Source organism: Pantoea sp. 1.19 (assembly GCF_001922585.1).
In the GTDB taxonomy this organism is placed as follows: Bacteria; Pseudomonadota; Gammaproteobacteria; order Enterobacterales; family Enterobacteriaceae; genus 1-19.
On sequence record NZ_MRBS01000001.1, the window covers coordinates 567528 to 795876 of the forward strand.

The 228349-nt window shown below is 61.2% G+C and carries 201 protein-coding genes, 2 tRNA genes, 6 pseudogenes and 1 other annotated feature (2 of these 210 only partly in view); of the genes and pseudogenes, 115 read left to right on the forward strand and 94 right to left on the reverse strand.

Features of this window, described 5'->3' with window-relative positions; genetic code table 11:
• From wcaJ to BS626_RS02920, 3 genes are all read left to right on the forward strand, one after another.
• Window positions 1–7: the 3' end of an undecaprenyl-phosphate glucose phosphotransferase gene (wcaJ, locus tag BS626_RS02910; protein ID WP_075180884.1), read on the forward strand. Its footprint begins 1400 nt before the window's first position; 7 of the gene's 1407 nt are visible here — the last part of the coding sequence; the start codon falls outside the window, past its left edge; its stop codon occupies window positions 5–7.
• Between the two features lie 61 nt (window positions 8–68).
• Window positions 69–977, forward strand: a complete 909-nt coding sequence (locus tag BS626_RS02915; RefSeq protein ID WP_075180885.1) for a glycosyltransferase family 2 protein — start codon at window positions 69–71, stop codon at window positions 975–977.
• A gap of 42 nt (window positions 978–1019) precedes the next feature.
• The gene (locus BS626_RS02920) at window positions 1020–2021 is read left to right on the forward strand and encodes a glycosyltransferase (protein ID WP_075180886.1); all 1002 of its coding nucleotides are present in this window, start codon (window positions 1020–1022) and stop codon (window positions 2019–2021) included.
• 36 nt (window positions 2022–2057) lie between these two features.
• On the opposite strand, the gene BS626_RS02925 is transcribed toward BS626_RS02920, so the two are convergent.
• Entirely contained in the window at window positions 2058–3890 is a 1833-nt protein-coding gene (locus BS626_RS02925; protein WP_075180887.1) for a hypothetical protein, read from the reverse strand.
• 368 nt (window positions 3891–4258) lie between these two features.
• On the opposite strand from BS626_RS02925, the gene galF reads away from it, so the two are divergent.
• The 14 genes from galF to wzzB all read left to right on the forward strand — a co-directional run bounded on the left by galF (window position 4259) and on the right by wzzB (window position 19502).
• Window positions 4259–5155 carry a UTP--glucose-1-phosphate uridylyltransferase GalF gene (gene galF, locus BS626_RS02930; RefSeq protein ID WP_075180888.1) on the forward strand — a complete coding sequence of 299 codons (897 nt, stop codon included), beginning with the start codon at window positions 4259–4261 and terminating at the stop codon, window positions 5153–5155.
• A gap of 38 nt (window positions 5156–5193) precedes the next feature.
• Complete coding sequence (galE, locus tag BS626_RS02935; protein WP_075180889.1) at window positions 5194–6207, forward strand: UDP-glucose 4-epimerase GalE; 1014 nt, start codon at window positions 5194–5196, stop codon at window positions 6205–6207.
• A gap of 114 nt (window positions 6208–6321) precedes the next feature.
• Window positions 6322–7575, forward strand: a complete 1254-nt coding sequence (locus BS626_RS02940) for a flippase (protein ID WP_075180890.1) — start codon at window positions 6322–6324, stop codon at window positions 7573–7575.
• Between the two features lie 439 nt (window positions 7576–8014).
• Window positions 8015–9061, forward strand: a complete 1047-nt coding sequence (gene wecA, locus BS626_RS02945) for a UDP-N-acetylglucosamine--undecaprenyl-phosphate N-acetylglucosaminephosphotransferase (protein ID WP_075180891.1) — start codon at window positions 8015–8017, stop codon at window positions 9059–9061.
• 36 nt (window positions 9062–9097) lie between these two features.
• A complete protein-coding gene (gene rfbB, locus BS626_RS02950) occupies window positions 9098–10186 on the forward strand; it encodes a dTDP-glucose 4,6-dehydratase (RefSeq protein ID WP_075180892.1) in 1089 nt (362 codons plus the stop codon).
• Complete coding sequence (gene rfbD, locus BS626_RS02955; RefSeq protein WP_075180893.1) at window positions 10183–11061, forward strand: dTDP-4-dehydrorhamnose reductase; 879 nt, start codon at window positions 10183–10185, stop codon at window positions 11059–11061. Before rfbB ends, rfbD begins: the two co-directional genes overlap by 4 nt.
• A 58-nt stretch (window positions 11062–11119) precedes the next feature.
• The gene (gene rfbA / locus BS626_RS02960) at window positions 11120–11995 is read left to right on the forward strand and encodes a glucose-1-phosphate thymidylyltransferase RfbA (RefSeq protein WP_075181120.1); all 876 of its coding nucleotides are present in this window, start codon (window positions 11120–11122) and stop codon (window positions 11993–11995) included.
• Between the two features lies 1 nt (window position 11996).
• A complete protein-coding gene (gene rfbC / locus BS626_RS02965; RefSeq protein ID WP_075180894.1) occupies window positions 11997–12539 on the forward strand; it encodes a dTDP-4-dehydrorhamnose 3,5-epimerase in 543 nt (180 codons plus the stop codon).
• Window positions 12540–12561: 22 nt separating this feature from the next.
• Entirely contained in the window at window positions 12562–13821 is a 1260-nt protein-coding gene (locus tag BS626_RS02970) for a flippase (protein ID WP_075180895.1), read from the forward strand.
• A 23-nt stretch (window positions 13822–13844) separates the two neighbouring features.
• A complete protein-coding gene (locus tag BS626_RS02975; protein WP_240494249.1) occupies window positions 13845–14735 on the forward strand; it encodes a rhamnosyltransferase in 891 nt (296 codons plus the stop codon).
• A complete protein-coding gene (locus BS626_RS02980) occupies window positions 14722–15633 on the forward strand; it encodes a glycosyltransferase (protein ID WP_083615877.1) in 912 nt (303 codons plus the stop codon). The genes BS626_RS02975 and BS626_RS02980 overlap by 14 nt, the downstream gene beginning before the upstream one ends.
• Before the next feature lie 15 nt (window positions 15634–15648).
• The gene (locus BS626_RS02985) at window positions 15649–16827 is read left to right on the forward strand and encodes a polymerase (RefSeq protein WP_075180897.1); all 1179 of its coding nucleotides are present in this window, start codon (window positions 15649–15651) and stop codon (window positions 16825–16827) included.
• Window positions 16828–16932: 105 nt separating this feature from the next.
• The gene (gene gndA, locus BS626_RS02990) at window positions 16933–18339 is read left to right on the forward strand and encodes an NADP-dependent phosphogluconate dehydrogenase (protein WP_075180898.1); all 1407 of its coding nucleotides are present in this window, start codon (window positions 16933–16935) and stop codon (window positions 18337–18339) included.
• Window positions 18340–18491: 152 nt separating this feature from the next.
• Window positions 18492–19502: an LPS O-antigen chain length determinant protein WzzB gene (gene wzzB / locus BS626_RS02995; protein ID WP_083615878.1), complete on the forward strand. Its 1011-nt coding sequence runs from the start codon at window positions 18492–18494 to the stop codon at window positions 19500–19502.
• 27 nt (window positions 19503–19529) lie between these two features.
• On the opposite strand, the gene BS626_RS03000 is transcribed toward wzzB, so the two are convergent.
• Genes BS626_RS03000 through BS626_RS03010 form a run of 3 tightly spaced genes read right to left on the reverse strand, consistent with a single transcriptional unit; the run spans window position 19530 to window position 22119 of the window.
• A complete protein-coding gene (locus BS626_RS03000) occupies window positions 19530–20843 on the reverse strand; it encodes a hypothetical protein (protein ID WP_075180899.1) in 1314 nt (437 codons plus the stop codon).
• Window positions 20840–21760 carry a glycosyltransferase family 2 protein gene (locus tag BS626_RS03005; protein ID WP_075180900.1) on the reverse strand — a complete coding sequence of 307 codons (921 nt, stop codon included), beginning with the start codon at window positions 21758–21760 and terminating at the stop codon, window positions 20840–20842. Before BS626_RS03005 ends, BS626_RS03000 begins: the two co-directional genes overlap by 4 nt.
• Window positions 21757–22119, reverse strand: coding sequence for a GtrA family protein (locus tag BS626_RS03010; protein ID WP_075180901.1), 363 nt, complete (start codon window positions 22117–22119; stop codon window positions 21757–21759). Before BS626_RS03010 ends, BS626_RS03005 begins: the two co-directional genes overlap by 4 nt.
• Before the next feature lie 473 nt (window positions 22120–22592).
• Between BS626_RS03010 and BS626_RS03015 the strand changes: the two are divergent.
• Window positions 22593–22733, forward strand: a pseudogene (locus BS626_RS03015) (GNVR domain-containing protein); the annotation flags it as partial.
• A 144-nt stretch (window positions 22734–22877) separates the two neighbouring features.
• Here the strand turns inward: BS626_RS03015 and hisIE are convergent.
• Genes hisIE through hisG form a run of 8 tightly spaced genes read right to left on the reverse strand, consistent with a single transcriptional unit; the run spans window position 22878 to window position 29935 of the window.
• Complete coding sequence (gene hisIE / locus BS626_RS03020; RefSeq protein ID WP_075180902.1) at window positions 22878–23489, reverse strand: bifunctional phosphoribosyl-AMP cyclohydrolase/phosphoribosyl-ATP diphosphatase HisIE; 612 nt, start codon at window positions 23487–23489, stop codon at window positions 22878–22880.
• The gene (gene hisF, locus BS626_RS03025; RefSeq protein ID WP_075180903.1) at window positions 23479–24258 is read right to left on the reverse strand and encodes an imidazole glycerol phosphate synthase subunit HisF; all 780 of its coding nucleotides are present in this window, start codon (window positions 24256–24258) and stop codon (window positions 23479–23481) included. The genes hisIE and hisF overlap by 11 nt, the downstream gene beginning before the upstream one ends.
• Window positions 24240–24977 (reverse strand): 1-(5-phosphoribosyl)-5-[(5-phosphoribosylamino)methylideneamino]imidazole-4-carboxamide isomerase, encoded by a 738-nt coding sequence (gene hisA / locus BS626_RS03030; RefSeq protein WP_075180904.1) that lies wholly within the window; start codon window positions 24975–24977, stop codon window positions 24240–24242. Before hisA ends, hisF begins: the two co-directional genes overlap by 19 nt.
• Before the next feature lie 5 nt (window positions 24978–24982).
• Window positions 24983–25573, reverse strand: a complete 591-nt coding sequence (gene hisH / locus BS626_RS03035) for an imidazole glycerol phosphate synthase subunit HisH (protein WP_075180905.1) — start codon at window positions 25571–25573, stop codon at window positions 24983–24985.
• Complete coding sequence (gene hisB / locus BS626_RS03040) at window positions 25573–26640, reverse strand: bifunctional histidinol-phosphatase/imidazoleglycerol-phosphate dehydratase HisB (RefSeq protein WP_075180906.1); 1068 nt, start codon at window positions 26638–26640, stop codon at window positions 25573–25575. The genes hisH and hisB overlap by 1 nt, the downstream gene beginning before the upstream one ends.
• Window positions 26637–27728 (reverse strand): histidinol-phosphate transaminase, encoded by a 1092-nt coding sequence (gene hisC, locus BS626_RS03045; RefSeq protein WP_075180907.1) that lies wholly within the window; start codon window positions 27726–27728, stop codon window positions 26637–26639. The genes hisB and hisC overlap by 4 nt, the downstream gene beginning before the upstream one ends.
• Complete coding sequence (hisD, locus tag BS626_RS03050; protein ID WP_075180908.1) at window positions 27725–29032, reverse strand: histidinol dehydrogenase; 1308 nt, start codon at window positions 29030–29032, stop codon at window positions 27725–27727. Before hisD ends, hisC begins: the two co-directional genes overlap by 4 nt.
• Before the next feature lie 3 nt (window positions 29033–29035).
• The gene (gene hisG / locus BS626_RS03055) at window positions 29036–29935 is read right to left on the reverse strand and encodes an ATP phosphoribosyltransferase (RefSeq protein WP_075180909.1); all 900 of its coding nucleotides are present in this window, start codon (window positions 29933–29935) and stop codon (window positions 29036–29038) included.
• A 68-nt stretch (window positions 29936–30003) separates the two neighbouring features.
• Window positions 30004–30125: a sequence feature (His leader region), on the reverse strand.
• Between the two features lie 221 nt (window positions 30126–30346).
• Here hisG and BS626_RS03060 point away from each other — a divergent pair.
• Window positions 30347–31177, forward strand: a complete 831-nt coding sequence (locus BS626_RS03060; protein WP_075180910.1) for an SDR family oxidoreductase — start codon at window positions 30347–30349, stop codon at window positions 31175–31177.
• 22 nt (window positions 31178–31199) lie between these two features.
• Here BS626_RS03060 and BS626_RS03065 read toward each other — a convergent pair whose 3' ends face one another.
• The 3 genes from BS626_RS03065 to puuD are packed head-to-tail and all read right to left on the reverse strand — an operon-like array spanning window position 31200 to window position 33815.
• Entirely contained in the window at window positions 31200–32480 is a 1281-nt protein-coding gene (locus BS626_RS03065) for an FAD-binding oxidoreductase (RefSeq protein ID WP_075180911.1), read from the reverse strand.
• Window positions 32481–32497: 17 nt separating this feature from the next.
• Window positions 32498–33058 (reverse strand): HTH-type transcriptional regulator PuuR, encoded by a 561-nt coding sequence (puuR, locus tag BS626_RS03070; RefSeq protein WP_075180912.1) that lies wholly within the window; start codon window positions 33056–33058, stop codon window positions 32498–32500.
• Window positions 33045–33815, reverse strand: a complete 771-nt coding sequence (puuD, locus tag BS626_RS03075) for a gamma-glutamyl-gamma-aminobutyrate hydrolase (RefSeq protein WP_075180913.1) — start codon at window positions 33813–33815, stop codon at window positions 33045–33047. The genes puuR and puuD overlap by 14 nt, the downstream gene beginning before the upstream one ends.
• Window positions 33816–34039: 224 nt before the next feature.
• Here puuD and BS626_RS03080 point away from each other — a divergent pair, with 224 nt between their 5' ends.
• The 3 genes from BS626_RS03080 to BS626_RS03090 all read left to right on the forward strand — a co-directional run bounded on the left by BS626_RS03080 (window position 34040) and on the right by BS626_RS03090 (window position 38481).
• Window positions 34040–35452 (forward strand): glutamine synthetase family protein, encoded by a 1413-nt coding sequence (locus tag BS626_RS03080; protein WP_075180914.1) that lies wholly within the window; start codon window positions 34040–34042, stop codon window positions 35450–35452.
• Between the two features lie 53 nt (window positions 35453–35505).
• Complete coding sequence (gene gabT / locus BS626_RS03085; protein ID WP_075180915.1) at window positions 35506–36801, forward strand: 4-aminobutyrate--2-oxoglutarate transaminase; 1296 nt, start codon at window positions 35506–35508, stop codon at window positions 36799–36801.
• A 312-nt stretch (window positions 36802–37113) separates the two neighbouring features.
• Window positions 37114–38481, forward strand: a complete 1368-nt coding sequence (locus BS626_RS03090; protein WP_075180916.1) for an APC family permease — start codon at window positions 37114–37116, stop codon at window positions 38479–38481.
• An 80-nt stretch (window positions 38482–38561) separates the two neighbouring features.
• On the opposite strand, the gene sbcB is transcribed toward BS626_RS03090, so the two are convergent.
• Complete coding sequence (sbcB, locus tag BS626_RS03095) at window positions 38562–39986, reverse strand: exodeoxyribonuclease I (protein WP_075180917.1); 1425 nt, start codon at window positions 39984–39986, stop codon at window positions 38562–38564.
• A 418-nt stretch (window positions 39987–40404) separates the two neighbouring features.
• Between sbcB and BS626_RS03100 the strand changes: the two genes are divergently transcribed.
• Window positions 40405–40836 (forward strand): OsmC family protein, encoded by a 432-nt coding sequence (locus tag BS626_RS03100; protein WP_075180918.1) that lies wholly within the window; start codon window positions 40405–40407, stop codon window positions 40834–40836.
• A 581-nt stretch (window positions 40837–41417) separates the two neighbouring features.
• Window positions 41418–41705, forward strand: coding sequence for a hypothetical protein (locus BS626_RS03105; protein WP_075180919.1), 288 nt, complete (start codon window positions 41418–41420; stop codon window positions 41703–41705).
• 739 nt (window positions 41706–42444) lie between these two features.
• Here BS626_RS03105 and BS626_RS03110 read toward each other — a convergent pair.
• The 3 genes from BS626_RS03110 to BS626_RS03120 are packed head-to-tail and all read right to left on the reverse strand — an operon-like array spanning window position 42445 to window position 46195.
• Complete coding sequence (locus BS626_RS03110; protein WP_075180920.1) at window positions 42445–43671, reverse strand: cytochrome c; 1227 nt, start codon at window positions 43669–43671, stop codon at window positions 42445–42447.
• A complete protein-coding gene (locus BS626_RS03115) occupies window positions 43668–45434 on the reverse strand; it encodes a GMC family oxidoreductase (RefSeq protein ID WP_075180921.1) in 1767 nt (588 codons plus the stop codon). Before BS626_RS03115 ends, BS626_RS03110 begins: the two co-directional genes overlap by 4 nt.
• Before the next feature lie 5 nt (window positions 45435–45439).
• Window positions 45440–46195, reverse strand: a complete 756-nt coding sequence (locus BS626_RS03120) for a gluconate 2-dehydrogenase subunit 3 family protein (RefSeq protein WP_075180922.1) — start codon at window positions 46193–46195, stop codon at window positions 45440–45442.
• A gap of 262 nt (window positions 46196–46457) precedes the next feature.
• On the opposite strand from BS626_RS03120, the gene BS626_RS03125 reads away from it, so the two are divergent.
• Both BS626_RS03125 and tmaR read left to right on the forward strand, forming a co-directional pair.
• On the forward strand, window positions 46458–47516 hold the full coding sequence (locus BS626_RS03125) for an FUSC family protein (protein WP_075180923.1): 1059 nt from the start codon (window positions 46458–46460) through the stop codon (window positions 47514–47516).
• A 189-nt stretch (window positions 47517–47705) separates the two neighbouring features.
• Entirely contained in the window at window positions 47706–48026 is a 321-nt protein-coding gene (gene tmaR, locus BS626_RS03130) for a PTS system regulator TmaR (RefSeq protein ID WP_075180924.1), read from the forward strand.
• 64 nt (window positions 48027–48090) lie between these two features.
• On the opposite strand, the gene BS626_RS03135 is transcribed toward tmaR, so the two are convergent.
• On the reverse strand, window positions 48091–48723 hold the full coding sequence (locus BS626_RS03135; RefSeq protein WP_075180925.1) for a TetR family transcriptional regulator: 633 nt from the start codon (window positions 48721–48723) through the stop codon (window positions 48091–48093).
• A gap of 200 nt (window positions 48724–48923) precedes the next feature.
• Here BS626_RS03135 and BS626_RS03140 point away from each other — a divergent pair, with 200 nt between their 5' ends.
• Window positions 48924–49817 (forward strand): Kdo hydroxylase family protein, encoded by an 894-nt coding sequence (locus tag BS626_RS03140; RefSeq protein WP_083615879.1) that lies wholly within the window; start codon window positions 48924–48926, stop codon window positions 49815–49817.
• A 12-nt stretch (window positions 49818–49829) separates the two neighbouring features.
• Here BS626_RS03140 and BS626_RS03145 read toward each other — a convergent pair whose 3' ends face one another.
• From BS626_RS03145 to BS626_RS03185, 9 genes and pseudogenes are all read right to left on the reverse strand, one after another.
• The gene (locus BS626_RS03145) at window positions 49830–51281 is read right to left on the reverse strand and encodes an AMP nucleosidase (RefSeq protein WP_075181124.1); all 1452 of its coding nucleotides are present in this window, start codon (window positions 51279–51281) and stop codon (window positions 49830–49832) included.
• 144 nt (window positions 51282–51425) lie between these two features.
• A complete protein-coding gene (locus tag BS626_RS03150; RefSeq protein WP_075180926.1) occupies window positions 51426–53228 on the reverse strand; it encodes an ABC transporter permease subunit in 1803 nt (600 codons plus the stop codon).
• Between the two features lie 14 nt (window positions 53229–53242).
• Window positions 53243–54763, reverse strand: a complete 1521-nt coding sequence (locus tag BS626_RS03155; RefSeq protein ID WP_075180927.1) for an ABC transporter substrate-binding protein — start codon at window positions 54761–54763, stop codon at window positions 53243–53245.
• Window positions 54764–54777: 14 nt separating this feature from the next.
• A complete protein-coding gene (locus BS626_RS03160; protein WP_075180928.1) occupies window positions 54778–55623 on the reverse strand; it encodes an ABC transporter ATP-binding protein in 846 nt (281 codons plus the stop codon).
• Window positions 55624–55627: 4 nt separating this feature from the next.
• Window positions 55628–56413 (reverse strand): ATP-binding cassette domain-containing protein, encoded by a 786-nt coding sequence (locus BS626_RS03165; protein ID WP_075180929.1) that lies wholly within the window; start codon window positions 56411–56413, stop codon window positions 55628–55630.
• Between the two features lie 77 nt (window positions 56414–56490).
• Window positions 56491–56859 (reverse strand): DUF488 domain-containing protein, encoded by a 369-nt coding sequence (locus BS626_RS03170; RefSeq protein WP_075180930.1) that lies wholly within the window; start codon window positions 56857–56859, stop codon window positions 56491–56493.
• Window positions 56860–57434: 575 nt separating this feature from the next.
• Window positions 57435–57510: transfer RNA gene (locus tag BS626_RS03175), tRNA-Asn, on the reverse strand.
• 226 nt (window positions 57511–57736) lie between these two features.
• Window positions 57737–58611 (reverse strand): annotated as a pseudogene (locus tag BS626_RS03180) (NAD(P)-dependent oxidoreductase).
• Window positions 58612–58722: 111 nt separating this feature from the next.
• Window positions 58723–60318: an ABC transporter substrate-binding protein gene (locus tag BS626_RS03185; protein WP_075180931.1), complete on the reverse strand. Its 1596-nt coding sequence runs from the start codon at window positions 60316–60318 to the stop codon at window positions 58723–58725.
• Window positions 60319–60569: 251 nt separating this feature from the next.
• Between BS626_RS03185 and BS626_RS18550 the strand changes: the two genes are divergently transcribed.
• Window positions 60570–60731, forward strand: coding sequence for a hypothetical protein (locus BS626_RS18550; protein WP_170870425.1), 162 nt, complete (start codon window positions 60570–60572; stop codon window positions 60729–60731).
• Here BS626_RS18550 and BS626_RS03190 read toward each other — a convergent pair.
• Genes BS626_RS03190 through BS626_RS03210 form a run of 5 tightly spaced genes read right to left on the reverse strand, consistent with a single transcriptional unit; the run spans window position 60728 to window position 66267 of the window.
• Entirely contained in the window at window positions 60728–61693 is a 966-nt protein-coding gene (locus tag BS626_RS03190; RefSeq protein WP_075180932.1) for a sugar-binding transcriptional regulator, read from the reverse strand. The genes BS626_RS18550 and BS626_RS03190 overlap by 4 nt on opposite strands.
• Complete coding sequence (locus BS626_RS03195; RefSeq protein ID WP_075180933.1) at window positions 61690–62130, reverse strand: 6,7-dimethyl-8-ribityllumazine synthase; 441 nt, start codon at window positions 62128–62130, stop codon at window positions 61690–61692. Before BS626_RS03195 ends, BS626_RS03190 begins: the two co-directional genes overlap by 4 nt.
• A 44-nt stretch (window positions 62131–62174) precedes the next feature.
• Window positions 62175–63107: a sugar phosphate isomerase/epimerase gene (locus tag BS626_RS03200; protein ID WP_075180934.1), complete on the reverse strand. Its 933-nt coding sequence runs from the start codon at window positions 63105–63107 to the stop codon at window positions 62175–62177.
• Between the two features lie 13 nt (window positions 63108–63120).
• Window positions 63121–64659: a glycerol-3-phosphate dehydrogenase gene (locus BS626_RS03205; protein WP_075180935.1), complete on the reverse strand. Its 1539-nt coding sequence runs from the start codon at window positions 64657–64659 to the stop codon at window positions 63121–63123.
• A gap of 3 nt (window positions 64660–64662) precedes the next feature.
• Window positions 64663–66267 carry an FGGY-family carbohydrate kinase gene (locus BS626_RS03210; protein ID WP_083615880.1) on the reverse strand — a complete coding sequence of 535 codons (1605 nt, stop codon included), beginning with the start codon at window positions 66265–66267 and terminating at the stop codon, window positions 64663–64665.
• Between the two features lie 448 nt (window positions 66268–66715).
• On the opposite strand from BS626_RS03210, the gene BS626_RS03215 reads away from it, so the two are divergent.
• The 16 genes and pseudogenes from BS626_RS03215 to BS626_RS03290 all read left to right on the forward strand — a co-directional run bounded on the left by BS626_RS03215 (window position 66716) and on the right by BS626_RS03290 (window position 83375).
• Window positions 66716–67366 carry a DUF2291 family protein gene (locus BS626_RS03215; protein WP_075180936.1) on the forward strand — a complete coding sequence of 217 codons (651 nt, stop codon included), beginning with the start codon at window positions 66716–66718 and terminating at the stop codon, window positions 67364–67366.
• A complete protein-coding gene (locus tag BS626_RS03220) occupies window positions 67363–68901 on the forward strand; it encodes a sugar ABC transporter ATP-binding protein (protein ID WP_075180937.1) in 1539 nt (512 codons plus the stop codon). The genes BS626_RS03215 and BS626_RS03220 overlap by 4 nt, the downstream gene beginning before the upstream one ends.
• Before the next feature lie 23 nt (window positions 68902–68924).
• Window positions 68925–69998 (forward strand): ABC transporter permease, encoded by a 1074-nt coding sequence (locus BS626_RS03225; RefSeq protein WP_139308748.1) that lies wholly within the window; start codon window positions 68925–68927, stop codon window positions 69996–69998.
• Window positions 69999–70073: 75 nt separating this feature from the next.
• Complete coding sequence (locus tag BS626_RS03230) at window positions 70074–71027, forward strand: D-ribose ABC transporter substrate-binding protein (protein WP_075180938.1); 954 nt, start codon at window positions 70074–70076, stop codon at window positions 71025–71027.
• A gap of 136 nt (window positions 71028–71163) precedes the next feature.
• Window positions 71164–72012 (forward strand): DeoR/GlpR family DNA-binding transcription regulator, encoded by an 849-nt coding sequence (locus tag BS626_RS03235; RefSeq protein WP_075180939.1) that lies wholly within the window; start codon window positions 71164–71166, stop codon window positions 72010–72012.
• A gap of 395 nt (window positions 72013–72407) precedes the next feature.
• Window positions 72408–73553 carry a UDP-4-amino-4-deoxy-L-arabinose aminotransferase gene (gene arnB, locus BS626_RS03240; RefSeq protein ID WP_075180940.1) on the forward strand — a complete coding sequence of 382 codons (1146 nt, stop codon included), beginning with the start codon at window positions 72408–72410 and terminating at the stop codon, window positions 73551–73553.
• Window positions 73550–74533, forward strand: a complete 984-nt coding sequence (gene arnC / locus BS626_RS03245; protein ID WP_075180941.1) for an undecaprenyl-phosphate 4-deoxy-4-formamido-L-arabinose transferase — start codon at window positions 73550–73552, stop codon at window positions 74531–74533. The genes arnB and arnC overlap by 4 nt, the downstream gene beginning before the upstream one ends.
• Window positions 74530–76512 (forward strand): bifunctional UDP-4-amino-4-deoxy-L-arabinose formyltransferase/UDP-glucuronic acid oxidase ArnA, encoded by a 1983-nt coding sequence (arnA, locus tag BS626_RS03250; protein WP_075180942.1) that lies wholly within the window; start codon window positions 74530–74532, stop codon window positions 76510–76512. The genes arnC and arnA overlap by 4 nt, the downstream gene beginning before the upstream one ends.
• Window positions 76509–77411, forward strand: coding sequence for a 4-deoxy-4-formamido-L-arabinose-phosphoundecaprenol deformylase (gene arnD / locus BS626_RS03255; protein WP_075180943.1), 903 nt, complete (start codon window positions 76509–76511; stop codon window positions 77409–77411). Before arnA ends, arnD begins: the two co-directional genes overlap by 4 nt.
• Window positions 77408–79069, forward strand: coding sequence for a lipid IV(A) 4-amino-4-deoxy-L-arabinosyltransferase (gene arnT / locus BS626_RS03260; protein ID WP_075180944.1), 1662 nt, complete (start codon window positions 77408–77410; stop codon window positions 79067–79069). The genes arnD and arnT overlap by 4 nt, the downstream gene beginning before the upstream one ends.
• Window positions 79066–79389, forward strand: a complete 324-nt coding sequence (arnE, locus tag BS626_RS03265; RefSeq protein WP_075180945.1) for a 4-amino-4-deoxy-L-arabinose-phosphoundecaprenol flippase subunit ArnE — start codon at window positions 79066–79068, stop codon at window positions 79387–79389. The genes arnT and arnE overlap by 4 nt, the downstream gene beginning before the upstream one ends.
• On the forward strand, window positions 79386–79766 hold the full coding sequence (gene arnF, locus BS626_RS03270; RefSeq protein WP_075180946.1) for a 4-amino-4-deoxy-L-arabinose-phosphoundecaprenol flippase subunit ArnF: 381 nt from the start codon (window positions 79386–79388) through the stop codon (window positions 79764–79766). Before arnE ends, arnF begins: the two co-directional genes overlap by 4 nt.
• A gap of 107 nt (window positions 79767–79873) precedes the next feature.
• A complete protein-coding gene (locus BS626_RS03275; RefSeq protein ID WP_075181126.1) occupies window positions 79874–80983 on the forward strand; it encodes an ABC transporter substrate-binding protein in 1110 nt (369 codons plus the stop codon).
• 100 nt (window positions 80984–81083) lie between these two features.
• Complete coding sequence (locus BS626_RS03280) at window positions 81084–81740, forward strand: ATP-binding cassette domain-containing protein (RefSeq protein ID WP_075181127.1); 657 nt, start codon at window positions 81084–81086, stop codon at window positions 81738–81740.
• Complete coding sequence (gene fetB / locus BS626_RS03285; RefSeq protein WP_075180947.1) at window positions 81737–82504, forward strand: iron export ABC transporter permease subunit FetB; 768 nt, start codon at window positions 81737–81739, stop codon at window positions 82502–82504. Before BS626_RS03280 ends, fetB begins: the two co-directional genes overlap by 4 nt.
• A 2-nt stretch (window positions 82505–82506) precedes the next feature.
• Window positions 82507–83375: pseudogene (locus tag BS626_RS03290) on the forward strand (LysR substrate-binding domain-containing protein).
• A 16-nt stretch (window positions 83376–83391) separates the two neighbouring features.
• Here BS626_RS03290 and BS626_RS19045 read toward each other — a convergent pair.
• From BS626_RS19045 to BS626_RS03305, 4 genes and pseudogenes are all read right to left on the reverse strand, one after another.
• A pseudogene (locus BS626_RS19045) lies at window positions 83392–84079 on the reverse strand (substrate-binding domain-containing protein); the annotation flags it as partial.
• Between the two features lie 218 nt (window positions 84080–84297).
• Window positions 84298–85113, reverse strand: a complete 816-nt coding sequence (locus BS626_RS18760; RefSeq protein WP_240494251.1) for an MFS transporter — start codon at window positions 85111–85113, stop codon at window positions 84298–84300.
• The gene (locus tag BS626_RS18765; protein WP_083615882.1) at window positions 85107–85472 is read right to left on the reverse strand and encodes an MFS transporter; all 366 of its coding nucleotides are present in this window, start codon (window positions 85470–85472) and stop codon (window positions 85107–85109) included. The genes BS626_RS18760 and BS626_RS18765 overlap by 7 nt, the downstream gene beginning before the upstream one ends.
• A gap of 238 nt (window positions 85473–85710) precedes the next feature.
• A complete protein-coding gene (locus BS626_RS03305; RefSeq protein ID WP_075180949.1) occupies window positions 85711–87186 on the reverse strand; it encodes a TrkH family potassium uptake protein in 1476 nt (491 codons plus the stop codon).
• A 488-nt stretch (window positions 87187–87674) separates the two neighbouring features.
• Here BS626_RS03305 and BS626_RS03310 point away from each other — a divergent pair.
• Window positions 87675–88566 (forward strand): annotated as a pseudogene (locus BS626_RS03310) (transposase).
• A 173-nt stretch (window positions 88567–88739) separates the two neighbouring features.
• On the opposite strand, the gene BS626_RS03315 reads toward BS626_RS03310, so the two are convergent.
• Window positions 88740–88815 (reverse strand) — tRNA-Asn (locus tag BS626_RS03315).
• 465 nt (window positions 88816–89280) lie between these two features.
• On the opposite strand from BS626_RS03315, the gene BS626_RS03320 reads away from it, so the two are divergent.
• The 4 genes from BS626_RS03320 to BS626_RS03335 all read left to right on the forward strand — a co-directional run bounded on the left by BS626_RS03320 (window position 89281) and on the right by BS626_RS03335 (window position 92583).
• The gene (locus BS626_RS03320) at window positions 89281–89574 is read left to right on the forward strand and encodes a hypothetical protein (protein WP_075180950.1); all 294 of its coding nucleotides are present in this window, start codon (window positions 89281–89283) and stop codon (window positions 89572–89574) included.
• A 53-nt stretch (window positions 89575–89627) separates the two neighbouring features.
• Complete coding sequence (gene nac / locus BS626_RS03325) at window positions 89628–90545, forward strand: nitrogen assimilation transcriptional regulator NAC (protein WP_075180951.1); 918 nt, start codon at window positions 89628–89630, stop codon at window positions 90543–90545.
• Between the two features lie 136 nt (window positions 90546–90681).
• Window positions 90682–91644, forward strand: coding sequence for an HTH-type transcriptional regulator Cbl (gene cbl, locus BS626_RS03330; RefSeq protein ID WP_075180952.1), 963 nt, complete (start codon window positions 90682–90684; stop codon window positions 91642–91644).
• Window positions 91645–91737: 93 nt separating this feature from the next.
• On the forward strand, window positions 91738–92583 hold the full coding sequence (locus BS626_RS03335) for a GNAT family N-acetyltransferase (protein ID WP_075180953.1): 846 nt from the start codon (window positions 91738–91740) through the stop codon (window positions 92581–92583).
• Here BS626_RS03335 and BS626_RS03340 read toward each other — a convergent pair.
• The gene (locus BS626_RS03340; protein WP_075180954.1) at window positions 92568–94604 is read right to left on the reverse strand and encodes a bifunctional diguanylate cyclase/phosphodiesterase; all 2037 of its coding nucleotides are present in this window, start codon (window positions 94602–94604) and stop codon (window positions 92568–92570) included. The genes BS626_RS03335 and BS626_RS03340 overlap by 16 nt on opposite strands.
• A gap of 452 nt (window positions 94605–95056) precedes the next feature.
• Between BS626_RS03340 and BS626_RS18555 the strand changes: the two genes are divergently transcribed.
• Complete coding sequence (locus tag BS626_RS18555; protein WP_170870426.1) at window positions 95057–95230, forward strand: hypothetical protein; 174 nt, start codon at window positions 95057–95059, stop codon at window positions 95228–95230.
• Window positions 95231–95250: 20 nt separating this feature from the next.
• Here BS626_RS18555 and mdoC read toward each other — a convergent pair whose 3' ends face one another.
• On the reverse strand, window positions 95251–96381 hold the full coding sequence (gene mdoC, locus BS626_RS03345; RefSeq protein WP_075180955.1) for a glucans biosynthesis protein MdoC: 1131 nt from the start codon (window positions 96379–96381) through the stop codon (window positions 95251–95253).
• A 328-nt stretch (window positions 96382–96709) separates the two neighbouring features.
• Between mdoC and BS626_RS03350 the strand changes: the two genes are divergently transcribed.
• From BS626_RS03350 to BS626_RS03360, 3 genes are all read left to right on the forward strand, one after another.
• On the forward strand, window positions 96710–98245 hold the full coding sequence (locus BS626_RS03350; protein WP_170870433.1) for a glucan biosynthesis protein G: 1536 nt from the start codon (window positions 96710–96712) through the stop codon (window positions 98243–98245).
• Window positions 98238–100796: a glucans biosynthesis glucosyltransferase MdoH gene (gene mdoH, locus BS626_RS03355; RefSeq protein ID WP_075180957.1), complete on the forward strand. Its 2559-nt coding sequence runs from the start codon at window positions 98238–98240 to the stop codon at window positions 100794–100796. Before BS626_RS03350 ends, mdoH begins: the two co-directional genes overlap by 8 nt.
• Before the next feature lie 94 nt (window positions 100797–100890).
• Complete coding sequence (locus BS626_RS03360; protein ID WP_075180958.1) at window positions 100891–101139, forward strand: YceK/YidQ family lipoprotein; 249 nt, start codon at window positions 100891–100893, stop codon at window positions 101137–101139.
• A gap of 4 nt (window positions 101140–101143) precedes the next feature.
• Here the strand turns inward: BS626_RS03360 and BS626_RS03365 are convergent, their stop codons facing one another.
• The 3 genes from BS626_RS03365 to BS626_RS03375 form a co-directional block, all read right to left on the reverse strand.
• Window positions 101144–101542, reverse strand: a complete 399-nt coding sequence (locus tag BS626_RS03365; protein WP_075180959.1) for a MysB family protein — start codon at window positions 101540–101542, stop codon at window positions 101144–101146.
• Between the two features lie 144 nt (window positions 101543–101686).
• Window positions 101687–102610 (reverse strand): Kdo(2)-lipid IV(A) acyltransferase, encoded by a 924-nt coding sequence (locus BS626_RS03370; RefSeq protein ID WP_075180960.1) that lies wholly within the window; start codon window positions 102608–102610, stop codon window positions 101687–101689.
• 127 nt (window positions 102611–102737) lie between these two features.
• Window positions 102738–103832, reverse strand: a complete 1095-nt coding sequence (locus BS626_RS03375; RefSeq protein WP_075180961.1) for an NADH:flavin oxidoreductase/NADH oxidase — start codon at window positions 103830–103832, stop codon at window positions 102738–102740.
• Between the two features lie 160 nt (window positions 103833–103992).
• Here BS626_RS03375 and BS626_RS03380 point away from each other — a divergent pair, with 160 nt between their 5' ends.
• Window positions 103993–105048: a rhodanese-related sulfurtransferase gene (locus BS626_RS03380; RefSeq protein WP_075180962.1), complete on the forward strand. Its 1056-nt coding sequence runs from the start codon at window positions 103993–103995 to the stop codon at window positions 105046–105048.
• A gap of 38 nt (window positions 105049–105086) precedes the next feature.
• On the opposite strand, the gene BS626_RS03385 is transcribed toward BS626_RS03380, so the two are convergent.
• The 9 genes from BS626_RS03385 to grxB all read right to left on the reverse strand — a co-directional run bounded on the left by BS626_RS03385 (window position 105087) and on the right by grxB (window position 111449).
• Window positions 105087–105662 carry a YceI family protein gene (locus BS626_RS03385; protein ID WP_075180963.1) on the reverse strand — a complete coding sequence of 192 codons (576 nt, stop codon included), beginning with the start codon at window positions 105660–105662 and terminating at the stop codon, window positions 105087–105089.
• Between the two features lie 20 nt (window positions 105663–105682).
• A complete protein-coding gene (locus BS626_RS03390) occupies window positions 105683–106234 on the reverse strand; it encodes a cytochrome b (RefSeq protein WP_075180964.1) in 552 nt (183 codons plus the stop codon).
• 201 nt (window positions 106235–106435) lie between these two features.
• Window positions 106436–107554, reverse strand: coding sequence for an N-methyl-L-tryptophan oxidase (gene solA, locus BS626_RS03395; protein ID WP_075180965.1), 1119 nt, complete (start codon window positions 107552–107554; stop codon window positions 106436–106438).
• 198 nt (window positions 107555–107752) lie between these two features.
• Complete coding sequence (gene bssS, locus BS626_RS03400) at window positions 107753–108007, reverse strand: biofilm formation regulator BssS (protein ID WP_075180966.1); 255 nt, start codon at window positions 108005–108007, stop codon at window positions 107753–107755.
• Between the two features lie 169 nt (window positions 108008–108176).
• Window positions 108177–108458, reverse strand: coding sequence for a hypothetical protein (locus BS626_RS03405; RefSeq protein ID WP_075180967.1), 282 nt, complete (start codon window positions 108456–108458; stop codon window positions 108177–108179).
• A 145-nt stretch (window positions 108459–108603) separates the two neighbouring features.
• Window positions 108604–108849: a DNA damage-inducible protein I gene (dinI, locus tag BS626_RS03410; RefSeq protein WP_075180968.1), complete on the reverse strand. Its 246-nt coding sequence runs from the start codon at window positions 108847–108849 to the stop codon at window positions 108604–108606.
• 75 nt (window positions 108850–108924) lie between these two features.
• Window positions 108925–109974, reverse strand: coding sequence for a dihydroorotase (gene pyrC, locus BS626_RS03415; protein ID WP_075180969.1), 1050 nt, complete (start codon window positions 109972–109974; stop codon window positions 108925–108927).
• Between the two features lie 148 nt (window positions 109975–110122).
• Window positions 110123–110686: a lipoprotein gene (locus BS626_RS03420; RefSeq protein WP_075180970.1), complete on the reverse strand. Its 564-nt coding sequence runs from the start codon at window positions 110684–110686 to the stop codon at window positions 110123–110125.
• A gap of 115 nt (window positions 110687–110801) precedes the next feature.
• Window positions 110802–111449 carry a glutaredoxin 2 gene (gene grxB / locus BS626_RS03425; RefSeq protein ID WP_075180971.1) on the reverse strand — a complete coding sequence of 216 codons (648 nt, stop codon included), beginning with the start codon at window positions 111447–111449 and terminating at the stop codon, window positions 110802–110804.
• A 273-nt stretch (window positions 111450–111722) separates the two neighbouring features.
• On the opposite strand from grxB, the gene rimJ reads away from it, so the two are divergent.
• From rimJ to murJ, 4 genes are all read left to right on the forward strand, one after another.
• Window positions 111723–112313, forward strand: coding sequence for a ribosomal protein S5-alanine N-acetyltransferase (gene rimJ / locus BS626_RS03430; protein WP_075180972.1), 591 nt, complete (start codon window positions 111723–111725; stop codon window positions 112311–112313).
• 17 nt (window positions 112314–112330) lie between these two features.
• Window positions 112331–112996, forward strand: a complete 666-nt coding sequence (locus BS626_RS03435; RefSeq protein WP_075180973.1) for a YceH family protein — start codon at window positions 112331–112333, stop codon at window positions 112994–112996.
• Complete coding sequence (locus tag BS626_RS03440) at window positions 112989–113912, forward strand: Gfo/Idh/MocA family protein (RefSeq protein ID WP_075180974.1); 924 nt, start codon at window positions 112989–112991, stop codon at window positions 113910–113912. The genes BS626_RS03435 and BS626_RS03440 overlap by 8 nt, the downstream gene beginning before the upstream one ends.
• A 69-nt stretch (window positions 113913–113981) precedes the next feature.
• Window positions 113982–115520 carry a murein biosynthesis integral membrane protein MurJ gene (murJ, locus tag BS626_RS03445; RefSeq protein WP_075180975.1) on the forward strand — a complete coding sequence of 513 codons (1539 nt, stop codon included), beginning with the start codon at window positions 113982–113984 and terminating at the stop codon, window positions 115518–115520.
• On the opposite strand, the gene flgN (BS626_RS03450) is transcribed toward murJ, so the two are convergent.
• The 4 genes from flgN (BS626_RS03450) to flgA form a co-directional block, all read right to left on the reverse strand.
• Window positions 115454–115792, reverse strand: a complete 339-nt coding sequence (gene flgN, locus BS626_RS03450; RefSeq protein ID WP_075180976.1) for a flagellar export chaperone FlgN — start codon at window positions 115790–115792, stop codon at window positions 115454–115456. The two genes, murJ and flgN (BS626_RS03450), sit on opposite strands and share 67 nt — an antisense overlap.
• Window positions 115789–116220 (reverse strand): flagellar export chaperone FlgN, encoded by a 432-nt coding sequence (gene flgN, locus BS626_RS03455; protein ID WP_075180977.1) that lies wholly within the window; start codon window positions 116218–116220, stop codon window positions 115789–115791. The genes flgN (BS626_RS03450) and flgN (BS626_RS03455) overlap by 4 nt, the downstream gene beginning before the upstream one ends.
• 3 nt (window positions 116221–116223) lie before the next feature.
• On the reverse strand, window positions 116224–116520 hold the full coding sequence (gene flgM, locus BS626_RS03460) for a flagellar biosynthesis anti-sigma factor FlgM (RefSeq protein ID WP_075180978.1): 297 nt from the start codon (window positions 116518–116520) through the stop codon (window positions 116224–116226).
• A gap of 102 nt (window positions 116521–116622) precedes the next feature.
• Window positions 116623–117282, reverse strand: a complete 660-nt coding sequence (gene flgA, locus BS626_RS03465) for a flagellar basal body P-ring formation chaperone FlgA (protein ID WP_075180979.1) — start codon at window positions 117280–117282, stop codon at window positions 116623–116625.
• A gap of 156 nt (window positions 117283–117438) precedes the next feature.
• Here flgA and flgB point away from each other — a divergent pair, with 156 nt between their 5' ends.
• The 11 genes from flgB (at window position 117439) to flgL (ending at window position 127288) form a co-directional block, all read left to right on the forward strand.
• Window positions 117439–117852: a flagellar basal body rod protein FlgB gene (flgB, locus tag BS626_RS03470; RefSeq protein WP_075180980.1), complete on the forward strand. Its 414-nt coding sequence runs from the start codon at window positions 117439–117441 to the stop codon at window positions 117850–117852.
• Between the two features lie 3 nt (window positions 117853–117855).
• A complete protein-coding gene (gene flgC / locus BS626_RS03475; protein WP_075180981.1) occupies window positions 117856–118260 on the forward strand; it encodes a flagellar basal body rod protein FlgC in 405 nt (134 codons plus the stop codon).
• A gap of 10 nt (window positions 118261–118270) precedes the next feature.
• Window positions 118271–118942 carry a flagellar hook assembly protein FlgD gene (flgD, locus tag BS626_RS03480; RefSeq protein ID WP_075180982.1) on the forward strand — a complete coding sequence of 224 codons (672 nt, stop codon included), beginning with the start codon at window positions 118271–118273 and terminating at the stop codon, window positions 118940–118942.
• Between the two features lie 25 nt (window positions 118943–118967).
• Complete coding sequence (gene flgE / locus BS626_RS03485) at window positions 118968–120176, forward strand: flagellar hook protein FlgE (RefSeq protein ID WP_075180983.1); 1209 nt, start codon at window positions 118968–118970, stop codon at window positions 120174–120176.
• A gap of 21 nt (window positions 120177–120197) precedes the next feature.
• Complete coding sequence (locus BS626_RS03490) at window positions 120198–120953, forward strand: flagellar basal body rod protein FlgF (RefSeq protein ID WP_075180984.1); 756 nt, start codon at window positions 120198–120200, stop codon at window positions 120951–120953.
• Window positions 120954–120970: 17 nt separating this feature from the next.
• The gene (gene flgG, locus BS626_RS03495; RefSeq protein WP_075180985.1) at window positions 120971–121753 is read left to right on the forward strand and encodes a flagellar basal-body rod protein FlgG; all 783 of its coding nucleotides are present in this window, start codon (window positions 120971–120973) and stop codon (window positions 121751–121753) included.
• A gap of 52 nt (window positions 121754–121805) precedes the next feature.
• Window positions 121806–122504, forward strand: a complete 699-nt coding sequence (locus BS626_RS03500; protein ID WP_075180986.1) for a flagellar basal body L-ring protein FlgH — start codon at window positions 121806–121808, stop codon at window positions 122502–122504.
• Between the two features lie 18 nt (window positions 122505–122522).
• Window positions 122523–123632, forward strand: coding sequence for a flagellar basal body P-ring protein FlgI (locus BS626_RS03505; RefSeq protein ID WP_075180987.1), 1110 nt, complete (start codon window positions 122523–122525; stop codon window positions 123630–123632).
• Window positions 123632–124570 (forward strand): flagellar assembly peptidoglycan hydrolase FlgJ, encoded by a 939-nt coding sequence (gene flgJ / locus BS626_RS03510; protein ID WP_075180988.1) that lies wholly within the window; start codon window positions 123632–123634, stop codon window positions 124568–124570. The genes BS626_RS03505 and flgJ overlap by 1 nt, the downstream gene beginning before the upstream one ends.
• An 88-nt stretch (window positions 124571–124658) precedes the next feature.
• On the forward strand, window positions 124659–126305 hold the full coding sequence (gene flgK / locus BS626_RS03515; RefSeq protein ID WP_075180989.1) for a flagellar hook-associated protein FlgK: 1647 nt from the start codon (window positions 124659–124661) through the stop codon (window positions 126303–126305).
• Window positions 126306–126319: 14 nt separating this feature from the next.
• Entirely contained in the window at window positions 126320–127288 is a 969-nt protein-coding gene (gene flgL / locus BS626_RS03520) for a flagellar hook-associated protein FlgL (RefSeq protein WP_075180990.1), read from the forward strand.
• A 1691-nt stretch (window positions 127289–128979) separates the two neighbouring features.
• Here the strand turns inward: flgL and rne are convergent.
• Both rne and BS626_RS18275 read right to left on the reverse strand, forming a co-directional pair.
• Window positions 128980–132426, reverse strand: a complete 3447-nt coding sequence (gene rne, locus BS626_RS03525; protein WP_075180991.1) for a ribonuclease E — start codon at window positions 132424–132426, stop codon at window positions 128980–128982.
• Between the two features lie 320 nt (window positions 132427–132746).
• A complete protein-coding gene (locus BS626_RS18275; protein WP_139308750.1) occupies window positions 132747–133022 on the reverse strand; it encodes a hypothetical protein in 276 nt (91 codons plus the stop codon).
• On the opposite strand from BS626_RS18275, the gene rluC reads away from it, so the two are divergent.
• Complete coding sequence (gene rluC, locus BS626_RS03530; RefSeq protein ID WP_075180992.1) at window positions 133021–133971, forward strand: 23S rRNA pseudouridine(955/2504/2580) synthase RluC; 951 nt, start codon at window positions 133021–133023, stop codon at window positions 133969–133971. The two genes, BS626_RS18275 and rluC, sit on opposite strands and share 2 nt — an antisense overlap.
• 30 nt (window positions 133972–134001) lie before the next feature.
• Here rluC and BS626_RS03535 read toward each other — a convergent pair whose 3' ends face one another.
• The gene (locus BS626_RS03535; RefSeq protein WP_075180993.1) at window positions 134002–134583 is read right to left on the reverse strand and encodes a nucleoside triphosphate pyrophosphatase; all 582 of its coding nucleotides are present in this window, start codon (window positions 134581–134583) and stop codon (window positions 134002–134004) included.
• A 142-nt stretch (window positions 134584–134725) separates the two neighbouring features.
• On the opposite strand from BS626_RS03535, the gene yceD reads away from it, so the two are divergent.
• The 21 genes from yceD (at window position 134726) to BS626_RS03640 (ending at window position 152906) form a co-directional block, all read left to right on the forward strand.
• On the forward strand, window positions 134726–135247 hold the full coding sequence (gene yceD, locus BS626_RS03540) for a 23S rRNA accumulation protein YceD (protein WP_075180994.1): 522 nt from the start codon (window positions 134726–134728) through the stop codon (window positions 135245–135247).
• A gap of 14 nt (window positions 135248–135261) precedes the next feature.
• The gene (rpmF, locus tag BS626_RS03545) at window positions 135262–135432 is read left to right on the forward strand and encodes a 50S ribosomal protein L32 (RefSeq protein WP_034939285.1); all 171 of its coding nucleotides are present in this window, start codon (window positions 135262–135264) and stop codon (window positions 135430–135432) included.
• 26 nt (window positions 135433–135458) lie between these two features.
• A complete protein-coding gene (plsX, locus tag BS626_RS03550) occupies window positions 135459–136493 on the forward strand; it encodes a phosphate acyltransferase PlsX (protein WP_075180995.1) in 1035 nt (344 codons plus the stop codon).
• A gap of 6 nt (window positions 136494–136499) precedes the next feature.
• Entirely contained in the window at window positions 136500–137456 is a 957-nt protein-coding gene (locus BS626_RS03555) for a beta-ketoacyl-ACP synthase III (RefSeq protein ID WP_075180996.1), read from the forward strand.
• Between the two features lie 15 nt (window positions 137457–137471).
• A complete protein-coding gene (fabD, locus tag BS626_RS03560) occupies window positions 137472–138401 on the forward strand; it encodes an ACP S-malonyltransferase (RefSeq protein ID WP_075180997.1) in 930 nt (309 codons plus the stop codon).
• 13 nt (window positions 138402–138414) lie between these two features.
• Window positions 138415–139149: a 3-oxoacyl-ACP reductase FabG gene (gene fabG / locus BS626_RS03565; protein WP_075180998.1), complete on the forward strand. Its 735-nt coding sequence runs from the start codon at window positions 138415–138417 to the stop codon at window positions 139147–139149.
• A gap of 276 nt (window positions 139150–139425) precedes the next feature.
• Window positions 139426–139662: an acyl carrier protein gene (gene acpP, locus BS626_RS03570; RefSeq protein ID WP_075180999.1), complete on the forward strand. Its 237-nt coding sequence runs from the start codon at window positions 139426–139428 to the stop codon at window positions 139660–139662.
• A gap of 89 nt (window positions 139663–139751) precedes the next feature.
• Window positions 139752–140993, forward strand: coding sequence for a beta-ketoacyl-ACP synthase II (gene fabF / locus BS626_RS03575; RefSeq protein WP_075181000.1), 1242 nt, complete (start codon window positions 139752–139754; stop codon window positions 140991–140993).
• A 148-nt stretch (window positions 140994–141141) separates the two neighbouring features.
• The gene (gene pabC, locus BS626_RS03580; RefSeq protein ID WP_075181001.1) at window positions 141142–141939 is read left to right on the forward strand and encodes an aminodeoxychorismate lyase; all 798 of its coding nucleotides are present in this window, start codon (window positions 141142–141144) and stop codon (window positions 141937–141939) included.
• A 12-nt stretch (window positions 141940–141951) separates the two neighbouring features.
• Window positions 141952–142974, forward strand: a complete 1023-nt coding sequence (mltG, locus tag BS626_RS03585) for an endolytic transglycosylase MltG (protein ID WP_075181002.1) — start codon at window positions 141952–141954, stop codon at window positions 142972–142974.
• On the forward strand, window positions 142964–143596 hold the full coding sequence (gene tmk / locus BS626_RS03590; RefSeq protein WP_075181003.1) for a dTMP kinase: 633 nt from the start codon (window positions 142964–142966) through the stop codon (window positions 143594–143596). Before mltG ends, tmk begins: the two co-directional genes overlap by 11 nt.
• Window positions 143596–144600 carry a DNA polymerase III subunit delta' gene (gene holB / locus BS626_RS03595; RefSeq protein ID WP_075181004.1) on the forward strand — a complete coding sequence of 335 codons (1005 nt, stop codon included), beginning with the start codon at window positions 143596–143598 and terminating at the stop codon, window positions 144598–144600. The genes tmk and holB overlap by 1 nt, the downstream gene beginning before the upstream one ends.
• A 3-nt stretch (window positions 144601–144603) precedes the next feature.
• Window positions 144604–145404 (forward strand): metal-dependent hydrolase, encoded by an 801-nt coding sequence (locus BS626_RS03600; RefSeq protein ID WP_075181005.1) that lies wholly within the window; start codon window positions 144604–144606, stop codon window positions 145402–145404.
• Window positions 145405–145691: 287 nt separating this feature from the next.
• Entirely contained in the window at window positions 145692–147125 is a 1434-nt protein-coding gene (gene ptsG, locus BS626_RS03605) for a PTS glucose transporter subunit IIBC (protein WP_075181006.1), read from the forward strand.
• A 152-nt stretch (window positions 147126–147277) separates the two neighbouring features.
• Complete coding sequence (hinT, locus tag BS626_RS03610) at window positions 147278–147628, forward strand: purine nucleoside phosphoramidase (protein ID WP_075181007.1); 351 nt, start codon at window positions 147278–147280, stop codon at window positions 147626–147628.
• A gap of 10 nt (window positions 147629–147638) precedes the next feature.
• Complete coding sequence (locus BS626_RS03615; RefSeq protein ID WP_075181008.1) at window positions 147639–148013, forward strand: YcfL family protein; 375 nt, start codon at window positions 147639–147641, stop codon at window positions 148011–148013.
• Between the two features lie 17 nt (window positions 148014–148030).
• On the forward strand, window positions 148031–148615 hold the full coding sequence (lpoB, locus tag BS626_RS03620; RefSeq protein WP_075181009.1) for a penicillin-binding protein activator LpoB: 585 nt from the start codon (window positions 148031–148033) through the stop codon (window positions 148613–148615).
• Window positions 148596–149459 carry a thiamine kinase gene (thiK, locus tag BS626_RS03625; protein ID WP_075181010.1) on the forward strand — a complete coding sequence of 288 codons (864 nt, stop codon included), beginning with the start codon at window positions 148596–148598 and terminating at the stop codon, window positions 149457–149459. Before lpoB ends, thiK begins: the two co-directional genes overlap by 20 nt.
• 28 nt (window positions 149460–149487) lie before the next feature.
• A complete protein-coding gene (gene nagZ, locus BS626_RS03630) occupies window positions 149488–150537 on the forward strand; it encodes a beta-N-acetylhexosaminidase (protein WP_075181011.1) in 1050 nt (349 codons plus the stop codon).
• A gap of 212 nt (window positions 150538–150749) precedes the next feature.
• The gene (locus tag BS626_RS03635) at window positions 150750–152054 is read left to right on the forward strand and encodes an NAD(P)/FAD-dependent oxidoreductase (protein ID WP_075181012.1); all 1305 of its coding nucleotides are present in this window, start codon (window positions 150750–150752) and stop codon (window positions 152052–152054) included.
• 309 nt (window positions 152055–152363) lie between these two features.
• Window positions 152364–152906 carry a glycine zipper 2TM domain-containing protein gene (locus BS626_RS03640; RefSeq protein WP_075181013.1) on the forward strand — a complete coding sequence of 181 codons (543 nt, stop codon included), beginning with the start codon at window positions 152364–152366 and terminating at the stop codon, window positions 152904–152906.
• Between the two features lie 143 nt (window positions 152907–153049).
• Here BS626_RS03640 and mfd read toward each other — a convergent pair whose 3' ends face one another.
• Complete coding sequence (gene mfd, locus BS626_RS03645) at window positions 153050–156496, reverse strand: transcription-repair coupling factor (RefSeq protein ID WP_075181014.1); 3447 nt, start codon at window positions 156494–156496, stop codon at window positions 153050–153052.
• Window positions 156497–156710: 214 nt separating this feature from the next.
• On the opposite strand from mfd, the gene lolC reads away from it, so the two are divergent.
• The 6 genes from lolC to BS626_RS03675 all read left to right on the forward strand — a co-directional run bounded on the left by lolC (window position 156711) and on the right by BS626_RS03675 (window position 163420).
• Window positions 156711–157910, forward strand: a complete 1200-nt coding sequence (gene lolC, locus BS626_RS03650) for a lipoprotein-releasing ABC transporter permease subunit LolC (RefSeq protein ID WP_075181015.1) — start codon at window positions 156711–156713, stop codon at window positions 157908–157910.
• Window positions 157903–158607, forward strand: coding sequence for a lipoprotein-releasing ABC transporter ATP-binding protein LolD (gene lolD, locus BS626_RS03655; protein WP_075181016.1), 705 nt, complete (start codon window positions 157903–157905; stop codon window positions 158605–158607). Before lolC ends, lolD begins: the two co-directional genes overlap by 8 nt.
• On the forward strand, window positions 158604–159848 hold the full coding sequence (lolE, locus tag BS626_RS03660) for a lipoprotein-releasing ABC transporter permease subunit LolE (protein ID WP_075181017.1): 1245 nt from the start codon (window positions 158604–158606) through the stop codon (window positions 159846–159848). The genes lolD and lolE overlap by 4 nt, the downstream gene beginning before the upstream one ends.
• An 8-nt stretch (window positions 159849–159856) precedes the next feature.
• Window positions 159857–160768: an N-acetylglucosamine kinase gene (gene nagK, locus BS626_RS03665; protein WP_075181018.1), complete on the forward strand. Its 912-nt coding sequence runs from the start codon at window positions 159857–159859 to the stop codon at window positions 160766–160768.
• Window positions 160769–160776: 8 nt separating this feature from the next.
• Entirely contained in the window at window positions 160777–161610 is an 834-nt protein-coding gene (gene cobB / locus BS626_RS03670; RefSeq protein ID WP_075181019.1) for a Sir2 family NAD+-dependent deacetylase, read from the forward strand.
• Window positions 161611–162379: 769 nt separating this feature from the next.
• A complete protein-coding gene (locus BS626_RS03675) occupies window positions 162380–163420 on the forward strand; it encodes a glycosyltransferase family 9 protein (RefSeq protein WP_075181020.1) in 1041 nt (346 codons plus the stop codon).
• 38 nt (window positions 163421–163458) lie between these two features.
• On the opposite strand, the gene BS626_RS03680 is transcribed toward BS626_RS03675, so the two are convergent.
• The 8 genes from BS626_RS03680 to rluE all read right to left on the reverse strand — a co-directional run bounded on the left by BS626_RS03680 (window position 163459) and on the right by rluE (window position 171271).
• Window positions 163459–164586: a cupin domain-containing protein gene (locus BS626_RS03680; RefSeq protein WP_075181021.1), complete on the reverse strand. Its 1128-nt coding sequence runs from the start codon at window positions 164584–164586 to the stop codon at window positions 163459–163461.
• Window positions 164587–164641: 55 nt separating this feature from the next.
• Window positions 164642–166108 carry a two-component system sensor histidine kinase PhoQ gene (phoQ, locus tag BS626_RS03685; RefSeq protein WP_075181022.1) on the reverse strand — a complete coding sequence of 489 codons (1467 nt, stop codon included), beginning with the start codon at window positions 166106–166108 and terminating at the stop codon, window positions 164642–164644.
• Window positions 166105–166776, reverse strand: a complete 672-nt coding sequence (phoP, locus tag BS626_RS03690; RefSeq protein WP_075181023.1) for a two-component system response regulator PhoP — start codon at window positions 166774–166776, stop codon at window positions 166105–166107. Before phoP ends, phoQ begins: the two co-directional genes overlap by 4 nt.
• Window positions 166777–166897: 121 nt before the next feature.
• Window positions 166898–168268 (reverse strand): adenylosuccinate lyase, encoded by a 1371-nt coding sequence (gene purB / locus BS626_RS03695; RefSeq protein WP_075181024.1) that lies wholly within the window; start codon window positions 168266–168268, stop codon window positions 166898–166900.
• 5 nt (window positions 168269–168273) lie between these two features.
• Window positions 168274–168918, reverse strand: coding sequence for a high frequency lysogenization protein HflD (gene hflD, locus BS626_RS03700; protein WP_075181025.1), 645 nt, complete (start codon window positions 168916–168918; stop codon window positions 168274–168276).
• A gap of 44 nt (window positions 168919–168962) precedes the next feature.
• A complete protein-coding gene (gene mnmA / locus BS626_RS03705; protein ID WP_075181026.1) occupies window positions 168963–170072 on the reverse strand; it encodes a tRNA 2-thiouridine(34) synthase MnmA in 1110 nt (369 codons plus the stop codon).
• Window positions 170073–170135: 63 nt separating this feature from the next.
• A complete protein-coding gene (locus BS626_RS03710) occupies window positions 170136–170609 on the reverse strand; it encodes an NUDIX domain-containing protein (RefSeq protein WP_075181027.1) in 474 nt (157 codons plus the stop codon).
• Window positions 170610–170623: 14 nt separating this feature from the next.
• Complete coding sequence (gene rluE, locus BS626_RS03715; RefSeq protein WP_075181028.1) at window positions 170624–171271, reverse strand: 23S rRNA pseudouridine(2457) synthase RluE; 648 nt, start codon at window positions 171269–171271, stop codon at window positions 170624–170626.
• Between the two features lie 211 nt (window positions 171272–171482).
• Between rluE and icd the strand changes: the two genes are divergently transcribed.
• From icd to BS626_RS03730, 3 genes are all read left to right on the forward strand, one after another.
• Complete coding sequence (icd, locus tag BS626_RS03720; protein ID WP_075181029.1) at window positions 171483–172733, forward strand: NADP-dependent isocitrate dehydrogenase; 1251 nt, start codon at window positions 171483–171485, stop codon at window positions 172731–172733.
• Between the two features lie 799 nt (window positions 172734–173532).
• The gene (locus BS626_RS03725) at window positions 173533–183561 is read left to right on the forward strand and encodes a non-ribosomal peptide synthetase (protein WP_075181030.1); all 10029 of its coding nucleotides are present in this window, start codon (window positions 173533–173535) and stop codon (window positions 183559–183561) included.
• A 51-nt stretch (window positions 183562–183612) separates the two neighbouring features.
• On the forward strand, window positions 183613–184314 hold the full coding sequence (locus BS626_RS03730; RefSeq protein WP_075181031.1) for a 4'-phosphopantetheinyl transferase: 702 nt from the start codon (window positions 183613–183615) through the stop codon (window positions 184312–184314).
• Here the strand turns inward: BS626_RS03730 and manA are convergent.
• Window positions 184271–185515, reverse strand: a complete 1245-nt coding sequence (manA, locus tag BS626_RS03735) for a mannose-6-phosphate isomerase, class I (protein ID WP_075181032.1) — start codon at window positions 185513–185515, stop codon at window positions 184271–184273. The genes BS626_RS03730 and manA overlap by 44 nt on opposite strands.
• A gap of 123 nt (window positions 185516–185638) precedes the next feature.
• Window positions 185639–187534, reverse strand: a complete 1896-nt coding sequence (locus BS626_RS03740; protein ID WP_075181033.1) for a fructose-specific PTS transporter subunit EIIC — start codon at window positions 187532–187534, stop codon at window positions 185639–185641.
• Between the two features lie 271 nt (window positions 187535–187805).
• Here BS626_RS03740 and BS626_RS03745 point away from each other — a divergent pair, with 271 nt between their 5' ends.
• Complete coding sequence (locus BS626_RS03745; protein ID WP_083615884.1) at window positions 187806–188654, forward strand: helix-turn-helix transcriptional regulator; 849 nt, start codon at window positions 187806–187808, stop codon at window positions 188652–188654.
• Here BS626_RS03745 and BS626_RS03750 read toward each other — a convergent pair.
• Window positions 188646–189425, reverse strand: coding sequence for a PTS sugar transporter subunit IIA (locus BS626_RS03750; protein ID WP_075181035.1), 780 nt, complete (start codon window positions 189423–189425; stop codon window positions 188646–188648). The two genes, BS626_RS03745 and BS626_RS03750, sit on opposite strands and share 9 nt — an antisense overlap.
• On the reverse strand, window positions 189422–189736 hold the full coding sequence (locus BS626_RS03755) for a PTS fructose transporter subunit IIB (RefSeq protein WP_205949616.1): 315 nt from the start codon (window positions 189734–189736) through the stop codon (window positions 189422–189424). Before BS626_RS03755 ends, BS626_RS03750 begins: the two co-directional genes overlap by 4 nt.
• A 201-nt stretch (window positions 189737–189937) precedes the next feature.
• On the opposite strand from BS626_RS03755, the gene iraP reads away from it, so the two are divergent.
• The 3 genes from iraP to uraH all read left to right on the forward strand — a co-directional run bounded on the left by iraP (window position 189938) and on the right by uraH (window position 191432).
• The gene (gene iraP / locus BS626_RS03760; protein WP_075181037.1) at window positions 189938–190285 is read left to right on the forward strand and encodes an anti-adapter protein IraP; all 348 of its coding nucleotides are present in this window, start codon (window positions 189938–189940) and stop codon (window positions 190283–190285) included.
• 331 nt (window positions 190286–190616) lie between these two features.
• On the forward strand, window positions 190617–190949 hold the full coding sequence (locus tag BS626_RS03765; RefSeq protein ID WP_075181038.1) for a hypothetical protein: 333 nt from the start codon (window positions 190617–190619) through the stop codon (window positions 190947–190949).
• A gap of 78 nt (window positions 190950–191027) precedes the next feature.
• A complete protein-coding gene (gene uraH, locus BS626_RS03770) occupies window positions 191028–191432 on the forward strand; it encodes a hydroxyisourate hydrolase (protein WP_075181039.1) in 405 nt (134 codons plus the stop codon).
• Between the two features lie 258 nt (window positions 191433–191690).
• Here uraH and BS626_RS03775 read toward each other — a convergent pair whose 3' ends face one another.
• Window positions 191691–192035, reverse strand: coding sequence for a hypothetical protein (locus tag BS626_RS03775; RefSeq protein ID WP_075181040.1), 345 nt, complete (start codon window positions 192033–192035; stop codon window positions 191691–191693).
• A 236-nt stretch (window positions 192036–192271) separates the two neighbouring features.
• Here BS626_RS03775 and BS626_RS03780 point away from each other — a divergent pair, with 236 nt between their 5' ends.
• Complete coding sequence (locus BS626_RS03780; protein ID WP_075181041.1) at window positions 192272–192535, forward strand: hypothetical protein; 264 nt, start codon at window positions 192272–192274, stop codon at window positions 192533–192535.
• A gap of 52 nt (window positions 192536–192587) precedes the next feature.
• On the opposite strand, the gene BS626_RS18560 is transcribed toward BS626_RS03780, so the two are convergent.
• Together BS626_RS18560 and ldcA are read right to left on the reverse strand one after the other, a co-directional pair.
• Complete coding sequence (locus BS626_RS18560; protein WP_170870427.1) at window positions 192588–192758, reverse strand: hypothetical protein; 171 nt, start codon at window positions 192756–192758, stop codon at window positions 192588–192590.
• 89 nt (window positions 192759–192847) lie between these two features.
• On the reverse strand, window positions 192848–193792 hold the full coding sequence (ldcA, locus tag BS626_RS03785) for a muramoyltetrapeptide carboxypeptidase (protein WP_075181042.1): 945 nt from the start codon (window positions 193790–193792) through the stop codon (window positions 192848–192850).
• A 259-nt stretch (window positions 193793–194051) separates the two neighbouring features.
• Here ldcA and emtA point away from each other — a divergent pair, with 259 nt between their 5' ends.
• Window positions 194052–194678: a membrane-bound lytic murein transglycosylase EmtA gene (emtA, locus tag BS626_RS03790; protein ID WP_256374839.1), complete on the forward strand. Its 627-nt coding sequence runs from the start codon at window positions 194052–194054 to the stop codon at window positions 194676–194678.
• A gap of 2 nt (window positions 194679–194680) precedes the next feature.
• Here emtA and BS626_RS03795 read toward each other — a convergent pair whose 3' ends face one another.
• Window positions 194681–195829, reverse strand: coding sequence for a mechanosensitive ion channel family protein (locus BS626_RS03795; RefSeq protein WP_075181044.1), 1149 nt, complete (start codon window positions 195827–195829; stop codon window positions 194681–194683).
• Between the two features lie 184 nt (window positions 195830–196013).
• On the opposite strand from BS626_RS03795, the gene BS626_RS03800 reads away from it, so the two are divergent.
• Entirely contained in the window at window positions 196014–196622 is a 609-nt protein-coding gene (locus BS626_RS03800; RefSeq protein ID WP_083615885.1) for a response regulator transcription factor, read from the forward strand.
• Here BS626_RS03800 and BS626_RS03805 read toward each other — a convergent pair.
• Entirely contained in the window at window positions 196616–197350 is a 735-nt protein-coding gene (locus tag BS626_RS03805; protein WP_139308751.1) for a flagellar brake protein, read from the reverse strand. The genes BS626_RS03800 and BS626_RS03805 overlap by 7 nt on opposite strands.
• Window positions 197351–197744: 394 nt before the next feature.
• Here BS626_RS03805 and BS626_RS03810 point away from each other — a divergent pair, with 394 nt between their 5' ends.
• Entirely contained in the window at window positions 197745–197993 is a 249-nt protein-coding gene (locus BS626_RS03810) for a GlsB/YeaQ/YmgE family stress response membrane protein (RefSeq protein WP_075181047.1), read from the forward strand.
• A 43-nt stretch (window positions 197994–198036) separates the two neighbouring features.
• Here BS626_RS03810 and BS626_RS03815 read toward each other — a convergent pair whose 3' ends face one another.
• The 3 genes from BS626_RS03815 to cynR form a co-directional block, all read right to left on the reverse strand.
• Window positions 198037–200154 carry a TonB-dependent siderophore receptor gene (locus BS626_RS03815; RefSeq protein ID WP_075181048.1) on the reverse strand — a complete coding sequence of 706 codons (2118 nt, stop codon included), beginning with the start codon at window positions 200152–200154 and terminating at the stop codon, window positions 198037–198039.
• A gap of 212 nt (window positions 200155–200366) precedes the next feature.
• A complete protein-coding gene (gene treA / locus BS626_RS03820; RefSeq protein WP_075181049.1) occupies window positions 200367–202007 on the reverse strand; it encodes an alpha,alpha-trehalase TreA in 1641 nt (546 codons plus the stop codon).
• A 122-nt stretch (window positions 202008–202129) separates the two neighbouring features.
• Window positions 202130–203032 carry a transcriptional regulator CynR gene (gene cynR, locus BS626_RS03825; RefSeq protein ID WP_075181128.1) on the reverse strand — a complete coding sequence of 301 codons (903 nt, stop codon included), beginning with the start codon at window positions 203030–203032 and terminating at the stop codon, window positions 202130–202132.
• 113 nt (window positions 203033–203145) lie between these two features.
• Between cynR and BS626_RS03830 the strand changes: the two genes are divergently transcribed.
• On the forward strand, window positions 203146–203613 hold the full coding sequence (locus BS626_RS03830) for a nucleoside deaminase (protein WP_075181050.1): 468 nt from the start codon (window positions 203146–203148) through the stop codon (window positions 203611–203613).
• Here the strand turns inward: BS626_RS03830 and BS626_RS03835 are convergent.
• From BS626_RS03835 to BS626_RS03850, 3 genes are all read right to left on the reverse strand, one after another.
• The gene (locus tag BS626_RS03835; RefSeq protein WP_075181051.1) at window positions 203604–204032 is read right to left on the reverse strand and encodes an ASCH domain-containing protein; all 429 of its coding nucleotides are present in this window, start codon (window positions 204030–204032) and stop codon (window positions 203604–203606) included. The genes BS626_RS03830 and BS626_RS03835 overlap by 10 nt on opposite strands.
• Before the next feature lie 888 nt (window positions 204033–204920).
• Window positions 204921–206567 carry a class I fumarate hydratase FumA gene (fumA, locus tag BS626_RS03845; RefSeq protein WP_075181052.1) on the reverse strand — a complete coding sequence of 549 codons (1647 nt, stop codon included), beginning with the start codon at window positions 206565–206567 and terminating at the stop codon, window positions 204921–204923.
• Window positions 206568–206732: 165 nt separating this feature from the next.
• Window positions 206733–208244, reverse strand: coding sequence for an anion permease (locus tag BS626_RS03850; protein ID WP_075181053.1), 1512 nt, complete (start codon window positions 208242–208244; stop codon window positions 206733–206735).
• Between the two features lie 553 nt (window positions 208245–208797).
• On the opposite strand from BS626_RS03850, the gene BS626_RS03855 reads away from it, so the two are divergent.
• Together BS626_RS03855 and BS626_RS03860 are read left to right on the forward strand one after the other, a co-directional pair.
• Window positions 208798–211575: a flavocytochrome c gene (locus tag BS626_RS03855; RefSeq protein ID WP_075181054.1), complete on the forward strand. Its 2778-nt coding sequence runs from the start codon at window positions 208798–208800 to the stop codon at window positions 211573–211575.
• Between the two features lie 114 nt (window positions 211576–211689).
• Complete coding sequence (locus tag BS626_RS03860; protein ID WP_075181055.1) at window positions 211690–212658, forward strand: FAD:protein FMN transferase; 969 nt, start codon at window positions 211690–211692, stop codon at window positions 212656–212658.
• Here the strand turns inward: BS626_RS03860 and dcuR are convergent.
• The 4 genes and pseudogenes from dcuR to ychF all read right to left on the reverse strand — a co-directional run bounded on the left by dcuR (window position 212652) and on the right by ychF (window position 217932).
• Window positions 212652–213371: a two-component system response regulator DcuR gene (dcuR, locus tag BS626_RS03865; protein WP_075181056.1), complete on the reverse strand. Its 720-nt coding sequence runs from the start codon at window positions 213369–213371 to the stop codon at window positions 212652–212654. The genes BS626_RS03860 and dcuR overlap by 7 nt on opposite strands.
• A complete protein-coding gene (locus tag BS626_RS03870; protein WP_075181057.1) occupies window positions 213368–214999 on the reverse strand; it encodes a sensor histidine kinase in 1632 nt (543 codons plus the stop codon). Before BS626_RS03870 ends, dcuR begins: the two co-directional genes overlap by 4 nt.
• A 425-nt stretch (window positions 215000–215424) precedes the next feature.
• A pseudogene (locus BS626_RS18080) lies at window positions 215425–216584 on the reverse strand (IS3 family transposase).
• Window positions 216585–216840: 256 nt separating this feature from the next.
• On the reverse strand, window positions 216841–217932 hold the full coding sequence (gene ychF, locus BS626_RS03890; RefSeq protein WP_075181060.1) for a redox-regulated ATPase YchF: 1092 nt from the start codon (window positions 217930–217932) through the stop codon (window positions 216841–216843).
• Between the two features lie 338 nt (window positions 217933–218270).
• Between ychF and BS626_RS03895 the strand changes: the two genes are divergently transcribed.
• A complete protein-coding gene (locus BS626_RS03895; protein ID WP_075181061.1) occupies window positions 218271–219749 on the forward strand; it encodes a SulP family inorganic anion transporter in 1479 nt (492 codons plus the stop codon).
• Between the two features lie 45 nt (window positions 219750–219794).
• Here the strand turns inward: BS626_RS03895 and pth are convergent, their stop codons facing one another.
• Window positions 219795–220382, reverse strand: coding sequence for an aminoacyl-tRNA hydrolase (pth, locus tag BS626_RS03900; protein WP_075181062.1), 588 nt, complete (start codon window positions 220380–220382; stop codon window positions 219795–219797).
• Window positions 220383–220581: 199 nt separating this feature from the next.
• Here pth and BS626_RS03905 point away from each other — a divergent pair, with 199 nt between their 5' ends.
• Window positions 220582–221592 (forward strand): LacI family DNA-binding transcriptional regulator, encoded by a 1011-nt coding sequence (locus BS626_RS03905; protein WP_075181063.1) that lies wholly within the window; start codon window positions 220582–220584, stop codon window positions 221590–221592.
• On the opposite strand, the gene BS626_RS03910 is transcribed toward BS626_RS03905, so the two are convergent.
• Complete coding sequence (locus tag BS626_RS03910; protein WP_075181064.1) at window positions 221566–223047, reverse strand: glycoside hydrolase family 32 protein; 1482 nt, start codon at window positions 223045–223047, stop codon at window positions 221566–221568. The two genes, BS626_RS03905 and BS626_RS03910, sit on opposite strands and share 27 nt — an antisense overlap.
• A 15-nt stretch (window positions 223048–223062) precedes the next feature.
• Window positions 223063–224307: an MFS transporter gene (locus BS626_RS03915; protein WP_075181065.1), complete on the reverse strand. Its 1245-nt coding sequence runs from the start codon at window positions 224305–224307 to the stop codon at window positions 223063–223065.
• A 494-nt stretch (window positions 224308–224801) separates the two neighbouring features.
• Here BS626_RS03915 and ychH point away from each other — a divergent pair, with 494 nt between their 5' ends.
• Window positions 224802–225107 carry a stress-induced protein YchH gene (gene ychH, locus BS626_RS03920; RefSeq protein ID WP_075181066.1) on the forward strand — a complete coding sequence of 102 codons (306 nt, stop codon included), beginning with the start codon at window positions 224802–224804 and terminating at the stop codon, window positions 225105–225107.
• A gap of 67 nt (window positions 225108–225174) precedes the next feature.
• Here the strand turns inward: ychH and prs are convergent, their stop codons facing one another.
• From prs to lolB, 3 genes are all read right to left on the reverse strand, one after another.
• Window positions 225175–226122, reverse strand: coding sequence for a ribose-phosphate diphosphokinase (gene prs, locus BS626_RS03925; RefSeq protein ID WP_139308752.1), 948 nt, complete (start codon window positions 226120–226122; stop codon window positions 225175–225177).
• 128 nt (window positions 226123–226250) lie between these two features.
• The gene (ispE, locus tag BS626_RS03935) at window positions 226251–227123 is read right to left on the reverse strand and encodes a 4-(cytidine 5'-diphospho)-2-C-methyl-D-erythritol kinase (protein WP_075181068.1); all 873 of its coding nucleotides are present in this window, start codon (window positions 227121–227123) and stop codon (window positions 226251–226253) included.
• A complete protein-coding gene (gene lolB, locus BS626_RS03940) occupies window positions 227120–227758 on the reverse strand; it encodes a lipoprotein insertase outer membrane protein LolB (protein ID WP_240494252.1) in 639 nt (212 codons plus the stop codon). The genes ispE and lolB overlap by 4 nt, the downstream gene beginning before the upstream one ends.
• Before the next feature lie 205 nt (window positions 227759–227963).
• On the opposite strand from lolB, the gene hemA reads away from it, so the two are divergent.
• A protein-coding gene (hemA, locus tag BS626_RS03945) for a glutamyl-tRNA reductase (protein WP_075181069.1) crosses the window boundary here: on the forward strand, window positions 227964–228349 show its 5' portion. It continues 871 nt past the right edge of the window; only the first 386 of its 1257 coding nucleotides appear in the window; it begins with the start codon at window positions 227964–227966; its stop codon lies beyond the right edge, outside the window.

Below are 228349 nucleotides of genomic sequence, written 5' to 3' on the forward strand. Positions count from 1 at the left end.
TTACTGATCGCGGGACCCTTTTGCCGGGCCAGGGCGGGCAAGCCGTGGCACTTTTACAGGAACTCACCATGACAGATACGCCGCTAATTTCCGTAATCATTCCCTCGTATGGCCGGCCGGACAGTCTGCCGCGCGCCATTCAGAGCGTACTGGACCAAAGCTGGCCGCACCTTGAAGTGTTGGTGGTCAACGATAACCCGGCCGACTCGGCGTGGTTTGCCGACACCAACGCCGTCAAAGCGCAGTTCGCCGATGACCCGCGGGTGCAGATCTTTGCCGATGGCATCAACCGCGGCGGCGGCGGGGCGCGCAACATTGGTATCTCCAACGCCAGCGGCGAGTACATTTCGTTCCTCGACGACGACGATGTCTACTTCCCGCACAAGCTCGCTACCCAGTACCGGCACCTGCAGGAGAGCGGCGCCGACGTTTCGGTGTGCGATATGGCGATGTACCGCGATGGCGTGGCGGTCAGCGACCGCAAATGCGCGGCCAACGTCGGCGATATGGCCAACTTTATTACGCAGGGCAATGCCTTCACCCCGATGATCTTCTGCCGGCGCCGCGTGCTGACCGAGACCGGCATGTTTCACGACACGCCGCGCTTCCAGGATCACGTCCTGATGATCAAAATCCTCGCCGCCGGCTTTGTGGTCCACACGCTGCACGAGGCGCTGTTTATCCATCACGATCACCTTGGTGAGCGCATCACGCTGTCGAAAAAATCGGTGCTGGGCTATCAGATTCGCCACCAGTTTGAGGCGCAACATCTGCACCTGCTGAGCACGGCACAGCGCCGCCACTACACCCTGAAGGTGGCGCTGCTTAACGCGCGCATCATGCGCAATCAAGACCGCTGGGGGGCGGCGCTGAAGGCCATTGCGCGCGCCTACCTGAACGCTTCCAGCCTGCCGCAGTTTATGGCGGTAACCAAACGCTTCGGCAGCGTGCTGCTGAAATCGCGCACCCCCTTTTAATTTTTGCCGGACAGGGATAGTCCGCCAACCAGAGTGAATCCAATGACCGATACGCACACCCTGCCGTCTCTCTCGGTGATCATCCCCGTTTACAACGTGAAGGCGTATGTCGAGGAGGCGGTTGACTCAATTCTTCACCAGTCGGCGCCGGCGACGGAGGTGATCATCGTCAATGACGGCTCGACCGACGGCTCCGGCGACCTGGTCGAGCGGCGCTACGGCCAGCATCCGCGGGTCACCGTTGTCCATACCGCCAACGGCGGGCTGGGTGAGGCGCGCAACGTTGGCACCCGCGCCGCCCGCGGCGAATTTATCTACTATTTTGACTCCGATGACGTGGCGGTGGAGGGCCTGATTGCCACCTTCCAGCGCGCGTGGCAGCAGCAGCCGGACCTCGATATCTTCGCGTTTTCCGCCGACTCCTTTCACGATCCGCAGGGCGCGGCCGTCGGTGAGTCGCGGCATAAGCTGATGTCCTACCGGCGCGGGCTGACACAGACGTTTGCCAGCGGCGAAGAGGCGTTTAACGCCTTCTTCCGCCGCGGGGCGTTTATCCCCAACGCCTGGCTGTATGTGTTCCGCCGGCGGGTGCAGGCTGAGCACCAGCTGTGGTTTCTCCCGATCATTCACGAGGATGAAGAGTTCACCCCGCGGCTGTTTTTCCGCGCCGGCAAGGTGGTGGTCAGCGACACTGTCTTCTTCCGCCGCCGGGTGCGCGCCGGGTCGATCATGCAGAGCGGCCGCGGGGAGAAAAACGCCATTGGCTATCTGCGCGCCTGTGAGGCGCTGGAGCAGCTGCAGTCAGGCTGCCGGCGCCGCGACAGCCGCGCGGCCCTGCGGGCGCGCCTCATCGAGAATCTGGTGCTGGTGATGACTCTGCGCAAGCGGGCCACCGCGCCCTTTAGCGCGCAGACCGAGGCGGATCTGGCAAACCTGATGCGTCGGCACCGCTGCCCGGAGCTGCTGTTAGCCCGCCGCAACCTGCTGGGCTGGCGGCTGATGAATTTTGCCCGCAAGCGGCTGCGCAAGCGCCGTTTCGCCTGAAGCCACGCGAAGCGGCCCGGCAGCGGGCCGCTTTTTTTATGCCGGCGTCAGCGTCTCGCGGGTGGCGAGATTGAGCCACGGGGCGCCCGGATCGTCGCCGAGCGCCACCCACAGCTCCCGTCCGCCGGTGGTGACGTTCTTGCCGGCAAATTTACTCATCTGATTCAGCCTTGACTGACGCTGGCTCAGCTGGGTTTTGCGATAGTGCAGGGCGTTATCCACGCCAATATTGCCCTCGACCAGCCAGCTTATCTCCGGCGCGCCGCCGTCGCCCTCCCACGCCAGCGGCAGTTTTTTCTCACCGATCACCGTATTGTTAGTGATGGTCAGCGACTGACGGATGCCGCTCAGGGCGGCAAAGCGATCGTGGGCCTCCACGGTGGTATTACGGATACTCAGGTTATCCAGATTGGGTAACACAAACGCCGTTTTGCCGCCGCGGTAGGTGTCGCCGTTAAGGGACAGCGTGCCCCCGCGCCCGGCGGCGATCGCCACGGCGTGATGACTGCCGTTCAGCTCGTGGCGGCAGTTGATGCTGTCGATACGGGTATCGCCGGTCACCCGCAGGCTCAGCGCGCGGGCAAAGCCGCGGCTGCGCAGGTTCTCGAGGCGGAAATCACTGGGGTTGTTGAGAAACACGGCGGTGTTGTTGCGCGACCCTTCGTTACGCAGGTAGCCCGACAGCGTCACGTCCATCTCGCCGGTCTGGGTGGCGGTGGCAAACCCGCAGGCGCGGGTGCCCTCGGCGATCAGCACGCTGCTGCGGATGTTCACCCCGTGGTTAAAATTGACCACCGCAATTGCCGCCTTGATCGGTTTCCACGCCGCGCCGTTGCGATTCTCCGGCGCGTTGCTGTAGCGGATAACGTTCTGGGCAATCACGTTTTTGCACTGAATATAGGCTTCGCCCCACCAGGTGGCCCCGCCCATTGAGATATTGCCGATGGAGACGCCATCGGTGATGTTCTCCAGCGCGAAGTGGCGACGAAACGGCCCCTTCGCCATGTTGTTCATCATAATGATGTCTTTATGGTCAACATCGCGCAGCGATCGCCGCGCGCCGTACAGCCCCTCGGCGTGGAAGGCGATGCGCGCATCCTGGTCAGCGCGGCACCAGGCGTGGTTGCCGGTGATGATCGAGCCCGATCCCCACAGGGTCACCGCATCGCCGCGATCCTCTCCTGCGCGCGAGTCGGGGTCGCTCTCGCCCGCGCCGGCGCCCAGGCACTCCAGAAACCAGTTGTCTACCACCTTGGTGCCGTAAGCGCCAAAATCCGCCGGCGCGATCACCGATTGCAGCATGCGCCAGAAGGTGCAGTTGGCCACTTCACAGTAGTTGGCCGCGAGAGTAATGCCCCCCTGGCGCCCGCCGCTCGCGCTTTTTAACCGCTGGGGATTATCCAGCATCAGCCCCTGCACTTTAGTGCCGTCGGCGGTCAGCCGCAGCAGAAACTTGTTTTGCATGCCGGCCAGCGGGGTCAGGATGCCGTTGCCGCGCCCCTCCACCCGCTGGTTGCTGATCGACAGCGTCAGGGTGTCCGACACGCTGAGCGGGGTATCGATGGTCAGGTACTTCTTATCTTCCATCAGCTGCTGCAGGTCGGCAAAGTTATCGACCGGGCCACCGTCGCGCGCCCGATCGTTGCGGATCTGCGCCCATGAGGTGGTGGCGTGATCGAGAATGATGCCCGGCGCCTGGCCCCGGAAGCGGTCCGGCCCCGAAGGGGCGGGCAGGGCGTCCGGCGCGCGGCCTCCGGCGTGGGCCAGCCCGGACAGCGCCCCCAGACCGGCGGCAGAGACCAGCAGTTTGCTCAGCGCCTGACGGCGCGTCGCAGAGGGGTGTTCGGCATCGGGTTTCAGTGCTTTCATATTCGCAGCCTTCTGGATAATGAGCGGTGCATCGGCTAACCGGTATGCCGTTAGCCGCGGGTGTCAAAAAATAAAACGCGTCATGTTTTAACAGAATGTCAGGGGATTAGATTTCGGAACGGAATTAAAAGTGCCGGCGTCAGACACATTTGAGATAAATCGCATACCGGTATTCTTGCGCTAACAACGCCGGCAGGGAAACGCAACGGCGCGGGCTAACGGGTTGTCCTGATGAGAAAAAGTCCGAATGATGCTGCCGCCCTGCGCGGCGGCTAACCTGTTTATTTTTCAGATTATGATTATACTTGCTGGCGAAACAGTTACTGCATAATCACCCCCATGTTTTATCATCATGCTATGGAAAAAATATGACCAAGCTTAAAGCAGTTATCCCGGTTGCGGGTCTCGGCATGCATATGCTGCCTGCTACAAAAGCCATTCCAAAAGAGATGTTGCCGATTGTCGATAAGCCGATGATTCAATATATCGTCGACGAGTGCGTGGCGGCCGGCATCAAGGAAATCGTACTGGTCACCCACGCCTCCAAAAACGCGGTTGAAAACCATTTTGATACCACTTATGAACTGGAAGCCCTGCTGGAAGCGCGCGTAAAACGCCAGCTGCTCAGCGAAGTCCAGGCCATTTGTCCGCCGGGCGTCACCATCATGAACGTGCGTCAGCCGCAGCCGCTGGGGCTCGGCCACGCGGTGCTCTGCGCCCGTCCGATGCTCAACGATCAGCCGTTTGTGGTGATCCTGCCGGACGTTATTATGGACACTACCACCACCGACCCGATGCGCTACAACCTGGCGGCCATGGTGGCCCGGTTTGAAGAGACCGGCCGCAGCCAGGTGCTGGCGCAGCATATGCCGGAATCGGACCTCAGCGAGTACTCGGTGATCGTCACCGACGCGCCGCTGGAGCGCGAAGAGAAAACCGGGCAGATCGCCCGCTTTGTCGAGAAGCCGGAACAGCCGCAGACGCTGAACTCCGACCTCGCGGCGGTGGGGCGCTATGTGCTCTCGGCCGATATTTGGGCCGAACTGGAAAAAACCGCGCCGGGCGCCTGGGGACGCATCCAGCTGACCGACGCCATCGCCAGCCTCAGCGCAAAGCAGCCGGTGGACGCCATGCTGATGAAAGGGCGCAGCTTTGACTGCGGCCGCAAGCTCGGCTATATGCAGGCGTTTGTCACCTACGGCCTGCGCAACCTCGAGCAGGGGCCGGCGTTCCGCGACAGCATCAAGGCGCTGCTGAATCGATAACCGCCGCGGCCGCGTCCGCGCGGCCGGAAGGAGAAACTATGGCTGTGTTGGTCACCGGCGGGGCCGGCTACATCGGCTCCCACACCGTGCTTGCCCTGCTGGCGCGCGGCGATGAGGTGGTGGTACTGGACAACCTGAGTAATGCCTCGGCGGAGTCGCTGCGTCGGGTTGCCCGACTCAGCGGCAAAGCGCCGCGGCTGATTGAGGGGGATATTCGTGACCGGCAGCGACTGCGCGACCTGTTGGCCACCGGGGCGATTCAGTCGGTGATTCATTTTGCCGGCCTGAAGGCGGTGGGGGAGTCGACGCGGGAGCCGCTGGCCTACTACCAGAATAACGTCAGCGGCACGCTGGTCCTGCTGGAAGAGATGCGGCGCGCCGGGGTCAGCCAGCTGATTTTCAGCTCGTCGGCGACGGTGTATGGCGCGCAGGCGAGCGTGCCCTACGTCGAAACCGCGGCGATCGGCGGCACCACCAGCCCGTACGGCACCTCCAAGCTGATGGTTGAGCAGATCCTGCGCGACGCCGCGCGGGCCGACAGCCGGTTTACCGCCATCGCGCTGCGCTACTTCAATCCGGTCGGCGCCCACCCGTCCGGCGAGATCGGCGAGGATCCCCACGGCATCCCCAACAACCTGCTGCCCTACATCGCCCAGGTGGCGGTGGGGCGCCTGCCGGCGCTGGGGGTGTTTGGCAACGACTACGACACCCCGGACGGCACCGGCGTGCGCGACTATATCCACGTGATGGATCTGGCCGAAGGGCACCTGAAGGCGCTGGATGCGCTGCCGCGCCAGGCCGGCTATCGCGCCTACAACCTCGGCGCCGGCCGGGGATATTCGGTACTGGAGATGGTGCGCGCCTTTGAACAGGCCTGCGGCCAATCCCTGCCGGTGACGATCAAAGCGCGCCGCGACGGCGACCTGGCGGCTTTCTGGGCCGATGCCAGCCTGGCGGATCGCGAGCTGGACTGGCGCGTCAGCCGCGGCCTGGCGGAGATGATGGCCGACACCTGGCGCTGGCAGCAAAACAATCCCCACGGCTACCGCTAAGCGGGATCCCCCCGACGGATAACAACAACGCCCGCACCGGGCGTTTTTCGTGTGGACGATCGTCAGCGCCTTCGCCGCGATGACGTCGGGAGGGCTATCTGAAAAGGTTCTACGATGAAAAAAACGCTTCGCAATAATATGCTCTCGTTATTTATTTTACAGGGATCCAACTACGTAATTTCGTTTATAACGTTCCCCTACCTGGTGCGCGTGCTGGGGCCGGAGCACTACGGGCAGATCGGTCTGGCCACCACCATCACTCAGTATCTGGTGCTGTTCGTCGATTTTGGTTTTAACCTGTGGGCCTCGCGGCGCATCGCCCGCGCCGGCAGCGATCGGCAAATCAGTACCCTTTACTGGAACGTGATGGCCGCCAAATTCATGCTGTTTTTGCTGTCGATTCTGATAGTCAACGGCATCGCGCTGAGTAGCTCGCGGCTGCAGGATATTCAGCCGCTGTTGAACATCCTGCTGATGCAGGTGCTGGGTACCGTGCTGCTGCCGGTCTGGTTCTTCCAGGGCATCGAGCGGATGAAGAACGTGACCCTCTCCTACATTCTGGCGCGCGGCGGCATCACCGTGCCGCTGACGTTTCTGCTGGTGAAAGACAACGGCGACGTGGTGATGGCGGCGGTGGTGCAGGGGGCCGGCATGCTCACCGCCGGACTGATTGCCAGCTGGCTGGTCTACCGCACCGGCATTATCCACCCGGCCAACGTGCGGCCTAAGCGCATTGCCCTGTCGCTGCGCGGCAGCCTGCCTATCTTTATGGGCGGCGTGGCAATCAGCCTCTACAGCCTGTCGACGCCGTTTGTGCTCGGATTCGTCAGCGACGACCACCAGGTGGGGCTGTACGTCGCTTCGGATAAGCTGCGTCAGGCGCTGATCGGCGTGTTCCTGGTGATGGGATCGGCGCTCTATCCGCGGGTGAATAAGCTGTTTAAAGAGTCGCGCGCGGCGGGGTTCGCCTTTGTCCGCAGGCTTGCCCTGATTGAGTGCAGCGTCACCGCGCTGTTCAGCCTCACGTTCTTCGCGCTGGCGCCCACCATCACCCACCTGGTGCTCGGCGATAAGTTTGACGATGCGGTCGGGATCATCCGGCTGATGGCGCCGATGATTTTCCTGATAACCACCTCGGTTATCATGAGCAACTATATTTTGCTGCCGCTGGGCTATGCGGCGATCTACGCTAGGCTGCCGTACTTCACCGGCGTGCTGCACCTCGCCTACGCGATGGTACTCTGCCGCGCCTTTGGCGCCTACGGCGGTGGAATGGCGATTTTGATCACCGAAATCCTCAGCTTTACGGTGCTGTTTACTCTCTGCTGGCGCAAAGGATTTATCCAGGAAGTCTTTCGCCGCGCCTGAATTTCCCACGGCGCCTGGAAAAAAGCCCGGCCGGCGGGTTGGGCTTTTTCCCGTGATTTCAGTCAGCTGGAAAATCATTTGCTAACGTGATGATGCCCGGGCGTGAAGATAAATGGGATAATTCTTAAACACAAATGTTAAAAAACGCCCGGCCCGGTGAATATAAAATCACCCGTTTCCGCCTGCGCTGCCGCTTTTTTGACACTCCGTAACGGAAACCTGATTTTTGCGCTTGTAAGTCGCCAGATATCGTTCCAAAATTGTTGCCAATTCTTACAGTCTTACGCTTTGCCTTTAGGGATATTCTCGTTAAACATTCCTCTGACCCTCATTACGCTGACTATGCTGGAGAGGGGGAAACCACCGGTGCGGACTGGCAGCCCCTTGCCAGGGGCGGTAGCGTGGTTTCAGCAGATGACAACTGGACTTTGGTGCACACATGCAAGAGATTGTCTGCGTTTTTCTGGGCGCGCTGGCGCTGCTGTTTGGCGCGCGTAAGGTGGCGCGTCGGGTTGGGCTGGTGGATAAGCCGAATGCGCGCAAGCACCACCACGGGCATATCCCGCTGGTGGGCGGCGTCTCCGTTTACCTCTCCCTGTGGATCCTCTACGCCCTGCAGCCGACGTGGCTGCCGGACTTTACCCTGTATATGCTGTGCGCCACCCTGCTGCTGCTGGTGGGGGTGCTGGACGACCGCTTCGACCTGCCGGTGCTGCCGCGCATGGGGCTGCAGGCGCTGGTGGCCTGCCTGATGATGTGGAGCGGCCTGTGGCTGCACAGCCTCGGCAACGTGCTGTTTGGCTATGAGCTGGCGCTCGGCGCCGCCGGTTATCTGGTCACCCTGCTGGCGGTGATCGCCGCGATCAACGCCTTTAATATGGTCGACGGCATCGACGGCCTGCTGGGGGCGCTCTCCTGCGTCACCTTTGGCGCGCTCGGGCTGGTGTTTAACCTCGCCGGCAATAGCGAGGTGGCGCTGTGGTGCCTGTGCCTGATGGCCGCCTGCCTGCCCTATATCCTGCTCAATCTTGGCATCCCGTGGGGGCGCAAATTTAAGGTGTTTATGGGCGACGCCGGCAGCACGCTGATCGGCTTTACGGTGATCTGGCTGCTGATCCTCGCCACCCAGGGGCACGATGCGGCGATGCGCCCGGTCACCGCCCTGTGGCTGATTGCGGTGCCGCTGATGGACATGCTGCGCGTGATGGTCACCCGCATTCGCCGCGGCGACAGCCCGTTCAAACCCGACCGCGAGCACCTGCACCACCTGCTGCAGCGCGCCGGCTTCAGCGGCCGCGGCACCCTGGCGCTGATGTTTGCCTTTGCGGTGCTGTTTGCCGCCTTTGGCATCCTGCTGGATCTCGGCCACGTTGGCGATTTCTGGCAGCTGGTGCTGTTTGCCGGCAGCTTTCTGCTGCTGAACACGGTGACGCGCGCGGCGGCAAAATTAAAACTGACATTTGAAAAACTGCTTGCCTTCAAATAACGGCGGCCGGCTGATGACACAGAGAGAATAATTAACGTGAAAATTTTGGTAACGGGCGGGGCCGGCTTTATCGGTTCGGCGGTGGTGCGCCACATCATTGATAACACCCAGGACGCGGTGGTTAACGTCGACAAGCTGACCTACGCCGGCAACCTGGAATCGCTGGAGAGCGTCGCCGGGTCACCGCGCTACGCCTTTGTGCAGGCGGACATCACCGACGCCGCGGCGATGCGCGCGGTGTTCCGCGACCACCAGCCCGACGCGGTGATGCACCTGGCGGCGGAAAGCCACGTCGACCGCTCGATAACCGGCCCGGCGGCGTTTGTCGAGACCAACGTGCAGGGCACGTATACGCTGCTGGAAGCGGCGCGGGCCTACTGGCAGAGCCTGGAGCCGGCGCGCCAGGCGGCGTTTCGCTTTCACCATATCTCGACCGATGAAGTCTATGGCGACCTGCCGCACCCGGACGAGTGGCAGAGCGCGGCGCCGCTGCCGCTGTTCACCGAGCAGACCCCCTACGCGCCGAGCAGCCCCTATTCCGCCTCCAAGGCCGCCAGCGACCACCTGGTGCGCGCCTGGCGGCGCACCTACGGCCTGCCGACGCTTATCACCAACTGCTCAAACAACTACGGGCCGTATCACTTCCCCGAGAAGCTGATCCCGCTGGTTATCCTCAACGCGCTGGAGGGCAAAGCGCTGCCGGTGTACGGCAAAGGCGACCAGATCCGCGACTGGCTCTACGTGGACGATCACGCCCGCGCGCTGTACCGCGTGCTGACCGCCGGCGAGGTGGGGGAGACCTACAACATCGGCGGCCACAACGAGAAGCAAAATATCGAGGTGGTGGAAACCATCTGCGCGCTGCTGGACGAGCTGGTGCCGCGGGCAACGCCCTACCGCGAGCAGATCGCCTGGGTGGCGGATCGCCCCGGCCACGACCGGCGCTACGCCATTGACGCCGGCAAAATCGCCCGCGAACTGGGCTGGCAGCCGCAGGAGAGCTTTGACAGCGGCATCCGCAAAACCGTGCAGTGGTATCTGGACAACACCCGGTGGGTGGAGAACGTAAAAAGCGGACAATACCAGTCGTGGATTGAGCAGCAGTATCAGGACCGGCAGTCATGAACATCCTGCTGTTAGGCAAAAACGGTCAGGTTGGCTGGGAGCTGCAGCGCGCGCTGGCGCCGCTGGGATCGCTGGTGGCGCTGGACTCCCGCGAAGGGGACCTGAGCCAGCCGGAGAGCCTGCGGCAAACGCTGCGCGCCATCCGGCCCGACGTGATTGTCAATGCGGCGGCGTATACCGCGGTGGATAAAGCCGAGAGCGAGAGCGATCGCGCCTGGCTGATTAACGCCGGGGCGGTGGCGCTGCTGGCGGAGGAGGCCCGCGCGGCCGGTGCGCTGCTGGTGCACTACTCCACCGATTACGTCTACCCCGGCGACGGCCAGCGCCCGTGGCGCGAAACCGACGCCACCGGGCCGCTCAACGTCTACGGCCAGAGCAAGCTGGCCGGCGAGCAGGCGATCCTGGCCGCCGGCGCGCGCCACCTGATCTTCCGCACCAGCTGGGTGTACGCAGCGCGCGGCAATAACTTTGCCAAAACCATGCTGCGGCTGGCGAAAGAGAAGCCAGCGCTGGCGGTGATCAACGATCAGCACGGGGCGCCCACCGGCGCCGATCTGATTGCTGATACCACCGCGCACGCCATTCGCGCGCTGCGGCAGCAGCCGGCCCTGAGCGGCACCTATCACCTGGCGGCGGCCGGCACCACCACCTGGTACGACTACGCCGCGCTGGTGTTTGCCGTCGCCCGCCAGCGGGGGATCCCGCTGGCGCTGACCGCCTGCAGCGCGGTGCCGACCAGCGCCTACCCGACGCCGGCGGCGCGGCCGCGCAACTCCCGGCTGGATCTGAGCCGCCTGGAGCAGACCTTTGGCCTGACGATGCCCGACTGGGAACGCGGCGTGCGCCGCATGCTGGACGAAGTACTCGATAATTAATCCTGTTCGCCCACAGGCCATGCGACGCATGGCCTGTTACTTTTTAGAGAATGATGAAATGAATCGCAAAGGTATTATTCTGGCCGGCGGATCCGGCACGCGTCTGTATCCGGTAACCATGGCGGTGAGCAAGCAGCTGCTGCCAATCTACGATAAGCCGATGATCTACTATCCGCTGACCACCCTGATGCTGGCCGGCATCAACGACATCCTGATTATCAGCACGCCGCAGGATACGCCGCGCTTTGAGCAGCTGCTCGGCGACGGCAGCCAGTGGGGCATCAATCTGCAGTATAAAGTGCAGGCCAGCCCGGACGGCCTGGCGCAGGCGTTTATTATCGGCGAAGCGTTTATCGGCAGCGACAGCTGCGCGCTGGTGCTGGGCGACAATATTTTCTACGGCCACGATCTGCCGAAGCAGCTGGAGGCGGCGGTGCAGCAGCCGTCCGGCGCCACCGTGTTTGCCTATCACGTTAACGATCCGGAGCGCTACGGCGTGGTGGAGTTTGATACCGCCGGCAAGGCCATTTCGCTGGAGGAGAAGCCGCAGCAGCCGAAGAGCAACTACGCGGTCACCGGCCTCTATTTTTACGATAACGACGTGGTGGCGATGGCCAAAAGCCTCGCGCCCTCGCCGCGAGGCGAGCTGGAGATAACCGACATCAACCGCCTCTACCTCGAGCGGGAGCGCCTGTCGGTGGCCATGATGGGCCGCGGCTATGCCTGGCTGGATACCGGCACCCACCACAGCCTGATTGAGGCCAGCAACTTTATTCAGACCATTGAAGAGCGGCAGGGGCTGAAGGTGGCCTGTCCGGAAGAGATAGCCTACCGCAAAGGCTTTATTGACGCGGAGCAGGTGCGCACGCTGGCGGCGCCGCTGGCGAAAAACCACTACGGGCAATATCTGCTGAAGATGATCAAGGACCATTAAGATGAACGTAATTAAGACTGCCATTCCGGACGTGCTGATTTTTGAACCCCGGGTGTTTGGCGACGAGCGCGGCTTCTTTTTTGAAAGCTTTAACCAGAACGTGTTTGAAGAGGCGGTGGGGCGCAAGGTGACGTTTGTCCAGGACAACCACTCCAAATCGACCCGCGGCGTACTGCGCGGCCTGCATTACCAGCTGGCGCCCTACGCGCAGGGCAAGCTGGTGCGCTGCGTTGCCGGTGAGGTGTTTGACGTGGCGGTGGATATCCGCAGGGACTCTGCGACCTTCGGCCAGTGGGTCGGGGTAAACCTGTCCGCGGAGAACAAGCGCCAGCTGTGGATCCCGGAAGGATTTGCGCATGGGTTCTATGTCCTGTCCGAAACCGCAGAGTTTGTTTATAAAACAACAAATTTTTATTCAAAGGAGCATGATCGCGGAATTATTTGGAATGATGAGAAAATTAATATTAACTGGGGCGTTAAAGAACCTATTCTCTCAGAGAAAGACAGTACTAATCGCCTCTTTGAAGAGGTGGAATATTTTTAATGCCTCTAAATATGATATATAAATGAATATATTAAAAAATAGCGTCTGGAATCTGTGTGGGTATGTGCTACCCACACTAATTGCAATACCGGCATTGGGGTATATGGCAAGAGGTTTAGACGCGGAAATATTTGGGGTGTATACTATTGCTATTGCTGTAGTTGGGTACTCAGGGATATTCGACGTGGGTCTCTCCAGAACAGTAATCAGAGAAATAGCATTACACAGAAATAATACAGAAGAGCGAAAAAAAATAATCTCTACCAGTCTGATATTTTTGATGATTTTTAGTTTGATAGGAGCTTTAATTTTATATTTTTCTTCTGGTTGGATTGTTAACGCATTGAAAATCAGCAAGGACAATCTAGAAGATGTCAATGCTGCGTTTAAACTACTTTCATTTTGTATCCCATTATTTATTCTTAACCAGTTATGGGTTTCAATCTTGGAAGGGGATGAGAGTTTTGGGATTGTTAATATTCAAAAGGCTATATCCAGTTCCTTTATATCGGGCTTGCCGGCTATTTTTGTTTATTACAATCCTACGTTGACCTCAGCCATAAATGGTTTAATTCTCTCTAGATTAATAGCAGTAGTCTTAGCATTCTTTTTTGTTAGAAAAGATATTTTTATTTCTGGTCTTAGATTTTATAGTGCAACCTTCCGAAGGCTCATATTTTTCGGTGGTTGGATTACAGTCAGTAATATCATTAGTCCGATAATGGTCTACTTCGACAGGTTTATAGTTTCTAATATTATAGGGGCAGGAAAAGTGGCATTTTACTCTGCACCATCGGAAGCTATTCTAAGATTAGGAATAATTCCTGCTGCGATTGGCCGAGCCGTCTTCCCAAGATTAAGTAATTCATTATCAGCAGATGAATATCATAAAAATACACGTCTTTCTTTTCTTATAACGGCTATTGTTTGCTTACCAACGGTGGTTATAGGTTGCTTGCTGACACCAATTGTACTTAATCTTTGGCTGGGGCCGGAATATGCAGAAAAATCCTCGTTAGTCTTAAATATACTATTGTTTGGTTTTTTCTTTAATGCACTGGCGATGATCCCTTTTAGTGGCATTCAAGCTATTGGTAGAGCAAAAATTACAGCATTTCTTCATTGTTTTGAATTAGTGCCTTACTTATGCCTTCTAATAATGCTTGTAAAATTTTATGGTATCACCGGTGCTGCAATCGCATGGAGTGTAAGAGTAATTGTGGACTTCTTAATTCTGACCTATATACATAACAAACTAACGCATACTTATAATTGGTCATGACAATATTATATCAAGAGGCAACTTTGAAAGATATATTCGCGATTATAGTTACTTATAATCCACAATTAGAAAACCTACTATCTTTAGTAAAGCAATTAAATTCGCAGAAATGTAATGCAATAATTATTGACAATAGCAAAGAAAGTAGTCTAATTGAATTATCATTAAATGAGAGTGTTGATTGCAAAATTATCAGTTTAGGTGAAAATAAAGGCATTGCAGCTGCACAAAATATTGGAATACAGCATGCATTATCACATAAAGCAAAAAAGATAATTTTTTTTGATCAAGATAGTAGTATTTCAGAAGAGTTTATTAATAAACTTAGTTCATATATTGATGATAAATGTGTAAATATCGTTGGTCCCACATTTATAGACAGAGATAAGGGGCATTATTACCCTATTTGTCACGTCACAAAAAAAGGATTAAGAAAAAAAATAATCATTTCTAAGGATATGCAAGCTTTTACAACATCTATTACTATTTCTTCAGGTACTATGGTAACTTCCGAACTGTTAGAAAAAGTAGGTGGGATGTCTGAGGATCTATTTATCGATTATGTTGACACGGAATGGTGCTTGCGTTGTTTTCAGTTTGGGGAGCTTGTCCATGTACTTCCCGAGGTCACGATGGTTCATGCGATAGGCGATAACTCCATCAAAATTTTAGGGGTTAACGTCCCCGTTCATTCTCCTTTACGGCGTTATTATCGGGTTAGAAATTCATTTTTATTGCTCAGGTATGATAATGTTCCAAAGTTATTATGCTTTAGAGAGATAATATTCTCTTTTATTCATACGGCTATAATTATTTGCACGCAAAAAAGAAAATATTCTTATTTAAAGTATTATTTTAAAGGGCTTTTTGACGGAGTAATGAATAAAAAGGGCGCTATTGATGAGTCTCGATAAGATGCCGTGCGTAGCTGTACTTACAGCTACTTATAATGGTGAAAAATGGATTAAAGAACAGCTTGAGTCAATTATTAATCAAGTAGGTGTTAGGGTTGATATCTTTATATCAGACGATGAATCGACTGATAAAACGTTAGATATTTGTTATGAAATGGAAAGTGTAAATCAGAACATTACTATTCTTCCAAATGTTGGTAAATTTGGAGGTGCTGGTAAAAATTTCTATAGATTAATAAGGGATGTTGATTTAGATAAATATGATTACGTTTCATTTAGCGACCAAGACGATATATGGTTTAAGGATAAATTGCAGGTTGCAATAGAATTTTTGAAATCATCTGATTCTGAATGCTACTCAAGCAATGTAATGGCATTTTATGAATCAGGAAAAGAAGTTTGTATAAACAAGGCGCAAAAACAAACTAAATATGATTGTTTTTTTGAAGCAGCCGGCCCCGGATGTACTTATGTTTTAAGTTACAAATCAATTTCAAAATTTAAACTTTTCCTAAAAGATAATGAGAACATCATTAACCAAATAGATCTTCATGACTGGTTAATATATGCATTTTGCAGGAAAAATAAATTTAAATGGACAATTGATAGTCGTGTAGGATTGAATTACAGGCAACATAATAATAATCAGGTAGGTGCTAATGTATCTATAAAAGCAAAGTTTAAAAGACTTAAGCTTGTAAAAAACAAATGGTACAGACATCAAGTAACTAAAATATCTAACCTGCTTCATACTGATGAAAGAGTTGAGTTTATTAATTTTTGCTTGAGTAAAGGCTACTTAGGTAACATTTTACTTTCCTTAGTTTTTTGGCGATTAAGGAGAAAGTTTTCTGATAAGTTCTTCCTTTTAGCAATTCTTCTACTAAATTTATTCTAATTAAAATGGTGCCATATGGAGAACGCTAATAAATTATTTATCTTCTTAATTACTACTGAGATCATAATTGGTGGAGGCGGGAGATTACTGGATCCTCTTGGCCTATTTCCATTAAGGTATCTCTTTTTTGCTATATCCTTTGTTTTTTTAATTCTTAATTTCATTACTGGCTATAATACAATAAGTAAAAAAATGTTTTTGTTTTTTTTATTGATTATGACTTTTCCTTTTTATGGCGCATTGCTAGGAGCTATATATGGTCGGGATGTTAATGATATAGCGTTTGATTTACAACCCTATGCATACTCATTTTTTTTGTTATATATTTTTTCTTTAAAGCCTTCGTTAAAAGAATACTTATTTAATTACTTTATTAAATGCATAAAGTATTTCTCAATAATAACTTCATGTTTTTATATTTTTTATGTCATTCTTTTGCATGCGGGCTTTATAGATTTTATTAGATTTTACAATGTACTATCGCTAACTGATGAATTCTTTTTTAGACCTAGTGGCGCTTTTTTCTCAAAATCATTCTTCTTTTTTGGGATTGCTTCCGTAATATTTTTCATTGAAAGGAAGTACTTTTTCACGTTATTGTTGCTTTTAGCTATATTGCTTACAGAAACTCGTGGAGTGTTCTTGTTTGCATGCCTTGCAATTCTAGCTACAAGTTTTAGACTGAATAAGATGTATATTAACCTGTTAGTTGTAATGGTTGGCTTACTCTCTTTTTTAGCTTTGATGGTTTTGGTTGGGGACAGGGGCGGAGATTCCGACTCGGTTAGAATTAACGATTGGAACTATTTCATTGCAAACTCCAACTTAACATCTTTAATTTTCGGTACAGGCTTTGGTACTCATTTTTTTGAAAGGCTAAGGATAGAGGTAGTACCTCTTGAAATTCTTCAGAAGACCGGTCTTATAGGTGTTGTCGTATCGATACTACCCGTACTTCTACTCATTAGAAAAGGGTTTAATAAATTAGCCAGAAACACAGACTTGGTAATGTCAGGAATACTCATATTCAGCTTGGGTGTTTCAATTACTAATCCTTTTTTGTATACTCCCATGGGTATTTTTGTGCTTGGTGTTTCGGCTATTGCTATTTTGAGTGAAAAAAGTGCCAAAGATGAATTAAGTAAAGGCTCACTCAAAAGAGGCCGAAATATTAAAACCGGTTATATAGGCTAAATTAGTCTTTTGCACCAATTGCTATCTTCAAGCAAGAAAAATGAGTTACTATTAAAGCCTTGTGGTATCAATCAACACCATAGAACTTCCAGACAGGAGTATGTAATGTCCAAGCAACAAATCGGCGTTGTGGGTATGGCGGTAATGGGCCGCAACCTGGCACTCAACATCGAGAGCCGCGGCTACACGGTCTCTATCTTCAACCGCTCGCGCGAGAAAACCGACGAGGTGATGGCGGAGAACCCGGGCAAGAAACTGGCGCCGTTTTACAGCGTGGAAGCCTTTGTCGAATCACTGGAGAAGCCGCGCCGCATTCTGCTGATGGTGCAGGCGGGTGAAGCCACCGACAAGACCATCGCGTCGCTGATCCCGCACCTTGATAAGGGCGATATCCTGATCGACGGCGGTAACACCTTCTATAAAGACACCATCCGCCGCAATAAAGAGCTGTCTGAGCAGGGCTTTAACTTTATCGGCACCGGCGTCTCCGGCGGCGAAGAGGGCGCGCTGAAGGGCCCGTCCATTATGCCGGGCGGGCAGAAAGAGGCCTACGAGCTGGTCGCTCCGATTCTGGACAAGATTGCCGCCCGCGCCGACGGCGAAGCCTGCGTCGCCTACATGGGGCCGGACGGTGCCGGTCACTACGTCAAGATGGTGCACAACGGCATTGAATACGGCGATATGCAGCTGATTGCCGAAGCCTACGCGCTGCTGAAAAACGCCCTGAACCTGAGCAACGACGAGCTGGCGAAAACCTTCAGCGAGTGGAACGCCGGCGAGCTGAGCAGCTACCTGATCGATATCACCAAGGATATCTTCACCAAAAAAGATGAGCAGGGTCACTACCTGGTCGACGTGATTCTGGATGAGGCGGCCAACAAAGGCACCGGCAAGTGGACCAGCCAGAGCTCGCTGGATCTCGGCGAGCCGCTGTCGCTTATCACCGAATCGGTGTTTGCCCGCTACCTCTCCTCGCTGAAGGCCCAGCGCGTGGCGGCGTCGAAAGTGCTGACCGGCCCGCAGGTGACGCCGTTCACCGGCGACAAGGCCGCGTTTATTGAGAAAGTGCGTCGCGCGCTGTACCTCGGTAAAATCGTCTCCTATGCGCAAGGCTTCTCGCAGCTGAAGGCCGCCTCCACCGAGAACAACTGGAACCTGCACTACGGCGAAATCGCCAAGATTTTCCGCGCCGGCTGCATCATCCGCGCCCAGTTCCTGCAGAAGATAACCGATGCCTACGCCGATAACGCGGATATCGCCAACCTGCTGCTGGCGCCGTACTTTAAAAACGTGGCCGATGAGTACCAGCAGGCGCTGCGCGACGTGGTGGCCTATGCGGTGCAGAACGGGATCCCCACCCCGACCTTCTCTGCGGCCATCGCCTACTACGACAGCTACCGCTCCGCGGTGCTGCCGGCCAACCTGATTCAGGCCCAGCGCGACTACTTCGGCGCGCACACGTACAAGCGCATCGATAAAGAGGGCGTTTTCCACACCGAGTGGATGGAATAAGCCGGTCACATTTGTAAAAAAACCTCCCGCCGGGAGGTTTTTTTTTACGAATTTTCAGACAATTCAGCTCGTTTTGCGCGCCGAAAATCTATACTTTATCCCACTTTGCAGTGTTTTTTTCGTGGATAACTTTTTTACGGTGGCCCGCCCTGATGAGCAAACATAACGATAACCTTCCCGACCCCTCCGCCCTGCGGCAAACCTTCTACAACCAGGACGACGAGCTGGATCTGCTCGATCTGCTGGCCCAGCTGTGGCGCGGTAAAGCCTGGATCCTCGGCAGCGCGCTGGTCTGCCTGCTGCTGGCCGGCGTCTACCTGATGGTGGCTAAACAGAAGTGGACCTCCGAGGCGATCGTCACCCAGCCCAGCGCCGGCCAGGTGGCCAACTATAACGTCGCGCTGAACGTGCTGTACGCGCAGTATCCGCAGGATAAGCTGGGCATTGCCGATCTGCAGCAGCAGCTGTTTGGCCGCTTCAGCGCCTCGATGTATGCCGAGGCCAACGCGCTGCAAAACCTCGAAGATCCGCTGAATCTGAAGGTTGAGCCGGTAACCAAAGGCGACAAAGAGCCGCTGAGCATCAAATACACCGGCGAGAGCGCCCGGCAGGCGCAGCAGCAGGTGACCCACTACATTAAAATCGTCAACGATCAGGTGGTGGATGACTACGGCGCGGACATCAGGCGCAACCTGGCGGTGAAGGAGCGCGAGCTGAAGGACTCGCTGGCCTCCAAAGAGAAGGTGCTGGAAGATAAGAAGCAGCAGCGGCTGGACGTGCTGCGTCAGGCGCTGAAAATTGCCGAGGCGGCAAACATCAGCGAATCGCGTCTGACCCAGGCGGAGTTCCTCTCCGATGACACCCTCTATCTGCTGGGGTCGAAGCCGCTGGCGGCAATGATCGCCAATGAATCCACCAAGCCGCTGGCGTTTGACGATGACTACTACGCCACCAAGCGCGCGCTGTCGGCGATTCAGACCCTGAAGATTCAGGTGGATAACCTGCAGTCGTTCCGCTACATCATGCAGCCGGACCTGCCAATCCGCCGCGACAGCCCGAAAAAGGCGCTGGTCATCGTGCTGGCGGTGCTGCTGGGCGGCATGCTGGGCGCCGGCATTGTGCTGGGGCGCAATCTGCTGGCTAATTATCAGCGGCGTAACTAATTCTACACACTAATATAAATAGTGCGCCTAGCGGCGCACATGACCAAATAAAAATTTGATAACCATGCACAATGAAATAAATATAATCAGGTCAAAAGAATAGTTCATGGTAAATAAATGCTTGTTTAAGTCACGATAGCCTTCTCCCAGAAAACTTATATAGAATTGTGAAAGGGATAATGAACTTAAGAAAAAGAGGGAAGTGGCATATCGTTTTTTATACAATACCAGAGATACAATCATCAAAAAGAAAGACAGAGGTATTCTCAGGTCTTTTAATAACATGTCTTTAACCTCCTGAACTTTTATCAGCCATCCTCCTTTGCTATTTATAAGCTTAATTGATTTGAAAACGTGAAAGTAATCTTCAGAAAGCTGGCTTTTGATTCCGGTATCAAATGGAAGTTTTAAAAGAATAACTGGGTTTTTTAAAATTAAAATCAGGCTATCCTTTAAACCATGATCTGCGGTAGAGTTATAACAACTTTCTCCTATTTGAGTTGAAATAGCCCCTTTGTCTAGATCGAACTCATTGCCCCATGCATCAATACCGATACATTTTTCGTCTGCCCAGGAGGGATTTTGTTTGTGATTAATTTTATTATAGAGGAGAGTTCCAAAATATAAAGAATGATAACTGTTTACCTTCGTTGCGCTTGGTGAGAAAACAGAAAATGAAATGGCGATCAGTAGCGATAACAGCAGGGATAAGTGTAATTTTATATTACTGTTTTTCTTGAAAATGAACTCACAAAAAGAGACTAAAATAGGTACATAAAAAAACTGTGATTTCGCAGTCGCTATTATTGCAGTAGCGCTAACCATTATGATGAAGTCAAAATTAGAACGTTTCTCTTTTATGAGCATAACCAGAATCAGAGGTATAAGGGTGATTACGATCTGCTCTTGATAAAATGCTGTGAATTGCGAAAGAATCGAGGGTGTGATCAAAGGGATTATCAGGAAAGGGAAAAATAGAATGAAAATCCTTTTTTTTATAATCTCTTTGAATAACATATAAAGGAATAAGATATAGATTAGTTTAGATAATGACGCCCATATTCTCAGGTCGAAACTATGCGTAAAAAATGAGATAATATAAGCATAGCCATACAATATGAAACTGAATGAACTCTTATAGTCATATGAAAGTATGTGATTGAAACTATCCCTCATCGGATAGATTAAAACATCATCGGTGGAAAATTGTGCTATTCCTTGCATAAAAGGAGTGATGGCTCTATCAAAGTCACCCGTGTTAAACATCCATACATCTATGCTTTCATGACAAACAAATAAAAATAATACTGTAATAAAAATATTGGTTGCTAACTTTGTCATTTCACATCTCTTTTTAAAATGTATTTAGGTCTACTTTTCACTTCAACGTAGATACGTCCAATATATTCGCCCAGGACACCAATCCCAATAAGCTGAACTCCACCTAAAAATAGAATCGATACCAAAATTGAAGGATATCCCCTAACTGCATTACCAAAGGCAATGGTGTCGAAAATCATCCATGCACCATAAACAAAGGCTATCCCGGCTACCAATAACCCAATATAGGTCCACATACGAAGAGGGAAGGTCGAAAAACTAGTAATGCCTTCAAGGGCGAGGTTCCACAGCTTCCAGCCGTTAAACTTGGAGTCTCCGGCAACTCTCTCGGCTCTGGAGTATTCAACCACATCAGTCCGTCCGCCGACCCAACTAAGAACCCCTTTCATAAACAGATTTCGCTCAGGAAGAAGCTTAATGCTCTCCACTATAGCCCGTGACATCAGGCGAAAATCACCGACGTTCTCTTCAATTTTTGGATTGCTAATTTTATTATGCAGTTTGTAGAACCATTCGGCGGTTTTACGCTTCAGTCGCCCATCGGTTGATCTGTCCGTGCGTTTTGCAAGAACCATATCTGCACCCGCCTGCCATTTCTCAATCAGCTTAGGGATAACATCAATAGGATCCTGCAGATCTACATCGATAGGGATTATGGCTTCGCCCGTGGCGTGCTCCAGCCCGGCAAACAGCGCCGGCTCTTTGCCGAAGTTGCGCGTAAATGACAAAGCAACCACTAGCGGATCGGCAATCGCTAAAGAATCAATAATTGACTCGGTGGCATCCTTACTGCCGTCGTTAATAAAGATTATCTCAACTTCATGCTGCCTGAGCTCTCCAAATTCGCGTACTGCTTTATAGAAGATAGGGATAGCATCTTCTTCATTAAAAACCGGAACAACCAGAGATATTTTCATTTCGATTCCCTGAACACTATATACTTGGAATAAATAAACCCGCAGACGAGACTAATTGCAGAAAAACCCGCCAGTGTGATCAGCGTCGGCATTGCACATTTGTCAGCTACCCAGCCGACCAGCGCAGCTGTGCTGCCCATGAATACCACGTACAGCATGTAGCGCAACGTCGTGGTTTCGCTGTTAAACGTCCATTTTGCATTGGCGAAAAAAGAGAAGGTTACCGCGATGCAAAATGCACCAAAGTTCGCCAGCGCCTGGCTGACCCCAGCGGTATGCAGAATCACATAAAATGCTACCCAGTGGATTGCGGTGTTGAGCACCCCAATCGAGAGGTATCGCGCAAAAAGCTTGAACATAGGTTTACTCTGAAAAAATTTGCTGATAATGCTACCATCGAATACGCGTATAGCAAGGATTTGTAAATCATTTTATCAATGTTTTAGCATGGTTTGTCGTTTTAAGCCTGCAGCCTGGTAATCAATTTAACCGATAGGTTTATCTCTTTTTGATAGGTTTAGCCAATGAATAATCGATGGTTTTACTCATCGATTAAGAGGGCCGGAATTGTTCTGGACGAAAATGCATTACCGGTTGAGCGGCAGTGAGGAACGAGACACGAGGTTTGACGTGTGCACTGTTTGAACTGGGCCAGCATAGTGGGCGACTGAGTGTGTGAACTCAAAAAAGTGACTCACATGACGAAGCCGGCATTAACTATAAAGAAGATGCGTGAGCATAATACGGCCGAATTTCGCCATGAACTCCTGAATCTTGCTGAGCGTATATCGGTGTGACGACCGTGCGTAAGACACTGAGCGACCCATCTTCGCCGGACCTGCCAATCCGCCGCGACAGCCCGAAAAAGGCGCTGGTCATCGTGCTGGCGGTGCTGCTGGGCGGCATGCTGGGCGCCGGCATCGTGCTGGGGCGCAATCTGCTGGCTAATTATCAGCGGCGCACGCTGCCGTGATCCCTGAACCGGCCGCTGGCCGGTTTTTTTTGGCCTCGTGCCGGTCGCGCAGGCGGCGTTATCTGCGGGCGAATGAGCAGCAGTGCGCGCCGCTCTGAGGGTAACAACCGGCCAGCTGGCCGGTTTTTTTATGCGCTCGCCCGGTCAGCCATGCCGCTGGCGCAGGTTGGCAATGATGGCGCTCAGATCGAGATCCTGATCCTGCAGCAGCACCATCAGGTGATACAGCAGGTCCGAGGCCTCGTTGGTCAGCTCCTCGCGGTCGCGTACCGTAGCGGCCAGCGCGGTTTCGACGCCCTCTTCGCCGACCTTCTGCGCGATGCGCTTGGTGCCGCTGGCGTACAGCCGCGCGGTGTAGGAGCTCTGCGGATCGGCAGTTTTACGCGCCGCCAGCAGCTGCTCCAGCTGCCACAGAAAGGTCCACTCCGGCGCCGCCGGCGAGAAGCAGCTGCTGGTGCCGAGGTGGCAGGTCGGGCCAATCGGGTCGGCCAGAATCAGCAGGGTGTCGTTATCGCAGTCCGGGGTCAGGCTGCGGGCCTGCAAAAAGTGGCCGGAGCTCTCCCCCTTGGTCCACAGCCGCTGTTTGGTGCGCGAGTAGAAGGTGACGTGACCGCTCTGCAGCGTGGCCTCCAGCGCTTCGCGGGTCATATAGCCGTGCATCAGCACCTCGCCGGAGACCCGATGTTGCACAATGGCCGGCATCATACCGTCGGTTTTTTCCCAGTTAAGCCGGGCCAGCTGTTGCTCAGTTAACACCGCGAATCTCCACGTCCTGTTCGGCAAGGAAGGTTTTCAGCTCGCCGATATTGATTATCTGTTTGTGAAAGACGGACGCGGCCAGCGCGCCGTCAACGCTGGCCTGCTGAAAGGCCTGCAGAAAGTGCTCCGGAGTGCCGGCGCCGCCGGACGCAATCAGCGGCACGCGACAGCGCGCGCGCACCTGCTGCAGCTGCACCAGGTCGTAGCCGTTGCGCACGCCGTCCTGGTTCATCATATTCAGCACGATCTCACCGGCGCCGAGGCGCTGCACCTCCTCGACCCAGTCGAGGGTCTGCCATGCGGTGACGCGGGTGCGGCTTTCGTCGCCGGTATACTGATTCACGTGGTAGGTGCCGGTGGCGTCGTCATACCAGCTGTCGATGCCGACCACGATGCACTGGGTGCCAAAGCGCGCCGCCAGGCGACCGATCAGCGCCGGGTCGGCCAGCGCCGGAGAGTTAATGGAGATTTTGTCGGCGCCAAACGACAGGATCTGCGCGGCGTCTTCCACCGAGCGGATGCCGCCGGCGACGCAGAAGGGGATATCGATCACCTCCGCGACCCGCGCCACCCAGCTCTTGTCGACCACCCGGCCGTCGGAAGAGGCGGTGATGTCGTAGAAGACCAGCTCGTCTGCGCCCTCTTCGGCATAGCGCTGCGCCAGCGGCACGATGTCACCAATGATTTCGTGATGGCGAAACTGCACGCCTTTTACCACCTGGCCGTCGCGTACGTCCAGGCAGGGGATTATCCGTTTTGCCAGCATGCGATGGCCTCCTCGGTGGTGAATTTACCTTCCAACAGCGCCCGGCCGACGATAACGCCCTGCGCGCCGCTGCCGCGCAGGGCGGCGATGTCCGCCAGCGAGCCGATGCCGCCGGAGGATTGAAACGCCACCTGCGGATAGCGGGCGGCTATCTCCTGGTACAGCGCGACGTTCGAGCCGGCCAGGGTGCCGTCGCGGGAGATATCGGTGCACAGCACGTGCCGCAGCCCGACGTCGGCGAACGTCTCAATCACCGCCTCCAGCGTCACGCCGGCCGCTTCCTGCCAGCCGCTGATCGCCACGTTTTTGCGGTTGTGCGCATCAATGCGCACGTCCAGCGCCAGCACGATCGCCTCGGCGCCAAACGCGCGGAACCAGGCCCTGACCTCGTCCGGTTGGGTGACGGCGGTCGAGCCGACCACCACCCGCGCGACGCCGGCGTCAAGCAGGGCGCGTACGTCGTCGCGGGTGCGGATACCGCCGCCCACCTGCACCGGCACCGAGACGCCGGCCACCAGCGTTTTCAGCAGCGCAATCTGCCGCCGCGCCGGATCTTTTGCCCCGGTCAAATCCACCAGGTGGAGCAGGGCGGCGCCCTGGCGCTGGTAGGCCTGCAGCCGCGGCAGCGGGTCGCTGCCGTAGTCGCGCTGCTGCGCGTAGTCGCCCTGGTGCAGGCGCACTACGCTGCCGTCGATTAAATCTAAAGCCGGGATGATCATACGCCTTACATCTCCAGGAAATTTTTGATCAGCTGCGCGCCGGCCTGGCCCGATTTTTCCGGGTGGAACTGCACGCCGTAGAAATTGTCTTTTTGCACCGCGGCGGTGAACGGATCGCCATACTGGCACTGGGCGACGGTGTATTCGTTTACCGGCATCGCGTAACTGTGCACAAAGTAGAACCATGCCCGTTCATCGATGCCGCGGAACAGGTGGTGTCCCGCCTGCGGCTGAATCTGGTTCCAGCCCATGTGCGGCAGCGGCAGGCCGCGATCGGCCATCTGCTGCACCGGGTGCGGGACGATCCCAAGCGTCGGCACGCCGCCGTTTTCGTCGCTGTTGCTGCCCAGCAGCTGCATCCCGAGGCAGATCCCAAGCGTCGGCTGGGTGCAGGCCTTGATAAGCTCAATCAGCTCGCGCTCGCGCAGCTGATCCATCGCCGCCTGGGCGGTGCCCACGCCGGGCAGAAACAGCTTGTCGGCGCGCAGTACCACGTCGGCGTCGCGGCTCACTTCCGGCGTGTAGCCCTGCCGCTGTACCGCCCACTTCACCGACGACAGGTTGGCGCAGCCGGTATCCAGGATCACCACTTTCATTACAGCACTCCTTTTGAGCTGGGCAGGGTGTTGCCCTCGACGCGGATCGCCTGGCGCAGCGTACGGCCAAACACCTTGAACAGGCTCTCGACCCGGTGGTGATCGTTTTTGCCTTTGGTTTTCAGGTGCAGGGTGCTGGCCATGGTGTAGGAGAGCGAGCGGAAAAAGTGCTCCACCATCTCGGTGCTCAGATCGCCGACCCGCTGGTAAGTGAATTCGGCTTTAAACTCCAGGTGCGGCCGGCCGGAGATGTCCAGCGCGCAGCGCGCCAGGCACTCGTCCATCGGCAGCACAAAGCCAAAGCGGCCGATACCGTGCTTGTCGCCCAGCGCCTTCAGCAGGGCTTCACCCAGCGCCAGTCCGGTGTCCTCCACGGTGTGGTGATCGTCAATGTACAGATCGCCGTTCACCGTGATGTTCATGCGAAAACCGCCGTGGGTGCTTATCTGATCCAGCATGTGATCGAAGAAGCCCACGCCGGTGCTGATCTGGCTGTCGCCCTCGCTATCCAGCCACACCTCGACGGTAATTTGCGTCTCTTTGGTGTTGCGCTGCACTTTCGCGTAGCGGTCGCGGCGGGTCAGGCGCTGGGTGATAGCGGGCCAGTCCAGCCCCTCCGGCCCGTAGCGCAGGCCGGTGATGCCCATATTGCTGGCCAGCTGCAGATCGGTCAGGCGGTCGCCGATCACGTAGCTGTTGGCGGCGTCCATCGCCCCTTCGGTCAGCCATGCCGCAACCAGCGCGGTGTTCGGCTTGCGGCAGTTGCAGCCCTCTTCCGGCAGGTGTGGGCAAATCAGCACCGCGTCGAAGACCACGCCCTGCGAGGTCAGTATCTGCATCATCAGGTTGTGCGGGCCGTCAAAATCGGCCTGTGGAAAGCGATCGCTGCCCAGTCCGTCCTGGTTGGTAACCATCACCAGGCGGAAGCCGGCCTGCTGCAGCGCCAGCAGTGACGGCACCACCGCCGGCTCAAAGGCCAGCTTGTCCATCCGGTCCACCTGATAGTCGGTGGGCGGCTCGCTGATCAGGGTGCCGTCGCGATCGATAAAGAGGGTCTTCTGGGTCATGCTTGCTCCGTTGACGTTCCGGCGCCGGGCAGCGGGCGCAGGGCGGTAATAAGGCGTTCACACTCGGTGCGGGTGCCGATGCTGATGCGCAGACAGCCGGAAAGGCCGGGCTGTCGGTTCTGGTCACGCAGAATGATGCCCTGATCCCAGAGCGTTTTAAAGACCTGTTCGGCGGCCGTGAAGCGCACCAGCAGGTAGTTGGTTTCGCTGGGAAACACCGACGCCACGCAGGGGCAGTCGGCCAGCGCGTCGGCCAGCCAGCGGCGGTTCTCCGAAAGCGTAGCCACCTGCTGACGCATCTGCGCCAGCCCCGCCTCGCTCAGCGCCTGAGCGGCCAGATCGGCCACCGGGGTAGAGAGCGGGTAGGGGGCAATCACCTTCAACAGCAGGGCGATCACCTCCGGCCGGGCGAGGGTAAAGCCGCAGCGCAGGCCGGCCAGCGCAAACGCCTTTGACAGGGTACGCAGCACCACCAGGTGCGGATAGTCGGCGATCCAGCCGGCCACCGACGCCTGCGGGCAGAATTCGATATAGGCCTCATCTGCCACCACCAGCGCGTTGCCGGCGGTGATGGCCAGCAGCTGACGCAGATCGTCGGGATTGATGGGGTTGCCGGTCGGGTTATTCGGGCTGCAGACGAAAATCACTTTTACGCCGTCCAGCTGCGCGGTGATGGCCGGCAGATCCAGCTGCCAGTCCGCCCGCGCGGGCACCGTACGGCAGGCCACGCCGAGGGTTTCCGCACTGACGCTGTACATGCCGTAGGTCGGCGGGCAGAACAGTACCGCATCTTCGCCCGGCTCGCAGAACGCGCGGATCAGCAGTTCAATGCCCTCGTCGGCGCCGCGGCTGACCAGCACCTGCTCGGGCGCCAGGCCGGCGTAGGCGGCATAGCGGGCAATCACCTCCGCCGGCTGACACTCCGGGTAGCGGTTCAGCGTCTGCTGGGAGAGCTGCCAGTCGCGGGTCAGCGGATACTCGTTGGCATTCAGCCAGACATCGCCGTTGCCGCCGAGGCGGCGGGCGGACTGGTAGGGGGTCAGGGCGCGGACGTTGGCGCGCGCCAGCTCGGTAATGGAACGACTCATGCTTGCTCCTTCAGCGCGGCCACGCGCAGGGTCACGGCATTTTTATGCGCCGTCAGCTGCTCGGCCGCCGCCAGGGTTTCGATGGTGCTGGCCAGTCCGCTAAAGCCCGCCGGGCTCAGCTCCTGTACGGTCATTCGCTTCTGAAAATCGGCCAGGCCGAGGCTGGAGTGGGTGGCGGTATAGCCGTAGGTCGGCAGCACGTGGTTGGTGCCGGAGGCGTAATCGCCGGCCGACTCCGGCGACCAGTCACCGAGAAACACCGAGCCGGCGCTGGTGATATCGTCCACCAGCGCGCGGGCGTTGCGGGTCTGAATGATCAGGTGTTCCGGCCCGTACTGATTAGAAATCGCCACGCACTGCGCCAGATCGTCTGCGACGATCAGCCGGCTGCTGGCCAGCGCCTGGCGGGCGGTGTCCGCCCGGCTCAGGCTGGCCAGCTGCGCGTCTACCGCCTCGGCCACCTGCTGCGCCATCGCCGCGGACGGCGTCAGCAGGATCACCTGCGAGTCGGGGCCGTGCTCGGCCTGCGACAGCAGATCGGAGGCGACAAACGCCGGGGTGGCGCCCGCATCGGCAATCACCAGCACTTCCGACGGCCCGGCCGGCATATCGATCGCCGCGCCGTCGAGGCGCTGGCTGACCTGGCGCTTCGCTTCGGTTACCCAGGCGTTGCCGGGACCAAAAATCTTCGCCACTTTCGGCACGGTTTCGGTGCCAAACGCCAGCGCGGCAATCGCCTGCGCGCCGCCGACCTGATACACCTCCTCCACGCCGCACAGCGCGGCGGCGTAGAGGATCTCATCGGCAATCGGCGGCGGGGAGCAGAGCACCACCCGGCCGCAGCCGGCGAGGCTGGCCGGCGTGGCCAGCATCAGCACGGTGGAGAACAGCGGCGCTGAGCCACCGGGAATATAGAGCCCGACCGAGGCCAGCGGGCGGGTCAGCTGCTGGCAGCGCACCCCCGGCTGGGTCTCGATGTCGACGTCCGGCAGGCGCTGCGCCTGGTGAAAGGCAGTGATATTGCTGACCGCCACCGCCATCGCCTGCTTCAGCGCGTCGCTGAGCCGCGCGCCGGCCCCGGCTATCTGCTCTGCGCTGACCCGCAGCGCGGTCACCTCGGCGCTATCAAAGGCGGCGCTGTAGTCGCGCAGCGCGTCATCGCCGCGACGCTTGACGTTGTCCAGAATGCTGCCGACCGTGGTGCGAATGCTGTCCGACGCGGAAACCGCCGGGCGCATCAGCAGCGCGCGCTGCTCCTCTGCGCTGAGCGTCGACCACGTATACAGGGTATTGAACGTGTTCATCTGTTACTCCATCATCTTCTCAATCGGCAGCACGAGGATCGAGCTGGCCCCCAGCGCCTTCAGTTTTTCCATGGTTTCCCAAAACAGGGTCTCGCTGCTGACCATGTGCATCGCGACCCGGCTCTGATCGTTGGCCAGCGGCAGGACCGTCGGGCGCTCGGCGCCGGGCAGCAGGCCAATCACCTCCTCCAGGCGCTCGCTCGGCGCGTGCAGCATGATGTATTTGGATTCGCGGGCTTTAATCACCCCCTGAATGCGGGTCATCAGCTTGTCGATCAGCGCCTGCTTGGCGTCGGGTATCTCGCCGTCGCGCTGGATAAGCACTGCTTTCGAACGGTAGATCACCTCGACTTCGCGCAGGCCGTTAGCCTCAAGCGTAGCGCCGGTGGAGACCAGGTCGCAGATGGCATCGGCCAGCCCGGCGCGCGGCGCCACTTCGACCGAGCCGTTCAGCAGACAGGATTTAAACGCCACGCCCTGCTTATCCAGATACTGCTTCAGCAGGTGCGGATAAGAGGTGGCAATGCGCGCGCGCTGCAGCGACTGCGGGCCGGCATAGGGGGCGTCGACCGGCATGGCGACCGAAAGGCGGCAGCCGCCAAAATCGAGGCGACGCAGGGTCAGGTAGCGCGGGTCATCGCCCTGAGCGCGGCGGCTCAGCAGCTCCTCTTCCAGCACGTTCTCCCCGATAATGCCGAGGTCCACCACGCCGTCCATCACCAGGCCAGGAATATCGTCGTCACGCACGCGCAGGATATCGATCGGCATGTTTTCCGCGAAGGCGATCAGGCGCTGCTGCTGCAGGTTAATTTTGATGCCGCAGCGCGCCAGCAGTTCGCGTGAATCATCGCTTAAACGGCCGGATTTTTGCATAGCTATGCGTAAACGTGAATTATCTAACATGGTGGTGCTGTCCTCTGTCTGCTTTTTGGGTGTCGCTGTAATGGTATTGTGCGTCGCCGTTCGGGCCAAAAAAAAGCCCCCGAAAGTGGCTCTTCCGGGGGCTTCTGTCGCGCTCTGCACCGCTGGAAGATCCTGAACGTCTTCCAGCACACATCGCCTGAAAGACTAATCAGGGTGATGGTGATGACGGTGGCTGTTAAACTGAACGCGGCGCATAATGATCTCGTATGAATGACTATTCATTTGTGTCAATAAACCTAAACAAGTTACGTCAGATTGGCAACCCTTTTTTGCACTGGATGACAGATTCTCATCTGCGGCGGGATTGTCTGCCCGCGGCGGCTGGCGTAGCCTGTAGTCCGTGCTGTAATGAATGAAGTGATTAACGCGCAATTCTACAAGGAGTGGGGCATGAAAAGAGTAGCCATTGTCGGTCTCGGCTGGCTGGGGATGCCGCTGGGAATGGCGCTGAGCGCCCGCGGCTGGCAGGTGAAAGGCAGCAAAACCAGCCCCGACGGCGTCGAGGCGGCGCGGATGTGCGGCATTGAGAGTTTTTTACTGACCCTGCCGATGTCGCCGGAGTGCGATGCGGAGGACCTGGCGGAACTGCTGGACGTGGATGCGCTGGTGGTGACCCTGCCGGCGCGGCGCACCGGTGACGGCAGCGACGTCTACCTGCAGGCGGTGCAGGAGATCGTCGACAGCGCGCTCTATCACCGGGTTCCGCGCATTGTGTTTACCAGCTCCACATCGGTGTACGGCAGCGGCGAAGGGGTGATGAAGGAAAACGCCGCGCTGCGCCCGGACACCGACAGCGGACGCACGCTGGTGGCGCTGGAGAGCTGGCTGCACGATCTGCCCGGCACCGCGGTAGATATCGTCCGGCTGGCCGGGCTGGTGGGCCCGGGGCGTCACCCGGGGCGCTTCCTCGCCGGCAAGACCGATCTCAGCAACGGTGGGCAGGGGGTCAATCTGGTGCACCTCGACGACGTGGTGGATGCGCTGCTGCTGCTCTTGAACACGCCGCCGAAGGGCGGGCGCATCTGGAACCTGTGCGCGGCGCGCCACCCGAGCCGGGCGGAATTCTACCCCAGCGTGGCCCGCCGGCTGGGCGTGACCCCGCCCACGTTTGCCCCCGAGGCGACGCCGTCGCGTGGGAAGCTTATCGATGGCAGTAAAATCTGCGACCTGCTCGGCTTTGCCTACCGCTATTCCGATCCCTTTACCATGCCGGTCTCCTGACCGGCCGCCGCGGCGCGGAAGCTCAGCGCCCCAGCCGGTCCCGCAGCGCATACCAGCAGGCGCCGAGCGCGGTCAGCGGTACCTGCAGCCGCCGCCCGCCGGGAAAGGGCAGGTGCGGCAGCCGGGCGAAGGTGTCAAAGCGTTCGGCATCGCCGCGCAGCAGCTCGGCGATCAGCCTGCCGCACAGGTGCGTGTGGGTTACGCCGTGGCCGCTGTCCCCCTGCATGTAGTAGACGTTGTGTTCCAGCCGCCCCATCTGCGGCAGCCGCGACAGGGTCAGCAGGAAATTGCCGCTCCAGGCGTAATCAAAGCGGATGCCGCGCAGCTGGGGGAAGGTTTTTTCCAGCTTGGATCGGATCAGGCCGGCAATATCCGCCGGCTCCCGCGCGCCGTAGACTACGCCGCCGCCGTACAGCAGGCGGTTATCGGCGCTGAGGCGAAAATAGTCCAGCAGGTAGTTACCATCTTCAACGCAGTGGTTGCCCGGCAGCAGGCTCAGCGCCAGGTCGGCCGACAGCGGTTCGGTCGCCACGATCTGCGACCCGCACGGCATACTTTTGGCGGCCAGCCGCGGCTCCAGATCCGCGGCCAGATAGGCGTTACCGGCAAACAGCAGGGTGGTGGCGTGCACCTCGCCGCGGGCGGTGCGGACCACGTTCGGTGCGCCGTAGCGCACGCCGGTGACCGCGGAGTGTTCGAAGAGGCGCCCGCCGTGACGGCGCACCGCCTCCGCCTCACCCAGTACCAGATTTAGCGGATGCAGGTGGCCACCCAGCCGGTCGAGCAGGCCGCCGCAGTAGCGTTCGCTGGCAATGACGGTGCGCATCTGCTGCTCATCCAGCAGCTGCAGCCCGGTATTGCCGTAGTGCGCCCAGCGCTGCGCCTGCGCTTCCAGCGCGCGCATCTGCCGGCCGCTGAGGGCGGCAAAAATCCCGCCGGGACGGTAATCGCACTGGATAGCATAGCGATCAATACGATCGCGAATAATCTCGCCGCCTTCAAACATCATCGCGCCGCAGCGCTGCGCCGTCGCCTCACCGTAGCGGGCGCCGATCGCGTCCACGTCGCGGCTCCAGGCATTCACCACCTGGCCGCCGTTGCGGCCGCTGGCGCCAAAGCCCACGCGCACCGCCTCCAGCACCACCACGTCGTAGCCCGCCTCGCTTAAAAACAGCGCCGAGGAGATGCCGGTAAAGCCGCCGCCGATAATGCAGACGTCACAGCTGATGCGCCCGCGCAGTGAGGGCCAGGGCGCATGCGCCGTGGCCGTGGCCGCGTAATAGCTGTCGGTGTGATCCGCCATTGCCTTCTCCCCGGGGGTCAGAACGTTGCTGGCGTGTGCGCGCTGACGATGCGGCACACCCGTGATGAGACATTTTTAATGCTGTGCGGCTGACCGGTATCAATCACATAGCTTTGGCCGGCGCGCAGGTGATACTCCTCGCCGTTGACGGTGAGCACGATCTCCCCCTCCAGCAGGATGCCGGTCTCCTCTCCGGCGTGACGGATTTTCTCGCCGCTGCTGGCGCCCGGCTGCCAGGTCTCCAGCATCATGCCGAGGGCGCGCCGGTCATTCCCGTTGTGCACCAGCCGCAGCGACACGCCCTGGCTGCCGATCTCCACCAGGTCCTGCGCTTCCACCACCACCCGCGGCCGGCGGGGTTTCACCGGCTCGGAAAAAAACTCTGACAGCGTCAGCCCGTACACCCGCAGCAGCTTCTGCAGCGTGCTCAGCGCCGGGCTGACCTTATCCTGCTCGATGGTGCTGATGGCGCTGTGGGTCAGTCCCGCCAGCTCGGCGGCCCGCCGCTGCGACAGCCCCTGCGCCTGGCGCAGGGCCGAAAGACGCCTCCCCGGCGCCAGCGCGTTATCCTGCTGCATAGCGCGCCTGCTGATAGTGTTGACTGGCAGTTATAAACGCGGCAAACAGCCGCTGCGACAGCGGGTCGGCGTCGCTGTGCCATTCAGGATGCCACTGTACCCCCAGCGCAAAGGGCTGATCCGGCAGGCTTACCGCCTCAATCAGTCCGTCCCCGGCGCGGGCTTCGATGCGCAGGCGCGGGCCGGGACTGTCGATGCCCTGCTGATGCAGGGAGTTTACCTGCCAGCGCCGCGCCTCGCCGCACAGCTGGGCCAGCAGGCCGTGCGGCTCCAGCCACAGGTCGTGACTGGGCGCATACTGGTCGGCCAGCGGCGCCGCGGGATTTTCGCGGTGGTCCTGATAGCCAAAGGTCGCGTGCACTTCGCGCAGCAGAGTGCCGCCGCAGGCCACCACCATCTCCTGCAGACCGCGACAGATAGCGAAGAGCGGCATCTGCCGCGCCGCGCAGGCGTTCACCAGCGCCAGGGCCAGCCGGTCGCGTCCCGGATCGGCATGGGGCTCGCGGTCAGGCTGGCCATAGTGGTGCGGTTCAATGTTACTCGGGCTGCCGGTGAGCAGGATGCCGTCGAGGCGGGCGAGGCTGTTATCCAATGCCCGGGGAAAATCGATCAGCCCGTGGGGCAGAGCCAGCGGCACGCCGCCGGCGAGAAAAATGGCCTGCAGATACTTATTGTGTACCGTCTGGATCGGGTGCCCACCCGCTTCGCTCTGGCACAGGATCACCCCAATCAGCGGCGTGTTAAAAATATTGCCCATGTTTATCCTCGCGGCGGTGAAGGCTGACGGCGGCACGGGGCGCCGTTTGGCGGCTTTTTGTGCAGTACAGTGTCAATTTAGTGCCCCCGTGCGCAATATTCAAACCGTGCGTTAACATTCTCACAAACATTTGCACACTTTTTAGCAAACGGCTATCTTCAAAATGTGGCGGTTATTTTGAACAATCGCGACGGCATCATCCCCTGTTAACCTGGCGGTGTATCATGACGAATCTGGTCGAGTCTGACTGCTTTACGCGACCGCGTGAAGAGCGAACCAGCGCGTTCCGGCTTGAGGTTGCGGCCTACCTGGAACGCCATCCACAGACGCAGTATGTTGATATTCTTCTTAATGATTTAAACGGGGTGTTTCGCGGCAAGCGGCTGCCCGTCTCCAGCCTCCCCCGGCTGGATAAAGGCTGCTACTTTCCGGCTTCGGTGTACGCCATGGATATTCTTGGCAACACGGTTGAAGAGGCGGGACTGGGGCAGGCGCTGGGCGAACCGGACAACATCTGTTTCCCCGTGGCCGGCACGCTGGTCCCCTCCGCTGCCGATCCGCAGCACCTCGCCCAGCTGCTGCTGAGCATGCGCAATCAAGATGGCACTCCCTTTGACGTTGAACCCCGTAACGTGCTCGATAGGCTCTGGCAGCAGCTGCTGAACCGCGGGCTGTTCCCGGTGGTAGCGGTAGAGTTGGAGTTCTATCTGGTCGACAAGCAGCGCGACGCTGAAGGGTATATTCAGCCGCCGTGCGCGCCGGGTAGCGATGAGCGCAACATGCAAAGCCAGGTCTATTCGGTGGACAACCTCGATCACTTCAGCGCGGTGCTCAGTGAGATAGACGCCATGGCGCGCCAGCAGGGGATCCCCGCCGACGGCGCGCTGGCCGAAGCCTCGCCGGGCCAGTTTGAAGTGAACCTGCACCATACCCGCGACGTGCTCGGCGCCTGCGACCAGGCGGTGTTGCTGAAACGCCTGGTGCGGCAGGTGGCGGACAATCATGAGATGAACGCCACCTTTATGGCCAAGCCCTATGAGGAGTACGCCGGCAGCGGTATGCACGTGCACATCAGCGTGCTGGACGCTGCCGATCACAACGCGTTTGCCAACGACGACGGCAGCGACTCACCGCTGCTGAAGCGCTCGCTGGCGGGAATGATCGCCATGATGCCGGCCTCAATGGCGCTGCTGGCGCCCAACGTGAACGCCTGGCGCCGCTTTGTTCCCGATGCCTTTGTCCCGCTGCAGGCGTCGTGGGGGCACAATAACCGCACCGTGGCGCTGCGCATCCCCTGCGGCGACGTTGAAAACCACCGCGTGGAGTACCGGGTCGCCGGCGCGGACGCCAACCCCTATCTGGTGGTGGCGGCAATCCTCGCCGGCATCCTCTACGGGCTGGATAACCCGCTGCCGCTGCCGCCGGCGGTGACCGGGAACGGCTATGAGGCCGGAGGGGCGCCGCTGCCGGTGCGGCAGAGCGATGCCCTGTCTGAGTTTGATGACAATCAGGCGCTCCGGCAGCTGCTGGGAGAGCGCTTCTCGCAGGTGTGGCACACCTGCAAACACCATGAGCTGATGCACTTTGAGCGGCTGATTACCGCGACGGAAATCGACTGGATGTTGAAAAACGCCTGAGGCAGCGCGTCCCCGCCGTCCGGCGGGGCGCACTGCCCGTGAAGGGGGTGATCATGAACAGTAATGTGCACTGGCAGCAGCGGCGTGAGGCGGCGGTCACGCCCGGCGTCGGCAGCGCGCTGGCGGTTTATATTACCCGGGCGCGCAACGCCGAGCTGTGGGACGTGGAGGGCAAGCGGTATATCGACTTTGCCGCCGGGATCGCGGTGGTGAACACTGGCCACAACCATCCGGCGGTGATCGCGGCGGCGCGCGCCCAGCTGGAGGCCTTTACCCACACCTGCTTTCAGGTCACGCCGTACCCTGACTATGTCCGGCTGGCCGAAAAGCTGAATGCGCTGGTGCCGATTGCCGAACCGACCCAGACGCTGCTGCTGACCAGCGGCGCGGAGGCGGTGGAGAATGCCATTAAGGTGGCGCGTATCGCCACCGGACGCCGCGCAGTGATCGCCTTTCGCGGCGGTTTTCACGGCCGCACTCTGTTGGGGATGGCGCTCACCGGTAAGGTCCAGCCCTATAAAGCCGGCTACGGACCCTTTCCGCCGGAGATTTATCACGTGCCCTATCCGGCGCGCTATCTGGGCGTGGATGACAGCCGCGCGCTGGCGTCGCTGGAGGGGGTGTTTGCCGCCGATGTGCCGGCAGACGAGGTGGCGGCCATCATTATCGAGCCGGTACAAGGGGAGGGCGGCTTTTACGCGGCCTCGCCGGACTTCTTACGTCAGCTGCGCGCGCTCTGCGATCGGCACGGCATCGTGCTGATAGCCGATGAGATCCAGAGCGGTTTCTGCCGCACCGGTAAAACCTTTGCCATTGAGCACAGCGGCATCGAGCCGGATATCATCACCGTGGCGAAAAGCCTCGCCGGCGGCTTTCCGCTGTCGGCGGTGGTGGGGCGGGCCGCGCTGATGAGCCGCGCGCGGGCGGGCGGGCTCGGCGGCACCTTTGCCGGTTCGCCGGTGGCGGTTGCCGCCGCGCTGGCGGTGATTGAGCTGATTGAAACCGGGCAGCTTAATCAGCGCGCGCAGCAGCAGGGAGAATGGGTGGTCAGCCATCTGCAGCGGCTGGCCGACTCGCTGGACTGCATTGGCGATATCCGCCACTGTGGGGCGATGATTGCCATGGAGCTGGTGACGGCGCGGGATCCCCAGCGGCCCGACAGGGCGCTGACGCAGGCACTGGTGCAGGAGGCGGGGCGACAGGGACTGGTGCTGCTCTCCTGCGGCGTGCGCGGTAACGTTATCCGCTTTTTAATCCCGCTGACCGCCGAGCGAGAAATTGTTACTGAAGGTCTCAACATCTTGTCATCCTGCCTGCAAATGGTGCATAATTCGCGCCCTGCAAATTAGAAGAATAACCGTCGCACTGCGCGCCGGTTATTTTTTTTGCATTTATCCATGTAACACCGTAAGGGGCCGGCACTGGCCGGACAGATACACGTATACACACAGATGTGTTGATCGAGGAAAAAAAGATGGGGCAGTTCATTAACTTTTCACCGGCCGCAGCCGGTAGCCGCTTTCGTGATGACTACGGCGCTCAGGCGAGCCGCTTTGCTTTCGCCCGCCCGTCGTCTCTCTCCATTACTCTCTCCCCGCGCTTATTGCGAAGTTTCCCTGTGGTACAGTCCAGTCCGGCTGGCGCTATGGGGAGGCTGAATCATGACGCATAATGCTGCAAACACCGCGCAGCCGCCGCGCGCACATCTGAAAAAAACGCTGACCCTGATGCCCGTTGTGATGATGGGGCTGGCTTACATGCAGCCGATGACCCTGTTTGATACTTTCGGCATTGTTTCCGGCCTGACCGACGGTCACGTCGCCACCGCGTATGCCTTTGCGCTGATCGCTATTCTGTTTACCGCGTTAAGCTACGGTAAGCTGGTACGCCGCTTCCCATCTGCGGGCTCCGCTTACACCTACGCACAGAAAGCCATCAGTCCGCACGTCGGCTTTATGGTGGGCTGGTCATCGCTGCTGGACTATCTGTTCATGCCGATGATCAACATTTTGTTGGCGAAGATTTACTTTGAAGCCCTGATACCGGGGATCCCGTCATGGATCTTTGTGGTGTTGCTGGTGGGCTTTATGACCCTCTCCAACCTGAAAGGCATCAAAACGGTGGCCAACTTTAACAGCGTCATCGTGGTGCTGCAGGTGGCGATCATTCTGGTTATCATGGGGATGGTGGTGTACGGCGTAGCGCACGGCGAAGGCGCCGGTACGCTGGCCAGCACCCGGCCGTTCTGGTCCGACAATGCGCACGTGGTGCCGATGATAACCGGGGCGACGATACTTTGCTTCTCGTTCCTCGGCTTTGACGGCATCAGCTCGCTGTCGGAAGAGACCAAAGACGCCGGCCGGGTGATCCCGAAGGCGATTTTCCTGACGGCGCTGATTGGTGGGCTGATCTTTATTGTGGTCTCCTACTTTTTGCAGCTCTACTTTCCGGATATTTCGCGCTTCAAGGACCCGGACGCTTCTCAGCCGGAGATCATGCTGTACGTGGCGGGACGCGCCTTCCAGTTCGGCATTCTGATCTTCTCCTGCGTTACCGTGCTGGCCTCCGGGATGGCCGCGCACGCGGGCGTGTCGCGCCTGATGTACGTGATGGGCCGCGATGGCGTGTTCCCGTCGCGCTTCTTCGGCTATATCCACCCGAAGTGGCGTACCCCGGCGTGGAACGTGCTGCTGGTCGGTGCGGTCGCGCTGCTGGCGATCAACTTTGACCTGGTGACGGCAACGGCGCTGATCAACTTTGGTGCGCTGGTGGCGTTTACCTTTGTGAACCTGTCGGTTATCTCACAGTTCTGGATCCGTGAGAAGCAGAACAAGACGCTGAAGCAGCACATTAACTACCTGGTTCTGCCGCTGTGCGGCGCGCTGACGGTGGGGGCGCTGTGGCTGAATCTGGAAGAGAGCTCCATGGTTCTCGGTCTGGTGTGGGCCGCCATTGGCCTGATCTATCTGGCCTTTGTTACCCGCAGCTTCCGCGAGCCGGTACCGCAGTACAGTGAAGAGCTGTATTAATTCCGGCCGGCTTCTCTGCCGCTGAGCAAAAAAAACGGCCCGCACGTCAGTGCGGGCCGTTTTTGTTTACGCCGCGTCCGTCAGGAGGCCAGCTGGCGGGCGTAATCAAACAGCGCTTTCAGCAGCGCGATGCGCTCGCTGTCGCCCTCGTGCTGATTGGCCAGCATCTCCAGCGACTGTAAAAATTGCTGCACCCGTTCCGGACTGAGCTGCTCGCGGCGGTGCGCCAGCCAGCGCTGCTGCTCGCTGTCATCCAGCGTGGCGGGAAAGTTGCGGGCGCGGAAGCGGAACAGCAGCTTCTCGATCCGCGCATCGTTAAAGGTCAGGTCCAGCGCCGGCAGGTTCTCCGGCCGGGTCTGATGAATAATGTTCATCGCCGCGCGGTCGGCATCGCTGAAAAAGCCGTTGTAGAGCTGGGCATCCACGTCGTCGCTGGCAACAAAGGGCTCGGCTTCGGCATACACCGCCAGCGCCTTTTCGCGCACCTCCTGGTGCTGACGCAGCAGGGCCAGATTCGCCAGGCACTGCTGGCGATCAATGCCCAGCCGCGCCGCGTCTTCCGGGCGCAGGGTGTTACCCGGCGCCAGTACCGGACACTTATTGATGTGCACCAGCTTCAGCGGCGCGGCGGGCAGCCCGGCCAGATCCGCTTTGCGGGTATACAGCCGCTCGCGCAGGGCGTCGGCGTCCAGTTCCAGCAGCGGCGCCATGTCGCCCGCCAGATCGCAGACGATAAGCGCATTGCGGTTCTCCGGATGCCAGGCCAGCGGCACGATCCAGCTGGTGTTGCCGCGCAGCGCGCCAAACATGCCGGACACGTGCACCAGCGGCTTCATCTGCGGCACGTCAATCAGCGTGGCCACCTTGTTTTTGCTGCGGTGGCTGAGCAGAAACTGAAACAGCTTCGGCTGCTTTTCGCGCACCAGCCTCGCCAGCGCCAGCGTTGCCCAGACATCGGACATGGCATCGTGCGCGTTATCGTGCGCAATGCCGTTGGCCTGGGTTAACGCCTCCAGCCGGAAGCTGGGCAGCCCGTCGGCGTTGTCCGGCCAGACGATGCCCTCCGGGCGCAGCGCATAGCAGGCGCGCATCACGTCCAGCAGGTCCCAGCGGCTGTTGCCGTGCTGCCAGCTCCACGCGTAGGGATCGATAAAGTTGCGGTAGAAAATATTGCGCGTCACCTCATCATCAAAGCGCACGTTGTTGTAGCCGACGACGCAGGTGCCCGGCTGGCTGAACAGCCCGTGTATGCGGTTGGCAAACGCCGCTTCGCTCACCCCGCGCGCCAGCGCCACCTGCGGCGTAATCCCGGTTATCATCACCGCTTCCGGCTGCGGCAGGTAGTCATCCGCCGGCCGGCAGTAAAACACATCCGGTTCGCCCAGCACGTTGAAATCGGCATCGGTACGCACGCCGGCAAACTGCGCCGGACGATCCAGGTGGGGGCGGGTGCCAAAGGTTTCGAAATCGTAAAACAGATAGGTGGGTTGCGTGTCGTTACTCATCAGTGCTCGCATTCGGGCCCGGGTCAGGCGTTAAGTGTCCGTGCGCGGCATCGCGCGGTCAGCGCAAAAGGTCAGGCTGATTGCCGCCTATGATAAAGCATCCGGCCTGGCAGGCCAACTTCGCTCGCCGCCGCGCGTCAGCACGTTTCTACGTCAGATGACAAGCGCGCTGATGCCGCTTCGGCCCCGGCGCGGGCGTGTTGCGCGCCAGAAGACACGTCCCTGTTACCCTCCGGAGTCTGCGCTACCCCGTTACCCCTTCCGCCGTTCATCCCGCCTGATCCTGCCCTCCGGCGCCTGCTGGTCGCTGGCGTTGGCCCTGCTGCCGGGCGACGGCGACGCGGGCGCACGTCTGGTGCGGCAAAGACGCTGAGAGTGTCTACACTTAGGTGTTCAATCCCCCGTACAGGAGAAGACGATGGCGATTCACAATCAAGGTTCAGCACACTGGGAAGGCGATATTCAGGGCAAAGGCCTGATTTCTACCGGCAGCGGCGCGCTTAAACAGCAGCCGTACGGTTTTGGTACCCGCTTCGACGGCAAACCGGGCACCAACCCGGAAGAGCTGATTGGCGCCGCCCACGCGGCCTGCTTCTCGATGGCCCTGTCGCTGTTCCTGAAAGAGCAGGGCGGCTACACCGCGAAAAGCATTGAAACCACCGCTGACGTGGTGCTGGAGAAACAGGGCGGTGGTTTTGCTATCACCAAAATTGCGCTGAAAAGCGTGGTCGAGCTGCCCGGTGCGGATGAGAAAAAGTTTGAGGAGATCATTCTCAACGCCAAGGCCAACTGCCCGGTTTCTCAGGTGCTGAACGCCGAGATAACCCTGGATTACGATCTGCTGAACTGACCGATTGCGCTGTCACCCGTCCGGGTGACAGCCGGGTTCCGGCCACATTGCCTTGCCACGCCCTTATACTCTGCCGCCCTGACGCAGCGCCCAGCACCGGCTGATGTTTTATGCAGCACGGGATCCCCGTGGCTGATGCGCCCGCCCCGCGCTGCCGTGTCGCGGTTGTTCACCACTGACGCCACCGCTTCCTGGCCGGTGACTTTTCCGCGCATGCCCCCAACGATGGACGCGGCGTTCCGGATAGGGGGCACCACCGGTCAACTCCTCACCGCGGGCAATCCCGACGTGCGCCGCGCCCCGCCAGCCTGAGCAACCGGCGGGCCGGCCATGGGGCGATCGCGCCAGCGATCGGGGCGGTATGCATCGGGACGATCGGGTTACGGTAGGGAAGAAAGCGGCCCCGGCGGGCCGGTAACCCGGTCTGTACAGGCTTGCCGCTGCGGTCTCCACGCCGGCCAGCGTACGCGATCTGAGCCGCGGGGTTATCATCGACGCCGGCCATGACGTGGCCGGCAGTCAGCTGCCGTTGGTCACGCTGATGACCCCGTACGTCAACAGGCCCGGTCTGCAGCACACCGATGTGGACAGCGTGCCCGGGCGCGACGCACCCGCCCCGCACCGCCCGCGTTCTGGCCACGCTCTCCCGGGCGATCACCACCGGTGAGCCCGACCTCTGGCGCATGCACAGCGAGCGATGCCGGCGCTGGAACGGGATCAGCCGGCAGAACCGCAACGGGCTGCGCTGGGGCACCGACCTGCGCGTGGACGGCCTGACATCCGGAGACACCGCCGCGGGCGGGCGTAATCCGACAGCCTCCGGTGCGCAGGAGCGGCGTCGGCTGATTACGCTGGTGATCGGCGCCTGAGGCCCGCAGGGGCGTGAGGCGCCGGCGCGGGGCGCGCGCTGACACCCTGCAGCGGCTGCAGAAGGGGCCGGCCAGCGGGCGCCAGACCGTCCGGGCGGTCTGGCGCATCAGATAGCGGTCGGCAGCGGACGGCATATCACGCCGGCGCAGGCCGCGCGCTGACACCCTGCAGCGGCTGCAGAAGGGGCCGGCCAGCGGGCGCCAGACCGTCCGGGCGGTCAGTCGCATCAGATAGCGGCCGGCAGCGGACGGCATATCACGCCGGCGCGGGGCGCGCGCTGACACCCTGCAGCGGCTGCAGAAGGGGCCGGCCAGCGGGCGCCAGATCGTCCGGGCGGTCAGTCGCATCAGATAGCGGTCGGCAGCGGACGGCATATCACGCCGGCGCGGGGCGCGCGCTGACACCCTGCAGCGGCTGCAGAAGGGGCCGGCCAGCGGGCGCCAGACCGTCCGGGGCGGTCWGSCGCATCAGATAGCGGTCGGCAGCGGACGGCATATCACGCCGGCGCTGCCGCAAGAGAAGGGGAGGGGGAGCAAGGCCCGCGCTGCGATCGCCGCTGACGGCGCCGCCGGAGCACGCATGGCGCGGCACGATAATGCCAGACGGCGGGTCAGCAGTTCGCGGATGAGGCCGGCGGCGGTTGCGCAGGAGCGGGTGGGGGCGATGGCCGATTGGCGGCGGCGCGCCGATCGGCCATCGCCCGGCGAGAGGGAGCGCCGGGCTGCCCCTCTGGCTGCCTTAGGGGGTAATCGACTCGCGCAGCGCCTTCACGTCGTCGCCGCTGACCGGCGCGGCGGCGTTGCCCCAGCTGTTGCGAATAAAGGTCACCACGTCGGCCACCTCGTCATCGCTCAGCGTACCGGCAAACGCCGGCATCGCCGGCGCGGTAGGCCGGGTGTCGGTATCCACGCCGCGGCTGCCCGCCAGCACCACCCGCATCAGCGAGCTGGCGTTCGGGGCATTGATCAGCGGGTTATCCGCCAGCATCGGGAACAGCGGCTCAACGCCCTTGCCGTTCGGGGTGTGGCAGGCGGAGCATTTGGCGGCATAGATATCGCGGCCGATCTTCATCCGCCGATCGTCTGCCGCCAGCGCGGGAGGCGGAGAGGCCTCCGCGCCCTGGCTCGCCTTCAGCCAGGTCGCCACCGCCTGCAGATCGGCATCGTTCCAGTACTGGGTCGAGTGCTTCACCGCATCGGCCATCGGGCCGGAAGCGATATCAAAGCGGTTAACGCCGTGCTTCAGGTAGTTAACGATGTCCGCCTTCTGCCATTTGCCCAGTCCGGTGTGGTCAGCGTTGGTCAGGTTGGGTGCCCACCACTCTTCCACCACCGCCCCCTGTAAAAACTGGCCGTTTTTATCGCCGCCAATCAGGTTTTTCGGCGTGTGGCAGGTGCCGCAGTGGCCCAGCCCCTCGACCAGGTAAGCGCCGCGGTTCCACTCGTCGGATTGCGTGGGATCGGGCGTAAATTCGCCCTGAGTAAAGTTTATCCAGTTCCAGCCCATCAGGCTGGTGCGCACGCTAAACGGAAACGGCAGCTGGTTGGTTTCGATAGCCTGGTGAATGGGCTGCAGCGACTGCAGGTAGGCCCAGAGATCGGCGTTATCTTTACGCGTCACTTTGGTATAGGCGGTAAACGGCATGGCGCCATACAGACGCTTGCCGCCGTGGCCAATGCCTTCGCTCATCGCGCGCTGGAAGTCATCCAGCGTCCAGTGGCCAATGCCGGTCTCGGCATCGGGGGTAATATTTGCCCCGACCAGGGTGCCAAACGGGGTGTTCAGTTTCACCCCGCCGGCGAACGGCTTCGCCGGATCGGCGGTATGGCAGGCGGTACAGTCGCCGAGCGTGGCGATGTAGCGCCCGCGGGCGATCTGATCGTACTCCGGCTGGGCGTGGGCAGCCCCTGCGCCCAGCAGGGCGAGGGTCAGGGCGCTGAGCAGGCGGGTATGCAGCGTCTTCATGCGGTGATCATCTCTCCGGGACGTTTCAGGTAGTGGCTGCGGATGGCGTCGGCGGCCTTATAGGCCAGCGCGCCCACCGTGCCGGTGGGGTTATAGCCGGGGTTTTGCGGAAACGCCGACGCGCCCACCACAAACAGGTTCGGGATATCCCACACCTGCAGATGCTTGTTCACCGAGCTGGTCGACGGATCGGCACCCATGATAAAGCCGCCCACCACGTGGGAGGACTGATAGCTGTTATTGTTCCAGTGACCGGTGCGCGGGCTTTTCACTATCTGCGCCGGATTCATTACCCGGGCTATCTCGGCGACCTTATCGGTGCAGTACTGCGCCATGCGCAGGTCGTTCTGCGGAAAGTCGAAGGTGATGCGCAGCAGCGGACGGCCGTGTGGATCGCTGTAATTCGGATCCAGCGACAGATAGTTATTGCGCGTGGTGTAGCTGCTGGCCTCGCAGCCGATAGACATCGTGCTGAGGTAGTGCGCTTGGGTGGCTTTCTTCCACTCGCTGCCCCACTTCGGCGTGCCCGGCGGTACCGGACGGTTACTGATGGGCGCCGCGCCAATCGGGGTGACGCGGATGCTGCCGCCGCCCAAAAAGCCCAGCCCGCTGTGGTCGAAGTTATCGTTATTGAACTCATCAATGCCCATACCGACCGCGCCGCCGCCGATAAACGGATTGAAGTTCTTGTCGTTAAAGAACAGCTGGACGTTATTCGCCGTCTGGTAGGCGTAGTTACGGCCGGTAGTGCCGCGCTGGGTGACCGGATCGTAGGGAATACCGACCCCGGACAGCAGCATCAGGCGCACGTTTTCAAACGTAAAGGCGGCGACGATCACCAGGTCCGCCGGCTGCTCCCAGACGTCGCCGGAGGAGTCGACGTAGGTGACGCCGGTGGCGCGCTTGCCGGTGCTGTCCTTCAGTACTTCCAGTACTTCACAGTGGGTGTGCGCGGTAAAGTTCTCTTTGCGCATCAGCGCCGGCAGGACGGTGGTGATAGCGCTGGCTTTCGAGTAGTTGGCGCAGCCGTAGTTGGTGCAGAACCCGCAGAAGGTACAGGGGCCCATGCTGACGCCGAGCGGATTGGTATACGCTTCCGATACCAGCGAGGAGGGAACCGCGTAGGGCTGATAGCCCATGCTGCGCGCCGCCTCGGCAAACAGCGTCGGGCCATAGGGCTGGCGCAGCGGTGCAGTGGGGTACTCTGCGGAGCGCGGCCCTTCAAACGGATTGCCGCCGGCGCGGATCTCGCCGTTCAGGTTACCGGCCTTGCCGGAGGTACCGGCCAGGCGCTCAAACGCCATGTAGTGCGGCTCCATCTCTTCCCAGCTGGTACCCCAGTCCTGCAGCACCAGCTCATCCGGTATGGCGGCGGCGCCGTACTTGTCGGTCAGGTGGCTTTTCAGGCGAAACTCTTCCGGCTGAAAACGGTAGGTGATGCCGGCCCAGTGGTTGCCGGCGCCGCCGGTGCCATTACCGGGGTGAAACGAGCCCCAGCTGCGCATCGGCAGCGCGGTCTCCGCCGGGGTATTGCGCATGGTACAGGTATTCTGGCGGGTGCGCAGCATCAGCTCCTGACGCTGGTTATAGCGCAGCTCATCGGTGGCGGTGGCGACGTTAAAGTCCCGGGCGGTATCGCGCCACGGACCGCGCTCAATGCCGATGACCTCAAGGCCTTCCTGGGCCAGTTCCCAGGCGATAATCGAGCCGGCCCAGCCGAGGCCAACCACCACCACGTCGGTTTTTGGAAGTTTTTTTGTCATCTGGGTTACGCCTTGCTACGCCACTGCGGGGTGCCATTGATGCTGACCGGTTCCAGGTTCAGCGGTTGGTTGTGCTGTTCGACATACTCGCGATAGTCATAGCGGGCGCCGGGAAAGCCGAGCATCTTCCACGACACCATGTCGCGGTTGCCGCCGTAGATTGGGTCGGCAAAAAAGCCTTCCATGGTATTGCCGAGAATCTGTTCAAAAAAGAGTTTGGAATCGATTCCATCAAGGGCCGTTTTACCGGACTCCAGCGCCTGCAGCAGCGCATCCTGACGTTCGGCGCTCAGCGCGGCAAACGGCTTGCCGTCCTGCTGGCGGGTCAGCGCATTGAGTGCGGCGAGGCCGGTGCGGTAGCGCTGACGCGGAGTCAGCGGCGACTGGTCGCCCTGCGCCGGGGTGCCCGGCTGAAACGGTCCCTGCCGGTACAGGCGTTCAGCGGTGCCGTAAAAACCGTCCAGCTGGCGGTCAATAAATACTGCACAGCCGGCGTCTTTGCCGCCAATGCTCAGCGCATCCGCCGGGATCAGCCGATCCACAATGGCTTCCACGGTGGCCGCTTCATCGGCGGTAAAAAACAGCCAGCCGGGCTGATCAACGGTTTCGGGTGGGTTATCGGCAAACGGCGACCAGCCCGGGGCACCCTTCAGGGTAACAGCCTGAGCGGCGCCGCTGAGGCCGGCGGCAACGGCGGCGGTGGACCAGGTGAGCATCTGTCGACGGGTGACGCCGGGCAGCGTTTTGGGTCTTTGGCGCATCATGCATCCTTAAGAAAAATCACAATGTGACCTGCAGGAAGCAGGCCACGCGATAGTGTTATAGGTATCACTGCAGGGGCGTAAACAAAATGTTCTATAGGCAACAACAGGTTCCTGACAGGATAGCGAGTTTTGAAAAGGTTATAAAAGTGTAAATTTCGTAAACGGTAGTCAGTAATGTTAATAAATGTATATTTGGGTCAATTTTTCCCCGTCGGCATCCCGTATAATCACCGTACGACACTATTTGCGGAGTTGACTGTTGCGAGCTGACAAGCCGCTGTCGCGGCTCATTTTTACAATATATCGCCACTATCGCGTGATGCACGGCGTACGTATCGCGCTGTCGTTTGTGGCTACCCTGCTGCTGGTGCGCCTGCTGGCGCTACCGGAGGGAACCTGGCCGCTGATTACCCTGGTGGTGGTCATGGGGCCGGTTTCATTCTGGGGCAACGTGCTGCCGCGCGCCACCGAGCGGATCATCGGCACCCTGTGCGGTGCCCTCTCCGGGCTGGTGGCGCTGAAGCTGGCGCCGTGGTCCCCGCTGCTGATGCTCTGCTGGTGTCTGCTGGTGATGTTCGTCAGCGGCTGGATGACGCTGGGCAAAAAGCCGTATCTGGCACTGCTGATCGGCATCACCCTCGCGGTGGTGATCGGAACGCCGGACGACGATATCCGCGTGGCGCTGTGGCGGGTTGGGGACGTGATAATCGGCTCGCTGCTGGCGCTGCTGTTCAGTTCGCTCTGGCCGCAAAAAGCCTGGTACCACTGGCGGATCCAGCTCGCGGACGTCTTTCGCGACATTGCGCGGCTGGGGCAGGCCAGCTTCTCACCCAACCTGGTGGATCGCCCGCGGCTTAACAAGCCGCACCAGCGGCTGCTCAGTAAGGTCGTGAACATGCGCGCCCTGATTCAGCCCGCCGGGAAGGAGAGCCGCGTGCCGCGCGCGGTGCTGGAGGCCATCCAGACTCAGAACCGTAATCTGGTGTGTACGCTGGAGCTGCAGATTAACGCCTGGTGGTCGTCGCGCGAGAGCCATCTGATCATGCTCAACGCCCCGACGCTGCGCCGGGCGCAGCAGATGACCCATCAGTCGCTGGAGGCGCTGGCGCAGGCGGTGGTGACGGGCGACACCGATCGGCTGGCGGCTAACCGCGCCGAGATGTCAGCCATCGTGCGGGAGCTGCGCGCGCTGATCGCCGACGCCAACAGCGAGGCGCTGGTGGAAACGCCGATTCACGGCTATGTCTGGCTGTGCCTTGAGCAGGCGCGCCAGCTGACGCGCCTCTCGGAGCTTATCCGGCTGGCACTGCGTCACTGAAACCGTTCGCGCGCGGTGAAAATTTGCAGGCGATCAGGCACCTGCGCTACGCAAAGGGCGGCGTTGCGCGTATGATATCCCCCGGTCCGAATTTCGCTGTGAGAATTGCCCTCGGCGCGGTCGTCCCGCTATGCTAAGGGCTGAGATGAGTTTGCCTGTGCAAACAGGCCATGATGAAAGGTGGCAACAATGGAAAATGCAAAGCAATCCTTCCACGATGTGCTGGAGTTCGTGCGACTGTTCCGTAGAAAGAATAAGCTTCAGCGTGAAATCGTGGATAACGAAAAGAAAATTCGCGATAACCAGAAGCGCGTGCTGCTGCTGGACAACCTGAGTGAGTACATCAAACCGGGCATGAGCGTGGAAGCGATTCAGGAGATCATTGCCAGCATGCGCCTGGACTATGAAGACCGCGTGGACGATTACATCATCAAGAACGCCGATCTGTCGAAAGAGCGTCGTGACCTGTCGAAAAAGCTCAAGGCGATGGGCGAACCCAAGTCTAACTAAGCTCCTGTCTAAGTCCCAATCCGGAGGCCTGCGGCCTCCGTTTTTGTCTCTGAGCCGTCGGCGCTCAGCGGCAGACAAAGCGCAGCGTGGCGGTCACCGCCAGCTGACGATTCTGTGCTACCAGCTGTCGGTCCGGCTGGTCACCGGCAAACAGCGTATTAAAGGTATAGCGGTTGGAGACGTGGTGAAAGCACAGGCTGCTTATCAGACGGTGCACCTCCAGCGTGGCGAGGTCGTGGCGAAAATCGCCGCTCTGCTGACCGCGCGCCAGCACCGAGGCCAGTAGATCGAGCGCGCTGCGGTTCAGCCCCTGAATATGGCTGGACTGGCTGATATAGCGTCCGCGCAGCAGGTTTTCACTGCAAATCACCCGCATCATATCCGGATGCGCTGCATGGTAGTCAAAACTCGCCTCCACCAGCCGCTGCATCGCCGCTATCGGCGGCAGCGCCGACAGGTTCAGCGCAATTTCATGCTGGCGAATATGCTGATAAACGTCCTCCAGCACCGCAATGTACAGCCGCTCTTTATTGCCAAAATGGTACACCACCATGCGTTTAGTGGTTGCGGCCAGCGCGGCAATCTGCTCCAGCCGGGCACCCTGCATCCCTGATTCGGCAAACGCCGCCAGCGCACTATCCAGAATGCGCCGCTTCAGCCCTTCCGGGTCGTTTTTTCGTTTTGGTGTGTCAGGCATGATCTGCTCGGTGTGATACGTAAGCCAGCGTGCAGCATAACGTGCTGGCCCGGGGGATACAAATCGTCCCTGCGCGCCGGCGCACTTTACACTCTGCGTGCCTTTTACGCATTGACGACGGATCCCGTTGAGGTTTGGTTAAGGTCGCTGCCTCTACCGTGGGCCGCACAGATTTTTCCACTCCTCGCTAAGGAGCCGCTATGAGTCAACCATTAACTGCGCATCAGGTACTACAGCGCTGCGACACCGATTGCTGGCAGCCGGCGCCGGAAACCCCCAGCCAGGTGTCGGCGCTGGAGCGGGGGAAGGTGCTGTGGCTGCCCCGTCTGGCCTTTGCCCTTCGCCCCGAAGAGTTACCGCTGCTGGATGAGGCGGTCGTCGATCCGCGGCGCAAAAACATCAGCTTTCAGCCCGACAGCGGGCGGTTGAAAGGCGTGGCCGATGCGCAGCACGACGCGCCGATCCGCGCCCTGATGCAGCGCCATCACGTGGCCGCTCAGCAGCTGCTGGCCGGCCTGCTGCCGGAGTATCTCCCCTGGGTGCATTCACCGATGAACACCCTGCGGCTGCACCCGGTCAGCGGCTGGGGTAAAAAGAGCGCCTGGCGCAAAGACGACAGCCTGCTGCACGTGGATGCCTTTCCTTCGCGGCCCAGCCAGGGCGAGCGGATCCTGCGCCTGTTCACTAACATCAACCCCGCTGGCGTCACCCGCGACTGGCGTATTGGGGAGCCTTTTGCGCCGCTGGCGCAGCGCTTCCACGGCCGCATCGGCAGCTGGTCGCCGGTTAACAGCTGGCTGCAGCATCGCCTCGGGCTGACCCGCGGGCGGCGCACCCACTACGACGCCATGATGCTGCAGCTGCACGACGCGATGAAAGCCGATGACAGCTACCAGAAGCAGGGACCGCAGGCGGCGTTCGCCTTCCCAAGCGGCTCCAGCTGGATCTGTTTCCCGGATCAAACGCCGCACGCCGCCATGGGCGGGCAGTTTATGCTGGAGCACACCTGGATGCTGCCGCTTAATGCCCTGCAGCACCCGGAGCGCTCGCCGCTGCGGATACTGGAGGCGCTTACCGGCCAGCCGCTGCTGTAACCGGCCGGTGGCTTAGCGAAACGGCGGCTCGTCGAAGGTGCGTAGCTTGCGCGAATGCAGGCGGTCACCCTCGGCGCGCAGCTGGTCGATGGCGCAGATGCCGATCTGCAGGTGCTCGGAGATGGCCCCGTCATAAAAGCGGTTCGCCTGGCCGGGCAGTTTGATCTCCCCGTGCAGTGGCTTATCGGAGACGCACAGCAGCGTGCCGTAAGGCACGCGGAAGCGGTAGCCCTGGGCGGCAATGGTTGCACTCTCCATATCTACCGCCACTGCGCGACTCTGGTTAAAGCGCAGCGCCGAGGCGGCGTAGCGCAGCTCCCAGTTGCGGTCATCGGTGGTCACCACCGTTCCGGTTCGCAGCCGCTTCTTCACTTCTTCGCCGGGCATGCCGCTGACCAGCTTGGTGGCGTCATACAGGGCGCGCTGCACCTCGGCGATATTCGGGATCGGAATGTCCGTGGGCAGTACCGCATCCAGCACGTGGTCGTCGCGCAGATAGGCGTGCGCCAGGACGTAATCTCCGATGGTCTGGCTCTCCCGCAGTCCGCCGCAGTGGCCAATCATCAGCCACGCGTGCGGGCGCAGCACCGCCAGATGATCGCAGATGGTTTTGGCGTTCGACGGGCCAACGCCAATGTTCACCAGGGTGATCCCCTGGCCATCCTCCGCCATCAGGTGCCACGCCGGCATCTGATGCTTTTTCCACGCCAGATCCGAAATGGCCTGCTCGGCGTTCTGCGTCTGCGCGGTGATAACCGCACCGCCGGCGCATGAGAGACCGCGCCACGGCGTGGCCGGATCCTGAATCTGCTCGCAGGCCCAGCGCACAAACTCATCCACGTAGCGGGTATAGTTGGTAAACAGCACCCAGGACTGGAAGTGTTCGGCGGGGGTGCCAGTATAGTGCTTCAGGCGCGCCAGCGAAAAATCGGTGCGCAGGGCGTCAAAGTGGGAGAGGGGAAAGCGATCGTCCGGATGCAGCAGGCCATCGGCGTTTTCATCGCCAATCTGCGACAGGTCGGTCGTCGGAAAATGGCGCGCCAGGCCGGCGCTCATGGAGCGATCCAGGCTCAGGTCCGAACCGTCGATCACGTAGGGATACGGGATCTCCTGCTGCGATGGGGCGACGTCCAGAGCGATAACATAATCCTGCTCCAGCAGCGCCAGCTGTTCGCTCAGGTAGGCGCGCATCATGGCCGGGCGGGTGACAGTGGTGGCGTAGTGGCCGGTACGGGTAAAGCGACCAAACGCGCGGGTCAGCCGCTGGTCCGGCGCGCTGCCTTCCCAGCTGACCCGCAGCTCAGGGTAGACAAATAAACCGGCCGCGCGGGCGGCGGGGTCCGGCAGCGTGCCGTCGGCAATAAAAGCCTCAATCGCGGCGCGCAGCTGGGCCACCGCGCGGTCATACTGCATTTCCAGCTGATTGAGCGCGTCGGTCACGCGCGGGGAGGGCGTCAGGTGCATCAGGGCCATGGGACTGCTCCGTTCAGGTTTCAGTAAGGCCATGCTAACCGATGTTGCCGGTGCAGGCAGCCGCCGCATACAAAAAATGGTGGCGAAAGAGTACGTTGTCAGGCGACGCGGGGCCTTCCGGCCGCCTGAATGCCGCTATGCCCCGGGCGCGCGGTCCGCTTTCGGCCTCGCAGGAGCGGCGAGATGGGCGAGGCTGACCGCCAACACCGACAGCAGCACCAGCGCGCCGGCGGGCGCCAGTACGCACCAGAATCCGCGCTCCAGATAGGGCATGCCCTCCGCCAGAATCCGCCCCCATTCCGGCTCGGGCGGCGGCGTACCGAGGCCGAGAAATCCCACCGCCGCCAGCGCCAGCGCGATGCCCGGCAGCCGAAGCATCGCGTGGCGAAACAGCGGGCCGGCCAGCGCCGGCACCACATACCGCAGCTGGCGACGCAGCCCGTCAACGCCGACCACCGGCAGGGCGCTCATCCACGGACGGGCGTGAATCTCGGTCACCAGCGCCGCCGTATGGCTGGCCAGCGGCGCCCAGGCCACCGCGGCCACCGCGACCGCCGCGCTCAGGGTACCCGGCCCCATCAGCGCGACTACCAGCAGGCCGGCAATCACCGGCGGCAGGGCGTTAGCCGCCTCTGTGGGCCCCTGCATCAGTCGCGGAAAGGCGCCGAGGAGCATCCCCAGCAGCAGGCAGCACAGCGAGACCGCCAGCGCCAGCAGGCAGGTATACAGGGTACCGTGCGCCACGCGCGCCAGCAGGTCGCGCCCCAGCGCATCGGCGCCAAACGGCAGCGACAGCGACGGCGGGGCCAGCCGCATAAAGTCAGAGGCGTAGGGATCGCGCGGCAGTCCGCAGGCCAGCAGCAGCGCCAGCAGCAGCAGGCAGCCCAGCGGCAGCCATCCGGCCCGTACCGACCGCGGCCGGTGCGGGGCGGCCCGCGCCGGCAGGGCGCGACTGCGCAGCGCCCGACCCAGGATTGCCAGCCGCAGCGCGCCGGCGAGGGTGCCCGCGGCGCCGGCCAGCAGCAGCAGCAGCAGGATCCCCAGCTGCAGGGTGGGCAGATCCTGCGCCATCACCGCGCCGAGGGTGGCGCGCCCCAGCCCCGGGATAGCAAACACTTTTTCAACCGCCACCGCGCTGCCGGCCAGCGATACCAGCACCAGCCCGGTCAGCGGCATGACCGTGGCCAGCGCGCGCTTAACGGCGGCGATCAGCAGATGGCGTCGGACAATACCGGCGGCGCGCCAGGTCAGCACCCAGGGTTCGCTAAAGGTGGCGGCCAGCGCATCGGCAAACAGGCGCCCCAGATAGCCGCCGGCGGGCAGGCCCATCGCCAGCGCCGGCAGCACCGCATCGCGCGGGCCGTGCCAGCCGTACGGGGCGAACAGGCCAAGCCACACCGCGCCGACCACCAGCAGCACGGTGGCCAGCAAAAACTCGGGCAGTGCGGTCAGCGCCGCGGCGATTGCGCCGCCCGGCCGCTGCGGCGTGCCGCGCAGGCCGCGCATAAAGGTCGGCAGCGCCACCAGCAGCGCGACCGCCAGCGCCAGCAGCGCGGCAAAGGACATCAGCGTCAGCGACACCCGCAGCGCCTGCAGCATGCCGGGCATCACCGGCCGGCCCGAAATCCAGGAGACGCCGGCATCGCCGTGCAGCAGCCCGCGCAGCCACCCGGCCAGCAGCCCCAGCGGGCCGCGATCCAGCCCGAGCGACTGACGAATCGCCGCCAGCGCCTCCGGCGTGGCCTCCTGCTCGGCGGCGCGGGCGCGCAGCAGGGCCAGGGCCGGATCCTGATCGGAGAGCCACGGCAGCAGCCCGACCAGCAGCACCACCGCCAGCAGGGTCAGCACCCGCGACAGCAGCGGGATCGCCGCCCCGCTGGGCAGGAAGCGCAGCGGGTGCGACGCCGGACAGGTTTGGCAATACAGCGGATCGCGCATCGTTCAACTCGCCATCAGGGGGCCGCATCCGCGGCGGACAGGCGCTGCGTCTGGCTGTCAATCAGCTGCCGCTCGCGCGGATCGCGCAGGGCGTGGCGCAGGCGCGGGCTTTCACCCTGAATCACCCGCTCATGCAGCATGGGAATGGCCGCATCGCTCGCGAGGATTAACCGCTCAGCGGCCATGATGGCCCGCCGGCGCGCTTCTCCGGCCGGAATCGCCGCGGCCTGCTGCAGCGCGGCGTCGATCTCCGGACGGCAGAGCTGGGCGATATTAAAAGAGCCGGCACAGGAAAAATCACTGTACAGGTAGGCCACCGGGTCACCGGAATCCAGCACCGTTGCGCGCGAGAGGATAAAGGCATCAAATTTGCCCGCCAGCGCGTCCTGCTCAATCTGGGCATATTCGCGCACCACCTGCTTGACGGTAAATCCGGCGGCGGTCAGCTGCTGCGCCAGCCGCACCGCCACTTCGGGCAGCTCGGCGCGATCGCTAAACGTTGCCAGCACCAGCGTACGGCCGGCGGGATCGGCGGGTGCCACCGGTGCGTCAACCGGCTGACGCAGCGGGGCGGCCCACGCCAGCGCCGGGCCAAGCAGGCCCTGCGCGACGTCGGCGCGCCCCTCGTAGACGTTGTCGACGATCGACTGACGGTCGATAGCATTGCGCACCGCCGCGCGCAGCGCCGGATCCTGCAGCGGACCGCGGGCAGTGTTCAGATACAGGGTATTGGTGCGCGGCATCGGTACTTCATGCACCTGTGCCGGATCCAGCAGCGGGGCCTGAGAGACCGGAATGGCTTCGATCAGGTCGGCGGTGCCGGTGCGCAGCGCCGCGCCGCGCGCCGCGCCGTCGGGTACAAAGCTGGCATCGATGCCGCTGGCGCGGGCTTTTTCCCCCCAGTAGCCATCAAAGCGATCGAGGTGGGCGCTGCTGGTGCCATCCACCCGGCGCAGCACGAACGGGCCGCTGCCGGTGTTCACCGGGTTGACCACGCCGTTGGCCTGGTACGCGTGCGGCGACAGGATAGCCAGCTGCGGACTGGAGAGACGCTGCGGCAGCAGCGGGTCCGGGCCGGCGGTGCCGACGCGGACGGCACCGTTACCGTCGGCCTCGACCGTCAGGGTGACGCCGTCGAGGATGCGCGGCTTCGGCGCCGCGTTGGCGGCGGCGCGCAGCGCAACGACCACCGCGTCGGCGGTCAGCGCTTCACCGTCGTGAAACTGCACGTTGGGACGGAGGATAAAGCGCCAGTGGGTGGCATCCAGCTGCTGCCATTCGGTGGCCAGCGCCGGGCGCACATCACCGGCCGCATCCAGCACCACCAGCGTCTCGGCGCTGCTCCAGCGCGAAAGCTTAAAGGCATCATCGCTCAGCGGGCTGAGCCCGGAGCGCGGCGGCTGCAGCATGGCCAGTCGAATGCGATCGCTTTCGCCCTCCTGCGCGGCGGTATCGCTCTCGTTAAAACAGCCGCTCAGCAGTAGGGCGGCGGCAAGCAGGGCGCCGGAGCGCCAGAGTGGGATCGGTAAGGTCATCACGCTTTCCTGAGTCAGTGAAACGGGGGGTGGGGCGGTATCGCCACCGGCGCCGCGGGATCCGTGCACAGCACCGGCGCGGCCGCCAGCAGCCGGCGGGTAAGAGCGTGGTGCGGCGTGCGCATTACGGCGGCAAGGGGGCGATCGTCGATCAGCCGGCCGGCGTCCATCACCAGCAGACGGTCGCAGAGCCCGGTCAGCACGCTGATATCGTGGCTCACCATGAGCAGCCCCATCTGCTGCTCGTGGGCCAGATGCAGCAACAGCTGCTTCATCTGTTCGCGCAGCGGCAGGTCCAGGCTGCTAACCGGCTCATCCGCCAGCAGGAATGCCGGCCGCACGCTCAGCGCACGCGCCAGCGCCACCCGCTGCGCCTGGCCGCCAGACAGCGCACCGGCCTGCTGCGTCAGCAGCGTCGGACTGAGTTCAACCCGCGCCAGCAGCTGGCGCAGCTGCGGCTCGCTGATGCGTTCGCCGCGCAGCCGGGCCGGCGGCTCGCTGAGCAGCGCCGCGACCCGCTGGCCCGGCGGCAGCGAGGCGGCCGGATCCTGCGGCAGATACTGTACCCGGCGGCGAAATGCGCGCAGGCGGCGCAGCGGCCCCGGGCGCAGCCGCTCGCCTTCGTAATACACCGCTCCGGCGTCGGTGGGCTCCAGCGCCAGCAGCGTGCGCAGCAGCGTGGATTTGCCGCAGCCGGACATCCCGACCAGCCCGACCCGCTCATGGCGGGCGAGCGTCAGGGAAATGGCATGGAGAATCGGCGCCGGACTCGGGCGTCGCCACGCTAACCAGCCCGTGGCGGGCGGCAGGCGGCTGACCCGGTCTAATTGCAAAAAGGGGGGGGTGGCCAGCTGTAACATGGTCTTATCCTGCCCGGGCGATCGGCGAAACGGGCCGCGCCGCGCTGGCGCGCCGCGCTGCGGTCACCAGCTGGCGGGTCCACGCATGCTGCGGCGCGCTGAGTAGCTGATTCAGGCTGCCCTGTTCCACCACTTCGCCGTCCATCAGCACCAGCGCCCGCTGGCACAGGCGGCTGGCCAGCGCGATGTCGTGGGTAATGAACAGCAGCGTCGGCGCCCGCTCCGCCAGCAGCATCGCGACCTGCTGCTGGGCGACGACGTCCAGCGCACTGGTCGGCTCATCGGCAATCAGCAGCGGCGCCCCGCCCAGCAGCGCCAGGGCAATACAGATACGCTGGCGCTGGCCGCCGGACAGCTCGCCGGGGTAGCGCTGGCGCAGCGCCGGGATATCCTGCAGGCCCAAAGCGGCGATCAGGCTGTCCGGCGCGTCGCGCCGCTGCGCCGCCAGCGCCAGCTGGCGGCCTACCGGCATCAGCGGATTGAGCGCCGCGGCGGCATCCTGAAAAATGGCCGCCGGCCGCGCCGCCGGTGAACGCTGCGCCAGCGGACGCTGACTCACCTCAACGCCGCAGAGGCGAATACTGCCGCTCACCCGGGCCCCGGCCGGCAGCGCGCCCAGCAGCGCGCGGGCGGTCAGTGACTTCCCCGACCCGGAAGGGCCCAGCAGGCAGACGCGTTCGCCCGGCAGCAGCTGCAGGTGAAGGCCACGGACGCGAGTCGCACCGTCCAGCTGGATGTGCAGATCGCTTACGTTCAGTAGGGGAGAGGCAGTCGGGCAGAGCATCATCATCAGGGTGTGCGTTTATGTTACCTTATAACGTACCATGCCGCGCCACCCTGTTGCAAACGATGTCAGCATGTAACAGCTTACGGGGCGTCAGGCTGCTCCTGCTCCAGCCGCTGCTTCAGCACCACGGCATTATTGTGCTGCGTGTCTGTTGCCGCATACACCAGGGTGACGACCGGATGCTGCGCGACAATCTGCTGTAGCTGCTGCAGAGCCAGCGCGGCGTCACCGTCGCGCAGTTCCGCCAGGTAGCGCTGCTCAAATTGCGAAAATGTTCCCTGCTGATGGTGAAACCAACGGCGCAGGGCCGCGCTGGGCGCGACGGCTTTTAACCACAGATCCAGCGCCAGCTTCGCTTTTGATTCTCCGCGCGGCCAGAGTCGGTCTACCAGTACCCGATAACCGTCGCTGGCGGTCGGGGCGTCCCAGGCGCGTTTTAATACGATCATCACGATCTCCTGTTGGTGGTGATGGCGCCGCCGGCGCGGCGCGACAGGCTTCAGGATGGCACCGCGAGCGAAAACAGGTGTTGCTGAGTGAGCGGAATGCGCTAAATACGCCAGCGACGCGCGGGTCGGCGTACGCCCAGCCGCTGTTCAGACCGGTAACGCGCGGACCCTCCATCAGCCTGCCGCGTGAATCACGCGGCCAGTTCGAGGTATCCACGCGTCGGTTACCGGACGGTGAGCGCCGTATCGGAGCGCCGAACGCACGGGGCGAGGGCGGCAGGCGGCGCACTTTACTGGCCGTCTTCGGGGAACCACCGCGACAGGCGGGGTTGGGCGCGTCGTACACCTGCTGTTGTTGCCCATCCTGTCGTCGGACAATCCACGCCGCGACGGCGTGGCGCATCCGCATTCTGAGTTGTTCAGCAAAGCGCGGCAAAGGGGGCAAAGAGGGCAAAGGGGGCAAAGGGGGCAGCGTTGAATGCTGTGTATCCGCCGCGCGTAGGGAAACGGGAGGGGATAAGCTGCGGATAAAAAGCAAAAAACCAGACGTCAGCAGACGTCTGGTTTCTTTAATTTGGCTCCTCTGACTGGACTCGAACCAGTGACATACGGATTAACAGTCCGCCGTTCTACCGACTGAACTACAGAGGAATCGTTGGAACGGGGCGCATAATATCCCCGGTGGCGGGGGTTGTCAAAGGGTGTTTCCGCGTTTTTTTTTGTTTGCTGAAGATTTCAACATTTTGCACAGTTATTCATCCACTTAGCGCCAGTTTACCCCTTTTCGCCCGGCGCGGCAGGGGCCGCGCAGGGTGGGAGGCTCCGGACGCCGGTGGCAAGAGATCAGCGCCGCGCGGCGGTGGCCGCTCCTCTGGCATCAGGCCTGCCCGCTGCGCCGTTTAGCGACGTTAGCCAGCGCGGCCCACTCCAGCTCGCCTTCATCGTGAGCGAGGGCGTCAAGGCTGTTATCTTTGATGACGCTGGCAAACGGCATCGGCACGTGACGCGCCTCCGCGGCCTGCTGGGCCAGGCGCACATCCTTCAGCCCGAGCCGCAGTTTAAAGCCGGGCGGGCTGTAGCGCTCCTCGGCGATCAGCTGGCCGTAGCCGACGTAGGCCGGCGCATTGAACAGCGTGCGGGTGATCATGCTGAGGAAATCCGCCGGCGGCACCGCGTAGCCGCGCACCAGCGCGCTGGCTTCCGCCATCGCCTCAATGGCGCAGCCCAGCATAAAGTTCGCCGCCAGCTTGACGCTGGCCGCCTGCTCCGGCTGCGGGCCAAAATACCAGGTTTTCTGCCCGAGCACATCCAGCAGCGGCTGCACTTCGGCAATCAGCGCCGGGTCGCCGGCGGTCAGAATATTGAGCTGGCCGGCGGCGGCGACGTCGTGGCGCCCCAGCACCGGCGCAGCGAGATAGCGTACCCCGTGTCTGTCCGCCAGCGCGGCCATTTCGCGGGTAAAATCGACCGAGACCGTCGCCATATTGATCCAGATGGGCGCGCGGCCGGTGGTGGTCAGCGGCCGCCAGCGACCACCACCTCACGCGTGGTGTCATCGTCCGCCAGCATGGTGATCAGGACGTCGCCGCAGGCGGCTTCCGCCGGCGTATCCACGCGGGTGGCGCCGGCGGCAGTTAGCGGCGCGGCGGCAGCGGGAGAGCGGTTCCAGACGCGCAGGGCATGTCCGGCGCGCAGCAGGTTGTCGGCCATCGGGGCCCCCATGGCGCCCAGACCCATAAAACCAATTTTCATCGCGACTCCTCAGTCTGTTGGGATAAGCGCTGACTATAGCAGCGAATGGCCCGCCGCGCGGCGCCGGAGCGGGGCAAAAAACGGTATCCGGAGATACCGTTGCTGAAGGGATTACGGCATGGTTGCCTGCGAGAAATCGCTGCCGTTGACGTCCACCCGATAGCCGCTGAGATCGCGACGGGTGGCGTAGAAAATCTTCCCGTTAGACAGGGGGATCCACGGTGCGGCATCAACAAAGCGGGTCTGCGCCTCGCGATAGAGTTTGTCGCGGGCGTCGCGATCGCTGGTCTGCACCGCGTCGTTCACGCGTTTGTCGTAGGTTTTATCGCACCAGCCGGAGATATTAGAGCCGCCTTCGGCTTTGCTACAGCTCAGCAGCGTGCGGGCAAAGTTGTCCGGATCGCCGTTGTCGGAGATCCAGCCGTATAGCGCGGTGCTGTGCTCGCCCTTGCGCATACCGGCGAGGTACTGGCCAAACTCCCAGGTCACAATCTTCGCCCTGACGCCCACTTTAGCCCAGTCGCTCTGGATCATTTCGGCGATGCGGCGCGAGTTGGGGTTGTAGGGGCGCGGCACCGGCAGTGACCAGATATCGGTTGCAAAACCGTTTTCGAGTCCGGCCTGCTTTAGCAGCTCGCGCGCCTTTTGCGGGTTGTAATCGTAGTGCTTCAGCGCGTCGTTGTAGCCCAGCATGCCCGGCGGCATCAGCGAGTCGGCGACGCTGCCGCTCTGGCCAAACACGGCCTCGACGATCGCCTTCTTATCCACCGCGTAGTTCAGCGCCTGGCGTACGCGCACGTCATCAAACGGTTTTTTCCGCAGGTTAAACGCCAGATAGCCGACGTTCAGCCCGGGAAAATCGTGCAGCGCCAGCTGCTTGTCGGCGCGGATGGCGGCAAACTGTTCCGGGATAGGCGTCGGGATAATCTGGCACTCATTGGTCTTAAGCTTTGCCAGTCGGGTCTGCGGATCGGGCGTGATGGAGAAGATCAGGTGCTTGCTGGCCACCGGGTGCTGCCAGTAGTTCGGGTTGGCGATATAGCGCACCAGCGCATCGCGCTTGTACTGCTGCAGCGCGTAGGGGCCGGTACCGATGGGCCAGGTATCGACGTTCTCCGGCGTCCCTTTTTTCAGCATCGCGTCGGCATACTCGGCCGAATGTATCGAGGCAAAATCCATCGCCCAGTCGGAAAGAAACGCGGCATTAGGTTCGCTGAGCGTAAACTGCACGTGCTGATCGTCCAGCTTTTTTACCTCAACAATCAGCTTGCCGAGCCCCATGTCCTCGAAATATTCGTAGCTGCCGCCGGACACCTTATGATACGGATTGGTCGGATCTTTCTGGCGCATGACCGTGAAGACCACATCGTCGGCGTTAAAGTCGCGGGTCGGTTTAAAGAATTTATTGCTGTTGAATTTCACGCCCTTGCGCAGGGTGAAGGTGTAGGTTTTGCCGTCCGGGCTGATGGTCCAGTCGGTGGCCAGCGAAGGCGCCGGCGTTTTATCGCTGTCGCGCAGGACCACCAGCCGGTTGAACATGACCTGAGAGGTGGCAACGAAGGTCGGGCCGGAGGTGGCTAACTGTGGGTTAAACGCTTCCGGTGAGGCCGGGGAGCAGTAGATAAGCGTATCTTTCGCGGCCAGCGCGCTGCCCGCCGGCAGCAGGGTCGCCAGCAGCGCGCACGTCAGGGATTTCCTTGCAAACATGATGGAGGTGCCTTGTCTGGATGTTATGCCGGCGATAACACCACAGCGCCCGGCGGCAGACAAATAACAAAACCCTATGTCTTTATTCCATTTGGTTATGGGCAGGCGACCTGTTTTTAGTTGACGGGGCAGGGAGCGACCGCTCAGCCGGGGGCGTATGCCGATAATGCATACGGTCAGTAGAAAGCCGCATTTCCCCCGCGCGGCGTTTGCGCGTTAACTGTCTGCTCACCTGCTGACGGGAGCTGACGATGAAAAACTGGCTACGCCGACGGTTTACCGCCCGGTGCCGCGAGCCCGGCTGCCTGGGCGAGAGCCTGATCCACGCCGCATCGCTGTACGGTATCGCTTTCGATCGCCGCGAGTGCGAACGCCTTTGCCAGCCGCGCTCAGCGGAGCGGGAGCCGCACTAAGCGGCGCTGTCGTCGGCTAACAGGGCGTGGGCGGTCAGCTCGTCGGTTATCAAGCCGCTGAGCAGGCCGCTGGCCAGCACCGCGCGGATTGCCGCGACTTTGCCCCTGCCGCCCGCCAGCGCGATAATCCGATCGCGTCGCGGCGTGTCCAGCGGCACCGCCAGCGTGCGGGCGGTCAGCTGAGTATCAATCCTCTGCCCCCGGGCGTCAAAAAAGTGCCCCAGCATCTCCCCCACGGCGCCGGAGGCGGCGATATCGGCGATTTCCGCTGCGGCCAGCATCCCGGCCTCCACCAGCTGTGCGGCTGGCGCAACGGTGCCGATGCCGACCAGCTTCAGCGCGCTGGCGCTGGCCATCGCAAACACGTCGCTGACCCCGCGCTGCGCCAGCAGCACGTCGCGATCCTCAACGGTATTGGCAAAAAACGGAACCGGCATCATATAGGCCTGGGCACCGGTCTTTTCGGCGATGCGGTGCATCACGTCGTGGGGATTCAGCGCATAATTGCGCGTCAGGCAGCCGAGCAGCGACACCACCCGCACCTGTGCGGCATCCAGGCGCGGCAGCTGGTGGATTGCCGCCGAGAGGGTGCGGCCGTGGCCCAGTCCAAGGGTGATCGCCGGGGACTGGCAGAGCTGACCGCGCAGCCAGTCGGCGCCGGCCATACCCAGCGCCCGCACCGGCAGGCCGCTCTCTGCCAGGTCAGGGGCGACCCGACACAGGCTGAGGCCGTAGCGCTGGCTGAGCCGCTGCTCCAGCATAATGCAGTCGATGATATCGCCGTCGATGGTCACTTTCACCGCGCCGTCGGCCACCACCCGGGCGATCAGCCGGTGCGTTTTAACCGAGGGCAGGCCGAGGCGTTTGGCCACCTCGGCCTGGGTCAGGCCGCCGACGAAGTGCAGCCAGGCCGCACGCAGCGCCAGCGCATCGTCGGCATCGGCCTGCGGCTGGGATTTCACTGCGCGGCCGCCAGCGCGTGGATTTGTGCTACCGCCCGGGCCGCTTCGGCGCCTTTCTTGATAAAGTGTTCGCGGTAGAAATCCGTGAATTCCGCGGCCGGCTGGAAGTTGTGCGGCGTCAGCGAGACTGAGAACACCGGTACATCGGTCGCCAGCTGCACCTGCATCAGCCCGCTCACCACCGCCTGGGCAACAAAATCGTGCCGGTAAATGCCGCCGTCCACCACCAGCGCGGCGCAGACGATGGCGTCCACCCCACCGCGGCGCGCCAGGCGCTGCGCCAGCAGCGGCATTTCAAAGGCGCCGGGCACATCCCAGCGGCCGATCTCGGCGTTTATCTTCTGCCGGGTTAACTCCTGCTCAAACCCGACCAGCGTTTGTGACACAATGTCGCTGTGCCAGTTGGCTTTAATGAACGCCACGCGTAACGGCTGCATCTCACTCTCCTGTTTTTAAAAGAAAAAACGGCGCCGACGCCGGGCTACAGATTCAGGTGCGCAACGCCGGAATCGATGTGCGGTGCCCAAAACGCCACGCTCTCGGCGATCTCCGCCACCACCTGCCGGTCAGTGGGTTCGCGCTCTTTAAAACTCAGCTCCAGGCAAATTTCGTTGTTCTCCGCCCCGCCGCGGGCCAGCGCGGCCAGCAGCGGGGCGGGCTGAATGCGCCCGTGGGCATTATACTGCAGCGTGAACGGGCGGTGGCCACCTTTATCTAACATACTTTGTTTAATGTGGATAATTGGCGAATAACGCGGCACCGCCTCTGCCCAGGCGTAGGGATCGTAGTCGCGCGGATCCGCAGAGGTGACGTCACCGTGATCGATGTCCGCCATCATCCACATCGGAATGGCCATCCCGGCGGCGCTTAGCCGCTGCTGCAGGGCGAGGCAGGCGGGAATGGTTTCGCCAAACTCGCGACCGACGCTCATCGGCTCCCAAAACAGCCAGCGCAGCCCGGCGGCCCTGGCGTGTTCGGCCACCTCGCGCCAGCAGTCGATAGCGATTGCCGTCAGCGCTTCGCGGCGCGTCGGGCAGTCAAAGTCGCGGTGGGTAAAAATAGCAAACTGCGAGCCCAGCGAGTCGCCCCCCAGCTCGGCGATGATGTCGGCAAAGGTTTTAAACCAGTTCACGTAGTAGCGCCGCACGTCCGCGTCCGGGTGCCCAAAGTGATTCAACCGACCGTAGGGGCCGGTCATGCCGGAGGTGACGCGCACCCCGGTGGCGCTGAGCGCCGCTTTCATCCGCCGGGTCAGCGCCGCAATGGTGGCGGCAGGCCAGCCGGGATTAATGAATTCGTGGGTCAGCTGCAGATCGCGAATGCGAATATCGCGCGCCACGGTAGTAATCAAATCCGCCGGATCGGCAAAGCGATTCACCAGCGGATTGGTGTTCAACGACAGCGTCAGCGCCATGGGCGTCTCCTGCTTAGCGGGCCGCGGCGCGCCGCGGCTGCGGCGCCTCACGGGGAAAGGTGACGGTAAACCAGTCGGCAAACTGCTGCTGCTCGGCCGGGGTCAGATGCAGGCGGTGCTTGGTCCGGCGCCACAAGATATCTTCCGGCTGCTGCGCCCATTCGTGCTCCGCCAGGTAGCGCGCTTCCGCTTCATACAGCAAGCCGCCAAAGTGGCGACCCAGCCCGGCCAGATCGCGCGCCTCACCCAGCAGCGTCGTCATGCGCGCGCCGTACAGGCGGGCATAATGCTTGCGCAGCGCGGCCGGGAGCCAGGGGCGCTGGCTTTTCTGCGCCTGCAGGAAAGTGTCAAAATCGGCCGCGGCGATGTCGCCGCCGGGCAGCACCGCGGTGCGGGTCCAGTCAGCGCCCATCTGCGGAAAAAACGGCGCCAGCTTGTGCAGCGCATGTTCGGCCAGCTTGCGGAAGGTGGTGATTTTGCCGCCAAACACGTGCAGCAGCGGGGCATTCTCCTCCGCGTCGAGGTCAAATACGTAGTCGCGGGTCACCGCCGAGGGGTTGCCTTTGCCATCATCAAACAGCGGACGCACCCCGGAGAAGCGGGTAATCACATCCTGCGCCTGCAGTTTGACTTTAAAATAGCGGTTGACCGCGTCGATCAGATATTGCTGTTCGCTGTCATCGGCGGTGACCGCCTCGGCCTTCCCCTCCCAGGGAATGTCGGTGGTGCCGATCAGCGCCTTGTCTCCCTCGTAGGGGTTAATAAAAATCACCCGCTTATCGTGATTCTGTACCAGGTAAGCCTGCTGGCCCTCCCAGAATTTTGGCACCACAATGTGTGACCCTTTGACCAGCCGCACCTTGCGGCTGCTGCGGGTGTGGGTAACCTGATTGACGATGTCCAGCACCCAGGGACCGGCGGCGTTGACGATGGCTTTCGCCTGCACCTGCCGCTCGGCACCGCTGGCTTCGTCGCGCAGCGTGACCGTCCAGTGGCCCTGCTCGCGGTGGGCGGCCACGCAGCGGGTGCGGGTCAGTACGGTCGCCCCGCGCTCGGCCGCGTCCAAGGCGTTAAGGGTCACCAGCCGGGCGTCATCAACCCAGCAGTCCGAATACTCGAAGCCTGTGCGGTAGCTGTCCAGCAGGGGGGCGCCCTCCGGATCGCGGCGCAGATCGAGGCGGCGCGTGCCGGGTAATTTTTGCCGGCCGCCGAGGTGGTCATACAAAAACAGCCCCAGGCGTACCAGCCACGCCGGACGATCTTGCGGGCTGTGCGGCAGAACAAACCGCATTGGCCAGATGATGTGGCAGGCGGAATTGAGCAGCACCTCGCGCTCGATTAACGCTTCGCGTACCAGGCGAAACTCGTAATATTCCAGGTAGCGTAAACCGCCGTGCACCAGCTTACCGGAGCGCGAGGAGGTGCCTTCGGCGAGATCATCTTTTTCACACAGCAGTACCGACAGGCCGCGACCGGCGGCATCGCGCGCAATGCCGGCGCCGTTAATACCGCCGCCAATCACTAACATATCCAGACAGTTCACTTCACTCATGCTTCACTCCTTGTGGACGGCACTGCGCCCAACGACAGCGGGATCATCGTGCGGATTCGGAAAGGGGGCGCGCAGCTGCTGCCAAACCGGTGGCAGCGCCTGACGGGTCAGCTGGTAGCTGTCGTACAGCGTCTGATAGCGGGCCACCAGCGGCGCCGGCGGGGTTTCCACCGCGTCCAGCAGCGGGGTGACCCAGTCGCTGACGCAGTGAGCCATGGAGGGGTAGACGCCTATCGCCACCGCGGCCATCATCGCCGCGCCGGCGGCGCCGGCCTCTTCGCGACGGCTGCTGCGGACCGGCACGCCTACGCAGGCGCCGAGGATCTGTCGCAGCCGCGCCGAACGCACCGCCCCGCCGCTTAGCCGCAGCTCGCCGGGCAGACCGCCCATTGCCTGATAGCAATCGCGCGCCGACAGGCCAATGCCTTCAATCACCGCGCGCACCAGATCGCCAAACCCGTGGCCGTAGCAGAGGCCAACGAAGCTGGCGCGGGCGTCGGCATTGACAAAGGGACCGCGCTCGCCGGCCTCGGAAATATAGGGATGATAAAGCAGGGCGCCGGGCTGGCTCTCATCCAGCCAGCGGTTCAGGTGCCCGACCAGCCGGGCGTGGTCGGCTTCGCCACCGAACTCAACAATCAGCTTTTCCGCCATCCCCAGTACCCAGTCAAGATTAAGGGTGGAGGCCATGTTGGTCTGCACCTGGGTCACGCAGCCGGGCCACGGCAGCGGGATCACGTAGCCGGTCTGCGTCTGATTTAAATACACCTGATCAATGGCTACCGCGCGCATGTGGACGCCGGTCGAACCGACAATGGAGCAGGCGGTGTTGACATCGCCGGTTTGCACGCCGGCGCCGAGCGCGGTCATCGCCATATCGACATAACCGAGGCTGACCGGCGTACCGGCGCGCAGGCCGGTGGCGCGCGCCGCGGCAGCGGTCAGCGGATGGGTTGTGCGGGTGCCTTCGACGATCTCCGGCAGCAGATGGCGGCGATGACGCAGCCCCAGCGCGTCAATCACCGTGTCGTCGTAGCGCTGATGGCGAAAGTTACCAAAGGTGAAACTGGCCTCCGAGGGATCGGTGGCGCGCACGCCGGTCAGGTTCAGATAGAGCCAGTCTTTGCAGTGCAGTGCCACCTCGCTGCAGTCCAGCCGCGCCGGGCAGTGGCGATCCATGTGTGCGAGCTGGGCACCCTGCTGGCACGTATTCAGCCCGGTGCCGGTGGCCTCAAAGCGCGCCCGCGCCAGCGGGCTCTCCCCCAGCGCCTTCACCGTCGGAGCCGCGCGCGCATCCAGCCAGATCCACGCCTCGCCGACCGGCTGATTATTTGCCCCCACCAGCCAGCTGCCGTCGCCCTGGCCGGTTACGGCAATCGCCGCGGTGCGGGCGGCCAGCTGCGGCAGCGTCTCCGCCAGCTGCTGTACCGCCCGGGTAGCATCCTGCCAGGTCTGACTCAGGGACTGCTGTGCCGCCCCGCCGGCGCCGCGCTGATAGCGGTTGCGCACCGATGCGCAGCCCAGCTGCTCGCCCTGCAGGCTGAACGCCACGGCCTTGACCACCGAAGTACCGGAATCAATGCCGAGAATAATGTCGCCGTTACTCATGCAAGCCTCCGCCAACGGGCTGACAACAGAAAAGAGGGGAAATATTGCGGCGTACCGTCACTGTGGCTCTCCGTAAGGGTTAATCGCAGGTAAATAACTTGCTAAATAACGTCATACACTATATCTCACTGACTTAACATCAATGGCGTATTATTTTTCTGTTAATGGAATAAATTTCATTCCGGGAAGCGAAGGCGATCACGAATTTGCTGCACAATACGCAACCTGGCATGAACAATGTAAGAGTGCGCTGCCCTTTATACGGGGATATATCGCGGTTTTATGCTCGGGAGTAACAGAGGGCGATCGCGATCGCGCTGTGGAAAAAAACTCCGGCCGGCTGTTGACAATTTCATCACAAAGACCCGATTCTCATCACACAAGATATCACATTTATAACATTAGCCGCGGCCGCCCGTGCTGCCCGGCCCTGTAAGAGGAAGCCTTTATGCCAGCAGTCTCCGCACTCTCTTCCCGGCTGTCCCGACGCCGCCTGCGCCGCCTGACGCTGATTGGCGTCGTGGTTCTGGCGGTGCTGACGGCGATGGCGCTGGATACCACCGTGGTGAAGCCCGGGGCAGGGGATGCCCGCGAGCAGGGCTTCTCCGCCGACCGCTACGGCAGCGACACCTTTCCCGCTATTGCCGACAGCGTGACCCGCCGGGCGGTGCCGGCGGAAGAGCTGGCCGCGGCGATCGCCGCCGATCGGCAGGCCGCGGCGAAAAAATATGGCATCGGCGCGCCGCTGCCCGTGTTGCCGGTCTCGCTGCGGGGGGTGGTTGGCGAGGGCAAAATGGGCGTCTGGAACCTGAAAGTGGCTGGCGTGCCTGATGGGGTGCAGATTCGCGTGCAGACCGGGCCGGCAATTACCGGCACCGATCTGCGCGATGCCACCGGCACCATCCAGTTCGGTGACTTTAAAAATCAAATTGAGTATCAGAACGCCGGCGCGGCGATCAATCAGGCGATGAAGCGCGCGGTGTTGGAGACGCTGGATAGCGAGGCGCTGCCCGGTAAAACCGTCAAGGTGGTGGGCGTGTTTCGCCTGCTCAATCCCAACAGCTGGCTGGTTACGCCGGTAAGGATCGATGTGCAATGAGTCATAAACAACGCAATCCGGCGCTGCTGAAAGGCGAAATCGTGCTGGCGGCGCGCAATATCAGCAAGGTGTATGGCTCCACCCACGCGCTGAAGGGGGTGAACTTTGAGATCCGCCGCGGCGAAGTCACCACCCTGTTTGGCGAGAACGGCGCCGGGAAATCGACGCTGATGAAAATTCTCTCCGGCGTGGTGACGCCCACCGCCGGTGAGATCGTGCTGAACGGCGAGGTGAAGGTGTTCTCCTCCGCCACCGATGCGCGCGACTGCGGAGTGTCGATCATTCACCAGGAGCTGAATCTGGCGCCCAATATGAACGTCCGCGACAACCTGTTTATCGGCCGCGAAATCATGAAGACCGGCGGAGTGGATTATGCGGAGGAGGCGCGGATAACGCGGCACCTGATGGCGGCGCTGGAAGAGGATATTGACCCGCTGACCCCGGTGGAAAATCTGCGGCTGGGCCAGCAGCAAATCGTCGAAATTGCCCGCGCCCTGTCGCTCAATTCGCAAATTTTGATCATGGATGAACCGACCTCGGCGCTGAGCGCGTCGGAGGTGGAGGTGCTGTTTCAAATCATTCGCGATCTCACCAGCCAGGGGGTGGCGATTGTTTATATTTCCCACCACCTCGAGGAAGCGCTGGAGATAACCGATCGGGCGGTGGTACTGCGCGATGGGGTGATGACCGCGTATGCCCGGCGCGAGGAGATAGACCTCGAGTGGATAGTGCGCAATATGGTCGGTGACCATTTCGATTTGGGGTCCCCCCCCGCGGGCTATGACTTTGGTCCGGTGGCGCTGACCCTTGACCAGATTAGCGTGAAGAGTAAGACCGGTATCACGCTGGTGGATAACCTGTCGCTCAGCGTGCGCGAGGGTGAAATTGTCTGCATTTACGGGCTGATGGGCGCCGGGCGAACCGAACTGCTGGAGTGCGTGGCCGGGCGGCTGCGCCAGTCCGATGGGACGATTCGCCTGCTGCAGGATGACGTGTCGCGGCTGAGCATCGCCGATCGGATTGCGGCCGGGCTGGCGCTGGTGCCTGAAGATCGGCAGCGCGATGGCCTGGTGCAGACCATGAGCGTCGGCCAGAACCTGACGCTGGCCAGTATCGGCGCGTTTGTTCGCCGCGGGGTGCTCTCCGGCCGCCGCGAAAAGGCGCGGGTTGAAGCGAGCATTCGCGACGTGACGGTGAAGACGGCGGGCGGAGAGGCGGCGATCGGATCGCTGTCCGGCGGGAATCAGCAGAAGGTGGTGATTGGGAAAATGCTGGCTACCGGACCGCGGGTCATTCTGCTTGATGAGCCGAGCCGCGGCATCGACATTGGCGCGAAAGCCGAGGTGTTTCGCCTGCTGGCCGACAACGCCAGAAAAGGGTTAGCGGTTATCTACACCACTTCCGAAGTGGGGGAGTGCCTGAGCATTGCTCACCGCATTGTCGTGATGAGCAAGGGGCGTATTGCCGCCATCTTTGATTCCACCGTCAGTAAAGAGCGCATCATGGCCGCCTCGGGCGAGTCGTTGGTGGCATGACGAACAATAACGGAGCAAACAGTATGAATCCGAAAACCGAGATGCTGGGAACGACCCGGCCCGCCGCGACCGGCGTCGCGCCCGCCGCGCGCCCGACCGGTAAGGGGCTGCCGCTGGCGCGCATCCTGCTGGAAGGCCGCGCTTTTTTTGCCCTGCTGGTGATTATCGCCGTGTTCTCCTTTCTGTCGCCGAACTATTTCAGCGGCGCCAACTTTCTCACCATGGCCTCGCACGTGGCTATCTTTGGCCTGCCGGCGATCGGCATGCTGCTGGTTATCCTCAACGGCGGTATCGATTTGTCGGTAGGCTCGACGCTGGGCCTCGCCGGGGTATTTGCCGGCTTCCTGATGCAGGGGATCAATCTGGAGGCGCTGGGCGTGGTGCTCTACCTGCCGGTGTGGGCGGTGGCCATTCTGACGCTGGCATTGGGGGCACTGGTCGGGTTGGTGAACGGCATCCTGATCGCCTGGTGTCGGGTGCCGGCCTTCGTCGCCACGCTCGGGACGCTGTACGTGGCGCGCGGCGTGGCGCTGCTGATGACCAACGGTCTGACCTATAACCGCCTCTCCGGCAGCGAAGCGCTGGGTAATACCGGCTTTGACTGGCTCGGGTTCAACCGCATTTTTAACGTGCCGGTGGGAGTACTGGTGCTGGCGGTGGTGGCGCTGGCCTGCGGCTTTTTGCTGAGCCGCACCGCTTTCGGACGCTGGCTTTACGCTTCCGGGGGAAACGAGCGCGCCGCTGAGCTCTCCGGGGTGCCGGTGAAGCGGGTCAAAGTCAGCGTCTATGTGCTGTCGGGCATGTGCGCGGCGATGGCCGGCCTGGTGCTCTCATCGCAGCTGACCTCCGCGGGCCCAACCGCCGGGACCACCTACGAGCTGACCGCGATTGCCGCGGTAGTGATCGGCGGCGCGGCGCTGACCGGTGGACGCGGCAACGTGCGTGGCACGCTGCTCGGGGCGTTTGTGATTGGCTTTCTTTCGGATGGATTAGTGATTATCGGCGTATCGGCCTACTGGCAAACGGTGTTTACCGGCGCGGTGATCGTGCTGGCAGTGCTACTCAATACCCTGCAATACGGCCGACGAACGCGATGAACCTCAGCGCGTCGCCCGGTGTGGCGGCGTAACGATGCGTCACCCTGTACCCACCAATAATAACGGAGCATCACTATGTTTTATAACAGCAAACGTTTCATTCTGGCGGCCGCAACCGCCGCCGTGACTGCCTTTGCCGCGCCGGTATGGGCCGACAACGGACTGATGACCATTATCATTAACGATCCCTCGAATCCCTACTGGCTGACCGAAGGGCAGGTCGCGCAGGCGGCAGCGGAAAAACTGGGCTACAGCGCGAAGGTCAGCGCGCACAAGGGGGACACCAATACTGAAAGTCAGCTGATTGATACCGCCATTACCAATAAATCGAAAGCGATTATCCTGGATCCGGCCAACGCTGACGGCTCGATCGGGTCGGTCAAAAAAGCCATCGCCGCCAATATTCCGGTCTTTGTGATTAACGCCGAGCTGAACCAGAGCGGCCTGGCGAAAGCGCAGCTGGTGTCCAATAATGCGCAGGGGGCCGCGGTGGGCGCAATGGAGTGGGTGAAGCTGGCGGGGGACAGCGGCAACTACGTCGAGCTGGTGGGGCCGCCGTCCGATAACAACGCCGCTACCCGGGCTAACGGCTTTGAAACCGTGCTGTCACAGTACCCGGAACTGAAGCAGGTGGGCAAAGAGGTGGCTAACTGGGACCGCACGCAGGGCTACAATAAGATGCAGTCGCTGCTGCAGGCTAACCCGGACATCAAAGGGGTGGTAAGCGGCAACGACGAGATGGCGCTGGGTGCGGTGGCGGCGCTGAAGGAAGCCGGCAAGCTGCAGCAGGTAAAGGTCGGCGGATTTGACGGCTCACCGGATGCGGTGGACGCGGTGAAAGCCGGTACGCTGGCCTATACGGTGATGCAGCCCGTTGCGCAGTTTGCGCAAAAAGCAGTCGAGCAGGCCGATACCTTCCTGAAAACCGGCAAAACCGGCGCGTCGTCAGAGAAACAGCTGTTTGACTGCATGCTGATCACCCAGGACAATGCCGGTAAAGTTCACTCCCCGTTTGTCCTGTCGGAATAAGCGGCGGATGCGCCAGCGGACGACAGCGGCATTTGCCAACGCGGGCAATTAGCGCTGTAATGGCTGTTGCCTGCCGGCGCCGCGCATGCGACGGCGTCGGCAGGCTGTTTTCTTACCCCCGGTTTCTGGATGAAATATGGCGCAAACCCCACAGGATACCTCGCTCGGCGTCTTTATGGCCGAACCCCTACCCAGCGACAGCCGCCAGGCGAGACAGCTGGCGCGACGCCAGCTGATCGTGGAGGCGGTAATGAGCGAGGGGGCGATTCGTATCGAAGACATCACCGAGCGGTTTGGCATCAGCCTGATGACCGCCCACCGCGATATTGATGAGCTGGCAGAGCGCGGCCTGCTGCATAAATCCCGCGGAGTGGTATCCGCCACCCCCACAAGCCTGGTGGAATCCAGCGACATTTATCGCGCAACCCGTCAGTTAGACGAAAAGTCGGCGATTGCCGAACTGGCCGCCAGCTATATTGAAACCGGCCAGGCGCTGTTTCTTGATGACTCCACCACCGTGTTACAAATGGCGCGCCTGCTGCCCACGAAAGCGCCGCTGACGGTAATTACGAATTCGCTGACGCTGATGAGCGAAGTCAAACACGTCCGCGACATAACGCTCATGGGGCTGGGGGGGCATTATCATAACTGGTGTAACGCCTTTATGGGGCGGATGACCCGTGATGAAATCGCCGCGCTGCGTGCCGACATGTTTTTCGTCAGCATGTCCGCGATCATTGATGATGCGGTGTTTCACCAGTCGGCCGAAACGGTAGAAACCAAGCGCGCGATGTTTGACTCCGCTGAAAAGCGTATTTTACTGATGGATCACACCAAGTTTACCCGCCGCGCGCTCTATCGCTTTGCCCACCTGACTGAGTTTGACGTGGTGATTGTCAATCAGGGTACGCCGCTGCCGGTGCTGCGTCGCCTGCAGGATCTGGGCGTAAATCTGGCGATTGCCCCGATGAAAGTTTCCGCCTGATCCCCCACTGCGCTCGCCCATTCGGCGTGGGGAGCGCACTGCAAGCTATGTTGCCCGCCATTATACGCCCGTCTTATTTAATTCGCTTACTCAGTATGAACATTGAATAAATGAGGGATTCTTGACGAATGAAGAATGGTCAGTAACACTTTGCAGCGCATTCTGCGCCGTTAGCTGGCCGGGATAATGCTGACGATAAACCGCACTTAAACAGTATGGTCATTTTTATGACTTATGGCGTAATCATGCTTTTTCTTAATCTGTTCCTAATATTTCGGGATTATGGTTAAGCTGAGGTTCAAAAAGCGAAAGGAATTCTGTGCCACAGTGGCGCTGCGCTGTCCCTGACAGACGGCGGACTTTTTTGGTGAAAGCAATGATGATGGGACCTTAGCATGGCAGAGTTTTTACCGTTTTCCCGCCCGGCGCTCGGCGAGGCCGAACTGGCGGCGGTGGCGGAGGTGATGCGCAGCGGCTGGATCACCACCGGCCCCAAAAATCAACAGCTGGAAGCGGCGTTTTGTCAGCTTACCGGCAGTCCTCACGCGGTGGCGCTCAGCTCCGCCACCGCCGGCATGCACGTCACGCTAATGGCGCTGGGCATCGGCCCCGGCGACGAAGTCATTACGCCCGCAATGACCTGGGTCTCCACGCTGAATATGATCTGCCTGCTCGGCGCCGAGCCGGTGATGGTGGATGTCGACAGCGATACGCTGATGGTCAGCGCGGAGCAGATTGCGGCGGCGATCACCCCGCGTACTAAAGCGATCATTCCGGTGCACTACGCCGGTGCTCCGGCGGATATTACCGCGATTCAGGCGCTCGGGCAGCGTCACGGTATCCCGGTTATCGAGGATGCCGCTCACGCCGTGGGCACCCGCTTCCACGGGCGCCACGTCGGCGCCAGCGGTACGGCAATTTTCTCCTTCCACGCGATTAAAAATATCACCTGCGCGGAAGGCGGACTGGTGGTGACCGACGATGCGGCGCTGGCGGATCGCATCCGCAGCCTGAAGTTTCACGGCCTCGGGGTGGATGCTTATGACCGTCAAACTCACGGCCGCGCGCCGCAGGCAGAGGTGATGACACCGGGCTTCAAATACAACCTCGCCGACATTAACGCCGCTATCGCCCTGACCCAGCTGTCGCGGCTGGAGGCGCTGAACGCCCGCCGGGCCGCCATTGCGCAGCGCTATTTGCAGGCGCTGGCCTGTCTGCCGCTGATGCCGCTGGCGCTGCCGGACGCCGGCCACCATCACGCCTGGCACCTGTTTATTGTCCGGGTGGACGCCACGCGCTGCGGCCTGAGCCGCGATGCGCTGATGGCGGCGCTGAAGGCGGAGGGCATCGGTACCGGACTGCATTTCCGCGCGGTCCACCTGCAAAAATATTACCGCGAGCGTTTTCCCCAGCTGTCGTTACCGAACAGCGAATGGAACAGCGATCGCATCTGCTCACTGCCGCTGTTTCCCGATATGACCGATCAGGATGTCGATCGGGTAATTTCTGCACTGACCCGCCTGACAGGGAACGCCTCATGATGAACGATACACCGATTACCAAAGTCTCCGTGGTGATCCCGGTATATAACGAAGAACAGAGCCTGCCGGAGCTTATCCGGCGCACCACCGCCGCCTGCGAGGGGCTGGGTAAAGCGTGGGAGCTGCTGCTGGTGGATGATGGCAGCAGCGATCGCTCCGGTGAGATGCTGGCCGAGGCCGCCAATGCTCCGGACAGCCATATCGTCGCCGTACTGCTTAACCGCAACTACGGCCAGCATTCGGCGATCATGGCCGGCTTCAGCCACGTTAGCGGCGACCTGATCATTACCCTTGATGCCGATCTGCAAAACCCACCGGAGGAGATCCCGCGGCTGGTTAGCGTGGCCGAAGAGGGTTATGACGTGGTGGGCACCGTGCGGCAGAATCGCCAGGACAGCCGCTTTCGCAAAAACGCCTCGCGGTTAATTAACCATTTGATCCAGCGCACCACCGGCAAAGCGATGGGCGACTACGGCTGTATGCTGCGCGCCTACCGCCGCCACATTGTCGATGCCATGCTCAATTGCCACGAGCGCAGTACCTTTATTCCGATTCTGGCCAATACCTTCGCCCGCCGGGCCATTGACATTCCGGTGCTGCACGCCGAACGGGAGTTTGGCGACTCAAAATACAGCCTGATGCGGCTGATTAACCTGATGTATGACCTGCTGACCTGCCTGACCACTACGCCGCTGCGGCTGCTCAGCGTCTTCGGCAGCGCCATCGCGCTGGCGGGGTTTGCGCTGTCGCTGGTGCTGGTGGTGCTGCGGCTGTTTTTTGGCCCGCAGTGGGCCGCCGAGGGCGTATTTATGCTGTTTGCGGTGCTGTTCATTTTTATCGGGGCGCAGTTTATCGGCATGGGCCTGCTGGGCGAATACATTGGCCGCATCTATACCGATGTGCGCGCCCGTCCGCGCTATTTTATTCAACGCGTTGTTAAGCCTGCCCGGTCAGGCGCTGCTGAGGAAGAAAACGTATGAAAACGGTGGTTTTTGCTTATCACGATATGGGCTGCGTCGGCATTACCGCGCTGCTGGAAGCCGGCTATGAGATTGCGGCGATTTTTACCCACGCCGATGCCCCCAGCGAGAACCACTTCTTTGGCTCCGTGGCGCGTCTGGCCGCCGAGCGCGGCATTCCGGTATTTGCCCCGGAAGAGGTCAATCACCCGCTGTGGGTTGATCGCCTGCGCAAGCTGGCGCCGGAGGTGATGTTCTCATTCTATTACCGCGATCTGCTCTCTGATGCGATTTTGCAGCTGGCGCCGCGCGGTGCGTTTAATCTGCACGGTTCGCTGCTGCCGAAGTATCGCGGCCGGGCGCCGCTGAACTGGGCGCTGGCAAACGGCGAGAGCGAAACCGGAGTGACCCTGCACCGCATGGTCACCCGCGCCGATGCCGGGCCAATTCTGGCGCAGTCGACGGTGGCGATCGCCGCGGAAGACACCGCGCTGACTCTGCACCACAAACTGACCGCCGCCGCCGGCGAGCTGCTGGCCAGTGCGCTGCCGGCACTGCGGGCGGGCCAGCTCGTCGAGCGCGAGCAGGACGCCGCCGCGGCCACGGTGTTTGGCCGCCGCACGCCGGAAGATGGCCGCATCGACTGGGCGCGCAGCGCCAGCGAAATCAATAACCTGGTGCGCGCAGTCAGCGACCCCTGGCCTGGCGCCTTCGGCTACGTGGGCCAGGCAAAATTTATCGTCTGGAAAGGGCGGGTCCGCCAGGACCTGCCGGCGGCGAAACCGGGGACCGTGCTGTCGGTCGACCCGCTGCAGGTGGCCTGCGGCGACGGGGCGCTGGAAATTCTGACCGGCCAGAGCGACAACGGCGTTTACGTCCAGGGGAGCCAGCTGGCGCAGACCCTCGGCCTGGTCAAGGGCGCGCTGCTGTCGAGCCTGCCGGTGTCGGCAGTGAAGCGGCGCACGCGGGTGCTGATCCTTGGGGTTAACGGTTTTATCGGCAATCACCTGACCGAGCGGCTGCTGCAGGATGATAACTTTGAGGTCTTTGGTCTTGATATCGGTTCGGATGCCATTAGCCGGTTTATCGGCCATCCGCACTTTCAGTTTGTCGAGGGCGATATCAGCATCCACTCCGAGTGGATCGAGTATCACATCAAGAAGTGCGACGTGGTGCTGCCGCTGGTGGCGATTGCCACGCCGATCGAATACACGCGCAATCCGCTGCGGGTCTTTGAGCTCGATTTTGAAGAGAACCTGAAGATCATCCGCGACTGCGTGAAATACAAAAAACGTATCATCTTCCCGTCCACCTCTGAAGTGTACGGCATGTGTACCGACAGCCACTTTGATGAGGACCACTCCAATCTGGTGGTCGGCCCGGTCAATAAGCAGCGCTGGATTTACTCGGTATCCAAGCAGCTGCTGGACCGGGTGATCTGGGCCTACGGTGACAAAGAGGGGCTACGCTTTACCCTGTTCCGGCCTTTCAACTGGATGGGACCGCGCCTCGATAACCTTAATGCCGCGCGCATTGGCAGCTCCCGCGCTATCACCCAGCTGATCCTCAATCTGGTCGAAGGATCGCCGATCAAACTGATCGATGGCGGGGCGCAAAAGCGCTGCTTTACCGATATCCGCGACGGCGTGGAAGCGCTGTTTCGCATCATCGAAAATCAGCATAACAACTGCGATGGCCAGATCATCAATATTGGTAATCCGGACAACGAAGCCAGCATCCGCGAGCTGGCGGAGCAGCTGCTGGCGAGCTTTGAGCGCCATCCGCTGCGCGATCGCTTTCCGCCGTTTGCCGGTTTCCGCGAAGTGGAAAGCAGCAGCTACTACGGTAAGGGCTATCAGGACGTGGAACACCGCAAACCGGCTATCCATAACGCCCGCCGCCTGCTGAACTGGACGCCGACGGTGGCGATGGAGCAGACCATCGATACAACCCTCGACTTTTTCCTGCGCACCGTAGAAGGCGTGGACGATCCGCAATGAGACACGTCGGACTGCGTATTGATGTCGACACCTGGCGCGGCACGCGCGATGGCGTGCCGGCGCTGCAGGCCCTGCTGGCGCGCCACGGTATTCGCGCCACCTTCTTCTTTAGCGTCGGACCGGACAACATGGGCCGCCACTTGTGGCGGCTGATGAAGCCGGCGTTTTTGTGGAAGATGCTGCGTTCGCGCGCCGCGTCGCTGTACGGCTGGGATATTCTGCTGGCCGGTACCGCCTGGCCAGGACGCCAGATCGGACGCGGCCTGGCGCCGGTGATCCGCGCGGCGGCGCAGGACCACGAGATCGGGCTGCACGCCTGGGACCACTTCGCGTGGCAAACCTGGGCCGGCGTCTGGTCGTCACAGCGGCTGCACGACGAGATAGCCCGCGGCAAACAGGCGCTGGAGGCGATTGCCGGCCGGCCGGTGACCTGCTCGGCGGTGGCCGGCTGGCGCGCCGACGGGCGAGTGCTGGCCGCCAAGGAAGCGTTCGGGTTTGCGTGGAACAGCGACTGCCGCGGCTGCGCCCCCTTTGTGCCACAGCTGCCGGACGGCCGCGCCGGCGCGGTGCAGATCCCAGTTACGCTGCCTACCTGGGATGAAGTAGTGGGATCGCAGGTCAGCGCGGAGGATTACAATGCGTTTATCCTGCGCGCCATCGACGCCGATCGCGGCACGCCGGTCTATACCATTCACGCTGAGGTGGAAGGCATCAGCCAGCTGGCGCAGTTTGATGCGCTGCTGAGCGCCGCCGCCGCGCGCGGTATTCACTTTTGTCCGCTCGGTGAGCTGCTGCCGCCGTCCAGCGCCGGGCTGCCGGCCGGTCGGGTGGTGCGTGGCCGCCTGGCCGGGCGGGAAGGGTGGCTGGGCGTACAACACGGGCTGGAGGCGACCGCATGACCCGCTATCGCTGGCTGGGCCTGGGCCTGATCGCCTGGGCCATCTACTACTTGCTGCCGCTGGAGTATCGCGATCTGTGGCAGCCCGATGAACTGCGCTATGCCGAGATCAGCCGCGAAATGCTGGCCAGCGGCGACTGGGTGGTGCCGCACTTTTTTGACCTGCGCTATTTTGAAAAGCCGGTCGCCGGTTACTGGATCAATAACCTCGGCCAGTGGCTGTTCGGCCACAGCAATTTTGGCGTGCGTTTTGGTTCGGTGCTGGCCATTAGCCTGACGGCGCTGCTGGTGATGTGGATGATGCGCCGCGTGGGGGAATCGTGTACTACCGCGCTGACCGCCGGGGGCATTTTTCTGACCTCGCTGCTGGTGTATGGCGTGGGCACCTACGCGGTGCTTGACCCGATGATCACCCTGTGGCTGGTGGCGGCGATGGTCACCGGCTGGGAGGCGATGCAGGCGGTGACCCGCGGGCAGCGCATCGGCTGGTGGTTGCTGCTGGGCGTTGCCTGCGGCATGGGCTTTATGACTAAAGGCTTCCTGGCGCTGGCGGTGCCGGTGGTGGCGGTGGTGCCCTGGGCGCTGTGGCAGGGACGGTGGCGGACGCTGCTCGGCTATGGCCCGCTGGCGGTGCTGAGCGCCGCGGCGGTCAGCGCGCCCTGGGCGCTGGCGATTCATCATCGCGAGCCCTTTTTCTGGCACTACTTTTTCTGGGTGGAGCATATTCAGCGCTTTGCGGAGGATAACGCGCAGCATAAGGCACCGTTCTGGTACTACCTGCCGGTGCTGCTGCTCGGCGCGCTGCCCTGGGCGGGGCTGCTGCCCGCGGCGCTGCGCACCGGCTGGCAGAGCCGGCGCCAGCAGCCGGCCTGTGGCTGGCTATTCTGCTGGCTGGTGATGCCGCTGCTGTTTTTCAGCATCGCCAAAGGCAAGCTGCCGACCTACATTTTGCCGTGCTTTGCGCCGCTGGCGATGCTGATGGCCTGCGCGGCCGCCCGGCTGCCGGCGCGCAGCGCGGCGCTGCGTGCGAATGCGCTTATCAATCTGCTGTTCGGCCTGCTGTGCGCGGCGGCGGTGCTGCTGGTGCTGGCCCCGTGGGGGGTGACCAGGCGCCCGGTGTACGGCTGGGATGAAATGCTGCCGCTGCTGACGGCGCTGATCATCTTCCTTGGCTGGGCGCTGGTCGGGCTGTTGACGCTGCGCGCACCGGATGCCCGCTGGCGCTGGGCGGCAGCCTGTCCGCTGGCGCTGGCGCTGCTGGTGGGAACGGCGATCCCGGGTAAGGTTCGCGACTCCAAGCAGCCGGAAGCATTTGTCGACCAGCACCTGGCGACGCTGCAGGCGAGCCGTTTTGTGCTGGCCAACAATCCGGGCATTGCATCGTCGCTGGCCTGGGCGCTGCGCCGGAGCGACGTGCTGCTGTTCCAGCAGCCGGGCGAAGTGCGCTACGGCCTGAGCTATGCTGACGCCGCCGGCCGCTTTATTCCCGACCAGGATTTTGTCGGCTGGCTGCAGACGCACCGCCGCGCGGGCAGCGTTGCGCTGCTGATGAAGCTGGGCGGTGAGGAGGAAGATCGCGCCGCCGACGCGCTGCCTCCGGCCGATGCGCAGTGGCGGCAGGGCCGACTGATGCTGCTGTTCTGGCGCGCGCAGCCGTGAATCTGCTGCTGATCCTGCTGGTCAGCCTGATCAGCTGCGCCGGACAGCTGTGCCAGAAGCAGGCGGCACGGCAGCAGGGCCGCGCCGCCGTGCTGCGCTGGCTGGCGCTGAGCCTGCTGCTGCTCGGGCTGGCGATGCTCCTGTGGCTGTGGGTACTGCAGCGGGTACCGGTGAGCGTGGCCTACCCGATGCTCAGCCTGAATGTGATTCTGGTGGTGCTGGCGGCGCGTCTGCTATGGCGGGAGCCGGTCAGCGCGCGTCACTGGGGCGGCATTGCGCTGATCGTCACCGGGGTGGCGCTGCTCGGGAGCTGGGCGTGAAGGGCGGCGCGTGGGCCGCGGCCAGCGTGCTGCTGGTCAGCGTTGCGCAGCTGCTGCTGCGCGGCGCGATGCAGGCGCTGCCACCGGCTGAACGTCCCTCGCTGCTGCTTGGTGCGCTGCAGGGCCAGCCGACGCTGGCGCTGGCCCTGCTGGCCGGGCTGCTGGCCTATGGCTGTTCGATGCTGTGCTGGTTTCTGGCGCTGCGCCAGCTGCCGCTCAGTCGGGCTTATCCGCTACTCAGTCTGAGCTACGTACTGGTGTGGGCGGCGGCAACCCTGCTGCCGGGCATGCAGGAGCCGTTTCACTGGCTGAAGCTGGCCGGCGTGGTGCTGATTGTCAGCGGGTTGCTGGTGATCTGGTGGCCAACCCGGCGGTGAGAAAAACAACAAACGCCACCCCGTCGGGCGTTTGCGGCTGTTCATTGTTGCGCGTATTTGATAATAATTATCGCTCTTATTTATGCGTGCAGGAGTCGACAGTGAAAATGCGTACGTGGCTGGTATCCAGCCTGATGGTGGCCTCCGCGGGCCTGGGAGCCACCACCTATCCGGTGCAGATTACCGACCTGGATAACCAAAAAATCACCCTCAATAAAGAGCCGCAGCATGTTATCCTGCAGGACGGGCGCGACATTATGGCCATGGCGCTGCTGGACCGCGATAATCCCTTCCGCCGGGTGGTGGCCTGGAACAATCTGGCGAAAAAGCAGGACGTGCAGACCTGGGCAATGCTGAAGAAAGCCTGGCCGGACGCGGAAAATATCATTGATATGGGGTTTAACGATCGCGGCGAAGTGAACCTTGAGAGCGTGATTGCTCAGCAGCCGGATCTGATGATTGCCCAGCTGCGCGCTAAACCGGCGCTGCAGCAGACCGGCGTACTGGATGCGCTACAAAAACTGCATATTCCGGTCATGTTTATTGATTATGAGCTACATCCGGCGCAGAACACCGCGCGCAGCATCACCCTGCTGGGTACCGCACTGAACCAGGAAGCGCACGCCAAAGCGTTCACTGACTTCTACACCGCGCGGCAGAAAACCCTTACCGATACCCGCGCCCGGCTGACCCAAAAAGCCACGGTGTTTATTGAACCGATCGCCGGTAACAGCGAAAACTGCTGCTTTACGCACAGCCATAATGGCTGGGGAGGGCTGGTGGAAGCGGTCGGCGGTAAGAATATTGGATCCGCGCTGCTGCCGGGGGCCTCGGGCTTTGTCGACCTTGAAAAGGTGATCGCGATGCGCCCCGATGTCTACATCATGACCGGTTCGAAGCGCCATAACGACAATGTACTGCCGCTTGGCTACAACGTCAGCCGCGATGCAGTGGCGCCGGTGTTTACCCGCCTGACCCAGCGCCGCGGCGTCGATCAGGTGGCACCGGTGAAGGCCGGGCGCGTCAGCGGTGTGTATCACCACTTCTACAACCACCCGTATAACATTATCGGGATGGAGGTGCTGGCGAAGGCGATTTACCCGGCGCAGTTTGCCAGCCTGCAGCCGGAGGCTGACTATCACCACATCATTACGCAGTTCACGCAGCTGCCGGACGATCCTATCGTTATTGACTACGCGCCCGACGCGAAGCACTGATTTACGCCGGCAGCCCGGCTGACTGGCAAAAAAACGCCGCTCCGTGCGGCGTTTTTCCGCTATCATGTCCTGATTTATTTTCCCTTCAGGATGATGGATGATGTCGAATACTCCCCCCCTGCTCGACGTGCAGGAAATTTCCCTTACGCTAAAGCGAACACCGCTGCTGCTGCCGGTCTCCTTCCAGCTGTCCGCGGGCGAAACGCTGCGCGTGGCCGGGCCGTCCGGCTGTGGTAAAACGACCCTGCTTCGCATCGTGGCCAACCTGCTGACCGCGTCCAGCGGACACATTCGCCTCAACGGTAAGCCGATGGAGCAGATTGCGCCGCAATGCTGGCGGCGCCAGGTGTCGCTGTGTATGCAGACCCCGGCGCTGTTTGGCCAGACGGTGTACGACAACCTGGCGCTGCCGTGGCAGATTCGCCAGCAAACGCCATCGCGTGAGCGGCTGGCCGACTGGCTTAGCAAAGTGAACCTGGATTCGGCGCGGCTGGATTCGCCGATCGCCGGGCTTTCCGGCGGCGAAAAGCAGCGGGTCGCGCTGCTGCGCAATCTGCAATTTATGCCGGAGGTGTTGTTACTTGATGAAGTCACCAGCGCGCTGGACGAGGCCAATAAGGCCACGGTCTATCAGCTGATTGCCCGCCTGAGTGCGGAACATAACGTGGCGGTGCTGTGGATCAGCCACGATAATGAGGAGCCGGCGCTGGATGGCCGGGTGCTGACGCTGACCCCGCCAGGCCAGGAGGCCGCATGAACCAACACACCATAACTAACGGATCGCTGCTGCTGTCGTTGGCGCTGGTGCTGATTGCGCTGGCGGTGAGCCAGCGGGAGAAGCTGGGGCTGGGTAAAGATATTCTGATTGGCGTTGGCCGCGCGGTCGTGCAGCTGATTCTGGTCGGTTTTGTGCTGAAGTACATTTTTCAGCTCGACAATACCTGGCTGACGCTCAGCATGGTGCTGTTTATTTGCGTGAACGCCGCGGCGAATGCCCGCAAGCGCAGCCAGAACAGCGAATATGCCTTGTATATCGCCTTCACGGCCATCACCGTCAGCACTACCCTGACGCTGCTGATTCTGGTGTTTAGCGGGGCAATTGCCTTTGTGCCCATGCAGGTGATTCCCATCACCGGCATGATAGCCGGTAACGCCATGGTGGCAGTGGGACTGTGCTACAACAACCTGATTCAGCGCTTTGCCGATAACCGGGCGAAGATTGAGGAGATGCTCAGCCTGGGGGCCTCACCGCGCCTGGCCGCGGGCAGTATCCTGCGCGACAGCGTGCGCGCGGCGATGATCCCGACCATCGACGGCGCCAAAACCGTCGGGCTGGTGAGCCTGCCAGGCATGATGTCGGGACTGATTTTTGCCGGTATCGATCCGGTGAAAGCGATAAAATATCAGATAATGGTCACGTTTATGCTGCTCGGCACCGCCAGTATTGCCACCATCATTGCCGGCTATCTGGCCTCCGGGCGCTTCTTTAACGCCCGGGAGCAGCTCATTACCCGGGAATAATCATGCCGTTTGGCCTGAGCGACCTCTACGCTTTTCGCGCGCTGGTGCCGCACGGCCGAAGCTATCTGCCTGTCGCAGCCGGCGCTGAGCCGGTGGATTGAAAAACTGGAGGACGCGCTCGGCGTCAAACTGTTTGAGCGCACCACCCGCAGGTAGGTGACGCTGATGGGGCGTACTGTTGCGCCGCGTGCCGAACGCCTGATTGCCGATTTTGACGCGATCGTGGTCGATATCAGCGACGTGGCGCAGCAGCGCAGCGGACGCGTGACGGTTGCCGGTGTGCCCTCGGCCGCTTACTACTTCATGCCGCGGGCGATGGCCGGGTTTCAGCAGCACTATCCGCGCGTGTGCATCAGGCTAATGGATATCCGTGCCGGTAACGTCTACAGCGCGGTCATGGATGGTCAGGCAGATTTTGGCCTGAGCTTTCTCGGCGCTCCGCAGCCGGATGTCACGTTTCTGCCGCTGGTGGATGAAGTCTACGCGGCGGCTTGTCGTCGCGATCGCCCGCTGGCCCGGGCGCCATCGGTAAGCTGGTCAACCTGTTACAGCCATCCCTGGGCAGGGCTGGATAAAAGCTCCGGTAACCGGCATCGGCTGGACCGCGCCCGCGGTGAGCTGAGGCCATCATGCGAAAGCGTCTGCGAGACCCGGCACGCCACCACCCTGCCAGGGATGGCGGAAGCGGGCCTGGGGATCGCCGCCGTTCGCGATGGCGCTGCCGGCCAGCGGCCATCCGGTGCTCACCGGTATAGCGCTGACTGATCCGGTGGTGCGGCGGCAGGTGGGGCTGTTAACCCGCCGCGGGCGCGCCCTGACGCCGCTCGCTGAGGCGCTGCGGCAGCGGATTGTGGCTGGCGCGCAGCCGTAGTGGCCGTGGCGTTGCAGGCCGGTACCGAATCCAGGCCGGTGGCGCGAATCCGCGTCTGCACCGTCGGCGAGGCCAGCCAGCGCAGCGGCGCCTGTTGCGGATGGTCGCTGCCGTGCACTACCGCGCCGGCAAAGCGGGTGACCGACTGCAGGTTTTCCGGGATATTACCGATAAACGTCACGCCCGGCTCCGGCAGCAGTTCGCTGACCTGCCGGAAGCCGAGGCTGTCATTGCCGGCGGCCACGCCGCGGGCGAGCGGCGTTTTCCCGACCTGATGATCCATCACCGCGAGGCGACGCCGGGGCGGGGAAACAGCTGTTCGCTGAGGTATTTCCCGCTGGCGCTGTCGGACCAGGCGACGCTGGGAGCCGCCTCCAGCGTCTGCCGCAGCACCGCCTTGTCATGAATATCCGGACGCGGGGCACCACGGCGCCGATTCGCGAATCCGCCAGCTCAACGCGACCGCCCGAGATCGCCCACTCCTGCCGCTCCAGCTCCGCCAGCGCGTAGCCTGGCATGATAACCACGTCCGCTTTTTCTCCGGCCGCCAGCCGCCCGGGAATGGCCTGCGGCGACTGGCCCATCGACGATCCGGGCGCGGTTTTCAGCGTCACGCCGTGGGTGCGCGCCTACTCGGGCGACAGCGGCTGCCAGGCCGCTTTAAAACCGCCGGAAATCATGATGGTTAACTCTGGCTGGCTGGCTGGCTGGCTGGCTGGCTGGCTGGCCGGCCGCGGCCGCCGTCTGGCTAAAAACGCCCGGCAGCAGCAGCGCGAATCCCCCTGCTTGTCTTTTCATTTTTTACCTGTCTCAGTGTTGGGGAACCGGCGCCGCCTGCGGGCGACGCGCCTGGCGATAGAGATAGAACGTGGCAAACAGGGCGCACAGCGCCGCGATACTCATCCAGTATGCCGGCGACGCTTTATCGCCGCTCCAGGCGATCGGCGCGGTCGACCCCGCCGAACAGCGCGGTGGTCAGGCTGTAAGCCAGCGAAAAGCCCGCGCCCCGTACTTGCACCGGCCTGACTTCGGTCAGCGCCGGGGTCATCGCGCCGTTATACAAGCCGTAAATCATTGACAGCCATAGCAACACGGCCAGCATCATGCCGAATCCCGGCGCCGCCGCCAGCAGGCTCAGCGCCGGCCAGGTGGTCAGCCGTGCGGTCAGGCTCAGGATAATCAGCAGCGGCTTGCGGCCGACGCGGTCGGAGAGGGCACCGCCCACCGGCAGCCAGCAGAAACTGGAGACCGCCGCCAGCAGCGTCACCAGCAGGCTGTCGGAGGCGCTCAGCAGCAGTACCCGCTTACCAACGGTCGGCGCACAGACGGTAATCAGGTCGAAGGCGGTGGTGGTCATTACCACCATCAGCATGCCGGCCGCGACAATTCGCCGCTGACCGAGCAGGGTACTACACACCCGGCGCAGGCCGGGATGAGCGCGGCGGTGCGCGAATGCGTCGCTCTCCTTCAGCCTGCGGCGCAGTGCAAAAATAAACGGGACGATCAGGCAGCCAACGAAAAACGGGATCCGCCAGTCCCAGGCGCGCAGCGCGCCGTCATCCAGTAGCGCCTTCAGCGCAAACCCCGGCCGGCGGCCACCACGATCGCCACCAGCTGGCAGGCTGGCGGCTGGTGTAGAAGCCCGTTCGTCCCGGGGGGCGATTTCAGCGAGGTAAATCGAGACGCCACCCGGCTCGGCGCCGGCGGAAAAGCCCTGCAGCAGGCGGCCGGTCAGCACCAGCAGCGGTGCCCACAGGCCGATGGTGGCGTACGGGGCACCAGCACAATCAAAAAGGGGCCGACCGCCATCAGCGACAGCGTGACAATCCGCCCCTGGCGGCGGCCCACTTTATCGATCTCGCCACCCAACACCACCGCCCCGATGGGGCGCATCAAAAAGCCGGCGCTAAACACTGCAAAGATCATCATCAGCGAGGCAACATCGCTGCTGGCGGGAAAAAACGCCTGCGCGAGGTAGGCGGCGTAAAAGCCGAACCGGAAGAGATCAAACTGTGCGAGGAAATTCGCCGAAGTGACGCGAAAAATCGCGCCCGCGCGGGCGCGCAGATCGCCGCGCAGGGCAGAAGATAAAGACATAGCACAGGCTCCAGAGTCAAATCGGCGGCAGCACGGGCCGCGGGGTAAGCGGCAGACTGACCGAGAGACGGCGGTGAGATAATTGCCTTGTTAACATGCATTAATGCCTACAACGCATTAATCAGCGCGCCTTTCAGGCGCACTGTGCGTTTTTATCCGCGGCGGGGCGGAAAAACAGTGAAAACAGGAGAGTGAAACTGTGAAGCCGGGCACGGCAGTGCGCCGGCCCGGCGGCGGCTCAGGCCCGCCAGAAAAAGCGTGAGCAGAGGATAAGAATCGGGAAAATTTCCAGACGACCGAGGATCATTGCCGCGCACATCAGGTATTTTGCCGCCGGCTGCAGCGTGCCAAACGTGGACGCGGTATCGCCAAAGCCCAGCCCCATATTATTGATACAGGCGGCGACGGTGGCGTAGCTGGTCAGCAAGTCATAGCCGAGGGCATTGAGCGTAGCGACAAAAAACACGCTGAAGGCGAGATAGAGGAAGAAAAAACTCCATACCGAACGCAGCACGCGATCGCTCAGCGGCGTGTCGCCAATGCGCACGCTAAGCAGCGCGCGCGGATGCGCCAGCTGGTGCAGCTCCTGGCGGCTCTGGCGGAACAACACCAGGCAGCGCAGCGCCTTGATTCCGCCGCAGGTAGAGCCTACGCAGCCGCCGAAAAAACTGGCGGTCAGCAGCAGGACAATGGTGTGCGACGGCCAGTTGGCATAATCACCGGTAGCGAGACCATTATCGGTTATCATGGAGCTGCTGAGAAAAAAGGCGTGCACCAGGCTTGCGCCGATGCCATACATCCCGGCCCGCCACACCTGCCAGGTGACGATCGCCACCAGCAGCGCGACGACCAGAAGAAAAAAACGCAGTTCGACGTTGCGCAGGAACGGCGTCAGGGTACGGCGGCTCAGCGCGACAAAGTACAGGGTGAAGTTGATCGCTGACAGCAGTGAAAACAGGCCGGCGACCGCTTCGATAGGCAGGCTGTCGTAGTAGCCAAGACTCTCGCTGCGGGTAGAAAAACCGCCCAGCGAGACCGTCGACAGCCCGTGACAAAAGGCATCAAACCACGGCATGCCCGCCAGCCGGTACGCCAGGCTGCAGACCAGCCCCAGCAGGGAATAGGTCAGCCAGAGGTTGCGTGACGTATCGGCAATGCGCGGCGTCAGCCGCTCCTCCTTGAACGGGCCGGGCATCTCCGACTGATAGAGCTTCATGCCGCCGACGCCTATCAGCGGCAGCACCGCCACCGCCAGCACGATAACGCCCAGTCCGCCGATAAAGTTCAGCTGGGCGCGGTACCACAGCCAGGCGCGCGGCAGCGCGCTGACGTCGCTGACCACCGTTGCGCCGGTGGTGGTAATGCCGGACACCCCTTCAAACAGCGCGTCCGCCAGGCGGAACTGCAGGCCGTCATCCAGCCAGAACGGCAGGGCACTGATCAGCGAAAACAGCAGCCAGAACAGGGAAATGATGACAAAACCGTCGCGGGTACGCAGCTGCATGCCGGCCCGCCGCGTGGCCAGCCAGGCCCCCCCGCCCAGCAGTGCGCAGAAGGCAAAGGTGGTAAAAAAAGCCAGATAGCTGCGCTCGCGATCAAGTAGCGCAATCAGCATCGGCGGCAGCATCGAAAACCCGTACAAAAATACCAGCAGACCACACAGGTGAGTGACGATTTGAATGCGCAACACATCAGGGCGAAGGGAACGCAGCAAAAGAGAACTCCGGTAACAGAAAAGGAACGGCAAACATCATGCCAGTCCCCGGCGCCGGCAACAAGTCGGCGACGGAGATGGCTGCTACGCCTCGCTGAATAGACATTTTTCCGGGCCGGGCCGACTAAACACCGACGGTGGAGGGAGGGGGTCGCGACCGCCATCTGCACGGCTACGCGTATCGGGAGAGGCCGACGAAGGGGGCGGTTTTCCGCTCGCCAGCGGGAGGATGAGCCGTTCCCGTTCGTTGCGCTCCCGCTCCCGGGAGGGGCTATCCGGACGGGCGCTATCCGTCGGGGGCATAAAATCCGGGGTAACCCCCGCTTCTTATGGATACGCACAAGTACAGCGGCCGGCAACAGGCCAGTCGTCGATCCTTGCCTCTCTAAATCGGTAAGCGTAATCCGTTGGTGGCGATAATGAATAAATCGAACGTTTACTGAGTTGGAGGACCAGGGCACGTATCCCCTGACAATCCAGGCAGACCCGTGGCCGGGGAGGCATTCAGGATCACCCTTTGGCTTATCGACAACAAAGCCCACATCAACCCTGACTCCCTCACTGTCTGGTGGGATGTAAAGGCCATTCAGGCCTGGTATGAGTCAGAAGCGTCCTCTTTCCGGGAAAGTCGCCGCGCTGTACAGACCTTGTCATCACTGCGCTCCTGATGATTAAACGCGTATTCCGGCCCATCCTGCGGACCACCGCGGGCTGGGTTGATTCCATTTTTGCCCGGATGAACAAACCGCTGCGCCGTTTGAATGACACCAGCGTCAGGAAGCGGGCCAGCCCGGTTAATGCCAGTGTCAACGTGCCAGGCCGGGAGGAAATGGGACATCAGATGACCGATCCCACCGGGCTGAAGGTCGGTGGTGAAGGCGAATGGCGGATCAAAAAACACGGTCAGGCACGCCTCTGGCCGCTGACGGCAAAACGCAGCAAACCCTGCGGGCGGACCTGCGGCTGGACAGTGTGACCGGTGCTGAAGCCGGGTCGGGGCTTATCCGGCAGACCCGGCGAAAATCCGCACCGCCGCAGCGCACGGGGCGGAGGACACCCGCTCAGGTCACGATGAACAGCGGCGTCAGCACGCCGGCGGCCTTATCCCGGCGCGAAAGGGGCGGCCGGCCGGTACGTACGCCGACCGCAATCGCGCGGTAGCGAATCCGCGGCTGAGCGGGAGCCGCGCCGGTGGACCCGGATAGCCGAATATCAGCGTCGTTTGATAGCGACAGCGGTACCGTACCGGGTGAAGCCGTTATTCGGTAAATCACAGGCGCTGCGGCCGACGGTGGTCAGGTCGCAGGGGCTCAGGCCGTGGCGCAGGGGCTGAACAACGCGACGGAGAGCGGTTCGCCGGCCGGCGCGCGCATCGCCTGAAGACCCCGTTCGCGACGGCGTGGCGCACCCGAAGTCTGCGTTGTTCAGCAAAGCCCGGCAAAGGGGAGTGCGCTGGGTGGTGTTGACCCGACGCGTGTCGGGAAGCGGGAGGGGATAAACAATGGGTAAAAAGCAAAAAACCAGGCGTCTGCTGACGTCTGGTTTCTTAAATGTGGCTCCTCTGACTGGACTCGAACCAGTGACATACGGATTAACAGTCCGCCGTTCTACCGACTGAACTACAGAGGAATTGTCTGGAACGGGGCGCATAATACTGCGCGCCATCGGGGTTGTAAAGGGGGAAAACGCCGGCGCGGGTGCGACTGCCGGGATTTTCAGCAGATTGCGTGTTTTTACCGCACGGGGCGCCTGGTTTTCCCCGGGGCGTCACATTCCGGCGATGCCGCTGCCGCTGCCGCTGCCGGACGCGCGGCACGCGTTATTCACAGCGGATTGTAAAGCCGCGTTCTCAGCCCCGGGATGACCGGGCTAAGAATCGACATTAGCACGCAGGTCCCGCAGGTCCCGCAGGTTCAGCCGCGAGGGCAGAGGGGAGAGGGGATAAAGCGGTGTGGCCGTAGCCATGCGCTGGGCGTTGCACGCGACGGCAACGCCCAGAGCGCCGCGCGGCCGACAGCGACCGGCTGCCCGGAGGGGGGAAGCGAGCCGATCCCGCGGTTACGCACCCTCTCACCTCGCCAGCGGAGGGCGGTATTGACGGTGTGCAACCTGCGCCACGTGAGCATATTTAGCGACGTCGCCCGCCAGCGGCGACGCGGGGCCCGCCCCGCCGATACCGCGCGCGATCGGCTGATGGCGGCGCGGTCCGGCCTCACCGCCCGGAGAAAACGCCGCCCCCGCACCGTGCAGCGCTGCACTGCGCTGGTGCGGGCCGCCGCCGCTGGCCGCATTGCGGTATTACCTGCGCTTATCGTCACGCGGCTGCCAGCGGCTTTTCTTATCTCTCCGCTCCCGCTGCCGTATGTTGGCCTGCATCTTGCACACTGATTTGCTTCAGACCATTTCATAGCGAGCAGGGCGACACCGTGACGGGGGCAATCATGAACTTAAGAAGACTCAAATATTTCGTGAAAATCGTGGATATTGGCAGTCTGACCCAGGCTGCGGAAGTGTTGCACATCGCGCAGCCGGCGCTGAGCCAGCAGGTGGCGACGCTGGAGGGTGAGCTGGATCAGCAGCTGCTGGTTCGCACCAAGCGCGGAGTGACGCCTACCGAGGCGGGAAAAATTCTCTATGCGCACGCGCGCACCATCCTGCGCCAGTGTGAGCAGGCGCAGCTGGCGGTGGTGAACGCCGGGCAGGTTCTCAGTGGGCAGGTGTCCATTGGTCTCGCACCGGGCACCGCCGCCTCTTCGTTGACCATGCCGCTGCTGCGGGCGGTGCGCGAGCAGTACCCCGACGTTCTGATTTACCTGCATGAAAACAGCGGCGCGCTGCTGAATGAGAAGCTGATTCACGGCCAGCTGGATATGGCGGTGCTGTATGACCGCGCGCCGGGCAGCGGGATCGTCAGCACGGCGCTGATGAAGGAGGATTTGTGGCTGGTGGGCAGCGGTGACTGCCCCGGCGCCAGCGTCGATCTGGCCGAGGTGGCGCAGCGCAGCCTGTTTCTGCCGCGCGATTTGAGCGATGTGCGCAAGCGCGTCGACGAGGCCTTCTCCCTGCGCCGCCTCAGCGCGCGCATCATCGGCGAGATCGAATCCATTGCCACCCTCAGCGCGGCGGTGGCCAGCGGCATGGGCGTGACCGTGCTGCCGGAATCGGCCGCCCGCGCGCTGGTCAGTACCGGCCAGGCGTGGATGGCGCGCATTACCAGCCCGACGCTGACGCTGCCGCTCTCCCTGAATGTGTCCGCGCGGGCGCCGCTGTCACCGGCGGCGCAGGCGGTCCGGCACATCCTGCTGTCGCTGCCGCATAAACCGGTCAGCGAGGGGCGAGCGCTGATGCTGGCAGGCTGACTGGCCCTGCGAGGCCGCACGGCCGGCCCCGTTTGATATACCCTAAACGAATAAACACGCTTTTTTTATTATTTGTCGTGCTTCCGACGCCTCCCTACCATAGCGTGAAATCAGGCGGTAACGAGGATGTCATGGCGTGAATTTTCAACAGCTTAAAATTATTCGTGAAGCCGCGCGCTGCGATTTTAATCTCACCGAGGTCGCCAGTCATCTCTATACCTCGCAATCGGGCGTCAGCCGCCACATCCGCGATCTGGAAGATGAACTGGGGGTGGAGATTTTTATCCGCCGCGGAAAACGGCTGCTGGGCATGACCGAACCGGGCAAGGCCCTGTTGACTATCGCTGAACGCATCCTGGACGAGGCGGGTAAAGTGCGGCGGCTGGCCGAGGTGTTTACCAACGAAACCCGCGGCGTGCTAACCATCGCCACCACCCATACCCAGGCGCGCTACAGCCTGCCGCGGGTAGTAAAAGCTTTTCGCCAGCTGTGGCCGGGGGTGCGGCTGGAGCTGAACCAGGGCTCACCGCAGGAGATTGTAGCGATGCTACAGGCCGGCGAAGCCGATATTGGCATCGCCAGTGAGCAGGTGATGAGCCATGCCGGACTGTGCGCCTTCCCGTGGTTTAGCTGGTATCACGCGCTGCTGGTGCCGGCGGATCATCCCCTGACGACGCAGCCGCCGACGCTGACGCAGCTGGCGCGCTATCCGCTGATAACCTACCGGCAGGGTATTACCGGGCGCTCACGGGTTGACAGCGCCTTTCAACACGCCGGCCTGCAGCCGGATATCGTGCTGAGCGCGCAGGACTCGGACGTGGTGAAAACCTATGTCGAATTGGGGCTGGGCGTGGGGATCCTCGCTGAGCAGGCCTGCCAGGCCGACGAGGAGAACGGGCTGGTGCGTCTGGATGCCCGTTCGCTGTTTGCACCGAGCACCGTCTGGCTGGGGCTGAAGCAGGGGCAGCTGCAGCGTAATTTTGTCTGGCAGTTTATTGCATTGTGTAACGCTAACCTGTCGCTGGACGAGATCAAACGTCAGGCGCTGCAGCCGGTCGGCAGCGGTGGCGCAGAGCCGGCAATCGACTTCGAAATCTGACCGCACCCGTGCGGCCGGCACTTTGGCGTTTGCCCGCTCTTCAGGCTATAGTGCCTGCGCCGCCGCGTGGCGGTCACGGGCGAGGAGAGAGCGATGGATATCCGTCTGGCGCCGCTGTGCGCAGACGATGTGCCGCAGGCGCAGGCGCTGACCCAGCAGCTGCGCTGGCCACACCGGCTGGCCGACTGGCAGCAGGCATGGCGTCTGGGAGAGGGACTGGCCGCGCTGGAGCAGGACAGGGTCATCGGCACGCTGCTTTACTGGCGCTGGGGGCGGCGAGCGACCCTCGGGCTGGTGGTGGTCGACCCGCAGCGGCAGCGCTGCGGCATCGGACAGCGGCTGATGCAGGCCGCGCTGGCGCGGCTGGGGGATGTCCCCCTCCGGCTGCACGCGACCGAGGCGGGCGTTTCGCTGTATCGCCGCTGGGGATTTATCCCCGCGGGCCGCGTCGTGCAGCAGCAAACGGCGTCCCTGCCGGCGCGGGCTGCGCCGCCGCTCCCGCCCGGCTGGCAGCGGCGCGCCGCGCGCCGCGATGATCTCTGGCGGCTGGCCCGCTGGGACCATGCCGCCAGCGGCTTCTGGCGACCCACGTTAATGCACGCGCTGCTGAGTGACGCGCAGCAGGTGACGGTGGTGCGCTCGCCACAGCGCGACGAGGGAATGGTGGCGGTGCGGCGCTTTGGCCACGGCTACCAGATCGGCCCGCTGCTGGCGCGCACGCCGTTCGCCGCCCGCTGGCTGCTGGCCGATGCGCTGGCGTCGCTGGCCGGCGAGGTTGTGCGGGTGGACAGTGAGGCGGCGGCGGGGCTGGGTGACTGGCTGACGCAGCGGGGATTATGCCAGGTCGACGCGCCCACGTTGATGGTCCGCGGCGCGCCGTGGCAGCCGCGGCCCGGCGGTATGAAGGCCTTTGCGCTTTACAGTCAGGCGCTGGCCTGAGGGCCGGCTGCGTGCATCAGTGAGGCAATCTCCTGCGCCGGCAGCGCGCGGGAGAACAGCCAGCCCTGAAAGCGCTGACAGCCCATCGCCGCCAGCGAGCGGTAGTGTGCCGCCTGCTCGACCCCTTCGGCGACCACGTCAATCTCCAGTGCCTGGCACATGGCTACGATAGCGCGGATGGTCTGTTCGTTGCCGGCGTTGTGGCTCATGTCCAGCACAAACGAACGATCGATTTTCACCTCGCCTATTGCCAGATTGCGCAGCCCGGTCAGCGACGCGTCGCCGGTGCCAAAATTATCCATTGAAACCCCGACCTGCATCGCCTGCAGCGCCTGCAGTTTGCGCTGGACATCGGCTAGCTCGCCGTTCAGGGTGGTTTCCGCCATCTCTATGCTAAGGCGGCCGGGAAGGACGCCGTGACGTAGCAGGCTCTGCTCAACCCGCAGAACGAAATCGGGCTGCTTAAGCTGACGCGGGCTGACGTTCACCGACGCGCGCAGCGCGGCCAGTGCCGGTTGTTGCTGCCACGCGCGCAGCTGCTGGCAAACCTGGTCCAGTACCCAGTCGCTGAGGGTAATGATCAGCCCGGAGTGTTCTGCCACCGGAATGAAGCGCGACGGGGGAATCAGCTCACCGGCGGCATTTTCCCAGCGCAGCAGCGCTTCCACGCCGTCGATGCGTCCGTCGCGACGATACTGCGGTTGATAAAGCAGAAACAGCTCGTTATTGTCCAGCGCGCGACGCAGGCCGCGCTCAATGCTGTCGCGCTGACTTTGCGCTTCACCCAGCCGCGGTGACCACAGCATCCAGCGCTGCTGTTTGCGCTTGGAGTAGTACTGTGCCATGTCGGCTTTGTGCAGCATTTCGCTGACCGGCTGGTCGTCGGCCTGAAACAGGTAGATGCCAATGCTGGTGCTGATGGTCACCACGTGGCCGTCCAGCGTACACTCCTGACTGATGGCGTCAATCAGGCGCTCGGCCAGCACGCTCAGCCGGTCGTACGCGTGCGTCCGATCCTCGCCGAGAGACTGAATCAGTACCGCAAACTCATCCCCGCCCAGCCGGGAAATGATGTCACCGCTGCGCAGCGTCTGGCGCAGGCGGCTGGCCACTTCGACCAGTAGCCGATCGCCGGCGCTGTGGCCGAGGCTGTCGTTAACGTCCTTAAAGCGGTTGAGATCGAGATACAGCAGGGCATGCCAGTTGCCGCTAAGCCGGGCCCGTTCGCGCGCGGCGTCCACTTTGCTAAAAAAGCGTGAGCGGTTATCCAGCTGGGTAAGATGATCGTGCCACGCCAGCTGGTGCATCTCCTGCTCGCGCGCCTTGCTCTCGGTAATGTCGGTGACTTTACCCAGCATCTCCAGCGCCATGCCGCGCTCGTCGTGACGAACCGCTTTGCCGATGTTGCGCAGCCAGACGGTTTGCTGGTGGGCAAGAATAATGCGGTATTCACAGTTGAAGACCGGCGTCGCGCCGCGTAAATGGCTGGCCAGCGCGTCGCTATAGCGCTGGCGGTCGTCCGGATGAATCAGCGTAAACAGTTCGCTGTCGCGATGCCGCAGCCGGGTTTCGTCAAAGCCAAACAGCCGGCTCCAGCAGTGATTATGTGACACCCAGCCCTCGCCGATATCCCACAGCCAGAATCCCTCTTCGGCGATCTCCAGCGTCTGCTCAAGCCGGCGGCGCAGGCGGCGCTCCTCTTCCTGCGCCAGCAGCTCGGCGCTGACGTCGGTACCGATAAACAGATATTCCGGTGACGCCGGCGGTTTTTGCGTGATAACCGAGTGGGTTTTGACAAAGCGTGGGGACAGCCCATCTTGCAGTTCGAGCACCTGATCGTCCTGCTGCAGGGTGGACAGTAGCAGGCGGCGCTCGGAGAGGCGCGACCAGAGTCGCTTACCGGAAGCGTTGGCGAACAGCAGCGATCCGTCACTGTCGGCGAGAAAGATGGAGTTGGTACTGTGATCCAGTATTTGCGCAAAAATGGCGTCGCGTTCTTCAGGCGGTCGGTAGCGTGGCATAGTTACATCGTTGCGCAGTGGATATTCCAGGAAAAATCTTATTGACTGATTATCGGTGTGTTTTTAAGCGATGTCTATTAAATTTCTGGTGGTTAAACAATAAGCGCACTCGTCGCGCGGCAACCGGTGGAAAGCGCTGGCGGCGGACCGGCAATGTGCTATGCTCACTCTCTGGCCGCCCAGGCGGCGAACCGCGGTTGTTCCCCAGCCGGCTTTCTTCCACTACAGGCTGCGGCAGACGTGACGTTGCTGGCAGGATGAGTACCGTAGCGACGTCATGAATCATCATCCGACCCCTCCGCCCGAACGTGATACGCCATCGCCGTTGACCGATGCGCATTTTGCCCTGTTGGTGCTTGCGGTAACCGCTTTCACGCTGATAATCTTTGTGCTGTTAATTATCGTCTGGCTCGCCTGACGGCGGGCCGTGTTTGTTACAGAGAGACGAGTGCATGGATAATCATAATGACAAAATGGTCGCCATTATCGGGCTGCTCTCGGCGGCGCTGATCGCGGTTACCCTGTTATTTTCTCTCACCTGGTATAATACCCGCCACCACGACGGCGCAGAGCCGGTAATCCTCTCCAGCTGTGCGTCGGCGGATAGGCCAGCCAGCGTTCCCTGAGGGCCGCCGTCCGCGGCCGACTATCCCTTTGCCCGCTGCGGTTTGCCTGAAAATAAAAAGCGCAGCAGCGCTACTCGCAGGTGCAGTTGATACAGCGCGAACGCGCAGCCAAACACCATCACTAATCCCAGCAAAAAGCCCAGCGTATTGCTGGCGATGTGCGGAGTAATAAAAAAGCCGTACAGCAGCGTCAGCGGATGGTGCACCAGATAGATAAACAGCGAGGCGTTAACCAGCCAGGTGATGCGCGGAGAGTGGGCATTGAGAAAGCGGTGGCCGAAGGCAAACACTACGTTAACCATCCACAGGCCCATCAGCGTACTGATGATAGCGTCCAGCTCGTACAGCCAGCCGCTGCCGAGGCTGTAGCGCTGGTTGAGCAGATAGGCGATAAACGCCAGCAGGGCGCCGATAAAGGTGGCCGGGCGCGGAGTTAAGAACAGTGTTTTCAGATCTGGCCGAATAAAAGCCAGCGCGCCAATCAAAAAGAACGGTAAGTAAAGCAGCGTTTGCATGACGGTAAAGTGAAACAGCCCGTCGCCCAGCAGCGCCGGATGCGTCAGAAGAATTGCCCGGCGAAACAGCGCCCACATGCCTGCCCAGGTGAGAAAAATCAGCGTTAATTTTGTCCAACTACTCTCAGAATGGTCTGTATTTTGCCCCCACTGTTTCAGCCGCCGAAACAGCAGATAGCCAAGCAGGGTAAACAGCACCAGCACCAGCAAAAACCACAGGTGTGAAATTAAATCCCACCCCAGCGCATTGTACTTTTGGTACAGGGTAAAGTGGTCCCAGTCGCCGGCCTTCGGACTGAACGCGCGCAGCAAAAAAAACTGCGGCAGGGTGATAAGCGGGATCGCCGCCAGCATCGGAATGCCCACCCGTTCAAGACGCATCTTGAGCCAGTGCGACGGGGCATAGCGCAGGTAGAGCATCAGCGAAAAGTAGCCGGAGATGACAAAAAACACCTGCATGCGGAAGGCGTGAATAAAGTCGTTAAATACCGTCAGCCAGAGGCTGGGCGTGGCGCTGTTCACTGCCCAGCCGTGGCTGGAGTAGATCAATGAGAGGTGAAACGGCACGCCCAGTAGCATTAGCCAGGCGCGAATCGAGTCAAAAAAATACTCACGTTGCGGTGTGTGTGTGGTCATAGTCATCCCAAAGTGTATCCCAAAAAACGCAGTGCGAGGCCGCTGTTTAGCGCGGCGGAAGCGCGCGGGACGCGGCCTTGCAATCGGGAATAATCCTCAATCCATCAGTGTGCAACATGCGCTATGATTTGACCATCAGCAGAATCTGGAAGCGCCGGAAAACTGGCCGGGTAAACGCTTGAGAAATGGGGGCTTGCGCCGCTGTTCAGGCCGGAACATAATCGCCGGCAGGCTGTCAGAATCGCGATTAATCCATTAAGATGAAGCGAATTGATTTAAGCACACGAAAGGGGGAGTTGTGCTAATTAAAATGAAAAACACACCGGGACTGAGAAAATTGCGCTGGGTCAGTGCAGCGGTTGTGCTGTCACTGTATACCAGCGGTAGCTGGGCGTTCAGCATTGATGACGTGGCTAAGCAGGCGAAGGAGATGGCCGGCAAAAGCTTCGATGCGCCAAAGAGCAATCTCCCCTCACAGTTTCGCGAGATGAAATTTGCTGACTACCAGCAGATTCAGTTCAACCACGATAAGGCCTACTGGGGTAAGTTGCGCACGCCGTTCAAGCTGGAGTTTTATCATCAGGGGATGTATTTCGATACCCCGGTGAAGCTGAATGAGGTGACGGCCACTTCAGTGCGTGAAATCAAATATAATCCGGACTACTTTACTTTCGGCAACGTTAAGCACGATGCCGATACGGTCAAAAACCTCGGTTTTGCCGGTTTCAAAGTGCTCTATCCGATCAATCACAACGATAAATCCGACGAGATCGCCAGCTGGCTGGGTGCCAGCTACTTCCGCGTGATCGGCGCCGGGCAGGTGTACGGCCTTTCGGCGCGCGGGCTGGCGATTGATACCGCTCTGCCGTCTGGCGAAGAGTTTCCGCGCTTCAAAGAGTACTGGATTGAGCGACCGAAGCCGCGCGATAAGCACCTGGTGATTTATGCGCTGCTTGACTCGCCGCGGGCTACCGGCGCATACCGCTTTGTGCTCTGGCCGGGCAAGGAGAGCAAGGTTGACGTGCAGGCGAAAGTCTATCTGCGTGATAAAGTGGGCAAGCTGGGCGTCGCGCCGCTGACCAGCATGTTCCTGTTTGGCTCGCATCAGCCGTCGACGGTCACTAACTTCCGCCCGGCGCTGCATGACTCTAACGGTCTGTCTATCCATGCCGGCAACGGCGAATGGATTTGGCGTCCGCTCAATAACCCGCGCCACCTGGCGGTCAGCACCTTTACGGTGGAGGATCCGCAGGGCTTTGGTCTGCTGCAGCGCGGCCGCGAGTTTAGCCACTATCAGGACCTTGACGATCGCTACGATCTGCGCCCCAGCGGCTGGGTGGAGCCGGTGGGCAAGTGGGGTAAAGGACACGTCGAGCTGGTGGAAATCCCGACCGGGGATGAAACCAACGACAACATCGTGGCGTTCTGGTCACCGGACACCCCGCCCGAGCCGGGCAAAGAGATGGACATCAACTATCGCCTGTACTTCACGCGTAACGAAGACAAAATGCACTCGCCGGACACGGCGTGGGTCAAGCAGACCCTGCGTTCTACCGGCGATGTGAAGCAGGCTAACCTGGTCCGCCAGCCCGACGGCAGCATTGCCTTTATCATTGACTACGTCGGTGATGAGATGAGCAAGCTGCCGGAAGACACCCCGCTGACCCCGCAGGTGAGCGTCGGTGATAACGGCGAGCTGGTGGAGAGCAGCGTGCGCTATAACCCGGTCACTAAAGGCTGGCGTCTGGTGCTGCGCGTGCGTGTAAAAGAGGCGAAACAGCCGTTGGAAATGCGCGCCGCGCTGGCCAATGGCGACAAAACGCTGACCGAAACCTGGAGCTATCAGTTACCTGCCAATGAATAAGCCTACTGAAAAAGCCGCCGAATATATTGCGATGCTGCCCCTTTCCGCCGAGCGGAAAGGGGCGCTCACCCGCGCGCTGCCGGCGGATGATACCGACGCGCTCAGCCATGTCCACCAGGCGCTGTCCGTGCAGGAGCCGGTGGCGAGCCGCCCCGATGATTCGCCGCTGGCGTCGGTTAAATCCCGCGTGGAGATGCACTGGCCCGACGCCGTGGACGGCGGCGCCCAGTTTGATCGGGACGCACTGGACCGCACGACCCTGAAGGCGATGCCGGAACATCACCGCGCTTCAATGTATCCGGAGGCGTGGCGCACTAACCCGGTTGCACGCTTCTGGGATACCCTGCGTGGGCGAAAGAGCACTCACCGCTACGCCACCGCCGAAGAGCAGCAGGCCGAAGACAAATGGCGCCACGTTGGCTCCTTTCGTCGCTACATCCTGCTGATCCTGACGCTGTTCCAGACCGCCGTGGCCACCTGGTATATGAAGACCATTCTGCCGTACCAGGGCTGGGCACTGATCGATCCGATGGAGATGCTGAATCAGAACTGGCAGCAGTCCGCGCTGCATATCCTGCCGTACGTGCTGCAGACCGGGATTCTGTTCCTGTTTGCCATCCTGTTCTGCTGGGTCTCCGCCGGCTTCTGGACCGCGCTGATGGGCTTCTTACAGCTGCTGATTGGCCGGGACAAATACAGTATCTCCTACGGCCTGCAGGACGATGAGCCGATCAATCCCGAGCACCGTACCGCGCTGATCATGCCCATCTGTAACGAAGACGTGGAGCGGGTGTTTGCCGGCCTGCGCGCGACCTGGGAATCGGTGGTCCGCACCGGACAGCAGGCGCATTTTGACGTGTATATCCTCAGCGACAGCTACAACGCCGACATTGCCATGGCGGAGCAGAAAGCGTGGATGGAGCTGGTTCGCGACGTTGGCGGTGCCGGTAAAATTTTCTATCGCCGCCGCCGCCGCCGCGTGAAGCGCAAGAGTGGTAACATCGATGATTTCTGCCGCCGCTGGGGCAGCCAGTACAGCTATATGGTGGTGCTGGACGCCGACAGCGTGATGAGCGGCGAGTGCCTGACCGGTCTGGTGCGGCTGATGGAGGCCAATCCCAACGCCGGGATTATCCAGTCATCGCCGAAAGCCTCCGGGATGGATACCCTCTACGCGCGCTGCCAGCAGTTTGCCACCCGGGTGTACGGACCGCTGTTTACCGCCGGCCTGCATTTCTGGCAGCTCGGGGAGTCGCACTACTGGGGGCATAACGCCATCATCCGCATTAAGCCGTTTATCGAGCACTGCGCGCTGGCGCCGCTGCCCGGCGAAGGCTCATTTGCCGGTTCGATCCTGTCGCACGACTTCGTGGAGGCGGCGCTGATGCGGCGCGCCGGTTGGGGAGTGTGGATTGCCTACGATCTGCCAGGTTCCTACGAGGAGCTGCCGCCCAACCTGCTGGACGAGCTGAAGCGAGACCGCCGCTGGTGTCACGGCAACCTGATGAACTTTCGCCTGTTTTTGGTGAAGGGCATGCACCCGGTACACCGCGCGGTATTCCTGACCGGGGTGATGTCCTACCTGTCGGCCCCGCTGTGGTTTATGTTCCTGGCGCTCTCCACCGCGCTGCAGGTGGTGCATACGCTGGTGGAGCCGACCTACTTTCTGCAGCCCCGACAGCTGTTTCCGGTGTGGCCGCAGTGGCGGCCGGAGCTGGCGATTGCGCTCTTCTCCACGACGCTGGTGCTGCTGTTCCTGCCGAAGCTGCTCAGCGTGGTGCTGATCTGGTGTAAGGGGGCAAAGGCCTACGGCGGCGCGCTGCGGCTGTTTGTGTCCCTGATGCTGGAGATGCTGTTCTCGGTGCTGTTGGCGCCGGTGCGCATGCTGTTTCACACCGTGTTTGTGGTCAGCGCTTTCCTCGGCTGGGAAGTGGTGTGGAACTCACCGCAGCGCGACGATGACGCCACGCCGTGGAGCGAAGCGCTGCGCCGGCACGGTTCGCAGATGCTGTTGGGTATCGTCTGGGCGGTGGGCATGGGCTGGTTGGATCTCAACTTCCTGTGGTGGCTGTCGCCAATTGTCTTCTCGCTGATCCTGTCGCCGTTTGTGTCGGTGATCTCCAGCCGCGCAACGATCGGACTGAAAAGCCGCCGCGCGAAGCTGTTTCTGATCCCCGAAGAGTATCAGACGCCGAAAGAGCTGGAAGATACCGATCGCTACGTGGCGCTGAACCGCGCGCGGGCGCTGGACGACGGCTTTATGCATGCCGTGTTCCATCCGGCCTTTAATGCGCTGGCCAGCGCGCTGGCGACCTCGCGTCACCTGCGCAGTGATGTGCTGGAGTATGCCCGCGACCGCCGCGTTGAGCAGGCGCTGGGTGAGTCTCCTGAGAAGCTCAATCGCGACCAGCGTTTACTGCTGCTGAGCGACCCGGTCACCCTGGCCCGGCTGCACTACCGCCTGTGGCAGAGCGCCGATAAGTATCACGACTGGTTTGACAGCTATCAGCGGCTGACGCTGAACCCGCAGGCGCTGCGGCACGATAGCTGACTGTAGAAGACGCGCCGGGTTGAACCCGGCGCTTTTTTATCTGACGCGCGAATAACGGGACACGATCCGCGCTGTCACTCTGCGAGATCGCGCGATGCCCCTTTCCCACCTCTGCCAACGTTTCATCGTACTTACCCTCTGCGCCAGCCTGCTGAGCGGCTGCGGCAGTATCATCAGCCGCACACTGCCGGGGCAGGGGCACGGCAATCAGTATTATCCCGGCGTGCAGTGGGATGTGCGCGACGGTGGGTGGCGCTGGCTGACCATCCTCGATTTGCCGCTGTCGCTGCTGCTGGATACCCTGCTGCTGCCGGTGGATATCCAGCATGGCCCGTGGGAATAGCGGTTTACGCCCAGCGGTTGTCGGCGTCGGTGTTATCGTCCTCCCACTCTTCGGCTGCGGCCTCGCCCTCTTCGCTGTCCAGCGGCGGGTCGTACTGAAATTCGTTATCGTCCCACTCATACAGCGTCTGTTCGGCCGGCCAGTCGCGGCGCAAATCAACCTCGTCAAAATCGCCGTCAAACACCGCCTGCGCCGCCTCGCCGGAGGCCAGCGGATAACCTTCGCTCTCTTCTGACTCTTCGGCGTGAAATTCCGCCTGCCAGTTTACTTCGCCGTCGCGCATCACGTAGCGTTGCAAAGAGAATTGCGCCACGCTGGCGTCCTCTTCGCTGACGCCTTCGTTTTCCAGAAAGGCCTCGCGTGCGGCATCAATTGCTTCTTCCAGGGTGGAGTAGAGTTCCATGGCCGTCTCCTGCTAATGGGGGATTTCAGTTCAGACTAAGTGTTAACGCCAGCAGGAAAGATGCAAGTCGGGGAAAGAAAAAAAAGCGCTGGAAGCGGGGAGGCGGGCGGGCCGGAGCCACGCCCGCCGGGGCGGGTTCGTGGATCAATACAGGGAAGGTGCCCCCTCCGGGCGGGTTTTAAAGCGGCGGTGCAGCCACATATACTGCGCCGGGGCCATCAGGACGCCGTGCTCGACCACTTTATTCATGAACGTGGCGGTACTGGCTTCATCGTCCAGCGGCATCTCCTCGCTGACGTCCGGCAGAATCGCCAGCTCGTAGCCCTTGCCGCCCGGCAGGCGGCGCGGCACAAACGGGATAACCGACGGTTTTGCCATTCGCGCCAGCATCCAGGTGCCGCGGGTGGTGGCGGCATCCGGCACGGCAAAAAAGGGCACAAACACGCTGGCGCGCGGGCCGTAGTCATGGTCCGGCGCGTACCAGATTATCTCATTGGCTTTCATTGCGCGGATCATGCCTTTTACGTCGGCGCGATCAATCATCGATTTATTGGAACGCATCCGACCCCAGGTCTGCAGCCAGTCCAGCAGCGCGTTGTCGTTCGGCCGGTACACGCCAATCCCGGGATTGTGGATGCCAAAAATGCGGGCGCCCAGCTCAAGGGTTAAGAAGTGCATACCAATCAGCAGTACGCCGCGTCCCTTTTGCTGCGCTTTGGTGATGTTGTCCAGACCGGTGACGGTAAACCAGCGGCTGATGCGCCAGTCCGGCCAGAACCAGGCCATACCGGTCTCAATCAGCCCCATGCCAACCGACTCAAAGTTTTTCCGCACCATGGCGTCGCGCTCGGCCTGCGGCATGGTGGGAAAGCAGAGGGCAATGTTGCGTTCGGCAATCGCTACGCGGCGTTTTAAAAAGCGCATGGACAGGCGGCCAAGTCCGCAGCCTATGTAGCAGAGCAGCGGATAGGGCAACAGCACCAGCAGATAGAGCAGAATAATACCAAACCAGGTTAACCAATATCGGGGGTGCAGCAGTGCGCGAGAAAAGTGAGGCAGCTGAGTCATTGTCATCCAGTTTGTCAATAGGGGGGCGCTAACGTCCAGCCCCGTCCGGGTCATTGAGGCCTATTGTGCCATTTTTTCGCGTTTTCGGAAACGCGGCGGAAGGATCCGCCGCGCCGCAGGCGGTAGGTTACTGACGAAACAGGCCTTTCACCTCATGCGGCTCACTGCGCCAGTACTGCGGTGGCCCCTGTACGGTGGCCCCCAGTGCCGCTGCGGCGTGCCACGGCCAGCGCGGGTTATACAGCATGCCGCGCGCCAGGGCGACCATGTCCGCCTCGCCCTGCTGCAGGATCGCTTCCGCCTGCTGCGGTTCGGTGATCAGCCCGACCGCAATCACCGGGATGTTCACCTGCTGGCGCAAAGCGGCGGCAAACGGTACCTGGTAGTTGGGACCTACGGGGATCTGCTGCGCCGGCGACAGTCCGCCGCTGGACGCGTGAATGTATGCGCAGCCGCGTGCTTCCAGCGCCTGGCTCAGCGCGATAGACTGTGCGATATCCCAGCCGCCGTCCACCCAGTCGCTGGCCGACAGCCGCAGGCCGACCGGCTTATGCGCTGGCACTGCGGCGCGCACCGCGCTGAATACCTCCAGCGTCAGCCGCATCCGGTTCTCCAGCGACCCGCCCCAGCGGTCCTCGCGCTGATTCGACAGCGGCGATAAAAACTGATGCAGCAGGTAGCCGTGCGCGGCGTGGATCTCAATCAGGTCAATGCCCAGCCGATCGGCACGCTGGGCGCTGGTGACAAAGTCGGCAATCAGCCCGGCAATCTCCTCCTCGCGCATGGCGGTCGGCGGCGCGTCGGCGTCGCTGAACGGTCGGGCGGAGGCCGAGACCGTCTGCCAGCCGCCCTGGCCTATCGGCAGCTGCTTGCCGCCGCGCCACGGCTGGGCACAGCTGGCTTTCCGGCCGGCGTGGCCGAGCTGGATGCCGATTGGCATGGTGGAGTAGCGGCGGACATCGTCCAGCACCTCGCCGAGCGCCCGCTCGCTGGCGTCGTCCCACAGCCCTAAATCTTGCGGGGTAATCCGCCCCGGCGGCGTCACGGCGGTGGCTTCGATAATCAGTAATCCGGCGCCCGACAGCGCCAGCTGGCCAAGATGAATTCGGTGCCAGGCGGTGGCCCGCCCCTCGTCGGCCGAGTACTGGCACATGGGGGCAATGGCGATACGGTTTGGCAGGGTCAGGGCACCCAGCGTAATCGGGCTAAACAGATGCGACATGCTTCACTCCTTGCAAGATAAGAATAACGGCAGACAGCATTGATGGTTGTCGCTGACGCGCATCCGGTCAAGGCAGCACGTGCCCGGGACTGTTATTTAGGGGCAAATCAGGTATCATGCGCGGCGAATTTATGCTTGATTGCCAAAGGAAACGTACACCATGCCAGTGTTACACAACCTCGTCTCCAATAAAGAGCTGAAGGCGCGCATGCTCGCTGAAACCGAGCCGCGCACCACGGTCTCCTTTTATAAATATTTCACTATCGCCGATCCGCAAGCCTTCCGCGACGCGCTGTACCGCGCGCTGACCGCGCTGCAGGTCTTTGGCCGTATCTACGTTGCTGGCGAGGGCATCAATGCCCAGGTCAGCGTGCCGGCGAGCCGCTATGAGGCGATGAAAGACACGCTGTACGCCTTTGATCCGGCGCTCAATAACCTGCGCATGAATATCGCGCTGGAGGATGACGGTAAGTCGTTCTGGGTGCTGCGCCTCAAGGTGCGCGACCGCATTGTGGCCGACGGTATTGACGATGCGCACTTCGACCCCAGCAACGTCGGTCAGTATCTGAAGGCGGCGGAGGTGAACGCGATGCTCGACGATCCCGACGCGGTGTTTGTGGATATGCGCAACCACTATGAGTATGAAGTGGGCCATTTCGATAACGCTGTTGAAGTGCCGGCCGATACCTTCCGCGACCAGCTGCCCATGGCCGTGGATATGCTCAAGGGAGAACGTGACAAAAAAATTGTCATGTACTGCACCGGTGGGATCCGCTGTGAAAAAGCCAGCGCCTGGATGAAGCACAACGGTTTTGACAACGTTTATCACATTGAGGGCGGGATCATTGAGTACGCCCGCCGCGCGCGTGAGCAGGGCTTACCCGTGCGCTTCAAAGGCAAGAACTTTGTGTTCGATGAGCGGATGGGGGAGCGCATTTCTGAGGATGTCCTGTCCCACTGCCACCAGTGCGGTGCGCCCTGTGATACGCACACTAACTGCGTTAACGACGGCTGTCACCTGCTGTTTATCCAGTGTCCGGCCTGCGCCGAGAAGTACCAGGGCTGCTGCAGCCCGCTGTGTATGGAAGAGAGCAAGCTGTCGCCGGAAGAGCAGCGTCAGCGCCGCGCCGGCCGCGAAACCAGCAATAAGATTTTCAATAAATCACGCGGTCTGCTTAATATGACCATGAAGATCCCGACGCCGGAGCAGAAATAAGGCGCCGGCACGCGCCCCGGGCGCGTGCCGGCGGGGGCTTACTGGCGGATGCCCTCTACCGACAGGATCAGCTCCACTTCCTGCGAAGAGGGGCCTAAATCCTTCTTGATATTGAAATCCTTCAGGGCAAATTTGCCGCTGGCCTCGAAGCCGGCGCGCCAGCCGCCCCACGGATCCTTCCCTTCACCGACCTTTTTCGCCACCAGCGTGACCGGATGGGTGACGCCGTTCAGCGTCAGGTCGCCGGTTATGTCCAGGCCCTCGCCGTGCGGCTTCACGGAGGTGGAGACAAAGGTCGCCTGCGGATAGCGGGCCACATTCAGGAAATCTGCGCTGCGCAGATGTTTGTCGCGCTCGGCGTGGTGGGTATCGAGACTCTGGGTATTGATGGTGACCTCGACCTTATCGGCGGCCGGATTCTTCTCATCAAAGGTAAAGCGGCCATCAAAGTCTTTAAAACTGCCGTACAGCCAGCTGTAGCCCAGATGTTGAATACGGAATTGGATAAACGCGTGCTGCCCCTCTTTATCCATCTTATACTCGGCGGCGACGGCGCTGCCGCTGGCCAGCAGCAGTGCGCTTAGCGCCAGACCGCTAACGGTTTTCTTTAGCATGAACAGGTTCCTTTCCAGCGTTAATCAGGGCGTCGACCCAGCATCCGCTTTAGCGTGATGTCGCGGTCAACAACATGGTGTTTCAGCGCGGCCAGGCCGTGCAACACCGAGACCACCACCACCGTCCACGCCAGCCAGAGATGCACCTCGCCGGCGGTATCCGCCTGCAGGGCCGAACCGGTGAGCGTGGCGGGGACGGTAAACAAGCCGAAGACGCTGATGCCCTCGCCATCGGCGGTGGAGATGAGGTATCCGGTAATCAAAATGGCAAACAGGCCGCCGTACAGCAGCCAGTGCACCAGCATCGCGCTGTAGCGCACCGCCGGGCTGTAGTGGCTCAGCGGCCTGGGTGGCGGAGATATTCCGCGCCAAATCAGGCGAAATACCATGAGCGCTAACAGGGTGATGCCGATGCTTTTGTGCAGCGCCGGTGCGTCGTGATACCAGGTGTCGTAATAGCCGAGGCTGACCATCCACAGCCCGAGGCCAAACATGCCGTACACCGCCAGCGCGACCAGCCAGTGCAGCACGATCGAAAGATGTCCATAGTGGGTTGGGCCGTTCTTCCACATCCGTTGAACTCCGTTTATCAGCACGAATAATCAAAGAGTCTCGCGGAATGCGCCCGCGCGCAAGATGGTGAAAGGTAAAGTTTTTTATAGTGGGCTCTGGTTCAGTTTTACTGAATAAGCGGTGCGGCCAGGGGCGGATATTTTGTTGAAGACGGTCGCCGCCGGGTGCGCGCCGGGGGCGTGTGGCGCGCACCAACAGGATCAGCGTTCGAAACGGGCGAGTGAGAAGGCGGCGAGATCAAACGGCGGCGGCGCGTTAGAGGCAAACGCCGTGGCGATTTCGCCCAGCACGCTGGCAAATTTGAAGCCGTGACCACTCAGGCCGCTGATGATCAGCCGGTCGGCATCATCAGGCAGCGTGTCAATAATGAAGTGCTCATCCGCAGTATTGTCATAGGTACAGGCCTGGCCGTGCAGGCAGACCCCAACGCCCGGTAAAAACTGGCGCAAAAACTGAAACAGCTCGCTGCCGTCGGCGGCCACGCTGCCGAACGGCGTGCGCTGCGACGGATCGGTGATGGGCTGACCGCCGTCATGCTTGCCTACCTTCAGGGCATTGTTATCGGCGGGAAAGCCATAGTAATGCTCGCCGTTCGGCATCTCCACGGTAAAGGCCGGAAACTGATTATGCTCGCTGTAGCGGCCATCGGCCTGATGCCACGCAAACACCTTGCGCACCGGGGTGACCGGCAGCGTCGGCAGCAGGCGGGTGACCCAGGTGCCGGCGCTGAACAGCACCTTGCGCGCGCGGTAATCGCCATCGGCGGTCGTTACCACCTGCAGATCGCCTTCGCGCCTTACGCGACTGACCGGGCAGTTAAACAGCTGCGCGCAGCCGGCTTCGCGGGCGAGGCGGATCCAGTGGCGGATGGCGACATCACACCGCAGATAGCCGGAGTGAGCTTCAACAACGCCAACGTAATTTTCCGGTACCTGCAGCTGCGGCCAGCGTGCGGTGACCTGCTCCGGCGTCAGTACGCTGACCGGCAACGCGAAGCGCTGCGCGCTGTCAATCACGTTGCGGATGAAGGGCGAGGTGGCCGGCGCGAGATTGATGATGCCGCAGCGGTGCATGATTTTTTCCCCGGCCAGCTGCTCCAGCTCGTCCCACAGCTGCTGCGCGCGCAACACCATCGGCACGTAGGCCTCCCCTTCGCCGTAGGCGTGGCGTATCAGGCGGGTTTCTCCGTGGTGGCTACCCTGATCGTGCGGCGGATGACCGCTGTCGGTCATCAGCACGTTCAGACCGGCGCGGGTGGCGTACCAGCCGGTAGCGGCGCCGACCGAGCCGCTGCCCACCACAATCAGATCGTAAATCATTGTGTACCCTCACTTAAGGCTCGTAAAAATGCCCACAACATAGGTGTTTTATCGTGAAAAAACAAGGCGGAGCAGGGAGGGATGGGGGGAGCGCGCGATGCCGCCGCCCGCGGAACTGGCCTGCGGCGTGGGTGGCCGGACGCGGCCGATAACAAAAAGGCACCCGCTCAGGGGTGCCTCTCTGCTGCGCAACGTCGATCAGTGCTTGCGACTCGGGCGCACGTCGTACTGTGCCGCTTCAATCTGTGCAATGCCCGCTTCGAGGATCGAGATAAACTGTCTGGCTACATCGGTGGTTAGCCAGTAAGTCTGTCCCACATCCGCATCCTCTTCTTTTTGCTCTTGCGATGATAGGGAATGTAAACGGATCATCATGGCGTCATAGCTGTCAACGGTACTGATATCCCATCCCACCAGCGGATGGGTTTGAATAACATCTTTTTCCCGGTCCATTATAACCCCCTTAGTACTTGCGAAAACGAAGCGTGTAATTGAGGTTCAATGTAGCTTTCTTACAGAGCTAAATAATTATAACACGATTGTAAAATCGCACAGGTAAATTAACCCGCGCGTCGCGCGAAGGAAAAGTCACTATCTGTAACAAAAAATCACCGCGCGGCGTTCAGTTCAGCGGCGGCACGTCATCGGGTGCCCGTCGCCCTCCCAGCCGCTGCTCAATATCCTGCGCCAGTGCGGCAAAGTGTTGCTGCGTTTGCGCATCACGCTGCTGATTTTGCGCTTCCAGCTTGAGGTTGTGCACCAGCAGCTGACCAGCCTTATCATCCAGGCAAAAGGTCAGGTAGCTAAAGGCATTCTCTAACACCTGTAAACGGTGCTGCTGATCGCGAATCAGCGCCAGCAGTTCGCCAAAGGTCATGGCGTCTTCCGATTTTTCCGGAAACATAGGTCAGGCTCTCCTCGGGTAACGGGCAGCACGCCGCCGGATGGGTTAAAGCAGTGTATATCACATTTATCCCGCGCTCGATAGCAACCCGCAGACGTAAAAAAGCCGGATGGCGACACCCGGCAAAAAGGGGGGTACGGACGCCTCAGTCGGCGCTGAACCAGTCGTCAGCGCTCTCCCAGGTCTCTTGTAAAATATCAGTAATGCGCGCCTTATCGTCTTTGTTGCCGCCCATCACCGTCAGCTGGTTGCCGCCAGCGTAGCGCACCTGAACGTGGTGATCAGCCAGGGGAAACGCCGCATTGATGCGGCGGTGCAGCTCGGCGCCGAGGGCCTCAATGGCGCCCGGCGGCAGCGGGGCGGTTTTCGCTACGGTCACTTCAATACGCATAGTCCAGCCTCCATTTGGTACTGTGATTTTATACAGTATCGCCAGCGCCCGGGCAAGCGAATTTACGCCGTCGGCTCAGAGGCGCTCGACCTGCCAGTTCAGCGTCTGTCCGGCGAGGAACGGCACCAGCGTGTCGTCTCCGGCGGGCAGGGTCTCCGGCACCGTCCACGGCTTGCGCACCAGGCGAATGCTTTCCTCGTTGAGCGGCAGGCCATAGAAGCGCGGGCCGTTCCCGGAGCAGAAGGCCTCCAGGTGAGCCAGCGCGCCCAGCTCTTCAAACACGGTTGCGTAGGCGGGCAGGGAGGTCGGGGCGTTAAAGACCCCGGCGCAGCCGCAGCAGGCCTCTTTGCGGTGGCGGGCGTGCGGTGCCGTATCGGTGCCGAGAAAAAAGCGCGGATGGCCGCTGGCAACGATGTCACGCAGCGCCTGCTGATGTACGTTGCGCTTGAGGATTGGCAGGCAGTAGAGGTGTGGCCGGATGCCCCCCACCAGCATGTCGTTGCGGTTAAACATCAAATGCTGCGGCGTGATTGTCGCCGCGACGCGATCGTCGGACTCGGCGACCCAGGCGGCCGCTTCGCGCGTGGTGATGTGCTCGAACACCACTTTCAGGGTCGGAAATTGCTGACGCAGCGGGATCATCACGTCGTCGATAAAGCGGGCTTCACGGTCAAAAATATCGACGTGGGCGTCGGTCACCTCGCCGTGGATCAGCAGCGGCATGCCTATCTCCTGCATCCGCGCCAGCACGCCGGCAATCGCGGCGATGCTGGTCACGCCAAAGCTGGAGTTGGTGGTGGCGTGCGCCGGATAGAGCTTGGCGGCGGTGAACACGCCGTCGTGAAATCCGCGCGCCACCTCATCGGGATCCAGTGAATCGGTCAGGTAGCAGGTCATCAGCGGCATAAAGCCGTCTCCCGCCGGTACCGCCGCCAGGATCCGTTCACGATAAGCGCGCGCGGCGGCCACGCTGGTGACCGGCGGCACCAGATTGGGCATCACAATGGCGCGGGCGGAGACCGCACTGGTCCAGGGCACGACCGCCCGCATCATGGCGTCATCGCGCAAATGGATATGCCAGTCGTCTGGGCGGCGAAGGAGTATTTCCTGAGGTAAAGCAGTCATCGTGTGCTCCGGCAAAAGGATGGAGATCCAGGGATGGATTGAAGCCGGGGGGTAAAGATAACCAGAATCAGGGGCAAATGCACCCCTTTTCTGGTGTTATATTATAACAATAATTGGGCGGGCCGTCGGCTAACATGCCCGCAACTTCTCAGTCGGTAAACGGGATAACCAGCTCGCCGGGCTTGACTTCCAGTCCCTTCGCCAACTTTTTCGCCATCAGCTCGGCCTTGCTGCGCTCGCTGCTCAGGACATACGCCGGGTGTACATCAAACCACTGCTTCAGCGACGAATTCAGGTAGGGCGTCAGGGTTTTCAGCGGCGCCTGCATGTTTTCCGGCTGTACGCGACTATCCACCAGCTCCAAATCGCGCAGGAAAATCGCGCCCTGCCGGGCGTCATACACCGGCTGGGCTTTCATCTTCAGCTGCATATCCGCCTTCTGCGATCCCAGCAGCGACGTGATAGCCACATTCGCATGACCGGTCAGGGTAATTTTGCCCGGCTCTTCGCGGCCAATCTGGCTCTGCAGCTGATCAAGGGTAATGTGGGCGTTCAGCAAGCCGTCAACGCCGATCTGTTTTTCAAACTTGTCGCGTTTTTGCAGCGCCTGATTGATGTCATTTTCGCCGATGGTATAGCTGGTTAATTGATTGCAGCCCGCCAGCAGAAGTCCGGCCAGCAGGAGACAGCATCCGTGAAAAGCCTTTTTCATTATCATCCTCATATCGTTAACCGGGCAAGCGCCCACCTCTACAGGGTGCCGGATCGCGGAACGCCTGTCACCAGGAGAAGGATGAATTCCCCGGCGCAGCCGGGGAGGAAAGGGCTTAGCGCGCCCAGCCGGAAAGCAGCGGCACCTGCGTTTGATTGGCCATATTATTGCGGTATTCTGCTACCCGACTGGGGTAATCAATGCCTTTGACCAGCGTCAGAGAACGCAGCAGCGGGAAGAGATGAATATCGTCCAGCGACGGCTCACCGTTGACCGCGTTTGACTGGGCTATCAGCGGATCGAGATCGCGCAGGTCATCGCTTATCTTTTTAATCAGGCCCGGTGAATGGGCCTTCAGCTCGGCAAAATCACCAAGGGTGGCCTCTTTTTTCGCGATAAAGTGTTGCCGAGCCGCCGGCGTCTCAAACTCGTCGAAAGGGGCTTCGGCTACTCGCGGGATAATCAGCTTGTTCACGTAGCCGTCGACGTGGCGCAGCCAGTCGCCGATTGCCGCGCTCAGCGGGCCGGTCAGCAGCGGCTGCCGATCCGATCGATCGACAAACGCCACGATGTCGAGACTTTCGGTCATGTAGCTGCCGTCAGGCTTACACAGGATCGGCACCATCTTTTTCCCCACCAGGCGCTCCGGCGTGGCCGCATCGTCGTTGTGCAGAGTCAGCAGTTTTACCGGTAAATTCTTCAGGCCAAAAATCATCCTTGCCCGGACGCAAAACGGGCAGTGGTCGTAAATGTACAGTTTCACCGTATGACCTCCTTGATGACTGCCGCCGAAGCGGTATCAATGTGTTGAATAGGCGAAGAAAGTATGGGAGAGAAAGGGGCGAAGAGCAAATCGCAAGGCCGGCGCCTCAGCGGCGAGTTGGGGACGAATTTTGCTCATTTTTAACGAGTTAGCCGCTTTTTTGCTGGCAAATAATTTACCGCAGTGAAGGGGGGCGGTTATAGTGAAGTACGTAACGCTGTATCCGGTGCAGACCGCATCAGCACGTCGAGAGCCAGGGATTGAGGAAAAGAGATGTTTGGCTACCGTTCTAATATGCCGAAGGTGCGCCTGACCACCGATCGGCTGGTGGTTCGGCTGGTGCATGAACGCGATGCCTGGCGTATGGCCGATTACTACGCTGAAAACCGCGCCTTTCTGCAGCCCTGGGAGCCCCTGCGCGATGACAGCCACTGCTACCCCTCCGGCTGGCAGGCGCGGCTGGGGCTGATTACGGAAATGCACCGCCAGGGGAGCGCCTATTACTTTGTGGTCATGGATCCGCAGGAAACCTGCGTACGCGGCGTGGCCAACTTCAGCAACGTGCTGCGCGGGGCGTTTCACGCCTGCTATCTCGGCTATTCGTTGGGTGAGCAGTGGCAGGGGCAGGGCATGATGTTCGAAGCGCTGCAGGCGGCCATTCGCTACATGCAGCGTCAGCAGCGGATGCACCGCATCATGGCCAATTACATGCCGCACAATCAGCGCAGCGGCAATTTACTGACGCGGCTGGGATTTGAACGAGAGGGCTATGCCAAAGCTTATTTGCTGATTAACGGCAGGTGGCAGGATCACGTATTGACCGCACTGACCTCAACCGACTGGACGCCGCAGCGCGGCGGCTAAGCAAACAGGACTGTCTAATGAAAACCGTACTCTCCGCCCTGGAAGCGCGCGTGATTGGCGCGCTGCTGGAAAAGCAGATCGCCACGCCCGAGCAGTATCCGCTCTCCCTGAACGCCGTGGTGACCGCCTGCAATCAAAAGTCCAATCGCGATCCGGTGATGTCGCTCAGCGACAGCGAGGTGCAGAACACGCTCGATCTGCTGGTGAAAAAACATCTGGTCACCGCCCTGAGCACCCCCGGAAGTCGGGTGATGAAGTATGAGCAGCGGCTGTGTAACTCAACGTTTGGCCAGCTGCGCCTGCATCCCGGCGAGGTGGCGGCGATCGCCACGCTGCTGCTGCGCGGGCCGCAGACGCCGGGCGAAATTCGCACTCGCTGTCAGCGGCTGCACGATTTTGCCGACGTCGCCGCCACCGAAGCCTGTCTGGATCGGCTGGCCAGCCGCGATGACGGTCCGCTGGTGCAGCGATTGCCGCGCGAGCCCGGCAAGCGCGAGAGCCGCTACCGTCACCTGTTCAGCGGCGATACCGCCCCCGCCGCAGGCGAGAACGCCGAACCGCCGTTCGACAGCGCGGAGGATCCGGCGGCACTGGCCGCGCGGGTGGCCAGCCTGGAGGCTGACATGCAGGTGCTGAAAGCGCAGCTGGCCAGTCTGCTGCCGGCGGTGTCACAGGATGCGTAAGCCGCGGATCGGTGTGGTCGGGCTGGGCGGGATCGCGCAAAAAGCGTGGCTGCCGGTGCTGGCGCACAGCGTCGACTGGACGCTGGTGGGCGGTTATTCGCCCAACCAGCCGCGCGCGCAGGCGGTATGCGCCAGCTGGCGTATCCCCTGTTTTAGCCAGATGGCGGCGCTGGCCGCGGCCAGTGATGCGGTGTTTGTGCACAGCAGCACTGCCAGCCACTTTGCGGTGGTGCGTATGCTGCTGGAAGCCGGGGTCGACGTCTGCGTGGATAAGCCGCTGGCCGCTACCCTTGATGAGGCCGAACAGCTGGTGGCGCTGGCTGCGGCGCGTGGCCGTAAGCTGATGGTCGCGTTTAATCGCCGCTTTGCGCCGCGCTATCTGCAGCTGAAGGCCGCGCTCGACGCGCCGGCCTCGCTGCGCATGGATAAACACCGCACCGACAGCGTCGGCGCCGCCGCCTGGGTTACCTTGTTGGATGACTATCTGCACGTGGTGGACACCGCCCTGTGGCTGGCCGGAGGGGAAGCCGCACTGCGCAGCGGTCAGCTGCTCCTGGATGCCCGGGGGGCCCTGCTGTACGCCGAGCACCATTTTCAGCGCGGCGATACGCTGGTCACCACCAGTATGCACCGGCGGGCGGGCAGCCAGCGCGAGAGCGTGCTGGCTATCGACGACGGCGCCTGTATGCGGGTGGAGGAGATGCGCGACTGGCAGTGCGAAACGGCACGGGGCGTTTATCAGGATCCGGTGCCAGGCTGGCAAAGCACTCTCGAACAGCGCGGATTTGCCGGCGCGGCGCGCCATTTTATTGCGTGCGTGGCGAACCACACCGCGCCGCACATCAGCGGTGAAGAGGCGCTGCGGGCGCAGCGCTGGGTCACCCGGCTTTGGCAGGCGCATCCTCACGCGTTGTAACAACTGGATCTGGCGATTTTTGTCAGCTTCAGTAGACTAGCGCCACCTTTCTTTACGCTTACAACGCACATGAACCTGTTGAAATCGCTGGCTGCGGTCAGTTCTATGACGATGTTTTCCCGCGTGCTGGGCTTCGCGCGCGATGCGATCGTCGCGCGCGTGTTTGGGGCAGGGATGGCCACCGATGCCTTTTTTGTCGCGTTTAAACTGCCCAATTTGCTGCGGCGCATTTTTGCCGAAGGGGCGTTCTCGCAGGCCTTTGTGCCGATTCTGGCAGAATACAAAAGTCAGCAGGGTGAGGCGGCGACCCGGGTGTTTGTCGCCTATGTCTCCGGGCTGCTGACCCTGGCGCTGGCGCTGGTGACGTTTCTCGGCATGCTGGCGGCGCCCTGGGTGATAACCGTCACTGCGCCGGGCTTTGCCGATTCGCCGGACAAGTTTGCCCTGACCGCCGATCTGCTGCGCATCACCTTTCCCTATATATTACTGATCTCACTGGCGTCGCTGGCCGGGGCGATCCTTAACACCTGGAATCGCTTCTCAGTGCCGGCTTTTGCGCCGACGCTGCTGAACGTCAGCATGATCGGCTTTGCGCTGTTTGCCGCGCCACATTTTCATCCGCCGGTGCTGGCACTGGCGTGGGCGGTGGTGGCCGGCGGCGTACTGCAGCTGGGCTATCAGCTACCGCACCTGAAAAAAATTGGCATGCTGGTGCTCCCGCGCCTCAATCTGAAAGACGCCGGCGTCTGGCGGGTGATGCGGCAGATGGGGCCGGCGATCCTCGGCGTATCGGTCAGTCAAATTTCACTGATTATCAACACGATATTTGCCTCTTTCCTCGCCTCTGGCTCGGTCTCGTGGATGTACTATGCAGACCGGCTGATGGAGTTTCCTTCCGGCGTGCTGGGCGTGGCGCTGGGCACCATTTTGCTGCCGTCGCTGGCGAAGAGCTTCGCCGCCGGTAACCACCAGGAGTATAACCGCCTGCTGGACTGGGGATTGCGCCTCTGCTTCCTGCTGGCTCTGCCGTCGGCAGTGGCGCTGGGGATCCTGGCCCGTCCGCTGACCGTATCGCTGTTTCAATATGGAAAGTTCAGCGCGTTTGATGCCTGGATGACCCAGCAGGCGCTGATCGCCTATGCGGTCGGTTTGATGGGACTGATTGTGGTGAAGGTGCTGGCGCCGGGCTTCTACTCCCGGCAGGACATTAAAACGCCGGTGCGCATTGCCATCGTGACGCTGATTTGCACCCAGCTGATGAACCTCGCGCTGATCGGTCCCCTGAAGCATGCCGGGCTGGCGCTGTCGATCGGTCTTGCGGCCTGCCTGAACGCCGGCCTGCTCTACTGGCAGTTGCGCAAGCAGCAGATTTTCCAGCCGCAGCCCGGCTGGGGTGGGTTTATGGCCCGCCTGCTGGCGGCGGTGCTGGTAATGGCGCTGGTGCTGGTGGCGCTGCTGCAGGTTATGCCAGCGTGGGAAAGCGGCAACATGCTGTGGCGGCTGCTGCGCCTGGCGGCGGTTTGCGCCGCCGGCGGCGCGGCCTACTTCCTGACGCTGGCGGGGCTGGGCTTTCGCCCGCGTGACTTTGCCCGCCGCACCGTGCAGTGAGGGAGAAATGCCCCGCCGCCGTCACGCTTACGTGACGGCGGCGGGGTGTTTACCGCCAGCCCGTTCGGGCCGTAAAAATGCTGACTTTGATGCGGACGCAGCAGGGCCAGCGAGGCCTGGTTATGGGCCATCTGCTGCTCCAGCAGCAGTCCGTTATGGACATTGATGTCGCGCAGCGCCGCGGTGGCGGTGCGGATTGCCTGCCAGCGCGCCGCCGCGGCGCCGCGGCCCGGATAGGGCGCCGTCAGGCACAGGCTCTGCTCCGCCGTCACACCTTACGTGACGGCGGCGGGGTGTTTACCGCCAGCCCGTTCGGGCCGTAAAAATGCTGACTTTGATGCGGACGCAGCAGGGCCAGCGAGGCCTGGTTATGGGCCATCTGCTGCTCCAGCAGCAGTCCGTTATGGACATTGATGTCGCGCAGCGCCGCGGTGGCGGTGCGGATTGCCTGCCAGCGCGCCGCCGCGGCGCCGTGGCCCGGATAGGGCGCCGTCAGGCACAGGCTCTGCTCCGCCGCCTGCCGCTGCTGGTCAAAGAAGTGCAGCGTGTTCAGCAGCGACTGCTTATCCTCGGTGATACGCTGGAGCAGACTGCTGTTCAGGCGGCCGGCGGCCAGCTGTTGCTGCTCCGCCGCCATCACCTCGGCCAGTGAGGTCAGGACCTCCTGCATCTTTTCCAGCGCGGCGCTCAGCGTCTGCATTGGTTACTGTCCTTTCAGGTAATCCTGGGTATCCTGCAGCAGCGCATCGGCAATTTTACCGGCGTCCATCTTCAGTTCCCCATGACGAATGGCGGTTTTCAGCGCCTCGACCCGCGCGCTGTTGATATCCTGCGCACCGGGCTGCATCAGCTGCGCCTGCGCGCCGCTCAGCGTTACCTGAGCCGCCGAGGCCGGTGCGGCTGCGGCGTGTGGACGCGTTTTGCTGCTGCTGGCTTCGCTATTCTCGCGCGGCTGAACGGTGCTCACCGGTTTTAACGGTGGTGTTCTGTCAATGCTCATTATCGACTCCCCTTATCGCAGACGGGCGATGCCTGCCTGGTCGCTATGTTAGCGCTTTCTGTTACTGCCATTATCGTCAGTCTCGCCGCAATCTTTAGCCCTTTACAGCGTAATCAGAATATTCCCATCCGCATCGGCGCGGCCGCTGACCACCTGGCCGGAGGCCAGGCGTACCCGAACCGGCTGGGCGATGGTGGCGTTATTCAGTGCTTTTCCTGCGGCAATGGCGCTGAAGCCGTCGCCCTGGGCGATCACCTGCACGCTCTGCCCGGCTTTGACCCGCCACGGCTGGCGCACCATGCTCTCCGTCAGCGGCTGGCCGGGCGTCAGGTCGCGCAGCGCCACGGCCGCCAGCGCCCGCGACGGGTTGAGGATCAGCCGCGTCGGCAGGGTGTCGAGGCGGCCGCTTACCGTCTGTACGTCCCCGGCGCCCAGGCTGTCGCCCCGGCGCACGGAGCGGCTGACGGCCAGATACTGGCCGGTGGCCTGCACCTGCACTTGAATAAAGCGGCGCGCGTCGCCGCAGCGGGCCTGGACGCTGAGATTGCCCCACGGGCGGCCGTTGCCCGGCAGGGAGAATTGCGGCGCATTGCAGACCGGCCACTGCGCCGCCGGCGTGCGCACCACCACCGTAATCGCGGTGTCGCTGTGGGCGAAGCGCGTTTGAAAAAACGCGGTGAGCTGGTCACTGAGCGCGGTGGCGGCGGCGCTGCCGCAGAGCAGCAGCCACAGCGCCAGCGCGCGCAGGGTGAAAGACGACATGGGCGCTCTCCTGACGGGAAGATGGCACTGATTTTACCGAAGGCAGGGCAGAGTCAAACGCGAAATTAGCGGGGCATTTGCACGCTATTCAGTCGATGGTGTGCACCCCCGCGGGCTTATTCTGCCTGCTCAGAAAAGTCTTTTTTCGGAGGGCGTATGCTCGACAAACTGGATGCGGCGCTGCGGTTCAACACCGAAGCGCTCAATCTCCGCGCTCAGCGTCAGGAGGTGCTGGCCGGCAATATCGCTAACGCGGATACCCCCGGCTATCAGGCGCGCGACATTGATTTCGCCAGCGAACTGCAGCGGGTGATGGAAAAAGGGCGCGCCGACGGCAGCAGCATGGCGCTGTCGCTGACGTCATCGCGGCACATTCCGGCGCAAACCGCGCAGCCGCCCTCGCTGGATCTGCTGTGGCGGGTACCCGATCAGCCCGCCGTGGACGGCAATACCGTGGATATGGATCGCGAGCGCACCGCGTTCGCCGATAACAGCCTGAAATACCAAACCGATCTCACCCTGATCAGCAGCCAGATCAAAGGGATGATGAGCGTACTCCAGGGGCAATAATCGATGGCTCTGCTGACTATTTTTGATATTGCCGGCTCGGCGATGACCGCCCAGTCGCAGCGGATGAACGTGGCGGCCAGTAACCTGGCGAACGCCGACAGCGTCACCGGGCCGGACGGCCAGCCCTACCGCGCGAAGCAGGTGGTGTTTCAGGTAGACGCCGCACCCGGCGCCGCCACCGGCGGCGTGCGCGTGGCCGGGGTCGTGGAGGATCCGTCACCGGAAAAGCGGGTGTATCAGCCCGGCAATCCGCTGGCCGATGATAAAGGCTACGTGCGGATGCCGAACGTGGATGTGGTCGGCGAGACGGTTAACAGCATGGCGGCGTCGCGCAGCTATCAGGCCAACGTTGAGGTGTTGAATACCGTCAAAACGCTGATGATGAAAACCCTGACCATCGGTCAGTAAGGAACCTGACGTGGGCATCGCCGTTAACGTCAATGAATCGCTCAACACCGCCACGGTTAACTCCGGCGCGGCCACCGGCGGCAGCAACAGCGCCGACTTACAGAGTAACTTCCTGACCCTGCTGGTCACCCAGCTTAAGAATCAGGATCCCACTAACCCGATGGAAAATAATGAGCTGACCACCCAGCTGGCGCAGATTAATACCCTGAGCGGCATTGAAAAGCTCAATACCACCCTCGGATCCATCTCCGGGCAAATCAACAGCAACCAGTCGCTGCAGGCGACGGCCCTGATCGGCCACGGCGTGATGATCCCCGGCAGCCAGATACTGGTCGGTAAGGGTGAGACCACCCCGTTTGGCGTCGAGCTGGCGCGCGCGGCCGATAGCGTGACCGCCACCGTCACCGATGCCGCCGGCAAAGTGGTCCGCACCCTTGAGGTCGGTGGCCTGAGCGCCGGCGTCCACACCTTTACCTGGGATGGCACCATGACGGACGGCACCACGGCGCCGGACGGCAAGTACACCGTGTCGCTGGCGGCCAGTCTTGGCGGCGAACCGATGGTGGCACAGGCGCTCAATTTTGCGCTGGTAAATGGCGTCACCCATCACACCGATGGCGCACGGTTAGATCTCGGAACGCTGGGCACTACCACGCTCGCTAACGTTCGCCAAATCCTTTAACGCATACGCAATCCAGGAGTGACAGATGGCATTCTCCCAGTCGGTCAGCGGCCTTAACGCCGCGGCCAGTAACCTTGATGTGATCGGCAACAACATCGCGAACTCCGCTACTGCGGGGTTTAAATCCAGTTCTGTCTCTTTTGCCGACATGTTTGCCGGCTCCAAGGTGGGAATGGGGGTGGAAGTGGCCGGTGTGATTCAAAATTTTACTGACGGTACGCCTACCGCCACCAGCCGCGGGCTGGATGTGGCGATCAGTCAGCAGGGCTTCTTTCGCCTGACCGACGCCAGCGGCGCGGTGTTCTACTCGCGCAACGGCCAGTTCACGCTGGATGCCAACCGCAATATTGTCAATATGCAGGGGATGCAGCTGACCGGTTATCCGGTGGCCGGTACGCCGCCGACGGTGCAGACCGGGGCGAACCTGGTGCCGCTCAGCGTGTCGGCCGGGCAGATGACCGCGCGCGCCACCACCGGCGGATCGGTTCTGGCCAACCTCAACTCCTCCGATAAGGTGCCGGCCACCGCCACCTTCGCCAGCAACGATACCACCAGCTATAACGGTAAAACGGCGATGACCACCTTTGACAGCCTCGGTAACGAACACAAAATCGATCTCTATTTTGTGAAAAATGGCGATAACAACTGGACGGTACATCCGATTGACAGCAGTAGTACGCCGGCGGTCGCCACCGCGCCCTTTGCCATGACCTTTAACGCCAACGGCCAGATGACCGCGCCGCAGGGTACGGTTGCGGTGAATATGGGGGCGTTAAACGGCGCCAACGCCCAGACGTTTGCGCTGAATCTCACCGGCAGTATGCAGCAGAACACCGGGGATAACACCTTCGGTAACCCAAGCCAGGACGGCTACGCCCCGGGCGAGCTGGTGAGCTATCAGATTAACGATGATGGCACGCTGGTCGGTAACTACTCCAACGAGCGAACCCAGCTGCTGGGCCAGATAGCACTGGCTAACTTCGCCAACCCGGAAGGGCTGACTTCGCAGGGGGACAATGTCTGGGCGGCTTCAAACAGCTCCGGTCAGCCGTTGGTTGGCCTGGCCGGCACCGGTAACCTGGGTACGCTGACCGCCGGGGCGCTGGAGTCTTCGAACGTTGATCTGAGTAAAGAGCTGGTGAACATGATCGTCGCGCAGCGTAACTATCAGTCCAACGCGCAGACCATCAAAACCCAGGATCAAATCCTCAATACGCTGGTTAACCTGCGTTAACCGGCCTGACGGGGCGAGTTTATGGATCACGCAATCTATACCGCGATGGGGGCGGCCAGCCAAACCCTTAATCAGCAGGCGGTCAACGCCAGCAATCTGGCCAACGCCTCCACCCCCGGCTTTCGCGCGCAGCTCAGCGCGCTGCGCGCGGTGCCGGTTGAGGGGCTGAGCCTGCCGACCCGCACCCTGGTGGTGGCCTCGACGCCGGGGGCCGATATGTCCCCCGGCAGCCTCGATTACACCTCGCGTAATCTGGATGTGGCGGTGCAGCAGGATGGCTGGCTGGTGGTGCAGGGGCCGGACGGCGGCGAGGCCTATACCCGCAACGGTGATATGCAGGTGGATCAAACCGGTCAGCTGACCATCCAGGGCCATCTGGTTATCGGCGATGGTGGCCCGATTGCGCTTCCGCAAGGGGCGGAGATCACCATAGCGGCCGATGGCACCATCACCGCGTTGAACCCCGGCGATCCGCCGAACGCTACCGTGCAGGTTGGCCAGCTGAAGCGGGTGAAGGCGGAGGCCGCCGAGCTGATTCGCGGCGATGACGGCATGTTTCGCCTGAGCGACAGCGCCCGGCAGCAGCGCGGGACGGTATTGCCTAACGACCCAACGGTGCAGGTGATGCCGGGCGTGCTGGAGGGGAGTAACGTTAACCCGATCACTAGCATGGTAGAGATGATAGCCAACGCCCGACGCTTTGAGATGCAGATGAAAGTTATCTCCGGCGTCGATGAAAACGAACAGCGCGCAAACCAGCTGCTTTCAATCAGCTAAGCGCAGAGGATACGCGAATGATTAGCTCTTTATGGATTGCCAAAACCGGTCTTGATGCGCAGCAGACCAACATGGATGTGATTGCCAACAACCTGGCGAACGTCAGCACCAACGGCTTTAAGCGCCAGCGTGCGGTGTTTGAGGACCTGATGTACCAGACTCTGCGTCAGCCGGGGGCGCAATCTTCCGAGCAGACTACGCTGCCGTCAGGTCTGCAGATCGGTACCGGCACGCGCCCGGTGGCCACCGAGCGTCTGCACAGTCAGGGCAACCTGTCGAAGACCGATTCGTCAAAAGACGTGGCGATCAATGGCCAGGGTTTCTTTCAGGTACAGATGCCGGATGGCGCGCTGGCCTACACCCGCGACGGCGCTTTCCAGGTTGATCAGAACGGTCAGCTGGTAACGAACGGCGGTTTTCCGGTGCAGCCGGCCATCACCATTCCGGCCAACGCCCTCAGCATTACCATCGCCCGCGACGGGGTAGTCAGCGTAACCCAGCAGGGACAGACGCAGCCGGTGCAGGTTGGCCAGCTGACGCTGAGCACCTTTATTAACGATGCCGGCCTGGAGAGCAAAGGGGAGAACCTGTATCAGGAGACGCAGGCTTCCGGTGCGCCGACCGACAGTAATCCGGGGCAAAACGGCGCCGGGCTGCTGTATCAGGGCTACGTCGAGACCTCCAACGTCAACGTTGCCGAGGAGCTGGTGACCATGATTCAGACCCAGCGCGCCTACGAAATCAACAGTAAGGCGATTACCACTGCCGATCAGATGCTGCAGAAGCTGACGCAGGTTTAAGTCTTTCGGACCCCGCGCGCGGGGTCAGTTAAAAAAGGTGTGTTCCGTGGCAATGCAACGAGTTTTCCGGGGGGTCAGCGGGTGGGTGGCGGTGGCGCTGCTGACCGTAAACGGCTGTGCGCTGGTACCGCGCACGCCGCTGGTACAGGGGGCCACCTCCGCCCAGCCGCTGCCGGCGTCACCGCCGGTAGCCAACGGCTCCATTTTCCAGGGGGTGATGCCGATGAACTACGGCTATCAGCCGCTGTTTGAAGATCGTCGCCCGCGCAACATCGGCGATACCCTGACCATTGTGCTGCAGGAGAACGTCAGCGCCAGTAAAAGCTCGTCGGCCAATGCCGGACGCGATGGCAGCACCAGCTTTGGTCTGAGCGCCACGCCGCGCTATCTGCAGGGGCTGCTGGGCGGCGACCGCGCCACCGTAGCCGCAGAGGGGAAAAATGATTTCGCCGGCAAAGGCGGCGCCAGCGCCAATAACACCTTTACCGGCACCATTACCGTCACCGTGAACGAAGTGTTGCCCAACGGCAACCTGCGGGTGGTGGGCGAAAAGCAGATTGAAATAAATCAGGGCACCGAGTTCATTCGCTTCTCGGGCGTGGTCAATCCGCGCACCATCAGCGGCGCTAACAGCGTGGTCTCCACGCAGGTGGCGGATGCCCGCATTGAGTATGTCGGCAACGGCTACATCAACGAAGCGCAGACCATGGGCTGGCTGCAGCGCTTCTTCCTGAACCTGTCACCGATGTAAAAGAACGAAGAGGACTGTATGGCTAACGTATCCCTGTCTCGCCTGCTGGCGCTGCTGCTGACGCTGTGGAGCATCACCGCCGGCGCCGAGCGCATCCGCGATCTGACCACCGTGCTCGGCGTGCGCGATAACTCCCTGATTGGCTACGGGCTGGTGGTTGGGCTGGATGGCACGGGGGATCAGACCATGCAGACCCCGTTTACCACCCAGAGTCTGAACAACATGCTGTCGCAGCTGGGTATTACCGTGCCTCCCGGCACCAATATGCAGCTGAAAAACGTTGCGGCGGTGATGGTCACCGCCAAACTGCCGCCGTTTTCCCGCCAGGGGCAGGCGATTGATGTGGTGGTCTCCTCAATGGGCAACGCCAAAAGTCTACGCGGTGGGACGCTGCTCATGACGCCGCTGAAAGGGGTCGATAATCAGGTCTACGCGCTGGCGCAGGGAAATATTCTGGTCGGCGGCGCGGGCGCGCAGGCCGGCGGCAGTAGCGTGCAGGTTAACCAGCTTAACGGCGGCCGCATCACCGGCGGGGCCACGGTGGAGCGCGAGCTGCCCACCACCTTCGGCCGCAGCAACACCCTGATGCTGCAGCTAAACGACGAGGACTTTACCATGGCGCAGCGCATCAGCGATGCCATTAACCGCAGCAGCGGCTACGGCGCGGCCCAGGCGCTGGACGGGCGCACCGTGCAGGTTCAGGTCTCTGCCAGCGGCACCTCGCAGGTGCGCCTGCTGGCGGATATCCAGAATATCGACGTGTCAGTGCCGGTCCAGGACGCCAAAGTGGTGATTAACAGCCGCACCGGATCGGTCGTGATGAATCGCGAAGTGACCCTCAGTCAGTGTGCGGTCGCGCAGGGGAACCTGTCGGTGACCGTGAACCAGCAGCAGAACGTCAACCAGCCGGACACGCCGTTTGGCGGCGGTCAGACGGTGGTGACGCAGCAGACGCAGATCGATCTGCGCCAGGAGGGCGGCGCGCTGCAGCGGGTGAACGCCAGCGCCAACCTCAATAACGTGGTACGCGCGCTGAATGCGCTCGGCGCTTCGCCGATGGAGCTGATGTCTATCTTACAATCCATGCAGAGCGCCGGCTGTTTGCGCGCCAGGCTGGAAATCATCTGATGAACGATGCCCGCTCACTGAGCGCCGCCGCCTGGGACAGCCAGTCGCTGAGCAACCTGAAGCGGCTGGCGGGCAACGCCCCGCAGGCGCATGCCAAAGAGGTGGCCCAGCAGGTTGAGGGAATGTTCGTCCAGATGATGCTGAAAAGCATGCGCGACGCCCTGCCGAAAGAGGGGCTGTTCAGCAGCGAGCAGAGCCGGATGTTCACCAGCCTCTACGATCAGCAAATCGCTCAGCAGATGGCGGCGCGCGGAATTGGCTTGTCGGACAGTCTCGTCCGCCAGATGCAGGCGACCGCGCCGCCCGATGAGCAGGCAGGCACGCTGCCGATGCCGCTGGATAAGCAGTTTATCAATACGCTGCCGCCGTTGGCGATGGCGCAGAGGATACGGCTTGCGCTGCCCAGACTGCCGCCCCCCAGCGCGGCGATGAGCGGCGACAGCCGCGACTTTATCGCTCAGCTGCTGCAGCCGGCGCAGGCCGCCAGCGCCGCCAGCGGCATTCCACATCACCTGATTCTGGCGCAGGCCGCGCTGGAGTCCGGTTGGGGGCAGCGGCAGATTCTCACCGCCGACGGCAAGCCGAGCTTTAACCTCTTTGGCATCAAGGCCGGTGCCAGCTGGCGGGGTGACACCACCGAGATAACCACCACCGAGTATCAGCACGGCGTGGCGAAGAAGGTTAAGGCCAGCTTCCGCGTTTATGGCTCTTACTTTGATGCCCTTGCGGATTACGTCAGGCTGGTGGGCAGTAATCCGCGCTATGCGGCGGTGGCCAGCGCCGTCAGCGCTGAAGAGGGGGCGATGGCGCTGCAGCAGGCGGGCTACGCGACCGATCCGAACTACGCGCAAAAACTGGTCAGCGTTATCCAGCAGTTTAAACATCTCGGCGAGCGCGTGGCGAAAGCTTACAGCAGCGATTTGAGCGCGCTTTTCTGAGCCGACGCCTCAAGTTTTTCGCCGGACGGCCGATTATCTACCACAGTCACTGACGGGCGGGAGAGGCCTGCCCCTGGAAGGAACGGACATGTCGAGCTTAATTAACGCCGCGATGAGCGGCCTGAGTGCCGCCCAGGCGGCGCTGAACACGGTGAGTAACAACATCAGCAATTACAATGTCGCCGGGTATACGCGCCAGAATGTGATCCTCTCCCAGGCCAACAGCACCCTGAACGGCGGCGCCTGGTACGGCAACGGCGTCAACGTTACCGGAGTACACCGGGAATACAATGAATTCATTACGCTGCAACTGCGCAACGCCCAGAGCCAGGCCAGCGGCCTGACCACCCAGTATCAACAGGTGGCGGGCATCGACGACATGCTGGCCAGCACCAACAACAGCCTCTCCACCACGCTGCAAGGTTTTTTTACCAGCGTGCAGAACCTGGTCAGCAACGCAGACGATCCCTCGGCGCGCCAGACGCTGCTGGGCAAAGCCGAAGGGCTGGTGAACCAGTTTAAGGTAAACGATCAGTCGCTGCGCAATATGGCCACCAGCGTCAATCGCGACATCAGCGCCAGCGTCGATCAGATAAACAACTATGCGCAGCAGATTGCCAACCTGAATCAGCAGATCGCGAAGCTAACCGGCATCGGCGCCGGGGCGCAGCCTAACGACCTGCTGGATCAGCGCGATCAGCTGGTGAACGCGCTGAATCAGCTGGTCGGTGTCGAGGTCTCCGTGCAGGATGGCAGCAGCTATAACCTGACCATCGCTAACGGCATCTCACTGGTGCAGGGCAGCCGCTATCAGACGCTGGCGGCGATCCCGTCCAGCGCCGATCCGTCGCGTACGGTAGTCGCGCAGGTAGACAGCCTCGCCGGCAATCAGGTGATTCCGGAGAGCAGCCTTAACCGCGGATCGCTTGGCGGGCTGCTTGCCTTTCGCAGCGAAAACCTCGACGGCGCCCGTAACCGCCTTGGACAGCTGGCGATGGCATTTGCCAGCAGCCTGAATGCCCAGCATCGGCAAGGTTTTGACAGCGAAGGGATCGCCGGCGGTGACCTGTTCACCCTCGGTCAGCCAGAGGTGCTGGCCAACGCCGCAAACCGCGGCAGTGCATCGCTCAGCGCCAGCTGGCAAGAGACCAGCAAGGTCGCGGCAGCGGATTACCGCGTCAGCTACCAGAATGGCAGCTGGCAGGTGAAGCGCCTGTCAGATAACGCCCCGGTGAGTGTGACCCCGGGAAATAACGGCAGCAGCGATACCCTCAGCTTTGACGGGCTGACCGTCACTCTCAGCGGTGCGCCGGCGGAACAGGACAGCTTTGTGGTGAAGCCGGTGGCGAATGCCATCGTTTCGATGTCGGTGGCCATTAAGGATCCGGCGAAGCTGGCGGCGGCCAGCGAACCGGGCGGGGCCAGCGATAACCGTAATGCGCAGAAGCTGCTGGATTTGCAGGGCAAAGATCTGGTCAACGGCAACAGCACCCTCACTCAGGCTTACGCCAGCCTGGTGAGTGAGATAGGTAACAAAACCAGCACGCTAAAAACCACCGTCACCACCCAGAGTAATGTGGTGACCCAGCTCACCAGGCAGCAGCAGTCGATCTCCGGCGTTAATCTGGATGAGGAGTATGGCGATCTGCAGCGCTATCAGCAGTACTACATGGCTAACGCCCAGGTGATGCAGGCCGCGCAGTCGATGTTTGATGCCCTGATCAGTATTCGCTAAGTAAGGATAAAACCATGCGACTCAGTACCAGCATGATCTATCAGCAAAACATGAATGGCATTTCCCAGGCCCAGTCGCTGTGGATGTCGGCCGGGGAGCATCTGTCCACCGGTAAAAAAGTGATCAATCCCTCCGATGACCCCATCGCCGCATCGCGGGCGGTGGTGCTGGCGCAAAGCCAGGCGGAAAACGCGCAGTTCACCCTGGCGCGCACTTTTGCCAAACAGAACCTGTCACTGGAGGAGAACACCCTCGGGCAGGTCACCAGCGTACTGCAAACCGCGATGGAAAAAGTGGTCTATGCCGGTAACGGTACCCTGAGCGACAATGACCGCGGTTCGCTGGCTAAAGAGCTGCAGGGAATGCGCGATCAGATCCTCAATCTGGCCAACAGCCAGGACGGTAACGGCCGCTATATTTTCGCCGGTTACGTCAGCGAGGCGAAGCCCTTTACCGCCGATGCAGTCAGCGGGGCCATTGATTACCGCGGCGGCGAACAGCCGATCGCGCAGCAGGTAGACAGCAGCCGTCAAATGATAATCAACCACACCGGCCGCCAGGTGTTTATGACCCTGGCCAGCAACAGCACGCCGGAGCCGGATGGATCGGCCGGGGAGAGCAACCTGTTTACCACGCTGGATACGGTTATCGCCGCCCTGAAGGTACCGGTACAGGATGGCGATCAGGCGGCAAAAGAGACCCTGAATGCGGCGGTGGATAAAGCCAATCGCGGCCTGAAAAACAGCTATAACGCCGTGCTGAGCGTGCGTTCAGAACTGGGCGTACAGCTGGCAGAAATCGATAACCTTAAGGCGCTCGGTGAACAGCGTGCAGTCACTCAGCAGCAGCAGATGAGCGAGCTGGTGGATGTCGATTACAATGCGGCCATCTCCACCTACGTCATGCAACAGGCGGCCCTGCAGGCCTCCTATAAAACGTTCAGCGACATGTCCGGGATGTCACTCTTCCAGTTAAATCGCTGATGCCCCGCCACGCCGGGGCGCGAACCGCGCTGTACGCCCTCCGGGCGTGGAGGAAGGGCGGCGCGGCAGGCCCCTGTAACACGTTTCGCGGCATGTCCGAAAGGTCACGCTACCAGTTAACTCGCGAATGCCCCGCTACGCCGGAGCGCGCTGTATGCCCCGCGGGCGTGGAGGAAGGGCGGCGCGGCAGGCCCTCTTAAAACGTTCCGCGGCATGTCCGGGAGGCCACGCTGCCAGTTAACTCGCGGATGCCCGTCACGCCGGGGCGCGAACCGCGCTGTATGCCCCGCGGGCGTGGAGGAAGGGCGGCCCGGCAGGCCCCCTGTAACACGTTTCGCGGCATGTCCGGGAGGTCACGCTGCCAGTTAACTCGCGAATGCCCCGCCACGCCGGGGCGCGCTGTATGCCCCGCGGGCGTGGAGGAAGGGCGGCGCGGCAGGCCCTCTTAAAACGTTTCGCGGCATGTCCGAAAGATCACGCTGCCAGTTAACTCGCGGATGCCCCGCCACGCCGGGGCGCGCTGTACGCCCTCCGGGCGTGGAGGAAGGGCGGCCCGGCAGATCCCCTGTAAAACGTTTCGCGGCATGTCCGAAAGGCCACGCTGCCAGTTAACTCGCGAATGCCCCGCCACGCCGGAGCGCGATGCCGACCGGCGTTCCTTGCCCGCCGGGCGTGATTCAGCACCCTACCCCCGCAGGCAGCCTTCTCGCCAGGCTCACTGAACAGCGGTGAAAACCGAAACGACTGCGTGGAGATCGGGGGACGTTGCACCCTCGCCAGGGCTGCAGCGTCCGCCGTTATCGGTGGGGAGTGAGGCCCGGTGCGGTGCACGACCGTCGATGTCCGCGAGGGATCCAGCCGCCTGCTGATACTGCCCGTGAAACGCACCTGCGGCGTCAATCCTTCGCGAGCGTCCCGTCCGGACATGCGGCGTACGCGTTGAGCTGACGGATGATCGATGTCGTCCGGAGCTCAGTCCGGGTTGCCGCTTGTGCGCTGGCTTACGGAATGACGTTGATCCGTAATGCGCTGGCACGAAAGCCACGCCGCGGGCGTCCACCTGGCGCCAGACGGTCCACCGGGTAGCCGGTCGCGATCCCAACCGCCGGCGGCTGTAGCGTTAGTCACCAGGGCGGCAGGCGGCAATCAGGCTGCCACCTCAGCCGACGGTTCGACAGACGTCGCGCGATGGTTGTCCCGCCGCCGGCCGGCAGCGGAGATTCTGGATGATATTGTTCTTTAGCGTATCCCGGCCGTGGCGGCTAACGGGAGGGGGCGACAGTGAACCTGACGCGCTGGCCAACAGCCTGGGCGGCAGGTCTTTACCACGCATCGTTTCAGGCGGCGGTGAATCTTTGCACAGGATTGCCGACGGCCAGGCCGGGTAGTGACGACAATCCTCTCGTCATCCGTTGGGGAAACTCTGAGGTGAAGGGGGGACTGAGTGCCGCCGGTGCGCAGGCCGCAGGCCGATCGCCGCCTCATCGTCGCAATGCCGTTCTCACGCCTCCGTGGGCCGCTACGCGGCGCCCCCGGCGCGGTAGGCCAGTGCTGAGTCAGCCATCTGATCGCGCCGACAGCGGGGCCGCACCAGCGGTAACCGCCCGGTGCGGAAGAGGGTGTGCTTGCGCGGTGGGATCGACGACATAAAAAAACCCCGCCGAAGCGGGGTTGGGGGGCGGTTTTCTGACTTACTGCGGGCGGGTTGCCGGGGCAGTAGCCTGGTGCGTGGCGGCGTGGGCGCCGGCGGCACCGCGGCCGTCAAAGTGATACGCTTCGCGCACCCAGTCGCTGTGACGCACCGGCTCCGGCGTCCACGCCGGGGCAGGGGCTTTGGTCATCGGCGCGCTGGCGTGAAAGCGAACCAGCCCTTTTACCGGCGCATCGGCGTGATCGACCGGGCAATCGCGGGCCGGGACCGGCGCCTGCGGCTCGCTGGCTTCCGGTGCGGGGACCGGCGTTTCCAGCTCGCTGAGGTTAGCCTGCTGCGTGCTCTCCACATCGGCGGCCATCTCGCGGGCAACGTCGGTGGCCGGCTGCGGCGCGGCCTCCTGCGGCGCGGCGGCGATGATCTGCCCGGCTTCCGCTGCCGGCTTGGCCTCCGGAGAGACGATAGCCGGCTGTGCCTGTTCGCGCACCGTCTCGGCCAGCGGACGTGCTTCCGGCTCGATGACCGACGGGGTGCTATCCACCGGGACGTCGACAGGGGCGGTGTTGTCCGTGTTGACCAGCATCGGCGCGGCGGTGGCTACTGGTGCGCTGTTCTGCACCTTCGGTGTGCGGCGTTCCTGGCTGGCGTCATCGGCGACGGCAACCTGCGGCTGCTGCACGCTCTCCGGCTGCTGCACGGTGTCGGGCTGCTGTTCGACCTCGGTCTGCTGCGCGGCCGCAGGCTGAGCGACCACGGCCGGCTCCTGCTCACGATCGCGCTGCTGCTCGCTGGCAACCGGGTAGCTCACCCACACCTTACCGGAAGCCATCTCCGGTGAGGCGACGGCGGCGCTCAGCGGTGCTGGCGACTGCGTCGGATAGCGCTCATCGCGGTAGCGACGGCGACGCTGTCCGCTCACGCGCAGGTGGCGCGGTGAACGGCGTGAACGGCGCGGCATGGTATCGCGATTTTCCCCGTCGTCGTGGGCCTCGCTGGCCGGCAGGTGCTCGCTGACTTCCGGCTGGGCTTGAGCGGTATCTGCCTCGGCCTCATCGCTGGCGAAGGTGTGACGCGCGGCGGTTTGCTCTGCCGTTTCAATCCGCACTTTCTGGCTCAGCTGGCGCGGCTGGCGGCGCTGCATGACCTGCGTATTGTCCTGGTCGTCCGTGGCGAGATCAGCGGCGTCCCCCTTCGGTTCGGCCGCTTTATTCTCCTGCGGAGCCTGGCGCTTCTCTTCCTGACGGCGACGCTGGCGTTCGGCGCGCTGTTCACGGCGCTGCTGCTGCTCATCGCGCTGGGCGAGCTGCTCATCCTGCGTCTCAGGCTGGCGCGCGTCGCGCACTTCGCCGTTCAGCGGGCGACGTTCGCGGCGGCCCTGGTCATCACGGCTTTCACTGCGCGCTTCGCGCGTTTCGCTGCCTGGACGCGGCCCGCGCTCATGGCGATCCTGACGCGCGCCGCGCTCCTGGCGTTCTCCGCGCTCGCTACGGTCATTGCGCTCGCCACGTTCGTTGCGGTCATTGCGGTCATTGCGCTCGCCACGTTCGTTGCGGTCATTGCGTTCGTTGCGGTCATTGCGCTCGCCGCGGTCATTGCGCTCGCTACGATCGTTGCGGTCATTGCGGTCGCGACGGTTAGTTGGCCGACGGGCGTTGCGGCGTTCGCCGCGCGGTTCTTTCCCGGCGCTGGCCGGCGCGCTTTCCTGTACCGGCTGGGCGGCCGGTTCGGCGACGGGGGTGGGGGCCGGTTCCGGCGCAAACAGGCTCTTCAGCCCGGAGACCAGACGGGCAAACAGGCCGGCAGGCGCGGCGGCGGCGGCACCCGGTGCGGCGGCGGTGACCGCCGGGGCTTCCGGTGTGATTTCCTGCGGCGGCGGTGCATCCGGCATCACGAAGGCGGCCAGCGCCGGCTGCTCAGGACGCTTACGCTCGGCGTGCTCCTCTTCAGAGGGCAGGGACATATCGGCTTCATGCAGCTTCGGCAGCAGGTAGCTGAGGGTTTGCGTCTCTTCGCCTTTGCGCACGCGCAGCACGGAATAGTGCGGCGTTTCCATCCGGTCATCCGGCACGATCACCGCGCGGACGCCGCCCTGACGCTTCTCAATGGCGCTCACTGCGTCACGCTTTTCGTTCAGCAGGTAAGAGGCAATCTGCACCGGCACAATGGCGTGCACCTCTTTGGTGTTCTCCTTCAGCGCCTCTTCTTCAATCAGGCGCAGGATGGAGAGCGACAGCGATTCGTTATCACGGATGGTGCCGGTACCGCTACAGCGCGGGCAGACGTGATGGCTGGACTCACCGAGCGACGGGCTCAGACGCTGACGCGACATCTCCAGCAGGCCAAAGCGGGAAATGTGGCTGATTTGAATACGGGCGCGATCCTGACGCACCGCTTCACGCAGGCGGTTTTCCACCGCACGCTGGTGACGGACCGGGGTCATGTCGATGAAGTCGATGACGATCAGGCCGCCGAGGTCGCGCAGGCGCAGCTGACGGGCAATTTCGTCGGCGGCTTCCAGGTTGGTGTTGAACGCGGTCTCTTCGATATCGCCGCCGCGGGTTGCGCGAGCGGAGTTGATGTCGATGGCGGTCAGCGCTTCGGTGCTGTCGATAACAATCGAACCACCGGAGGGCAGGCGCACTTCGCGCTGGAAGGCGGATTCAATCTGCGACTCAATCTGATAGTGGCTGAACAGCGGGATTTCCCCGGTGTAGAGCTTAATTTTGCTGCTGAAATCCGGACGGCCCAGGGCGGCAATGTGCTGGCGCGCCAGCTCCAGCACTTTCGGGTTATCGATCAGGATCTCGCCGATATCCTGGCGCAGGTAGTCGCGGAAAGCGCGGACAATGACGTTACTTTCCTGATGGATCAGGAACGGCGCCGGACGACTGTCGGCGGCTTTTTTAATCGCTTCCCAGTGCTGCAGACGGAACTTCAGGTCCCACTGCAGGGCTTCTGCAGATTTGCCCACGCCGGCGGTGCGCACAATCAGGCCCATGCCGTCAGGCAGTTCCAGCGAAGAGAGCGCTTCTTTCAGCTCGGTCCGATCGTCACCCTCAATGCGGCGGGAAATTCCGCCCGCGCGCGGGTTATTCGGCATCAGTACCAGATAGCTGCCTGCCAGGCTGATAAAGGTGGTCAACGCCGCGCCTTTATTGCCGCGCTCTTCTTTATCAATCTGAACAATCACTTCCTGACCTTCGCGCAGGACATCTTTGATGTTAGGACGGCCGTGAGCGTGATAATTAGCGGGGAAGTAGTCGCGGGAGATTTCTTTCAGAGGGAGAAAACCGTGTCGTTCAGCGCCGTAATCGACAAAGGCGGCCTCAAGACTGGGTTCAATGCGGGTAATCTTGCCTTTATAGATGTTTGCCTTTTTCTGCTCGTGTCCGGGGCTTTCAATATCCAGATCGTAGAGGCGTTGTCCGTCAACAAGGGCAACACGCAACTCTTCCTGTTGAGTTGCGTTGATCAACATTCTTTTCATCGTAACTTACTCATTATTCTTACATTAGTGACTAAGCTGCGGGCATGGTAACGCTGGACGGACTTCACACCGATGGTCCCGTGTCTACGTGCGATATCGTCAACCTCCCGGATGTCGACTGCTCAAGGGACGCCATTTTCGGCCGCCTGTTTCACAAATAAGGAGAAACAGCGCGATAGCGGGGAGTCGGCTCTGTAACCACCAGAGAAACTCAAACCCTGTTTCGTCCAGGCTGCAACCCGCAGCCCGCTAAATGCCTGATTGTTCATTACGTCTTACGCCATTGCTGCGTGTCCGAACGACCGGGCAAAATTACGTTGCTATCTTCTTGTTCTGACAAGAACAGCACAAAATTCATTATTCCACTGCTGACCGCGTGATAGCAAGGTGACTTTTGTTCTGTTGCGAACTTTCTCGCGGTTATCGGCGGATTCCTCACAAAGCGGGAATAAAAGACGCTGAAAAAGCCAGCGACCGCGGTTTTTTTCATCAGATAATGCCCCGATGGCGCCGGATAATTTCGCCGCGCGGTCGATGATGCAGCGTGTAAAAAGAGGTGGCGCGTTGCGGTGCCACTCTTTAGAATCGCCAGCCATGAATACGAATACACCGTCCGTCCAGATTGTTGCTGTGTCCGCCGATGAAGCGGGACAGCGCATTGATAACTTTTTGCGCACCCAGCTAAAAGGCGTGCCCAAGAGCATGATTTACCGCATCCTGCGCAAAGGCGAGGTGCGGGTGAATAAAAAACGCATCAAACCGGAATATAAGCTCCAGGCCGGCGATGAAGTGCGCATCCCGCCGGTGCGGGTCGCTGAGCGTGATGAGGCGGCCATTTCGCCGAAGCTGGCGAAGGTGGCCTCGCTGGAAGGCGCTATTGTGTATGAAGATGACGCGATCCTGGTGATGAATAAGCCGTCGGGGACCGCGGTACACGGCGGCAGCGGACTGAGCTTTGGCGTGATTGAAGGGCTGCGCGCGCTGCGGCCCGATGCGCGCTTCCTCGAGCTGGTACACCGGCTGGATCGGGACACTTCGGGGATTTTACTGGTGGCGAAAAAGCGCTCGGCGCTGCGCGCGCTGCACGAGCAGCTGCGCGAGAAGGGGATGCAGAAGGATTATCTGGCGCTGGTGCGCGGCCAGTGGCCTTCGCATCTGAAGCGCGTCCAGGCCCCGCTGCAGAAGAACATCCTGCAAAGCGGCGAGCGTATGGTACGGGTTAGCGCTGAAGGAAAAGCGTCGGAGACCCTGTTCAAAGTTGAGGAGCGCTTTGCCGAGGCGACGCTGGTGAAGGCCAGCCCGGTTACCGGGCGCACTCACCAGATTCGCGTACACACGCTGCATGCCGGCCACCCGATTGCTTTTGATGATCGCTACGGCGACCGCGCGTTTGATGCCCGGCTGGCACCCACTGGCCTGCAGCGTCTGTTCCTGCACGCCGCGGCGCTGACCTTCACCCACCCAAGCAGCGGTGAAACGCTGCGGGTCGAAGCCCCGCTGGATGGCGCGCTGAAGCGCTGCCTGCAGGCGCTGCGTCAGGGATAACCCCGCCGGCGCGATGCACCGGCGCGGCGCTTAGCCGAGCGGATCGACCCCCGCCCGGCGCAGCAGCGTGCACAAGGCGATCAGCGGCAGTCCGACCAGCGTATTCGGATCGCGGCCCTCCAGCCGGTCAAACAGCGTAATGCCCAGCCCTTCACTTTTAAAACTGCCCGCGCACTGCAGCGGCTGCTCGCGCGCCACGTAGCGTACAATCTCGTCCTCGCGCAGCTCCCGGAAATGGACGGTAAAAGGCTCACAGAGCGTCTCGCCGGCCTGCTGGCCGCTGTGCCACACCGTGAGACCCGTATAGAAGACGATGGCCTGGCCGCTGGCGGCACGCAGCTGGGCGTGGGCGTTTTGCACGCTGTGCGGCTTACCGACGATCTGCTGGTTAAGCACGCAGACCTGATCGCTACCGATAATCAGGTGGTCAGGGTAGCGTTGGGCGAGGGCGCGCGCTTTATCGCGGGAGAGGCGCATGACCAACTCGCGGGCGCTTTCTCCCGGCAGCGGCGTTTCATCGCAGTCGGGGGTGACGCTGAGAAAGGGCAGGCCCAGTTTTTCTAACAGGGCTTTTCGCCACGGTGAGCTTGAAGCAAGAATAAGCGGGTTCATCTTTTTTTCCGTTAACGCTGGCGTAATAGAGACGCACATTTTAAACTGTGCGCCGCATCGGATGCGAATAATGGCTGAAAGAAGCTGTTTAACGGCCTTTTTCTTTGACTCTCTGTCGTTACAAAGTTAATATGCGCGCCCTATGCAAAAGGTAAAATTACCCCTGACTCTCGATCCGGTTCGCGCCGCTCAGAAGCGCCTTGATTATCAGGGTGTGTTCACATCAGATATGGTGGAGCGCGTGGCAGAATCGGTGGTCAGTGTGGACAGCGATGTAGAATGCAGTTTGTCGTTCGCGATTGACAATCAGCGCCTGGCCGTCATGCAAGGGACGGCGGATGTAACGGTGACCCTGAGCTGTCAGCGCTGTGGCAAACCCTTTCAGCAGGCTTTCCACGTGAACTATTGTTTCAGTCCGGTCAAAAATGATGACCAGGCCGAGGCACTGCCGGAAGCTTACGAGCCGATTGATGTCAACGACTACGGTGAGATCGATCTGCTGGCAACGATTGAAGATGAGATCATCCTCGCGTTGCCGGTCGTTCCGGTGCATGATTCTGAACACTGTGAAGTGTCCGAAGCGGACATGGTATTTGGTGAGCTGCCTGCAGAGGCGGAAAAGCCAAATCCGTTTGCCGTATTAGCCAGTTTAAAGCGTAAGTAATAGGAGTAAGGTCCATGGCCGTACAACAGAATAAACCAACCCGTTCTAAGCGTGGCATGCGTCGTTCGCACGATGCGCTGACCACCACCACTCTTTCCGTAGATAAAGTTTCTGGCGAAACGCATCTGCGTCACCACATCACTGCGGATGGCTACTACCGCGGTCGCAAGGTCATCGTTAAGTAATTCTTGCGGCGACGCAAGGCGATACTTTGACACGTTTGACCCTGGCGATAGATGCCATGGGCGGGGACTTTGGTCCCTGCGTGACGGTGCCTGCTGCATTGCAGGCACTGGCCTCTACCCCATCACTGTATCTCCTCCTGGTCGGCGATCCCGACATCATCACGTCATTACTTGCCAAAGCGGATTCCGCGCTCGTTGCGCGCCTGCAGATTATTCCTGCGGAATCGGTTATTGCAAATGATGCCAAACCGTCTCAGGCGATTCGCCAGAGCCGGGGCACCTCGATGCGCATTGCGCTGGAGCAGGTGAAAGCGGGGCAGGCCCAGGCCTGCATCAGCGCCGGCAATACTGGCGCCTTGATGGGCCTCGCGAAGCTGTTGTTAAAACCGCTGGACGGCATTGACCGCCCGGCGCTGATGACGGTACTGCCCAACCAGCGTCAGGGCAAAACCGTGGTGCTGGATTTAGGCGCAAACGTGGACTCAGACAGCGCGATGCTGGTGCAGTTTGCGGTGATGGGCGCAGCGATGGCGGAGTGCGTTTTAGGCATTCCGCAGCCGCGCGTGGCGCTGCTGAATATCGGTCAGGAAGAGACCAAGGGACTGGAGAGCATTCGCGAGGCGGCCAGCCTGCTGCGCAGCAGTCCCGAGATGAACTTTATTGGCTATGTAGAAGGAAACGATTTGCTGACCGGTAAGACCGACGTGCTGGTTTGCGATGGTTTCGTGGGCAATGTCACGCTGAAAACCCTCGAAGGCGTGGTAAGAATGTTTCTTTCGCTGTTGAAGTCGTCCGGCGAAGGCAAAAAGAAGGCCTGGTGGCTAAGGTGGCTGGGGCGTTTGTTACAAAAACGTCTGGCCAGCCGTTTCGGGCACCTGAACCCCGACCAGTACAATGGTGCATGTCTGTTAGGATTGCGTGGCACAGTGATAAAAAGCCACGGCGCGGCAAACCAGCGAGCGTTTACCGTGGCCATACAACAGGCAGAACAGGCGGTGCAACGGCAACTTTCCAAGCAGATTGCCTTGCGCCTGGATGCTGTATTACCAAAGAGTGACTGAGCGTACATGTATACAAAGATTATCGGAACGGGCAGCTGGCTGCCCGAACAGGTGCGTACGAACGCCGATCTGGAAAAAATGGTAGACACCTCTGACGAGTGGATTGTCACCCGTACCGGCATCCGTGAGCGTCGCATTGCCGCCGCCGACGAAACCGTCGCCACCATGGGGCACCGGGCTGCGCTGCATGCGCTGGATATGGCCGGCGTAGACAAAGACGACATCGGCCTGATTATTGTGGCCACGACCTCATCCAGTCATGCGTTTCCCAGCTCGGCCTGCATGATTCAGCAGATGCTTGGCATCCTTGACGCGGCCTCCTTCGATTTGGCCGCGGCCTGCGCTGGATTCACCTATGCGCTCAGCGTTGCCGACCAGTACATCAAAAATGGCGCGGTGAAACACGCGCTGGTGATCGGCGCGGACGTCCTGGCCAGCAAGCTGGATCCGGACGATCGCGGGACGATCATCCTGTTCGGCGACGGCGCCGGTGCGGTGGTGCTGGGCGCCAGCGAGCAGCCGGGCATCCTGTCGACTCACCTGCACGCCGACGGCCGCTACGGCCAGTTGTTGACCCTGCCTTATCCGCAGTCTGGCGCCGGTGACGCGCAGCCGGGCTATGTCACTATGGCCGGCAACGAAGTCTTTAAGGTGGCGGTTACCGAGCTGGCGCACATCGTTGACGAAACGCTGCAGGCGAATAACCTGGATCGCAGCGAGCTGGACTGGCTGGTGCCGCATCAGGCTAACCTGCGCATCATCTCCGCCACGGCAAAAAAACTGGGCATGGGCATGGAGAAAGTGGTGGTCACGCTCGACCGTCACGGCAATACCTCGGCGGCCTCCGTGCCGACCGCACTGGATGAAGCGGTGCGCGACGGGCGCATCCAACCCGGACAACTGATTTTGCTGGAAGCCTTTGGCGGTGGATTCACCTGGGGCTCCGCACTGGTTCGTTTTTGATAACAGGAATACAACATGACGCAATTGGCGATGGTTTTCCCCGGACAGGGCTCACAAGCGGTGGGCATGCTGGCGGAGTTAGCAGCAGCACATCCGATTGTTGAACAGACCTTCCGTGAAGCGTCCGCTGCGCTGGGCTACGATCTGTGGCAGCTGGTGCAGCAAGGACCGGCAGAAGCGCTGAATAAAACCTGGCAAACCCAGCCGGCTCTGCTGGCCGCTTCGGTGGCGCTCTGGCGTTTATGGCAGCAGCAGGGCGGTCAGGCACCGGCGCTGATGGCTGGTCACAGCCTCGGCGAGTATTCGGCGCTGGTCTGCGCCGGCGTGATGGCGTTCGCCGACGCGGTGAAGCTGGTCGAGCTGCGTGGCAAGCTGATGCAGGAAGCGGTGCCGGCGGGTACCGGAGCCATGCAGGCAATCATCGGTCTCGACGATGCGGCCATTCGCGCCGCCTGTGAAGCCGCGGCGGAAGGGCAGGTGGTGGCACCGGTGAACTTCAACTCGCCCGGCCAGGTGGTGATTGCCGGCCACAAAGAAGCCGTTGAGCGCGCCGGCGCGGCCTGTAAGGCCGCCGGCGCCAAGCGCGCTCTGCCGCTGCCGGTGAGCGTGCCGTCACACTGCGCGCTGATGAAGCCTGCGGCGGACAAACTGGCGCTGGCGCTGAACGACATCCCCTTTAGCGCTCCGGCCTTCCCGGTGGTGAATAACGTGGATGTGGCCTGCGAAACCGATCCGGACGCGATCCGCAGTGCGCTGGTGCGTCAGCTTTACAGCCCGGTACGCTGGACCGAGTCAGTGGAATACATTGCCGCGCAGGGCGTCACGACCCTGCTGGAGGCCGGCCCGGGCAAAGTGCTGACCGGCCTGACCAAACGTATTGTTGACACCCTGTCGGCCAGCGCGATCAACGATCCCGCTTCGCTGGCGGCGGCGCTTGAACAATAACAAGAGGAAAACCATGAATTTTGAAGGAAAAGTTGCGCTGGTGACCGGCGCAAGCCGCGGTATCGGCCGCGCCATTGCGGAGACACTGGTCGCCCGCGGAGCGAAAGTGATCGGCACCGCCACCAGCGAAAGCGGGGCGGCGGCGATCGGTCAGTACCTGGGTGAAAACGGCCTGGGGCTGGCGTTAAATGTGACTGACGCCGCGTCAATCGACAGCGCGCTGGAAAAAATCCGCGCTGAATTTGGCGAAGTGGATATTTTAGTCAATAATGCAGGCATTACGCGTGACAATTTATTGATGCGCATGAAGGAAGAAGAGTGGGATGATATTATCCATACTAACCTGACTTCCGTTTTCCGCCTCTCCAAGGCGGTGATGCGCGCAATGATGAAAAAGCGTCAAGGCCGGATTATTACCATTGGTTCCGTTGTCGGCACCATGGGCAATGCGGGTCAGGCAAACTATGCGGCAGCAAAAGCAGGTTTGATTGGCTTTAGCAAATCACTGGCGCGTGAAGTCGCGTCACGTGGTATTACCGTAAACGTCGTGGCTCCGGGTTTCATTGAAACCGACATGACGCGTGCGTTGAACGATGATCAGCGCGCAGGTATCCTGGCGGAAGTACCGGCGGGTCGCCTCGGCGACGCGCAGGAAATCGCCAATGCCGTGGCATTCTTAGCCTCTGACGAGGCGGCGTACATCACCGGTGAAACGCTGCACGTCAATGGCGGCATGTACATGGTCTGATTCGTCCCAACCGGGAGCAGGCGGCTGAACGGCCACGTGCGCACACTATCCCGGGCGCTGACGAAAGTGGACGCCGGGGATAACGCGAGCCGTTAACGTTTCAGTCGCATGATTCAGGGCGGGAAAGATGAAAAAGGGTTGCGTTATGCGTGGTAAACACCGCAAAATAACGCCAAATCGTGGTTTGACCAGCCGGGATTTAGTTGCATCTTTTTCAACATTTTATACACTACGAAAACCATCGCGTAAGCGAGTTTTGATAGGAAATTGAATAGTATGAGCACTATCGAAGAACGTGTTAAGAAAATCATTGCTGAACAGCTGGGCGTGAAACCGGAAGAAGTGACCAACTCTGCTTCTTTCGTAGAAGATCTGGGCGCTGATTCTCTTGACACCGTTGAGCTGGTTATGGCTCTGGAAGAAGAGTTCGATACCGAGATTCCGGACGAAGAAGCTGAAAAGATCACGACTGTTCAGACTGCCATTGATTACATCAATAATCATCAGTCATAACTGAACATCCCCAGGCGGTCACTCGACCGCCTGAGTTTTATCTTCTGCACCACTTGAGTTTTACTTTTTCCCCTCCCTGGAGGACGAACGTGTCTAAGCGTCGTGTAGTAGTGACTGGTCTTGGCATGTTGTCTCCTGTCGGCAATTCCGTAGAGTCTACCTGGAGTGCTCTCCTTGCCGGTCAGAGTGGCATCAGCCTGATCGACCATTTTGATACCAGCGCATACGCCACGCGTTTTGCTGGTCTGGTTAAAGATTTTAACTGTGACGACTCCATTTCGCGCAAAGAACAGCGCAAGATGGATGCCTTCATTCAATATGGCGTCGTCGCTGGCGTTCAGGCCATGCAAGACGCTGGTCTGGTCGTGACTGACGAGAATGCGCATCGCTGCGGCGCGGCCATCGGTTCTGGCATTGGGGGATTGGGTCTGATTGAAGAGAACCACGCCTCGCTGGTGCAGGGTGGACCGCGTAAAATCAGTCCGTTCTTTGTGCCGTCAACCATCGTTAACATGGTGGCCGGCCATCTGACCATCATGTATGGACTGAAAGGGCCGAGTATCTCGATTGCCACCGCCTGTACCTCCGGCGTCCACAATATCGGCCATGCGGCGCGCATTATTGCCTACAACGATGCGGACGTGATGCTGGCAGGCGGTGCGGAAAAAGCCAGTACCCCACTTGGCGTGGGCGGCTTTGGTGCGGCGCGGGCGCTCTCTACCCGAAACGACAACCCGCAGGCGGCCAGCCGCCCGTGGGATAAAGATCGCGACGGGTTTGTGTTGGGCGACGGCGCCGGCATTCTGGTGCTGGAAGAGTACGAGCACGCGAAAAAACGCGGTGCGAAAATTTATGCGGAAATCGTTGGCTTCGGTATGAGCAGCGACGCGTATCACATGACCTCACCGCCGGAAAACGGGGCGGGTGCGGCGCTGGCCATGGTCAATGCGCTGCGTGATGCGCAGATTGCGCCGGAGCAGATCGGTTACATTAACGCACACGGCACCTCAACCCCGGCGGGGGACAAAGCGGAAGCGCAGGCAGTGAAATCCGTCTTCGGCGACAGCGCAAAACGGGTGATGGTGAGCTCGACAAAATCGATGACCGGCCACCTGTTAGGGGCGGCGGGGGCGGTGGAGTCCATCTACACCATTCTGGCGCTGCGGGACCAGGCAATACCTCCGACGCTGAATCTCGACAATCCGGACGAGGGCTGCGACCTCGACTTTGTTCCTCATACGGCACGTCAGGTAAGTGGAATGGATTACACGCTGTGTAACTCATTCGGCTTTGGCGGCACCAACGGATCCCTCATTTTCCGCAAGGTGTGATGGTCCACGCGGGGCGCGCCCCTGGCGTAATGCAAGACCTGCTCAGGCAGGTCTTTTTTTTTACCGCGGTAAAGTTATGCACTTTCGGATGATTCCCGCGGGCAGGACGGATAAGCTTGTCGGCGGTCAATCAGCCAGCGAGGAGAGTATGATTTGGGTTAATGGGGAACCGCAGGCGCAGATTGCCACCGGCGATCGCGGCCTGCAATTTGGCGATGGCTGTTTTACTACGGCGCGGATCCGCAGCGGTCAGGTTGATCACCTCGAGGCGCACGTTGCGCGACTGCAGCAGGCGTGTGACCGGCTGATGATCGCCGGCTTGGAGGTTGTTGCGCTAACGCAGCAGATGCGCGAGGCGGCGCAACGCCAGCGCGACGGCGTGCTTAAAGTGATCGTGACCCGCGGCAGCGGCGGACGCGGCTACAGCGCCGCGGGGTGCCGACAGCCGACGACGATCCTGTCGCTGTCGCCTGCACCGCTGCATTATGCGGCGTGGCAAACCCGCGGCGTCACCCTCGCGACCAGCCCGGTTCGCCTCAGCCGCAATAGCCTGCTGGCGGGCATTAAGCACCTCAATCGCCTTGAGCAGGTGATGATCCGCGCGCACCTTGATGGCGGTGACGCCGACGAGGCGCTGGTGCTTGACACGGACGGCTGGCTGGTGGAATGCTGTGCGGCTAATTTATTCTGGCGTAAAGGAAAACAGGTTTACACGCCCGATTTATCGCTGGCCGGCGTAACCGGTCTGATGCGTGAACACATTCTGACGCTGCTGCCTGAACTGGGCTGGCAGGCCAGCAGCGTGCTGGCGCCACCGGAAGCGCTGGCCGCGGCGGACGAAGTCTTTATCTGTAATGCCCTGATGCCGGTGCTCTCCGTCACCCGCATCAATCAGTGGCACTATGCGTCGCGCGAGCTGGCCGACCAGCTGCGTCCGCACTGTTGATGGGAACGCCCGATGAGTAACATGAAAAAAATCCTCTCGCTGCTGCTGCTGGTAATAGCGCTGGCGCTGGCGGTGGCCTGGTGGCAGGTACGCCAGTTTGCCGCTGCACCGCTGCTGATTCAGCAGGAGACCCTCTATCAGCTCCCGGCCGGTACCGGCCGCGTTGCCCTTGAGGCCAGCCTGGCCGAACAGCACATTATTCCGGACTCGCTCTGGTTTGCGCCGCTGTTAAAACTCGAGCCGGATCTGGCGAAATTCAAAGCCGGTACCTATCGCCTCACGCCGGGGATGACGGTGCGCCAGCTGTTACAGCTGCTGGCCAGCGGCAAAGAGGCGCAGTTTCCGATCCGCTTTATCGAAGGTACGCGACTCAGCGAGTGGCTGCAGGCACTGCGTCAGGCGCCGCACATTCGCCATACGCTGCCGGAGGATAAACCGGAGGCGGTGGCCGCGGCACTGAAGCTGCCAGAAGATGCCCTGCTGGAGGGCGGCTTCTGGCCGGACACGTACCTTTATACTGCTAACACCAGCGACGTAGCGATTCTGGCTCGCGCCCATGCGCGGATGCAGGCGCGCGTAGCGTCAGTATGGGAACATCGGCAGCCGGATTTACCCTACCGCGATGTGCGTCAGCTGGTGACCATGGCCTCTATCATAGAAAAAGAGACCGCGGTCAACGATGAACGGGGCAAAGTGGCGTCGGTATTTATCAATCGCCTGCGCACCGGTATGCGGCTGCAAACCGATCCGACGGTGATTTACGGGCTTGGCGATCAGTATCGCGGCGCGCTCACCCGCAGCGATCTGGAGCGCGCAACCCCGTATAATACCTATGTGATCAGCGGGCTGCCGCCGGGACCCATTGCGATGCCGGGACAGGCCTCGCTGAACGCGGCCGCGCATCCGCTGAAAACGGCGTATCTCTATTTTGTGGCCGATGGCAAGGGGGGACACACCTTTACCACCAATCTGGCCAGTCACAACCGCGCGGTGCAGGCGTGGCGTCTTGCCGTAAAGGAAAAAAATGAACGGTAAATTTATTGTGATCGAAGGGCTGGAGGGGGCCGGTAAAACGACCGCCCGGGAGATCCTGGTTGCCACCCTGCGGGAGCACGGTATTGACCAGGTGCTCTTCACCCGCGAGCCGGGCGGTACGCCGCTGGCGGAACAGCTGCGCGAGCTTATCAAGCAGGGGATGGGCAGCGAGCCGATTAGCGATAAGGCCGAACTGCTGATGCTTTATGCCGCGCGGGTGCAGCTGGTGGATACGGTGATCAAACCGGCGCTGGCTCGCGGGACTTGGGTGATAGGCGATCGTCACGATCTCTCTTCCCAGGCCTATCAGGGGGGAGGGCGCGGCGTTGATCCGCAGCTGCTTACCACGCTGCGCGACGCGGTGCTCGGTGATTTTCGCCCCGATTTGACCCTGTATCTCGACGTCACCCCGGAAGTCGGCCTGCGCCGGGCGCGGGCGCGCGGCGAGCTGGACCGCATTGAGCAAGAGTCGCTGACGTTCTTTACCCGCACCCGCGAACGTTATCTGGCGCTGGCCGCGGCCGATCCGCGCATCCGGGTGATCGATGCCACAGCGCCGCTGACCGAGGTGACCTCGTCACTTAAGACCGCCCTGACGCACTGGCTGCAGGAGGCGCGCTAATGCAGTGGTATCCGTGGCTGAATGCGCCCTATCGCCAGCTGATCGCACAGCATCAGCAGGGGCGGGCGCATCACGCGGTGCTGGTGTACGCGCTGCCGGGCATGGGCGAGGCGGCGCTGGCGTGGGGCGTTAGCCGCTGGCTATTGTGTCAGCGGCCGGCGGGGCTGAAAAGCTGCGGCGTGTGCCACGGATGTCAGCTGATGCAGGCGGGTAACCATCCCGACTGGCACGCGCTGGCGGTGGATAAGGGCAAAAGCAGCCTCGGCATCGACGCAGTACGGCAGCTCAGCGACACCCTCTGGCACCATGCGCAGCAGGGCGGTGCCCGCGTAGTGTGGGTGCCCGATGCCAATGCGCTGACCGAGGCGGCGGCTAACGCGCTGCTGAAAACCCTGGAGGAGCCGCCGCAAAACTGCTGGTTCCTGCTCGGCAGTCGCGAGCCCGGTCGCCTGCTGGCGACCCTGCGCAGTCGCTGCCTGCTGTGGCATCTGCCGCCGCCGCCCGAGGCGCAGAGCCTCGCGTGGCTGCGCAAGCAGCGGCCGGTGGATGAGGCGGCCGGAGTGACGGCACTGCGCTTGTGCAGCGGTGCGCCCGGCGCCGCGCTGGCGCTGCTGGATGCGTCGCAGTGGCAGCAGCGCCAGCAGCTGTGCGACGCGCTGTTCGCGCTGACCGAACAGGGCGATCTGCTGGCCCTGTTGCCGGTGCTGAATCAGGAAGATGCGCCGCGGCGCATCGGCTGGCTCTGCTCGCTGCTGGTGGATGCGCTTAAGTGTCACCGCGCGGCGGGCGCGGGGATGCAGAATGCCGATCGCCTGCCCCTGGTACACGCGCTGGCTCGCTGGCTGACCGCGCCGCAGCTGGATAGCGCGCTGCGCCAGTGGCTGCGCTGCCGCGATCGCCTTCGCCACGTCGTGGCGGTCAACCGCGAGCTGCTCATCACCGAACAGTTACTGGAATGGGAGCGGCGGTGTAATGCCGTTCCCGGCAAAATCGAAAGAGAGTAGAAGATGTTTATCGTAGATTCCCATTGCCATCTTGACAGTCTTGACTACGACAAGCTGCATCAGGATGTGGACGACGTGCTGGCAAAAGCCGCGGCGCGTGACGTGAAATTTATGCTGGCGGTGGCGACCACGCTGCCCGGCTATCGGGCAATGGTCGGGCAGATTGGCGAGCGCGACAACGTAGCCTTCTCCTGCGGGGTACACCCGCTGAATCAGGATGAGGCGTGGGATTTCGCCGAACTGCGCGCGCTGGCGGCAGATTCACGGGTGATTGCGCTGGGCGAAACCGGGCTGGATTACTATTACCAGCAGGAGACCAAAGCGCAGCAGCAGGCGGCGTTCCGCGAGCATATCCGCGTTGGGCGCGCGTTGAATAAGCCGGTGATCGTGCACACCCGCGACGCCCGCGAGGATACGCTGGCTATCCTACGCGAAGAGCAGGTGGAGGGCTGCGGCGGCGTGCTGCACTGTTTTACCGAGGATACCGCCACCGCCGGCAAACTGCTGGACATGGGGTTCTATATCTCCTTCTCCGGCATCGTCACCTTCCGCAACGCCGAGGCGCTGCGTGACGCTGCGCGCTACGTGCCGCTGGATCGCCTGCTGGTGGAAACCGACTCGCCGTACCTGGCGCCGGTGCCGCACCGCGGCAAAGAGAATCAGCCGGCGTTCACGCGCGACGTGGCCGAGTATCTTGCGGTGCTAAAAGGCGTCAGTCTGGACGCGCTGGCCGCGGCAACCACCGAAAACTTCTCGCGCCTGTTTCACGTGCCAATGACGCGTCTGCGCGACGCGGATTGTTAATTTCAAAGCCCGTAATAAATTGGTTGTTATTCGCGCTGCCCGCCGTCCATATCGGATGCGGGCGGCGTTTTTTGCCCTAAAAACGGGCTAATCATCGCCGTTTGCGCGAAAACTCTGCGGTGTAATTGGTGAAACGTGATAGCCATCAAACAAACAAACACCGAATTATTTTACTCTTCGTAATAATTACGAGCGCGCTCAGACGCGCCACCCGGTGAGCGGATCCTCCCCCGCCCACCACGCGCACGTCGCGTTAAAAACGCACTCATACTCAGGAGCTTCTCACTATGTTCAAAAATGCATTTGCGAACCTGCAAAAGGTCGGTAAATCGCTGATGTTACCGGTGTCGGTGCTGCCGATCGCCGGTATATTGCTGGGCGTCGGTTCAGCAAATTTTAGCTGGCTGCCTGCCGTTGTCTCTAACGTCATGGCCGAAGCGGGCGGTTCCGTATTCGCGAATATGCCGCTGATCTTCGCCATCGGCGTCGCGCTGGGCTTTACCAATAACGATGGGGTGTCGGCGCTGGCGGCGGTGGTGGCCTACGGCATCATGGTCAAAACCATGGCGGTGGTGGCCCCGCTGGTGCTGCATCTGCCAGCGGATGAAATCGCCAGTAAGCACCTTGCCGATACCGGGGTGCTGGGCGGCATCATAGCCGGTGCGATCGCGGCGTACATGTTTAATCGCTTTTACCGTATTCAGCTGCCGGAATACCTCGGCTTTTTTGCCGGCAAGCGTTTTGTACCGATCATCTCCGGCCTGACGGCGATTGTCCTTGGGGTTATCCTCTCTTTTATCTGGCCGCCAATTGGCTCCGCGATTCAGACCTTCTCGCAGTGGGCAGCTTACCAGAACCCGGTGCTGGCATTTGGAATCTATGGCGTGGTTGAGCGCGCGCTGGTGCCGTTTGGCCTGCACCATATCTGGAACGTTCCGTTCCAGATGCAGATTGGTGAGTACACCAACGCCGCCGGTCAGGTGTTCCACGGTGACATTCCGCGCTATATGGCGGGCGACCCGACGGCCGGTAAACTCTCCGGTGGCTTCCTGTTTAAAATGTTTGGCCTGCCGGCGGCGGCGATTGCCATCTGGCACTCGGCGAAACCGGAAAACCGTGCCAAAGTGGGCGGCATCATGATCTCCGCGGCGCTGACCTCGTTCCTGACCGGGATCACCGAACCTATCGAATTCTCGTTCATGTTCGTGGCGCCGATTCTGTATGTTATTCATGCGATTCTGGCCGGCCTGGCCTTCCCGATCTGCATTCTGCTCGGCATGCGCGACGGCACCAGCTTCTCACACGGCCTGATCGATTTTATCGTACTGAGCGGTAACAGCAGCCGCCTGTGGCTGTTCCCGATTGTCGGGCTCTGTTACGCGGCTATCTACTACACCGTGTTCCGCGTGCTGATTGCTAAGCTGAATCTGAAAACGCCGGGGCGCGAAGACAGCACCAGCGAAGAGAACAGCGGTGACGGCAGCCAGATGGCGGCCAACCTGGTTGCGGCTTTTGGTGGCAAAGACAACATCACTAACCTCGATGCCTGTATTACCCGCCTGCGCGTCAGCGTGGCCGACGTGGCGAAGGTCGATCAGGCGGGGCTGAAAAAACTCGGTGCTGCCGGCGTTGTGGTGGCGGGTTCTGGCGTACAGGCCATCTTCGGCACCAAGTCGGATAACCTGAAAACCGATATGGACGACTACATCCGTAACCACTGATACCGTCCGGGGAGTGTTTAAAAGGGAGCCGCGGCTCCCTTTTTTTATGCCGCGGAAGGGCGCGACAGGAAGTTTCTCCGCGCTGAAGGTTGAATAAACGGTCCGGTCTCGCTCATACTGCGAAGATAACCGACTGCCACAAGGGAAAAAAAATGGCCGAAGAGACGATTTTTAGCAAAATTATCCGTCGAGAAATCCCCGCCGATATTGTCTACCAGGATGAGCTGGTTACCGCTTTCCGCGATATCGCGCCGAAAGCCCCCACCCATATCCTGATCATTCCTAACGTGCTGATCCCCACCGTCAATGACGTCCAGCCGGCCCATGAGCAGGCGCTGGGGCGCATGATGACCGTGGCGGCAAAAATTGCCCGCGATGAAGGGATCGCCGAAGACGGCTACCGTCTGATCGTGAACTGTAATCAGCACGGTGGCCAGGAGGTGTATCACATCCATATGCACCTTGTGGGCGGCCGGCCGCTCGGACCCATGCTCGCTCACTGAGGCCACCGCCATGACCCGACGTCTGTTTCCCCTAATGGCCCTCGCGCTGCTGACCCTCACGGGGTGCAGCGGCGATACAACCGCCATTAATACTTCGCAGTCGCTGGTGATGGACGCCGCCGTGCTGTCGGCCGGGATCTCCACTGACGAACCGACGATCAGTGAGGTGGATGGCCAGCAGCGCGCCAGTAGCTCGCTGTACAACGAGCAGGAAAAAGCCGTAACCCTGCACTATCGTTTCTATTGGTATGATGATAAAGGTCTTGAGCTGCTGCCGTTTGAGCGCGCGCGGACCGTCACGGTCCCGCCCCACCAGCGGGTGCAGGTCATCTCGCAAACCGGCAACCTGAACGCCAGTAAAGTGCGTCTCTGGTTGTATCTTTGAGGAATCGCTGGGTGAGTATGAAAAAACTGTCCGGCATTGTTTTACTGACAATGCTGATGTCCGGGTGTGTGATTGAACCGCCGCCGTCGCCACAGCCGCCCGCGCCGGTCGAGCCGGTGCCGGAGCCGCAACAGCCGGTCCCGCCGCAGCCCGAGCCGGGGCAAACGGTGCCGACGCCGCCCAAAATGCAGTCGATTAACTGGCCAGCCAGCGTAGCGCCGCTGGTGGCGAACATGGTGAAGGCCGACGGCGTGACCGCCGGCAGCGTGCTGCTGGTGGATAATGTCAAAAACAGCACCAACGGCAGTCTGCAAACCGCGAAAGCCACCGCGGCCATTGTGCAGGCGCTGACTAACAACCCCACCTTCAGCCTGGTCTCCGCCGATCGGCTGCGCACCGCCCGGCAGACCCTCGGCCTCTCTGCGGATGACAGCCTGGTGTCCCGCAGCAAAGCGGTTGGACTGGCGCGCTACGTCAGCGCGCAGTACGTGCTGTACAGCAACGTGGAGGGCGACGTGAAATCGCCCGATTTGCAAATGCAGCTAATGCTGGTTCAAACCGGAGAGATAATCTGGTCCGGCCATGGCAGCGTGCAGCATTGATCCGGCGCTGACCGCGCTGATTGCCTCTCATCAACCGGCGGCACTGTCCGCCGGTTCTTTTTTGCCGCTGGCGGGCCTGTCCGGTAACAGCTTTCTGGTGGGGGCGGGCGAAGCGCGATTGCTGGTGCGGCGCACGCCGCCGCTGCCGCTGCCGTGGGTCGATCGCCAGCGCGAATACCGTCAGCTGCGGCAGCTCTACGGCAGCGGTCTTGCGCCGCAGGCGCTGGCGTGGCAAGCGCCGTGGCTGCTGCTGCGCTGGCAGCCGGGCACGCCGCTCACCGCCGCCGCACTGCCATCCCGCCTGCCCGAACTGGCCCAGCTACTCACCCGGCTGCACCATCAGCCGCTGTCGGGCTGGCGTTTTTCCCTGCCGGCGCTGCTGGCGCGCTACTGGCAGCTGTGCCGCATCCACCCACCGCAGTGGCTGCGCGCGTGGCAGCGCCTGCGCCGGCGCGGCGCGCCGCGACCGCTGCGACTGGCGCGGCTGCACATGGACGTTCATGCCGGCAACCTGCTGGATGACGACGGCCAGCTGCGGCTTATCGACTGGGAGTATGCCGGCGACGGCGACGTGGCGCTGGAGCTGGCAGCGATCTGCGCGGCGACGCCGCTGCCAGCGGAAGATCGCGCGCGCTTCATCGCCGACTATGCACAGCATAACCGCCTGTCGGTCAGCGCGCTGACGGCGGCGATGCATCGCTGGCAGCCGTGGCTGGCGCTGCTGATGGCCTGCTGGTATCAGCTGCGCGCCGAGCAGGCGGGCGGCCGTGACGCCCGCCAGCGCGCCGCCGCCGGCTGGCAGGCGCTGGACACCTGCAAACCCTTCGCCGATCCATTATCATGAGCGGCATCATAGTCAGAGGATAAACAGAATGTTGGAAAGTGCACTGCCCGGTCCGGTGATGCTCGACGTCGAAGGCTACAGCCTGGACGCTGAAGAGCGGGAGATCCTGCAGCATCCGCTGGTGGGAGGGCTCATTTTATTTGCCCGGAATTATCACGACCCGGATCAGCTGGCTGAGCTGGTCCGCCAGGTGCGTGACGCATCGCGCCATCGGCTGCTGGTGGCGGTAGATCAGGAGGGCGGACGCGTGCAGCGCTTTCGGGACGGTTTTACCACGCTGCCCGCCATGCAGGCGCTGGCCGCGCTGAATCCTCCGGCGCAGGCTCACGCGCTGGCGGAAGAGGCCGGCTGGCTGATTGCCAGCGAAATGACCGCCATGGATATTGATATTAGCTTTGCGCCGGTGCTGGATCTTGGCCACGGCAGCGCGGCCATTGGTGAACGGGCATTCCACCACGATGCCGACCAGGCGCTGAGTCTCGCGCGTCGCTTTATTCAGGGAATGCACAGCGGCGGCATGAAAACCACGGGCAAGCACTTTCCCGGTCACGGTGCCGTCAGCGCGGATTCCCACAAGGAGACGCCGCGCGACGATCGCCGCGGGGACGTCATCCGACAGCAGGACATGCGGCTGTTCGCTACGCTGATTAGCGAGGGCGCGCTGGACGCCATCATGCCCGCGCACGTGATCTTCAGTCAGCTGGATCCGCGTCCGGCCAGCGGCTCACCCTACTGGTTGCACACGGTGCTGCGCGACGAGCTGGGCTTTAACGGCGTGGTGTTCTCCGATGATCTCTCCATGGAGGGCGCGGCGATCATGGGCAGTTACGCGGAGCGCGCGCAGGCGGCACTGAACGCCGGGTGCGATATGATTCTGGTATGCAATAACCGACGTGGTGCGGTCAGCGTGCTGGACAATCTGTCTCCGCAGACGGCGCCGCGCGTGGCGCAACTGGCGCACCGCGGCCATTATTGCCGCGACACGCTGCAGCACACGCAGCGCTGGCGTGACAGCAGCGCCGCGCTGTCGGCTCTGCAGGCGCGCTGGCTGGAGCATAAAGCGGCGCTGGGCGGTTAAGCGTTCCCCCTTAGGCGGGCCGACCGCGGCCCGCCGACGCGCCCCGACGGGACCTTGTCTGAGTTGTCTTGATCCAGATCAAATTTTCATGACCCCCCTTTTCGCGCATGCTATTCTGGTCGCAATTGCGATTTAGCTTCGCCAACCTGATGTTAATTAAGGTTATTTTCATAACCTTTGCTTAACTATTGGTTCACATTTGAGGGGGTTTTTTGTCTACGTCTATGAAAAAAATCGTTATTGTCGGCGGCGGCGCCGGTGGACTGGAGCTGGCGACTCAGCTGGGCCACAAGCTGGGCCGCAAGAAGAAAGCGCAGGTCACGCTGGTTGACCGCAATCACAGCCATCTGTGGAAGCCGCTGCTGCACGAAGTGGCGACCGGATCGCTGGATGAGGGCATTGATGCCCTAAGCTATCTGGCCCACGCCCGCAATCATCACTTCGCCTTCCAGCTGGGTACGCTGGTGGATATCGACCGGGAACGCCAGTGCCTCAAGCTGGCTGAAATCCGTGATAAGCAGGGCGAACTGCTGGTGCCGGCCCGCGAACTGCCATACGACACCCTGGTGATGGCGCTGGGCAGCACCTCGAATGACTTTGGCACCCCCGGGGTTAAAGATCACTGTATCTTCCTCGACAACCCGCATCAGGCGCGCCGTTTCCACAATGAAATGCTGGATCTGTTCCTGAAGTTCTCCGCCAGCGATGGCGAGCGCGACACGGTCAATATCGCCATCGTCGGCGGCGGGGCGACCGGGGTCGAGCTGTCGGCAGAGTTGCACAACGCGGTGAAAGAGCTGCACAGCTACGGCTATAAAGGGCTGGATAACCGCGCCCTGAACGTGACGCTGGTAGAAGCCGGTGAGCGAATTTTACCGGCGCTGCCGCCGCGCATCTCTGCTGCGGCGCACCAGGAGCTGACCAAGCTGGGTGTACGGGTCATGACGCAGACCATGGTCACTCAGGCAGAGAAGGGCGGGCTGCATACCAAAGACGGGCAGTTTATTGCCGCCGATCTGATGGTCTGGGCGGCGGGGATCAAAGCGCCGGATTTTATGCGTGAAATCGGTGGGCTGGAGACGAACCGCATCAACCAACTGGTGGTCGAATCGACGCTGCAGACGACCCGCGATGCCAATATCTACGCCATCGGCGACTGTGCCTCCTGCGCGCGCCCCGAGGGCGGCTTTGTGCCACCGCGCGCCCAGTCGGCGCACCAGATGGCCTCGCAGGCGCTACAGAATATCCTCGCGCAGATGAAGGGGCAGGCGCCCCAGGCCTATGTTTATAAGGATCACGGATCGCTGGTCTCACTTTCTCGCTTTAGCACCGTTGGTAGCCTGATGGGGAATCTGATGCGCGGCTCGATGATGGTTGAAGGGCGCATTGCGCGCATGGTCTACATCTCGCTGTACCGTATGCACCAGGTTGCGCTGCACGGCTACTTCAAAACCGGCCTGATGATGCTGGTTGGCAGCATCAACCGGGTGATCCGCCCGCGGCTAAAGCTGCACTGAGTCACTCAGCCGGCCCCTACGCCGCAGACCGGGGAAACCCGGTCATTTTTTTACCCCGCGATGTGTCAGTCTGTTACTTTTGGTCACCGACTGCCTGTTTGCCGCGTTTTGCCGCTCAGACTGCTCCGAAAACAGTGTAACCTGCGCTGGCATCACGCGTTTCCTCTCTGATTCTGATTGTTGAACACCGCCGCCTTTTGCACACTTAACGGTAATTACCACGGCGCATCGCGCACGCCGAGTATGTCCGGTCTGTCCGGGAATGGACAGCGGCAAAAATGCGCGGTCACATCTTTTGGAGGATGTCCTGTGAATAAATCCATGTTAGCGGGTATCGGTATTGGCGTCGCGGCCGCGCTGGGCGTTGCCGGGGTGGCCAGCAGCGTGTTCGATCGCGCGCCACAATATGCACAGGTGCTTTCCGCTACGCCTATCAAAGAGACGATTAAAAACCCCCGTCAGGAGTGCCGCAACGTCACGGTGACCCACCGTCGTCCGGTGCAGGATGAAAACCGCATTGCCGGTTCGGTGCTCGGCGCGGTCGCGGGTGGCGTGCTGGGTCACCAGTTTGGTGGCGGACGGGGGCGCGATGTGGCCACGGTCGCCGGGGCGCTGGCGGGCGGCTACGCCGGAAATCAGGTGCAGGGCAGCCTGCAGGATAACGACACGTATACCCGCACGCATCAGCGCTGCAAAACCGTCTATGACAAGCAGGAAAAAATGCTGGGCTACGACGTGACCTATAAAATTGGTGACCAGCAGGGTAAGGTGCGGATGGAGAAGGATCCGGGCACCCGCATTCCGCTGGACAACAACGGTCAGCTGATGCTTAACGACACGCCCCGGGCGTAAGGGGGCGCGGGGCAGCGCGCGGCGATCCACCGCGGCGGTCCCCGCCCATCCGAAGGCGGCCGCCGTCGAGCCGGCCATACCCCTTTTTCTGCAAGCGGGGCACGAGGCCGCCGCCGCGTTCAGGCCCCTTTGTATCGGGGCCGTCAGGCGGTGGCGTGTTCCCGCAGCTGCTGCATAAAGCCGCGCAGCCAGTCGATGCGCAGCGTGCGCTCCTCCAGATCGCGGATGAATTTCAGCCGCGTCGGCCCATCCAGCCGCCACTGATCCGGCGCCTGCTGCAGCAGGCCAATCAGCCAGCCGGGATCGACCTTATTCTGTTCCGCAAACTCGATAAAGCCGCCTTTTTCACTGGCTTCCACCCGGCGGATGCCCAGCTGGCGCGCCATCAGGCGCAGTCCGGCGATGGCCAGCAGGTTACGCGCCGGATCCGGCAGCAGCCCAAAGCGGTCAATCAGCTCGACTTTCAGATCGTTCAGCTCGCCTTCGTCATCGGCGCTGGCGATGCGCTTATACAGCGACAGGCGGGTATTGACGTCCGGCACATACTCGTCCGGCAGCAGCGCCGGCATGCGCAGTTCAATCTCGGTCTGCTGACTGGTGAGATCCTCCAGCGACGGCTCGCGGCCGGCCTTGAGAGACGCCACTGCGTTCTCCAGCAGCTCCATATACAGGCTGAAGCCGATGGTTTCCATCTGCCCGCTCTGGTCCTCGCCCAGCAGCTCGCCGGCGCCGCGGATCTCCAAATCATGGGTCGCCAGTGCAAAACCGGCGCCCAGATCCTCGAGCGAGGCGATAGCCTCGAGGCGCTTCTGCGCGTCGGTGGTCATCGCTTTTGGATGCGGCGTCAGCAGCCAGGCGTAGGCCTGATGGTGTGAACGGCCGACGCGACCGCGCAGCTGATGTAGCTGTGCCAGACCGAAGTGATCCGCGCGCTCAATGATGATGGTGTTGGCGCTGGGAATATCGATCCCGGTTTCGATAATGGTGGTACACACCAGCACGTTAAAGCGCTGGTGATGGAAATCATTCATCACCCGCTCGAGATCGCGCTCGCGCATCTGGCCGTGACCGATGGCGATGCGCGCTTCCGGCACCAGCTCCGCCAGCCGCTGGGCGGCTTTCTCGATGTTCTCCACGTCGTTATACAGGTAGTAGACCTGGCCACCGCGCAGGATCTCACGCAGCATCGCCTCGCGCACCACCAGACTGTCATATTCGCGAACAAAGGTCTTCACCGCCAGCCGACGCGCCGGCGGCGTGGCGATAATCGACAAATCGCGCATACCGCTCATGGCCATATTCAGGGTGCGGGGGATCGGCGTGGCGGTCAGCGTCAGGATGTCGACGTCGGCGCGCATCGCCTTAATGCGCTCTTTATGTCGCACGCCAAAGCGGTGCTCCTCATCGACAATCAGCAGGCCCAGGTCGCGAAATTTGACCTCATTTTGCAGCAGTTTGTGGGTGCCAATCAGGATATCCACTTTGCCTTCCCGCGCTTCCTCGAGGATCTGATTTTGCTCTTTAGCGCTGCGAAAACGCGACAGCACCTCGATGCGCACCGGCCAGTTAGCAAAGCGGTCACGGAAGTTGTCAAAGTGCTGCTGCGCCAGCAGGGTGGTCGGTACCAGCACGGCCACCTGCTTATTGTTCTCCACGGCCAAAAACGCCGCGCGCATCGCCACTTCCGTTTTACCAAAGCCGACGTCGCCGCACACCAGGCGGTCCATCGCCAGCGGCTGACACATATCGCTCAGCACGGCGTTGATCGCCTGATGCTGATCGGGAGTGGTCTCAAACGGGAAGCCTTCACAAAACAGCTGGTACTGGGCTTTATCGTGGCGAAAAGCATAGCCCGACCGGGCGGCTCGCTGGGCGTAGATATCCAGCAGTTCGGCCGCCACGTCGCGCACTTTTTCCGCTGCTTTTTGCCGCGCGCGTGACCAGGCGTCGCTGCCCAGCTTGTGCAGCGGGGCGTTTTCATCGGCGCCGCCAGCATAGCGACTGATCAGATGCAGCGATGAGACCGGCACGTACAGCCTGGCGTCACCGGCATAAGCGAGCATCAGGTATTCCGCCTTGATGCCGCCCGCCTCCAGCGTGGTCAGGCCAATGTAGCGGCCAACGCCGTGCTCCAGATGGACCACTGGCTGCCCGGGATGCAGTTCGGCGAGGTTACGGATCAGCACATCGGGGTTGATAGTGCGCCGCGAGTCCTGCCGGCGGCGGGTGACGCGCTCGCCCAGCAGGTCGCTTTCGCAGATCAGCGCCAGCTGGCGCTGCGGATCGATAAAACCGCGCTCGCTGGCCCCGGTCATCAGCCAGCAGCCGCCGGGGCCGGCCTCGCTCAGACGGGTCAGCGGCTTTGGCGCCAGTTTGATGCGCGCCAGCAGCTCCTGCAGCGCCTCGCGGCGACCGTCGCTCTCCACGGAGAACACGACCGTGCCGCCAAACTGTTCGATAAAGTGGCGCAGCGGGTCAAGCGGCGCTTTAGCCTGCGCCTGCACCGCAATATCGGGCAGCGGCTGGTAGTCCAGATTAATCTGTCCGCCTTTGCCGCTCAGCGTATCGGCGGTGATGTGCACCCGCGGCCAGCGTTTCAGTTCGGCAAACAGGGCGTCCTGCCGCAGCCACAGCAGCGTAGGCGGCAGCAGCGGCCGCATTGGATCGACGCGGCGGCTGTCGTAGCGCGCTTCCACGTCCTGCCAAAAGCGCGCGGCGCTGCCCTCGGTATCGCCGAGGGTGACAATCAGCGTGTCGGCCGGCAAATAGCTAAACAGCGCCGGTAGCGGATCCGCAAAGAACAGCGGCTGCCAGTATTCGATGCCGGTGGGCAGCGTGCCTTTACTGACCTGCTGATAAATGTGTTCCGGCTCCCGGCGGATCTCAAAATGTTCGCGCCACTGGCTGCGAAACAGTTCAATGGCGTTTTTATCGGTCGGGAATTCGTGCGCCGGCAGCAGATTGATGGCCGGGACCGCTTCAAGGGTGCGCTGCGTGTCCACATCAAACAGCCGCAGACTGTCGATTTCGTCATCGAAAAAATCAATGCGGTAGGGCTGTTCGCTGCCCATCGGGTAGAGGTCGAGCAGGGCGCCGCGGGTGGCAAACTCACCGTGCTCCATCACCTGATCAACGTGGCGATAGCCGGCCAGCGCCAGCTGATCGCGCAGGAGATCGCGCGACAGCCTGTCACCTTTTTTCATCACCAGCGCATGGCCATGCAGGTAGCTGTGCGGGCAGACGCGCTGCATCAGGGTATTCACCGGCAGCACCAGCGCACCCTCCCGGCGCGTCGGCAGCTGATAGAGCGTTGCCAGGCGAGCCGAGATGATGTCCTGATGGGGCGAGAAACTGTCGTAGGGTAGGGTTTCCCAGTCGGCGAGGGTATCGACCGGCTGCGCGCTGTACTGGCGGATCTCCTCCTGCAGACGCAGGGCGGCCTGCATGTCTGCGGTGACGATCATCACCGGGCCGGGGTGACGGGCGAGAATATCTGCGCATTCCACCGCGCTGGCGGCGCCGGTGACCTGTCCTAACTGGCGCTGATCGCCCGCTTTAACGGGCAGAGTATAACGATGCTGTAGTGACATAAACCGTTCAAGTAGGGTGATGAGAGCAGAGGGCAAGTATACCCTGAATTCGGGCGGACGGGCGGAACCGTGGGCCGGTTGCACATATTTTCATCAGGCGCAGCGGCGCAGCAGTGCGCCGTGATTTTGTTACCCGGGGAGAGCGGGGCGCGGTGGCATCACCGCGGCATAACCTTTATCATGCGTTCACGACGTTACTGCTAAGAACGAGACTATGTATCAACCCGTTGCGTTATTTATTGGCCTGCGCTACCTGCGCGGGCGCGCCTCGGACCGCTTTGGGCGCTTTGTCTCCTGGCTGTCCACCATCGGCATTACCCTTGGCGTAATGGCGCTGGTCACCGTACTGTCGGTGATGAATGGTTTTGAACAGGAGCTGGAAGGCAGCATTTTGGGACTGATGCCGCAGGCGGTCATCACCGGTGAAAAGGGGTCACTTAATCCGTCTCAGGTGCCGGCCGCCAGCCTCAACCTGCAGGGCGTGACGCGGGTGGCGCCGCTGACCACCGGGGAGGTGGTATTGCAGAGCAGCCACGACATTGCCGTTGGCGTTATGTTGGGCGTGCAGCCCGACGAACCCGATCCGCTCACGCCGTGGTTAATCAACACGTCACAAAGCGTGCTGCAACCGGGCAAATACAACCTGATCCTCGGCGAGCAGCTGGCCGCCCAGTTAGGGGTAAAACGCGGCGACAGCCTGCGCCTGATGGTGCCCTCCGCCAGCCAGTTTACGCCGATGGGCCGGGTGCCGAGCCAGCGCCTGTTCACCGTGGCCGGCACCTTTGCCGCTAACAGTGAGGTTGATGGTTACCAGATTCTGGTGAATCAGCAGGATGCCTCGCGGCTGATGCGCTATCCGGCAGGCAACATTACCGGCTGGCGCCTGTGGCTACAGGCGCCGCTGGCGGTGGATCAGCTCAGCAAGCAGACCCTGCCGGCCGGGCTGGTGTGGACCGACTGGCGCGAGCGTAAAGGTGAGCTGTTCCAGGCCGTGCGCATGGAGAAAAACATGATGGGACTGCTGCTTAGCCTGATCGTGGCCGTCGCCGCGTTTAACATTATCACCTCGCTGGGCCTGCTGGTAATGGAAAAGCAGGGTGAAGTGGCGATCCTGCAAACGCAGGGGCTGACCCGGCGGCAGACCATGCTGGTGTTTATGGTGCAGGGTGCCAGCGCCGGAATTATCGGCGCGCTGTTGGGTGCGCTGCTTGGGGTGCTGCTGGCCAGCCAGCTCAATACCCTGATGCCGATCATTGGTTCGCTGCTGGACGGCGCGGCGCTGCCGGTGGCCATTGAACCGCTGCAGGTCGCGGCAATCGCCCTCATCGCCATGCTGGTGGCCCTGCTGTCGACCCTGTATCCCTCCTGGCGGGCCGCCGCCGTCCATCCCGCTGAGGCTTTACGTTATGAGTAATTCTATGCTGTTGCAGTGTCACCATTTGTGTAAAAGCTACCAGGAAGGCAGCGTGCAGACCGACGTGCTACACGATGTCACTTTCTCGCTGGCGCCGGGCGATATGATGGCGATTGTTGGCAGCTCCGGCTCGGGCAAAAGCACCCTGCTACACCTGCTGGGTGGGCTGGATTCGCCCACCTCCGGCGAGGTCATTTTCAACGGCCAGTCGCTGAACGGGCTTTCATCGTCGGCGAAGGCCGATCTGCGCAACCGCGAACTGGGCTTTATTTACCAGTTTCACCACCTGCTGCCGGACTTCAGCGCGCTGGAAAACGTGGCAATGCCGCTGATGATTGGCCGCCAGCCGCCAGGCATCGCGCAGGAGCAGGCGATGACCCTGCTGCAGGCGGTCGGGCTGGCGCACCGGGCCAGCCACCGGCCATCGGAGCTCTCCGGCGGTGAGCGTCAGCGGGTGGCCATTGCCCGCGCGCTGGTGAATAATCCGCGCCTGGTGCTGGCCGATGAGCCCACCGGCAACCTGGATGCGCGCAATGCCGATGCCATCTTTGATCTGCTGGGCGAACTGAACGTGCGTCAGGGCACCGCCTTTCTGGTGGTCACCCACGACCTGCACCTGGCGAAGCGCCTGAAGCAGCAGCGGGAGATGCGCGACGGGCGTCTGAACGACAGCCTGACCCTGGAGGCGCTGCCATGACCTCCCCGTTATCCTTGCTGCTGGGGATGCGCTTCAGCCGCGGCCGCCGCCGCGGGGGAATGGTCTCGCTGATTTCGGTCATCTCCACGGTAGGTATCGCCCTTGGCGTGGCGGTGTTGATCATCGGCCTCAGCGCGATGAACGGCTTTCAGCGCGAGTTGAACGACCGTATCCTGGCGGTGGTGCCGCACGGCGAAATCTCACCGGTGAAGCCGCCGTTTACCGACTGGCAGGCGGTGCAGCAGCGCGTCGCGCGCGTGCCGGGCATCGCCGCTACCGCGCCCTATATCAGCTTTACCGGCCTCGTGGAGAGCGGCAGTAAACTGCAGGCGATTCAGTTGAAGGGCGTCGATCCGCAGCAGGAACTGAAGCTCAGCGCGCTGCCGCGCTTTGTTAAAGATCAGGCCTGGTCGCGCTTTAGCGCCGGTAAACAGCAGGTCATTATCGGCCAGGGCGCCGCCACGTCGCTCGGCGTAAAAACCGGCGACTGGCTGACGGTACTGATCCCCAATAATGATGGCGATAACCGCCTGCTGCAGCCGAAGCGCATTCGCCTGCAGGTGGCCGGTATTCTGCAGCTGAGCGGCATGCTCGATCACAGTCTCGCACTGGTGCCGCTCAAGGATGCGCAGCAGTACCTGGATATGGGCAATGACGTCAGTGGGATTGCCCTGAAGATGGACGATGTGTTTCAGGCGAATGCGCGAGTGCGCGACGCCGGCCAGGCCAGCCAGGCCTGGGTCTACGTCAAAAGCTGGATTGGCACCTACGGCTACATGTATCGGGATATCCAGATGATTCGCGCTATCATGTACCTGGCGATGATTCTGGTGATTGGCGTCGCCTGTTTCAACATCGTCTCGACGCTGGTGATGGCGGTCAAAGACAAAAGCAGTGATATTGCCGTTCTGCGCACGCTGGGGGCCAAAGACCGGCTGATCCGCGCCATCTTTATCTGGTATGGACTGATGGCCGGCCTGGTGGGCAGCCTGTGCGGCGTGGTGGTCGGCGTGCTGGTGGCGCTGAATCTGACGCCGATCATGCGCGGTATTGAGCGGATAACCGGCCACCGTCTGCTGTCCGGCGATATCTACTTTATTGATTTTCTGCCGTCGGAGCTGCACTGGCTGGACGTGGCCTCGGTGCTGGGAACGGCGCTGGTGCTGAGCCTGCTGGCGAGCTGGTATCCGGCGCGGCGCGCCAGCCGACTGGATCCGGCGCGCGTGCTGAGCGGGCAGTAGGCGCGACCATGTACTACGGTTTTGATATTGGCGGCAGTAAAATTGCGCTGGGGGCATACGACGCGCGGCGCCAGCTGCAGTGGCAGACGCGGGTGCCAACCCCCCGCGACGACTACGCGGCTTTGCTGCAGGTGCTCTGCGACCTTACTGCGCAGGCCGATCGCCGCTTTGGCTGCCGCGGCAGCGTCGGCGTCGGCGTGCCGGGGCTTCCGGTACCCGACGACGGTACGCTGTTTACCGCCAATATTCCGGCCGCGCAGGGGCAGCGACTGCAGGCCGACCTCAGCGCCCGCCTCGGGCGCGAGGTGCGCATCGACAACGATGCCAACTGTTTTGCCCTGTCGGAAGCCTGGGATGATGCCTTTCGCCACTATCCGGTGGTACTGGGCCTGATTCTGGGCACCGGCGTCGGCGGCGGCGTGGTGGTCAATGGCCGGCCGCTGACCGGGCGCAACCACATTGCCGGCGAGCTGGGTCACGTGCGCCTGCCGGTGGATGCGCTGGCGGCGGTGGGCGAGGGTACGCCGCTGCGCCGCTGCGGCTGCGGTCAGCTGGGCTGCGTGGAGACCTGGCTCTCCGGAGAGGGCTTCGCCTGGCTGTTTCAGCAGCAAACCGGGGAGGCGCTCAGCGCGCCGGCGATCGTCGCCCGCTTTCAACGGGGCGACGCGCAGGCTCGCCAGCATCTCGCGCGCTATCGGGCGCTGCTGGCGGTCTGCCTGGGGCATTTTCTCACCCTGTTTGATCCGCACCTGGTGGTGCTGGGGGGAGGCCTGTCGCAGTGTGCGGCATTGTACGAAGGATTGGGCGAACGGGTCCGGCCGCATCTGCTGCCGGCCGCTCGCCTGCCGCGATTTGAACCTGCGCGACACGGCGATGCGGGAGGCATGCGCGGTGCTGCGTTTTTGCATCTAAATACCTGAGGAGAGTTATGCGAGTACGACGCAGAGGATTACGGTTGGCACGCTATAAGAAGAGCAAGCGATCGCTGCATCAGCGCCTTCGCCAGCGGATTTTTGAACGTGACCGTAGCGTAGAACTGGCGCTGCACCCGCAGCCGCGGGTGGTGATCCTCACCGGCGCGGGCATCTCCGCAGAGTCGGGCATTAAGACGTTTCGCGCGGCCGATGGCCTGTGGGAGGAGCACCGGATTGAAGAGGTGGCGACGCCGGAGGGCTTTGCCCGCGATCCTGATAAGGTGCAGGCCTTTTACAACGCTCGCCGCCGCCAGCTGCAGCAGCCTGAGATTCAGCCCAACGCCGCGCACCGTGCGCTGGCCGAGCTGGAGGCCACGCTGGGCGATCGCTTTCTGCTGGTGACGCAAAATATTGATAACCTGCATGAGCGCGCCGGCAACAGCCAGGTGCTGCATATGCACGGTGAGCTGTTAAAAGTGCGCTGCGCCGAAAGCGGCCAGGTCCTGCACTGGCAGGAGGACGTGAAGCCCGGTGACCGCTGCCACTGCTGCCAGTTTCCATCCCGCCTGCGTCCGCACGTGGTGTGGTTTGGTGAAATGCCCCTCGGTATGGAGGAGATTTATGCCGCCCTGCAGGAAGCCGACTACTTTGTGGCCATCGGCACCTCCGGCCACGTCTATCCGGCGGCGGGGTTCGTCCACGAAGCCCGCCTGAACGGCGCGCATACCCTTGAGCTAAACCTCGAACCCAGCCAGGTCGGCAGCGAGTTTGCTGAGGCGCACTACGGTCCTGCGAGCGAGGTGGTGCCGCAGTGGGTAGCCGGTTTTTTACAGCGCCTGCGCAACTAGCTCCCGACGCGCCCCTGAGCGGGGGCGCCGCGGCTGTTGTGACCAACAGCCCCCACCGCCGTCTTCATCCGTCCCGCGACGCCGTGGCGCTCGGTCTTTACCGCGTCCGCGCGCGTTATGCCCTCCTGAATACGCCCCGGCTGACCCGCGCCCGGCGGTTGTGCGGCCCGACGCCTGCACCCGCGCCGTAGCGCTCGGTCTTTACCGCGTCTGCGCGCTATGCCCTCCTGAATACGCCCCGGCTGACCCGCGCCCGGCGGTTGTGCGGCCCGACGCCTGCACCCGCGCCGTAGCGCGCGGTCTTTACCGCGTCCGCGCGCACTATGCCCTCCTGAATACGCCCCGGCTGACCCGCGCCCGGCGGTTGTACGGCCCGGCGCCCGCACCCGCGCGGTGGCGCGCGGTCTTTACCGCGTCCGCGCGCGTTATGCCCTCCTGAATACGCCCCGGCTGACCCGCGCCCGGCGGTTGTACGGCCCGGCGCCCGCACCCGCGCGGTGGCGCGCGCTCTTTACCGCGTCCGCGCGCGCTATGCCCTCCTGAATACGCCCCGGCTGACCCGCGCCCGGCGGTTGTGCGGCCCGGCGCCCGCACCCGAGCAGGCCTGAGCCGGGCCGATGGTCGCTGAATTATCTGAAAAATGAGGGCGATGCGCCGATAAAGGGAACTCCGTAAAGGCAAGCGGTTCTAATCGTTAGTTTTACTAGAACTAGTAATCATGAAATGATAGTCATCGTGATGATAGCCGCACAACAATAAGCCTTTAAAAATGAAAATACTCCTGATACGCCGCGATAACATCGGGGATCTGATCCTCACCACGCCGCTGATCGCCTCGCTTGCACAAGCGTATAACGCGCCGGTCGATCTGTTGGTCAACAGTTACAATCAGGCGGTCCTGCACGGCAACCCTGACGTCGGGCAGCTCCACCTTTACAGCAAGTTACACCATCGCCAGCCCGGGCAGTCCGCGCTGTCGGTCCTCTGGCAGCGGTTAAAAACCATTCTGGCACTGCGTCGGGCGCGCTATGACGTGGCGATTATTGCCCGGGAGCAGTGGGATAAGCGACCGCTGCAGTGGGCAAAGCTCGCCGGCGCCCGGCGTATTATTGCGCTGGGTGAACAGATGCCGGCGGCGATCACCGATCCGGTCTCGCCGGGGCGCGAGCCCGAGCATATCGTTCAGCGGCTGGCGCGGCTGACCGCACCACTGGGCCTGCCGGAGACACCGCCGGGGCCGCTGGCGCTCTACCTGGGTGATGATGAAATTGCCGCCATGCGTCAGCGGCTGGCGCTGAAAGAGGGGCTGCCGGTCTACGGCCTGCAAATCAGCGCGCGTAAGGCGCCGCAGCGCTGGCAGGTGGAAAAGTTTGCCGAGCTGGCCCGCCGGCTGGTTCAGCAGGAGCACTGCCAGCTGCTGCTGTTCTGGTCGCCCGGCGATGCCAACAATCCGCGGCATCCTGGTGATGACGATAAAGCGGCCGAACTGCTTGCCGCCTGCGCCGGACTGCCCATCGCGCCGGTGGTGACGCACCAGCTGCGTGAGTTGATGGCGGCAATGTCGTTTTGCGACCAGATACTGACCAGCGACGGCGGCGCGCTGCACGTTGCTGCCGGCGTCGGCGTCCCGACGGTGGCGCTGTTTGGCAACAGTGAAGCGCATTTTTGGGGGCCGTGGCAGGTGCCGCATCGGGTGGTCGAGGGGCCAACCCGTGACGTCAGGCTGCTCAGCGTCGAGGCGGTACTGGAGGCGTTTAACGCCCTGCGCCAGCAGGTGCTACAGCAGGCGGGGGTAGCGATCCCGGCATGAAGAAGCCGCGCGGCGGGTGCCGCGCGGCATCAGGGGCGTCAGGCTTCGTCGTCCAGATACCAGTAGCCGCTGTTGATCAGCGCGGCCAGCTGGGCAAGGAAGGAGGGGTCGTCCAGCGCACCGGCAAAGTCCTCACCGCGGAGGGTGAGCTTGTTGGCCAGGGCGTGTAGCGCCTGGGGATGCGCCGAGGTGAAGGATTCGCCGTTCACATACACCGCGTCACCCAGCGTCACCACGCGCAGCCCGCCCAGGCGGCGCAGCGGCTCGCCCTGGCTCAGCAGATCATACACCTCGTCCGGCTGATAGGGCGGCTCCGGCGGTGCGATATCCAGCTCGTGGCGCGACTGGGAAATAAACTCGCCAAACCACGGACCAAAATGCGCCGGCTGATTAACCAGATCCAGCATCATCTGGCGAATGCCATCCAGCTCCGCCGGCAAAATCTGCGACGGATCCCGCCGGGTAGCGACCTGCGGATCGCTGTAGCGCTGTCCGCCCAGCTCGTTGGCCAGCACGTAATCGGCAAAGCTGCTCAGTAGCTCACGGCCGCTGGGCGCGCGGAAACCTACCGAGTAGTTGAGCGAACTTTCCAGCGAGAAACCTTCGTGCGGGAAACCGGGCGGAATGTAGAGAATATCGCCGGCCTCGGTCTCTTCATCAATGATCGCGTCAAAGGGTGCGACCTGAAGCAGATCCGGATGCGGGCAGTGCTGCTGCATTGGCACCTTATCGCCCACCCGCCAGCGGCGCCGCCCGGCGCCCTGGATGATAAAGACGTCGTACTGGTCCAGGTGTGGCCCAACGCCGCCGCCGGGCACCGAAAACGACACCATCAGATCGTCGGTACGCCAGTCTGGCAGGCCGCGGAACGGCTGCATCAGCGCTGCTGACGGCGCATGCCAGTGATTAACCGCCTGCACCAGCAGCGACCAGTTGTGATCGCCAAGGTGATCGTAGTCGGTGAAGGGGCCGTGACGCACCTGCCAGTTGCCGCTGTCGTGGCTGACCAGCCGGCTGTCGACTTCGTTCTCCATCGCCAGGCCCGCCAGCTCGTCCGGTGACAGGGGATCAATAAAGTGGGTAAACCCGCGCTTCAGCAGCACCGGGCGTTTTTGCCAGTATTTTTCAATAAATTCTGGCCAGTTGAGGTCGAGCTGATAATCCATACTCAGTCCTGGAGAGAGGGGAAAAGAGGCTAATTATACCAGCCCGGCGGCCTTTTCACCCAGGCTTATGCTCAAACTGCTGCAGGTGGAAAGTGACTTCCATCCGCGCACCGCCCAGCGGGCTGTCGCTGATTTTCACTCCGCCGTGATATTGCTCAAGAATGTCCCGCACAACCGACAGGCCGATGCCCTGTCCGGGGCGCAGGGTGTCCGCGCGCTGCCCGCGTTGAAAAATCACGTCCCGCTTGCTGACCGGAATCCCGGGGCCATCATCATCGACGATCAGCGTCAGCCGATCCTCACCCTGCAGCAGACTGATTTCGACAAATTCCAGGCAATATTTGCAGGCGTTATCCAGCACGTTACCCATTACTTCCATAAAGTCGTTCTGATCGCCCAAAAAGGTGACCTCGGGTGAGACGTCCAGCGACAGAGAGACGCCTTTGCGCTGGTAGACTTTGTTCAGTGCCGAACAGAGGCTGTCGAGCAGTGCCGGTACCGAATGGATATCGCGCTTTAGCGAAAAGTGCTCGGCCTGCATGCTGGCGCGATGCAGATAGTAGCCGGTCTGCTGCGAAATCCGACTGATTTGCTCCAGCATCACCGGTTCCGCCTGCTCCAGCGTCAGCGATTTGCCGCTGCGCAGCGAGCGCAGCGTGCTTTGCAGCACCGCCAACGGGGTTTTCAGGCTGTGGGTCAGATCGGACAGGGTGGTGCGATAGCGCTGCAGCCGCTGACGTTCGCTATCCAGCAGCAGATTCAGGTTGCGCACCAGGCTTTTCAGCTCCTGCGGCGTGCAATCATCCAGCGCTTCGCGCTGACCCTGCTCCAGCTCGCGCACCTGACCGGCCAGCGATCCAATTGGCCGCAGGCTCCAGTGGGCCGCCAGCCACAGCAGCGGTACCACCAGCAGCAAATTGAGCAGCAGCACGTAGCTGAACCATGACCAGACTACATCGGAATGCTGGAGCTCCTGCGGAATGGAATCGACCACCACAATGGTCAGTGCCGGCAGGGTCGGGGTGGCATCGTAGCGGTTAACCGCCACCGAGTGGGTGAAGGTGTCGTCGCCGTTGCTGTCATAGTCGCGTAGCTTATCCAGCCCCGCCGGATTATTGTTCATCACCAGGCTGCTGATGCGACTGGTGGTGTCAATTTCGTAAAAATCAGATTTCTTCAGCCACTGCGGGCGAATTTTTTCCCGCAGTTCCGGCACGTCGCGCAGCTGCCACAGCAGGCGCCCCTTATCATCATAAATAAACACCAGCGTCGGAAAGTTCAGGCTCATCCGATCCGGCAGGGCAATGGAGAGGCGATGATCGTGCCACTGCGCAAGGGTGAAAAACAGATTGCTCTCGCCGCGCATTTCCCGAAAGGTATTTTTGTCGAAGCTGACCATGTAGCCAATTACCGCCACCATGCCATATGCCAGCGACATCACCAGGATCACCGCGGAGGTCGCCAGCAGAAAGCGCGCCCGGAGGGAGAAGGGGCGGCGGGGAGCGCGACGTCGTCCGATCATGCTAAATCAAACCGGTAACCCTGTCCGCGCACGGTGGTGATTACCTCACGCGGGTGTTCAGCCTGTATTTTTTTGCGCAGGCGACCCATCAGTACGTCGATGGTGTGACTTTCGCGCAGCTCGGCGTCGGGATAGAGCTGCAGCATCAGCGCATCCTTGCTCACCACTTTGCCGGCGTTGCGCAGCAGCATTTCAATGATGGTGTACTCAAACGCGGTCAGTTTGATCGGCACGTCATTGATCATCAGCTCGCGGCGCGAGAGATCGATCTGAAACGGTGGCAGGCTGACGACCTGCGAGGCGAGACCGCTGTTGCGGCGCATCAGCGCCTGCAGGCGTGCCGCCACTTCTTCGATATGGAAGGGCTTGGTGACATAGTCATCGGCGCCGGCCTCCAGCGCTTCCACCTTCGCCTGCCAGCCTTCTCGCGCGGTGAGTACCAGAATGGGCTGTTTCACCTGCTCGCCGCGCCAGCGGCGGATCAGCGACATCCCGTCCTCGTCCGGCAGGCCAAGATCGACCAGCGCCACGTCGGGCAGGTGCTCATGCAGGAAATAGTCGGCCTCTTTGGCCCCCTCGGCGGCATCTACCTGATGTCCCATTTCACGCAGCTGGACCGCCAGGTGGTGGCGCAACAACACATTATCTTCAACTACCAGGACGCGCATCGCGACTTCCTTCTGATCATCGGCGGTTGCCGGTTCATCGATATAATGACAGCAGTATATAAAAAAATGTGTAAACGGGGAGTGAATGAATGCAGGCCGATGGGGCGGCCTGCAAGCAACATTACTTCAGGTCATCCACCATCTGCACGGCGCGGCCGAGATAATTGGCCGGCGTCATCTGCTTCAGGCGGGTTTTTTCCGCTTCCGGCAGCGCCAGACCGTCGATAAAGGCCGTCATCCCGGCGGCGTCCACGCGCTTACCGCGCGTGAGCTCTTTCAGCTTTTCATACGGCTTTTCAATACCGTAGCGACGCATTACCGTCTGGATGGGTTCGGCCAGCACTTCCCAGTTTTGATCCAGCTCGGCCAGCAGTCGGTCGCGATTCACTTCCAGCTTGGCGATGCCTTTCAGGGTCGCCTGATAAGCGATCAGCGCGTAGCCGACGCCGACGCCGAGATTACGCAGCACCGTGGAGTCGGTCAGATCCCGCTGCCAGCGCGATACCGGCAGCTTACTGGCCAGATGCTGCATCACGGCGTTAGCCAGGCCGAGGTTGCCCTCGGAGTTTTCAAAGTCAATCGGATTCACTTTGTGCGGCATGGTCGAGGAGCCAATTTCACCGGCGACGGTCTTCTGCTTGAAGTGGTTCAGCGCGATGTAGCCCCAGATATCGCGGTCGAAATCGATAAGGATCGTGTTAAAGCGGGCCATGCAGTCAAACAGCTCGGCAATGTAGTCATGCGGTTCGATCTGGGTGGTGTAGGGGTTCCAGGTGATCCCCAGAGAGGTCACAAAGCGCTCGCTCAGCCGGTGCCAGTCGACTTCCGGATAGGCCGCGAGGTGAGCGTTATAGTTACCGACCGCGCCGTTAATTTTACCCATGACTTCAATGCGCTCCAGCTGACGCAGCTGACGCGACAGGCGGTAGGCGACGTTGGCCATCTCTTTACCCAGGGTGGAGGGGGTGGCCGGCTGACCGTGGGTGCGCGACAGCAGCGGGATATCGCGGTACTCGGTGGCCAGCGCCTGTACCGCGTCAATCAGCTGACGCCAGTAGGGCAGGATCACTTCGCGACGGGCAGTCTCCAGCATCAGCGCATGGGAGAGGTTATTGATGTCCTCAGACGTGCAGGCGAAGTGGATAAATTCAGACACTGCGTGCAGCGCCGGCACCGCCGCCACTTTCTCTTTCAGGAAATACTCGACCGCCTTCACATCATGGTTAGTGGTGCGCTCAATGGTCTTAATGCGCGCGGCGTCTTCTTCGTCAAAATCGCGAACAATGGCATCAAGGAAAGCGTTTGCGTCAGCATCAAATGCAGGAACCTCCGCGATCTCTGCGCAGTCGGCCAGCTGCTGCAGCCAGCGAACCTCGACCTCGACGCGGAACTTCAGCAGGCCGTATTCGCTGAAAATGGCGCGCAGCGGGCTGACTTTGTCGCCATAGCGACCATCGACGGGGGAGACGGCGGTCAGAGAGGATAATTCCATGGGTCTTACTCCTGGGGCGTTGAGAGATTAGCGAGAATGTGTTTTGCCTGGTTAACCAGGCGCGTGCGGGAAAACATCAGCTGCCAGCGGCTGCCGCCGACCTGTTTCCACAGCACCGCAGCGCGGATCCCGGCCAGCAGAGTGGCGCGCACTTTACTTTGAATCTGGCTGTTTTGCAGCACGGCAGGGGAGCCGGTCACCTGGATGCGCGGACCGAGCGGGCTTATCACGTCGACGTAAATGCTGGCCATCGCGCCAATCAGCGGCTCTGAGTCCAGCGCGTAGTGCGCCAGCTGGCGGTCCAGCTGCGTGATGCGCTGCGCCAGTGTCTCACCGGCCTGCGAATGTTTACTCAGTTTGCGCTCAAGCATGATCATGCTCAGGGTATAGCGGGTGATCTCCGCACCGGCGCCCTGGCGGCTGTTGCTGTGCAGAATGGCAATCAGGGTCTCCAAACCGAAGCGCAGGTGGTGCTCGTCATGGCCAAACACCGCCAGCGTCGAGTCGGGGTTGCGATCGATCAGGCTCTGATAAGCCACCCGCAGCAGGGCGCTGTCGCAGTGGCCCTGGTGTGCCAGTTGCTGAACCAGATGCGCCGACTGGCAGATGCCCGCCAGCGCCAGGGTAATGTCGTAATCGTTTTTAGCCACATCAACTCCTGAGCAGGCGCCGGGCCGGATGCCCGACGCGACGGCTAGACTAACGGCAAACGGGATTCGATAATGCCGCCACCAAGACAGACGTCATCGAGATAAAACACCGCGGACTGGCCGGGGGTGACGGCCGCCACCGGCTCGTCAAAGCGCACCGTAATGCGCGTATCGTCGAGCGGCGTGACCAGACAGGGAATATCCTGCTGGCGATAGCGGGTTTTCACCGTGCAGCGCAGCGGGACGCTCAGTGCCTGACGATCGACCCAGTGCAGCTGCTGGGCAATCAGGCCCACGGACATCAGGCGCGGGTGTTCACCGCCCTGAGCAACGATCAGCGTATTGTTGTCCACGTCTTTGTCGACCACGTACCACGGCTCATCGCTGCCCGCTTTCAGGCCGCCGATGCCCAGTCCTTTGCGCTGGCCAAGGGTGTGATACATCAGCCCCTGATGCTCGCCGAGCGGCTGGCCATCCACGCTGAGAATCGGACCTGGCTGCGCCGGCAGGTAGCGGCCGAGGAAGTCGCGGAACTTACGCTCGCCGATAAAGCAGATGCCGGTGGAGTCTTTTTTCCTGGCGGTCACCAGCTCCAGCTGTTCAGCAATGCGGCGAACTTCCGGTTTTTCCAGCTCGCCGACCGGGAACAGGCTCTGCGCCACCTGCTGGTGGCTGAGGGTATAGAGAAAATAGCTCTGGTCTTTGTTGCCGTCGCGCCCGCGACACAAGCGGCTGATGCCGTCGACGTCGTGGCGACGCACATAGTGTCCGGTGGCAATGTAGTCCGCGCCGAGGTCTTCGGCGGCGAATTCAAGAAACGCCTTAAATTTAATCTCTTTGTTGCAGAGAATATCGGGATTCGGCGTGCGTCCGGCCTGGTATTCTGCCAGGAAGTGCTCGAAGACGTTATCCCAGTATTCGGCGGCAAAGTTGATGGTGTGCAGCGGGATGCCCAGCTTATCGCACACCGCCTGCGCATCGGCCAAATCAGTGGCGGCCGTGCAGTACTCCTCACCGTCATCCTCTTCCCAGTTTTTCATAAACAGGCCTTCAACCTGGTAGCCCTGCTGGAGCAGTAACCAGGCGGAAACGGAGGAGTCAACGCCGCCGGACATGCCGACGATCACTTTTTTCTGGCTGTTATCAGCGTTCATGAGGAGCTACTCGCTTGTGGGAGCCGTGCGCATCGCGGCCCCGGAAAAATCAGGCGGCATAGTCTAGCACGCGCCGGACGGTGGCGCATCACCGAAAGGCCAGTTGAATGCGCTCAGCAGCGCCAGCGGAAAGCGCTCAGGCTGCTGATAGCGGCGCAGGCTCTCGGCCACCAGCGGCGAACGCAGGTTATCGGCGGCAAACACCTGCCCGGGGCGCACCCAGTGACAGCCGCTGATATCGGGATCCTGCGGGGCGGTGGTGCAGCGCGCCGGCAGATCCAGCGCGAAGAGAAAGCGGATAAAGGGCGTGCGGTCCGGCGCGATCCACTGATGGATCTGCAGCAGGCTCTGCGGGACGGCGTCAAGGCCGGTCTCTTCGCGTAGCTCGCGTTGGGCAGCGTGCAGCAGGGTTTCGTCCGCTTCCAGATGGCCAGCCGGCTGATTCCAGGTCAGACGGTCATTCACCCACTCTTCAACGACTAAAAAATGGCCTTCGGCCTGCACCACGCAGGCCACGGTAACGTGCGGTGTAAACATCGTTCGCTCTCCGGTTACGCTTCGGTTATGTCTCGCCAGGTGCCGTTCGCCAGGCCGTCCAGCGTCCAGCCTCCCATCGCATAGCGGATCAGGCGCAGCGTGGGATGACCAACGTGGGCGGTCATCCGCCGCACCTGACGGTTACGTCCCTCATACAGAGTGATCTTGAGCCACTGTACGGGAATGTTTTTGCGTTCGCGAATCGGCGGCTGTCGCGGCCACAGCCACGCCGGCTCCTCCACCCGCTCGACCCCGGCGGGCAGGGTGGGACCGTCATTTAGCGTCACCCCGCGGCGCAGGGCCGCCAGCGCCGCGTCATCTGGCAGCCCCTCCACCTGCACATAGTAGATTTTGCCGGTGCGCTTACCGGGCTGGGTCAGGCTGGCCTGCAGGGCACCATCGTTGGTCAGCACCATCAGGCCCTCGCTGTCGCGATCGAGGCGACCGGCGGGATAGATGCCGCTGAACGGCACAAAAGCTTTCAGCGTGCGCCGCCCGGCTTCGTCGCTAAACTGCGGCAGGACATCAAAAGGTTTGTTAAACAACACCACCCGCCGCGGGCCTTTATGGGCGGCGGACTTGGCGGGACGCGGGCGTTTAACGCGGTGAGAAGAAACGGATTTTTTTTGCATGATCTTTGCACTCTGAAACAATCGGCGCATTATACCCATCATGCCCGGGACTGTATCGCGCGATGGACGCCGCGGCGCAGCGGGCAGCGCGTTGACGGGCGAAAAACTGCGCAACCCGTGCGCGCAGGCCATTCGGTGGCCGGGCTGCGTATCGTTGGTAATTGGCGCGGCAGTAATATTCAAGTAGTATTGTCGCGCATCTTACAAATCATTAACAAAAAAGCGCTCGAAGGAGAGGTTAATGGAAAGCAAAGTAGTTGTTCCGGCGGAAGGTCAGAAAATCACCCTGAACGAAGGGAAACTCCACGTACCCAACCATCCGGTCATCCCTTACATCGAAGGTGACGGCATTGGCGTCGACGTGTCTCCCGTGATGTTAAAAGTGGTCGATGCCGCCGTGCAAAAAGCCTACAACGGCGAGCGTAAAATTTCCTGGATGGAGATTTACACCGGTGAGAAGTCCGTTGAGCTGTATGGCCCGGACGTGTGGCTGCCGCAAGAAACCCTCGATCTGATTAAAGAGTACCGCGTGGCCATCAAAGGCCCGCTGACCACGCCCGTCGGTGGCGGTATTCGCTCTCTTAACGTGGCTCTGCGCCAGGAGCTGGATCTTTACGTCTGTCTGCGTCCGGTACGTTACTACGCCGGCACGCCAAGTCCGGTGAAACGCCCGGAAGACACCGACATGGTGATTTTCCGTGAGAACTCTGAAGATATCTATGCCGGTATCGAGTGGAAAGCGGACAGTGCCGAAGCGAATAAAGTGATCGCCTTCCTGCGTGATGAAATGGGCGTGAAGAAAATTCGCTTCCCGGAGCACTGCGGTATTGGCATCAAGCCTTGTTCGGAAGAAGGCACCAAGCGCCTGGTGCGCGCGGCCATTGAGTACGCGATCACCAACGATCGCGACTCGGTCACTCTGGTGCACAAAGGCAACATCATGAAGTTCACCGAAGGTGCCTTTAAAGACTGGGGCTACGCGCTGGCGAAAGAAGAGTTCGGCGGCCAGCTGATCGACGGCGGCCCGTGGATGACCATCACCAACCCGAACACCGGTAAAGCGATCGTCATTAAAGACGTGATTGCCGATGCGTTCCTGCAGCAGATCCTGCTGCGTCCGGCCGAATACGATGTGATTGCCTGTATGAACCTTAACGGTGACTACATTTCTGACGCGCTGGCCGCGCAGGTGGGCGGCATTGGGATTGCGCCGGGCGCGAATATCGGTGATGAGTGCGCGCTGTTTGAAGCGACCCACGGTACCGCACCGAAATATGCCGGTCAGGATAAAGTGAACCCGGGGTCAGTTATCCTCTCCGCCGAGATGATGCTGCGCCACATGCAGTGGTTTGAAGCGGCCGATCTGATCGTGAAAGGCATGGAAGGTGCCATCGCGAACAAGACCGTGACCTATGACTTCGAGCGTCTGATGGACGGTGCGAAACTGCTGAAATGTTCTGAGTTCGGTGACGCTATCATCGCGAACATGTAATCCAGCCATGGCGTGACACCCTGGCGGGGGCCGACAGGCTCCCGCTTTTTTTTGTCCGCGCGCAGCCACCCCGTTGCGCTTAACACCGGCATGACCCGTTGACCGGCACCCGGCAGGCACGGATGAGCCGCGTGGTGGGCGCAGGACGGGGGTGGCCCGGGCTACCGCTGGGTAACGCTTCGGCCCGGCAACGGGTGCGGAGGGCGTGCCGGGCGCCGGGTGCGGATTATCATGGCTAATATGAGTAAGTAAGTTAGTTAGCTACGACGTTATTTCAGCTGAGAAACCATGAAAAATCTAATATAAAATTCTCAGAACAGTTTTGAATGCCTAATGATATTATCCTTTTTTAAAGAAGGATGTCGCCATTAGGGTGCAAAAGTTTCCAAAAATAAAACAAAAACGCTGTGCAATAACCCCGCCGCGCGGCTATCAATGTCGTGGTTCAACTTTTATTACCCTATATTCGGCTATTTTTGCGGAGAGTTATTTGACGCCTTTTCGTGATTATTCTTATGCCTTAATAAAATAAATTCCTGCTATGGCTTTGACACTTGATATATGATTGGTTATCGTGGCTTACCAGTTTAAATGTTAATGTGTTAGTTATACTTATCCTCGCATCCATTTTAGCGATATGACCCAGCTGAAGACGTCACCTCCATTACGCCACGCAGAACCTCGGGAAGTGATGCCCGTGACGCTGCTTACGCGTATTGGCAGGTGAGGGCATCTGCCCGCCGGACGTCAACGATTTCTGTCGCTGTTTTGCTCACTTTTAAAAAGGATTTTAAATATTATGAAGCCCACGCCTGCCAGCCCCTATACGCGCCTGTTCTGGAATGAATATCTGCTGGACGAGCGCGGCTACGGCTATAATATGTTGCTTGACCAAACTGTGACCGGTCCGCTGGATATTTCTCGCCTGGCGGCGGCCGTCGCGCGCCTGGTCAGCGACTATCCCCTGATGCGCAGCGCGCTGCAGGAGTCCGATGGCGTGCTGTACTGGGTGCCGGCGCGTTGCACTCCCGCGCTGGAAATAGTGGCCGACGAAGGCGATCCGGCGGCGCAGGTTCGGGCGCCTTTTGATCTTCGGCGGGGGCCACTGTGCCGCTTTGTCGTGATAAAACACAGCGACGACCGCCATCGCATTCTTTTTGTTTTACACCACATCATTGTTGATGGCCTCTCGGCTGCGGAATTTTACCAGGCCATTGAAAAATATTATCTCGACGGAGATAGCGCCAGTCCGCCGCCGCAGACGCATGAATGCCGCGTGCAACTGGCGCGCCAGTTCGAAAAGGATATTCACACCCTGAAGCAGCAGGATGCCTCCGAGCAATTTTGGCGGGAAATACTCAGCGGCTGCCCGCAGCGGATAAATCTGCCTTATCTACCCCAGGGAGATCAGGAGACACAGCAGAATGAAATTCGCTTTTCGTTAGCCAATAGCACCTGGAAAGGGCTAAGTGGACATATAAAATACGTGACGCCATTTTTGGTGTTTAAAACGTTGTGGGCGCTGCTTGTCGCCCGACAGTCCAGTCAAACTGACGTGGTCATCGGTTATCCGGTCGCGCCTGCCGGCGGAGAGCCACTCTATTTTGGCGCGCAGGTGAATACCGCCGTATTCCCTTTTTCACTGGCGGATGGGGCCACGTTTAATCAACTGTATCGGCAAACGCTGGCGTATACCCGAAGCCTCAGGGCCAGCGGCGGGCATCGTCATTCACAGCTGCCAACGGGAGATATTCTGGCCAATAGCCCAATTGCGTCTTTACAGGTCAATTTCACGCAGGCCTGGCTAAAAGACTATCCACTGCAGCTGCCCGACTGCCAGGCACAGATTAATAGCCAGTACAATCTGGATTTAGCCGGTTCGGAGCTGCTGCTGGAGTATCAAAAGCAGCCTGATGGGTTCGATTTTCGTCTGCGCTTTGACCCGGCCTTATTTTCCTACGAGCAAATGGCGGACATGGCCGAACAGTACCTGGCGCTGATGACTCAGGCAATGCTGGCACCCGATCGTCCGGTGTCCCGCTTTCCGCTGCTCACTGCCCAGCAGTATCAGCGAATGAACGATCGCATGCTGACGCTCTCCTGTGCTCCGCCGGCGGCAGAAGCGTCTCTGCTCAGCGCGCTCCTCTGCGAGGCCCGGCGCCATCCGCTGCGGCTGGCGCTGCAGGATAGTCAGCAGGGCTATGACTATCAGACGCTGATGGCACGCGTCGGGCAGGTTGCTTGCCGGCTCCGCGCGGCCTGGCATGCGCGCACCGGTCACGCCATGCCGGCCGATACGCTCATTCCGCTGCTCGTACCGCGCGGTGCCGAGGCCATCATTGCGCTGCTGGGCATTCTGCAGGCCGGCGGGGCTTACGTTCCACTGGATCCCGCGCTTCCGGCCGGGCGGCTGGCCTATATTCTAAAGGATGTGGGGAGCCCGCTGATGGTCAGTGAGACGTCCCTGCGCACCGTGCTATCCGAAACGGCGATGGAAGCAGAGGTGCTGTATATTGATACGTGCCTCGCGGATCCGCTGTGCGTTGAGGAACCGCTACCAACGCTTCGCGGTGAGCAACTGGCGTATGTTATCTACACCTCCGGTACCACCGGGCGGCCAAAAGGCACGCTATGCACACATGCCGGAGCCGCAAACATGGTCGCGCGGCACGCGGAGCGTATGGGGATGACATCGCGTGAGCGGCTACACTGTTTGCAATTTGCCTCGCTCGCCTTTGACGCCCATGTGTTTGAAGTGTTTCTGGCGCTCTCAGGCGGCCATTCTCTGTATGTGGTGGACGAACCGGCCCGCATCGATCCCAGTCGGCTGATCGACCGCCTGCAGGCCTGGCAGATTGGCTGCTGTTTTCTGCCGCCGTCGCTGCTGGCCACCCGCCCGCCGCTGCCGGCGTGCGTGCGCTATGTGTGCGTAGGCGGAGAATCGACGCCGCAGGAGATCCTCGATAACTATGCCGCTACCGGCATCACCCTGGTAAACATGTATGGCCCGACCGAGGCGGCGGTCAGTGTCAGCCTGAATATCTACCGCGGCAACGGCGCGCAGAATATTGGCCGGCCCATTGGCAATATGCGGGCCTACGTGCTTGATGAGCATCGGCATCTGCTGCCGTTCGGCGTGGAGGGCGAGCTCTATCTGTCCGGTATCGGACTGGCACGTGGCTATCTGCATCAGCCGGAGATGACGGAGCGCGCTTTTGGCCGCAATCCTTTTAGCGATGAAAAACAGTATGCGCGTCTGTATCGCACCGGCGACCGGGTCCGCCAGCTCACCGACGGCAGCCTGATTTACTGCGGGCGCCAGGACCAGCAGGTGAAAATCCATGGCCACCGTATTGAGCTGGGGGAGATTGAATCCGCGCTGCGCCAGCTTGATGGCATCCGCGAAGCGGTAGTGGCCATCGATCCACAGGGACGCAACCGCATTCATGCCTGGTATGTCGCATCGTCCGCGGCCAGCCTCAGCGCCGAACAGATCCGCCAGCAGCTGGCCCTGCGCCTGCCGGCTTACATGCTGCCTGCTGCCATCGCTGAGATAGCCACCGTACCGCTGACCATCAGTAAAAAAGTGGATTACCGCGCCCTGCCGGAACCGACGGAGGTGGCGGGCAGTGCACCGTATCAGGCGGCGGAAACCCCGATGGAACGCGCGCTCCAGCCGCTGTTTGCCGCACTGCTACCGGGGCGGATTGGCTGCCATGACCCGTTTTTTCACGTCGGGGGGCACTCCATCCTTGCCATCCGCCTGTGCCATGAAATAGAGCGCCAACTGGGCTATCGGATATCGGTCGCTACGCTGCACCAGCATCCCACGATCAGGACTCTTGCCGCCTGTCTTGAGCGCCTGCCGCGGGCGGCGGAAGCCTCGCCGCTGCGCGCTCGTCATCTGCCATTCGGGCCGCTTTCGCTGCAGCAATCGCGACTGTGGTTTATTGAACAGCTGGAGACCGGCGTCTCTCATTACCTGACGCCGGTCGCGCTGCGTCTTGGAGCGCAGGTGAATATCCCGGCGTGGAAGTCCAGCCTGATATCGCTGGTTGAACGCCATGCGGTGTTACGCTCGCTGATTCATCAGGACCGCGATGGCGAGCCTGAGCAGTACATTACCTCCCGCACGCTGACTGTCACTGACGCGACGCTGCCGGCCAGCGAGTGGCGGGCCCGCGTGCAGGCGGCGATGCAGGTGCGCATGGATCTGACGACAGATTTGCCGGTGCGCGCCGCGATCTGGCACCTGACGCACGACAACGGTACTGTCGACACCCGCGCCCTGATCATCTTCCATCACAGCGTGTTTGACGGCTGGTCATTGCCGGTAATGCTCAAAGAGCTGGCGGCGCTGTACGCCTGGCATTGTGGTCAGACCGCCGCGCCGCCGGCGATGCCCGCGCTGCAGTATCTCGACTATGCCTGCTGGCAGCGCGAGGCGACCCAGACTGAGGCGCAGGCGCGCAGCCTGACGTTCTGGCAGCAGCAGCTGCTGGACTACCAGCCGCTGGACTTTCCTCATGATTTCGCTCGTCGATCGCCGGCGGAGCGCCGCGGAGAGACGCTGACATTCACGCTGCCCGCCTCGCTGAGCGAGCGCATCGCGCATCTGACGCGGGAACATGATCTGCGCCCGCACGCGCTATTTCTTGCGGGCTTTATCCTGCTACTGTCCCGCTACTGCGGGCAGGATGACATTCTGGTCGGGATGCCGCTGGCGAACCGTGAACGGCCGGAGCTGGATGAGATGATCGGTTTCTTTGTCAACGTGCTGCCGATGCGCTGCCAGCTGAACAACGATGATGAGGTGGTCGCGTTTGTCCGCCGGGTAGCGGACGCCACGCTGGCAATGCAGGCCCATCAGCACCTCTCGCTGGAACAGCTGCTGGATGCGCTGGCGGTGCCGCGAGACTTCACTCAGCACCCGCTGTTTCAGGTGATATTTGCTCTGGAAGAGGAGGGGGAGGCGATCGCGTTACCGGCGGGAATCGGCCTGCTTGAGCCTTCCGCAGAGGATCGTTCGGCCAAATACGATCTGACGCTTACCGTTCAGACCGGTAAAGGCGCAACGCGGGTGCGTCTCAACTACGATTGCGGTCTGCTGCGTGACGCGACGCTACGTCACTTTGCGGATTATTATGTCAGCTTGCTTCAACAGCTGGTGCAGGGTCCTCATGTTCCGCTGGGAGCGATCCGCTTACCCACGATCGTCGCCCCCTGTAATGCTGGCCGCGGTGAGGGGATGCAGCGGCTGTATGATGGCTTCCTGCAGCAGGCACGGCGCGATCCGCTGGCAACGGCTATCGTGGATGCCGATGGCGCAATGACATACGGCGAGCTGCTGCACGCGGCGCTGACGCTGGCGACACAGCTGCGAGCACAGGGAAAAGTGCGCGGTGAAGCGATTGCTCTGCTGCTGGATAAGGGAAGGGCGCAACCCGTCGCGATGCTGGCGGCCCTGTTTTGCGGCAACGCTTTTCTGCCAATGGACAGCGCCTGGCCAGCGCAGCGCCGTCGGGAAGTGATGGCAATGGCCAACAGTAATACGGTGCTTTGCCACCGCGAATGGGACTGCGACGGCCTCAACGTGGTGTTGCTTGAGCGTGACGGTACGGCGACGGAGCTACCGATGCCGGATACCCTTCTGCCGCCCTGTGCGGTCGAGGCCGGCGATCTGGCTTACATTATCTTTACGTCCGGCTCGACGGGCCTGCCAAAGGGCGTGGCAATTGAACATCACAGCGCGGTGACCACACTGGCGGCGACCCAACGCAAGTTTTCACTCACCGCAGCGGATCGCACACTGGCGCTGAGCGCGTTCAGTTTTGATCTGGCCATCTACGATCTGTTCAGTCCGCTCTCCTTGGGCGGTGCCTGCGTGATGCCGGCGGAGGCCGATAAAGCCAACCCCGCCGCCTGGTATGCGCTGATCGTTAATCAGCGGGTTACCAGCTGGCTTAGCGCGCCGGCGTTGATGGAGCTGATGCTCGATTATGTGCAATCGCAAGGACGGATCGACACCCCCCCGCCGGCACTGAGGATTGTCATGCTGGGCGGCGACTGGATTGGACTGTCGCTACCGGAGCGCCTGCGCCGCTGGGCGCCGAAAGTCCGCTTTTACAGCGCCGGCGGTGCCACCGAAACGGCCCTGTTTTCCATTCTTTATGAGGTGCCGCCGGGACCGATACTCACGAAAAGCATTCCCTACGGCACGCCCCTCGACGGTGAGGCGTTTTACATTCTGGATGCCGATCTCAGACCGCTGCCGCCGGGCGCCGTAGGCGAAATGTTCGTTGCCGGATCCGGGCTGGCGCGCGGCTATTATGGCGATGAGGCGCGCACCGCAGAGCGTTTCTTCTGGCATGATGCGTTAGCTACGCGTCTCTACCGCACGGGCGATAAGGGCCGCCGTCTCACCGACGGTCACCTTGAGTTTATGGGACGGTTGGATCAGCAGCTGAAGGTCAATGGCTACCGGATCGAACCGGGCGAGATCGAGAACACGCTGCTGGCCTGCCCCGGCGTCACCGGCTGCTGCGTGACGCTTACCGCCGGGGCCGTGCCAGAGTTAGGCGGCTGGTTCACCGCCGCGGAGCCGCTGGACCCCGCCCGTTTGGAAACGCATCTGCGGCAAACGCTGCCAGACTATATGATCCCGTCATTCCTGCTGCAGATTGCGCAGCTGCCGCTGACCGTCAACGGAAAAATCGCCCGCGATCGCCTGCCGCTTCCGCCGCGAGCGGGGGCGGCGTTTGTCGCCCCGGCCACGTCGGCGGAACGTGCCTGCGCGCAGATTTGGTCCGCACTGCTGCAGCGGGAGTCGATAAGCGTCACGGCGCGATTTTTTGCCCTGGGCGGTAACTCTCTGCTGGCGATTCGCGCCTGCTATCGGATGCGGGATGTGCTGCAGCGTGAGATAAGCATTCACGATTTGGGGCGCTATCCGACTATTCGCCAGCTGTGTGAGGGATTGAACAATATCGATCCGGTTACGGCGCCAGTGCGCATTCCGATTGGTAATGCCGATCAGCATCCGCTGTCGGCCTCGCAGCAGCAGCTGTGGTTTATCGAAAATGTCACCGGCGGCGGCAGTTTGTATCACGTACCGATGTTATTCCGGCTGGCGTCGGACTGCGACATCAGCGCATGGGTACGCAGCCTGCAGTGGCTGGTCGCGCGCCACGGCGCGCTGCGCAGTCAGCTGGTGGACGGGCCGGACGGCCACGCCATGATGGCACTCAGCGATCGTCCGCTGAGCATCCGGCGACGGGAGGCCGATGAGACTACGCTGCCGCGCCTCCTGCGCGAAGAGATTGATCGCCCGTTTGATCTTCGCCTGTCGCTGCCGGTGCGCGCCGTGCTGTACCACACTCCTCAGGCGAAGGGCGATCCCATCACCCGCTGCCTGCTGGTGTTTCACCATCTGGCGTTTGACGGCTGGTCGCAACGTCTGTTTATGCAGGAGTGGCTCAGTGGCTATGATGCTTTCCGGCGTGGTCAGTCACCGGCGCTGGCGCCGCCGGCGCTACAGTATGGCGATTATGCCTGCTGGCAGCAGGCGCAGCTGGCATCGGCGGCGTTTCAAGCGCATCAGACTTGGTGGCAGCAGACCCTGAGCGGCTGGCAGGATCTTAACCTGCCTACAGACTTCAGCCGGCCACCGCGCTTCGATCATCGCGGAGACAGCGTCGACGCCCGGCTGCCCGCAACGCTGGTGGCGCAGGTGGAACGCACAGCCCGACAGCTGGCCATTACCCCTTTCGCCCTCTATCTGGGGGCCTTCAACGTGCTGCTGAGTCTGTTTAGTAACCAGCAGGACCTGATTGTCGGCACGCCGGTGGCCAATCGCCCAACCCCGGAGACCGAAGGCGTGATCGGCTTTTTTGTCAATACCCTGCCGCTGCGCAGCCGGCTGGATGATCAGCAGCCTATCGGTGACTATCTTACCGGGGTGTTTGATGGCCTGATGGCGGCGCAGGCGCATCAGGCGCTTCCGCTGTCACACATCATTCGCGCACTGCAGGTTCCACAAGATCTCTCCCGTAATCCGCTGTTTCAGGTGCTGTTTACTTTTGAGGAGGATCAGGCGATGCCGGCGCTGCCGGCGTGGCTCCAGCCGGAGGCGCTGGGAGAGGCCTATCGCGCGGCCAAATTTGATCTCATGCTGTGTCTGCAGCGCTGCGGCGACGCGGTGAGCGCCAGTCTTAACTTCGCTACTGCGCTGTTCCACCGCGACACCATGGCGTGTTTAGCGGACTACTATCAGCGCATTTTACAGCACATCGTCGCGGCGCCTGCGGAGCCCCTGCGCACCATCACGCTGCTGCCTGATGAGGCGATCATCGCCGAGCGCGCCCGCTGGCAGCAGGCCGGGCCGGCATATGACTTCCAGCGGCCGATCCACGCCGATTTCCTTCAGCATGCGGCCCAGTATCCGGACGATCCGGCGATTGTCGATGCGCGGGGAACGCTCACTTACGGTGAACTCTACCAGGCGGCGCTTACGCTCTCCCTGCAGCTGCGACACCACGTGGCTGACAGCGGTGATACCGTCGCCGTGCTGGTGGATAAAGGGCGGGCGCAGGTGATTGCCGTACTGGCGATTGTGATGGCGGGGAAAGCTTATCTGCCGATGGATCGCGCCTGGCCAGTGCAGCGCTGTCAACAGGTCCTCGAGCATTCGGCAACCCGGCTGGCGATCGTCGATCGTCCCGATGCCGGCTGGGCTGGCGTGCGGCCGCTGCTGATCGATATCGACGGTCGGGCCGACCTGCCGCCCCCCACGCTGCCGGGGCAGCCGCTGATGCCCGATCCCGCCGCGTGCGCCTATGTTATTTTTACCTCCGGCTCCACCGGTACGCCGAAAGGCGTGGCGGTCAGGCATAGCGGTGCGGTTAACACGATTGTCGATACCGTGCGCCGTCTCAACCTGCAGCGCGGGGTACGGGGTCTGGCGATCAGTGCGCTCAGTTTTGATATCTCGGTATTTGATCTGTTTGGCCTGCTGTCGTGCGGCGGTACGATGGTGATGCCGGGCGAAGAAGAACGTTACCAGCCGGATGCCTGGTATCGTCTGCTTATCCAGCACCGGATCGGTTTCTGGAACTCAACGCCGACGGTGATGGGCTTGCTGGCCGACTTTGTCGAATCCGATCGTCCGCGCCCGGCGGGCCGCGTGGCACTTCGCCACGCGATCCTGGTCGGCGAGGTGATCCCGAAGCCGCTGGCGGCGAGGATCCGTCGCTTCAGTCCAGCGTGTCGGGTATTCAGCACCGGCGGCGCCACTGAAAGCTCCATCTGGTCGATCATCTACGAAATTCCCCCGGGTGAGATCGCCCGGATCAGCGTGCCCTATGGTCAGGCCATGACTCACCAGCGCTTTTACATACTTGATCGCTACCAGCGTCCGCTGCCGCCCGGTATGCCCGGCGAACAGTATATTGGCGGAGCCGGCGTCGCCGAGGGCTATTATCGTGATCCCGCGCTGACCGCCGAGCGGTTTATTGATCATCCGCTACTGGGCGAACGACTCTATCGCACCGGCGATGCCGGGCGCTACCTGCCGGAGGGGAATATTGAGTTTATGGGGCGAATGGATTTTCAGGTGAAACTGCAGGGACATCGCATCGAACTGCAGGAAATTGAGCACTGCGTGCTGCAGTTTACCGGCATTCAGGCCTGCTGCGCGGTGGTCTGCAGCGTCGGCGAACAGCCAATACTGGCACTCTACTATGTCAGTGCCCAACCCTGTGATGACAGCGCGCTGCAGGCGCACATCGCGCGGCGGCTGCCGCGTTACATGATTCCCTCATCGCTGAACCGCCTGGCAGCACTGCCGTATAACGCCAGTGGCAAGCTGGATCGTAAAGCGCTGCCCGCACCGCAGGCCACTCACCGCACGGTGGAGGCCTGGGTAGCGCCGCAAACGGCGCTGGAGCAGCAGCTATGTGCCAGCTGGCAGACGCTACTGCGGGTAGAGAGTATCGGCATGAATGATGACTTTTTTCAGCGTGGCGGGACGTCGATCCTGGCCATATCGGCCTGCGTCAGCCTGTCATCACTACTGGGGCGCGAAGTACCGGTGGTCAGTCTGTTTGAGCATCGGACGATCGCTAAGCTACTGGCGGCGGCGCCGCAGGGGCTGATTGTTCCGCTTAACACAGTAAACAGACCACGGCCGACGCTGTGGATGATTCACCCGGCGCTGGTGGGCACCGAGGTTTTCTTCCCGTTGGCGGCGCAGCTGAGCAGCCACCTGCGCTGCATCGGCGTCGATAATTACCATTTGCGCGGTGAGACACCGATTGCCGAACTGTCGGCCCTGGCCAGGTATTACCTGCGGGAGATGCGGCCAGGCAACGGTCCGCTGCGGATACTGGGCTGGTCGCTCGGCGGAATTATCGCGCTGGAGATGGCGGCGCAGCTGGAGGCAGAAGGCGTACGGGAGATTGAGCTCTACCTGCTGGACAGCTTCTATCAGCAGAGCGTCACGGCCAGCGTCGATACCGATACGCTGCTGGCCACTCTCGGGCTGGAAGGCGAGGCGGCCAGTCGGGCGCGGCGGATTGCCGATCATGAGGCCGCGCTGGCCGCTCAGCCGCTCAGCCAGCCGCTGCGACACACCCGGGTCACGCTGTTTAAAGCGCTGCGGGCGAATCCTGCGCTGGTCGATCCGACGCTGACCGCGCTGATTGCGCTGGACACTAACGGTCTGGAGGCGGTGTGCCCACGGCTCAGTGTTCGGACGCTGGACTGCGATCACCACACGGTCCTCAGCCAGGCTGAACAGATTGCGGCGGTGCTTATCAATGCGGTCAGCTGATCGTGGGCCGCGGCTGAGGATCTCCGCGGCGGTAAAGGAACAGGAGCACGTATGGAAGTGTTAACGCCGCTGCCGCTGCCGCCGGGCTTTCATGCTGAAGGCGTAGTGATCTGTTATGCCTTTCGCCATCGCCCGCCCGGTAGCGCGGCGGGACATACCGCCGGACGGGCATTGCCGGAAGCGCTCCGTCATTGCGCAGCGGCGCGTCAGCGTGATTTCTTGGCAGGCCGCGCCTGTGCGGCGCAGGCGCTGCGCAAGCTGGGCGTTGCGAGTGAGCCGGGACGCGATGCACGCGGCGCCCCCGTCTGGCCGGTGGGCACCATCGGCAGCCTGTCGCATGCCGGTACGCGCGTGTTGGCCTGCGCCGCGCGCGCCGGGAGCGGGCGCGCCGTGGGCATTGATGTCGAACGCATGGCCGGCCCTGAGGCGGTCCGCGCGCTGGAGCACCTGGTTATCCGCGATGACGAACGCTCACTGCTGAGCGCACCACACTGCACGCCAGCGCTGTGCGCCACGCTCATTTTCTCCAGTAAAGAGGCCTGGTATAAATCGCTGCCGGCGCAGGCGCAGCCGGGCAGGGCGTTTGGCGATGTTGCGGTACGGGCTATCGATCGCGACAGCCTGTTTCTGGAGGTGGTTCGCCCCCATGCCGGCTGGCAGGTGGGCGACGGGCTGACCCTCGCCTGGTCTCGCGACGATGACTATGTACTCACCCTGTGTGTACGCACACCGCGCCCGTTGACGGGCCGCTGAAGGTCTGCGCGGCGCGGGCGACCCGTCCGGAAGCGCTCAGCCAGTAGAGGCCGGTGGCGGCCGGGATGAATGCCGACTCACCCCGGGCGAGGATCAGTGGCTGACCGTCGGGAGCGATCAGCGTGGCGCTGGTATCCAGCGCCAGCACTATCTCGGCGCTGACCGGCGTGACTCGCTGAAACTGTGGCTGGTGGAAAATGCCCAGAGCAAAGTCTTGCGCCGGGGTAGGAAAACAGCGCAGCGATCCGTCATCTTTCGGTGTGACCAGCAGATCGGCCGCCGGCGTTGGCTGGAAGCGGGTACAGGCCGCGACGGCCCCCAGATCGCGGTATTTTGGCGTCAGTCCGGCGCGCAGCACGTTATCAGAGCTGGCCATGATCTCCAGCGCGCAGCCGCGCAGGTAAGCGTGCGGCGTGCCGGCGGCCAGGTACATCGCGTCGCCGGGCTGCAGGTTGACAACGTTGAGCAGCAGCGGGGCAAACAGGCCCATATCCTGCGGAGAGGCGACGGCGAGCTGCGCGATCAGCGCCAGCAGCGGATCGTCGGCCCGGCGTCGGCAGCAGGCCATCAGCCCGGCCAGCGCCTGGTTTTTCTCCTCGCCGTCCAGCGCCAGCAACCGGATAAAGCCGTGCGCCAGTCCACCAGCATCCGGATGCTGCGCCAGCGTGCGAACCAGCGGCAGCAGCACGGGCGCATCGATCTGCTGCAGCTGCGCCAGGATCTCCGACAGCGGGCGAAACCCCTGCAGCGCCTGAAACGGCGTCAGCGCATACACCAGTTCCGGCTTATGATTGCGGTCTTTGTACTGCCGCTCCGGCGCGTCCAGTGCGATGCCGGCGGTATTTTCCCGCTCAAACCCTGCGGCGGCCTGCGCCCTGTTGGGATGGACCTGAATGGACAGCGCGTGCTCTGCCGCCAGCACTTTAAACAGAAACGGCAGTTCGCCCCAGCGGTCGGCGGTGGCGGCCGACAGACAGGCGTGAGGATGTGCGGCGATCAGCGCATCCAGCGGCTGCCAGCCGTCGGCGGTCTCCACCTCGGAGGGGGAACTGGGATGGGCGCCCATCCAGAGCTCCGCCTGCGGCTGGCCGGCGGGGTGAACAAGGCCGAACAGCTGCTGAAAGGCGGTGGGACTGCCCCAGGCATAGGTTTTAATCGGGTTACGCAGGCGGTAAAAAGCACGCAGGGCTGGCAAGTTCATGATCGTTAACTCATCGCATAGCCGCACCCCGCCCGCCTGAGCAGCAGCAGGTGGGGAAGCGGTAAAAGGGTAGGGGAGGCACCGCGCGGGTGCCGACAGAATGAAACCGTGACGCCGGAGGGGTTAGCCGACGGCGGGCCGCTGGGCCGGACGACGCAGCCGCTTCAGCAGCAGACAGATCGTGGCGGTGACGAGGGCGCCGCAGGCCATACACGCCAGTGCCCACAGCGGCCGGTTGATGGCGCCGAGCAGGGCCACGACCGGACCGCCGTGGGCGACACTGGTGGTCAGTCCGAGCTGAAAAGCCAGCACGGCAGCGACCATTGAGCCGAGTACGTTGGCCGGGATCACCGCGACCGGATCCTGGGCTGCGAACGGGATTGCCCCTTCGGAGATGCCGACCAGCCCCATCGCCCCCGCCGCTTTACCGGCTTCCAGTTCGGCGCGTTCAAACAGCTGCCAGCGACGGCCGGCGACCGTCGCCAGGGCCATGCCCAGCGGCGCAACCGGAATGGCGCAGGCCATTGCCCCCATAAACTGCGTCTGACCGCTGGCAATCATGCCGACGCAGAACAAAAAGGCGACTTTGTTGAAGGGACCGCCCATGTCGAAACCGGTCATGCCGCCGAGCACCACGCCCAGCAGCAGCAGATTGCCGCTGCTCAGGCTGGTTAACAGCGCCGTTAAGTGATCCATCAGGCTGGCAATCGGAGAGCCAATAACAAACATAAACAGCGCGGAGATAAACAGCGTGCCGGCGATGGGGGCAATCATGATCGGCACCAGCGGCTGGATATATTTGTGGTAGGGGAAGCGGGTCAGCCAGCGCACGAAATAGCCCACCAGCAGGCCGGCGATCATCGCGCCGATAAATCCGGTACCGGCGCTGGCGCCGTAGAATTCGCCATGATTGGCTATCCAGCCACCGATGAGCCCCGGAGCCAGCGCGGGACGATCGGCGATCGCCCAGGCGATATAGCCGGCGAGGACCGGTATCATCAGGGTGAATGCGACCGCCCCCACGTCCAGTACCTTCTGCCACAGGCTTCCGGATGGAATCGCCATCCCCCCGGGCGAGGGAACGCCGCCCAGCGCCAGCGCCAGCGCAATCAGCAGGCCCCCGGTCACCACCAGCGGGATCATGTGGGAGACGCCATTCATCAGATAGCGATAGAGCGCGGCGCGCGCAGCCGGTTTCGCCGCAGTCGGCGTGCCGGCGCTGCCGCCGGCGCGCCAGATCGGGGCGCTGAGCGCCTGCTGAATCAGCCCGCGAGCGTCGCGGATGGGCGCTTTGACCCCGGTGGACACCAGACGCTTGCCGGCAAAGCGATCCAGCTCGACCTGCTTGTCACAGGCAACAATGATCGCGTCGGCCTCGGCAATCTCCGTCGCGCTGGGGCTGTCCTTCACCCCGATTGAGCCGTTAGTCTCCACCTTGATGCGGTAGCCCAGTTCGGCAGCGCCTTTGGTGAGCGCTTCGGCGGCGAGGTAGGTATGTGCAATTCCGGCCGGGCAGCCGGTCACGCCGATCAGCAGGCCGCGCGTCGCGTTTGCCGGGTCGATGGCCTGAGGGCGGTGGCTGAACAACGTCAGCGCGTCGGCCGGGGTGGCCGCCGCCAGCAGCTGCGCCATAAAGCCCGCTTCGATCAGCCGCGAAGAGAGCGCGGCCAGCAGTTCAATGTGCTGATTCGCGCCCTCTGCCGGCGAGGCGATCAGGAAAAATAGCCGGGAGGGTTGACCGTCCTCTGCGCCATAATCGATGCCGCGGCGGTGAATCCCCAGCGCCACCGCCGGACGGCTTACCGCCGCGCTTTTGGCGTGCGGCAGCGCAATGCCATCATCAAAGCCGGTATTGCCTAAGGCTTCACGCGCGGCCACGTCGGCGAGAAATTGTGCCGGATCGTGCAGGCAGCCGTCCGCCGCCAGCAGCGCCGTTAATTCCTGCCAAACGCCCGACTTATCCGTGGCCTGAAGATCCAGCGTTATCAAACGTTCATTAATGAGTTCATCAATCTGCATGATTCCTGTCCGGTAGGGGGGGGTTACTGGCCATTGTGGCGGGCTCAGCTCAGGGGGTGAAGTGTATTTATCATGCATTTACTGGACGATTGTATCGGTATAAATAAGCTGTGATCTGTGTCGTTCTTTTTTATGACTAACGTCGCAACACCCCGCTTTCACCTTATATTGTGAGGCGGGAACTGCAGAGTGAACGCTAAGTATATCCTGATGATGCGCGGCAAAAATTCATCCCGACCACGGTGCACGAAAACAATTAAGGAGGGTGAGGGTGAGCGACGTTTTCAGCCATCTAATCAGCGCATTTATTGATGAGCAGATTTGCCAGCGGCTGTGGTTTGCCAGCGATCAGGGCACGCCACCGGCCTTTAGCTATCAGGTTAACTTTCCCCGCCTGGAACTGGTGCTGAAAGGGGGGTGCGAGCACCTTATTCAGACCCCCCGCGGTGCAATGCTGATTGAGATGCAGAGGGGGGATCTGCTCTATATTCCGCCTAACTGCTGGAACCAACCGCAGTGGATGGCCGACTGTTCCGTGCTCAGTTTACTGTTCGGGCGCCGACAGCTGGGATGCAGCTTTTTCTCAAAGCGTAAGGACGAAACGGGTTTTTTTGACGTACAGAAGCACAGTATCCCATCCCGCACCGGCCATGCCCTGGACAATATATTAGACAGCCTCAATACGCTGGCGCGAGAGGAGCAGAAATATCCGACAGATCGTTATTTGGTAATGGCGCTATTGAGTTACGCCTTGACCATGTTAAATCAACCGATTTCCTCACCGGTAAAACGCAGTGAGGATCGCTATCAGGGGATTTGTATTTATATTCAGGAGAATTTTCATCGCGATTTACACCGCGAACATATAGCCAGCAGATTTAATATCTCTGCTAATCATTTATCCAAACTGTTTCGTCAGCAGGGACATATGACGCTGGCGGATTATATTATCTGGGTGCGCATCGACCGGGCGAAATTTATGCTGAAGAAGTACTCCTTCCGGTTGGAGGAGGTGGCGATGCGCTGCGGTTTTCACGATGTCAACTACTTTCACCGGGTGTTTAAGGCGCGCACCGGCATCACGCCATCGGAGTATCGCCGCCGCCAGCGCTCAGGATAAGGGAGAGTGGCCGTGGGCCATGGCGTGCAGCACCAGCGCCAGCGCCGTCGCCTCGTGCTCAGCATCATGCAGCAGCTGCGGGTGGCGATCGGCAATCAGCCAGCGGCTGAGGCGCGTCACCGCCGCCGCCTGCGGGCGAGAGAGCGGTGCGGGAAGAATGACCGCCAGTACGCTACGCACCGGTTCGCGCGCCTGCCAGTCAAGCGCGGCGCTCAGCCGCAGCGCGATCAGCGTGGGCAGGCCGACCGCGTGGCTGACTACGTGGGGAAAGGCCAGCTGGCCGGGCAGGGCGGTGGCCGATACCGCCTCGCGGGCCGCCAGCTGTGCGGTCAGCTCGGCGGCCTGCGTTGGCGCGGCCAGCGCGGCAATGTGCGCCAGCGCGGTGGGCTTATCGCCCGGATTCGCGCCCTGCAGGCAGTGCCAGCGCCAGGGAAAGGGTTGGGCAAAGGCCGGATGCTGCTGCCAGAGCGGGTGTGCGGGAGGGTGGTGCAGCGGCGTCACGGGGGTAGCGCAGTCAAGCAGGTAATTGGCCAGTACGCGGCAGAGCGCATCAGCGTCGCGCCCCTCGATGGCCAACTGGCAGAAGTCGTGTGGCTGGCAGCCAAGAGTGAGGCACGCCAGCGTATGGCTTAGCGGTGCCTGCTGGTTACGCGTGAAATTAATCAGTATCACCAGCGATTGGAACCAGCCGGTCAGCTGAGCCATCTGCTGCAGACGCCAGCCGTCCAGCCCGGCGGGCGCAATCACAAAACTGAGGCGGCTGACGATCATCGGTGCGCCAGCAGGCGATCGAAGACGTGGGCCACGTTGGTGAGCACCTGCTCAATCGACACCCGCAGCGTATCGCAACCGCTGAAGCGGTCAGGCGCGTCGATGGCGATATCCGAGGCGATCAGACGCCGATCGGCGTGGATGATTTCGCTGGCGCTGAGCGCAGACTCTACGCCCATTGCGCCCTGAGTCTCCACCTGAATCCTCAGGCCGCGCCGCTGCGCTTCGCGCTGCAGCAGCTCGGCGGCCATATAGGTGTGGGCAATACCGGTTGGACAGGCGGTAACCGCGACGATTTTCATGCCAGTCATTTCCTCTCAGGCGCAGATGCGTCAGCTTAGCACCCGCGCGGCGGGCAACAAAGCGCCGTTCGCCACCAGCGCCTGCGGCGTCACGGAAAAGGCAATACGGCGTTGAAGAGCGGCGGCCACCGGTAAAAAAAGTGCCGTCGGGCGAGGTGTTGCCGCACGCGCTCTGAGGTAAGATAGCACCATCACCCGAAGGAGATCAGAATGAAAAACGTCATTTTTGGCATGCTGGCAAAAATTTCAAAGATGGACGCCGAGGCGAAGCAGCTCACCGCGCAGGTTGAGGCGCAGGCCCTGCTGCTGAGCGCGCTGGTGCTCACCGTTAGCCATAAAGGCGGCGTGGAGCAGATGGTCGAAAGCGTGAATAAAGCCATCAATTCTGTTCTGGCGTCGTCGGACGATATTGTCAAGTCGGACGCGGAACTCCTGCTGGGCGAGTTTCATGAGCTGCTCAGCGTCACCCGGCTGATCGAACAGGCCGACAGCGAGCTTGATCAGGAGGCGCTGACCAGCCTGAGTGACGAAACGACCCCACCAACATTGCCGGAATAAACTGGCGATATCAAACCTTCCTGTTCTTAAAACGCGCCATCGCTGGCGCGTTTTTTTGTGGAAAAGGCGCAGTGGCGCGGCCTTAATCCTTAACAACGGTAAGTTGTTTAATTTAATATTCCGGCAGATGAGATGCGCAGACAGGCGATAATTTTAACTGCATGATTTGCATCATTTTTATATTTTATTGTTTTTTATTTATTTTTCTTCTCAGGCTGGTAATGGGCTATCGATCGTTTAAAACGATCAATTGGCCGATAACGATCTGTTAAAACGATTGTCTTTCCTTTTTCCGACGTGATTACATTCCCCCTTCCAGGGAGGAGGCGTGATGAAAATAAGTTTTAATGCCATGGTATTTATGATTGTGTTAGTGGGGCTGCTGGTGCTCACGGTGATTACCCTGAGCCGCCTGCTGGCGGGCGAAGCGAGCAGCGTGCGATCGCTTCCGCGAACCGTACCGGACAGCGGCGAGCGGCTGGCGCTGCGCTTCGTCTGCCAGCCCGGCGGTGAGACGGTCAGTCAGCGTGACCTGCTACGCTATCTGAGTCGCCCCGGGGAAGTGCAGTGCGTTACCCGGGGGGGAGACAACCGCTGGCAGGTCACCCGCACCCGCCCACAGCGACTCGCTGAACTGCGCGGCGAAGACATGCCAAAATCCTAACATTTTCGTGATACCTGAGCGGTGTGGCATTCCTGTGCTACTGTTAGCCATATTGTTAGCAATCCAGGAGACATCACAATGAAGCGTTTTATTCCCGTACTGTTGGCTGCCATGAGCGCCTCCGCCTGGGCGGCCGACAGCGGTAATCCGCTGAGCGTGCACGTTCTGAATCAGCAGACCGGTCTGCCCTCGCAGGGGGTGGTGGTCGATCTTGAACAGCAGCAGGGTTCCGGCTGGGCCCGCCTGGCGGAAGGTAAAACTAACGCCGACGGTCGCATCGGTGCCCTCTGGCCGCAGGGAAAACCGATGACGAAGGGGATCTATAAAGTGACCTTCCATACCGGTGAGTACTTTAACGCCCAGCAGCAGGCGAGCTTCTTCCCGGAGGTACCGGTCATTTTTGAGGTCACCGACGTTAACCAGCACCTGCATATCCCGCTGCTGCTCAGCCAGTACGGCTATGCCACTTATCGCGGCAGCTGATTTTCCAGCCGGCGCTTAGTGGATAGCGGGCGCGTGAATCACGCGCCCGTTTTGCGTTTCCGCGCCGCTTACCGGACGGCGGGTTGCTCCGTACTGGAGCGTCGGTAATGCCGGCCGGCAGCGCAATTTCGCGCCCGGGCAGCGGCGGCACCGCACCCGACTGGCCGATCTGGTCGCACGCGGGCCGGCAGTTTCGCTCGTCGGCTTCGGGGGCGGCACGCCGTCGGGCGGGGAGGCGACACCGCCCGGAATCGGGGTCTATGGCGAGGGGCAGACCCAGGTTATCATGCGGTCTTCGCGGGCGCTGGCGAGGCGAAACTGGGTGTCAGAGAGACGCTGGGCGAGATAGCCCTCGCGGGTCACGCTGGCGGGAAGATACAGTAGCCGGTTGGCCGAATGCAGCGGACCGCTCTCCAGCGTGAGACCGTCGCCGCGGACGGTAAAGTGATCCACGCGATCGACGATGTGCACCGCAGAGATGCCGACGGTCTGGCCGGCCAGCGTGCTGACCTCGCCGCGGCACAGCTTGCCCTGATAAGGCGACTGGCAGCCGATCAACAGCAGGCCTGGCAACAGAAGCAGGGCAGAGCAGGAACGCGTCATTGGCAAACTCGCAGTGAGGGAACAGGCAAGGTGTTATCACTGTAGACCCGGACGACCAATTTGTCCGCCCGGGACGGCGTGATGCGGCATGTTTTTATTTTTATTTCAGCATATTATCTCACAAAATATCCAGATTACGATTATTCCTAATGATAGTGACGAATTCTCTACTATTATTACTGGTGTCGCGCCAAAAACGCGCTACATTTCACTATAAGATACAATAAGGATGCAGCATGAGTGATACTGAACTGAAAACGAAAGAAGATTATCTCCGTGATGTTGCCTCGCAGCTTAAAGAGATGCGTCACTATGCGGAAAATAATACCGAGACGCTGTCTGCACACTGGCTGGCCTTTGATGCCGGCGACTATAAAGACCAGCCGCTGGCGACGCGATTTAACGATCTGCTGAATTTGCAGGGCAAACTGCACAAAGAGATCGAGTCGGTCATTCAGGACATTGAGATCCAGATTAACCAGGCCGAACAGGACGCGTAATATCACGCGTTGAGGAGAAACGGGAGCCCACGGGCTCCCGTTTTTCGTGGCTTCAGCGGTGCACTTCCCCACACAGCAGCACGACCTGCGGACGCACCTTGTGAATGCGGTCCGCCATTGCCTGGCAGGCGGCTTCGGTGGGATAGATCCGCTCCGATACCGGTAGCGCCTCACAGGCATCATGACCACAGGCGCTGACGAGCAGTACGAAACCAATCAACATACGTCTCTCCTTGCGTCTTTTCAGTCATGATATTCAGTTTAGGTGTTTTTTCGCCGGACGACGAGTACCGCACGTGCCCGGCGGTCCTTTCAGCGTAACCAGGGGTAGCCAGACAGCGCCAGCTGCGCCTCGCCAGCGCTGACCCACAGCGCGGCCTGCGCGCCCAGCGGCAGGGTGACCGTATCGGCCTCGTGACCAAATGCCAGACCGGGCACCACCGGTACGCCGCTGCGCCGGCTGATGGTTTGCCAAACGTTATCCAGCGAATAGCCGTTATCGTAGGCCGTCAGCGCCCCGCCGCTGAAGCTGCCGGCAACGATTGCCCGCTGCTGCGAGAGTACGCCGGCGTCGAGCAGCTGCAGCAACATCCGCTCAACGCGGAACGGGTGCTCATTCACATCCTCGATAACCAAAATGCCTGCGCTGACCGGCGGCAGCCAGCGGGTGCCGACCAGCGAAGCGATCATTGCCAGATTGCCCCCCCACAGCTGGCCTTCGACGCTCAGCGCATCGGCGGACGTTGTCCAGCGCAGCGTGGTTTCCGGTTGCGCGATCAGCTGCCAGAAATGCCGTTCGGTAAACGCCGAACGGACCTCGGCACCGAAATTACCCGCCAGCATCGGGCCACTGAAGGTCACCAGCTGGCTGTGGCGCAGCAGCGCCAGCTGGACGGCGGTAAAATCGCTGTGGCCACAGAGAATGACCGGCCGGTGACGCAGCCGGGCGCGCAGCGCGGGATAGTCGATGTCCGCCAGCAGCCGGCTGGCGCCATAGCCGCCGCGCACCGCCAGCGCAATGTCCGGCAGCGGTCCGTGCGCCAGCCCGTTAAGATCCGCCAGCCGCTCTGCATCCTCGCCGGCAAAGCGCAGCCAGCGTCGCGCAACCACCTCGCGCTGTTCTATGCGGTGGCCAGCATCTTCCAGGCGAGCAATACCGCGCGCGGCGGCCTCGGCGTGCTGACACCAGCCGGAGGGGGCGATCAGCCGCAGCGTGCGCGGCGTCGGGGGAGATGCGTGGAGCGTGAGATCGGTCATAGCAAGCCTCGTGGTGGTAGCCCGTCGGGCCGCCATCGCCGCCGCTTGGCAACGGATTGGCGACGCCGGCGGCAAATATATCCGGTCGTGTCCGGCACTTTTTTCTTTTATGCGGTCAAATTTTGCTGATAATGACGAAAAGCAGCGGCGATGTCACGGGGTGAACCACCAGGCCCTTTTTCAGACAACCGGTAATGGCGGCGTGACGTCTCATCCCCTACGATGCCCGGGCAGGGCACTCCCCGAGGATAAGGATAACGTGAAAAAACGATCGTTGATGGTATGTGCAGTACTGCTGGCTGGATGCGCCAGTGAGCCTCCCCCCCAAAAAGTGGTTGAGCGCAATACGCCATTAATCCAGGCACCCCCGAGCGAAATCCAGCAGGCCTGGTCGCTTTTCACCGAAACAGCGTCCCGTCAGTACGGGGTCGATGAAAAGCTGATCAATGCGATTATTACCGTTGAGTCCGGGGGCGATCCCCGCGCGGTGAGTAAATCGAACGCGGTGGGGCTGATGCAAATCAAAGCCGCCACCGCCGGACGGGAAGTGTACCGCGTGCAGGGACGGGGTGGGCAGCCCAGCAGCCACGAGCTGCGCGATCCGGCGCGAAATATCGATATTGGTACCGCCTATCTCCGCATACTGCAGGAGACGCAGCTGGCGGGGATCCGCGATCCGCGCACGCTGCAGTATGCTACCATCGTCGCTTACGCCAACGGCGCCGGCGCGCTGCTTCGCACCTTCTCATCCAGTCGCGAGCGTGCCATTGCCATGATCAATGCCATGTCGCCGGAGGATTTTTACCAGCATGTGCAGACCAAACATCCGGCGGCGCAGGCGCCCCGCTACCTGTGGAAGGTGACGACCGCTTACCGTAACATCTGACTTCACTGACGCCACGCTTGCGCCGTTCGCGGGGGCTGGGCGTTGGGCAGCTCCCCGCTATCGCCGCCGACCACGCTGAGCGGTGGAAAGGTTCCACCGGTAAACGTCACCTGGCGGGTGGGGAAGGCAAAGCGAATGTCATGCGCCTGCAGCTCGGCCATCAGCTGCAGGTTGATCTCTTGCTGAATATCCATGTAGCGGGTGTAATCCGCCACGGTGACAAACCACACCACTTCGAACGTCAGCTGGTTCTCCTCAAAAGCAAAAAAATGCGCGCGATCAAAGCGGGCGTCGGGTTGCCTCGTAATAATCTCTTTAATCATCCCACTTACCTTACGGACCGCCTCTGGCGGAGTGGCGTAGGCAATTCCAAAGCGAAACAGAATTCGACGCTCAGCCATACGCTTGTAATTGTGGATGGTTTGCTGCAGCAGCAGGGTATTGGAGCAGATCACCTGCTCCCCACTCAGGCTGCGCAGACGGGTGGTCTTCAGACCTATGTGCTCAATCGTGCCGGAGACATCACCAAAAACAATAAAGTCGCCCTGTTCAAACGGTTTATCGAAACCGATCGCCAGCGAAGCAAACACATCACTCAGCACGGTCTGTATTGCCAGCGCGATCGCAATACCCCCGACACCGAGACTGGCCACCAGTGCGGTAATGTTCACGCCCATATTGGAGAGAATCGCCAGCGCCACCATCACCCAAATCACCAATCGCAGCATCAGGCCCAGAATCACCGTGGTGACCGGGTTGCGCGGCGAGTGAGTGGCGTTCAGCAGTCGGGTGAGCCAGATACGTACGGCGGCGTCGGCCCACAGCGCCAGCTGCAGCATCAGCACAATAAACCAGCCGTGCGCCACGATCGTCTGCCAGCGATCGGGCAGCGTCACCAGATTGAGGGCAATCATCAGCGACAGCAGCAGCAGGATAACGCGACGGGTACTGCGTAAGATTTCGCCGAACAGCGCCGAGGCCGTGCTGCGACGGGCGCGATCGGGGTGGGTGATGCGGCGCGAGGCGAAACCGATCGCCCCGCGCAGGATAGCGTATAGCGCCAGCGTGGCGCCCAGCACCAGCAGCAGGTGAAGCCAGAAGGTATGGCTAAGCAGGCGGGCAATCAGTGACGACGAGAGCCAGTTTTCCATCGGGGAAATCCTCTTAGGTCAACGGGTAAGCAAAAAAATGAACCTCAAGCCTGGCGCAGTTTGGCGCGGTGCGCCAGCCGGTGCGAATCAGACTCGTCTTACAACCACTGAAGATTGCGCTGAGTGTCGACAGCGGCAGAAGCTGCGACAGTGACGCGCTACAGCACAATGCAGAGACGAAAAAATGAAAACAGTGATGATCATGGATGCGCAGCAGTTGGTGATTGTCGGATTACGTGCGCTGCTGGTGCCCGGCGGAACGCAGGTGCAGTCGGTGGAGAGCGTAAGCGAACTTTTCTTTCGGCTGCATCAACAGCTGCCGGACCTGCTTATCATTGAGCCGGTGGGGCAGCAGGAGGAGATTCCGGCGCTGCTGGTGCGCCTGCGCCGACTGTTTCCCGAGCTGCGCGTGGTGATCTTTTCTCAGTCAAACGGCGACTTTTATCTCCGTCTGTCGCGCCGGCTGGGCGTCGGAGGCTATCTGAGCAAAATGCTGCAGCTGGACGAACTCTACCGAACGCTGGCGCGGATTGCCGGCGGCGACGGATTCCAGTGTCCGCGGCCTCCCAGTCAACACTATCCGCAGGATGCGGCCGGCCTGGCCAGGCTCTCGCGCCGCGAGCTGTATGTCCTGCGGCAGTTCGCCCGCGGTAAAGCCATCCAGCACATCGCCCAGGAGCTGGCTATCAGCAATAAGACCGTCAGCGGTTACAAAATGCGGCTGCTGGCCAAAATGTCCGTGTCGCGCACCGGGGAGCTTATCGCCATTGCGTGGCGCAACGGTGTCTACTGAAAGCGTCGGGCCTTATCGTGCGCCTGCCGCTCCAGGGCAAAAATAGCCTGCTGTAGCCAACGGGTCCGGGCGGGGTCGAGCGCCCGGAAGCGAAAACTCAGCCGCGGCGTGACCCGGACAGCATTTTTGCTGTCGACTATCCGATGTTCGCTCACGGCCACCAGCTGTGCATCGGCCGTAAAGTGGCCAAATTCGGCCAGATGGATGGTCAGGGAGGCCAGCAGGTCACCGGGCTGTAATTCCGCCGGCAGCCCGCCCGGACAGAGGGTGCCAATGCCGCCCAGCGACAGATCTTGCAGGCGCAGCTGACAGGGGCTGCCGTCCGGCCAGCGGCCATGGCAGGTCATGGCCGGGAACAGCGGCGCGCTGACGCGAAAATATTCTCGCCGCTGGATAGCCCACAGCCTGTCCGGCAGCGGCGCCTGAAACGCGGGCAGGGCCTCAAATTGCGCGGGGTGCAGGCGCGGCAGGATAACGTGGATTCGCGCGTCGCGGGTATCGGCGGCGATCGCTATCTGCCGGGCCGCCAGCACCCGCTGGTTATCGTCGGACCGGCTGCTGTAATCCAGCATAACACCCTGCGGATCGGCGCCAAGCAGGCGGCTGATAAACTGTCCGTGCGGGTAGCTGACTCGCAGCGGCGCGTTGCTGCGCAGGATATCCCGTAACGCCGCCAGCACGGCGAGGGGGGCGCGCTTCAGGTATTGCTCATTGTCATCAGGGTGCACTGCCGGCTCCATGCAAGGGAAAGCGGTGGGTCGCTGTTGGCCTGCTATCGGCAGCCCGGCGGCGAACTTTAGGTGAGTGCGGGAAATTTTTGCTGAAAAGTTTAGATTCAAATCACAGAGTTAGAATCTTCTCCTATACTGAGAACGACAACGATTTTTCTACCGGTGCCTGGCACCTTTAAGGAGAAAACATGTTCACAACCTCTCTTTCGCGTAAACGCGCAGCGCGTCCGTGCGGCTGCCCGTGGATGGGATCGGTCCGCGATGACCTTCAGCGTATGGCGTCAGATTCTTGCCGCTGCATTCAGCGTCATCCGGTTGCTGCCGCCGGCGCCGTCGCGCTGGCTGGGTTGGTCGTGGGTTTATTACTCAGTAAAAAATAAGGAGCTGTAGCATGGGCATTCTGTCCTGGATTATTTTTGGTCTGATCGCCGGTATCATTGCGAAGTGGATTATGCCGGGCCGCGATGGGGGCGGATTCATTATGACCGTGATCCTCGGCATCATCGGTGCCGTGGTGGGGGGATGGATCAGTACGCTGTTTGGTTTTGGTAAGGTCGATGGCTTTAACTTCGGCAGCTTCATGGTGGCCGTCGTTGGCGCGATCGTCGTGCTGTGGATTTACCGTAAAGTGAAGAGTTAACCTGCCGGGCGGGGATCGCTCCCCGCCCATTGCCCGCCGGATTTTAGAAATCGTAACCGACGCTGGCCACCACCGATCGCTCCGCGCCCCAGTAGCAGTAGCCCGTGCCGTAACAGGCCGCCACGTAATCCCGCCCGGTCAGGTTGTTCGCGCTCACCTGTACCCAGCCGCCTTTCAGGCTGCGATTCCAGCTGCCGAGGTCCGCGCGCACAGAGGCATCCATCAGCGTAACCGAGGGCACCCGCTGCGTATTCTCATTGTTGGCCCACTGCTTGCCGAGGTAGCGGACGCCGACGCCGGTGCGAATACCGTAATCGAACCGGTAATTCACCCACAGCGACGCCATGGCGTTTGGCGTCACGTACGGCGTGTGACCATCATTTCCATCGACGGCGTCTTTAAAGCGCACGCGGCTCACGGTGACGTTGGCAAGGCTGCTCAGGCGGTCGGTCAGCTGATTATTTGCCGACAGCTCAACCCCTCGCGAATGCACTTTGCCGACCGGCACATAGTAAGAGCCGACAATCTCGCGGCTGCCGACATTTTTCTGCGTCAGATCGTAGAGCGCCAGCGTATAGAGATCGCGGGTGCCAACGGGCTCATATTTGAGGCCCGCCTCGATCTGTTCGGCGGTGGTCGGCTTCAGCAGCTGGCCGTCTTTACCGGAGAGCGCCTGCGGCGTGATCGCCTGGCTCCAGCTCAGGTAGGGGGATACGCCGTTGTCGAAGGCATACAGCAGCGCCGCCCGACCGCTGACGTGATCGTCCTGGCGCCGATTCTTCACGTTGGTGTCGTAGCTCAGACTCTCAGAGGTAATGCGATCGTAGCGTCCGGAGAGATCCAGATGCCAGCGCTGCCAGACCATCTCATCCTGCAGGTAGGTGCCGGCCTGATAATAGCGACGGTTGTTGTGCGCAAAGGTGTAGCTTTGGCGGGGACCGATGGCCTGGCCGGTACTGACGTCCAGCTGATTCGCCATGCCGCTGGCGTCCCACAAATCGTTTTTATAAGTGTGGTATTCGCCGCCCAGCACCACTTTGTGCGCCAGCGCGCCGGTGTCAAAGCGCGCCTCCAGCTGGTTATCGATGGCAAAAGCGTCCAGCGACGAGCGAGAACCGGAGTAGTAGCGGTTCAGCACATTGGCGCCGGGGCTCACCCAGCCGATTTGATAGACCTGATCGAGATCGACGTTGGAGTGCGCATAGCTGGCATTCGAGCGGAATGACCAGGTATCGTCAAAGCGGTGTGAAAACGCCAGACTGTAGATCTGCTGATGACGCTTGAACTGATCCAGCCCGCTGTCACCGTCGTAAAAACCGGTGCTGAGCTTATCGCCGTTATGCTGATAGAGACTGCCGTCGCCCGGAACGGCGCTGTGATAGCCGCCGGAGGGATCTTTTTGCAGATAGGCTTTCAGCAGCAGCGAAGTGTCGGCGCTTGGCTGCCACAGCAGCGAGGGAGAAAGGGCATATTTTTCTTCGCGGGTGTGATCGTACTGGGTATCGCTGTTGCGGGTGATGCCGGTCAGGCGAAACGCCAGCTGATCATTAATCGCGTCGGTATAGTCAAAGGCCACGCCCTGGCTGTTGTGATTACCGGCGTACGTCTGCACGTGACCTTCGCGGGTAAAGAGCGGATTTTTTGAGGTTTCCATCACCAGCCCGCCCGGTACCGTCTGGCCATACAGGGCCGAAGAGGGACCGCGAATCACGTCAATACGCTCAAGGAACCACGGATCCACCTGCAGCACATTATAGCTGCCCGGATCGCTCATCAGGCGCAGGCCGTCTAGGAAGATATTGTCCACGTCGCCGCCGTGGAAGCCGCGCAGCGACACGGTGTCGTAGCGGCTGGCGGCGCCGCCGAAGTTAGTGAAGGTGCCGGCGGTGTAATTCAGCGCCTGGTTGACGGTCATCGCCCCCTGATCCTGCATCTGCTGGCGGGTAATCACCGAAATCGACTGCGGCGTAGTGATAAGCGGCGTATCGGTCTTCAGGGCGCCGCGGCTGGTACTGGCCTGCCAGCCGGTCGTGGGGGCATCGGCCGAATCCGCCGCACGGGCGGTCACTTCCAGGGTCTCTTCAGCCAGCACGGCGGAGGGCAGCGTTAAGGCGAGCGCGCACAGCAGAGACGAACGCTTCAGGGGAAAAGCTCGGTTCATTGTATTACCCATGACAACATGTGTGGACGAAAACCGTTCGGCGCACTGCGGTGCGGCAGGCGGAAACGGTAAGGATTATGATAACTCTAATGAGAATTATTATCTTTTAGTAAAATAGTTGCAAGCTGATATTTTATAAGGGAATACGCGCGGAATAAGTGGGGATTTAGCGGCAAAGAGGCCGGCGGCATGGCCGCCGGCCTCTTTGCCGCTCACTGCGCGGCGGCGTGCAGATCGCTGACGTTATTACAGGTAGTGTCCGGCGGGCAATATTTATCTAACAGTTTTAGCGTGACGCCGTTGGTCCAGCCAAAGCCATCCTGCAGGGGATATTCGCCGCCGCCACCGCCGCCACCGCCGTCAACCACGTATTTCTCGACCAGCTTATGTTCCTTTTCCCAGGTCTGCTGCACGTTATTGAGGAAGCGCATCGCGATGTCGCGCGCCAGCGCCGGCTGATGATAGCGCTCCAGCCCCTCGACCGCGACCCACTGTAGTGGGGCCCAGCCGTTCGGGGCGTCCCACTGCTGGCCGGAATGGAGGGTGGTGGTCAGCAGGCCACCGGATTTTAGCAGCTGTTTACCGACGGCATCGGCAGTACGATCGGCGCGATCGGCACTGGCGACCTGCAGCCACAGCGGGAACAGGGTGGCCGCAGTCAGCTGCTGACGCAGCGCCTGCCGCTCCCAGTCATAATCGGCATACCAACCGGCGCGGGGATCCCACAGCACGCGGTTAATGGCCGCCTTGCGCCGCTCTGCTGCCTCGCGGTAGCGCTGCTGCGCCGCGCGATCGCCGTTTAGCCCGCTGGCTCTGGCCAGCGCCTGCTCCTGGTGATAGAGCAGGGCATTAAGATCTACCGGGATAATCTTCGTGGTGCGGATGCTGCCCAGCTGCTGTGGGTCGCTAAACCAGCGCGAGCTGAAGTCCCAGCCTGACGCGGCGCCGGCGCGCAGATCGCGATACAGCTCCGGCCGATTGCGCTGCGGGGTGGCGTTGGCCGTGGCGATGTCATCCATCCAGGATTCGGTACGCGGAACATCGCGATCGTCCCAGTAGCGATTGAGCACGGTGCCATCGGGCAGTTTCACCACCCGGCGGCTGGCGCTGCCCGGGGCGAGGCGATCGGCATCGGCCATCCAGTAAGCATATTCGGTTTGCAGCGCCGGCAGATAGCGGCGCCAGATCTCATCGCCGCCGTGTTGGGCCAGCAGCTCAACCATCAGGCTAAAAAACGGCGGCTGCGAGCGGCTCAGGTAGTAGCTGCGGTTGCCGTTAGGAATATGGCCGTAGGTGTTCAGCTCGCTGGCAAAGTTATCCACCATGTTCTGGACGCTCTCCCAGCGGCCGCTCTCGGCGAGGCCGAGCAGGGTAAAGTAGCTGTCCCAGTAATATACCTCCCGAAACCGGCCGCCCGGCACCACATAAGGCTGAGGCAGCGGCAGCAGAGAATCGTACGGATCCACCTCGCGGGTGGTGCGGCTCAGCACCGGCCACAGGCTGTTAATGTGTTCACGCAGGCTTTGTCCCGGAGGCGGCACCCACGCCTGACTGGCCTGCGGCAGGGTAAAGTTGGTGGTGACAAAGCGCTTTAAATCGAAGTTGTGCTGCGTTTTTTGCATCTGCCAGTCGGCGAGGATCGCCGTGGGATCGCCATTTGGGATGGCATCGGCGAACGTTTTCTGATCGGGGAACAATTTAGCGGCCTGCACGGCGTTAAACAGTGGGCCGAAGCGCACATCCGGCGGCGTCGGCTGATCATTCAGCCTATGCTCGCCGGCGCCGGCGCCGCTGACGCTCAGGGCCGCGGTTAGCACCAGCGCCAGCGCGGTGACGCGGATCAACTTCTGCATAGTGGTCTCCTTAACCTGCGCTCGGCACCGTTCATCGCGATAAGTGGCTGAGCATCCTGAAAATCGTAGACCACCTTCGGGGCTGTGCCTGCTTTTTGCCCGGTTATGTGACGCAACGCGAATCAGTGGCCGGGGGGACGGAGCGCGCGCTGTGCGAGGTGGTGCGTCAGCAGGTCGATCAGCGCCAGTGCTGCTGCCGACGGCGGTGACTGGGGCGCGCGCAGCAGCACCACGGTACGCATCAGCACGCCAGGCATTAGCGGCCGCACGCACAGCATCGGCCGATCGACCGCCAGCGAGGCCGGCAGCAGCGTGGCCAGTTCGCCGTGGCTGACCAGCGCAATCAGGCTGCTGACCGCGTTGCTCTCCAGCTGAATCTGCGGCTCAATGCCGTGACGCTGCAGGCAGCGATCAATCTCCATGCGACTGGCAAAGCTGCGATCCAGCAGCGCCAGCGGCAGGTCGTGCAGCGCACGCAGCGGGCAGGGCGTCGCCGCGGCGAGAGGATGCCGGTCATTGACCACCAGCGCGAGGGTCTCCTCATACAGCGGCTGCTGGTTCAGCTGCGGATGTTCCCCGCCGGCATAGCCGAACGCCAGATCCAGCTCGCCGTGACGCAGCCGCTGGGCGCTCTGCTCCTGCGATTGTTCCTCAAGCGTCAGCGTGATGCCCGGCCACGCGCGGTGATACTCCGCGACCAGCGGACCAATCAGTGACGCGGTGAGCGTGGGAGGAAAGGCGAGGCGCAGTGCGCCGCGGCGCAGGTCGTCCAGCTCGCGCAGGCTGCGCTCGCCTTGCTGCAGCTGGGCCAGCGCCCGGCGGGCATAAGGCAGGTAAGCTTCTCCGGCGGGCGTCAGCCGGATCTGCCGTCCGCTGCGGTCAAACAGCGTCGCCGCCAGCTGCTGCTCCAGCAGGCGGATCTGTTGGGATAGCGCGGGCTGAGAAACATACAGCGCCGCCGCCGCGCGGGTGAAACTTTGCTGGTCGGCAACGGCGAGAAAATAGTGCAGGGCACGTGACAGCATACCGGCATGACCCATAAGAAAAGTGAATAGCGATAATTATAATTCACACTTTTATCTTATGGCAGCGGCGCACTACGCTTACCGTGACATTTTCTTAGGCTAAGGAGCCCGTGATGGACCCGATTACGCGTACAATTGAACTGGCCATGCAAAACGTTGAAGCGGGCGGTCGCCCCTTCGCCACCGTTATCATGCGTCACGGTGAACTGATTGCTGAAAGCGCCAATCAGGTGGCACAAACTCAGGATCCGACCGCCCACGCGGAGATCCTCGCGGTGCGCGCCGCCTGTCAGCGGCTGGGCACCGAAAATCTGACCGACTGTGAGATCTATATTCTCGCCAGCCCGTGCCCGATGTGCCTCGGTGCGCTCTATTACTGCAGCCCAAAGCGGGTAACCTATATCACCACCCGTGAAGAGTATGTGCCTTACTACCGTGACGATCGTAAATATTTCGAGCTGGAAACGTTTTACGACGAGTACAGCAAGCCGATTGCCGAGCGGCGGCTGCCGATGGTGAAGCACGCTCACCCGGAGGCCATTAAGGTGTATCAGCGCTGGCAGACGCTGAATCAGGACTGAGCGTTGGCGCGTACCACCGACACCAGCCTGAAGGTGGTGTAAACCAGCTCCATTTCTTCCGAATAGGTCCCCTCGCGGCGGAAAAAGTCGCGATGGGCCGCCTGCCAGTGACGCAGAGTGCGATCGCCTTCCCCCTCCAGCGCCGCCAGCGCTTCAGACATGTCGCAAAAGCGAATCAGCCCCTGCGAATGGATGCGAATCACGCACACGGGAAGATCGGCGCTGTTGAGCACAATATGGTAGCTACCGACGCGCAGCGGAGCCTGTTGCAGATCCGCAGCCAGTGAACCGCTGGTGGCGGTTTTTATGCCGCGCACCACCAGGTTAGCCAGCGTGTCCATCAGCTCGGGGGTGTCGCCAAACGCCCACGCCTGAGCGTCGGGATACTGCTGTAAGAGCGCTTCAACAGAAGGAGACATCGGGATTTCCTTATACAATTAAGGCTGCAGATAAACGAATGCGACGCTGTTGGTAGTCATGCGCAGCGGCGACCCTTGAAGCCCGCAATTGTGCACAGATTAATGCGGACTGTCATCCTGATAACGCCCACTGAGCCAGGGTTACGATGCCGGTAACGGGAGACTGAACGATGCACCTTTACAGTCGCGATGTTGGCGAAAGGGAGGCGATACCCGGCACGCTGGCTTACGCCGTGCCGGACGCCAGCAGCCCTATCGCGCTGTGATAATCTTACTCCTCATCTGGCCGGGGATGACGTTCCGTCTGACGCGTGATTTCTGGTGCTCACTGCACCGATCCCGACGCCTGCTGCCGGCCCGGTGATGTCAATCAGGCGGGAAAGACGGTCACTGCTGACCTGTCGCGGGTAACGTTTTACCCGCGGATTTAACTGGATATTCCGCCTGCGAGGCGGCACATCGCACGCGGTAAATACGCCAGCAGTAGTACCGCGCGGGGCAAATCCGCACCGGCGCCGGTGGGGAACTGCACCACGGAATAAACGGCTTCACTGACGGATTTAAAGGTGATGCTAAGAGGGAGGGCGTTTGCTACGGCTACGATGGCCCCTGCCACCGTGAAATGATGAACTGACGCCGCGCGATATCTTCACCCCCTACGCCATGGATCGCGACCGGCTCGATGTGGCGGCGAGCTGACCCGAGATAATGTGATGCAAGCCCTTAAGCAGGGGAAGATACTGGCGTCAGCGTCGCTGACCCGTCTCTATTCGCTGATGCCCAATCGCTAACGTCCTTTGCGGCCACGGTGTGCGTCAGCGCCTCCCGCGCCCCGGAAGGCCGGCCGTTCGACAGGCCAAAAAAAGCCCCGCGGTGCGGGGCAGGGGATCACTTCACGCAGGCCGCGCACTGGCCGTCGCGGATCTGCTGGAAAAAGTCATTGCCTTTATCATCCACCAGAATAAAGGCCGGGAAGTTTTCCACCTCGATTTTCCAAATCGCTTCCATACCCAGCTCCGGATATTCCACGCACTCGAGGCTTTTGATGCTCTGCTGCGCCAGTACCGCCGCCGGACCGCCAATGCTGCCAAGATAGAAGCCGCCGTGTTTGTGGCAGGCATCGGTGACCTGCTGGCTGCGGTTGCCCTTTGCCAGCATGATCATGCTGCCACCGTTGGCCTGCAGCTGATCGACGTAGGAGTCCATACGCCCGGCGGTGGTTGGACCGAGTGAGCCGGACGCGTAGCCTTCTGGCGTCTTGGCCGGACCGGCGTAGTAAATCGGGTGATCTTTCACATACTGCGGCAGCCCCTGGCCATTATCCAGACGCTCTTTCAGTTTGGCGTGGGCGATATCTCGCGCCACAATGATGGTGCCGCTGAGCGACAGGCGGGTAGAGACCGGATACTGGGACAGCTGCGCCAGAATATCGGCCATCGGGCGATTCAGATCGACCTGCACCACGTCGCCTTCACCCTGCTGACGCAGCTCCGCGGGAATGTATTGGTCCGGATTTTGCTCCAGCTTCTCCAGCCAGATACCGTCGCGGTTGATTTTGCCCTTGATGTTGCGGTCGGCGGAGCAGGAAACGCCCATGCCTACCGGGCAGGAGGCACCGTGGCGCGGCAAGCGGATCACGCGGATATCGTGGGCGAAGTACTTGCCACCAAACTGCGCGCCGAGGCCGAGGTTCTGCGCCTCCTTGAGCAGTTCCGCTTCCAACTGCAAATCGCGAAATGCCTGACCGTGCTCGTTACCTTCGGTGGGCAGGGTGTCGTAATAGTGCGTTGACGCCAGTTTCACCGTTTTCAGCGTGCTCTCCGCAGAGGTGCCGCCAATGACAAAGGCGATGTGGTACGGCGGGCAGGCCGCGGTGCCCAGTGAGCGCATCTTCTCGGTCAGAAAGGCTTTCAGCTTACCGGGGCTCAGCAGCGCTTTGGTTTCCTGATACAGATAGGTTTTGTTCGCCGAGCCGCCGCCTTTGGCGATACAAAGGAATTTGTATTCGTCGCCGTCAACGCTGTAGAGATCGATCTGCGCCGGCAGGTTGCTGCCGGTGTTCACCTCGTTGTACATATCCAGCGCGGCGTTCTGCGAATAGCGCAGGTTATCTTCAATATAGGTGTTGTACACCCCGCGCGACAGTGCCGCCTCGTCACCGCCGCCGGTCCAGACGCGCTGGCCTTTTTTACCCATGATGATCGCGGTGCCGGTATCCTGGCAGGTCGGCAGAATACCCTTAGCCGCAATTGCTGAATTACGCAGAAACTGCAGCGCCACGTAGCGGTCGTTCTGGCTGGCTTCCGGGTCATCAAGAATGGCGGCAACCTGCTTCTGGTGCGCCGGGCGCAGCATAAAGGAGGCATCATGGAAGGCGTGCTGCGCCAGCAGCGTCAGCGCCTGAGGGTCGACCTTCAGCACTTCCTGGCCGTCAAATTCGGCCACTGAGACGTAGTCGCGGCTCAGCAGGTAGTACTCGGTATCCTCAGGGGCAAGAGGGAAGGGGTTCTGATAATGGAAAGGTTTATTCGACATGTTCTCTCACTTAATGACCGGTTGCCGCTGCCCGCCAGGGGAAACGCACAACATCATTGGCGACGTTTCATCGTTGTTATGCCCGCCCGCCGCCGGAAGCGACGGTCGGGTGGGGGCATGGTATAACACTACGTTAACATCTGCACGCGCTCAGGCGCCATTTCCTCAGAAGATCATTACCATCCACGGATAGGCGATCAGCATCATGGTCAGCAGGAAGAAGCCGCCAAACAGGGTGCCCAGCCGCCAGTAATCTTTGGTTGGCAGGTAGCCGCTGCCGTAGTAAATCGGGCTGGGGCCGGTACCGTACGGGGTAATGATGCCCATTACCCCGAGGGAGGTGCACATCATCAGGCAGAAGACCGGCATATTAATCCCCGGGATCGCCGCAGCAATGGTCAGCATCGCCGGCAGCAGCGCGGTGGTGTGCGCGGTGGTGCTGGCAAACAGATAGTGCAGCAGGAAAAACGCCACCAGCAGCACCACCGCCGAGACCTGCGGATCGTAGCCTTGCAGCAGCTGGCCTCCCTCTTTGCCCAGCCAGGCGATAAACCCGACCCGGGCCAGACCGTCGGCCAGCGCCACCAGGGTGGCAAACCAGGCGAAGGTGTTCCACGCGGCTTTATTATTGGTGATGTCACTCCAGTTCAGTACCCGGGTCCACAGCATCAGCACAATCACCAGCAGCGCGGCCATCGCCGGCTCAATCCAGGCTGTGGCGAAAATCCACATCAGCAGGGCGCAAACCACAAATATCAGCAGCAGGATCTCATTTCGCGACAGCCTGCCAAGCTTCTCCAGTTCACTGCTGGCCCAGCGTGGTACCTCGTCGTTGAATTTCACTTCCGGTGGATAGAGCCAGTAGGCCAGCAGTGGCATGGTCAGTATCAGCAGCACGCCCAGCGGCAGGAAGGCGATAAACCACATGCCCCACGAAATATCAAAGCCCACCACGCTCTTCACCAGCGCCAGCGCCAGCAGGTTTGGCGCCAGCGCCGACAGGAACATCGAGCTGGTGATACAGGCGGCGGTGATCGCTACCCACATCAGATAAGAGCCGATTTTACGCGCGCTGGGATCGTTGGGCTTGGAGCCGTACAGCGGCGGCAGGTTAGCGATGATCGGATAAATGGTGCCGCCGCTGCGCGCGGTGTTGGAGGGGGTAAACGGCGCCAGCAGCAGGTCGGCAAAGGTGATGGCGTAGCCGAGCGTCAGGCTGCGGCGCCCAAGGTATTTAACCAAAATCAGCGCCAGACGACGGCCAAACTGCGTCTTGTCATAGCCGGCGGCAAACATGAAGGCGCCGAAAATGAGCCAGACGGTGGAGTTACCAAAGCCACTCACCGCCCACTTAAACGACTGGGCCGCCGGCTTGAATGCCGGGTTAGCCAGCTCGGCGGGGCTGAACAGCAGCCACTGGTTAAACAGGGCAATCACCACTACCCCGGTCAGGCCGATCACTGCGCCGGGCAGCGGTTCAAAGATCAGGCCAACAATGACCCCGACGAAGATGGCAAAGAAGTGCCAGGCGTGGGGAGCCAGGCCCTCCGGAACAGGCACCAGCAGCAGCACAACGCTGACCAGCACCGGAAGAAACAGCAGAAACAGACTTTTTTTCGCGCCGGCCGCGGCGGGTGGTGCGGCGGCAGGAGCCTGCGTGGAGGTAGGTGTTTTCATGGGCGTTATCTTCAGTAATTGAGAACCGTGTTGTCTTTCCGCCGGTAATGGCAATGAGCCCGGCGAAAAGAAAAATATAAATGCACCACTTTGCTGAATATTTTATAAATGAAACGAACAAGAAGCGATGTATAGAATGCGCGTTATTGATCTGGATCAATTTTCAATAAGGCTATTTTAACGCATTCCTTGTAATGCCGGGTTTTCGTCTCCTTTGTGGCACGGGTCTGTTTTTGTTTTGCTCGGAATACACTCTGGTTGAAAATCAGTATTTGTCCAGTAATATTAATTAACTCATTGATTATACGTGAGTTAAAAAAATGTGTTAACGGCAAGTTGCTTTTTATAACCTGTCGATTACAATTAGGTGTTGTAGTAATGAAGCGAAAACAGATTAACGATTATTTACTAAATTAAAAGTTAAAAAACTAAAGTTATCGCTTATATGTGCCGCATAATTGTTATATTATCTTCATCAGATCAGACCACTTAAAATAAATAATCAAGCGTCTTTACCCTCTTCTTCTTTGTTTTTAATTTGGAGTTGATGACCATGAACACACTGACCCCGATTCTCAACCCGCTCACCCTGCCGCGCGGCGCCGTCCTCAAAAATCGACTGGTGATGGCACCGATGACCACCTGTACGGGTTTTTACGACGGTACGGTCACCCGCGAGCTGGTCGATTACTATCGCGTGCGCGCCGGCACCCTGGGGGCGGTGATCGTCGAGTGCTGCTTTATTGATAATCTGGGCCCGGCGTTTCCCGGTGCGATTGCCATTGACAGCGACAACAAAATTCCCGGTCTGGCGCGCATTGCCGAGGCGATCAAATCGCGCGGATCCAAAGCCATACTGCAAATTTATCACGGTGGCCGCATGGTGGAGCCGGAGCTGATCGGGGGACGCACCCCGGTGGCCCCGAGCGCGATTGCCGCACCCCGCGAAGGGGCCACCACGCCGCGCGCGCTGACCGGTGACGAAGTGGACATGATGATCACTAAATTTGGCGATGCGGTGAACCGGGCAATCAAAGCCGGCTTCGACGGCGTCGAGATCCACGGTGCCAATACCTATCTGATCCAGCAGTTTTATTCACCGCACTCCAACCGCCGCGAAGACCAGTGGGGCGGCAGCCGTGAAAATCGCGCGCGCTTTCCGCTGGCGGTGCTGGAGATAACCCATAAGATGGCCGCGCGCTTTGCCAGCGCCGATTTTATCATCGGTTATCGCTTTTCACCCGAGGAGCTGGAAGTTCCCGGCATCCGTTTTGACGACACGCTGTACCTGCTGGAGAAACTGGCGGAACGCGGCCTTGACTACGTGCATTTCTCGGTCGGCCAGCTGCTACGCTCGTCGATTGTGGAGCATCAAGATCCCACGCCGCTGATTGAGAAGTACCTGGCGCAGCGCTCCCCGACGCTGGCGAAAGTGCCGACGATCGGCGTAGGCGGGGTGGTGAATAAAAGCGATGCCGAGCTGGGACTGGCTCACGGCTACGATCTGGTGGCGATAGGCAAGGCCTGCATTGCCTATCCCGACTGGGCCGACCGCATCATCAACAATCAGACTCTGGAGCTGTTTATCGACAGCACGCAGCGCGAGGCGCTGACCATTCCGGAGCCGCTGTGGCGCTTCTCGCTGGTGGATGCGATGATCCGCGACACCAGCACCAGCGGGCGTAAATACAAGCCGGGCGTATTCCAGGAGAAAGTGGAAGCCGAGGCGCTGAAGCTGAAAATCAATGTCACCCTGGATACCGATCGCATTACCGACATCGCGCTGGAGCAGGATGACTCACTGGATGTGGATTTCACGACCACCTTTGATACCCTGCGCAACCGCATGCTGGTGGCTAACAGTCCGTATGTGGATGCCATTACCGGCGCCACGACCCAGAGTGAGGCGCTGAAAAAAGCCGTGTCGCGCGCGCTGGCTACCTCCAGCAAGGCGCAGGTGATTGAAGAGGGCGGCAACCCGGAGGCTCCGCAGCAGTATGATGTGGTGGTGATCGGCAGCGGCGGCGCCGGCCTGGCGGCAGCCATTGAGGCCTGCGACGACGGGGCGCGGGTGGTGATAGTCGAAAAAATGGCGACCATCGGTGGTAACACCATCAAGGCATCGGTCGGGATGAACGCCGCGGAAACGCGTTTCCAGAAGCTGAAGGGGATCCACGATAGCAAAACGGCCTTCTACGATGAAACGTTGAAGGGCGGCAAATTCAAAAACAACCCGGTTTTACTGAAAGAGTTCGTTGAACTGGCGCCGGCGGCGATTGACTGGCTGGCCGATCACCACATCGTGCTGGATGACATCACCATTACCGGCGGGATGGGTACCGATCGCACCCACCGTCCCGCAGACCGATCGGCGGTGGGGGGGTTCCTGATCAGCGGGCTGGTCAAAAATCTGAACAATCGCAATATTGACGTGATGCTGGATACTTCCGTGGCCGAGATCCTCAGTGAAAACGGGGCGGTCTGCGGCGTGAAGGTGGTGAATGAGTACAATGACAGCCGTATTCTGTTGGCAAAAAGCGTGATTGTCGCGACCGGCGGCTTCAGCGCCAACCGGGAGATGGTGGTGAAATATCGCCCCGAGCTGGACGGTTTTGTCACCACTAACCATAAAGGGGCAACCGGCAGCGGCATTGGCCTGCTGCAGCGCCTGGGCGCCGGCACGGTTGATATGCAGGAGATCCAGATCCATCCGACGGTCGAGCAGACCACTTCGTATCTGATTTCCGAATCGATTCGCGGCGGTGGGGCTATTCTGGTCAGTCAGGCGGGGCAGCGCTTCTTTAATGAAATGGAAACCCGCGACAAAGTCTCCGCGCAGATCATTGCCCTGCCGGAAAAAAGTGCCTGGATCATCTTTGACGATCAGGTCCGGCGCAACAACAAAGCCGCCGATGAGTACATTGCGAAAGGATTTGTTGAGCAGGCGGATACGCCGGAGGCGCTGGCGGTGAAGCTGAACATGGATCAGAATGCCCTGTTGGCTACCCTCGCGCGCTACAATCAGTTTGTGGCTCAGCAGCACGATGACGACTTTGGTCGTCAGACCGCCCTGCGTCATCCGCTGAATGAAGGACCGTTCTACGCGATCCGCATCGCCCCGGGCGTTCACCACACCATGGGAGGGGTGACCATCAATCCGGATACCGCCGTACTGAATGCGGACGGTGAGGTGATTCCCGGTGCCTGGGCGGCCGGTGAAGTGACCGGCGGGATCCACGGCGCTAACCGCATCGGCGGCAACGCCATTGCCGATATCATCATCTTCGGTATTCTGGCCGGACGCCACGCGGCGGCTTATGCCCGGCGATAATCCCATCCGCTCCCGCTGCCCGGGGCTGCGCCACCCAGGCCGGACGCCCCACGGCGGGTACCCATTCCGTTCGCCCCCGCTGCCCGGCGGGGGCAACGCTAAGCGGAGTTGCTTATGCACGCTGAACCCCGTATCTGGAGCTATGCGGCGACCCTGCTGGGATCGCCAATCCTGCTGAAGCTGTTTCACGACGACCCGGCGGTGGCTCGCCGTACCTTCCGGCTGATTAAACAGCTGGAGAATCTGCTCACCGTCAATCGCACGCCGTCGCAGGTGATGGACATCAACCTCGCTGCGGGTCGCCATCCGGTCACGGTCAGTGCGCCGGTATTTGCGCTGATTGCCCGCGCGCAGGCCGCCAGCCTCCGCCCGGACAGCCTGTTTAATTTCGCCATCGGCCCGCTGGTTAAGCGCTGGAAAATCGGTTTTCGCGGCGATAGCGTACCGCCGGCGGCGGAGATTGCCGCGCTGCTGCCGTTGACCGATCCGCAGCGGGTCGTGCTGGACGCGGCGTCGCACACGGTGTGGCTGCCGCAGGCGGGGATGGCGCTCGACCTCGGCGCGATTGCCAAAGGCTATATTGCCGATCGGGTACGGGACGATCTGCGTCAGCAGCAGGTGGATCGCGCGCTGATAAACCTCGGCGGTAACGTGCATACGCTAGGCGCGGGCAGTGACGCGGGCTGGAGTATAGGTTTAAAAACGCCGTTCGCCGGCCCGGAGACGCTGATTGGCGCCCTGCAGGTGCGCGACCGTTCGGTGGTCACCTCGGGGATTTACGAACGCTGGTTTGAGCAGGATGGCCGTCTGTGGCATCACATTCTGGATCCTAAAACCGGCTACCCGCTGGATAATGAACTGCTCAGCGTGACGGTGATTTCCGCAGACTCCATCGACGGTGATATCTGGACCACCCTGCTGTACGGCATGGGGGTGGAGAGGGGGCTGGCGGCGCTGGCGCAGGAGCCGGCCCTCGAAGCGATCTTTGTCACCCGCGATCGGCGGGTGATTCCGTCATCGCAGCGCCACTATACGTTTACTTTACTCGATGACAGCTGGCAGTGGCTCCCGGTCGGTTACTGACAATAGTGACGCAGCAGATCGCGGTACTCGGGCTGCAGGCGATAGCGGTACACCGGCCGACCGGTTGCACCGTAATGGATACTGGTGAACAGAATATGTGAGTCCGCCAGCCAGATCAGATATTTGCGACAGGATACGCGGGAAATGTTGACCGCCGCTGCCAGCTCATCGGTGGAAAACTCCTCCGCCGGATGGGCCTCAATCCACTGGCACAGCGTGCGCAGCGTCTGCGGCGTCAGCCCTTTGGGCAGGCGCTGCGTCTCGCTCTGCGCGGGCAGGCTGCCGTGCAGCAGCTTATCCAGCTCCGACTGCTCGTAGTAGGGCAGCTTGTCCATGGCGTTTTTTTTCTGCTGCCAACCGCGCAGCGCCTCTTCAAAGCGGGCAAACTGAAACGGTTTGATCAGGTAGTCGACCACGCCGTAGTGCAGCGACGTTTTGATGGTCGCGGCGTCCGCGGCGGAGGAGATGACGATCACGTCACTTTCCCGACCGGACTGGCGCAGCAGCGGCAGCAGATCCAGCCCGTTATCCTGCTGCAGATAGATGTCCAGCAGAATCAAATCGATCGCCAGCGCGCGATTCTGGATAAACTCCTGTGCCTGCTGCAGCGTGGATGCGCTACCGCAGCAGGTAAAGCCGGGGAGCTGGCCGATATAGCAGCGGTTCAGCTCGGCGACCATGGCATCATCATCAACCACTAACACGTTCATCATGCGTGTACGTTACCTCCATCCCAGGGCAGTTGAACAAAAAACTGGGTATAGACCCCAGGCTCGGACTCTACAATAATTTTTCCGCCAAGGCTCTCGATTTGCTGCCGCGCCAAAAACAGGCCGACGCCGCGCTGTTCGCCCTTAGTCGACCACCCCTTGTCAAAAATGTGCGCCAGACGCCCGGCGGGAATACCCGGTCCGTCATCACCGACCTCGCAGGCCAGCCATCCCTGCTGATAGTGCAGCAGCAAATGGATTTCGCCATCCGGCTGATCGGCCAGCGCGTCCAGGGCGTTCTCAATCAGGTTACCCAGCACGGTAATCAGCGTCGCTACCTGCTGCTCGTTACCGCTGTCCGGTAAAAAGCTGGCGTCGTCGATGATCAGCTGGTGGCCGCCGTCGGAGGCGCGGTTAATTTTACTCAGCAGAAAACCGGCGATCACCGGCGACTTGATCTGCCGCAGCAGCGACCCGATCTCTGCCTGATAGGTATTGGCCGTTTTCAGAATATAGGCCTCCAGCTGCGCATAGCTTTTCATGTGCAGCAGCCCGAGAATCACGTGCAGCTTATTCATAAACTCATGCGAACGCTCGCGCAGCGCGTCGGCGTAGTTGACCATTCCGGTTAGCCGCTGCATCAGCTGGGTCACCTCGGTTTTGTCGCGGAACGTGCAGATAGCGCCGAGCAGCGCGCCCTGGCTGCGAACCGGGACGGTATTGCTGATCAACAGCCGGCCGTTAACGGTAAACTCCTCATCGCGGCGCGGCTGGCCGTTCTGCAGCACATCGCGCAGGTTGCGCAGCAGCGGATGTTGTTCATCCAGCACCGTATGATGCTGCTTTTCGCTGGCGTCGGCGTGGCGACACAGCTGGCGTGCCTGCTCGTTAATCAGCGTCACCTCGCCGCGGGCGTCCAGCGCGATAATGCCCTCTTTGATCGCCTGCAGCATCGCCTGGCGCTGCTCAAACAGCGCGGAAATTTCATACGGCTCGAGACCAAACAGGATCCGCTTCAGTACCCGCACCAGAAACACGGTGCCCAGCGTGCCGACCAGGGTACCAAACAGCACCGTCCAGACGATGCCCCAGCGGCTTTTATTCACCTGCTGCGCCAGGTCGCTGAGGGCGATACCAATTGCCACCACGCCGATCTGCCGGTGCTGCGCGTCATACACCGGTGCGAAAACCCGCAGCGCACGCGCCAGCACCCCGCGGTTCACCGCGATATTCTCACGGCCCGCCAGCGCCGGGTTAAGATCTTCACCAATAAAGTGCTGGCCGATCGCTTCGCGGCGGGGGTGGGAGTAGCGAATGCCGTCCATATTGGTCACTACCACAAACAGCAGATCATTGCGCACCATGACCTGGCGGGCGAGGGCCTGGATAGCGCCGTCGGTCGGCGGCTGCGTCAGCCCGTCGCGCACCACCGGTGAGTCGGCCAGCGTGCGCGCGACAGCCAGCGCTTTATCCTGGACGCGCTGGCGAGTCATCTCACTGATTTGAAAAAGATAAAAAAGATGCACCACCAGCAGAACGCTGGCCAGTACCGCGCCGATCATCAGGGTGACCGTCGTACTCAGCTTCAGCGGACGCGCGCGCCGCGTGGAAGGGGGAACCGTATTATTCATCACTGTGAGTCCGACAGCCGGGCAGGCGATTATTATCGGCGATTTGCGCCCGATGTAAATGCGCAGGGGGATCAATCTGCTCCTCCGAAGCCCTCTGGCCGCGGCAGTGTCTCGATCCCCGCGCGCTGAACTGAACGCAGGATGCGCCTGAACCGCGTCTTACCGCCCTGAGATAAGAGCCGGTCGCTGCCGGCTGCACCGGTCTGCCCGGCCGCGAAAAACCAGACCGATATTGCCCCGCCTTTCCACCGGAAATGACCGCGTGGATAAGCGCTGGCGGGATCGCAATAGCCGCTATCCGCGTCCTGATGATCGTTCTGCGGGGATCGCCCCGGACGGCGTCTCTTCAGTGATGCGCTGCGCTGCCGCGACTGGCGAGCGATGGAGCCCGCCGTGACGCTACGGGATGCGTGGAAGTGAAGTGGTCAACAAAAACCGGCCACTGCGTGAGCGTTTTTCCAGTATCGGTTTTCCGATTCGTTTGGTGGTAACCCACCATTATATTCTTGCGCTCTTAGTGCACTGTGATATCCAACGATATCGTCCGTTATGGCCTGAGCTGCATCGCTGAAGCTTACGTAACCCGTCACCGGCACCCATTTGTTCTTCAGACTCCGGAAGAAGCGTTCGATGGGCTGTTATCCCGGCAGCTTCCGCGCCGGCTCATACTCTGTCGGACCCGGTATCGCCACCGTAACGGCCGGAACTGCCGGCTGGTATAATGACTGCCCTGATCGCTGTGGAACATCACCCCGACGGGTTTACCGCGCGTTTCCCATGCCATTTCCAGCGCTTTCATGGTGAGCCTGCTGTCCGGTGAGAACGACATTGCCCAGCCCACGGGGTTTCTTGCGAACAGGTCGGGAACAGCGGCGAAGTATGCCCAGCGCTTACCTGTCCAGATACGGGTCACATCACCGCACCACACCGGGTTCGGCTCCGTTACGGCGAACTGTTGCTCAAGGTGATTCGGGACAGCAACGTGCTGATGACCGCCACGCCGGTACCGGTGAGTCGGCCGCTGGCAACTGACCAGTCCCAGCTCTTTTATGAGCCTGCCCAAGCCAGCGTCCCATCTGATAGCCTCTCTGAGTTGCCATTGTGGCGATGCTTCTTACTCCGGCCGTGGCTGATGCCATGTAGTTCAAGTGCCTGACTGCGTAATACCGCCCGTCTGCCGTTTGGTTTTTCAGGGCGGTTTTCCAGTATTTGTAGCTGCTGCGAGGAACCCCGTGCATATGGCACAGTGTGACCAGAGGATAACGCGGCCTGAGTTTCCCGATTAACGAGAACTGTTCAGGGAGTCTGACATCAGGAGCGCGGTAGCCTTTTTTAGAATATCGTATTCCATTTCAATACGTTGTAGTTTTTTCTTTAGCTGACGTATTTCGATTTGTTCCGGCGTTATCGGCGAAGCTTTTGGCGTTTTGCCCTGACGCTCATCACGCAGTTATTTGACCCCTTTCGTCATCGTGGAAAGACCACCCTCCATAGCCTGAGCAGCGTCGGAGAGGGTGTAATTTTGGTCGACAATCAGCTGAGCAGATTCGCGTTTGAATTCAGGACTAAAATGTCCTCTTTTCACTGGAGCACCTGTGTTGTTCTGAGGTGAGCATATCACCTCTGATCAGGTGGCCAAATTCAGTAAACCACTTCACTTGTACTCAGCTAAAATGAAGATGGAAACTGATTGTACTCATGTCTGTACTCATTTTTGACTGCGCTGTTATGAGATAAGCTGAGACATGATGAAAAGAAAAATCCACGCAACCGCGTGGATTTAATGGGGATCTCCAGTCTTCATGTGATTGGCTGAGATCCCATGAGACAACAGAAGCGAATTAGACGTTGAACAGGAAGTTCATCACATCGCCGTCTTTAACGATGTACTCTTTGCCTTCCGAGCGCATCTTGCCGGCCTCTTTGGCACCCTGTTCCCCTTTGCAGGCGATAAAGTCATCAAAGGCGATGGTTTGGGCGCGAATAAAGCCTTTTTCGAAGTCGGTGTGGATTTTACCCGCCGCCTGCGGTGCGGTTGCGCCTACCGGTATCGTCCAGGCGCGCACTTCTTTTACGCCAGCGGTGAAGTAAGTTTGCAGATTAAGCAGCGCGTAGCCGGCGCGGATCACCCGGTTCAGGCCCGGTTCGGTCAGGCCCAGCTCTGCCATAAACTCGTCGCGCTCGTCATCTTCCAGCTCGGCAATGTCGGATTCTACTGCCGCACAGACCGGCACTACCACCGATCCTTCTTTTTCAGCGATGGCCCGCACCTGGTCGAGGTACGGATTGTTTTCGAACCCGTCTTCGTTGACGTTGGCAATGTACATGGTCGGCTTCAGGGTCAGGAAGCTCAGGTAGCGGATTGCGGCTTTTTCATCAGCATCCAGCGCCAGTGAGCGCAGCATGCCGGCGTTTTCCAGGTGTGGCAGGCATTTTTCCAGCGCGGCCAGTTCGGCTTTGGCATCTTTGTCGCCGCCTTTGGCTTTTTTCTGCACGCGCTGAATGGCGCGCTCGCAGGTATCGAGATCCGACAGCGCCAGCTCGGTGTTGATCACGTCGATGTCTTCCGCCGGGTTCACTTTGCCGGAGACGTGGATGATGTTGTCATTTTCAAAGCAGCGCACCACGTGGCCGATAGCTTCGGTTTCGCGGATGTTGGTCAGGAACTGGTTGCCTAGGCCTTCGCCTTTCGACGCGCCTTTCACCAGGCCGGCGATGTCAACGAACTCCATGGTCGTGGGGATCACGCGCTGCGGTTTGACGATGGCGGCCAGCTGGTCCAGTCGCAGGTCGGGCATCGGCACCACGCCGGTATTCGGTTCAATGGTGCAGAAGGGGAAGTTGGCCGCTTCAATACCCGCTTTGGTCAGCGCGTTAAACAGGGTGGACTTGCCCACGTTAGGCAGGCCGACGATACCGCATTTAAATCCCATGGTTACATCACCTTAGTAGCTTGATCATCCGGCTGCGCCACCGCGTGCGGATGAGGATACGAAAAAATAATGGCGTATTATACACAACTCTGTTGCCGGCATGGCGGGGAATTCACAGCAGAATGCGCGGACCACGCTTGAGATCTGCCTCACAATTTTCCATACTGTCCGCCCCGACCGTTACCGGAGAACCCTGCAGATGCCTTGTACTCTGCTTACGCCGCCCTGAGTTCCCGCCTGCCGCAACCCACCGCGGTTGCCTGCGTCCGCTGACGCGACCTGATTGTGCCCCGCGTGGCGGCACGACCCATTCTGCTGTCTGAAATACTGGAAAAAACATGTTTAACCTGACTCATCTCAGGCTCCGCGACGTCAAAAATGACGTGCTCGCCGGCGCCGTGGTGTCCGTTGCGCTGATCCCGGAAGCGACGGCCTTCTCCCTGCTGGCCGGACTGTCACCGATTATCGGTCTGCATACGGCGTTTATCCTTGGCATGATAACCGCGCTGATTGGCGGTAAACCGGGGATGATTTCCGGCGCGGCCGGCTCGATCGTGGTGGTCTTAATCAGCCTGATTACCCAGCACGGCTATGAGTACGTGCTGGTAGCCACCGTGCTGGCCGGAGTGATCCAACTGGCAATTGGCCTGCTGCGGCTGGGGAAATTTATCCGGCTGGTCCCGCAGCCGGCGATTTATGGCTTTGTGAATGGCCTGGCGATCGTCATCATGCTGGCGCAAATTCCGATGATTAAAGGGCAGGGGCCGGTGATGTATGCCCTGGTGGCGCTGGCGATGGCGATTGTCTGGCTGTTTCCACGCATCAGCAAAGTGATCCCCGGCTCGCTGGCGGCGCTGATTATCATCAGCGCACTGGCTATTGGCCTGCACCTCGATACCAAACGGGTGGGTGACCTGGCCGATATTGCCGGTTCGCTGCCGGCCTTTCATCTGCCGGCGGTGCCGCTGAGCTGGGAGACGCTGCGTATCGTGCTGCCCTATTCGGTAATTATCGCGCTGGTTGGCCTGATTGAGTCGCTGTTGACGCTGGCGGTGCTCGATGAAATGGGCAGCGAGAAGGGCAGGGGCAATAAAGAGTGCGTGGCGCAGGGCGTTGGCAACACGCTGTGCGGCTTTTTTGGCAGCTTCGCCGGCTGTGCGATGATTGGGCAGTCGATCATCAATTTTACCTCCGGCGGGCGCGGACGGCTGTCCAACGCCGTGGGCGCGCTGCTGCTGATTTTGTTCGTGATCAGCCTGTCAGACTATATTGCGCTGCTGCCGGTAGCGGCGCTGGCCGGTATTATGTTTGTGGTGTGCATTCGCACCTTTGAGTGGAGCTCGCTGCGCCGCATCCGCCGGATGCCGAAGTCGGATGCGTTTGTGATGGTGGCGGTCACGCTGGTCACCATCTGGACCGATTTGGCGATGGCGGTGATTTTTGGCGTGATCATTTCGGCGCTGGTGTTTGCCTGGCAGCACGCGCAGATAACCGTGATCAATACCCGTGAAGCGCAGGGCGTGAAGACGTACGAGCTGGAAGGGCCGCTGTTCTTTGGCTCCACCGGCGCCTTTAGCGAACGTTTTACGCCGGAGAGCGATCCGCCGCAGGTCGTGATTGATTTTGCCCGCACCCGGGTGATGGACATCAGCGGCGTTGAAGCCATCGATAAGCTCAGCCTGCGCTATCAGGAAGCCGGTAAGTCGCTGCGCCTGCGACACCTCAGTGAGGATTGCATTCGCCTGCTGAAGCAGGCCGGCCCGTTCTGCACCCACGAGCTGGATGCTCCCACCTGGAAGGTGGCCGCGGACGACTAAGCCTGCGCGCCCGCCCTCCCGCCGCGGTGGAAGGGCGGGCGCGGTTCAGGCGGCCTTATACGCGTGCAGGCGGTTCATTGCTTTCAGCTTATCTTCCTGCAGCCACAGCTCGGTACAGCGCGCCGCTTCATCAATGGCCTGGTCAATCAGCGTTTGCTCGCTGGCCGGCGGTTTACCCAGAACAAATCCCACCACTTTGTTCCGATCGCCGGGATGGCCGATACCGATGCGCAGCCGGTGAAAGTTGGGATTGTTGCCCAGCTTGCTGATGATGTCTTTCAGGCCGTTGTGGCCGCCGTGGCCGCCGCCCAGTTTAAACCTGGCAACCCCGGGGGGCAGGTCCAGCTCATCGTGGGCAACCAGAATCTCTTCCGGTGCGATGCGGTAGAAGGTCGCCATGGCGGCCACCGCTTTACCGCTGAGGTTCATAAAGGTGGTGGGCACCAGCAGGCGGACGTCTTCGCCGCCGATGGCCAGCCGCGCGGTATAACCATAAAATTTGCTCTCGTCTTTAAGGCGCTGATTGTGGCGGTCGGCCAGCAGGTCCAGATACCAGGCGCCGGCGTTATGGCGGGTGGCAGCATAGTCGCTGCCCGGGTTGGCCAGGCCAACAATCAGTTTAATACGGCTCACGGGCATATCCTGAAAAGGGGAAGACAGAGCGCTAGTGTACTGTGGCCGGCGGCGCATTACAAAATGCCAGCCGCTTCGCGGCAGACAACCGACGTTGAAACAGCGGGTTAACCCACTGAAATGGCCGATTTGCGCTACCCAGCCGGCGGTCTGGCGGGTAAGATGGCGACTATCTAAGCTTAAGCAGCGTGGGACCCCGATGGCCTCTTTAAAGGACGTGGCAAAACTGGCGGCGGTGTCGCTGATGACCGTATCGCGGGCGATCAATAATCCGGAGCGTCTGCGTCCGGATACCCTCGCGCGGGTGCAGCAGGCTATCGATCAGCTGCACTACGTGCCGGACTTTTCGGCGCGCAAGATTCGCGACCGCCAGTCGGTTCCGCCGGCCATCGGGGTGCTGGCGCTGGATACCGCGACCACCCCGTTCTCGGTTGAGCTGCTGCTGTCGCTGGAGAAGACCGCGCAGCAGCACGGCTGGACAACCTTTGTCATTAACCTGTTTGAACATCAGGATGCCCAGCAGGCCGTGGATAAACTGCTGTCGCTGCGACCGGCGGGCATTGTTTTTACCACCATGGGGCTGCGGCGCATCACGCTGCCGGCGCGGCTGCGGGATAAGCCGCTGGTGCTGGCTAACTGCCTGAGCGACGACGCGCCGGTGGCCAGCTACGTACCGGATGATGTCGATGGCCAGTATCAGGCGACGCGCGCGCTGATTGCCCGCGGCTATCGCCGACCGCTGTGTATTCACCTGCCGGTCTGTACGCTGGCCGGGCGGCGGCGGCGGGCCGGATTTGAGCAGGCGTGGCGCGAAGCCGGACTGCCTCTGCCGGCACAGCAGTATCATCTGGCGTTGGGGGATAATCACTATCTGGATACCGTGAGCCTGCTGGCGGCGCATCTGCCGCAGGGACGACCCGATTTTGATGTGCTGGTGTGCGGTAACGATCGCGTGGCGTTTGTCGCCTATCAGTATTTGCTGGGGCAGGGGATACGTATTCCCGCCGACGTGGCGGTGCTGGGTTATGACAACATGGTGGGGATCGGCGAACTGTTTTATCCGGCGTTAACGACCGTGCAGCTGCCGCACCTGGCCATTGGTCGGGAAGCGGCGCTGCACATTATCGAGCAGCGCCCACACCGGGAGGTATGTGCGCTGCCGAGTCCGCTGTTGGCGCGGGCCTCAGTCGGTGTTAAACACACCGCGTAGCGGCCAGCCCTGCAGTGCGCTAAAGCGGGCATCACCGTCCTCGGCGAACAGGCTTAGCGTCGCGATCGGCGCGCTGGGCCACAGGCGGCTGGTCAGGCAGGCCGTCCCCTCGTTGATAAACACCTCCAGCGAGGATCGGTCAAGGAAGATCTGCAGCCGCAGCGTCTCGTCCGGCGGCAGCGCCACGCTGCGGCAGCCGGTGACGCCGTGGCCGGTACGGCCGCGATCCAGCACCAGGCGTCCGGCCTGGGCGTCAACGTACAGGCGGATTTCCGCGCCGTCCGGCCCCTCACTGGAGAGCACCAGCCCCATGCGCTCGGCGCTGCTGTGCTGGCGATCGATGCTGAAGGTCAGCTCCAGCGGGGCGTGGCCTGCCGGCAGCGGCAGGGTTTGGTTGCGCAGCGAGCTGTCGGGCAGGCTGAAACCCTCGCCGCGCAGTGCGGCCAGTTCAGGCAGCGGCGACATGCGCAGCGCGCCGTCCGCGGCCAGCGTCAGCACCCGCGGCAGGGTCAGGCTGCCGGCCCAGCCGTCGGCTTTGCCCGGCATCGGCGACTCCCACATATCCATCCAGCCGAATACAATCCGCCGACCCTGCGCGTCGATCAGCGTTTGCGGCGCATAGAAGTCGTGCCCCGCATCCAGCTCGCGGAACGGCGCATCAGGGCAAAAATGGCCACCCGGCTGCCAGTGGCCGCTCAGGTAGCCGCTCTGAAAGCGATTGCGAAAACGGTAGCCATCAGCGGCTATGCCTTGCGGAGAGAACAGCAGCACCCAGCGATCGCCCAGCGGGAAGAAGTCCGGGCATTCCCACATATAGCCGTCACCGGCATTGCCCTTCGCCAGGACGCCCTCATAGTGCCAGTCGCGCAGGCTATCGCCGCTGTACAACAGCACCTGCCCGACGTCGTCACCGTCGCGGGCACCGACCACCATCATCCAGCGGTTGCCTTCGCGCCACACTTTCGGATCGCGGAAATGCATGATCCCCGGCGGCGGCGTCAGCACCGCCCCCTGTTTGTCAAAGTGGATCCCGTCGCGGCTGGTGGCAAGGCACTGCACTTCGCGAATAGCGGCATCATTGCCTTCGCCCGCCAGCCAGACGTGGCCGGTATAGATCAGGCTCAGCACGCCGTTATCATCCACTGCGCAGCCGGAAAAGCAGCCGTCGCGATCCGCTTCATCGCCCGGCGCCAGCGCGATCGGCTGATGTTGCCAGCTGACCAGGTCGTCGCTGGTCATGTGTCCCCAGTGCATCGGTCCCCAGTCGGCGCTCAGGGGATGATGCTGATAAAAAACGTGGTAGCGCCCCTGCCAGTAGATAAGCCCGTTCGGATCGTTCATCCAGCCCGCCGGTGGCGCAAGGTGAATTTGCGGGTAAAAGCGCTCGCCGCGGCCGGCCAGCAGGGTGTCACGGGCGGCGTGCGCCGCCGCCAGAGAGGTACGTAAGGTGCTCATGATAAATCTCCTTGATCAGGTCGCCATCGCGCCGCGGGAGGCGGGCGTGACGGGCGGGTGTTCGCCGCGCAGTAAGAAGGCGGAAATGACCACAAACAGCGCCACGATGCTGCCCATCAGCAAATAGGTCGTGGCAAAGCCCAGTCGGTCGTAGCCGATCCCCGCCAGCGGCGAGAACAGGCTGGCGCACAGCTGCGTGGTGAACTGAAATCCGACCAGGTACAGGGTGGCCGAGAGTCGCGGGTCAAAATGGCTGGCGATATATTTGAACAGGGAAATCAGCAGCAGCGGCAGCTCGACTGCGTGCAGCAGTTTCATTGCCGAAATCATCAGCGCGCCGTCCGCCAGACCCGAACCGATAATGCGCAGCGCCATGATCGCGCCGCTGAGCAGCAGGCCCTGCCGCGCGCCGATGCGGTTTACCAGCCAGGGCGCCAGAAACATGCCGCCGGCTTCCAGAAAGACCTGCAGCGAATTGAGGTAGCCGTACATGGCGTTGCCCTGCTGCGGCGTGGCGAACTGGGCGCTAAAGTAGACGGCAAACTGCTGATCGTAAACGTTATAGACGCTGACGCCGAGAACAAACACCACCAGCGCCCAGAAGGGCGGCAGGCGCAGCAGCGCCAGCGTATCCTGCCAGCTCAGCGCCTGCGGGCTGCCAACCGCCAGCGTGCTGATGGCATTGACTTTGACCATTTTCAACTGGCTGAGCAGCAGTAAAAAGATCGCGCCGGAGGCGGAGGCCAGCCAGAAGTTGATCTCCGGATTCAGGGTAATCAGGCGTCCGGCAATAAATGTGGCGCAGGCCCAGCCGAGCGAGCCCCACATCCGCGCTCTACCAAACTCAAACCCGACAATGCGGCTGACGCGCTCCACGTAGGACTCCAGCGCGCCGATGCCGGCGAAGAACGTCGCGCCGATAAACAGGCCACCGACCACCGCGCCGGCCAGCACATTGGCCTTAAGCAGGGGGGCATAGACATAGATAAAAAACGGGCCGGTTAGCAGCAGCAGCCCGCCGAGAAACCACAGCAGCGATTTACGCAACCCAAGCCGATCCTGAAGCACACCGTACAGCGGCTGCGCGCACAGCGCGACCAGCGCAATTGCCGAGAAAATGAGCCCGGTTTCGGTGCCGCGCAGTCCTACCTGCTGATGTAGCCAGATGGCAATCAGCGAAAAGGCGGATGACCAGGTGAAAAAAAAGAAAAACAACAGGCCGCTGAGCAGCAGGTAACTTTTCCGGTGATTCAGGTGCATCGCATGTCCTTAGCAACAGGGGGTATCGGTCGCCGACATTGTTAACGTTAACATTCGCGAAGGGAACGTCCTTCGACCGGAATATGTGATGTTAATCACGCAAGTTAACGTTAACATTGCCGACCTGTGATGTCGATCACGTCCCGTTAGCAGGGCGTGATAACGTGGCCGCGCAGCGGCTGAATAACATTACGCTATCCAGGATAAACCGCCGTTCACCGGCGCGGCGGTGGTATCGCACCACGCGGCCAGCGGCGTTCCGTAACCCTCTGGCGCAGGGCCGCTTTTCGCCGTCTGTCCGCTGCGCCGGCGCGCGGGAGGCCGTTTCGCAACGTGATTATGCAAATTTCAACAAAACAGCAGGTTAGATGTAAATTTATGTCAGATTATTCATGATAAGTGTGATCGTCAGCGCATTGAACGCCAGCGCTTTTTCCTACACTGTGTGCAGCGGCGCACTCTGGCAGCCGCATTCAGCTTACGGGAGGTGACTGATGAAACGCAGACATGCACATGTAACGGGTAACGTATTGATGGTGCTGGGATTGGTCACCATGGTTGCCGGAGTTGGCTATGCCGTACTGAATCAGTTACCGCAGTTAAATCTGCCGTCCGCGCTGACCAATGCGGCGATCATGGCGATTTTCATGGGGGCGTTAATCTGGCTGGTGGGCGCCCGCCTCAGCGGACGGGAAAAAGTCTGCGATCGCTACTACTGGCTGCGCCACTACGGCAGTCCGCGCTGTCGTCACGGCCATGCGCATCACCCCGCGGGTAAGGGCGGCCACGGCGGGCACTGAACCGCGAACGGTAAGCAGAAAAAAGGACGGGCTGGCCCGTCCTTTTGCGTTTTGTGCGGTTAAGGCCTCAGTGCTCAAACATCGCCGAGATAGACTCTTCGTTGCTGATGCGGCGAATCGCCTCGGCGAGCATACCGGAGAGGGTCAGCGTGCGCACATTGGGCAGCGCCTTGATCTCGTCGGCCAGCGGAATCGTGTCGCAGACGACCACTTCGTCGATCACCGAATTACGCAGATTCTCCAGCGCATTACCGGAGAAGATGGGGTGCGTGGCGTAGGCGAATACCCGCTTGGCGCCGCGCTCTTTCAGCGCTTCCGCCGCTTTGCACAGCGTACCGCCGGTATCGATCATATCATCGACCAGCACGCAGTCGCGGCCGGCGACATCACCGATGATGTGCATCACCTGGGAGACGTTGGCGCGCGGACGGCGCTTGTCGATAATTGCCATGTCGGTGTCATTCAGCAGTTTGGCAATCGCGCGCGCGCGCACCACCCCGCCGATATCCGGTGAGACCACAATCGGGTTTTCCAGACCGATCTGCAGCATGTCTTCCAGCAGAATCGGGCTGCCAAATACGTTATCAACCGGGACGTCAAAGAAACCCTGAATCTGCTCGGCGTGCAGATCCACCGTCAATACGCGATCCACGCCGACGCTGGAGAGGAAATCCGCCACAACTTTAGCGGTAATCGGTACGCGGGCGGAGCGCACGCGGCGATCCTGACGAGCGTAGCCGAAGTAGGGAATCACCGCCGTAATGCGGCCAGCGGAAGCGCGACGCAGCGCATCAACCATAACAACCAGCTCCATCAGGTTATCGTTGGTTGGCGCACAGGTGGACTGGATGATGAAAATATCGCCACCGCGTACATTTTCGTTAATTTGTACGCTCACTTCACCATCGCTGAAGCGGCCGACGGCGGCGTCGCCCAGGCTGGTGTAAAGGCGGTTGGCAATACGTTGTGCTAGTTCCGGGGTGGCGTTACCAGCAAAAAGCTTCATATCAGGCACGAGAAGAACCTCAGGCTTGCGTCCAGAGAATGAACGCTGTCACGGTCGGCTACCGGCGTCAGCGGATAACAGCGTTCATACGGGTGTATTAAAGAGTCACGCGCCGCGTCTGGAACAGGGTGACGCGGTCACGCACACTCTGGATGCCCCGACAGGATGCGGTGCAGCGGCGAGACGTTAACGCCCCGGGCCACAAAACCCTGCATCCCCTGCGGGGCTTGCTCCAGCACCTGGCGGGCGGCAGACTCGGTGTGAAATTCAGCAAACACACAAGCGCCTGTCCCGGTCAGGCGTGACGGCGCGTATTCTAGCAGCCAGGAAACAAGTGCATCAACCTCACGAAAACGTTTTCTTACGACTGCCTCACAATCATTGTGGAAAGGCGTTTGCAAAAGCGTCGCTAAATCGCGACGCGGTGTATTCCGGGTCAGCTGCGGATCGTTGAACACCTGCGGAGTACTGATGTGTACGCCGGGATGCAGCACCAAAAACCATCTTTCCGGCGGCGCAGCAGGCCGCAGCTGTTCACCGATCCCTTCCGCAAAGGCGGCGACGCCGCGCACAAACACCGGTACATCGGCCCCCAGCGTCAATCCCCAGGTCGCCAGCTGCGTCAGAGAAAAGCCGGTTTGCCACAGCTGATTGAGCGCCAGCAGCGTGGTGGCGGCATTGGACGAACCGCCGCCCAGTCCACCGCCCATCGGCAGCACCTTCTGTACGGCAATGTCCGCACCGCCGCCGGCGGCCAGCGGCACGCCCGCCTCACGGGCCTGCTGCTGCAGCAAACGCGCGGCGCGGACGATCAGATTATGATCATCGGCAACGCCCGCCACCGGGGTCAGCAGGCGAATAGCGCCGTCGCTGCGCGGGGTGAAACTCAGGCTGTCGCCGTAATCGAGAAACTGAAACAGCGTCTGCAGCTGGTGATAGCCGTCGGCGCGCCGTCCGGTAATGTAGAGAAACAGATTTAGCTTGGCGGGAGCGGGACAGGTTAACGTCATTTCAGGGTCCAGCTGTCCATGCGCAGTTTGATGCGCTGATCGTCCTGCTTCAGCTCCAGGCTGGACGGCAGTGCGGGCTGCTGCTGTGTATCATAGCCGAGGTAGGTGACCTGCCACGTCTGTCCATCCTGGCGGTAGTTAACCTGACGCAGGCGGTACGTATCATCCAGCTGATAGTCCGTTGCGTCGCCGGGCAGGCCAAGCATCCACTGGCGCAGGTTGTTCAGCGGGATCTGCATGCCGGTCAGTTGGGCGATCATTTTTTCCGCATCGTCGCTGACGTAGCGTTTACCTTTGCTGTCGACCAGCTGCACCACCTGGCCCTGCACGTCGAGCTGCAGCTCAGTGTTGCCCAGCGGGTTGGTCAGCAGCAGGCGATAGCGATCCTGCGCGGTTTGCTGCCAGTTGAAGCGAGCATAAACCCTCTGCTTATCGGACAGATAGGCAAAGGCGCCGCGCGTCTGGAACGCATCAATCTTGCTGACCGCCTGCTGATGGGCCTGCCACTGTGGGGCCTGCTGGCTGGGACCGGGGCCCACCGGACGCGGGGTGGTACAGGCGGCGAGCACCAGACTGGCTAACGGCAGCAGGCGGCAGAGCGTGCGCCGGGACGGCGAGGTAAAAGTGATAGTCAAGTCGAAACTCCCTTATAATTAACGGCGTAACCCTGCACGCTAACTGTGCGGCGGACAGGGGTCAATGCGCATCTTCTCTGAATTTGCGCCATAATAACATTAGCCTTATACAGCCATAAGTGCGGTGCTGCTTTAATTGATCTGCTGCATCTTGTAGAATGCGCCGCAAAACCCTGGCAACATTGGGACAACTTGATCAATCACCATGACCCTGCTGGCACTCGGAATTAATCACAAGACGGCACCTGTCGCGTTACGTGAACGCGTCACTTTTTCGCCCGACACTCTCGAGCAGGCGCTCAGCAGTCTGCTTGCGCAGCCGACCGTGCAGAGCGGGGTGGTGCTTTCTACCTGTAACAGGACTGAGCTCTATCTCAGCGTAGAGGCGCAGGACAATATCTACGAGCAGCTGGTCGCCTGGCTGTGCGATTACCACCAACTCAGTCCGGATGACGTGCGCAAAAGCCTCTACTGGCACCGCGACAACGCTGCGGTTAGCCACCTGATGCGCGTGGCCAGCGGCCTTGATTCGCTGGTGCTGGGCGAGCCGCAGATTTTGGGCCAGGTCAAAAAGGCTTTTGCTGATTCCCA

Excerpts from the sequence above, each read along its gene's own strand:
- holB (WP_075181004.1), top strand. The coding sequence starts at position 143,596 with ATGCAGTGGTATCCGTGGCTGAATGCGCCCTATCGCCAGCTGATCGCA.
- BS626_RS03160 (WP_075180928.1), bottom strand. The coding sequence starts at position 55,623 with ATGTTACAGCTGGCCACCCCCCCCTTTTTGCAATTAGACCGGGTCAGC.
- BS626_RS03375 (WP_075180961.1), bottom strand. The coding sequence starts at position 103,832 with ATGTCGCATCTGTTTAGCCCGATTACGCTGGGTGCCCTGACCCTGCCA.
- BS626_RS03800 (WP_083615885.1), top strand. The coding sequence starts at position 196,014 with ATGAAAACAGTGATGATCATGGATGCGCAGCAGTTGGTGATTGTCGGA.
- arnC (WP_075180941.1), top strand. The coding sequence starts at position 73,550 with ATGATGAACGATACACCGATTACCAAAGTCTCCGTGGTGATCCCGGTA.
- mnmA (WP_075181026.1), bottom strand. The coding sequence starts at position 170,072 with ATGAACGCTGATAACAGCCAGAAAAAAGTGATCGTCGGCATGTCCGGC.
- BS626_RS03235 (WP_075180939.1), top strand. The coding sequence starts at position 71,164 with ATGGCGCAAACCCCACAGGATACCTCGCTCGGCGTCTTTATGGCCGAA.
- cynR (WP_075181128.1), bottom strand. The coding sequence starts at position 203,032 with ATGCTGTCACGTGCCCTGCACTATTTTCTCGCCGTTGCCGACCAGCAA.
- BS626_RS03135 (WP_075180925.1), bottom strand. The coding sequence starts at position 48,723 with ATGCCTGACACACCAAAACGAAAAAACGACCCGGAAGGGCTGAAGCGG.
- BS626_RS03535 (WP_075180993.1), bottom strand. The coding sequence starts at position 134,583 with ATGAACCCGCTTATTCTTGCTTCAAGCTCACCGTGGCGAAAAGCCCTG.
- mdoC (WP_075180955.1), bottom strand. The coding sequence starts at position 96,381 with ATGACCACACACACACCGCAACGTGAGTATTTTTTTGACTCGATTCGC.
- BS626_RS03335 (WP_075180953.1), top strand. The coding sequence starts at position 91,738 with ATGGATATCCGTCTGGCGCCGCTGTGCGCAGACGATGTGCCGCAGGCG.
- BS626_RS03080 (WP_075180914.1), top strand. The coding sequence starts at position 34,040 with ATGACGAATCTGGTCGAGTCTGACTGCTTTACGCGACCGCGTGAAGAG.
- phoQ (WP_075181022.1), bottom strand. The coding sequence starts at position 166,108 with ATGATCGGACGACGTCGCGCTCCCCGCCGCCCCTTCTCCCTCCGGGCG.
- BS626_RS02940 (WP_075180890.1), top strand. The coding sequence starts at position 6,322 with ATGAAAAAAACGCTTCGCAATAATATGCTCTCGTTATTTATTTTACAG.
- BS626_RS03060 (WP_075180910.1), top strand. The coding sequence starts at position 30,347 with ATGAAAAGAGTAGCCATTGTCGGTCTCGGCTGGCTGGGGATGCCGCTG.
- rne (WP_075180991.1), bottom strand. The coding sequence starts at position 132,426 with ATGAAAAGAATGTTGATCAACGCAACTCAACAGGAAGAGTTGCGTGTT.
- BS626_RS03835 (WP_075181051.1), bottom strand. The coding sequence starts at position 204,032 with ATGTCTCCTTCTGTTGAAGCGCTCTTACAGCAGTATCCCGACGCTCAG.
- BS626_RS03145 (WP_075181124.1), bottom strand. The coding sequence starts at position 51,281 with ATGCACCTGACGCCCTCCCCGCGCGTGACCGACGCGCTCAATCAGCTG.
- BS626_RS03675 (WP_075181020.1), top strand. The coding sequence starts at position 162,380 with ATGAAAATACTCCTGATACGCCGCGATAACATCGGGGATCTGATCCTC.
- BS626_RS03750 (WP_075181035.1), bottom strand. The coding sequence starts at position 189,425 with ATGATCGTCAGCCGCCTCAGTTTTGTGATTGCGCCCGCCGGGCTGGAC.
- BS626_RS03220 (WP_075180937.1), top strand. The coding sequence starts at position 67,363 with ATGAGTCATAAACAACGCAATCCGGCGCTGCTGAAAGGCGAAATCGTG.
- flgE (WP_075180983.1), top strand. The coding sequence starts at position 118,968 with ATGGCATTCTCCCAGTCGGTCAGCGGCCTTAACGCCGCGGCCAGTAAC.
- BS626_RS03600 (WP_075181005.1), top strand. The coding sequence starts at position 144,604 with ATGTTTATCGTAGATTCCCATTGCCATCTTGACAGTCTTGACTACGAC.
- BS626_RS03280 (WP_075181127.1), top strand. The coding sequence starts at position 81,084 with ATGTCGAATACTCCCCCCCTGCTCGACGTGCAGGAAATTTCCCTTACG.
- fabD (WP_075180997.1), top strand. The coding sequence starts at position 137,472 with ATGACGCAATTGGCGATGGTTTTCCCCGGACAGGGCTCACAAGCGGTG.
- BS626_RS03420 (WP_075180970.1), bottom strand. The coding sequence starts at position 110,686 with ATGAAAAAGGCTTTTCACGGATGCTGTCTCCTGCTGGCCGGACTTCTG.
- BS626_RS03200 (WP_075180934.1), bottom strand. The coding sequence starts at position 63,107 with ATGGCGCTGACGCTGTCGTTGAACACCAATCCGCTGGTGAATCGCTTT.
- rfbA (WP_075181120.1), top strand. The coding sequence starts at position 11,120 with ATGAATCGCAAAGGTATTATTCTGGCCGGCGGATCCGGCACGCGTCTG.
- BS626_RS03810 (WP_075181047.1), top strand. The coding sequence starts at position 197,745 with ATGGGCATTCTGTCCTGGATTATTTTTGGTCTGATCGCCGGTATCATT.
- murJ (WP_075180975.1), top strand. The coding sequence starts at position 113,982 with ATGAACCTGTTGAAATCGCTGGCTGCGGTCAGTTCTATGACGATGTTT.
- BS626_RS03215 (WP_075180936.1), top strand. The coding sequence starts at position 66,716 with ATGCCAGCAGTCTCCGCACTCTCTTCCCGGCTGTCCCGACGCCGCCTG.
- BS626_RS18550 (WP_170870425.1), top strand. The coding sequence starts at position 60,570 with ATGAAAAACTGGCTACGCCGACGGTTTACCGCCCGGTGCCGCGAGCCC.
- BS626_RS03780 (WP_075181041.1), top strand. The coding sequence starts at position 192,272 with ATGAGTGATACTGAACTGAAAACGAAAGAAGATTATCTCCGTGATGTT.
- arnT (WP_075180944.1), top strand. The coding sequence starts at position 77,408 with ATGACCCGCTATCGCTGGCTGGGCCTGGGCCTGATCGCCTGGGCCATC.
- BS626_RS03000 (WP_075180899.1), bottom strand. The coding sequence starts at position 20,843 with ATGACAAAGTTAGCAACCAATATTTTTATTACAGTATTATTTTTATTT.
- cobB (WP_075181019.1), top strand. The coding sequence starts at position 160,777 with ATGCGAGTACGACGCAGAGGATTACGGTTGGCACGCTATAAGAAGAGC.
- BS626_RS03370 (WP_075180960.1), bottom strand. The coding sequence starts at position 102,610 with ATGACTCAGCTGCCTCACTTTTCTCGCGCACTGCTGCACCCCCGATAT.
- BS626_RS03895 (WP_075181061.1), top strand. The coding sequence starts at position 218,271 with ATGTTTAACCTGACTCATCTCAGGCTCCGCGACGTCAAAAATGACGTG.
- wecA (WP_075180891.1), top strand. The coding sequence starts at position 8,015 with ATGCAAGAGATTGTCTGCGTTTTTCTGGGCGCGCTGGCGCTGCTGTTT.
- BS626_RS03435 (WP_075180973.1), top strand. The coding sequence starts at position 112,331 with ATGAAAACCGTACTCTCCGCCCTGGAAGCGCGCGTGATTGGCGCGCTG.
- lolE (WP_075181017.1), top strand. The coding sequence starts at position 158,604 with ATGACCTCCCCGTTATCCTTGCTGCTGGGGATGCGCTTCAGCCGCGGC.
- ychH (WP_075181066.1), top strand. The coding sequence starts at position 224,802 with ATGAAACGCAGACATGCACATGTAACGGGTAACGTATTGATGGTGCTG.
- lpoB (WP_075181009.1), top strand. The coding sequence starts at position 148,031 with ATGAAAAAACTGTCCGGCATTGTTTTACTGACAATGCTGATGTCCGGG.
- BS626_RS03205 (WP_075180935.1), bottom strand. The coding sequence starts at position 64,659 with ATGAGTGAAGTGAACTGTCTGGATATGTTAGTGATTGGCGGCGGTATT.
- arnA (WP_075180942.1), top strand. The coding sequence starts at position 74,530 with ATGAAAACGGTGGTTTTTGCTTATCACGATATGGGCTGCGTCGGCATT.
- rimJ (WP_075180972.1), top strand. The coding sequence starts at position 111,723 with ATGTTTGGCTACCGTTCTAATATGCCGAAGGTGCGCCTGACCACCGAT.
- gabT (WP_075180915.1), top strand. The coding sequence starts at position 35,506 with ATGAACAGTAATGTGCACTGGCAGCAGCGGCGTGAGGCGGCGGTCACG.
- BS626_RS03150 (WP_075180926.1), bottom strand. The coding sequence starts at position 53,228 with ATGCGCGATCCGCTGTATTGCCAAACCTGTCCGGCGTCGCACCCGCTG.
- BS626_RS03275 (WP_075181126.1), top strand. The coding sequence starts at position 79,874 with ATGCGTACGTGGCTGGTATCCAGCCTGATGGTGGCCTCCGCGGGCCTG.
- nac (WP_075180951.1), top strand. The coding sequence starts at position 89,628 with ATGAACTTAAGAAGACTCAAATATTTCGTGAAAATCGTGGATATTGGC.
- BS626_RS03365 (WP_075180959.1), bottom strand. The coding sequence starts at position 101,542 with ATGGAACTCTACTCCACCCTGGAAGAAGCAATTGATGCCGCACGCGAG.
- arnB (WP_075180940.1), top strand. The coding sequence starts at position 72,408 with ATGGCAGAGTTTTTACCGTTTTCCCGCCCGGCGCTCGGCGAGGCCGAA.
- BS626_RS03225 (WP_139308748.1), top strand. The coding sequence starts at position 68,925 with ATGAATCCGAAAACCGAGATGCTGGGAACGACCCGGCCCGCCGCGACC.
- manA (WP_075181032.1), bottom strand. The coding sequence starts at position 185,515 with ATGAACTTGCCAGCCCTGCGTGCTTTTTACCGCCTGCGTAACCCGATT.
- ptsG (WP_075181006.1), top strand. The coding sequence starts at position 145,692 with ATGTTCAAAAATGCATTTGCGAACCTGCAAAAGGTCGGTAAATCGCTG.
- BS626_RS03710 (WP_075181027.1), bottom strand. The coding sequence starts at position 170,609 with ATGTTTACACCGCACGTTACCGTGGCCTGCGTGGTGCAGGCCGAAGGC.
- BS626_RS03440 (WP_075180974.1), top strand. The coding sequence starts at position 112,989 with ATGCGTAAGCCGCGGATCGGTGTGGTCGGGCTGGGCGGGATCGCGCAA.
- lolC (WP_075181015.1), top strand. The coding sequence starts at position 156,711 with ATGTATCAACCCGTTGCGTTATTTATTGGCCTGCGCTACCTGCGCGGG.
- iraP (WP_075181037.1), top strand. The coding sequence starts at position 189,938 with ATGAAAAACGTCATTTTTGGCATGCTGGCAAAAATTTCAAAGATGGAC.
- rluE (WP_075181028.1), bottom strand. The coding sequence starts at position 171,271 with ATGCGCCGATTGTTTCAGAGTGCAAAGATCATGCAAAAAAAATCCGTT.
- tmk (WP_075181003.1), top strand. The coding sequence starts at position 142,964 with ATGAACGGTAAATTTATTGTGATCGAAGGGCTGGAGGGGGCCGGTAAA.
- BS626_RS03005 (WP_075180900.1), bottom strand. The coding sequence starts at position 21,760 with ATGAAAATATCTCTGGTTGTTCCGGTTTTTAATGAAGAAGATGCTATC.
- BS626_RS03850 (WP_075181053.1), bottom strand. The coding sequence starts at position 208,244 with ATGAAAACACCTACCTCCACGCAGGCTCCTGCCGCCGCACCACCCGCC.
- fumA (WP_075181052.1), bottom strand. The coding sequence starts at position 206,567 with ATGTCGAATAAACCTTTCCATTATCAGAACCCCTTCCCTCTTGCCCCT.
- dcuR (WP_075181056.1), bottom strand. The coding sequence starts at position 213,371 with ATGATGAACGTGTTAGTGGTTGATGATGATGCCATGGTCGCCGAGCTG.
- BS626_RS03230 (WP_075180938.1), top strand. The coding sequence starts at position 70,074 with ATGTTTTATAACAGCAAACGTTTCATTCTGGCGGCCGCAACCGCCGCC.
- BS626_RS03380 (WP_075180962.1), top strand. The coding sequence starts at position 103,993 with ATGCCAGTGTTACACAACCTCGTCTCCAATAAAGAGCTGAAGGCGCGC.
- BS626_RS02985 (WP_075180897.1), top strand. The coding sequence starts at position 15,649 with ATGGAGAACGCTAATAAATTATTTATCTTCTTAATTACTACTGAGATC.
- BS626_RS03795 (WP_075181044.1), bottom strand. The coding sequence starts at position 195,829 with ATGGAAAACTGGCTCTCGTCGTCACTGATTGCCCGCCTGCTTAGCCAT.
- BS626_RS03105 (WP_075180919.1), top strand. The coding sequence starts at position 41,418 with ATGTGGACAGCGTGCCCGGGCGCGACGCACCCGCCCCGCACCGCCCGC.
- puuR (WP_075180912.1), bottom strand. The coding sequence starts at position 33,058 with ATGCAGCAGGATAACGCGCTGGCGCCGGGGAGGCGTCTTTCGGCCCTG.
- flgB (WP_075180980.1), top strand. The coding sequence starts at position 117,439 with ATGCTCGACAAACTGGATGCGGCGCTGCGGTTCAACACCGAAGCGCTC.
- BS626_RS03775 (WP_075181040.1), bottom strand. The coding sequence starts at position 192,035 with ATGACGCGTTCCTGCTCTGCCCTGCTTCTGTTGCCAGGCCTGCTGTTG.
- flgJ (WP_075180988.1), top strand. The coding sequence starts at position 123,632 with ATGAACGATGCCCGCTCACTGAGCGCCGCCGCCTGGGACAGCCAGTCG.
- BS626_RS03555 (WP_075180996.1), top strand. The coding sequence starts at position 136,500 with ATGTATACAAAGATTATCGGAACGGGCAGCTGGCTGCCCGAACAGGTG.
- BS626_RS18765 (WP_083615882.1), bottom strand. The coding sequence starts at position 85,472 with ATGTCTTTATCTTCTGCCCTGCGCGGCGATCTGCGCGCCCGCGCGGGC.
- BS626_RS03860 (WP_075181055.1), top strand. The coding sequence starts at position 211,690 with ATGCACGCTGAACCCCGTATCTGGAGCTATGCGGCGACCCTGCTGGGA.
- hisH (WP_075180905.1), bottom strand. The coding sequence starts at position 25,573 with ATGAAAGTGGTGATCCTGGATACCGGCTGCGCCAACCTGTCGTCGGTG.
- BS626_RS03855 (WP_075181054.1), top strand. The coding sequence starts at position 208,798 with ATGAACACACTGACCCCGATTCTCAACCCGCTCACCCTGCCGCGCGGC.
- BS626_RS03915 (WP_075181065.1), bottom strand. The coding sequence starts at position 224,307 with ATGCACCTGAATCACCGGAAAAGTTACCTGCTGCTCAGCGGCCTGTTG.
- BS626_RS03405 (WP_075180967.1), bottom strand. The coding sequence starts at position 108,458 with ATGTTTCCGGAAAAATCGGAAGACGCCATGACCTTTGGCGAACTGCTG.
- ychF (WP_075181060.1), bottom strand. The coding sequence starts at position 217,932 with ATGGGATTTAAATGCGGTATCGTCGGCCTGCCTAACGTGGGCAAGTCC.
- BS626_RS03740 (WP_075181033.1), bottom strand. The coding sequence starts at position 187,534 with ATGCAGATTGATGAACTCATTAATGAACGTTTGATAACGCTGGATCTT.
- hinT (WP_075181007.1), top strand. The coding sequence starts at position 147,278 with ATGGCCGAAGAGACGATTTTTAGCAAAATTATCCGTCGAGAAATCCCC.
- BS626_RS02915 (WP_075180885.1), top strand. The coding sequence starts at position 69 with ATGACAGATACGCCGCTAATTTCCGTAATCATTCCCTCGTATGGCCGG.
- BS626_RS03140 (WP_083615879.1), top strand. The coding sequence starts at position 48,924 with ATGAGTCAACCATTAACTGCGCATCAGGTACTACAGCGCTGCGACACC.
- yceD (WP_075180994.1), top strand. The coding sequence starts at position 134,726 with ATGCAAAAGGTAAAATTACCCCTGACTCTCGATCCGGTTCGCGCCGCT.
- BS626_RS03065 (WP_075180911.1), bottom strand. The coding sequence starts at position 32,480 with ATGGCGGATCACACCGACAGCTATTACGCGGCCACGGCCACGGCGCAT.
- BS626_RS18555 (WP_170870426.1), top strand. The coding sequence starts at position 95,057 with ATGGATAATCATAATGACAAAATGGTCGCCATTATCGGGCTGCTCTCG.
- BS626_RS18275 (WP_139308750.1), bottom strand. The coding sequence starts at position 133,022 with ATGGCTGGCGATTCTAAAGAGTGGCACCGCAACGCGCCACCTCTTTTT.
- BS626_RS03115 (WP_075180921.1), bottom strand. The coding sequence starts at position 45,434 with ATGACAAAAAAACTTCCAAAAACCGACGTGGTGGTGGTTGGCCTCGGC.
- flgL (WP_075180990.1), top strand. The coding sequence starts at position 126,320 with ATGCGACTCAGTACCAGCATGATCTATCAGCAAAACATGAATGGCATT.
- BS626_RS03165 (WP_075180929.1), bottom strand. The coding sequence starts at position 56,413 with ATGATGATGCTCTGCCCGACTGCCTCTCCCCTACTGAACGTAAGCGAT.
- BS626_RS03910 (WP_075181064.1), bottom strand. The coding sequence starts at position 223,047 with ATGAGCACCTTACGTACCTCTCTGGCGGCGGCGCACGCCGCCCGTGAC.
- BS626_RS03615 (WP_075181008.1), top strand. The coding sequence starts at position 147,639 with ATGACCCGACGTCTGTTTCCCCTAATGGCCCTCGCGCTGCTGACCCTC.
- BS626_RS02980 (WP_083615877.1), top strand. The coding sequence starts at position 14,722 with ATGAGTCTCGATAAGATGCCGTGCGTAGCTGTACTTACAGCTACTTAT.
- galF (WP_075180888.1), top strand. The coding sequence starts at position 4,259 with ATGACCAAGCTTAAAGCAGTTATCCCGGTTGCGGGTCTCGGCATGCAT.
- BS626_RS03090 (WP_075180916.1), top strand. The coding sequence starts at position 37,114 with ATGACGCATAATGCTGCAAACACCGCGCAGCCGCCGCGCGCACATCTG.
- BS626_RS03195 (WP_075180933.1), bottom strand. The coding sequence starts at position 62,130 with ATGCAGCCGTTACGCGTGGCGTTCATTAAAGCCAACTGGCACAGCGAC.
- BS626_RS03390 (WP_075180964.1), bottom strand. The coding sequence starts at position 106,234 with ATGTGGAAGAACGGCCCAACCCACTATGGACATCTTTCGATCGTGCTG.
- BS626_RS03830 (WP_075181050.1), top strand. The coding sequence starts at position 203,146 with ATGGACCCGATTACGCGTACAATTGAACTGGCCATGCAAAACGTTGAA.
- fetB (WP_075180947.1), top strand. The coding sequence starts at position 81,737 with ATGAACCAACACACCATAACTAACGGATCGCTGCTGCTGTCGTTGGCG.
- sbcB (WP_075180917.1), bottom strand. The coding sequence starts at position 39,986 with ATGAGTAACGACACGCAACCCACCTATCTGTTTTACGATTTCGAAACC.
- mfd (WP_075181014.1), bottom strand. The coding sequence starts at position 156,496 with ATGTCACTACAGCATCGTTATACTCTGCCCGTTAAAGCGGGCGATCAG.
- nagK (WP_075181018.1), top strand. The coding sequence starts at position 159,857 with ATGTACTACGGTTTTGATATTGGCGGCAGTAAAATTGCGCTGGGGGCA.
- flgM (WP_075180978.1), bottom strand. The coding sequence starts at position 116,520 with ATGAGCATTGACAGAACACCACCGTTAAAACCGGTGAGCACCGTTCAG.
- pabC (WP_075181001.1), top strand. The coding sequence starts at position 141,142 with ATGATTTGGGTTAATGGGGAACCGCAGGCGCAGATTGCCACCGGCGAT.
- fabG (WP_075180998.1), top strand. The coding sequence starts at position 138,415 with ATGAATTTTGAAGGAAAAGTTGCGCTGGTGACCGGCGCAAGCCGCGGT.
- hisA (WP_075180904.1), bottom strand. The coding sequence starts at position 24,977 with ATGATCATCCCGGCTTTAGATTTAATCGACGGCAGCGTAGTGCGCCTG.
- tmaR (WP_075180924.1), top strand. The coding sequence starts at position 47,706 with ATGGAAAATGCAAAGCAATCCTTCCACGATGTGCTGGAGTTCGTGCGA.
- hisB (WP_075180906.1), bottom strand. The coding sequence starts at position 26,640 with ATGACCCAGAAGACCCTCTTTATCGATCGCGACGGCACCCTGATCAGC.
- rpmF (WP_034939285.1), top strand. The coding sequence starts at position 135,262 with ATGGCCGTACAACAGAATAAACCAACCCGTTCTAAGCGTGGCATGCGT.
- BS626_RS03755 (WP_205949616.1), bottom strand. The coding sequence starts at position 189,736 with ATGACTGGCATGAAAATCGTCGCGGTTACCGCCTGTCCAACCGGTATT.
- BS626_RS03120 (WP_075180922.1), bottom strand. The coding sequence starts at position 46,195 with ATGCGCCAAAGACCCAAAACGCTGCCCGGCGTCACCCGTCGACAGATG.
- BS626_RS03010 (WP_075180901.1), bottom strand. The coding sequence starts at position 22,119 with ATGTTCAAGCTTTTTGCGCGATACCTCTCGATTGGGGTGCTCAACACC.
- hisC (WP_075180907.1), bottom strand. The coding sequence starts at position 27,728 with ATGAGTCGTTCCATTACCGAGCTGGCGCGCGCCAACGTCCGCGCCCTG.
- BS626_RS03870 (WP_075181057.1), bottom strand. The coding sequence starts at position 214,999 with ATGAATAATACGGTTCCCCCTTCCACGCGGCGCGCGCGTCCGCTGAAG.
- BS626_RS02970 (WP_075180895.1), top strand. The coding sequence starts at position 12,562 with ATGAATATATTAAAAAATAGCGTCTGGAATCTGTGTGGGTATGTGCTA.
- mdoH (WP_075180957.1), top strand. The coding sequence starts at position 98,238 with ATGAATAAGCCTACTGAAAAAGCCGCCGAATATATTGCGATGCTGCCC.
- treA (WP_075181049.1), bottom strand. The coding sequence starts at position 202,007 with ATGCAGAAGTTGATCCGCGTCACCGCGCTGGCGCTGGTGCTAACCGCG.
- gndA (WP_075180898.1), top strand. The coding sequence starts at position 16,933 with ATGTCCAAGCAACAAATCGGCGTTGTGGGTATGGCGGTAATGGGCCGC.
- thiK (WP_075181010.1), top strand. The coding sequence starts at position 148,596 with ATGGCAGCGTGCAGCATTGATCCGGCGCTGACCGCGCTGATTGCCTCT.
- wzzB (WP_083615878.1), top strand. The coding sequence starts at position 18,492 with ATGAGCAAACATAACGATAACCTTCCCGACCCCTCCGCCCTGCGGCAA.
- BS626_RS03185 (WP_075180931.1), bottom strand. The coding sequence starts at position 60,318 with ATGTTTGCAAGGAAATCCCTGACGTGCGCGCTGCTGGCGACCCTGCTG.
- BS626_RS03815 (WP_075181048.1), bottom strand. The coding sequence starts at position 200,154 with ATGAACCGAGCTTTTCCCCTGAAGCGTTCGTCTCTGCTGTGCGCGCTC.
- nagZ (WP_075181011.1), top strand. The coding sequence starts at position 149,488 with ATGTTGGAAAGTGCACTGCCCGGTCCGGTGATGCTCGACGTCGAAGGC.
- hisG (WP_075180909.1), bottom strand. The coding sequence starts at position 29,935 with ATGTTAGATAATTCACGTTTACGCATAGCTATGCAAAAATCCGGCCGT.
- arnD (WP_075180943.1), top strand. The coding sequence starts at position 76,509 with ATGAGACACGTCGGACTGCGTATTGATGTCGACACCTGGCGCGGCACG.
- BS626_RS02920 (WP_075180886.1), top strand. The coding sequence starts at position 1,020 with ATGACCGATACGCACACCCTGCCGTCTCTCTCGGTGATCATCCCCGTT.
- puuD (WP_075180913.1), bottom strand. The coding sequence starts at position 33,815 with ATGGGCAATATTTTTAACACGCCGCTGATTGGGGTGATCCTGTGCCAG.
- BS626_RS03340 (WP_075180954.1), bottom strand. The coding sequence starts at position 94,604 with ATGCCACGCTACCGACCGCCTGAAGAACGCGACGCCATTTTTGCGCAA.
- BS626_RS03170 (WP_075180930.1), bottom strand. The coding sequence starts at position 56,859 with ATGATCGTATTAAAACGCGCCTGGGACGCCCCGACCGCCAGCGACGGT.
- uraH (WP_075181039.1), top strand. The coding sequence starts at position 191,028 with ATGAAGCGTTTTATTCCCGTACTGTTGGCTGCCATGAGCGCCTCCGCC.
- BS626_RS03360 (WP_075180958.1), top strand. The coding sequence starts at position 100,891 with ATGCCCCTTTCCCACCTCTGCCAACGTTTCATCGTACTTACCCTCTGC.
- BS626_RS03210 (WP_083615880.1), bottom strand. The coding sequence starts at position 66,267 with ATGAGTAACGGCGACATTATTCTCGGCATTGATTCCGGTACTTCGGTG.
- BS626_RS03110 (WP_075180920.1), bottom strand. The coding sequence starts at position 43,671 with ATGAAGACGCTGCATACCCGCCTGCTCAGCGCCCTGACCCTCGCCCTG.
- solA (WP_075180965.1), bottom strand. The coding sequence starts at position 107,554 with ATGATTTACGATCTGATTGTGGTGGGCAGCGGCTCGGTCGGCGCCGCT.
- flgC (WP_075180981.1), top strand. The coding sequence starts at position 117,856 with ATGGCTCTGCTGACTATTTTTGATATTGCCGGCTCGGCGATGACCGCC.
- acpP (WP_075180999.1), top strand. The coding sequence starts at position 139,426 with ATGAGCACTATCGAAGAACGTGTTAAGAAAATCATTGCTGAACAGCTG.
- ldcA (WP_075181042.1), bottom strand. The coding sequence starts at position 193,792 with ATGACCGATCTCACGCTCCACGCATCTCCCCCGACGCCGCGCACGCTG.
- BS626_RS02925 (WP_075180887.1), bottom strand. The coding sequence starts at position 3,890 with ATGAAAGCACTGAAACCCGATGCCGAACACCCCTCTGCGACGCGCCGT.
- hisD (WP_075180908.1), bottom strand. The coding sequence starts at position 29,032 with ATGAACACGTTCAATACCCTGTATACGTGGTCGACGCTCAGCGCAGAG.
- galE (WP_075180889.1), top strand. The coding sequence starts at position 5,194 with ATGGCTGTGTTGGTCACCGGCGGGGCCGGCTACATCGGCTCCCACACC.
- BS626_RS03500 (WP_075180986.1), top strand. The coding sequence starts at position 121,806 with ATGCAACGAGTTTTCCGGGGGGTCAGCGGGTGGGTGGCGGTGGCGCTG.
- BS626_RS18560 (WP_170870427.1), bottom strand. The coding sequence starts at position 192,758 with ATGTTGATTGGTTTCGTACTGCTCGTCAGCGCCTGTGGTCATGATGCC.
- phoP (WP_075181023.1), bottom strand. The coding sequence starts at position 166,776 with ATGCGCGTCCTGGTAGTTGAAGATAATGTGTTGTTGCGCCACCACCTG.
- flgA (WP_075180979.1), bottom strand. The coding sequence starts at position 117,282 with ATGTCGTCTTTCACCCTGCGCGCGCTGGCGCTGTGGCTGCTGCTCTGC.
- purB (WP_075181024.1), bottom strand. The coding sequence starts at position 168,268 with ATGGAATTATCCTCTCTGACCGCCGTCTCCCCCGTCGATGGTCGCTAT.
- mltG (WP_075181002.1), top strand. The coding sequence starts at position 141,952 with ATGAGTAACATGAAAAAAATCCTCTCGCTGCTGCTGCTGGTAATAGCG.
- icd (WP_075181029.1), top strand. The coding sequence starts at position 171,483 with ATGGAAAGCAAAGTAGTTGTTCCGGCGGAAGGTCAGAAAATCACCCTG.
- flgG (WP_075180985.1), top strand. The coding sequence starts at position 120,971 with ATGATTAGCTCTTTATGGATTGCCAAAACCGGTCTTGATGCGCAGCAG.
- BS626_RS03730 (WP_075181031.1), top strand. The coding sequence starts at position 183,613 with ATGGAAGTGTTAACGCCGCTGCCGCTGCCGCCGGGCTTTCATGCTGAA.
- flgN (WP_075180977.1), bottom strand. The coding sequence starts at position 116,220 with ATGCAGACGCTGAGCGCCGCGCTGGAAAAGATGCAGGAGGTCCTGACC.
- flgK (WP_075180989.1), top strand. The coding sequence starts at position 124,659 with ATGTCGAGCTTAATTAACGCCGCGATGAGCGGCCTGAGTGCCGCCCAG.
- dinI (WP_075180968.1), bottom strand. The coding sequence starts at position 108,849 with ATGCGTATTGAAGTGACCGTAGCGAAAACCGCCCCGCTGCCGCCGGGC.
- BS626_RS03155 (WP_075180927.1), bottom strand. The coding sequence starts at position 54,763 with ATGACCTTACCGATCCCACTCTGGCGCTCCGGCGCCCTGCTTGCCGCC.
- lolD (WP_075181016.1), top strand. The coding sequence starts at position 157,903 with ATGAGTAATTCTATGCTGTTGCAGTGTCACCATTTGTGTAAAAGCTAC.
- BS626_RS03490 (WP_075180984.1), top strand. The coding sequence starts at position 120,198 with ATGGATCACGCAATCTATACCGCGATGGGGGCGGCCAGCCAAACCCTT.
- BS626_RS03680 (WP_075181021.1), bottom strand. The coding sequence starts at position 164,586 with ATGGATTATCAGCTCGACCTCAACTGGCCAGAATTTATTGAAAAATAC.
- BS626_RS03765 (WP_075181038.1), top strand. The coding sequence starts at position 190,617 with ATGAAAATAAGTTTTAATGCCATGGTATTTATGATTGTGTTAGTGGGG.
- ispE (WP_075181068.1), bottom strand. The coding sequence starts at position 227,123 with ATGACGTTAACCTGTCCCGCTCCCGCCAAGCTAAATCTGTTTCTCTAC.
- BS626_RS03505 (WP_075180987.1), top strand. The coding sequence starts at position 122,523 with ATGGCTAACGTATCCCTGTCTCGCCTGCTGGCGCTGCTGCTGACGCTG.
- rfbC (WP_075180894.1), top strand. The coding sequence starts at position 11,997 with ATGAACGTAATTAAGACTGCCATTCCGGACGTGCTGATTTTTGAACCC.
- bssS (WP_075180966.1), bottom strand. The coding sequence starts at position 108,007 with ATGGACCGGGAAAAAGATGTTATTCAAACCCATCCGCTGGTGGGATGG.
- BS626_RS03385 (WP_075180963.1), bottom strand. The coding sequence starts at position 105,662 with ATGCTAAAGAAAACCGTTAGCGGTCTGGCGCTAAGCGCACTGCTGCTG.
- BS626_RS03100 (WP_075180918.1), top strand. The coding sequence starts at position 40,405 with ATGGCGATTCACAATCAAGGTTCAGCACACTGGGAAGGCGATATTCAG.
- BS626_RS03725 (WP_075181030.1), top strand. The coding sequence starts at position 173,533 with ATGAAGCCCACGCCTGCCAGCCCCTATACGCGCCTGTTCTGGAATGAA.
- rluC (WP_075180992.1), top strand. The coding sequence starts at position 133,021 with ATGAATACGAATACACCGTCCGTCCAGATTGTTGCTGTGTCCGCCGAT.
- hisF (WP_075180903.1), bottom strand. The coding sequence starts at position 24,258 with ATGCTGGCAAAACGGATAATCCCCTGCCTGGACGTACGCGACGGCCAG.
- rfbD (WP_075180893.1), top strand. The coding sequence starts at position 10,183 with ATGAACATCCTGCTGTTAGGCAAAAACGGTCAGGTTGGCTGGGAGCTG.
- BS626_RS03905 (WP_075181063.1), top strand. The coding sequence starts at position 220,582 with ATGGCCTCTTTAAAGGACGTGGCAAAACTGGCGGCGGTGTCGCTGATG.
- pyrC (WP_075180969.1), bottom strand. The coding sequence starts at position 109,974 with ATGACTGCTTTACCTCAGGAAATACTCCTTCGCCGCCCAGACGACTGG.